The organism is Microvirga pakistanensis (assembly GCF_004458765.1).
Classification (GTDB): domain Bacteria; phylum Pseudomonadota; class Alphaproteobacteria; order Rhizobiales; family Beijerinckiaceae; genus Microvirga; species Microvirga pakistanensis.
In genome coordinates this window covers 55935-286620 of sequence record NZ_SPJX01000710.1, presented here as the reverse complement: position 1 = coordinate 286620, position 230686 = coordinate 55935, and the positions used below count along the sequence as shown (strand labels likewise).

At 64.1% G+C, this 230686-nt stretch carries 185 protein-coding genes, 2 tRNA genes and 2 pseudogenes (2 of these 189 only partly in view); 82 read left to right on the top strand and 107 right to left on the bottom strand.

Annotated elements, in window-relative coordinates; translation table 11 throughout:
- Both E4K09_RS28010 and E4K09_RS28005 read right to left on the bottom strand, forming a co-directional pair.
- Window positions 1-253, bottom strand: partial view of a metallopeptidase family protein gene (locus E4K09_RS28010; protein ID WP_134500876.1) — the 5' portion only. 152 nt of this gene lie to the left of the window's left edge; only the first 253 of its 405 coding nucleotides appear in the window; its start codon is at window positions 251-253; its stop codon lies beyond the left edge, outside the window.
- A 3-nt stretch (window positions 254-256) separates the two neighbouring features.
- Window positions 257-520 (bottom strand): hypothetical protein, encoded by a 264-nt coding sequence (locus E4K09_RS28005; protein ID WP_134500875.1) that lies wholly within the window; start codon window positions 518-520, stop codon window positions 257-259.
- Between the two features lie 125 nt (window positions 521-645).
- Here E4K09_RS28005 and E4K09_RS28000 point away from each other — a divergent pair, with 125 nt between their 5' ends.
- Window positions 646-948: a hypothetical protein gene (locus tag E4K09_RS28000; RefSeq protein WP_134500874.1), complete on the top strand. Its 303-nt coding sequence runs from the start codon at window positions 646-648 to the stop codon at window positions 946-948.
- Between the two features lie 139 nt (window positions 949-1087).
- Here E4K09_RS28000 and leuC read toward each other — a convergent pair whose 3' ends face one another.
- The 3 genes from leuC to E4K09_RS27985 form a co-directional block, all read right to left on the bottom strand.
- Window positions 1088-2494, bottom strand: a complete 1407-nt coding sequence (gene leuC / locus E4K09_RS27995) for a 3-isopropylmalate dehydratase large subunit (protein WP_134500873.1) — start codon at window positions 2492-2494, stop codon at window positions 1088-1090.
- A 223-nt stretch (window positions 2495-2717) separates the two neighbouring features.
- Entirely contained in the window at window positions 2718-3101 is a 384-nt protein-coding gene (gene rplS / locus E4K09_RS27990; RefSeq protein ID WP_134500872.1) for a 50S ribosomal protein L19, read from the bottom strand.
- Window positions 3102-3235: 134 nt separating this feature from the next.
- Entirely contained in the window at window positions 3236-3712 is a 477-nt protein-coding gene (locus E4K09_RS27985; RefSeq protein WP_134500871.1) for an Lrp/AsnC family transcriptional regulator, read from the bottom strand.
- Between the two features lie 98 nt (window positions 3713-3810).
- Between E4K09_RS27985 and E4K09_RS27980 the strand changes: the two genes are divergently transcribed.
- Window positions 3811-4725, top strand: a complete 915-nt coding sequence (locus tag E4K09_RS27980; protein WP_134500870.1) for a DMT family transporter — start codon at window positions 3811-3813, stop codon at window positions 4723-4725.
- A 44-nt stretch (window positions 4726-4769) separates the two neighbouring features.
- Here the strand turns inward: E4K09_RS27980 and trmD are convergent, their stop codons facing one another.
- The 6 genes from trmD to E4K09_RS27950 all read right to left on the bottom strand — a co-directional run bounded on the left by trmD (window position 4770) and on the right by E4K09_RS27950 (window position 9548).
- The gene (gene trmD, locus E4K09_RS27975) at window positions 4770-5453 is read right to left on the bottom strand and encodes a tRNA (guanosine(37)-N1)-methyltransferase TrmD (RefSeq protein ID WP_134500869.1); all 684 of its coding nucleotides are present in this window, start codon (window positions 5451-5453) and stop codon (window positions 4770-4772) included.
- On the bottom strand, window positions 5450-6163 hold the full coding sequence (rimM, locus tag E4K09_RS27970) for a ribosome maturation factor RimM (protein WP_134500868.1): 714 nt from the start codon (window positions 6161-6163) through the stop codon (window positions 5450-5452). Before rimM ends, trmD begins: the two co-directional genes overlap by 4 nt.
- Before the next feature lie 5 nt (window positions 6164-6168).
- Window positions 6169-6522 carry a 30S ribosomal protein S16 gene (rpsP, locus tag E4K09_RS27965; protein ID WP_134500867.1) on the bottom strand — a complete coding sequence of 118 codons (354 nt, stop codon included), beginning with the start codon at window positions 6520-6522 and terminating at the stop codon, window positions 6169-6171.
- Between the two features lie 68 nt (window positions 6523-6590).
- Window positions 6591-8141 carry a signal recognition particle protein gene (gene ffh / locus E4K09_RS27960; RefSeq protein ID WP_134500866.1) on the bottom strand — a complete coding sequence of 517 codons (1551 nt, stop codon included), beginning with the start codon at window positions 8139-8141 and terminating at the stop codon, window positions 6591-6593.
- A 2-nt stretch (window positions 8142-8143) separates the two neighbouring features.
- Window positions 8144-8359: a glutathione S-transferase gene (locus E4K09_RS27955; protein WP_134500865.1), complete on the bottom strand. Its 216-nt coding sequence runs from the start codon at window positions 8357-8359 to the stop codon at window positions 8144-8146.
- 430 nt (window positions 8360-8789) lie between these two features.
- Window positions 8790-9548 (bottom strand): outer membrane protein, encoded by a 759-nt coding sequence (locus tag E4K09_RS27950; protein ID WP_134500864.1) that lies wholly within the window; start codon window positions 9546-9548, stop codon window positions 8790-8792.
- Window positions 9549-10465: 917 nt separating this feature from the next.
- Between E4K09_RS27950 and E4K09_RS27945 the strand changes: the two genes are divergently transcribed.
- The 3 genes from E4K09_RS27945 (at window position 10466) to E4K09_RS27935 (ending at window position 12298) form a co-directional block, all read left to right on the top strand.
- The gene (locus tag E4K09_RS27945) at window positions 10466-10654 is read left to right on the top strand and encodes a hypothetical protein (protein ID WP_134500863.1); all 189 of its coding nucleotides are present in this window, start codon (window positions 10466-10468) and stop codon (window positions 10652-10654) included.
- Window positions 10626-10955, top strand: coding sequence for a pilus assembly protein (locus tag E4K09_RS27940; RefSeq protein WP_134500862.1), 330 nt, complete (start codon window positions 10626-10628; stop codon window positions 10953-10955). Before E4K09_RS27945 ends, E4K09_RS27940 begins: the two co-directional genes overlap by 29 nt.
- 278 nt (window positions 10956-11233) lie before the next feature.
- Window positions 11234-12298 carry an MBL fold metallo-hydrolase gene (locus E4K09_RS27935; protein WP_134500861.1) on the top strand — a complete coding sequence of 355 codons (1065 nt, stop codon included), beginning with the start codon at window positions 11234-11236 and terminating at the stop codon, window positions 12296-12298.
- Here E4K09_RS27935 and E4K09_RS27930 read toward each other — a convergent pair.
- Together E4K09_RS27930 and E4K09_RS27925 are read right to left on the bottom strand one after the other, a co-directional pair.
- Complete coding sequence (locus E4K09_RS27930) at window positions 12255-12926, bottom strand: HAD family hydrolase (protein ID WP_134500860.1); 672 nt, start codon at window positions 12924-12926, stop codon at window positions 12255-12257. The genes E4K09_RS27935 and E4K09_RS27930 overlap by 44 nt on opposite strands.
- Window positions 12927-12964: 38 nt before the next feature.
- The gene (locus tag E4K09_RS27925) at window positions 12965-13678 is read right to left on the bottom strand and encodes a GyrI-like domain-containing protein (protein ID WP_244610731.1); all 714 of its coding nucleotides are present in this window, start codon (window positions 13676-13678) and stop codon (window positions 12965-12967) included.
- Window positions 13679-13852: 174 nt separating this feature from the next.
- Between E4K09_RS27925 and dapF the strand changes: the two genes are divergently transcribed.
- Window positions 13853-14737, top strand: coding sequence for a diaminopimelate epimerase (dapF, locus tag E4K09_RS27920; RefSeq protein WP_134500859.1), 885 nt, complete (start codon window positions 13853-13855; stop codon window positions 14735-14737).
- A complete protein-coding gene (mtaB, locus tag E4K09_RS27915) occupies window positions 14737-15990 on the top strand; it encodes a tRNA (N(6)-L-threonylcarbamoyladenosine(37)-C(2))-methylthiotransferase MtaB (RefSeq protein ID WP_134500858.1) in 1254 nt (417 codons plus the stop codon). The genes dapF and mtaB overlap by 1 nt, the downstream gene beginning before the upstream one ends.
- A 93-nt stretch (window positions 15991-16083) precedes the next feature.
- Here mtaB and E4K09_RS27910 read toward each other — a convergent pair whose 3' ends face one another.
- On the bottom strand, window positions 16084-16785 hold the full coding sequence (locus E4K09_RS27910; RefSeq protein WP_134500857.1) for an RluA family pseudouridine synthase: 702 nt from the start codon (window positions 16783-16785) through the stop codon (window positions 16084-16086).
- A 65-nt stretch (window positions 16786-16850) separates the two neighbouring features.
- Between E4K09_RS27910 and ftsY the strand changes: the two genes are divergently transcribed.
- On the top strand, window positions 16851-18221 hold the full coding sequence (gene ftsY, locus E4K09_RS27905) for a signal recognition particle-docking protein FtsY (protein ID WP_134500856.1): 1371 nt from the start codon (window positions 16851-16853) through the stop codon (window positions 18219-18221).
- On the top strand, window positions 18218-18814 hold the full coding sequence (locus E4K09_RS27900; RefSeq protein ID WP_134500855.1) for a septation protein A: 597 nt from the start codon (window positions 18218-18220) through the stop codon (window positions 18812-18814). Before ftsY ends, E4K09_RS27900 begins: the two co-directional genes overlap by 4 nt.
- Window positions 18815-18961: 147 nt before the next feature.
- Here E4K09_RS27900 and E4K09_RS27895 read toward each other — a convergent pair whose 3' ends face one another.
- Complete coding sequence (locus E4K09_RS27895) at window positions 18962-20239, bottom strand: adenylate/guanylate cyclase domain-containing protein (protein ID WP_134500854.1); 1278 nt, start codon at window positions 20237-20239, stop codon at window positions 18962-18964.
- 278 nt (window positions 20240-20517) lie between these two features.
- Here E4K09_RS27895 and E4K09_RS27890 point away from each other — a divergent pair, with 278 nt between their 5' ends.
- Window positions 20518-21006, top strand: a complete 489-nt coding sequence (locus tag E4K09_RS27890) for a YaiI/YqxD family protein (RefSeq protein WP_134500853.1) — start codon at window positions 20518-20520, stop codon at window positions 21004-21006.
- Here E4K09_RS27890 and E4K09_RS27885 read toward each other — a convergent pair.
- From E4K09_RS27885 to E4K09_RS27875, 3 genes are read right to left on the bottom strand one after another with little or no spacing between them, the layout of a single operon-like run.
- Entirely contained in the window at window positions 20972-21547 is a 576-nt protein-coding gene (locus E4K09_RS27885; protein ID WP_134500852.1) for a DsbE family thiol:disulfide interchange protein, read from the bottom strand. The genes E4K09_RS27890 and E4K09_RS27885 overlap by 35 nt on opposite strands.
- Complete coding sequence (gene ccmD / locus E4K09_RS27880) at window positions 21540-21695, bottom strand: heme exporter protein CcmD (protein WP_134500851.1); 156 nt, start codon at window positions 21693-21695, stop codon at window positions 21540-21542. The genes E4K09_RS27885 and ccmD overlap by 8 nt, the downstream gene beginning before the upstream one ends.
- Window positions 21695-22435 carry a heme ABC transporter permease gene (locus E4K09_RS27875; RefSeq protein ID WP_134500970.1) on the bottom strand — a complete coding sequence of 247 codons (741 nt, stop codon included), beginning with the start codon at window positions 22433-22435 and terminating at the stop codon, window positions 21695-21697. Before E4K09_RS27875 ends, ccmD begins: the two co-directional genes overlap by 1 nt.
- A gap of 451 nt (window positions 22436-22886) precedes the next feature.
- On the opposite strand from E4K09_RS27875, the gene E4K09_RS27870 reads away from it, so the two are divergent.
- Window positions 22887-23930 (top strand): M23 family metallopeptidase, encoded by a 1044-nt coding sequence (locus E4K09_RS27870; protein WP_244610730.1) that lies wholly within the window; start codon window positions 22887-22889, stop codon window positions 23928-23930.
- Window positions 23931-24118: 188 nt separating this feature from the next.
- Here the strand turns inward: E4K09_RS27870 and ccmB are convergent, their stop codons facing one another.
- Window positions 24119-24787 (bottom strand): heme exporter protein CcmB, encoded by a 669-nt coding sequence (gene ccmB, locus E4K09_RS27865; protein WP_134500849.1) that lies wholly within the window; start codon window positions 24785-24787, stop codon window positions 24119-24121.
- Window positions 24784-25410 carry a heme ABC exporter ATP-binding protein CcmA gene (gene ccmA, locus E4K09_RS27860; protein WP_134500848.1) on the bottom strand — a complete coding sequence of 209 codons (627 nt, stop codon included), beginning with the start codon at window positions 25408-25410 and terminating at the stop codon, window positions 24784-24786. Before ccmA ends, ccmB begins: the two co-directional genes overlap by 4 nt.
- A gap of 232 nt (window positions 25411-25642) precedes the next feature.
- On the opposite strand from ccmA, the gene acnA reads away from it, so the two are divergent.
- Complete coding sequence (gene acnA / locus E4K09_RS27855; protein ID WP_134500847.1) at window positions 25643-28348, top strand: aconitate hydratase AcnA; 2706 nt, start codon at window positions 25643-25645, stop codon at window positions 28346-28348.
- Between the two features lie 142 nt (window positions 28349-28490).
- Here the strand turns inward: acnA and E4K09_RS27850 are convergent, their stop codons facing one another.
- Complete coding sequence (locus tag E4K09_RS27850; protein ID WP_134500846.1) at window positions 28491-29015, bottom strand: hypothetical protein; 525 nt, start codon at window positions 29013-29015, stop codon at window positions 28491-28493.
- A 549-nt stretch (window positions 29016-29564) separates the two neighbouring features.
- Here E4K09_RS27850 and E4K09_RS27845 point away from each other — a divergent pair.
- Together E4K09_RS27845 and ppa are read left to right on the top strand one after the other, a co-directional pair.
- Entirely contained in the window at window positions 29565-30071 is a 507-nt protein-coding gene (locus tag E4K09_RS27845; RefSeq protein WP_134500845.1) for a GNAT family N-acetyltransferase, read from the top strand.
- A gap of 183 nt (window positions 30072-30254) precedes the next feature.
- Entirely contained in the window at window positions 30255-30785 is a 531-nt protein-coding gene (gene ppa / locus E4K09_RS27840; protein WP_134500844.1) for an inorganic diphosphatase, read from the top strand.
- 87 nt (window positions 30786-30872) lie between these two features.
- On the opposite strand, the gene E4K09_RS27835 is transcribed toward ppa, so the two are convergent.
- A complete protein-coding gene (locus E4K09_RS27835) occupies window positions 30873-33365 on the bottom strand; it encodes a calcium-binding protein (protein ID WP_134500843.1) in 2493 nt (830 codons plus the stop codon).
- Window positions 33366-33607: 242 nt separating this feature from the next.
- Window positions 33608-34870, bottom strand: a complete 1263-nt coding sequence (locus tag E4K09_RS27830) for a ubiquinone biosynthesis hydroxylase (protein ID WP_134500842.1) — start codon at window positions 34868-34870, stop codon at window positions 33608-33610.
- Between the two features lie 168 nt (window positions 34871-35038).
- On the opposite strand from E4K09_RS27830, the gene tesB reads away from it, so the two are divergent.
- The 3 genes from tesB (at window position 35039) to E4K09_RS27815 (ending at window position 37998) form a co-directional block, all read left to right on the top strand.
- Entirely contained in the window at window positions 35039-35899 is an 861-nt protein-coding gene (tesB, locus tag E4K09_RS27825; protein ID WP_134500841.1) for an acyl-CoA thioesterase II, read from the top strand.
- 357 nt (window positions 35900-36256) lie between these two features.
- Complete coding sequence (locus E4K09_RS27820; RefSeq protein WP_134500840.1) at window positions 36257-36595, top strand: P-II family nitrogen regulator; 339 nt, start codon at window positions 36257-36259, stop codon at window positions 36593-36595.
- Window positions 36596-36633: 38 nt separating this feature from the next.
- On the top strand, window positions 36634-37998 hold the full coding sequence (locus E4K09_RS27815; protein ID WP_134500839.1) for an ammonium transporter: 1365 nt from the start codon (window positions 36634-36636) through the stop codon (window positions 37996-37998).
- 227 nt (window positions 37999-38225) lie between these two features.
- Here E4K09_RS27815 and E4K09_RS27810 read toward each other — a convergent pair whose 3' ends face one another.
- Genes E4K09_RS27810 through E4K09_RS27800 form a run of 3 tightly spaced genes read right to left on the bottom strand, consistent with a single transcriptional unit; the run spans window position 38226 to window position 40228 of the window.
- Window positions 38226-38825 carry an SCO family protein gene (locus E4K09_RS27810; protein ID WP_134500838.1) on the bottom strand — a complete coding sequence of 200 codons (600 nt, stop codon included), beginning with the start codon at window positions 38823-38825 and terminating at the stop codon, window positions 38226-38228.
- Window positions 38826-38840: 15 nt separating this feature from the next.
- A complete protein-coding gene (locus tag E4K09_RS27805; RefSeq protein WP_134500837.1) occupies window positions 38841-39800 on the bottom strand; it encodes a DUF1775 domain-containing protein in 960 nt (319 codons plus the stop codon).
- Between the two features lie 44 nt (window positions 39801-39844).
- The gene (locus E4K09_RS27800) at window positions 39845-40228 is read right to left on the bottom strand and encodes a DUF2946 family protein (RefSeq protein ID WP_134500836.1); all 384 of its coding nucleotides are present in this window, start codon (window positions 40226-40228) and stop codon (window positions 39845-39847) included.
- Between the two features lie 243 nt (window positions 40229-40471).
- Between E4K09_RS27800 and E4K09_RS27795 the strand changes: the two genes are divergently transcribed.
- The 4 genes from E4K09_RS27795 to E4K09_RS27780 all read left to right on the top strand — a co-directional run bounded on the left by E4K09_RS27795 (window position 40472) and on the right by E4K09_RS27780 (window position 47222).
- Entirely contained in the window at window positions 40472-43048 is a 2577-nt protein-coding gene (locus tag E4K09_RS27795; RefSeq protein ID WP_134500835.1) for a DNA translocase FtsK, read from the top strand.
- A 99-nt stretch (window positions 43049-43147) separates the two neighbouring features.
- On the top strand, window positions 43148-44089 hold the full coding sequence (locus tag E4K09_RS27790) for an outer-membrane lipoprotein carrier protein LolA (protein WP_244610729.1): 942 nt from the start codon (window positions 43148-43150) through the stop codon (window positions 44087-44089).
- Window positions 44090-44181: 92 nt separating this feature from the next.
- Window positions 44182-44997, top strand: coding sequence for an exodeoxyribonuclease III (gene xth / locus E4K09_RS27785; RefSeq protein WP_134500833.1), 816 nt, complete (start codon window positions 44182-44184; stop codon window positions 44995-44997).
- Window positions 44998-45140: 143 nt separating this feature from the next.
- The gene (locus tag E4K09_RS27780; protein ID WP_134500832.1) at window positions 45141-47222 is read left to right on the top strand and encodes a methyl-accepting chemotaxis protein; all 2082 of its coding nucleotides are present in this window, start codon (window positions 45141-45143) and stop codon (window positions 47220-47222) included.
- A 67-nt stretch (window positions 47223-47289) separates the two neighbouring features.
- On the opposite strand, the gene E4K09_RS27775 is transcribed toward E4K09_RS27780, so the two are convergent.
- Window positions 47290-47784 (bottom strand): cyclic nucleotide-binding domain-containing protein, encoded by a 495-nt coding sequence (locus tag E4K09_RS27775; RefSeq protein ID WP_134500831.1) that lies wholly within the window; start codon window positions 47782-47784, stop codon window positions 47290-47292.
- 7 nt (window positions 47785-47791) lie between these two features.
- On the bottom strand, window positions 47792-48478 hold the full coding sequence (locus E4K09_RS27770) for a response regulator transcription factor (RefSeq protein WP_134500830.1): 687 nt from the start codon (window positions 48476-48478) through the stop codon (window positions 47792-47794).
- 218 nt (window positions 48479-48696) lie between these two features.
- Here E4K09_RS27770 and E4K09_RS27765 point away from each other — a divergent pair, with 218 nt between their 5' ends.
- On the top strand, window positions 48697-49230 hold the full coding sequence (locus tag E4K09_RS27765) for a L,D-transpeptidase family protein (protein WP_134500829.1): 534 nt from the start codon (window positions 48697-48699) through the stop codon (window positions 49228-49230).
- Between the two features lie 101 nt (window positions 49231-49331).
- Here E4K09_RS27765 and E4K09_RS27760 read toward each other — a convergent pair whose 3' ends face one another.
- Window positions 49332-50012 carry a YggS family pyridoxal phosphate-dependent enzyme gene (locus E4K09_RS27760; RefSeq protein WP_134500828.1) on the bottom strand — a complete coding sequence of 227 codons (681 nt, stop codon included), beginning with the start codon at window positions 50010-50012 and terminating at the stop codon, window positions 49332-49334.
- 216 nt (window positions 50013-50228) lie between these two features.
- Between E4K09_RS27760 and leuS the strand changes: the two genes are divergently transcribed.
- The 4 genes from leuS to E4K09_RS30790 all read left to right on the top strand — a co-directional run bounded on the left by leuS (window position 50229) and on the right by E4K09_RS30790 (window position 54707).
- Window positions 50229-52850, top strand: a complete 2622-nt coding sequence (leuS, locus tag E4K09_RS27755) for a leucine--tRNA ligase (RefSeq protein ID WP_134500969.1) — start codon at window positions 50229-50231, stop codon at window positions 52848-52850.
- Window positions 52837-53385 (top strand): LPS assembly lipoprotein LptE, encoded by a 549-nt coding sequence (gene lptE, locus E4K09_RS27750; RefSeq protein ID WP_134500827.1) that lies wholly within the window; start codon window positions 52837-52839, stop codon window positions 53383-53385. Before leuS ends, lptE begins: the two co-directional genes overlap by 14 nt.
- A gap of 95 nt (window positions 53386-53480) precedes the next feature.
- Entirely contained in the window at window positions 53481-54500 is a 1020-nt protein-coding gene (holA, locus tag E4K09_RS27745; protein ID WP_134500826.1) for a DNA polymerase III subunit delta, read from the top strand.
- 72 nt (window positions 54501-54572) lie between these two features.
- A complete protein-coding gene (locus E4K09_RS30790; protein WP_280177501.1) occupies window positions 54573-54707 on the top strand; it encodes a hypothetical protein in 135 nt (44 codons plus the stop codon).
- Window positions 54708-54716: 9 nt separating this feature from the next.
- Here E4K09_RS30790 and E4K09_RS27740 read toward each other — a convergent pair whose 3' ends face one another.
- The 5 genes from E4K09_RS27740 to mnmE form a co-directional block, all read right to left on the bottom strand.
- Complete coding sequence (locus E4K09_RS27740) at window positions 54717-55595, bottom strand: ParB/RepB/Spo0J family partition protein (protein WP_134500825.1); 879 nt, start codon at window positions 55593-55595, stop codon at window positions 54717-54719.
- 18 nt (window positions 55596-55613) lie between these two features.
- A complete protein-coding gene (locus E4K09_RS27735) occupies window positions 55614-56450 on the bottom strand; it encodes a ParA family protein (RefSeq protein WP_134500968.1) in 837 nt (278 codons plus the stop codon).
- Window positions 56450-57076 carry a 16S rRNA (guanine(527)-N(7))-methyltransferase RsmG gene (gene rsmG / locus E4K09_RS27730; RefSeq protein ID WP_134500824.1) on the bottom strand — a complete coding sequence of 209 codons (627 nt, stop codon included), beginning with the start codon at window positions 57074-57076 and terminating at the stop codon, window positions 56450-56452. The genes E4K09_RS27735 and rsmG overlap by 1 nt, the downstream gene beginning before the upstream one ends.
- On the bottom strand, window positions 57073-58953 hold the full coding sequence (mnmG, locus tag E4K09_RS27725) for a tRNA uridine-5-carboxymethylaminomethyl(34) synthesis enzyme MnmG (RefSeq protein WP_134500967.1): 1881 nt from the start codon (window positions 58951-58953) through the stop codon (window positions 57073-57075). Before mnmG ends, rsmG begins: the two co-directional genes overlap by 4 nt.
- 226 nt (window positions 58954-59179) lie before the next feature.
- Window positions 59180-60505: a tRNA uridine-5-carboxymethylaminomethyl(34) synthesis GTPase MnmE gene (gene mnmE / locus E4K09_RS27720; RefSeq protein ID WP_134500823.1), complete on the bottom strand. Its 1326-nt coding sequence runs from the start codon at window positions 60503-60505 to the stop codon at window positions 59180-59182.
- A 140-nt stretch (window positions 60506-60645) separates the two neighbouring features.
- Here mnmE and E4K09_RS27715 point away from each other — a divergent pair, with 140 nt between their 5' ends.
- On the top strand, window positions 60646-62664 hold the full coding sequence (locus E4K09_RS27715; RefSeq protein WP_134500822.1) for a thioredoxin domain-containing protein: 2019 nt from the start codon (window positions 60646-60648) through the stop codon (window positions 62662-62664).
- On the opposite strand, the gene E4K09_RS27710 is transcribed toward E4K09_RS27715, so the two are convergent.
- On the bottom strand, window positions 62657-63172 hold the full coding sequence (locus tag E4K09_RS27710; protein WP_134500821.1) for an Lrp/AsnC family transcriptional regulator: 516 nt from the start codon (window positions 63170-63172) through the stop codon (window positions 62657-62659). The two genes, E4K09_RS27715 and E4K09_RS27710, sit on opposite strands and share 8 nt — an antisense overlap.
- Window positions 63173-63293: 121 nt before the next feature.
- On the opposite strand from E4K09_RS27710, the gene E4K09_RS27705 reads away from it, so the two are divergent.
- On the top strand, window positions 63294-64223 hold the full coding sequence (locus E4K09_RS27705) for a DMT family transporter (RefSeq protein ID WP_166802542.1): 930 nt from the start codon (window positions 63294-63296) through the stop codon (window positions 64221-64223).
- 196 nt (window positions 64224-64419) lie between these two features.
- On the opposite strand, the gene rho is transcribed toward E4K09_RS27705, so the two are convergent.
- The 3 genes from rho to hemE form a co-directional block, all read right to left on the bottom strand.
- Window positions 64420-65685 (bottom strand): transcription termination factor Rho, encoded by a 1266-nt coding sequence (gene rho, locus E4K09_RS27700; RefSeq protein WP_134500819.1) that lies wholly within the window; start codon window positions 65683-65685, stop codon window positions 64420-64422.
- Between the two features lie 259 nt (window positions 65686-65944).
- Window positions 65945-66370, bottom strand: coding sequence for a protoporphyrinogen oxidase HemJ (gene hemJ / locus E4K09_RS27695; protein ID WP_193557366.1), 426 nt, complete (start codon window positions 66368-66370; stop codon window positions 65945-65947).
- 5 nt (window positions 66371-66375) lie between these two features.
- A complete protein-coding gene (hemE, locus tag E4K09_RS27690; RefSeq protein WP_134500818.1) occupies window positions 66376-67413 on the bottom strand; it encodes a uroporphyrinogen decarboxylase in 1038 nt (345 codons plus the stop codon).
- A 539-nt stretch (window positions 67414-67952) separates the two neighbouring features.
- Here hemE and E4K09_RS27685 point away from each other — a divergent pair.
- Genes E4K09_RS27685 through dnaQ form a run of 5 tightly spaced genes read left to right on the top strand, consistent with a single transcriptional unit; the run spans window position 67953 to window position 71607 of the window.
- Window positions 67953-68786 (top strand): pyruvate, water dikinase regulatory protein, encoded by an 834-nt coding sequence (locus tag E4K09_RS27685; RefSeq protein WP_244610728.1) that lies wholly within the window; start codon window positions 67953-67955, stop codon window positions 68784-68786.
- A gap of 3 nt (window positions 68787-68789) precedes the next feature.
- The gene (locus E4K09_RS27680; protein ID WP_134500816.1) at window positions 68790-69407 is read left to right on the top strand and encodes a Maf family protein; all 618 of its coding nucleotides are present in this window, start codon (window positions 68790-68792) and stop codon (window positions 69405-69407) included.
- A gap of 12 nt (window positions 69408-69419) precedes the next feature.
- On the top strand, window positions 69420-70268 hold the full coding sequence (locus E4K09_RS27675) for a shikimate dehydrogenase (RefSeq protein ID WP_134500815.1): 849 nt from the start codon (window positions 69420-69422) through the stop codon (window positions 70266-70268).
- Window positions 70265-70867, top strand: coding sequence for a dephospho-CoA kinase (coaE, locus tag E4K09_RS27670; protein ID WP_134500814.1), 603 nt, complete (start codon window positions 70265-70267; stop codon window positions 70865-70867). Before E4K09_RS27675 ends, coaE begins: the two co-directional genes overlap by 4 nt.
- A gap of 14 nt (window positions 70868-70881) precedes the next feature.
- Window positions 70882-71607, top strand: a complete 726-nt coding sequence (gene dnaQ, locus E4K09_RS27665; protein ID WP_134500813.1) for a DNA polymerase III subunit epsilon — start codon at window positions 70882-70884, stop codon at window positions 71605-71607.
- Window positions 71608-71672: 65 nt separating this feature from the next.
- Here the strand turns inward: dnaQ and secB are convergent, their stop codons facing one another.
- Complete coding sequence (gene secB / locus E4K09_RS27660) at window positions 71673-72158, bottom strand: protein-export chaperone SecB (RefSeq protein WP_134500812.1); 486 nt, start codon at window positions 72156-72158, stop codon at window positions 71673-71675.
- A 266-nt stretch (window positions 72159-72424) separates the two neighbouring features.
- On the opposite strand from secB, the gene E4K09_RS27655 reads away from it, so the two are divergent.
- From E4K09_RS27655 to E4K09_RS27635, 5 genes are all read left to right on the top strand, one after another.
- The gene (locus E4K09_RS27655; RefSeq protein ID WP_134500811.1) at window positions 72425-73153 is read left to right on the top strand and encodes a Tim44/TimA family putative adaptor protein; all 729 of its coding nucleotides are present in this window, start codon (window positions 72425-72427) and stop codon (window positions 73151-73153) included.
- A gap of 50 nt (window positions 73154-73203) precedes the next feature.
- A complete protein-coding gene (gene mltA / locus E4K09_RS27650) occupies window positions 73204-74322 on the top strand; it encodes a murein transglycosylase A (protein ID WP_244610727.1) in 1119 nt (372 codons plus the stop codon).
- Window positions 74319-74894, top strand: coding sequence for a Smr/MutS family protein (locus E4K09_RS27645; RefSeq protein ID WP_134500809.1), 576 nt, complete (start codon window positions 74319-74321; stop codon window positions 74892-74894). The genes mltA and E4K09_RS27645 overlap by 4 nt, the downstream gene beginning before the upstream one ends.
- A gap of 4 nt (window positions 74895-74898) precedes the next feature.
- Window positions 74899-75306 (top strand): helix-turn-helix domain-containing protein, encoded by a 408-nt coding sequence (locus tag E4K09_RS27640; protein ID WP_134500808.1) that lies wholly within the window; start codon window positions 74899-74901, stop codon window positions 75304-75306.
- A 73-nt stretch (window positions 75307-75379) separates the two neighbouring features.
- Entirely contained in the window at window positions 75380-76381 is a 1002-nt protein-coding gene (locus E4K09_RS27635; protein ID WP_134500807.1) for an adenosine kinase, read from the top strand.
- Window positions 76382-76438: 57 nt separating this feature from the next.
- Here the strand turns inward: E4K09_RS27635 and E4K09_RS27630 are convergent, their stop codons facing one another.
- The 9 genes from E4K09_RS27630 to hisB form a co-directional block, all read right to left on the bottom strand.
- Window positions 76439-76960: a YidH family protein gene (locus E4K09_RS27630; protein ID WP_134500806.1), complete on the bottom strand. Its 522-nt coding sequence runs from the start codon at window positions 76958-76960 to the stop codon at window positions 76439-76441.
- A gap of 53 nt (window positions 76961-77013) precedes the next feature.
- The gene (gene coaA / locus E4K09_RS27625; protein ID WP_134500805.1) at window positions 77014-77988 is read right to left on the bottom strand and encodes a type I pantothenate kinase; all 975 of its coding nucleotides are present in this window, start codon (window positions 77986-77988) and stop codon (window positions 77014-77016) included.
- Window positions 77989-78022: 34 nt separating this feature from the next.
- The gene (locus E4K09_RS27620) at window positions 78023-78343 is read right to left on the bottom strand and encodes a phosphoribosyl-ATP diphosphatase (protein WP_134500804.1); all 321 of its coding nucleotides are present in this window, start codon (window positions 78341-78343) and stop codon (window positions 78023-78025) included.
- Window positions 78344-78350: 7 nt separating this feature from the next.
- On the bottom strand, window positions 78351-79100 hold the full coding sequence (gene map, locus E4K09_RS27615) for a type I methionyl aminopeptidase (RefSeq protein WP_134500803.1): 750 nt from the start codon (window positions 79098-79100) through the stop codon (window positions 78351-78353).
- Between the two features lie 52 nt (window positions 79101-79152).
- Window positions 79153-79956 carry an imidazole glycerol phosphate synthase subunit HisF gene (gene hisF / locus E4K09_RS27610; RefSeq protein ID WP_134500802.1) on the bottom strand — a complete coding sequence of 268 codons (804 nt, stop codon included), beginning with the start codon at window positions 79954-79956 and terminating at the stop codon, window positions 79153-79155.
- On the bottom strand, window positions 79956-80708 hold the full coding sequence (gene hisA / locus E4K09_RS27605) for a 1-(5-phosphoribosyl)-5-[(5-phosphoribosylamino)methylideneamino]imidazole-4-carboxamide isomerase (RefSeq protein ID WP_134500801.1): 753 nt from the start codon (window positions 80706-80708) through the stop codon (window positions 79956-79958). Before hisA ends, hisF begins: the two co-directional genes overlap by 1 nt.
- Window positions 80696-81346: an imidazole glycerol phosphate synthase subunit HisH gene (hisH, locus tag E4K09_RS27600; protein ID WP_134500800.1), complete on the bottom strand. Its 651-nt coding sequence runs from the start codon at window positions 81344-81346 to the stop codon at window positions 80696-80698. The genes hisA and hisH overlap by 13 nt, the downstream gene beginning before the upstream one ends.
- Window positions 81343-81837, bottom strand: a complete 495-nt coding sequence (locus tag E4K09_RS27595; protein WP_134500799.1) for a DUF2628 domain-containing protein — start codon at window positions 81835-81837, stop codon at window positions 81343-81345. Before E4K09_RS27595 ends, hisH begins: the two co-directional genes overlap by 4 nt.
- A 127-nt stretch (window positions 81838-81964) precedes the next feature.
- Window positions 81965-82552, bottom strand: a complete 588-nt coding sequence (gene hisB, locus E4K09_RS27590) for an imidazoleglycerol-phosphate dehydratase HisB (protein WP_134500798.1) — start codon at window positions 82550-82552, stop codon at window positions 81965-81967.
- Between the two features lie 163 nt (window positions 82553-82715).
- Between hisB and hslV the strand changes: the two genes are divergently transcribed.
- The 4 genes from hslV to E4K09_RS27570 all read left to right on the top strand — a co-directional run bounded on the left by hslV (window position 82716) and on the right by E4K09_RS27570 (window position 86073).
- Window positions 82716-83246: an ATP-dependent protease subunit HslV gene (hslV, locus tag E4K09_RS27585; RefSeq protein WP_134500965.1), complete on the top strand. Its 531-nt coding sequence runs from the start codon at window positions 82716-82718 to the stop codon at window positions 83244-83246.
- A 113-nt stretch (window positions 83247-83359) separates the two neighbouring features.
- Window positions 83360-84670 carry an ATP-dependent protease ATPase subunit HslU gene (hslU, locus tag E4K09_RS27580; protein WP_134500797.1) on the top strand — a complete coding sequence of 437 codons (1311 nt, stop codon included), beginning with the start codon at window positions 83360-83362 and terminating at the stop codon, window positions 84668-84670.
- Window positions 84671-84768: 98 nt separating this feature from the next.
- On the top strand, window positions 84769-85545 hold the full coding sequence (locus tag E4K09_RS27575; RefSeq protein WP_134500796.1) for an endonuclease III domain-containing protein: 777 nt from the start codon (window positions 84769-84771) through the stop codon (window positions 85543-85545).
- Between the two features lie 81 nt (window positions 85546-85626).
- Window positions 85627-86073: a BA14K family protein gene (locus E4K09_RS27570; RefSeq protein ID WP_244610726.1), complete on the top strand. Its 447-nt coding sequence runs from the start codon at window positions 85627-85629 to the stop codon at window positions 86071-86073.
- A gap of 92 nt (window positions 86074-86165) precedes the next feature.
- Here E4K09_RS27570 and E4K09_RS27565 read toward each other — a convergent pair whose 3' ends face one another.
- The 3 genes from E4K09_RS27565 to E4K09_RS27555 all read right to left on the bottom strand — a co-directional run bounded on the left by E4K09_RS27565 (window position 86166) and on the right by E4K09_RS27555 (window position 88713).
- A complete protein-coding gene (locus E4K09_RS27565; RefSeq protein WP_134500795.1) occupies window positions 86166-87587 on the bottom strand; it encodes a M10 family metallopeptidase in 1422 nt (473 codons plus the stop codon).
- A gap of 92 nt (window positions 87588-87679) precedes the next feature.
- Window positions 87680-88030 (bottom strand): RidA family protein, encoded by a 351-nt coding sequence (locus E4K09_RS27560; protein WP_134500794.1) that lies wholly within the window; start codon window positions 88028-88030, stop codon window positions 87680-87682.
- Window positions 88031-88098: 68 nt separating this feature from the next.
- Complete coding sequence (locus tag E4K09_RS27555) at window positions 88099-88713, bottom strand: pyridoxamine 5'-phosphate oxidase family protein (RefSeq protein ID WP_134500793.1); 615 nt, start codon at window positions 88711-88713, stop codon at window positions 88099-88101.
- A gap of 131 nt (window positions 88714-88844) precedes the next feature.
- On the opposite strand from E4K09_RS27555, the gene E4K09_RS27550 reads away from it, so the two are divergent.
- Window positions 88845-89876 (top strand): DMT family transporter, encoded by a 1032-nt coding sequence (locus E4K09_RS27550; protein ID WP_134500792.1) that lies wholly within the window; start codon window positions 88845-88847, stop codon window positions 89874-89876.
- Here E4K09_RS27550 and E4K09_RS30580 read toward each other — a convergent pair.
- Window positions 89851-90216 carry a hypothetical protein gene (locus E4K09_RS30580; RefSeq protein ID WP_244610743.1) on the bottom strand — a complete coding sequence of 122 codons (366 nt, stop codon included), beginning with the start codon at window positions 90214-90216 and terminating at the stop codon, window positions 89851-89853. The two genes, E4K09_RS27550 and E4K09_RS30580, sit on opposite strands and share 26 nt — an antisense overlap.
- Here E4K09_RS30580 and E4K09_RS27545 point away from each other — a divergent pair.
- Window positions 90097-90802, top strand: a pseudogene (locus E4K09_RS27545) (AraC family transcriptional regulator). The gene E4K09_RS30580 and the pseudogene E4K09_RS27545 sit on opposite strands and share 120 nt — an antisense overlap.
- A 73-nt stretch (window positions 90803-90875) precedes the next feature.
- Here the strand turns inward: E4K09_RS27545 and pnp are convergent.
- Entirely contained in the window at window positions 90876-93056 is a 2181-nt protein-coding gene (pnp, locus tag E4K09_RS27540; protein ID WP_134500791.1) for a polyribonucleotide nucleotidyltransferase, read from the bottom strand.
- A gap of 295 nt (window positions 93057-93351) precedes the next feature.
- A complete protein-coding gene (rpsO, locus tag E4K09_RS27535; RefSeq protein WP_134500790.1) occupies window positions 93352-93621 on the bottom strand; it encodes a 30S ribosomal protein S15 in 270 nt (89 codons plus the stop codon).
- A gap of 314 nt (window positions 93622-93935) precedes the next feature.
- On the opposite strand from rpsO, the gene E4K09_RS27530 reads away from it, so the two are divergent.
- Window positions 93936-94481 (top strand): ferritin-like domain-containing protein, encoded by a 546-nt coding sequence (locus tag E4K09_RS27530; RefSeq protein WP_134500789.1) that lies wholly within the window; start codon window positions 93936-93938, stop codon window positions 94479-94481.
- Between the two features lie 127 nt (window positions 94482-94608).
- Here the strand turns inward: E4K09_RS27530 and truB are convergent, their stop codons facing one another.
- The 6 genes from truB to rimP all read right to left on the bottom strand — a co-directional run bounded on the left by truB (window position 94609) and on the right by rimP (window position 102120).
- Window positions 94609-95541 (bottom strand): tRNA pseudouridine(55) synthase TruB, encoded by a 933-nt coding sequence (gene truB / locus E4K09_RS27525; protein ID WP_134500788.1) that lies wholly within the window; start codon window positions 95539-95541, stop codon window positions 94609-94611.
- Between the two features lie 5 nt (window positions 95542-95546).
- Complete coding sequence (gene rbfA, locus E4K09_RS27520; protein ID WP_134500787.1) at window positions 95547-95975, bottom strand: 30S ribosome-binding factor RbfA; 429 nt, start codon at window positions 95973-95975, stop codon at window positions 95547-95549.
- A 152-nt stretch (window positions 95976-96127) separates the two neighbouring features.
- Window positions 96128-99166, bottom strand: coding sequence for a translation initiation factor IF-2 (infB, locus tag E4K09_RS27515; RefSeq protein WP_134500786.1), 3039 nt, complete (start codon window positions 99164-99166; stop codon window positions 96128-96130).
- Window positions 99163-99834: an RNA-binding protein gene (locus tag E4K09_RS27510; RefSeq protein WP_134500785.1), complete on the bottom strand. Its 672-nt coding sequence runs from the start codon at window positions 99832-99834 to the stop codon at window positions 99163-99165. The genes infB and E4K09_RS27510 overlap by 4 nt, the downstream gene beginning before the upstream one ends.
- Before the next feature lie 30 nt (window positions 99835-99864).
- Window positions 99865-101484 carry a transcription termination factor NusA gene (nusA, locus tag E4K09_RS27505; protein WP_134500784.1) on the bottom strand — a complete coding sequence of 540 codons (1620 nt, stop codon included), beginning with the start codon at window positions 101482-101484 and terminating at the stop codon, window positions 99865-99867.
- A 12-nt stretch (window positions 101485-101496) separates the two neighbouring features.
- A complete protein-coding gene (rimP, locus tag E4K09_RS27500) occupies window positions 101497-102120 on the bottom strand; it encodes a ribosome maturation factor RimP (RefSeq protein WP_134500783.1) in 624 nt (207 codons plus the stop codon).
- Window positions 102121-102363: 243 nt separating this feature from the next.
- Between rimP and E4K09_RS27495 the strand changes: the two genes are divergently transcribed.
- From E4K09_RS27495 to E4K09_RS27485, 3 genes are read left to right on the top strand one after another with little or no spacing between them, the layout of a single operon-like run.
- Entirely contained in the window at window positions 102364-103362 is a 999-nt protein-coding gene (locus tag E4K09_RS27495; RefSeq protein WP_134500782.1) for an efflux RND transporter periplasmic adaptor subunit, read from the top strand.
- A gap of 4 nt (window positions 103363-103366) precedes the next feature.
- Window positions 103367-104614, top strand: a complete 1248-nt coding sequence (locus E4K09_RS27490) for an ABC transporter permease (protein ID WP_134500781.1) — start codon at window positions 103367-103369, stop codon at window positions 104612-104614.
- Window positions 104611-105312, top strand: coding sequence for an ABC transporter ATP-binding protein (locus E4K09_RS27485; RefSeq protein WP_134500780.1), 702 nt, complete (start codon window positions 104611-104613; stop codon window positions 105310-105312). Before E4K09_RS27490 ends, E4K09_RS27485 begins: the two co-directional genes overlap by 4 nt.
- 5 nt (window positions 105313-105317) lie before the next feature.
- On the opposite strand, the gene trmB is transcribed toward E4K09_RS27485, so the two are convergent.
- The 20 genes from trmB to E4K09_RS27385 form a co-directional block, all read right to left on the bottom strand.
- Window positions 105318-106001, bottom strand: coding sequence for a tRNA (guanine(46)-N(7))-methyltransferase TrmB (gene trmB / locus E4K09_RS27480; protein WP_134500779.1), 684 nt, complete (start codon window positions 105999-106001; stop codon window positions 105318-105320).
- Window positions 106002-106006: 5 nt separating this feature from the next.
- The gene (gene metK / locus E4K09_RS27475) at window positions 106007-107185 is read right to left on the bottom strand and encodes a methionine adenosyltransferase (protein WP_134500778.1); all 1179 of its coding nucleotides are present in this window, start codon (window positions 107183-107185) and stop codon (window positions 106007-106009) included.
- Between the two features lie 102 nt (window positions 107186-107287).
- The gene (locus tag E4K09_RS27470) at window positions 107288-107701 is read right to left on the bottom strand and encodes a helix-turn-helix domain-containing protein (RefSeq protein WP_134500777.1); all 414 of its coding nucleotides are present in this window, start codon (window positions 107699-107701) and stop codon (window positions 107288-107290) included.
- Window positions 107673-109364, bottom strand: coding sequence for an apolipoprotein N-acyltransferase (gene lnt / locus E4K09_RS27465; protein ID WP_134500776.1), 1692 nt, complete (start codon window positions 109362-109364; stop codon window positions 107673-107675). Before lnt ends, E4K09_RS27470 begins: the two co-directional genes overlap by 29 nt.
- A gap of 7 nt (window positions 109365-109371) precedes the next feature.
- Window positions 109372-110400 (bottom strand): hemolysin family protein, encoded by a 1029-nt coding sequence (locus E4K09_RS27460; RefSeq protein WP_134500775.1) that lies wholly within the window; start codon window positions 110398-110400, stop codon window positions 109372-109374.
- 31 nt (window positions 110401-110431) lie between these two features.
- On the bottom strand, window positions 110432-110890 hold the full coding sequence (gene ybeY, locus E4K09_RS27455; protein WP_134500963.1) for an rRNA maturation RNase YbeY: 459 nt from the start codon (window positions 110888-110890) through the stop codon (window positions 110432-110434).
- A gap of 14 nt (window positions 110891-110904) precedes the next feature.
- Window positions 110905-111999: a PhoH family protein gene (locus E4K09_RS27450; protein ID WP_134500774.1), complete on the bottom strand. Its 1095-nt coding sequence runs from the start codon at window positions 111997-111999 to the stop codon at window positions 110905-110907.
- Window positions 112000-112064: 65 nt separating this feature from the next.
- A complete protein-coding gene (gene miaB, locus E4K09_RS27445; protein WP_134500773.1) occupies window positions 112065-113423 on the bottom strand; it encodes a tRNA (N6-isopentenyl adenosine(37)-C2)-methylthiotransferase MiaB in 1359 nt (452 codons plus the stop codon).
- Window positions 113424-113516: 93 nt separating this feature from the next.
- Complete coding sequence (locus E4K09_RS27440; protein WP_134500772.1) at window positions 113517-114200, bottom strand: glutathione S-transferase family protein; 684 nt, start codon at window positions 114198-114200, stop codon at window positions 113517-113519.
- Between the two features lie 149 nt (window positions 114201-114349).
- Complete coding sequence (gene olsA, locus E4K09_RS27435; protein ID WP_244610725.1) at window positions 114350-115117, bottom strand: lyso-ornithine lipid O-acyltransferase; 768 nt, start codon at window positions 115115-115117, stop codon at window positions 114350-114352.
- On the bottom strand, window positions 115114-115569 hold the full coding sequence (locus E4K09_RS27430; RefSeq protein WP_425293891.1) for a Fur family transcriptional regulator: 456 nt from the start codon (window positions 115567-115569) through the stop codon (window positions 115114-115116). The genes olsA and E4K09_RS27430 overlap by 4 nt, the downstream gene beginning before the upstream one ends.
- Before the next feature lie 160 nt (window positions 115570-115729).
- Complete coding sequence (locus tag E4K09_RS27425) at window positions 115730-116215, bottom strand: GNAT family N-acetyltransferase (protein WP_134500771.1); 486 nt, start codon at window positions 116213-116215, stop codon at window positions 115730-115732.
- Entirely contained in the window at window positions 116212-116895 is a 684-nt protein-coding gene (tsaB, locus tag E4K09_RS27420) for a tRNA (adenosine(37)-N6)-threonylcarbamoyltransferase complex dimerization subunit type 1 TsaB (protein WP_134500960.1), read from the bottom strand. The genes E4K09_RS27425 and tsaB overlap by 4 nt, the downstream gene beginning before the upstream one ends.
- Before the next feature lie 98 nt (window positions 116896-116993).
- Window positions 116994-117380, bottom strand: a complete 387-nt coding sequence (locus E4K09_RS27415; protein ID WP_244610724.1) for a hypothetical protein — start codon at window positions 117378-117380, stop codon at window positions 116994-116996.
- A gap of 177 nt (window positions 117381-117557) precedes the next feature.
- Entirely contained in the window at window positions 117558-118148 is a 591-nt protein-coding gene (locus tag E4K09_RS27410) for a malonic semialdehyde reductase (protein WP_244610723.1), read from the bottom strand.
- Between the two features lie 165 nt (window positions 118149-118313).
- Entirely contained in the window at window positions 118314-118874 is a 561-nt protein-coding gene (locus E4K09_RS27405) for a NifU family protein (protein WP_134500769.1), read from the bottom strand.
- A 181-nt stretch (window positions 118875-119055) separates the two neighbouring features.
- Window positions 119056-119553 (bottom strand): universal stress protein, encoded by a 498-nt coding sequence (locus tag E4K09_RS27400; RefSeq protein WP_166802541.1) that lies wholly within the window; start codon window positions 119551-119553, stop codon window positions 119056-119058.
- Window positions 119554-119704: 151 nt separating this feature from the next.
- Window positions 119705-120745 (bottom strand): tryptophan--tRNA ligase, encoded by a 1041-nt coding sequence (gene trpS, locus E4K09_RS27395; protein ID WP_134500768.1) that lies wholly within the window; start codon window positions 120743-120745, stop codon window positions 119705-119707.
- A gap of 105 nt (window positions 120746-120850) precedes the next feature.
- Window positions 120851-122374 (bottom strand): murein biosynthesis integral membrane protein MurJ, encoded by a 1524-nt coding sequence (gene murJ, locus E4K09_RS27390; RefSeq protein ID WP_134500767.1) that lies wholly within the window; start codon window positions 122372-122374, stop codon window positions 120851-120853.
- A gap of 53 nt (window positions 122375-122427) precedes the next feature.
- Window positions 122428-123054 carry a thioredoxin domain-containing protein gene (locus E4K09_RS27385; protein ID WP_134500766.1) on the bottom strand — a complete coding sequence of 209 codons (627 nt, stop codon included), beginning with the start codon at window positions 123052-123054 and terminating at the stop codon, window positions 122428-122430.
- A 188-nt stretch (window positions 123055-123242) separates the two neighbouring features.
- Between E4K09_RS27385 and E4K09_RS27380 the strand changes: the two genes are divergently transcribed.
- The gene (locus E4K09_RS27380; RefSeq protein ID WP_134500765.1) at window positions 123243-124145 is read left to right on the top strand and encodes a protein-L-isoaspartate O-methyltransferase family protein; all 903 of its coding nucleotides are present in this window, start codon (window positions 123243-123245) and stop codon (window positions 124143-124145) included.
- 19 nt (window positions 124146-124164) lie between these two features.
- Here E4K09_RS27380 and fabI read toward each other — a convergent pair whose 3' ends face one another.
- The 3 genes from fabI to fabA form a co-directional block, all read right to left on the bottom strand.
- On the bottom strand, window positions 124165-124995 hold the full coding sequence (fabI, locus tag E4K09_RS27375) for an enoyl-ACP reductase FabI (RefSeq protein WP_134500764.1): 831 nt from the start codon (window positions 124993-124995) through the stop codon (window positions 124165-124167).
- A gap of 155 nt (window positions 124996-125150) precedes the next feature.
- Window positions 125151-126374 carry a beta-ketoacyl-ACP synthase I gene (fabB, locus tag E4K09_RS27370; protein WP_134500763.1) on the bottom strand — a complete coding sequence of 408 codons (1224 nt, stop codon included), beginning with the start codon at window positions 126372-126374 and terminating at the stop codon, window positions 125151-125153.
- 230 nt (window positions 126375-126604) lie between these two features.
- Window positions 126605-127126, bottom strand: coding sequence for a 3-hydroxyacyl-[acyl-carrier-protein] dehydratase FabA (gene fabA / locus E4K09_RS27365; RefSeq protein WP_193557365.1), 522 nt, complete (start codon window positions 127124-127126; stop codon window positions 126605-126607).
- Window positions 127127-127376: 250 nt separating this feature from the next.
- On the opposite strand from fabA, the gene irr reads away from it, so the two are divergent.
- Together irr and E4K09_RS27355 are read left to right on the top strand one after the other, a co-directional pair.
- Window positions 127377-127850, top strand: a complete 474-nt coding sequence (irr, locus tag E4K09_RS27360; RefSeq protein ID WP_134500761.1) for a Fur family transcriptional regulator Irr — start codon at window positions 127377-127379, stop codon at window positions 127848-127850.
- A gap of 173 nt (window positions 127851-128023) precedes the next feature.
- Window positions 128024-128902, top strand: coding sequence for an EamA family transporter (locus E4K09_RS27355; protein ID WP_134500760.1), 879 nt, complete (start codon window positions 128024-128026; stop codon window positions 128900-128902).
- A 7-nt stretch (window positions 128903-128909) separates the two neighbouring features.
- On the opposite strand, the gene E4K09_RS27350 is transcribed toward E4K09_RS27355, so the two are convergent.
- Both E4K09_RS27350 and E4K09_RS27345 read right to left on the bottom strand, forming a co-directional pair.
- Window positions 128910-129056, bottom strand: coding sequence for a DUF3096 domain-containing protein (locus E4K09_RS27350; protein WP_091132489.1), 147 nt, complete (start codon window positions 129054-129056; stop codon window positions 128910-128912).
- An 89-nt stretch (window positions 129057-129145) separates the two neighbouring features.
- Window positions 129146-129694 carry an SH3 domain-containing protein gene (locus E4K09_RS27345; RefSeq protein WP_134500759.1) on the bottom strand — a complete coding sequence of 183 codons (549 nt, stop codon included), beginning with the start codon at window positions 129692-129694 and terminating at the stop codon, window positions 129146-129148.
- A gap of 163 nt (window positions 129695-129857) precedes the next feature.
- Between E4K09_RS27345 and E4K09_RS27340 the strand changes: the two genes are divergently transcribed.
- The 3 genes from E4K09_RS27340 to E4K09_RS27330 all read left to right on the top strand — a co-directional run bounded on the left by E4K09_RS27340 (window position 129858) and on the right by E4K09_RS27330 (window position 132196).
- A complete protein-coding gene (locus E4K09_RS27340; RefSeq protein WP_193557364.1) occupies window positions 129858-130850 on the top strand; it encodes a 2-hydroxyacid dehydrogenase in 993 nt (330 codons plus the stop codon).
- A gap of 329 nt (window positions 130851-131179) precedes the next feature.
- Window positions 131180-131902 (top strand): Crp/Fnr family transcriptional regulator, encoded by a 723-nt coding sequence (locus E4K09_RS27335; protein WP_134500758.1) that lies wholly within the window; start codon window positions 131180-131182, stop codon window positions 131900-131902.
- Window positions 131903-132196: a hypothetical protein gene (locus E4K09_RS27330; protein WP_134500757.1), complete on the top strand. Its 294-nt coding sequence runs from the start codon at window positions 131903-131905 to the stop codon at window positions 132194-132196.
- Here E4K09_RS27330 and E4K09_RS27325 read toward each other — a convergent pair.
- On the bottom strand, window positions 132188-133459 hold the full coding sequence (locus E4K09_RS27325) for a flavin monoamine oxidase family protein (protein WP_244610722.1): 1272 nt from the start codon (window positions 133457-133459) through the stop codon (window positions 132188-132190). The two genes, E4K09_RS27330 and E4K09_RS27325, sit on opposite strands and share 9 nt — an antisense overlap.
- A 164-nt stretch (window positions 133460-133623) precedes the next feature.
- Between E4K09_RS27325 and E4K09_RS27320 the strand changes: the two genes are divergently transcribed.
- Window positions 133624-134355, top strand: coding sequence for a sulfate transporter family protein (locus tag E4K09_RS27320; RefSeq protein WP_134500755.1), 732 nt, complete (start codon window positions 133624-133626; stop codon window positions 134353-134355).
- Here the strand turns inward: E4K09_RS27320 and E4K09_RS27315 are convergent.
- On the bottom strand, window positions 134352-135467 hold the full coding sequence (locus tag E4K09_RS27315; protein ID WP_134500754.1) for a complex I NDUFA9 subunit family protein: 1116 nt from the start codon (window positions 135465-135467) through the stop codon (window positions 134352-134354). The genes E4K09_RS27320 and E4K09_RS27315 overlap by 4 nt on opposite strands.
- 213 nt (window positions 135468-135680) lie before the next feature.
- Here E4K09_RS27315 and E4K09_RS27310 point away from each other — a divergent pair.
- Window positions 135681-135765 (top strand) — tRNA-Leu (locus tag E4K09_RS27310).
- An 85-nt stretch (window positions 135766-135850) separates the two neighbouring features.
- Window positions 135851-137488 carry a DUF6538 domain-containing protein gene (locus E4K09_RS27305; protein WP_193557363.1) on the top strand — a complete coding sequence of 546 codons (1638 nt, stop codon included), beginning with the start codon at window positions 135851-135853 and terminating at the stop codon, window positions 137486-137488.
- A gap of 469 nt (window positions 137489-137957) precedes the next feature.
- On the opposite strand, the gene E4K09_RS27300 is transcribed toward E4K09_RS27305, so the two are convergent.
- Window positions 137958-138034, bottom strand: a tRNA-Ala gene (locus E4K09_RS27300).
- A gap of 394 nt (window positions 138035-138428) precedes the next feature.
- Here E4K09_RS27300 and E4K09_RS27290 point away from each other — a divergent pair.
- The 10 genes from E4K09_RS27290 to E4K09_RS27245 all read left to right on the top strand — a co-directional run bounded on the left by E4K09_RS27290 (window position 138429) and on the right by E4K09_RS27245 (window position 172494).
- A complete protein-coding gene (locus E4K09_RS27290; protein ID WP_134500753.1) occupies window positions 138429-142754 on the top strand; it encodes an ATP-binding protein in 4326 nt (1441 codons plus the stop codon).
- Window positions 142755-144684: 1930 nt separating this feature from the next.
- Window positions 144685-148845, top strand: coding sequence for a BREX system serine/threonine kinase PglW (pglW, locus tag E4K09_RS27285; RefSeq protein ID WP_134500752.1), 4161 nt, complete (start codon window positions 144685-144687; stop codon window positions 148843-148845).
- A 93-nt stretch (window positions 148846-148938) separates the two neighbouring features.
- On the top strand, window positions 148939-152679 hold the full coding sequence (gene pglX / locus E4K09_RS27280; RefSeq protein WP_134500751.1) for a BREX-2 system adenine-specific DNA-methyltransferase PglX: 3741 nt from the start codon (window positions 148939-148941) through the stop codon (window positions 152677-152679).
- A complete protein-coding gene (locus E4K09_RS27275) occupies window positions 152676-156401 on the top strand; it encodes a BREX-2 system ATPase PglY family protein (protein WP_134500750.1) in 3726 nt (1241 codons plus the stop codon). The genes pglX and E4K09_RS27275 overlap by 4 nt, the downstream gene beginning before the upstream one ends.
- The gene (gene pglZ / locus E4K09_RS27270) at window positions 156398-159082 is read left to right on the top strand and encodes a BREX-2 system phosphatase PglZ (RefSeq protein WP_134500749.1); all 2685 of its coding nucleotides are present in this window, start codon (window positions 156398-156400) and stop codon (window positions 159080-159082) included. The genes E4K09_RS27275 and pglZ overlap by 4 nt, the downstream gene beginning before the upstream one ends.
- Window positions 159079-160395, top strand: a complete 1317-nt coding sequence (gene brxD, locus E4K09_RS27265) for a BREX system ATP-binding protein BrxD (protein ID WP_134500748.1) — start codon at window positions 159079-159081, stop codon at window positions 160393-160395. The genes pglZ and brxD overlap by 4 nt, the downstream gene beginning before the upstream one ends.
- Window positions 160392-162473, top strand: a complete 2082-nt coding sequence (locus E4K09_RS27260; RefSeq protein WP_134500747.1) for a DEAD/DEAH box helicase — start codon at window positions 160392-160394, stop codon at window positions 162471-162473. The genes brxD and E4K09_RS27260 overlap by 4 nt, the downstream gene beginning before the upstream one ends.
- A gap of 895 nt (window positions 162474-163368) precedes the next feature.
- Entirely contained in the window at window positions 163369-166002 is a 2634-nt protein-coding gene (locus E4K09_RS27255) for a hypothetical protein (RefSeq protein WP_134500746.1), read from the top strand.
- Window positions 165999-171914: a DEAD/DEAH box helicase gene (locus E4K09_RS27250; RefSeq protein ID WP_134500745.1), complete on the top strand. Its 5916-nt coding sequence runs from the start codon at window positions 165999-166001 to the stop codon at window positions 171912-171914. Before E4K09_RS27255 ends, E4K09_RS27250 begins: the two co-directional genes overlap by 4 nt.
- Window positions 171915-172206: 292 nt before the next feature.
- Window positions 172207-172494 carry a hypothetical protein gene (locus tag E4K09_RS27245; RefSeq protein ID WP_134500744.1) on the top strand — a complete coding sequence of 96 codons (288 nt, stop codon included), beginning with the start codon at window positions 172207-172209 and terminating at the stop codon, window positions 172492-172494.
- Between the two features lie 42 nt (window positions 172495-172536).
- Here E4K09_RS27245 and E4K09_RS27240 read toward each other — a convergent pair whose 3' ends face one another.
- Window positions 172537-173145 carry a hypothetical protein gene (locus tag E4K09_RS27240; RefSeq protein WP_134500743.1) on the bottom strand — a complete coding sequence of 203 codons (609 nt, stop codon included), beginning with the start codon at window positions 173143-173145 and terminating at the stop codon, window positions 172537-172539.
- 139 nt (window positions 173146-173284) lie between these two features.
- On the opposite strand from E4K09_RS27240, the gene E4K09_RS27235 reads away from it, so the two are divergent.
- Complete coding sequence (locus tag E4K09_RS27235; protein WP_244610721.1) at window positions 173285-174277, top strand: ADP-ribosylglycohydrolase family protein; 993 nt, start codon at window positions 173285-173287, stop codon at window positions 174275-174277.
- A 615-nt stretch (window positions 174278-174892) separates the two neighbouring features.
- On the opposite strand, the gene E4K09_RS27230 is transcribed toward E4K09_RS27235, so the two are convergent.
- The 3 genes from E4K09_RS27230 to E4K09_RS27220 all read right to left on the bottom strand — a co-directional run bounded on the left by E4K09_RS27230 (window position 174893) and on the right by E4K09_RS27220 (window position 177357).
- Entirely contained in the window at window positions 174893-175822 is a 930-nt protein-coding gene (locus E4K09_RS27230) for an ADP-ribosylglycohydrolase family protein (RefSeq protein ID WP_134500742.1), read from the bottom strand.
- On the bottom strand, window positions 175819-176169 hold the full coding sequence (locus tag E4K09_RS27225; protein ID WP_134500741.1) for a DUF2958 domain-containing protein: 351 nt from the start codon (window positions 176167-176169) through the stop codon (window positions 175819-175821). Before E4K09_RS27225 ends, E4K09_RS27230 begins: the two co-directional genes overlap by 4 nt.
- Window positions 176170-176262: 93 nt before the next feature.
- Window positions 176263-177357 carry a PGN_0703 family putative restriction endonuclease gene (locus E4K09_RS27220; RefSeq protein WP_342211376.1) on the bottom strand — a complete coding sequence of 365 codons (1095 nt, stop codon included), beginning with the start codon at window positions 177355-177357 and terminating at the stop codon, window positions 176263-176265.
- 668 nt (window positions 177358-178025) lie between these two features.
- Between E4K09_RS27220 and E4K09_RS27215 the strand changes: the two genes are divergently transcribed.
- Window positions 178026-179195, top strand: coding sequence for a class I SAM-dependent methyltransferase (locus E4K09_RS27215; protein WP_134500739.1), 1170 nt, complete (start codon window positions 178026-178028; stop codon window positions 179193-179195).
- 79 nt (window positions 179196-179274) lie between these two features.
- A complete protein-coding gene (locus E4K09_RS27210; protein WP_134500738.1) occupies window positions 179275-180600 on the top strand; it encodes a hypothetical protein in 1326 nt (441 codons plus the stop codon).
- A gap of 566 nt (window positions 180601-181166) precedes the next feature.
- Here E4K09_RS27210 and E4K09_RS31200 read toward each other — a convergent pair.
- Together E4K09_RS31200 and E4K09_RS27205 are read right to left on the bottom strand one after the other, a co-directional pair.
- Window positions 181167-181796 carry an FCD domain-containing protein gene (locus E4K09_RS31200; protein WP_425293890.1) on the bottom strand — a complete coding sequence of 210 codons (630 nt, stop codon included), beginning with the start codon at window positions 181794-181796 and terminating at the stop codon, window positions 181167-181169.
- Between the two features lie 226 nt (window positions 181797-182022).
- Window positions 182023-182427, bottom strand: a complete 405-nt coding sequence (locus E4K09_RS27205; RefSeq protein WP_134500737.1) for a hypothetical protein — start codon at window positions 182425-182427, stop codon at window positions 182023-182025.
- Between the two features lie 138 nt (window positions 182428-182565).
- On the opposite strand from E4K09_RS27205, the gene E4K09_RS27200 reads away from it, so the two are divergent.
- The 4 genes from E4K09_RS27200 (at window position 182566) to E4K09_RS30910 (ending at window position 192294) form a co-directional block, all read left to right on the top strand.
- Window positions 182566-186258, top strand: coding sequence for an ATP-dependent DNA helicase (locus tag E4K09_RS27200; RefSeq protein ID WP_134500736.1), 3693 nt, complete (start codon window positions 182566-182568; stop codon window positions 186256-186258).
- A 68-nt stretch (window positions 186259-186326) separates the two neighbouring features.
- Entirely contained in the window at window positions 186327-189443 is a 3117-nt protein-coding gene (locus E4K09_RS27195; protein WP_134500735.1) for an SNF2-related protein, read from the top strand.
- A 3-nt stretch (window positions 189444-189446) separates the two neighbouring features.
- Window positions 189447-191063 (top strand): acetate and sugar kinases/Hsc70/actin family protein, encoded by a 1617-nt coding sequence (locus E4K09_RS27190; RefSeq protein ID WP_134500734.1) that lies wholly within the window; start codon window positions 189447-189449, stop codon window positions 191061-191063.
- Window positions 191064-191298: 235 nt separating this feature from the next.
- Complete coding sequence (locus tag E4K09_RS30910; RefSeq protein ID WP_134500733.1) at window positions 191299-192294, top strand: ankyrin repeat domain-containing protein; 996 nt, start codon at window positions 191299-191301, stop codon at window positions 192292-192294.
- Between the two features lie 657 nt (window positions 192295-192951).
- Here the strand turns inward: E4K09_RS30910 and E4K09_RS27180 are convergent.
- Entirely contained in the window at window positions 192952-196470 is a 3519-nt protein-coding gene (locus E4K09_RS27180; RefSeq protein ID WP_134500732.1) for a DUF3427 domain-containing protein, read from the bottom strand.
- 370 nt (window positions 196471-196840) lie between these two features.
- On the opposite strand from E4K09_RS27180, the gene E4K09_RS27175 reads away from it, so the two are divergent.
- The 3 genes from E4K09_RS27175 (at window position 196841) to E4K09_RS27165 (ending at window position 200601) form a co-directional block, all read left to right on the top strand.
- A complete protein-coding gene (locus E4K09_RS27175) occupies window positions 196841-197362 on the top strand; it encodes a hypothetical protein (RefSeq protein WP_134500731.1) in 522 nt (173 codons plus the stop codon).
- A 761-nt stretch (window positions 197363-198123) separates the two neighbouring features.
- Window positions 198124-199524 (top strand): plasmid replication protein RepC, encoded by a 1401-nt coding sequence (gene repC, locus E4K09_RS27170; protein ID WP_342211373.1) that lies wholly within the window; start codon window positions 198124-198126, stop codon window positions 199522-199524.
- A gap of 33 nt (window positions 199525-199557) precedes the next feature.
- Entirely contained in the window at window positions 199558-200601 is a 1044-nt protein-coding gene (locus E4K09_RS27165; protein ID WP_134500729.1) for an LLM class flavin-dependent oxidoreductase, read from the top strand.
- Between the two features lie 1976 nt (window positions 200602-202577).
- On the opposite strand, the gene E4K09_RS27160 is transcribed toward E4K09_RS27165, so the two are convergent.
- Both E4K09_RS27160 and E4K09_RS27155 read right to left on the bottom strand, forming a co-directional pair.
- Window positions 202578-203246, bottom strand: coding sequence for a M23 family metallopeptidase (locus E4K09_RS27160; protein WP_134500728.1), 669 nt, complete (start codon window positions 203244-203246; stop codon window positions 202578-202580).
- 424 nt (window positions 203247-203670) lie between these two features.
- Window positions 203671-203898, bottom strand: coding sequence for a hypothetical protein (locus E4K09_RS27155; RefSeq protein WP_134500727.1), 228 nt, complete (start codon window positions 203896-203898; stop codon window positions 203671-203673).
- A gap of 269 nt (window positions 203899-204167) precedes the next feature.
- On the opposite strand from E4K09_RS27155, the gene E4K09_RS27150 reads away from it, so the two are divergent.
- The 4 genes from E4K09_RS27150 (at window position 204168) to E4K09_RS27135 (ending at window position 220741) form a co-directional block, all read left to right on the top strand.
- Window positions 204168-213632 carry a hypothetical protein gene (locus tag E4K09_RS27150; protein ID WP_134500726.1) on the top strand — a complete coding sequence of 3155 codons (9465 nt, stop codon included), beginning with the start codon at window positions 204168-204170 and terminating at the stop codon, window positions 213630-213632.
- Window positions 213632-219184 carry a hypothetical protein gene (locus E4K09_RS27145; protein WP_134500725.1) on the top strand — a complete coding sequence of 1851 codons (5553 nt, stop codon included), beginning with the start codon at window positions 213632-213634 and terminating at the stop codon, window positions 219182-219184. Before E4K09_RS27150 ends, E4K09_RS27145 begins: the two co-directional genes overlap by 1 nt.
- 12 nt (window positions 219185-219196) lie before the next feature.
- Entirely contained in the window at window positions 219197-219505 is a 309-nt protein-coding gene (locus E4K09_RS27140) for a protease-associated domain-containing protein (RefSeq protein ID WP_134500724.1), read from the top strand.
- Between the two features lie 564 nt (window positions 219506-220069).
- Complete coding sequence (locus E4K09_RS27135) at window positions 220070-220741, top strand: hypothetical protein (RefSeq protein WP_134500723.1); 672 nt, start codon at window positions 220070-220072, stop codon at window positions 220739-220741.
- Window positions 220742-221057: 316 nt separating this feature from the next.
- Here E4K09_RS27135 and E4K09_RS30575 read toward each other — a convergent pair.
- The 10 genes and pseudogenes from E4K09_RS30575 to hemP form a co-directional block, all read right to left on the bottom strand.
- A pseudogene (locus E4K09_RS30575) lies at window positions 221058-221171 on the bottom strand (IS5/IS1182 family transposase); the annotation flags it as partial.
- 260 nt (window positions 221172-221431) lie between these two features.
- A complete protein-coding gene (locus E4K09_RS27130) occupies window positions 221432-221722 on the bottom strand; it encodes a hypothetical protein (protein WP_134500722.1) in 291 nt (96 codons plus the stop codon).
- 106 nt (window positions 221723-221828) lie between these two features.
- A complete protein-coding gene (locus E4K09_RS27125) occupies window positions 221829-222743 on the bottom strand; it encodes a cyanophycinase (protein ID WP_244610720.1) in 915 nt (304 codons plus the stop codon).
- A gap of 49 nt (window positions 222744-222792) precedes the next feature.
- Window positions 222793-225660: a cyanophycin synthetase gene (gene cphA, locus E4K09_RS27120; RefSeq protein WP_244610719.1), complete on the bottom strand. Its 2868-nt coding sequence runs from the start codon at window positions 225658-225660 to the stop codon at window positions 222793-222795.
- Between the two features lie 226 nt (window positions 225661-225886).
- On the bottom strand, window positions 225887-226681 hold the full coding sequence (locus E4K09_RS27115) for an aldo/keto reductase (RefSeq protein WP_134500721.1): 795 nt from the start codon (window positions 226679-226681) through the stop codon (window positions 225887-225889).
- Entirely contained in the window at window positions 226681-227313 is a 633-nt protein-coding gene (locus tag E4K09_RS27110; protein WP_134500720.1) for an LbetaH domain-containing protein, read from the bottom strand. Before E4K09_RS27110 ends, E4K09_RS27115 begins: the two co-directional genes overlap by 1 nt.
- A gap of 99 nt (window positions 227314-227412) precedes the next feature.
- Window positions 227413-228204: a heme ABC transporter ATP-binding protein gene (locus tag E4K09_RS27105; protein ID WP_134500719.1), complete on the bottom strand. Its 792-nt coding sequence runs from the start codon at window positions 228202-228204 to the stop codon at window positions 227413-227415.
- Complete coding sequence (locus E4K09_RS27100; RefSeq protein ID WP_134500952.1) at window positions 228201-229232, bottom strand: FecCD family ABC transporter permease; 1032 nt, start codon at window positions 229230-229232, stop codon at window positions 228201-228203. The genes E4K09_RS27105 and E4K09_RS27100 overlap by 4 nt, the downstream gene beginning before the upstream one ends.
- A gap of 32 nt (window positions 229233-229264) precedes the next feature.
- The gene (locus E4K09_RS27095) at window positions 229265-230134 is read right to left on the bottom strand and encodes a heme/hemin ABC transporter substrate-binding protein (protein WP_134500718.1); all 870 of its coding nucleotides are present in this window, start codon (window positions 230132-230134) and stop codon (window positions 229265-229267) included.
- Window positions 230135-230144: 10 nt separating this feature from the next.
- Window positions 230145-230312: a hemin uptake protein HemP gene (gene hemP, locus E4K09_RS27090; RefSeq protein ID WP_244610718.1), complete on the bottom strand. Its 168-nt coding sequence runs from the start codon at window positions 230310-230312 to the stop codon at window positions 230145-230147.
- 243 nt (window positions 230313-230555) lie between these two features.
- On the opposite strand from hemP, the gene E4K09_RS27085 reads away from it, so the two are divergent.
- Window positions 230556-230686: the 5' end (the start) of a TonB-dependent hemoglobin/transferrin/lactoferrin family receptor gene (locus E4K09_RS27085; protein ID WP_134500716.1), read on the top strand. Its footprint extends 2023 nt past the window's final position; the window shows 131 of its 2154 coding nt (coding positions 1-131); it begins with the start codon at window positions 230556-230558; its stop codon lies off the right edge, out of view.

The following is a 230686-nucleotide window of genomic DNA, read 5'->3' as shown; positions in this document are numbered from 1 at the left end:
TATTGGGAAACTGACCCGTCTGCATCGACGCGCCGCCCTGGGCTAAGCCGATCCCGCGAAAGAGACCCAGGAGATCGAAGGGTGTCTCGCAGCCCATCTCCGCCAAGGTATCGTCGTCCGGGAAGTCCTCCACGCGGATGACGACCCCATGGCAGAGAGCGCGGAACTCCTCCGGCAGGCGCGCATAGGCAGCCTCGGCGAGCGATTCGAATTCCTCCAGGGAGGGAGCGTGGAGAGAGGCCCAGTCGGTCATGGTTCAGAGAAGGCCGAGCTGGACGAGAAGCCACAGGCCGAGCAGGACGACGCCGACCAGCGACAGCGCGCGCCCGATGCGCCGCCCCCACAGCTCGATGGGATCGGTCCCGCCATCCTGACCGGCCCCGATGGCGTCCCGTCCCCCGAAATGATCCTGCGCCTGCCGGCTCATGCGGGCGAGCGCGGAGGAGCCCACGGAATCCGTGTCGCGCCGCACCCGCTCCAGGGCTTCCCGGGCTTCGCGTTCGCGCTCCTGCTCGGTCATGAAGGGTTCCTTCCTGCATTCACCATTTGGCAACCATAAGCGTCCCTGCGGCTTCGAGCCAGCGGAACGCCTTTGGAACAAGACCGTTGACAGCCCTGGAATAGCCAATCGTGAATGAGGCAACAATGCGTAAGATTCTGGGTATCCTGGCCGTGGCCGGGTTGACGGCTCTCGGCGCGGGCAGCGCGTCCGCTCAGGGGGTGGGCGTCCATGTCGGCCCGTCGGGCGTTCATGTGGTTCAGGAGCGGCATCACGGCCCCCGCTATCGGGAGCGTGTCGTCGAGCGCCGCGTCGTGCGGCCCGCCCGCACCCGCACCGTCTGCCGCACGGAATATCGTGAGCGCGTGCGCCCGAACGGCGTCGTGGTGCGCCGTCCGGTCGAGGTCTGCCACCGCGTCGTGGCCGGCCGCCGGGTCTATGTCGATTAAGCGCTAAAGCATCGGACCCAAAAGTGGACTTGCACTTTTGGGACCAATCCGATGCTCTCTTCTCGGAAAAGAGCATCGGGCGTGAAAAAGGCGGCGGTTCACAGGACCCGCCGCCTTTTCGTTTGTCTGGAGGAGGCGATCAGCCGAAGGTGCGGATGTCCACGAACTGGCCCGCGATCGCCGCCGCCGCCGCCATGGCGGGCGAGACGAGATGCGTGCGGCCCTTGAAGCCCTGACGCCCTTCGAAGTTGCGGTTCGAGGTGGAGGCGCAGCGCTCGCCGGGAGCAAGCCGATCCGCGTTCATGGCCAGGCACATGGAGCAGCCGGGCTCGCGCCAGTCGAATCCCGCCGCCTTGAAGATCTTGTCGAGCCCCTCGGCCTCCGCCTGCATCTTCACGATGCCGGAGCCGGGCACGATCATGGCGTTGACGCGCTCGTGCACCCGTTTGCCCTCGACGACCTTCGCGACGGCCCGCAGATCCTCGATGCGGCCGTTGGTGCAGGAGCCGATGAACACGCGGTCGAGGGTGATGTCGGTGATCTTCGTGCCGGGCGTGAGGCCCATATATTCCAGCGCACGCCACTTGGAGAGACGCTTGTTCTCGTCCTGGATGTCGTCCGGGTTCGGCACCACGCCGGCAACCGAGATCACATCCTCGGGGCTCGTGCCCCAGGTGACGATGGGCGGGAGATTGGCGGCATCGAGCCTGATCTCGCTGTCGAAGAACGCGCCTTCGTCCGTGCGCAGCGAATCCCAGTAGCGCACGGCAGCGTCCCAGGCTTCGCCCGTCGGCGACTTGGGGCGGCCTTTGAGATAGGCATAGGTGGTCTCGTCCGGCGCGACCATGCCGGCGCGGGCGCCGCCCTCGATGGACATGTTGCAGATGGTCATGCGGCCTTCCATCGACAGCGAGCGGATGGCCTCGCCCGCATATTCGATCACGTGTCCGGTGCCGCCCGCGGTGCCGATCTCGCCGATGATGGCCAGGATAATGTCTTTCGCCGTGACGCCGGCGGGCAGCTGCCCGTCGACGGTCACGCGCATGTTCTTGGCCTTCTTCTGGATCAGGGTCTGGGTCGCGAGCACGTGCTCGACCTCGGAGGTGCCGATGCCGTGAGCGAGGGAGCCGAAGGCGCCGTGGGTGGAGGTGTGGCTGTCGCCGCAGACGATGGTCATGCCCGGCAGGGTGAAGCCCTGCTCCGGTCCCACCACGTGGACGATGCCCTGGCGGGCGTCGAGCTCGTTGTAATACTCGACGCCGAATTCCTTGGCGTTCTGAGCGAGCGTGGCCACCTGGGTGGCGGATTCGGGGTCCTCGATCCCCTGGGAACGGTCGGAGGTGGGCACGTTGTGATCGACCACCGCGAGGGTCTTCTGCGGCTGGCGCACCTTGCGGCCGGCCGTCCTCAGGCCCTCGAAGGCCTGCGGGCTCGTCACCTCATGGACGAGATGGCGATCGATATAGAGAAGGCATGTCCCGTCATCCTGCCGATCGACGACATGGTCGTCCCAGATCTTGTCATAGAGGGTGCGGGCTGTGGCCATGGGTATCTTCCAACGCTTAAAAAGGTCTTCGATCGTCTTCTAGCGGCACCCGCGCCCGCGGAAAAGGTGTCGCGAACGCGCACCGCTTTGAAAGTATCGCATAGCTGATTGACCGAGCCGCGCAATAAAATTTTTAGCGCGTGCGGCCATCGGCAGCGCTTGCCGCCATAAACAAAAAGCGCGGCTCGAAGCCGCGCTTTCCATAAAGCCCTTGCAGGAAGCCTTACTCGGCAGCCGCCGGAGCCTCGGTCTTCTTCTCGGTGCGCTCGGCGATACGCGCCGACTTGCCGCGACGATCGCGCAGGTAGTAGAGCTTGGCGCGACGAACGGCGCCGCGGCGCACGACCTTGATGGACTCGACGTTCGGCGAATAGACCGGGAACACGCGCTCCACGCCCTCGCCGTAGGAAATCTTGCGGACCGTGAAGCTCTCCTGGAGGCCGCCACCGGAACGGGCGATGCAGACGCCTTCATAGGCCTGCACGCGGGTGCGCTCGCCTTCCTTCACCTTCACGTTGACGATCACGGTGTCGCCGGGCTGGAATTCGGGAATGGTCTTGCCGAGCTTGGCGATCTGCTCCTGCTCGAGCTGCTGGATGATGTTCATCGGTCTTGCTCCTGCCGTTGCATGGCCCTGGGGCTCGCCCCAAGCCAGCGGGATTTCGGCGTCCTGTTTTCAGTTGAGGCCGCGCCTATACAGGAGTTTCTCCGCTTTGTCGATGGGGGTTCGGCCCCCGCCGGTCACCCGGTGGGCGGGAGCCGGCGCTTCACGGGCGACGTCTTGACGATGGAGGTGCTCGTCTGGGCGCGTTGGGCGATCCGCTCGAGGATCGGGTCGAGTTCCTCGATAGACCGCAGAAGGTAGCGTGCCACGTAGCAATCCTCGCCCGTGACCTTGTCGCATTCCACCACCTCGGGGCTCTCCACCAGGAGCTTCTCCACGGCGTGGAGCTGGCCCGGCAGGGGACGGATGCGCACGATGGCGGTCAGCGTATAGCCGAGCGCTTTCGGATCGATCTCGACCCGATAGCCCTTCACCACCCCGTTCTCCTCCAGCCGCCGCAACCGCTCGGCAATGCTGGGGGCCGAGAGGCCGACGCTGCGCGCGAGCTCTGCCGTCGGCAGCCGGGCGTTCTCCGAGAGGAGCGCGATCAGCGCCTGATCGACCGCATCGAGGCCTTCGCTTTTGTTCCTGAGGCTTTTTTCAGCTGCGACCATAGATCTTGAAATCGAAACGCTTGATCCGTCTTCGAATCATAAAGTACGCCACCTTTCGAAAAGCGTAAAGTTCCAGCCTCGTTCAGGAGATCAATGCCATGAAGTCATCGTCGAGCCTGTCAGGGCGCCTGGAAATGATCGCCGCCATGGCGCTGTCCGGCACCATCGGCTTCTTCGTGGTCGAATCCGGACAGGGCGTCTGGAACGTGGTGTTCTTCCGCTGTCTCTTCGGGGCACTGGGCCTGTTCGTCTATTGCGGAGCCAAGGGCCTGCTCCTGCCCTGGCGCTTCACGGCCAGGAGCCTGACGCTGTCGCTGGTAGCGGGCGCCGCCATCGTCCTGAACTGGGTGCTGCTCTTCTCGTCCTACGGCCACGCATCGATCTCGGTCGCGACCGCCGTCTACAACACGCAACCCTTCTTCCTCATTCTCCTCGGGGCCGTTCTGTTCGGCGAGCGCCCAACCGCCGACATGCTGGGTTTCGTCGCTCTCGCCTTTGCCGGGCTCCTGCTGGTCAGCGACGTCGAGATGGGACATTTCGACCTCTCGAGCGGATATGTGGTCGGGCTGCTGCAGGCCTCGGGCGCTGCCCTGCTCTATGCGGTGGCCTCCGTGATCATCAAGCGGCTCAAGGGTTTCTCGCCCCACCTCATCGCCCTCGTGCAGGCGATCCTCGGCACCCTGATGCTTCTGCCGCTCGCCGATTTCTCTCACCTGCCCGTCGATGCGGCACAATGGGGATGCCTGATCGTGCTCGGCGTGGTCCACACCTGCATCATGTACATCCTCCTGTATTCGGCGCTTCAGAAGCTGCCGACGACCCTGATCGCAGTGCTCTCCTTCACCTATCCGGTGGTGGCCATCCTCGTGGACCACTTGGCCTTCGGCCGCACGCTGTCACTGAACCAATGGAGCGGCATCCTGCTGATCCTGATCGGCAGCGCGGGTGTGAATCTCAAATGGCGGCTGGGTTTGAGCCGCTCCATGGATCGCCCGGCCATGGAGCGCGGATGACGCAAAGCGCGGAGCGGATTCCAGGCTCCACCCACGGGGTGCCGCTACCGCTCCAGCAGATCCGGCCGCCGCTCCCGCGTGATCCGCTCGGATTCCTCGCGCCGCCAGCGCTCGATGGCGGCATGGTTGCCCGACAGCAGCACGTCGGGGATCGTGCGCCCCTCCCATTCGCGGGGCCGCGTGTAGTGCGGGTATTCGAGGCGGTTCGATTCGAAGCTCTCTTCCGTGCCGGAGGCTTCCTTGCCCATGACGCCGGGAAGCAACCGCACGCAGGTATCGAGCACGATCATCGCCGCCATCTCGCCGCCGGACAGCACATAGTCGCCGATGGACACTTCCCTTAAGCCCCGCGCCTCGATCACCCGCTCGTCCACGCCCTCGAACCGGCCGCAGACGATCACGACACCAGGACCGGCCGCGAGTTCGCGAACGGTGGATTGGGTGAGCGGCTGGCCGCGCGGGCTCATGAGGAGCCTCGGGCGCGGATCGTCGGCCGGCACCGCGGCGTCGATGGCCGCGCCCAGCACATCGCAGCGGATGACCATGCCGGGACCGCCGCCCGCAGGCGTGTCGTCCACGGCGCGGTGGCGGCCGAGGCCGTGGTCACGGATGTTTTTGGTGTCGAGCGACCACAGGCCCCGCGCGAGTGCGTCGCCCGAGAGCGACAGGCCCAAGGGCCCCGGAAACATCTCGGGATAGAGGGTGAGGATGGTGGCCGAGAAACTCACGCGCGATCCTCGCCGGGCGCGGGCTTGGCCGTCTCGAAGAAATCGTCGGGAAGTGCCGCGACCACGCGCTTTTGCGCGATATCGACAGCCGGAACGAAGGCCTTCGTGAAGGGCAGGAGCGCGCTCGGGCCCTTGTGCGCGGGAGCGATCTCGAGAAGATCGCCGCCGCCGTAATTGGGGACCGCCACAATGGTGCCGACGGTCTCGCCCGCTTCATTGATCACATCGAGGCCGATGAGATCCGCGAGCAGGAACTCGTCCTCCTCGTCGGGCGGCGGGAGCCTGTCGCGCTCCACATGGAGCTGCACGCGGTTCAAGGCCTCCGCGGCTTCGCGGGTGGTCACGCCCTCGACGACGGCGATCAGGAGATCGGGCGTGCCGCCAGGAGCCTGGCGCACAGACTTGAGGGAATAAGTTTTGCCGTTCGACGCGATGAGCGGCCTGTAACCGGCGATCGCCTGGGGATCGCCCGTATGGGATTTGAGCCGCACCTCGCCTTTGAGGCCGTGGGCGCGGCCGAACTCGCCCACTAGGACGAGATCGTTCCGGGCAGGCCCTATCCCGCCCTCCTCCCGCTTATGGGGAGGAGATGGAGGTGGGGGTGTCAGCGCACCCTTAGGTCGGTTTGCGCTGGCACCCCCACCCCTGCCCCTCCCCGCAGGGGGGAGAGGTGAGGCGGAGCGCTGATTGAAGCGCTCCTTTCTCGTCATGGTGCTTACGCAGCCTCGCCTTCGCCGGCGGCGGCAGCCTTGGCGGCGGCGCGCTCCTGAGCCTTCTTGCCCGGAACGGCCTTCTGCGGGTTGCTGCGGGCCGGACGCTTCAGGAGGCCGGCGGCGTCGAGGAAGCGCAGGACGCGGTCAGTCGGCTGGGCGCCCTTGGCGAGCCAAGCCTGGATCTTCTCGACTTCGAGAACCACGCGGCCGGCGTCGTCCTTCGGCTTCATCGGGTCGTAGGTGCCGACCTTCTCGATGAAGCGGCCATCGCGCGGGGAGCGCGAGTCGGCCACGACGATGCGGTAGTAGGGACGCTTCTTCGCACCACCACGGGTGAGACGGATCTTCAGGGACATGGGTAACTCCTTCTAGTGTCCTGTGATCAACCTTGTGCCGCTCCGGATCAGCCCGGAACGACGAAAACCTATTTTTTCTTCCCGAACGGGAAGCCGCCGAGGCCAGGAAGCCCCGGGATCTTGCCGCCGCCGAGACCCGGCAGACCTGGCATGCCCTTCGGCATGGGCGGAAGGGCGCCGCCCGCACCACCCGGGAAATCGGGGAGCTTGCCGCCCATCTGCTTCTGCAGCGCCTCGATCTGCTCCGGCGTCGGCTGGGGCATGCCGCCGCCGCCGAGCCCGAACATCTTGCCGAGCGCGCCTGCCATGCCCTTGCCCTTGCCGCCGCCCATCATCTTCATGACGTCGGCCATCTGGCGGTGCATCTTCAAGAGCTTGTTGATGTCCTCCACCTTCACGCCCGAGCCCGCCGCGATGCGCTTCTTGCGCGAAGCCTTCAGGATGTCCGGGTTGCGGCGCTCGGCCGGCGTCATGGAATCGATGATGGCGCGCTGACGCTTGATGACCTTGTCGTCGAGATTGGCGCTCTCGAGCTGCGACTTCATCTTGGCGATGCCGGGCAGCATGCCGAGCATGCCGCCGATGCCGCCGATCTTTTCCATTTGGGCGAGCTGATCGCGCAGGTCCTCAAGGTCGAACTTGCCCTTGCGCATCTTCTCGGCCATGCGCTGGGCTTGTGCGGCGTCGAAATTCTCGGCCGCCTTCTCCACGAGCGAGACGATGTCGCCCATGCCGAGGATGCGGTTGGCGACGCGCGCGGGATGGAATTCTTCCAGCGCATCGACCTTCTCGCCCGTGCCGATGAGCTTGATCGGCTTGCCAGTGACGGCGCGCATGGAGAGCGCGGCACCGCCCCGGGCGTCGCCGTCCATGCGGGTGAGCACGATGCCGGTGACGCCCAGGCGCTGGTCGAAGGCACGCGCGGTGTTGACCGCGTCCTGGCCGGTGAGGGCGTCGGCGACGAGCAGAACCTCGTGCGGGTTGGTGGCCGCGCGCACGTCGGCGGCTTCCACCATCAGCGCCTCGTCCACGGTGACGCGGCCTGCGGTGTCGAGCATCACCACGTCGTAGCCGCCAAGGCGCGCAGCCTCCATGGCGCGCCGCGCGATCTGCACCGCCGACTGGCCGGTCACGATGGGCAGCGTATCGACGCCCACCTGCTGGCCGAGCACCGCGAGCTGCTCCATCGCGGCCGGACGGCGCGTGTCGAGCGAGGCCATGAGCACGCGGCGGTTCTCGCGATCCTTCAGGCGCCTGGCGATCTTGGCGGTGGTGGTGGTCTTGCCGGAGCCCTGAAGGCCGACCATGAGGATGCCCACGGGCGGAACCGCGTTGAGGCTGATCACTTCCGCGTCCGCGCCCAGCATCTCCACGAGCTGATCGTGGACGATCTTCACCACCTGCTGACCGGGGGAGACCGACTTGACGACTTCCGCGCCGACGGCGCGGGCGCGCACCTTGTCCGTGAAGGAGCGTACGACCTCCAGCGCCACATCGGCTTCGAGCAACGCGCGGCGGACTTCACGCAGGGCGGCGTTCACATCCTCCTCGGTGAGCGCGCCGCGGCGCGTGAGCGAGTCGAGGATGGAGGAGAGCTTTTCGGAAAGGCCTTCGAACATGGTCAATCAATTCCTTTTGCGATGAGGGGTACATCGCGTTGCTCAAGGGCCTTTTCAAAGTGATGGATTGCCGCCGCGAACTTGTCACGGCAGCCGGGATTGCAGAAACCGACCACCTCGCCGCGATACAGGGTGAGCGAATCCGCCGCGATCGGTTGTCCCGACCACGGGCAGGTTTCGTTGATCGCGTCCTCGATGCGCAATGTCCCGCTCGACATCCGTCCACCCTCTTTCCTCATGCCGCACGTGATGCGGGCATCCACGACTTTCAAGCACGGGGCGAAGGCGTGAACGACCGACCAGCCCGGTCATGGCAAACCAGGCAAGCCCAAAGAGAAACGCGCCCGAGGGCGCATCGCGCTGTCGGACGTTGACCTCCAGCCTCTCGGGCTGGTCGGCGGCTCAAAGGGCTCGCTCTACAGATTTGCGGTCAGGCGATAGAGGAAAGAGCGCCCGGAGTCAAGGAAAGGGACTGTCGCATACGGAGCGGGCACCCGGGTCCGGTCGGCGCACACGCGACCACCGATCTCCGCAGCGTCGCCGCCCAGCGCCCTTCCCGGGAAGGTACCGGGGCCGGCCGGGGGCGTTCCCGAGGCTTTGGGGCGGAGAGGCTCCGTCCGCGTTGAAACCTCCGAAGCCGCAGCGTCCTCACCTGAGGCTGTATCGGACGCCGAACCGCACCTCGTGCGCGGCGATCAAATCCGCCTCGATGCCGGTGCCGGCGTCGTAGGAGCGTGTTTTCACGCCGCCGAGGATGACATAGCGGTAGCCGAGATCGAGCGTGAAATTCGATGAAAGCTGATATCCGACGCCGGCCATGAGGGCCCAAGCGAGACTGAAATCTTTGCCGCCGGCAAAGCGCTCCACGGTTTCGATCCCCGTGGTCGCGTCATGGATCGTCCGCACATCGTCGGAGAGCGTGTTGCGCGCCAGTCCGATACCCGCCCCGATATAGGGCGTGAAACCCAGAATGGGCCTGAAATCCAAATAGCCGTTGGCCATGAGGGTCGAGCCCTGGAATGAACCCTCGTCGGTCACGAACGCGCCGGTCAGCGTCGGTGCAGGCGCCCCCCCTTTGAAGCGGGCGTCGAAGGCATGGTCCAGCGTCAGGTCCGCCCGGACGTTGGAATTGAAGCGATAGCCGAGACCGACGCCGAGTGCGGCCGCATTGCCGAGGCTTTCCGAGGTGAAATCGTTCTCGAGAGACCCAACCTTAAACTTCGCGTCGGGACGCCTGTAGTCCACATAGCCGACTTGGCCCCGCAGATACCAGCCGAGGGAGCTAGCTCGGCTGTCGCGTATCACCGAAGAGGATGACAGGAACGCCTGGGAGAGGTCGGCAGCGCCGGCTGCCGAAGCTGTTGCGGCGAAGAGGCCGGTCAGGGCCGCGATCTTGATCATGTCCATCGGGGTTCTTCTTTGTTCGGCAAGCCACACCCGCTGCCGCAAGATGCCGCAGCAACGTTATGATGGGACATTTCATGTAAAGAGAATGTTAAGCTTAAATTGTCCTGACCCTGTTGTTGGGAGCTAGCCAAGATCCGCCACGAAGGAACGCCCCGCCTCCCGGCATTGCCTGCACAGAAGCAAACTGCTGTTTTGTGCTGGCCAGCGCCGGGAGACAGGTGCCGCCCTTGAATCCGCTTCATCGGCTGTCGTGAATGAGCGGTTTTCCCGATGGTGTGTCTGGACTTGCGGCCGAAGCTCGCCCGGTTCCGTCCAAGGTGGCTCAAGCCGCATTGGGAGGCGAGTTTCTCAGCTCGAATGACAGGTTCCGGGGCTGTCGAAAGCTATGTGGCGCTGTGCCGCCTGCTCTTAAGCAGCCCTTTTTCTAATGATATAAATTTGCATTCATGCACAATCGACTTTCCAGCGCTGCAATGATCACGTTACGGCAAGATCGCCAGGAGCCCGGCTTTCGCGCCTATGGGAAAACATGCATACCATCGTAATAAGTTCTTGCTATGCCTCAATAATCTCAGCCGCGCGCCTGTACTGAGCTTTAAAGCCTCGCTCATCGCAACAACATCTGGAATACTTGTTACGCTTTCTGCAATGCTTCAGGCGGGAGCGCCTTGGCCGTTTTCTACCGCCAAGGCGACAGCGGCGGCAACGGATCGTTTGTGTTTGCCCTTTAAAACATTATAACAGTTTATCGTTATCTGAATGCACATCCTAAGAACGCGCTCGGCATGGTGCACTTCCGGATGTTCGAGCCTGCTCTTCATGAGCAATTTGCACATGCAGCGATGCACAAGCATTGGAGAAGGCCATGCGTATAGGTCACGCCCCATCTGGTCCGTCCCGCGAAGCCGGGGCAACCCTTGCGCACACCGCTCGATGCTGCAAAGCCCAGCAACGACGCGGAATTCTTCCTGCTCGGAAACCTGGAAGTCAGCAGCGACATGCAGCGCCGCTTCATCGAGGGAACGGGCGTTGTCGGGCCCTATGGGCATATCGTCGAGCTGAAGCCGGAGCAGAGCCATGTCCGCAAGAAAATCGTCAAACGCTAAGATCCCGCTCATCACCTGCGCGGGGCTCCTGCCCATGCTCGCACTCGGCGCATGCGCGGATTACGTGAAGCACCGGGATACGATCACGTCGGCCGCCGGAGACGCGCAGGCGCACAACATGGTCGTGCATATCGACGACCCTTGGCCGCGCAGCTCAGGGAATACCCGCATCACCGGAAACGGCCAGCAGGTGGACAGAGTGACGAAGCGTTATCTCAGCGGTCCCGCCGCCGCTCCAACGCAATCGATATCCATCGGAGTCCAGGGACCCAATTCGGCCGGTTCGCCACCCGCCCAATAGGGGAAAGCCCGGCAGGATGGTTACGGCCGCCAGCCCTCCCTTCAAGGCTTGAATGGCGGCTGGTGCAGTCCAGGTTCAGGACTGGCTTTCGAGCCTGAGGAACCATCCGGCGCCTCTCCCCCTGAGGGGCTCCGATGGGCGGCCTCATCTGCCGAGCGCGTGCAAGAGCGCGCCTCGCCCGAACCTTGCAGGGAATTCCCGGTTATCTGAGGCTGAACCTGAATGCCGTTACGGGAGCGGAGCGCTTATCTCCGGCCCCGTCGATCTCGAAAGCTCTCATGAACCGCCGCACCCTTCTGAAATCCTTAAGCGTTCCCGCTCTGGCCGCCACTGGTCTCATCGGCTGGATGACGGCCGCGCGCGCCACGAACCGCTATTACCAGGGTCCCGTCACGGATCATTTCGACGGGGTACGCTTCTTCTCGCCGGGCCAGCCGCAGGACAAGGGATTCGTCGAATTGCTCCGCTGGCAGCTCGGCGGCGGCAGAAAGGCCTGGCCGGAGAGTTTTCCGAGCCCTTTTCGGGACAGGCCGCCGCCGGCCTCCAAGGGCCTGCGCGCGGTGCTGATCGGCCATGCCTCGTTCCTGGTTCAGGTGGCGGGGCTCAACCTTCTCATCGATCCGGTCTTTTCCGAGCGGGCAAGCCCGGTATCGTTCTCAGGTCCCCGGCGGGTCAATCCGCCCGGCATCGCCTTCGAGGATCTGCCGCTGATCCATGCGGTGCTGATCACGCACAACCATTACGATCATCTCGATATCGAGACCTTGGGCCGCCTCTGGCATCGCCACCGCCCGCGTTTCATCGCGCCGCTCGGCAACGATGCGGTGATCCGGGCGGAGCACCCGGACATTACTGTGGAGACGCGGGACTGGGGCGGATCGGTCGACCTCGGGAACGGCGTCACCGTGCATCTGGAGCCCGCCTATCACTGGTCGGCGCGGGGCATCAACGACCGGCGCATGGCGCTCTGGTGCGCCTTCGTGATCACGACGCCGACCGGCACGATCTATCACATCGGCGATACGGGCTTCGGGGACGGCAGGATCTTCCAAACGGTGCGCGAGCGCTTCGGCCGGATCCGGCTCGCCCACCTGCCCATCGGGGCCTATGAGCCTCGCTGGTTCATGGAGCCGCAGCACATGAATCCCGAGGATGCCGTGAAGGTGTTCCAGATCGTCGAGCCCGAGCAGGCGCTTGGACACCATTGGGGCACCTTCCGCCTCACCAACGAGGGAGTCGACGAGCCGCCTCGGGAACTGGCGGACGCCCTGCAGGCGGCGGAGATCTCTCCGGACCGGTTCAGGCCCTTGCGGCCGGGCGAAGTGTGGACCCCGCCAGGGTAAGAGCCGCTTCCGGAAGATCGCAGGGCTCCTCCACGAGACGGGCGACGCCTGCATCCAACAGCTCCTGCCGGGATCCGTAGCCCCAGGTCACGCCGATGGCCGCGATGCGGTTCGCCCGCGCTCCGATGGCATCGTGTTCCCTGTCGCCGATCATGACCGCCGCCGCGGGATCGAAGCGTTCCCGGTCGAGAATGTGGCGGATCAGGTCGCGCTTGTCGGCATTCCGGTTATCGAGCTCCGAGCCATAAACCTCGTCGAAATACGGCGACAGGCCGAAATGGTCGATGATCCGCCGGGCGAAGACGTGAGGCTTGGAGGTGGCGACGAAGAGCTGAACTCGGGCCTTCTGCAGAGCCTCGAGAGCAGCCGGGATGTCGGGGTACACCTCGTTCTCGAACAGGCCCACGTCGCTGAAGCGCTCGCGATAGAGGCGCAGCGCCTCGGGAGCCTCCTCGGGCCCGCCGAGAAGCCGCGTGAAACCCGCAATCAACGGCGGCCCGATCATCCATGTCAGTGCGTCCGCTTCCGGCACGGGCCGGCCCAGCCTTTCGAGCGCATATTGGATGGAGCGGGTGATGCCGGCCTTCGGGTCGGTCAGGGTTCCGTCGAGGTCGAAAAGAGCGATCATCGAGGGGTCATGATTTGGGATTGCCTGGGTACTTGGGATCACTTGGGCTGAACGTAGATGTTCACCTCGAAGTCCGTGTCCTGCGCGTCGGTGAACTCGCTCACGTATTCCTCGATGAAGGCGTCCTTGGCGACGATCTCCTTGATATCGAGATAGGCCGTGATCGTCTCGTAGGTGCCGTCGATCTCGTCATAGGCGTCCTTGTGCACGAAGCGGAGCGCCTTGCCGTCCGGCGTCTTGCCGAACTTGATCTCCGGCGTGAGTTCGGTCTTGCCCTCCGGCACCTGGGCCACCGGGATCATCGCCTCGTATTTGAAGCCGTTGTCGTCCGTGTCCACGAAGACCGTGAGCGGACGCCCGGCCGGCGCGATGCCGGCCTTCTTCAACTCGCCGTCGAGCTTGGCGACGGCATCCCTGAGATTGGTGAAAGCCTCGTCCCAGGTGCTGATGCCGGACAGGATCGCGGCGGGCTTCGCCGTGAGAACTCCTTCCTCGACGCCCGTGGGATCGCTCGGGTTGGGGAAGAGCGTCGTGCGCGCGGCATCCTGCGCGGGTGCGGGGGTTGCCGGAGCCGGCGTTTCCGGAGCGGGCGCCAAGGGCTGTGGCTGGGGCGAGGCCGGAGCAGGAGCCTGGGCCGCCGGGGCAGGCGCAGGATCGGCCGGAGACGGGCCCGCGGCCGGCGGCGTCTGCGCCAGAGCCACGCCCGAGCAGAGGGCCAGCACAAGAACGATGGTGGAGGAGCGCAGCCGCATGGGAGAGTGCCTTAAGCCTCGAATCACGAAGGGATCACAGGCCGGAGCATAGGGGCGTTTTCGTCCCGTCGCGAGGGACTCCGGAGCCCTCTGTGGAGGACGGATGGTAGCAGGCCGAGATCCCCTCTCGCGGTTTTGCGCGTTTTCGGCCATATACGGCTCATGAGCGTCACGATGAGCCCCCTTGCGAACCACCGTTTCCTGAAGATGAACGGTCTCGGCAACGAGATCACCGTGCTGGATCTGCGCGGCTCGGCCCATGTGGTGAGCGCCGTGGAAGCGCGCGCCATCGCGGCCGATCCCCGCTCGCGCTTCGACCAGCTGATGGTGCTGCACGATCCTGTCTCCCCGGGCACGGACGCCTTCATGCGCATCTACAACACGGACGGCTCGGAATCGGGCGCCTGTGGCAACGGCACCCGCTGCGTCGCCTGGGCCATGCTGACCGATCCGGTCATGAGCCGCCCGGCAGGCCGGGGGCTGGTGCTCGAGACGAGGGCGGGCCTTCTGCCGGTGAGCCAAGTCTCCGACACCACGTTCACCGTCGACATGGGTCCGCCGCGCCTGGCGTGGAACGAGATTCCCCTGCGCGATCCTTATCCGGACACCCGCGCCATCGCGCTGGACACGCATCTGCCGGAAGCGCCGGAGCTCGAGAACCCGTCCGCCATCGGCATGGGCAACCCGCACGCGATTTTCTGGGTGAGGAACGCGGCCGCCTACGATTTGGCCGCCATCGGCCCGATGCTGGAGCACGACCCGGTTTTCCCCGAGCGGGCCAATATCTCCTTCGCCCAGGTCGAGAGACCGGATCATGTGATCCTGCGGGTGTGGGAGCGCGGCGCGGGCGCGACCCGGGCCTGCGGCTCGGCCGCCTGCGCCACCCTGGTGGCGGGAGCCCGCAAGGGGCTGACCGGCCGCAAGGCCACGGTCACCCTGCCCGGCGGCGATCTCGTGATCGAATGGCGCGAGAGCGACGGACACGTGCTCATGACCGGCGCGACGGAACTCGAGCACGAAGGCTTCCTCTCCCCTGCCCTGTTCGCGGGAGCGGCGTGATGGCGGTGGAAGTGGTCACCTTCGGCTGCCGTCTCAACACCTACGAGTCCGAGGCGATGCAGCGCCACGCGGAGGATGCGGGGTTGGGCGAGGTCATCATCGTCAACACCTGCGCGGTCACCTCCGAGGCGACGCGCCAGGCGCGCCAGTCCATCCGCAGGATCGCCCGCGAGAAACCCGATGCGCGCATCGTCGTGACGGGCTGCGCCGCTCAGGTGGAGCCGCAAACCTTCGCGTCGATGCCGGAGGTGTCCCAGGTTCTCGGCAACCATGAGAAGATGAAGGCCGAGACCTGGAGCGCCATGCGCGATTTCGGCGTCGGCCAGAGCGAGAAGGTTCTCGTCAACGACATCATGGCGGTGAAGGAAACCGCCGTGCATCTCATCGACGGCATGCGCGGGCGCACGCGCGCCTTCGTGCAGGTGCAGAACGGCTGCGACCATCGCTGCACCTTCTGCATCATTCCCTACGGCCGCGGCAATTCCCGCTCGGTGCCCATGGGCGCGGTGGTTGAGCAGGTGCGCAATCTCGTGGAGCACGGCTCGCGGGAAGTGGTGCTCACCGGCGTGGACATCACGAGCTACGGCAAGGATCTTCCCGGCGAGCCGAAGCTCGGCACGATGGTGAAGAGCCTGTTGCGCCACGTGCCGGAGCTGGAGCGCCTTCGCATCTCCTCCATCGACTCGGTGGAGGCGGACGACGACCTGCTCGACGCCATCGCCAACGAGAGCCGTCTGATGCCGCATCTGCATCTCTCGCTGCAGGCGGGCGACGACATGATCCTCAAGCGCATGAAGCGCCGCCACCTGCGGGACGACGCCATCGCGTTCTGCGCGCAGGTGAAGCGGCTTCGTCCCGACATGGTGTTCGGGGCGGACATCATCGCGGGATTCCCGACGGAAACAGAGGAGATGTTCTCCCGCTCCCTCGACATCGTCGACGAATGCGGCCTCACGCATCTCCACGTCTTCCCCTTCTCTCCCCGTCCCGGAACGCCCGCCGCGCGCATGCCGCAGGTACAGCGCGACGTCGTGAAGGATCGGGCCCGTCGCCTGCGCGAGAAGGGCGAGGCCGCGCTGCTCAAACATCTCGCCGAGGAGGTCGGGGCGCGCCGCAACGTGCTGATCGAGACGAACCAGCTCGGCCGCACCGAAGGCTTCACGCTCGTGCGCTTTTCAGGCGAGGTGAAACCCGGAGAGATCGTGCCCGTCACCATCACGGGCCACGACGGCAAGGAATTGCTGGCCGCATAGCAGGCCGCATCATGATCCCGGTGCTGAAAGGTCTTTCCCGTCATCCCCGGACTTGGTCCGGGGACGGCCAAGACGAACGAAGCATTTCGCTCATCACGCCGGATCGTCCGGATTCTCCGGCAGGGCGCCACACATCGTTACCTGCGCGCGCATGTGCTCCGGCACCGGAGCCTCCACGAGGATCGGCGGCTTCTTCGGGTAGAGCGGCACGCTCACGCTGCGCGCATGAAGATGCAGGCCCGGGCCGTGAAAGCGCGGCGCGGTGCCGTAGATGGGATCGCCCAGGATCGGGAAGTTCATGGCCGCGCAATGGACGCGCAGCTGATGGGTGCGGCCGGTGACGGGCCGCAGCTCGAGCAGGGTCAGACCCTCCCCGCGCCCCAGCACCCGCCACCGGGTGAGCGAGGGCTGGCCCTTCGGGTCCACCTTCATCCACCAGCCGCGATCCGGCGATTTCGGCGCAAGCGGAAGATCGATCTCGCCCTCCTCCTCGTGAGGTCCGCCCTCGACCACCGCCCAATAGACCTTGTCGACCTCGTTTCGACGGAACAGCTCGTTGAGGCGGGCGATGGCCTTCGGGTGGCGGCCCAGGATCAGGCAGCCGGAGGTGTCCTTGTCGAGACGATGCGCGGCTTCCGGACGGCGGGGCAGGCCGAAGCGCAAGGAGTCGAGATGATGAAACAAGGTCTCCCCGCCCTTGGGACCGGGATGCACCGGCAGGCCGGCGGGTTTGTCGATCACGAGCATCAGGGCATCGCGATAGAGCAGACGGGACACTATCTCTTCCGCATTCATGATGCCTCGGCTATCGAGGCAGGCGCGTTAAATCAAGCACAAGCGTTGACGAGGCAAAGCACAGCATGGCCGAGAACAAGCCCGGTTTCTTCTCCCGCCTCTTCGGGCGCAAGGCCGAGACCACTCCCGATACCCACCCCGAGTCCGCGCCGGAGACGCCGCAGGCCGGGGGCGAGCCGGAGGCGATGCCTTCCCCGCCTGCCACGGGCGCGGATGATCTGGCGGCCGCGCCCTCCACGGTGACGGCTGCCTCTCCCGACACGCCCGAGGAGCGCAAGGTGCCGGCCGAGCTCGCGGGCGCCGACCTGCAGCCCGTGGAAACGATCGATCCCGAGGGCGGCAATCCGAAGGAGCCGATCCCGCGCATCGAGACCGAGACGGGCCCCGAACCGCGCGCGGACGTGGCCGAGCCGAACGATCCGCCTCCCCCGGCTCTCGAGGCCTCTCCTGCCCCCGAGACCCAGGCTTCTGGGACCCAGGCTGCTCCTGCGCAGCCCGCTCCGGCGGAGAAACGGGGCTGGTGGCAGCGCCTGACCGAGGGCATGCGCCGCACCTCCTCGTCCCTGTCGGAGAGCGTCACGGGGCTCTTCACCAAGCGCAAGCTCGACGAGGCCACCCTCCAGGATCTGGAGGACGCCCTGATCCAGGCCGATCTCGGCGTGCCCACCGCCATGCGGATCACGGAGGCGATCTCGGCCGGCCGCTACAACAAGGAGATCTCGCCCCAGGAGGTGCGGACCATCCTGGCGAGCGAAGTGGAGAGGACGCTTCAGCCGGTGGCCCAGGCGCTCACCATCGACCGGACCCGGAAACCCTTCGTGATCCTCATGGTGGGCGTGAACGGCGCGGGGAAAACCACCACGATCGGCAAGCTCTCGCAGAAGTTCCGCAGCCAGGGCCTCAAGGTCATGCTGGCGGCCGGCGACACCTTCCGGGCCGCCGCCATCGAGCAGCTCAAGGTCTGGGGCGAGCGGGTCGGGGCGCCGGTTCTCGCCCGCGAGCAGGGCGCGGATGCGGCGGGCCTCGCCTTCGACGCCCTTCAGGAGGCCAAGGCCAACGGCACGGACGTGCTGCTCATCGACACGGCGGGCCGGCTTCAGAACAAGGCCGGGCTCATGGCCGAGCTCGAGAAGATCGTGCGCGTGGTCAAAAAGTTCGACGCGAGCGCGCCCCATGCCACGCTCCTCGTGCTCGACGCCACCGTGGGCCAGAACGCCGTGAGCCAGGTCGAGCTGTTCCAGAAGGCGGCGGGCGTGACGGGCCTCGTGATGACCAAGCTCGACGGCACGGCGCGCGGCGGCATTCTGGTGGCGCTCGCCGCCAAGTTCGGCCTGCCCGTCCATTTCATCGGGGTCGGCGAGGGGGTGGAGGATCTGGAGCCTTTCACCGCAGGGGATTTCGCGAGAGCCATTGCCGGGATAGAAGCAAGCTCATGACCGACGAAAAGCGCCTTCCCCCTCTTCTCAAGCTGGCCCTCGAACTCGGGCCGCTCGCCCTCTTCTTCATCGCGAACGCCTATGCGGACCGGTTCGGCTTTGCGGAGAGCCAGCGGATCTTCGCGGCGACGGCCCTCTTCATCGTCGCCACGATCCTGGCGCTCGGCGTCTCCTATGCGCTCCTGCGCAAGCTGCCGATCATGCCCATGGTCTCGGGCGTCGTGGTGGTGGTGTTCGGCGGGCTCACGCTCGTCCTTCAGGACGAGACCTTCATCAAGCTCAAGCCCACCATCGTGAACACGATGTTCGGCGCGATCCTCCTGGGCGGCCTCTATTTCCGCAAGCCCCTGCTCGCCATCGTTCTCGACAGCATGTTCGAGCTGACGGAGGAAGGCTGGCGCAAGCTGACGCTGCGCTGGGCCCTCTTCTTCTTCGCGCTCGCGGCGCTCAACGAGATCGTCTGGCGCACGCAGAGCACGGATTTCTGGGTGAGCTTCAAGGTCTTCGGCATCATGCCCCTCACCATCGTGTTCGCGCTGGCGCAGACACCGCTGCTGTTGCGCTACGAGGTGAAGAAGGCGGAGGAGGCGTGAGAACCCCACAGCGTCATCCCCGGGCTCGGCCCGGGGATCCACGTCTTTGAAGCGCGGCGTTTCCCAAGACGTGGATGGCCGGACTGGTCCCGGGATCAAGTCCGGGGACGGCCATGACGGGACGAGACCTATGGCATTAGAGCGGCGTCATTCGGCCGGCCGCATGAGCACCACGCTGCGGGTGACGCCGGGCAAGGGCTCGTGCGCTATCTCGCTCCAGAGATCGTCCTCACCGGCCTCCCGCACGGTCTCGCTCGAGGCCAGCAGGTCGCAATCCGTATTCTTGGTGGCCTGCTCGATGCGCGACGCGATGTTGACGGCCTCCCCGACCACGGTGAATTCCAGGCGGCTTTCGTCCCCGACGACGCCGCAGAAGACGTCGCCCGTGTGAATGCCGATGCCGACGCGCACGGGCGGATCGAAGCGCCGCTTGATGTTCCAGCGCTCGATCAGCCGCAGCAGGGTGCGCCCGCAGGCGAGCGCCCGGCCGGCATCGCCGTCCCGGGCGCCCGGGACACCGAACAGGATCAGGGCCCCGTCGCCCGTGAACTTGTCGATGACGCCGCCGTGACGGCTCGCCGCCCGCAGCACGCGCCGGCGGAACGAGGTGATGAACACCGCAAGCTGCCCCGGCTCCATGGTCTCGCCGAAATGGGTGGAAGCGCGCATGTCCACGAACAGCACCGTGATGCGGATGCGCCGCCCCTGCCTCAAGGACGCGAAGGCCTCCTCCGTGAGAACGGGCGCAAGCTCGCGCGGCAGGTAGCGGGTGAGGTTGAGGCGCATGGTCGTCTCCCGCACCGCCCGCTCCAGCAGCACTCGGCTCTGCCGCGCCACGAGGATCAGGATCAGCGCCAGGGAGAACACCATGGCGATGCGCACCATGTTGGCCTGCTCGGAGAACAGGCCCGCGATCTCGGACAGGTCCTGCCGGCGCTCGGCAGGCGTCAGCGAACCTTCGCCGTAAGCGAGAAGCGACAGGCCCGCCACATAGATCAGGGCCACGAGCGCCTGGAGGCGCGGCTGGTAATGGATGGCTGCGGCCGCGATGGTGATGGGCACCACCCAGGCGGCCGGAAAAGCCGCGAAGAGGTTGCCCGGAACGCCCAGGATGCCGTGGCTGTAGCCCAGGTTGCCGAGGATCAGCAGGGCATCGAGCAGGGCCGTGATCATGGGCAGCCTGGCCACCGCGATCCGCTTGGAGGCAAGCCAGGCCCCGACCCATCCCAGCGCCCCGAACAGGGTGAGCGTGAGCTCGGCGATCCAGATCTGCCGTGCTGCCACGGGATTGGTGATTTCGATCCCGCGGGTCACGATGATGATGGTCAGGAGCAGAAGCCCGGCCACCACCATCCGCACGAGCCCGGCGCGTTGCAGGGCTCCGGCATCGGCCTCGCGCATCAGCCGGTTCGTCGCATCGCTCATTCCCCGTGGGCGTCGGCGGTTGCGGAGGAAGCCCCAGACGGATCGGATATGTGATGGACGGTCCACGGGGTTCTTTTCGTTCTGGCCTGGGTTTATGTACGGCACGTGGCTAGCTCATCGGGAGGGGAATCGCACTCACCGCCCGATGCATCAGGCTTTTGGTTTTAGAACATCTTTTCACGCACAACCGGTTCCCAATTCTTGCGTCCGATGCTCTAGCCGGCAGCTTTGTTGGTCAATTCGGGCCAAAGCATGCCCGCCGAAGGAATAAATGGCTCATGACCGAAACCTCTCAAGCCATCGCGATCTATGTGGATGCCGATGCCTGTCCGGTAAAGAACGAGGTCTACCGGGTGGCCGAGCGCCACCGGGTGAAGGCCTTCGTCGTGGCGAACGCCTTTCTGATGGTGCCGCAGAGCCCCCTGATCGAGCGCGTGGTGGTGGGCGCCGGGTTCGACGCGGCGGATGACTGGATCGCCGAGCGGGCCGGCCGCGGCGCCATCGTGATCACCGCCGACATTCCCCTGGCGAGCCGCTGCATCAAGGCCGGCGCGGACGTGATCGGTCCCACGGGCAGGCCGTTTACGGAGGCGTCCATCGGCATGGCGCTCGCCACGCGAAACCTGATGGAGGACCTGCGCGCGACCGGCGACGTGACCGGGGGGCCAAGGCCCTTCTCCCAGAAGGACAGATCGGCCTTTCTCTCGGCGCTGGACGTGGCGATCAACCGCCTCAAGCGCGCGGGATTTGGCGGAGTTTCTCCCTGAAGGCGTCCAGGTTCTCCGGCGTCAGGGGTCCGATATGCTTGTGGCGGATCATGCCGTCGGGACCGACGATGAAGGTCTCCGGCACGCCGTAGACGCCCCAGTCGATGGAGGCACGGCCGTTCGGATCGACCCCGACCGCAGAGTATGGGTTGCCGAGCGCGCCGAGGAAGCGGCGGGCGTTGTCGGGATTGTCCCTCTGGTTGATGCCCACCAGCCGCACGGACGGGTCCCTGGCCAGTTCCACGAGGAGCGGGTGCTCCTGGCGGCAGGGGGCGCACCAGGAAGCGAACACGTTCACGATGGTGACGCGGCCCTTCAGATCCTCGTTGGAGAAGCCCGGCACGGGCTTGCCGTCGGCCGTGAGGCCTTCGAGCGGCGCGAGGTTGAACGTGGGCACCGGCTTGTTGAGCAGCGCCGACGGGAGATCGGCGGGATTGCGCCCCGAGGTGAGCTGCACCAGGAACAGCACCGCCAGCACGAAGAAGACGAGAGCCGGCAGGATGAAGATCAGCCGCGTGCGCGACGCGGTTGCCTCAGCCACGGCGCGACCTCCGGCCGATTCCGCGGGATTCGAGCTCTGCCAGGGCCCGCACCTGTGCGCGATGATCGACCACGGCGCGCAGGATCAGGCCTGCGATTACCAGCCCCGTGAGGGCATAGGACATGACGATGAAGAAGCTGTGCGTCATCAGGCGGCCCGGGCGTCGAGGCGCTCGGCCTCGAGAAGATGGAGGGTGCGCACGCGGCGGCGCAGGATTTCCGTGCGGATGCCCGACAGATGCAGCGCCACGCCCATGAGGGTGAAGGCGACCGCCATGATGAGCAGCGGCACGAGCATGGAGGGATGGATCGTCGGGCCTCCGAGACGGAACACGGAGGCCGGCTGATGGAGCGTGTTCCACCAATCGACCGAGAATTTGACGATCGGCACGTTCACCGCGCCCACGAGCGTGAGAATCGACACCGCGCGCGCGGCGCGGTTCGGCTCCTCGATGGCGCGCCAGAGGGCCAGAATGCCGAGATAGATGAGCAGCATCACCAGCATGGAGGTCAGCCGCGCATCCCATTGCCAGTAGGTGCCCCACATGGGCTTGCCCCAGAGCGAGCCGGTGACGAGGCAGATCAGCGTGAAGGCCGCCCCAATGGGCGCCGCCGCCTTCTGCGACACGTCCGCGAGGGGATGCCGCCACACCAGGGTGCCCAGGGCCGAAGCCGTCATGATCATGTAGAAGAACAGGGACAGCCACGCCGCCGGCACATGGATGTACATGATCTTCACGGTCTCGCCCTGCTGGTAATCGGCGGGCGCGACGAACCAGACCCAATAAAGGCCGATGCCGGAGAGCAGCACGGCCAAGCCCGTGACCCAGGGCAGAAGGGCGCCGCTGAGGCTCATGAAGCGGGTGGGATTGGCAAGCTCACGGATCATACGCACGATGTAGCGGCCCTTGCACGCGCCTGCAACGAGGAGCGTCTCTCAAGCTGAATAACGATTTCGCCAGGATCGCCGTTCTTTAGCGGCTGACGCGCGCCCTCGGCAATCCGGGATTGTCCGTAAAGACCGCCTGGAACGCATCCCGTCTCTGTTCCCCCTCTCCCCTTGGCAGGGAGAAGCAGGGGTGGGAATGGTGCGACCGGGTGAAGGCTCTACGAGTGCGGCGCGGTTTCACCTCTCCCGTGCGGGAGAGGTCGACGCGCGTCAGCGCGGCGGGTGAGGGGTGCGCCCTGTCCGGATGAACCTGTAACCCCTCACCCCAGCCTTCTCCCTGAAGGAGAGGGAGGTCGCTGGATCAGCCTCACGCTCTCTGGACGGCTGCGTGCTCCAACTTTGCGACCCCCGCCCTCGATCCCTCCCCGCAAGGGGAAGGGGAGAATGTGCCGTGCCTTTCATTCGCCACGGGACGGGCTATGGTGGCCGCATCTTTGTTGCGGAGCAAGCCATGCGTCTTCCGGTCCTCGGCCTCATTGCCCTCAGCCTCTCCGGGGCTGCATCCGCTCAGGACATTTCGCTCCGCCTGCCGGTCGCCTGCGAGATCGGGCGCACCTGCTTCATCCAGCATTACGTGGACCACGACGCCTCGCCGGAGGCGAGCGACTACCAGTGCGGGACACTGACCTATGACGGGCACGACGGCACCGACATCCGCGTGCCGACGACGGCCGCCATGAAGGCCGGCGTCGATGTGGTGGCGGCCGCCGACGGCACGGTTCTGCGCACCCGCGACGGCGTGGAGGACACGGGCCAGAGCCTGAAGAGCGCAGCCAACACCGAGTGCGGCAACGGCGCCGTCGTGGATCACGGCAACGGCTGGCAGACGCAGTACTGCCACATGGCCAAGGGCAGCCTTTCCGTGAAGCCGGGCGACGCTCTGAAGGCAGGCGACCGGATCGGCCGCATTGGCCTCTCCGGCATGACCGAATTTCCGCACCTGCATTTCACAATCCGCAAGGACGGAAAGGCGGTGGATCCTTTCGATGCAGGGCCACCCACCAAATCCTGCGACAGCCAGGGCTACTCTTCCTTGTGGGAGGAGGGCCTAAAACCCTCGCTCGCCTATCAGCCGGGCAGCGTCCTGAACAAGGGATTCGCCCCCGGTCCGGTCACCCTGGAGGCGATCGAGTCGGGCGCGGCGGAGCAGACCGTCCCGACCACGCAGTCCCCGGCCCTCGTGGCCTATGTGCGGGCCATCGGCCTGAAGGGCGGCGACGTGCAGATTCTCACCCTGTTCGACACCGACGGGAAGCCGGTGGCCCAGAACAAGGCCCCGCCGCTGGACCGCAACAAGGCGCAATGGATGATGTTTGCGGGCTTCAGGCCGCCCCCGGGCGGCTTCCGCCCTGGGCTCTACCGCGCGATCTACCGGGTCGAGCGCGAGGGCAAGCCCGCCATCGAACAGGCTTTCGGAATCAGCTTGAGGCCATGATGCCAGAAGAATGGCAGCCGGGGGCTCCAGGACCCTTTCGGCGGCTGTATCGGCTTTTGGACTTTCGTCTTGAACATATGCCGATACCCCGGCCATGGGCGCATGAGGCCCTCACGTAGATCGAATGTCCACGGACTCAGCGTCACAAGTTCACTTTTCTAACGAAGCCCCGGAATGGCAGGGGTGGGTCACTCCCCCGACCGCAACGCCGCCGCGGCGCCCACCGTGCCGACCACGGCGGAGATCAGCGACAGGGCAACGAGGATCAGGAAGGGCGTCGCGAAGGGAATCGTGCCGCCGAGAGCCGCATTCGCGGCCGAGACCCCGAAGATCAGGGTCGGGATCATGAAGGGCAGCACCAGGATCGCGAGGATCAGGCCGCCGCGCCGGAGCGAAGCGGTGAGCGCCGCCCCAACCGCGCCGATGAAGGTGAGCGCTGGCGTGCCGACGAGGAGCGTCGCCACCATGGCGAGCATGCCCTCCGGCGACAGGGCCACGAGCAGGCCGAAGAGCGGCGTGGCGAGGGCGAGCGGGAGGCCGGTGGTCAGCCAGTAGGCCGTGACCTTGGCGAGCACGATCAACTCGAGGGGGGCCGGCGAGAGGCGCAGGATGTCGAGGGAGCCGTCCTCCTGATCCGCCTGGAACAGGCGGTCGAGGCCGATGAGGGTCGCGAGCAGGGCGGCGATCCAAAGAATCGCCGGGCCGATGCGCGACAGGAGGTTGAGGTCGGGACCGAGCGCGAAGGGAATCAGCGTCACGATCATCAGGAAGAAGATGAGGCCCATTACGCCCGACCCGCCCACGCGGGCGGCGAGCTTCAGGTCCCGGACGAGGAGCGCGCGAAAGGAGCGGATCACGGGAGCGCCTCCCCGGCCCGGATCGCCGCGCGCTCGATGCGGATCTCCTTCGGCTCCGACAGGAACAGGGGCGAATGGGTGGTGGCGGCGATCATGCCGCCGGCCGAGCGGTGATTCTCCAGGAGCCGGCGCAGAATGTCCTGGGAGGCGGTGTCGAGGGCGGATGTGGGCTCGTCGAGGAGCCACAGGGGACGGTGCGCCACGAGAAGGCGGGCGAGCGCCACCCGGTGCCGCTGCCCCGCCGAGAGATAGCCCACCGGCAGCCGGGCCGCATGGGCGAGCCCCACCGCCTCCAGGGCCTCGGCGGCGGACAGGGCCGGGTCGCCGAGGAAATCGCGGGCGAAATCCAGGTTCTCCTGGGCCGTGAGGGCACTTTTGAGGGCGTCCCGGTGGCCGACATAGTGAAGGCATTCGGGCAGGCTGCGCTCCCCTGCCCCCTCCCAGAGGATCGTTCCGCCCGCGGGCGTGAGCCGTCCGGCCAGAAGCTCCAGCAGGGTCGACTTTCCGGCCCCGTTCCGGCCGGTGATGACAAGAGCCTCGCCGGAACCGAGGGTGAAGGACACGCCGTCGAAGATCCGGCGGCCGCCCCGCTCGCAGGCCAAATCGTTAACCCTCAGACGCAAACCCTGCCCCAAACCCTCAGACCCCTGCCCTCATTGCACCCCAGAATGGTTCTAAACCGTGTAGCGGGATGGTTGGAAATGATCTATAGCACCCCTGGCTGCGCCGCGCGCCAAGGCGTCCAATCCGCCTCGCGCGCTTTTCCCCTGTCCGGGCACCCCCGGAGCGGCGCGCGCATATCGCGCTTTCGGCCGAACAACCTGTTCGTAACCCAAATGCACGCGAGGATTCGCCGTGACGCTCAACAACAGCTTCAATGCCCGCCAGACCCTCCAGGTCGGCGATAAGACCTACACCTATTACTCCCTCGTCGAGGCCGAGAAGAACGGCCTGAAAGGCGCCTCGAAGCTGCCCTTCTCCATGAAGGTGCTGCTCGAGAACCTGCTCCGCTACGAGGACGGCCGCACGGTCACCAAGGCCGATATCGAAGCCGTGGCCGCCTGGGTCGATAACAGGGGCAAGGACGAGAAGGAAATCGCCTATCGCCCCGCCCGCGTCCTGATGCAGGACTTCACCGGCGTTCCGGCCGTGGTCGACCTCGCGGCCATGCGAGACGCCATGAAGAACCTCGGCGGCGACCCGCGCAAGATCAACCCGCTTGTTCCCGTCGACCTTGTGATCGACCACTCGGTGATCGTGGACGAGTTCGGCACGCCGAAGGCCTTCGATCGCAACGTTGAGCTCGAATACCAGCGCAACGGCGAGCGCTACCGCTTCCTCAAGTGGGGCCAGACCGCCTTCGAGAACTTCTCGGTGGTTCCCCCCGGCACCGGCATCTGCCACCAGGTCAACCTGGAATTCCTCTCGCAGACCGTCTGGACCCGCAAGGACACGGCGACCGGCGAGGAGATCGCCTATCCGGACACCCTGGTCGGCACCGATTCGCACACCACCATGGTGAACGGCCTCGCGGTTCTCGGCTGGGGCGTGGGCGGCATCGAGGCGGAGGCGGCCATGCTCGGCCAGCCGGTCTCCATGCTGATCCCGGAGGTCATCGGCTTCAAGCTCACCGGCAAGCTGAAGGAAGGCGTGACCGCCACCGACCTGGTGCTCACCGTCACCCAGATGCTGCGCAAGAAGGGCGTGGTCGGCAAGTTCGTGGAATTCTACGGCCCCGGCCTCAACGACATGTCGGTCGCCGACCGCTCCACCATCGGCAACATGGCGCCCGAATACGGCGCCACCTGCGGCTTCTTCCCCATCGATACGAAGACCATCGACTACCTGCGCACCACCAGCCGCACGGACGAGCGCGTCGCCCTCGTCGAGGCCTATGCCAAGGCGCAGGGCATGTGGCTCACGCCTGACATGGCCGACCCGGTCTTCACCGACAGCCTCGAGCTCGACCTCGGCGACGTGGTGCCCTCGCTGGCCGGCCCCAAGCGTCCGCAGGACCGCGTGACCCTCGACACCTCCAAGACCTCCTTCGTCGACGCCATGGAGAAGGAGTTCCGCAAGGCCGGCGAGATCGGCAAGCGCGTGAGCGTGGAGAACGCCAATTTCGATCTCGGCCACGGGGACGTGGTGATCGCCGCGATCACCTCCTGCACCAACACCTCGAACCCGAGCGTGATGATCGGCGCGGGCCTGCTCGCCCGCAATGCGGTGAAGAAGGGCCTCAAGTCCAAGCCGTGGGTGAAGACCTCGCTCGCGCCCGGATCGCAGATCGTCGAGGAATACTTCAAGAAGGCCGGCCTCCAGGAGAGCCTGGACGCGCTGGGCTTCAACCTCGTGGGCTTCGGCTGCACCACCTGCATCGGCAACTCGGGCCCGCTGCCGGAGAACGTCTCGAAGGCGATCAACGACAACGATCTCGTGGCCGTGTCGGTGCTCTCAGGCAACCGCAACTTCGAAGGCCGGGTGAATCCGGACGTGCGCGCGAACTACTTGGCCTCGCCGCCGCTGGTGGTGGCCTACGCCCTCGCCGGCTCCATGCTGGTGGACCTCACGAAGGATCCCCTCGGCACGGGCTCCGACGGTCAGCCGGTCTACCTGAAGGACATCTGGCCCTCCTCCACCGAGGTGCAGGACTTCATCGACCGCACGATCACGAGCGAGCTGTTCAAGAGCCGCTACTCCGACGTGTTCGCAGGCGACGAGAACTGGAAGAAGGTCACCTTCGAGCCGGGCCTCACCTACGAGTGGCCGACCGGGTCGACCTATGTGCAGAACCCGCCCTACTTCGAAGGCATGACCAAGGAGCCGCAGCCGGTCACGGACATCGTGAACGCCCGCATCCTCGGCCTCTTCCAGGACTCGATCACCACCGACCACATCTCGCCCGCGGGCAACATCCGCGCCGCGTCCCCGGCCGGTGAATACCTGCAGTCGCATCAGGTGCGCGTTGCCGACTTCAACCAGTACGGCACCCGTCGCGGCAACCACGAGGTCATGATGCGCGGCACCTTCGCCAATATCCGCATCAAGAACCAGATGGTGAGGGACGAGAACGGCCACGTGGTCGAAGGCGGCTACACCATCCACCAGCCGAGCGGAGAGCGGATGTACATCTACGACGCCGCCATGCGCTACAAGGCGGAGGGCGTTCCGCTGGTGGTCCTCGCCGGCAAGGAATACGGCACCGGCTCGTCCCGCGACTGGGCGGCCAAGGGCACCAGCCTGCTCGGCATCCGCGCCGTGATCGCCGAGAGCTTCGAGCGCATCCACCGCTCGAACCTGGTCGGCATGGGCGTGGCTCCCTTCGTGTTCGAACAGGGCACCTCCTGGGAGTCCCTCGGGCTCAAGGGCGACGAGACGATCACCATCAAGGGCCTGTCCGGCGATCTGAAGCCGCGCCAGCGCATGGAGATGGAGATCACCTCCGGCGACGGCTCCGTGAAGCGCGTTCCGGTGCTCTGCCGCATCGATACGCTCGAGGAAGTGGAGTACTTCCGCAACGGCGGCATCCTCCAATACGTGCTGCGCCAGCTCGCGGCGTAAGCCCGAAGGCCAAACCGCCCGCTCTTCGGATGAAGAGCGGGCGGTTTGTGTCTCGACTAAATGCCTGAGGCACGAGTCCTTAGCTGTGCTACTCGGTCAGTCTGTTGATCAGATATTTGTAGCGGTGAGCAAAGGCTGCTCCTCATTGAGAGAATATACTCTTAAGCCTTCCCAGGATTGACGAGCGCTGCTGCGTCCAATTCGACAAGCTGGAAAGCTCCCCTGCAAGAAGCACGTGCGAAACAGCACAACCGTCAATGGGATGAGCGAAGCGCCCGGATTGTGCCGCCTCCTCTATGGTGCCTCTTGCCTTCTCAATGTAGTCGACTGGGAAAAAGCCTGTTTTACGCATATCGTCATAATGCTCGAGGAATTCGTCCCGCAGCATGCGAAGCGCCTCCTTCTGCTGAAAGTTTCCGCCTTCGGCGGGTGTAGCTTCTGCCGCATAGACGCGCCCATTCCTTGACGCCGCTGGTTCTAAAACGAATCCTTTGGGCTGTATGTCTGACTTTCCATCAGCGCGGTACTGCTGGTACCCGCCATTTCCGATGATGAGGTTTTCCTCCTGAAAGCAAAGCCCATGCAAGTAACGCTGAGGTACCTCATCCAGGCATGAGAGGAGGAATACATCAGCCTTCACAGGATTGGCTTCGAAGGAATGCATCATGCGCCTTTACTGCTCGATCGACCGCTCTAGCAGTTTTGAGAGCCGGGACTCGCATAAGATGAGCTATGCTCATGATAATCCGGGAATGGTAAACCTTGAAATCATTCTGAATCTTTTGTTACTCCACAGAGGATTTCGATCTAAACTTCCTTTTGCAAGGTTCGCAGATTATTCCTCGGACTAAGAATTTCGTTCCAGTTGCCTGGTTTCTGAGACCCAGTCGGCTTCGGATCAGCCTTGAGGTCGTGAATACTCAAATCGCAAGAATATCGATTCCTTCACCTCCCTGAATAAGGTCTTCTGCCATCTTTTGTAACTATAAATCGAGTTGACCTCTTAGACCGGGTTTAAGCGACACCTGTTCGAAGGGGACTTTGCTCCTAGCGAGTACAGAGAAATTTGCGGCGTTTTGACCTGTGCCCCACTGTCCGTTGTTTGGCTTAAGAAACTCATGCTTTGCCGGCTTGGATCTTCGCGCACGTTAACGGCTCGTTAACCATGGCCCGGCGAAGCTCATTATCGTTGCATCTCAAGACATTGCCTCAAGCCATGAGCGACCTCCTCGTCAGCATCCGTCATGCCAAGCCCGATGACGCCTCAGCCCTGTCCAGGGTGTTCGACGCCGCCTGGCGCGAGGCCTATCTCGGCATCATTCCCGGCGTGACCCTGGACAAGATGTTCGCCCGTCGCAGCGAGCGCTGGTGGCGTTCCACCGTGACCCGAGGCCGGCCTCTCGTGGTGCTGGATATCGGACAGGGGATCGCGGGTTACGCGTCCTACGGCCGCTGCCGCGATCGCTCACTCCCGGCGGAAGGCGAGATCGACGAGATCTATCTCCTGCCGGAATACCAGGGGATCGGGCTCGGCCGGCGTCTGTTCAAGGCGGTGCTCAATGATCTGCGCCACAGCGACATGCGACAGGTGGCCGTGTGGGCCCTAGCCGAGAACCAGCGCGCCTGCGCCTTCTACGAGGGCCTCGGCGGACGCAGCATCGCCCGGGTCGAGGAGCGGATCGGCGGAACTCCTCTTGCCAAGGTCGCCTATCTCTTTCGGTAAAAACACGTTTTGGTTCTTGTTGCACGCGCCCAGTCCGGCTAGTGAAGCGCGAAAGCCTTAAGGGGCGCGCGCAAGGTTATGAAGCCTTGATCGCTCCACAGGGCTTCGTTTTGCTGCATGGATCGGTGGAAGCTCCTTCTTCACCGAAACCGGTGCCACAAGCCTTTTCCGGAGAACAGCTCTATGCGCCTTGACGCGATCCAGACTGGAAAGAACCCGCCTGAGGACGTGAACGTCGTCATCGAAGTGCCGATCGGCGGCGAGCCCATCAAGTACGAGATGGACAAGGAGTCGGGCGCTCTCGTCGTCGACCGCTTCCTCTATACCGCCATGCGGTATCCTGGAAATTACGGCTTCATCCCCCACACCCTGTCCGGCGACGGCGATCCCTGCGACGTGCTCATCGCCAATACCCGCGCCATCGTGCCCGGCGCCGTCATGAACGTGCGCCCCGTGGGCGTGCTCGTGATGGAGGACGACGGCGGCCAGGACGAGAAGATCATCGCGGTGCCGTCGAGCAAGCTGACCCAGCGCTACGACCGGGTGCAGAACTACACCGATCTTCCCGAGATCACCCTCAAGCAGATCGAGCACTTCTTCGAGCACTACAAGGATCTCGAGCCCGGCAAATGGGCGAAGATCATCCGCTGGGGCGACAAGGCCGAAGCCCATCGCCTGATCCAGGAAGCCGTCGAGCGCGCCAAGCAGAAATAGGCCGGCTCGAAGGAACGGTTGAGGAGCCCCCAGCCCCTGCGCCTTGAAAGCCCGGTTCTCACGAGCCGGGCTTTTATTTGAAGGTCGTCAGTAGATGACGAAATCCTTGTAGCTCAGGGACAGGTTCTTGCCGATCGTCGCGAACTGCACTGCCTTTGCACTGCCGGTGCCATCCGGATCGTAGAACAGGGCGCCGCCCGTCTTGTAGTAGATGATCCGGTCTTCCTTGTCCTTCACCCGATCACCGACCACGAACGCATCGGCCGACAGGGTTCCCTTGGCGATCTTGGAGAAGATCCCACGATACAGCTTGATCGTGTCCTCCGACCGGAAGTCTGCGATGTGATCGATGTTGGCGCTCGACAGCGACGCGTTGAACACGAATGTGTCCGAGCCGGTGCCGCCATACAGGGTGTCCCTGCCGGTGCCGCCGTAGAGCAAGTCGACGCCGTCGCCGCCGAAAAGGGTGTCGCTGCCGCTGCCGCCATAAAGCGTGTCGTTGCCGGTGGTGAGCAGTCCGGTTCCCTGGCTCCCGTCTCCACCGATAACGAAATCGTTGCCGGTGCCACCGTCGAGAAGGTCGTTCCCCTTGCGGCCGAAGACCTCGTCGTTCCCGCCTAGGCCGTAGACCCTGTCGCTGCCGTATTCGCCGATGGCCTGCTCGCCGGCATTCGTTCCGCGGCGAATGACCGGAGCGTCCTCGTATTCGTTGGTGATCGTGACGACCACGTCTCGCGTGGCGGTGCCGGTCATGGCGCCGTCGCTGAGGTTCATAATGCCGTCGCTCACCGTCACCTTGAGGACGTATTTGGCGGTCAGCTGGCCGTTGCTCAGGGTTTCGAAGTTCAGGAGGTTCTTGTCCTTGACGCGGATGGTCCTGCCGTCGGCATCAAGCTTAAAAAAGTTGTTGCTCGAATCGTCATCGTTGTCGACCAGGGTGAAGGTCAGCGCATCGCCATCGGCATCGGTGGCCGAGAGAACGCCGACGACCGTGTCATTGGCGCTGTTTTCCCGGATGCCGGTGCCGGAGAGGCCGACCGTGGTCGGAGCCGCGGAATTAGTGAGAGCGTAGGTCTTGTCGTCGGCTGTTCCATCCCCTTCGAGGAACTTCAGAAGACGAATCCCCTTGAGGCTGTCCTCGCCGCCCGCGCCGAGGACCGTGTCTTCGCCTTCGCCGCCCTCGACCGTATGCTTGACCGTATACGCGGTATCCTCGCTGCCTGTAGTCACCGAAATCAGATAATTGTTCCGCATGCCTGAGAAGACGGCCATGTCGTTGCCCTCGCCGCCTTCGAGGGTATCGTTGCCGTCGCCACCCTGGAGCGTATCGTTGCCCACGTCGCCGACGAGCTTGTCGATGCCGGTGCCGCCGAGGAGGCTGTCGTTGCCGATGCCGCCATTCAGAGTATCGTTGTCCGCGCCGCCGTCGAGGGTATCGTTGCCCAGGTCGCCCTCGAGCAGATCGTTGCCGCCGTGGCCGTTGAGGCTGTCGTTGCCGCTCAAGCCCAGGAGCTTGTTGTCACCCTGGCTGCCGTCGATGGTGTCGGAACCGCTGCCGCCGGTGACGTTCTCGATGCCCTTCAACAAGTCCCAGCCCGACCCGAAGGTATTCTGGGACACGTCGCTGGTCCTGAGGTCCACTTTGAGCGAGGTTGTCGTGGTCGAGTAGTTGGCCGTATCCTGGTCGCCGACGCCGCCATCCAGCGTGTCGTTGCCGGCGCCGCCTTCCAGGGTGTCGTTGCCCTCGCCGCCCTGGAGCATGTTGTCGGCGCTGCTGCCCTTGATCGAATCGGCGCCGGTGCCGCCGATGATGTTCTCGATGCTGAACAGGGTGTTGGAATCGTACCCCCCGCCGATCGCCTGCTGGCCCGTCTGCGACAGATCCACGGTGATGGCCCCCGTCGCGGCCGAATAATCGACCGTGTCGCTGCCCGCGCCGCCGTCGTAGAAGTCATTCCCCTTGCCGCCGACGAAGACCTCGGAGCCCGCGCCGCCATAGGCCTTGTCGTTGCCGTCGCCCAGCACGATCTTGCCGATGGTGGTGCCGCCGCTGCCGTCATAGACGTCGTCGCCGGCGCCGAGATCGATCGCGATTCCCTCAGCGCCCGTTGAGCGGATCAGCCCGGCATTGACCACCCTGTCGTTGGCGGAGCCACTCACGATGGCCTTTCCGGACGTGTTGATCGTGCCACTGTTCAGAACATCCAGCTTGCCGTTGCCGTCCATCTTGATGCCGGTGGCGCCGGTGACGGTGCCCTGGTTCGTGACGATGCCGTCGCCGCCATTAGCAAAGTAAATGCCGGCACCTGCCACGGCCGAGATGAAGCCGCCGCCGTTGAAGACCCTGTTCGCGCTGGTTGCGGTCCCGGCCGCCGCGAAGTTGATCGCGTCGTTCTCGGCCCGGACCGTCACGCCGGGAATGATGGTGATGTCCTGGATTCCGACGGCGTTGAGGGCGTTCTTGTCCGCGGTGCCGTTGCGGATGGTCACGCCGACGAACGCGGTGCCCTCCTGGAGGACCACACTGCCGTCGGCGGCATAGGTGGGAGGGTTGGCTGGATCGAAGTAATAGTCGGCCATGGGTCTTTTCCGAAAAGCGAGGAATGATGGCCGATTGATACGTTATGTCGTGGCAAACGAAAAGGGCCGAACGTGAACATTTCCGCCGCACCTGCAGAGGTGGGCAGCGGCTTCCGATGAAAAACCGGATTTCCAAGGTGAGAGCGGCAGCCCCTCAAATATCTGGAGCGTTACCAAAGCGTAAAGCCGCAGCTGCCCGGCGACCTTTCACCACGATCCGGACCAGGCAGCCTCTGCCCGGCTTAAAGCGCCTCGCCCCTCAGCAGGCGCGGCCCGGCGCCCCGCCTCAGGCCCGCCGCCTCGCCGATGAAGAAGCGTTTCAGGCCGGGCATGCGGTCGACCAGGCCGAGACCGAGATCCCGAATCAGCCGCGCGGGCAGCAGGTCGTTGGAGAACAGCCGGTTCAGGCCGTCCGTCACCATGCCCATGGCGGTGATGTCCGCCCTGCGCGCGCGCTCGTATTGCAGGAGCACGTCGGCGGCGCCCGGATCCTGGCCCAGCCGCATGGCGTCCGTGACGATTTCCGCCAGCGCCGCCGCGTCGTGCAGGCCGAGATTCAGGCCCTGGCCTGCTATCGGATGGATGAGATGGGCCGCGTCGCCCAGGAGCGCGAGGCGCTCGCCCACGAAGGAGCGCGCCACCCCGAAGGCCAGTGGATAGGCCTGCGGCTTGGTCTCGAAGGCAATCTTTCCGAGCTGCAGGCCGAACCGCTTCTCGAGTTCCGCCAGGAGATCCTCGGGCTGGGATTCGAGCAGCGCGGGCACGGTCTCGCTGCGCTCGGTCCATACGATGGAGGAGCGGTGCCGGACGGTGCCGTCGGGCCGGACATCGTCCTTCAGGGGCAGGATCGCGAAGGGACCTGCCGGCAGGAAGTGCTCCACCGCCCGGCCCTCGTGATCGCGCTCGTGCGCGATGGTGGCGACGATGCCCGACTGGTTGTACGGCCAGGTGATCCAGCCGATGCCCGCCTGCTCTCTCAGGCGTGAGCGCGCCCCGTCCGCGGCCACGAGGAGAGCGGCCGGAACCGTCTCGCCGCCGGTCAGCACGACGTCGTTCCGGGCGCCCTGCACGGTGAAGCCCTTCACGCCCTCGGGCCGCAGGCTCACGCCGCTGTCACGGCATGCCTCGAGCAGGAGCGCCGTCAGGTCGCCCGAGGTCACCATATGGGCGAAGGGCTCACCCTCCACCGCGCCCTCGAAAGTCAGGAACGTGGGCCGCACCGGGTCCTGCAGGCTGGAATCGGTGATCACCATGTCGAGGATCGGCTGAGCCCTGTCGGCCACCCTGTCCCAGAGGCCCAGGGCCTCGAACATCCGCCGCGCCGCAGCCGCAATTGCAAAGGAGCGCCGATCCCCGTGCGGATCGCGCGCGAGCGCCGGATCGCACATGACCACGTCGATCCCGTCGGCGAGCGCGCGCTTGAGGGCGAGCGACAGGGACAGGCCAGCGAGCCCGCCGCCTGCGATGACGATGCGCGACCGCTCCGTGCCCGCTGCTGCAGCCATGTGGTTCTCCTTAAGCTCTCGAAGCGTCCCGTCCGGGCGCACCGCTTCGCCTTTTGCGGCGTTCACTCTATTAGGTTGGGTGTCAGCGATCCATCGACCAGCGTCAAGCTTGACGTTCCCGCAAGGCTCGCCGATGGATGGGCTTTCCCGTTGAAGGATGATCGATTCATGTCCCGCGCCGTGACGGACCTTCTCTCCATTCTCGATCTCGAGCCGCTCGAGGTGAACCTGTTTCGCGGCCAGAGTCCGAAGAGCGGCTGGCAGCGGGTCTTCGGCGGGCAGGTGATCGGGCAGTCGCTGGTGGCCGCCACCCGCACGGTGGAGGGGCGCCATCCCCATTCGCTCCATTGCTACTTCATGCTGCCCGGCGACCCCAAGGTTCCGATCATCTACGAGGTCGACCGCATCCGCGACGGCAAGAGCTTCACGACCCGCCGGGTGGTGGCCACCCAGCACGGCCAGGCGATCTTCGCCATGTCGGCCTCGTTCCAGGTGGATGAGGGCGGCTTCGGGCACCAGGCCGAGATGCCGGACGTTCCGGGTCCGGACGAGCTCCCGTCCGAGGAGGAGGTGAAGGGCGGCCTGCTGCTCCAGATGCCCGAGCCCATGCGCACCTATTACGAGCGCGAGCGTCCCCTGGAAATCCGCCCGGTGGAGATCAAGCGCTACACCTCCCGCGCGCCCGGCGAGCCACGGTTCCACGTCTGGATCAAGACGACCGGCCGGCTCCCGGACGACCCGGCCATCCACCAATGCGTCCTCGCCTATGCCTCGGACATGACGCTCCTGGACACCTCCCTCATCCCGCATGGCCGGACGGTGTTCGATCCCACGGTCCAGGCGGCGAGCCTCGACCATGCCATGTGGTTTCACCGGCCCTTCCGGGCCGACGAATGGCTGCTCTACGCCCAGGACACCCCCAACGCCTCGGGCGCGCGCGGCTTTTCCCGCGGTCTGATCTTCAAACAGGACGGCACCCTCGTGGCTTCGGTCGCCCAGGAAGGGCTGATCCGCGACCGCTCCGCCTGACAGCAGCCCCCTCCTGGCCGTTCCCAATCCGATCCAGGGATCATCGGGTCAGGACAAGCGCAACGCCTCACCGCATCGGGATCACCGGCACGAAACCGGTGATGTCGTGAGAGCGTCCTGTCCCCGAGGCACGCGCCTTTTCAGAGCGCTCCTCGGAACATCTGCCTCATAATTAGACAATAAGGTCGATTTCTAGCCATTCCAGACCTGCCTAGGAAAGAGGCAGGCCCGCTCCTCCCTGCCGAAGCGGCTTGGCACGATCGTTGCATACCTCCCTCCGACACCCGCCCTGGGCGGCGGGTTCGTGTGGAAATCGCTGCCCGAGCATTCGGGCCAGCATCTCAAAGGGGGCAACCCATGAAAATCGTGATGGCGGTCATCAAGCCGTTCAAGCTGGAGGAGGTGCGCGACGCGCTCACGGCGCTCGGCGTGCACGGGCTCACGGTGACCGAGGTGAAGGGATACGGACGGCAGAAAGGCCATACGGAGATCTACCGTGGCGCCGAATATGCCGTGAGCTTCCTGCCGAAGCTCAAGATCGAGGTGGCGGTCGCATCCGACCTCGTGCCGCAGGTGATCGACGCGATCACCGCCGCGGCGCGCACGGGCCAGATCGGCGACGGCAAGATCTTCGTCACGTCGCTCGAGAAAGCGGTCCGCATCCGCACGGGCGAGACCGATTCCGACGCTCTTTGATGTCCTTCTCCTTTTACGTTCTCCGGAGTTTGAATCCGATGAAGTTCCGTCATCTTCTTCTGCCCGCGCTCGGTGCGCTGGGCTTAACCCTCGCCGCCATCGATCCCGCTCTCGCGCAGGATGCCGCTGCTCCCGTGGCCGATGCGGCCGCCGCCCCCACGGTCAACAAGGGCGACACCGCCTGGATGCTCGTGTCCACGCTCCTCGTCATCCTCATGACGATCCCGGGCCTCGCGCTGTTCTACGGCGGCCTCGTGCGCACCAAGAACATGCTGTCCGTGCTCATGCAGGTCTTCGCGGTGTTCAGCCTCGTGTCGATCCTGTGGGTGTTCTACGGCTACTCGCTCGCCTTCACGTCCGGCGGCGAGGGAACGCTCGGCGCCATCATCGGTGGCTTCTCCAAGGCCTTCCTGGCCGGCGTGACGACGGATTCCACCGCCGACACCTTCACCAAGGGCGTCGCCATCCCGGAACTCACCTTCGTGGCGTTCCAGCTCACCTTCGCGTGCATCACCCCTGCCCTGATCGTCGGCGCCTTCGCCGAGCGCATCAAGTTCTCGGCCGTGATGCTGTTCACGGGCCTGTGGGTGACCTTCGTGTACCTGCCGATCGCCCACATGGTGTGGTTCTCGGAAGGCTACCTCTTCGGCCTCGGCGCCCTCGACTTCGCGGGCGGCACAGTGGTGCACATCAACTCGGGCGTGGCCGGCCTCGTCGGCGCGCTCCTCATCGGCAAGCGCATCGGCTACGGCCGCGACCTGATGGCGCCGCACTCGCTCACCCTCACCTTCGTGGGCGCCTGCCTTCTGTGGGTCGGCTGGTTCGGCTTCAACGCCGGCTCCAACCTGGAGGCCACCGGCGGTGCCGCTCTCGCGCTCCTCAACACCATCGTGGCTCCCGCCGCTGCGGGCCTCGCCTGGATGACCGTCGAGGCCATGGGCAAGGGCAAGGCCTCACTGCTGGGCATCGCCTCGGGCGCGGTCGCAGGCCTCGTGGCCATCACGCCGGCCGCCGGCCTTGCCGGTCCGATGGGCTCCATCGTTCTGGGCCTCGTGGCCGGCGCGGTCTGCTACTTCGCGGTGACGGGCGTGAAGAACGCTCTCGGCTACGACGACGCTCTCGACGTCTTCGGCATCCACGGCGTGGGCGGCATCATCGGCGCCATCGGCACCGGCATCGTGGCGGCTCCGTCCCTGGGCGGCTACGGCGTCGGCGAGTACAGCATCGGCGGTCAGGTCTGGACGCAGATCATCGCGGTGGTCATCACCCTGGTCTGGACCGGCATCGGCTCCGTGGTGCTCTACAAGATCGTCGATATGATCGTCGGCCTGCGCGTCACGCAGGACCAGGAGCGCGAAGGCCTCGACCTCGCCGACCATGGCGAGCGCGCCTACAATTACTAAGACGGAACACCCCGCATCGCGCGACAGGCGCGATGCGGCAACGAAGCCTTCCAGAGGCTCGATGAGAAAAGCCCCGGTCGAAAGACCGGGGCTTTTTCATGAAAGGGATCGCCTTTCCTTCCTTCGCTATCCCCGGCCTTGTGCCGGGAATCCACGTCTTGATGGCTCTCGCGGTTCTGCAGGCGTGGATGGCCGGACCAAGTCCGGCCATGACGGTGAGAAGAACATCACCCGTTCTTGATCAGCTGCTTCAGCTTCGAGCGCCTGATCTCGGCGGTTTCCTGAAAGTTCGACGTGCCGTAGAAATCGCCCTTGCCGTCCATGAGGAAGATCGTGGCGGAGTGATCCATGGTGTAGCCGGAATCGGTGGGTACCTTGCGGTAGTAGATCTTGTAGGCCTTCGCGACCGCGGCGATCTCCTCCGCCGTTCCGGTCAGCCCCACGATGCGCGGATCGAAGGACGAGAGGTAGGTCTTCATCAGGTCCGGCGTGTCCTGCTCGGGATCGACGGTGATGAAGGCGACCCGCAGCTTGTCCGCGTCGGACCCGAGCGACGCCAGATCCTGCGTGAGATCGTAGAGCGTGGTCGGGCAGACCTCCGGGCAATGGGTGAAGCCGAAGAACACCGCGAAGGGCTTGCCCTTCAGATCCGCGTCCGTGAACGGCCTGCCCTCGTGCGAGGTCAGGCGGAACGGCCCGCCGATCGGCACGCGCGAGGCGTTCTGCTGCTGTTGCGGCTGCAGGATGAATAGGGCGGTGGCGACAAGGACGCCGAGACCGGCGAGGAACACCGCGAGCGGGATGAGAAGAGAGCGCCTGAAGGCCATTGATCATACTCCCTGTCAGTGCTTGTGTTCGTCCGCGGCCGGCAACGCACCCGAACCGGCCCCCATGCCGCGCACGGTATAGTCCACCTCCACCGGTCCCGCCTTTTCGAAGACCAGGGTTCCCTTTACGGTCTGGCCTTCCTTCAGGGGCTCCTTCAGGTCCATGAACATGAGGTGATGGCCGCCGGGCTTGAGGTCAACGGTGGCGCCGGGCTTGATCTCGAGCCCGCCCTGAACCGGCTTCATGCGCATGATGTCGCCGTCCATCGCCATTTCATGCACCTCGACGCGCGATGCGCCCGGGAAGGAGCCGCCGACCAGGCGGTCCGCCTCGGACCCGGTGTTGGTGATGCGCACGTAACCGCCGCCCACCTTCGCGCCGCCCGGCGTCGCGCGCGACCAGGGCTGATCGATGGTGAGCGCTCCGACCTTCCGGGCCACAGGCGAGGCGTTCGCGGCCGCCACGATCTTCACGCCCGGCGCGGGCGAAGCGAGCCGATGGGGATCCTCCCCGGCTGCGGGCACCTGCACCCATTCCGCGATGCCCTTCTCGCATTCCTGCACCACCGGGAAATAGACCGTGGCGCCCGGCTGATAGGCGTCGGTGAAGCGCGCCTGGAACACGAACTCGTCGTAGAAGGCGTCGTCGAGCGAACCCGACCAGATGATGTCGGTCACGCCTTCCGAGATGGTTTCGCCGTGCACCTGGTAGGCGCGCACGTAAGCGCCCTTGCTCGTCTCGAGCTTCCATCCGGCTTTCGGCATGGGCTTGACCGCCACGATGCCCTCGGGAATGCGCACGCGCAGCTTCAGGGTCGGCTGGCCGTCGCAGCCGTGGGGAATGCGCAGGACGGCTTTGAACGTGGAATTCGGTGTGGTCTGCGCTGTCTCGAAGGTGACATGGGCGAGAGCGGGCGTGGACAGGACGGACAGAGCGGCGGCCACGAATGCGCCGCGCGAGCGAAATAGCGTCATGGAACGATTCCTGTTTCAGATTCGGTGATCGGCGAGGATGAAGATCAGCCGAGGCGCGGCGGCGCGCGCGATCCTACAGGAAGGACGTTGGAGAAATGGCGCGTGTGGTGCGAATCGGCCGGCGCGCGCGGTTCGAGGATGACGGGCGCAAGCCGCCCGGCCAGGACGAGCGCCGGAGCGGGACCGGCCGCTCCCCCGCCGTGGCAGCTCAAGGTGCAGCACAGCCCGTCGTGGCTCCCGGTCGGACCTTTGGCCGGATCTTGGCTGGGCTGGGTCTGGCCGTCCTGGAGGCAGAGGATCCCCTGCGCTTCGGCGAGTTGTCCCGCATGGGCGGCGCCGCCGAGCGAGACGAGCACCGTCTGCAGCACCAGCGCATAGGCCATCAGCGCCGTCAGAACGGCGCGCCGGAAGGGGGTGATGGAGGCCATGCGCATCATGGCCAGGACACTGGTCCGTCCGGCCCCGCGCGTCAACAGCGCAAAAAGCCCCGGCATCGGCGTGACGGGCGAACGCCGCCTCGTGAAAACACACTAAGCCTCTCCTGGCTGCTGGTGACGCGGACATCCGGAGTAGCTCCTTGGCCCGCCGCGCAGGGTTAATGGACCCTTAACCCGCTGCCCCTAAGCTCCCGGAACGTCTGTCCCGTTTGTCCGATTTACCAGAGTGGTTTGATGCGTTCGGCCCGCCGTTCTTCCCCTTCCGCCTACGACGGTCTCTTCAGCGGCCTGCGGACGTTCCTCGCCCGCCGGACGCAGGAACTGACGGGCCTGTGCCTCGTCGCCGCGGCCGGCGCGGTGGCCGTGGCCCTCTCCACCTGGTCGGTGGACGATCCGAGCCTCAACAACGCCACCGATCTTCCTGTTCACAACCTGCTGGGCTGGCCCGGCGCCATCGTGGCCGACCTGCTGATGCAGCTTCTCGGCCTCGGCGCCATCGCGGCCGTCCTGCCGCTGGCGCTCTGGGGCTGGCGCCTGATGAAATCGGGCGAGCTCGGCCGCCTGCAGCTGCGGTTCGCCCTCTGGGTCATCGGCACGGGCGCCGCCACGGCCATGGCGAGCGCCATGCCGGCCACCGATCGCTGGCCCCTGCCGACGGGCCTCGGCGGTGTGACCGGCGACGCGGTTCTGACCGGCGCGAAGGCGATCACGGGCCTGTCGAGCGGCTCGGCCAGCGCGGTTCTCGGCTTCCTGTTCGCCGCCGTTGCAATCCTGAGCCTCACAGCCGCCTGCGGTCTCAGCCCCAACGAGCCGCATCCTTACGAGGCGGACGAGGAGGAGGCTCCCCGTCCCGTGCGCCGCCGCCAGATCGCCGATCTGGACGAGGCCGAAGAGACCAGCCATGACGAGCCGGGCTGGGGCATCGTGTCCCTCGGCGCGCTCGCTCACGGCGTCATGAGCCTGCGCGCCGCCGCGCGCCGCTGGCGCGAGGGACGCCGCGCCCCCGACGAGGACGAGGACTTCGAGCCCGCTCCGCAGCCCCGCCGCAGCGGCGCCGTGCGGCGCGAGCCCATGCTCGATGCCCCGCCGGCCCGCGGCCTGCGGACAGGCGCTACGCTCGCCGACGAGGACGACGACGAGGCTTACGAGGACGGGCCCGTGACGCAGCCCGTTCCCCGCGCCGCCCTGCGGCCGGAGCCGGCCTCGGCTCGCGTCGCGCCGGCTCCGGGCGCACCGAAACCCGGCCGGCGCATGGCGCGCGAGGCACAGCCCTCGCTCTTGGACGACAGCAATTATCAGCTGCCGCAACTGAACCTGCTCGCGGAGCCCAAGAAGTCGTCGGCCCCGCTGATCTCGGCGGAAGCGCTGGAGCAGAACGCCAACCTACTCGAAAGCACCCTGGAGGATTTCGGCGTGCGCGGGGCGATCACGAAGGTCAGCCCCGGCCCTGTCGTGACGCTGTACGAGCTTGAGCCTGCGCCCGGAACGAAATCATCGCGGGTGATCTCGCTCGCCGACGACATTGCCCGCTCCATGAGCGCGGTCTCGGCCCGCGTGGCCGTGGTGCAAGGCCGCAACGCCATCGGCATCGAGCTGCCCAACCACAAGCGCGAGACCGTGTACCTGCGGGAGCTCCTCGCCTCCCAGGACTTCGAGACCACCAAGCAGAAGCTCGCCCTGTGCCTGGGCAAGACCATCGGGGGCGAGCCCGTGATCGCGGACCTCGCCCGCATGCCGCACTTGCTTGTCGCGGGCACCACCGGCTCGGGCAAGTCGGTGGCGATCAACACCATGATCCTGTCGCTGGTCTACCGGCTCACCCCGGCCGAGTGCCGCCTGATCATGGTGGACCCGAAGATGCTGGAGCTCTCCGTCTATGACGGCATTCCCCATCTGCTCACGCCGGTCGTCACCGACCCCAAGAAGGCGGTCGTGGCGCTCAAGTGGGCGGTGCGCGAGATGGAGGACCGCTACCGGAAGATGTCGAAGCTCGGCGTGCGCAACATCGACGGCTTCAATGCTCGCGTGTCGGAAGCCAAGGCCCGCGGCGAGACCATCACCCGCACAGTGCAGACCGGCTTCGACCGCGAGACCGGCGAGGCGATCTACGAGGACGAGGTGATGGACCTCGAGCCTCTGCCTTACATCGTGGTGATCGTGGACGAGATGGCCGACCTGATGATGGTGGCCGGCAAGGAGATCGAGGGCGCGATCCAGCGCCTGGCCCAGATGGCGCGCGCGGCCGGCATCCACGTGATCCTGGCGACGCAGCGCCCGTCGGTCGACGTGATCACCGGCACCATCAAGGCGAACTTCCCGACCCGGATCTCGTTCCAGGTGACCTCCAAGATCGACAGCCGCACCATCCTGGGCGAGATGGGCGCCGAGCAGCTCCTGGGCCAGGGCGACATGCTCTACATGGCCGGCGGCGGGCGCATCACCCGCGTGCACGGACCCTTCTGCTCCGACGAGGAGGTGGAGCACGTGGTGGCGCATCTGAAGCGCCAGGGCCGCCCGCAATATCTGGAGGCGGTCACCGCCGAGGAGGACGAGGGCGGCGGGGCCGACGCGGCGGTCTTCGACCAGGGCGAGTTCGGCTCGCCGGGCGGGGAGCTGTACGATCAGGCCGTGGCGGTGGTCCTGCGCGACAAGAAGGCCTCGACGAGCTACATCCAGCGCCGCCTGCAGATCGGCTACAACCGCGCCGCCTCGCTCATGGAACGGATGGAGCAGGAGGGGATCGTCGGACCCGCGAACCACGCCGGAAAACGCGAGATCCTGCTCGAAAGCCCGCACAGGGGAGAAGATTAGCCTATTCGGGCGGAACCTTGGCCGGGGCCCTGCGTCATTCTTGAGCGCTGGGCAAAAAGCCCAGCTCCGGTCATAGTGGTTCCTCGAAGGATGGTTCGGATGCGCCCTGTCAGCTTCGCCGGTCTGGTCGCCCTGGCGTCCGCTTTCGCGGGCGCGCCGCCGGCTGCCGCGCAGGTGCTGCCCCTGGAGATGATCCTGCCGCCCAAGCGCCCGATCACCCAGGGCTTCGCGCCGGCGGCCTCCGCGCTCCCGACCTCGTCCTTCCACCGGGTATCCGCCACCGCTTCCGGCGGCACGGCCGCGCCGCCGGCAAGACCCGTCGTCACGCGGCCGGCGAACGCCGAGCAGGTCCTGGCAGCCACGGCGCCCCTGCCCCCGGCCCGTCCAGTCGTCGCCGAGGCCGCATCACAGGCGCCGCCGGAAGCCGAACCGATCACCATCGCGGCCAAACCCATCGTGACCGCCTCCATGGGCCCGGTCGGCCAGGGCCAGCCACTGCCGAACAGCGCCGTCGTGGAGCGGGCGAACGCCTATTTCACGAATCTCAACACGCTGGTGGCCGACTTCACCCAGGTGGGCGGCGACGGGCGGCGGATGGGCGGCACCCTCTATCTCCAGCGTCCGGGCAAGGTGCGCTTCGAATACGATCCTCCGGCGACCCTCGAGGTGATCGCCGACGGGCGCTCCGTCGCGGTGCGCGACCGCAAGCTCGCCACGCAGGACCTCTATTCGATCTCGCAGACGCCTCTGAAATTCCTGCTGCGCGAGCGGGTCAGTCTCGGCCAGGACATCAAGATCACCGGCATCAGCAGCGAGCCCGACGCGGTGCGCATCAACCTGGAGGACTCGAGCACCCTGGGCGGCACCTCCCGGATCACCCTGTTCTTCGATCCCGAGGTGCGGGATCTCAGCCAGTGGCGAATCGTGGATGCCCAGGGCTTCCAGACGGTCGTGGTGCTGAACCAGGTCCAGAAGGGCCGCCGGATCGACCAGGATCTGTTCCGGATCCAGTACGAGGAGATCCGGGGCGACCACAGGTAAGCCTTACCGGCCCCGCATCAGCGGGCCCGCAGCCCTTCCCTCTGGGAAAAATCTGTCGTAGCCCGGGACGACTGATCGAGGGGCCGCTTTCCGTGAAACTCACCGTCTCCACCTGGAACATCAATTCCGTCCGCCTGCGCATCGACCAGGTCGCCCGCTTCCTGAAGGAGCGGCGCCCCGATATCCTGTGCCTGCAGGAAACCAAGTGCCCGAACGACAAGCTGCCCCTGAAGGACCTGCAATCCTTCGGCTATCCCTTCGTGGTCCATATGGGCCAGAAGGGCTACAACGGCGTGGCGATCCTGTCGCGCTATCCCTTCTCGGAAACGAGCGTGATGGAGATGTGCGGCCGCCATGACGCCCGCCACATCACCGTCACCCTGAGCCCTCAGGCCAAGGCCGCCGCGGGCATCACGATCCATAATTTCTACGTGCCCGCGGGCGGCGACATTCCCGACCCGGAGATCAACGAGAAATTCCGCCACAAGCTGGATTTTCTGGCCGAGATGCGGGCCTGGGGCGCGAAGGCGAAGCCCACCTCCGGCCCGGCGATCCTCGTAGGCGACCTGAACGTGGCGCCGCTCGAGCACGATGTGTGGAGCCACAGGCAGCTCCTCGACGTGGTGAGCCACACGCCGGTGGAGACGGAAGCCCTGGAGGAGCTGCGCCAGGAGGCGGGCTGGACCGACGCCATGCGCCACCTGCGGCCGGAACCGGAGAAGATCTATTCCTGGTGGAGCTACCGCTCTCCCGATTGGGCCGCCGCCGACAAGGGCCGCAGGCTTGACCACATCTGGATCTCGGACGCGCTGAAAGGCTCGCTTCGCGCCGTGGACGTGACCCGCGACACCCGCGGCTGGGAGCGCCCCTCCGATCACGCGCCCGTCACGATGGAGCTGGAACTCTGAGATTGCCGGGCATCCCGAGCCGATCTCACGTTCGGGATGCGACGTCATGAGACAGGAGACAGGAGCACCCCCGCAAGCCAGACGCAAGCCCGGCGTCGTAGTGGCGACTAGATTCGAAACAGCCATGCCTTGGGGGGCACCGAATGGTCTTCAAACTGCGTTCGATCAAGAGCCGCGTCCTGCTGCTTGCGGGAGCAGGTTTCATAGGGGCCTGCACGATCCTGACCTTTGCAGGCACCCAGATCATGATGAACTCGGGGCGCGACGAGGCCGTCGTCACGGCGAAGGCGCTGCTCAACCAGTACAAGGGACTCGTGCAAGCCAGAATCGGTCAGGCCATTTCAGCTGCAACGCTCATGCGATCCACGGCGGAAGCCATCGTGTACGATTACAAAGTGGAGCGCGGCGAGCTTGCGGAGATTCTGGCGCGGGCCGTGGAGGTCCAGCCCAATCTCATCGGCATGACGCTCGCCTTCGAGCCCGACGCCATGGACCGGCAGGACAAGACGTTCCTGGCGGATCCCTATTCGGACCCGAGCGGCCGGTTCAGCCCCAATTTCTACTGGACCAAGGACAGGAAGGTCACGGTCGACCCGATCAACCTGACCAGCAAGCCTGAGACGATCGCGAACTGGTACACGAAGCCCCTTCGCGACAATCGCGACCAGATCGTTCCGGCCTATCCCTATCAGGTGGACGGCGAGAGCGTCCTCATGTCCACCGTGAGCGTCGTCGTTCGCCGCGACGGCACGCCCATCGGCATTGTCTCCGCCGACATGGACCTCGACACGATCTCGGATACGATTGCCGCCCTCAAGCCTTTCGAGGAAGGCACCGTGAGCCTGATCGGCGCGGGAGGCCTGTGGGTTGCCAACAAGGATGCGCAGCTCCTCGGAAAGCCCGCCAATGATACGATTCTGGCAGAACTCACCACCAAGGCCAAAACCTCAGAGGTTGGCTTCGCGGATGCGATGGTCACGGATGAATCCGGCACTGAAATCTATCGCGCCGTCGTCTCCGTCACCTTCCCGGGCATCGAAGAGCCGTGGCTCCTGGCCATCTCGGTTCCGGCCGATGCCATGGTCGCGGGGGTCATCGAAGCGCGCAACCTGATGCTGCTGACCGCGGCCGGCCTTCTCGCCCTGGCGCTGCTGGGCGCCTGGTGGGCGGCCCGCTCGCTCGCCGCGCCCATCGTGCGCATGACGGCCACCATGAAAACCCTCGCGCAGGGCGAGACGAACATCGAGGTGGCCGACACCGACCGCGTCGACGAGATCGGCGCCATGGCCGGCGCGGTGCAGGTCTTCAAGGACGCCCTGATCGCCAAGCGGCAAGCCGACGAGGCCGCCGCCGCCGAGGCGGATGCCAAGATGCGCCGTGCGCAGATGCTCGACCAGCTCACCCGGCAGTTCGAGGCCAATGTGTCCGTGCTCACCGCCAGCCTCTCCGCCGCAGCCACCGAGATGGAAGCGACGGCCCGGTCGATGACGTCGGTGGCCGACCAGACCACCCATCAGTCGGCGAGCGTCGCCTCGGCGGCCGGGCAGACCTCCGCCAATGTGCAGACGGTGGCCGCCGCCACCGAGGAGCTGTCGATCTCGATCCGCGAGATCGCCGAGCAGGTCGGCCAGTCCTCGCGCATCGCCGAGCAGGCGGTGTCGGATGCGCAGCGCACCAACGAGACGGTGCAGGCACTCGCCACCTCCGCCGAACGCATCGGAGACGTGGTGCAGCTCATCAACAATATCGCCTCGCAGACCAACCTCCTGGCGCTCAACGCCACCATCGAGGCGGCCCGCGCGGGCGAAGCCGGCAAGGGCTTCGCCGTGGTGGCGTCCGAGGTCAAGCACCTTGCCACCCAGACCTCGAAAGCCACCGAGGAGATCTCGGCTCAGATCGCCTCCGTGCAGCAGGCCACCGCCGAGGCCGTGCAGGCCATCCAGGCCATCGCCCGCACGATCGGCGAGATGTCGCAGATCTCGGTCTCGATCGCGGCCGCCATGGAAGAGCAGGGAGCGGCCACGGCCGAAATCTCCCGCAACGTCCAGGAAGCCGCGCGCGGCACGGAAGCCGTGACCGGCAACATCGACGAGGTGCGTCAGGGCGCGGGCGAAACCGGCCTGGCGGCCTCGCAGGTGCTGAGCTCGGCGCAGGAACTGGCGCGTCACTCCGAGACGCTCAGCCGCGAGGTCGGCTCGTTCCTGTCCGGCGTGAAGGCGGCTTAGGGGCGGCGCGAGATCTCGGGTACCGGATCGATCCGGTGCATCCTTCCGCACGATGCGCCCGCAACCCTCACTCGTCCTCGGAGCGCCGGGCGGGTCTCTCCTCGCCGTCGATGGCGATGAGCTGCTGGCGCACCCGCTCGAGGCCCTGCGTCAGACGGGCCAGTTCCTCCGCCATGGCGTCCTGCATGGCGGCGGCGGCGGCGGGAAACTCCTCCAGCACGCGGCGCATGAGGCTCGGGGTCACCCGGATCACGGTGGATGGTTCCTGGGCGGTCGCCGTGGCCGGCCGGGCGATGCGCGTGAACAGGGCGGCTTGGCCGATCAGGGCCCCCGGACCTGCCACGAAGGCCGCCGGCGAGCCGTCCTCGCTGGCGTCGAGCGCGATGGCGCCTTGGCTCACCACATAGCCCCCGTCCGAGCGGTCGCCCTTGCGGAACAGCACGTCGCCCTCGCGGAGGCTCCTGTTTTCCGACGCGAAGGCGACGAGGCGCAGGGCATCCCGCTCCAGCAGATTGAACAGGGGAGCCTGGGAGAGAACCGCGATGTCGTCGTCGAGCGCCATGGCTGCCTCAAGGGATCAGCTTGTAGCCACCGGGCTCGGTGACGAGAATGCGGGCATTGGAGGGATCTGCCTCGATCTTCTGGCGCAGCCGGTAGATATGCGTTTCCAGCGTATGGGTGGTCACGTTGGAATTGTAGCCCCAGACCTCCGTGAGCAGCGTCTCGCGCCCCACAACCGCCTGGCCGGCGCGGTAGAGATAGCGCAGGATCGCGGTTTCCTTCTCGGTCAGCTTGAGCTTCGAACCCTTCTCGTTGGTGAGCAGCTTCGACCCCGGACGGAAGGTATAGGGGCCGATCTGGAACACCGCGTCCTCACTCGCCTCGTATTGGCGCAGCTGCGCCCGGATGCGGGCGAGGAGGACCGCGAACTTGAACGGTTTCACCACGTAATCGTTGGCGCCGGCTTCCAGGCCCATCACGGTGTCGTTGTCCGATCCCTGACCGGTGAGCATGATGATCGGGCTGCGGAAGCCGTTCTGGCGCATGGTCTTCACGGCCTCTCGCCCATCCATGTCGGGCAGGCCCACATCCATGATGGCGAGGTCGATCCGGTCCCCCTTCACCGCCTCGATGGCGGCCGCGGCACTCTCCACGGTGGTGACCTGAAACTCCTCGTGAAGTCCCAGCTGCTCGGCCAGGGTGTCGCGCAGGTCCTGATCGTCGTCCACGACGAGGAGGCGGCTGGCATTCGACATTTCAAACCCTTCACACGATGAACAGAGACAAACCGGGCGGCGTCCCAGGACCGGATGCGAACTCCGCTCCTGCGCCCTCACGCATGATCGCCAAGCCGGCCGGCCGGGTCCTTGCGGCTCCGCCGGCGTCACGCTTCCCACTTTCGGATCACGCCCGTTGCATTAGAGTAGTCATTCCCAGCTTGACAACAAGAGGCGGGGCCCGCCCTTCCACGGCTATGAAACGAACCAGCGTCGACATCATCCGCGTTCACCGTTCTCCCCTCGATCACCGCCGGGGCCGGCTGACGGCCGGCACTCTCACTCTCCCCTGCGCGCTCGGACGTTCAGGGACGAGCCGCGCCAAGCGCGAAGGCGACGGCGCCTCGCCGGTCGGGCGCTTTGGCCTGCTGCAGGCCTTCTACCGGGCCGATCACGGTCCCCGGCCCCGCACGGGCCTGAGGCTGCGCCCCATCCGGCCGACGGACGGCTGGTCGGACGACGTGGGCGACCGGCGCTACAACACGCTCGTCCCGCTCCCCTGCCCCACGAGCCACGAGAGGATGTGGCGCGACGATCATCTCTACGACGTGGTGGTCGATATCGCCTGGAACCGGGGTCCCATCAGACGCGGCCGCGGCAGCGCCATCTTCCTCCATCTCGCCCGTCCGGGCTTCCTGCCGACCGAAGGCTGCGTGGCCGTGGATCCGCGCAAGATCCGGCGCCTCCTGGGGCGGATCGGGCCGAAGACACGCATCGAGATCGTCGGCTGACCCATGATCCTGGCGCGGCCGCCGCCCTGCCTCTCCGCTGCCTCGCATTCGCTCCTGAAAGCGCGGACGGGATGGTTCAGGCCTATTCTCGGGCGGCTGGGCTAACCTTTCGCCGGCCGCGCCCCGAAAATCGCGCTGCCCACGCGCACATGGGTCGCGCCGAGCTGGATCGCCGCGTCGAAATCGGCGCTCATGCCCATGGAGAGCGTTGTCAGTCCGTGCCGCTTGGCAATGGTGTTGAGGAGCGCGAAATGCGGCGAGGGCGGATCCTCCGCCGGGGGGATGCACATGAGGCCCTCGATCGCGAGCCCGTATCGGGCGCGGCAGGCCTCCAGAAAGGCATCCACCTCGGCGGGAATCACCCCGCCCTTCTGCGGCTCCTCGCCCGTGTTCACCTGAACGAGCAGGCGGGGCGTCCTGCCCTGCTGGGCGATCTCCTTGGCGAGCGCCTCCGCGAGGGAGGGCCGGTCGAGGGTGTGGATCACGTCGAAGAGTTCCACCGCCTCCCGGGCCTTGTTGGACTGGAGCGGGCCGATCATGTGAAGCTCCACGTCCGGGTAGCGCTCGCGCAGCGTGGGCCACTTGGCCTTGGCTTCCTGAACGTAGTTTTCCCCGAAAACCCGCTGGCCCGCAGCCAGAACCGGCTCGACGGCCTCCGCCGGAAAGGTTTTCGAGACGGCCACGAGGGTGATCCCCGAGGGATCGCGATCGTAGTCCGACGCCGCGCGGCGGATCGCCTCCTGCACGTCTCTCAGGCCTTCGACCGCGTCGTTCTTGCTCATGGGACCCTCTCAAAGCCGCCGCACTCCGCGCGAAACCGTTGACCGCGCGGGAGAGCTGTGTCCTAGTCCGCCGCAGCGTGGCGGCGCAAGCCGCTTGAATCGTCTTAAAGCCTGATCCGGTGAAGCGGACGCCGCTCCACCGATAAGATCATGCGGTGACAGGAACAAGTGAGCAGGACACCGTTCCTGCTCGAAACGACGGATGTGCTGACGAAGATGAGGCCCGAGCGCTACAACGCCAAGGAAGCCGAGCTGAAATGGCGGACGGTCTGGAACGACCGCAACCTGTTCAAGACCGACAACGACGACCCGCGTCCGAAATATTACGTGCTCGAGATGTTCCCCTATCCGTCAGGGCGCATCCACATGGGCCACGTGCGCAACTACACCATGGGCGACGTGGTGGCGCGCTACAAGCGGGCCAAGGGCTTCAACGTGCTTCATCCGATGGGCTGGGACGCCTTCGGCATGCCGGCGGAGAACGCCGCCATGCAGAACAAGGTCCACCCCAAGGAATGGACCTACGCCAACATCGCCACCATGCGCGCCCAGCTGCAATCCATGGGCCTGTCGCTCGACTGGAGCCGCGAGGTCGCCACCTGCGATCCGAGCTACTACAAGCACCAGCAGCGCATGTTCCTCGATTTCCTCGAGGCGGGCCTCGTCGACCGCAAGACCGCGAAGGTGAACTGGGATCCGGTGGACCACACCGTTCTTGCCAACGAGCAGGTGATCGACGGGCGCGGCTGGCGCTCCGGCGCGCTCGTGGAGCAGCGCGAGCTGACCCAGTGGTTCCTCAAGATCACCGACTACGCTCAGGACCTCGACGACAGGCTCGACACCCTCGACCGCTGGCCCGAGAAGGTGCGCCTGATGCAGCGCAACTGGATCGGCCGCTCGGAGGGCCTGCTGGTGCGCTTCGCCCTACAGCCCGGCACCACGCCGAACGGCGAGACCGAGCTCGAGATCTACACCACGCGTCCCGACACGCTCTTCGGCGCCAGGTTCATGGCGGTCGCCCCCGATCACCCGCTGGCCAGGGCCGCTGCCGCGACGAACCCGGAGCTGGCCGCCTTCATCGAGGAATGCAAGCGCGTCGGCACCGCGCAGGAGGCGATCGAGAAGGCCGAGAAGCTCGGATTCGACACCGGGATCCGCGCTGTGCATCCCTTCGACCCGACCTGGACGCTGCCGGTCTATGTGGCGAATTTCATCCTGATGGAATACGGCACCGGCGCGATCTTCGGCTGTCCGGCGCACGACCAGCGCGACCTGGATTTCGTTAACAAATACGGCCTGGGCAACACGCCGGTCGTGTGCCCGCCGGACCAGGACCCGGACAGCTTCGTCATCACGGACACCGCCTACGACGGCGAGGGCCGGCTGATCAATTCGCGCTTCCTCGACGGCCTGTCCATCGCGCAGGCCAAGGAAGAGGTCGCCCGGCGTCTCGAGACGGAAACCCGCGACAACCGTCCGGTGGCCGAGCGCAAGGTGAATTTCCGCCTGCGCGACTGGGGTATCTCGCGCCAGCGCTACTGGGGCTGCCCGATCCCGATCATCCATTGCGACGATTGCGGCGTGGTCCCCGTGCCGAAGGACCAGCTGCCTGTCGTGCTGCCGGAGGACGTGTCCTTCGACGTGCCCGGAAACCCGCTCGACCGTCACCCGACCTGGACGCACGTGGACTGCCCGAATTGCGGCAAGGCCGCCCGCCGCGAGACGGACACCATGGACACCTTCGTGGATTCGTCGTGGTACTTCGCCCGCTTCACGGACCCGACCCTTGACAACGAGCCCACGAACCGCGCCACGGTCGATTCCTGGCTGCCGGTCGACCAGTATATCGGCGGCATCGAGCACGCGATCCTGCACCTGCTCTATTCGCGCTTCTTCACCCGCGCGATGAGGAAGACCGGCCATGCCGGTCTGGACGAGCCTTTCGCGGGCCTCTTCACGCAAGGCATGGTGGTGCACGAGACCTACAAGGATTCGAGCGGCGCCTGGGTTCTCCCCAGCGACGTGCGGTTCGAAACCCAGGGCAATCTGCGCAGGGCCTTCCATGTGGAGACTGGCGCACCGATCGAGATCGGCTCCATCGAGAAGATGTCGAAGTCGAAGAAGAACACGGTCGATCCGGACGAGATCATCGCGTCCTACGGCGCCGACACCGCACGCTGGTTCATGCTCTCCGACTCCCCACCCGAGCGCGACGTGATCTGGACCGAGGAGGGCGTGCAGGGCGCCGGCCGCTTCGTGCAGCGCGTCTGGCGCCTCGTGGGCGAGATCGCCGACCGCATGGCCGGCGGTGATGGGCCAGCGGCCGAGGGGCCGATCGGGCTCAGCCTTCGCAAGGCCGCGCACAAGGCTCTCGCGGCCGTGGAGGAGGACGTGGAGCGCCTGCGCTTCAACCGCTGCGTGGCCCATCTCTACGAGCTTGCCAACAGTCTCCAGGACCTGGTGAACCAGGCCAGGACCGCGGACGAGCCTGGCCTGTCCACTGCCTTCGCGGAGGCCGGCCGCATCTTCGTGCAGCTGCTCGCTCCGATGATGCCCCATCTGGCGGAGGAATGCTGGGAAGCCCTTGGCCAGCAAGGCCTCGTAACCGACACGGCCTGGCCCGTCCTCGACCGCTCGCTGCTGGTCGAGGACACGATCACCCTGCCCGTCCAGGTCAACGGCAAGAAGCGCGCCGACGTGACCGTGGCGCGCGATGCGGATCAGGCTGCGGTCGAGGCGGCCGTGCTCTCGCTAGAGGCCGTGCAAAAGGCTATGGAAGGAAAGCCTGCCCGCAAGATCATCGTCGTCCCCCAAAGGATCGTGAATGTCGTCGTTTAATCTGAAGAGCATGGCCCGCATCGCCCGCGTCGCGGGCCTCACGGCCGGCCTTTCCCTCGGCCTGACCGCCTGCTTCAAGCCGCTCTACGGGCCCACGGCCTCCGGCGAATCGCTCCAGACGGTCCTGGCTTCCATCGACGTTCCCGAGATCGCCTGGCCGGACAGCCAAGCGGTGATGGGACATTATCTGCGCAGCGAGCTGATCTACGCCCTGAACGGCTCCGGCTCGGAGACGCCGAAACGCTACGTGCTGAAACTCGCCCTCGCCCGCTCGCTCTCCACCCCTATCGTCGATACGGAGACGGGGCGTGCGACCTCGGCCATCGTGGGCGGGACGGTCACCTACACACTGACGAGCCTCGACGGGACCCGGGTTTATACCCAAGGCTCGGCGACCTCCTCGACGAGCTACGACCGCTATCAGCAGCGTTTTGCCACCGTGCGCGCGGGCCGCGATGCGGAGATCAGGCTCGCCAGGGTCCTGGCGGAACAGATCAAAACCCGTCTGGCGGCGACGCTCTCTGCTGGCAGCTGAAGCATTTTCCGCAAAAGTGGGTCCGGTTTTGCGAAAGAAAATGCGTCTTTTCAAGAACTTAGAACATCTTCCCCCTTTAAGAGGGATGTTCTGACATGGTCGCCGTCAAGGCCGGCGACGTGGAAGGGGCGCTGCGGCGGCCCGACCCGCGGATCGGCGTGTATCTGTTCTACGGACCCGACATGGGCCTGATCAACGAGCGCGCCCGCGCCGTCGCGGAGCGCGCGGTGGACGATCCCTCCGACCCGTTCCAGCTCATCCGCATCGACGGCGACGACATCGCCTCGGATCCGGCCCGCCTCGCGGACGAGGCCGGCACCATGGGCCTGTTCGGCGGGAAGCGCGCCATCTGGGTCAAATCCACGTCGCGCAACATCGCCCCCGCGGTCGATGCCGTGCTCAAGGGCGACCTGCAGGACACTGTCATCGTCATCGAAGGCGGCGATCTGCAGAAATCGTCCCCCTTGCGCACCCTTTGCGAACGCTCGCAGAAGGCGCTTGCCCTGCCCTGCTATGCCGATACGGGCCGCGATCTCGGGGCCGTCGTGGACGAAACGTTGAAGAACGGCGGCTTTGCGATCGGGCGCGAGGCCCGTGCGGCGCTGATCGCGAGCCTCGGCGGCGATCGCCTGGCGACGCGGGGCGAACTCGCGAAGCTCATGCTCTACGCGCATGGAAAGCGCGAAATCACCCTTGAGGACGTCGACGCCATCATGAGCGACGTCTCAAGCCTTGCGATGGACGCCGTGGTGGACGCCGCTTTCGGCGGAGACGGCACGAATCTGGAAATCGGCTCAAGGCGCTTGGCGGCGGAGGGAGTTCATGCCTCCGTGCTGCTGGGGGCGGCGTTGCGCCATGCTCTCATGTTGCTCACGGCCCGCCAAACGGTGGAGGAAGGGCGACCCATCCCGGCCGTGATGGAAACCATGCGCAGCCTGCATTTCCGCAGAAAGCCCCTGGTGGAGCGGCACCTCCAGCGCTGGACGAGCGAGAGCCTCAAGACGGCAATCGCCCTCCTCCAGGCCTGCCTCCTGGACACGCGCCGCCTGTCGGCCCTCGATGATGCGATTGCCGCCAAGGCTCTCCTCGACCTCGCGCGTATGGCGCGGCGGTAAATCTGGCAGGAGCGTCCATTCAGTGTCATTCCCGGCCGGAAGCGGCAGAGCCGCTGGAGGAGAAGGGAATCCGTGGCTGGCGTGTGGGAGCGGATCCCCTTCCCGGTCCTGCGGGAAGCCGTGGATGACATGGACACCGTCGTGAACCACCTGCGTCATGGCCGGGACGAGGTCGGCGATATCCAAAAAGCCAAGATCCTGATCTGAAACAGGTTTTTACGGATTCAGCCGTCGGCACAATCCGTCGAGTTGCTCCAAGGTCTTGTAGCGTATGCGCAATTCGCCGCCGTTGCCCTTGTGATCGATGGAGACGGTGAGACCCAGGACGTCCTGGAGAACCTGCTCCAGGGCGCGGGTGTCGGGATCCTTCTCCATTTTGGGCTTGGCCGATTTCGTCTCGAGCCTGGACGGTGCGGCGCTTTCCGCCTGCGCGATCGCCTCGACCTGGCGCACGCTCAGGCCATGGTCGAGCACCTGCTCGGCGACGGCGACCGGGTCGCTCACGGCGAGAAGCGCGCGGCCATGGCCTGCGGAGAGCTTTCGCTCCACGAGCAGCTTCTTCACGGGAGCCGGAAGGTCGGTAAGGCGCATCATGTTGGCGATGTGGCTGCGGCTCTTGCCGATGATCCTGGAGAGATTCTCCTGGGTATAGGAAAACTCGGCCATCAGCCGCGCATAGCCCTCAGCCTCTTCGATGGGATTGAGGTCGGCGCGCTGGACGTTTTCGAGAATGGCGTATTCGAGCGAGGTCTTGTCGTCGATATGGACGATGACCACCGGCACTTCATGCAGACCCGCCTTCTGCGAGGCGCGCCAGCGACGCTCGCCGGCGACGATCTCGTAGACGTCGCTCTTGTCCGGGATGGGCCGAACCACGATGGGCTGAATGATGCCGCGATCCTTGATGGATTGCGTCAGCTCGTCGAGCTCCGCATCCTCGAAGACCTTGCGCGGGTTTCGCGGGTTCGCGCGCAGGAACTCGACCGGCACCTTCCGGGCGCCGCTTTTGTTGCTTTGGATCGTGCCGATTTCATCGCCGACCTCGCCGATCAGCGCGGCCAGGCCGCGGCCGAGCGATTTCGCTTCTTTCGCCATTGTTCGTCTCAACTCTTGTTACGCCGCGCGCAGGGCGCGCTCGCGCTGAATGATTTCGGATGCCAAACGGAGGTAGGCCTGAGAGCCTGTGCACTTGATGTCGTAGAGCAGCACCGGCTTGCCGTGGGACGGCGCTTCGGACACGCGCACGTTCCGCGGGATCATGGTCTCGTAGACCTTGTCGCCCATGAACTCACGCACATCGGCCACCACCTGCCCCGACAGGTTGTTGCGGGGGTCGAACATGGTGAGCACGACGCCATGGATCGACAGCTTCGGATTGAGAGCGGAACGGACCTGCTCCACGGTCTTGAGCAATTGGCTGAGACCTTCCAGAGCAAAAAATTCGCATTGGAGCGGCACCAGAACCGCGTCAGCTGCCGTCAAGGCGTTGATGGTCAGGAGATTGAGAGAAGGCGGGCAATCGATTAAAACATAGGTAAAGCCTTCATTTACCTGATCGAGGGTCAAGGCTTGAATCGCCTCGCGGAGACGGTGGGCCCGATTGCGCTCGTTGGCGATCTCCAATTCGATGCCGAGCAGGTCGAGAGTCGAGGGTGCGAGCCAGAGACCCGGCACCACGGTCTCGGTGATGCTTTCCGACAGCGAGGCTTCGCCGGCCAGTACATGATAGGTGGACACCGGGCGGTTCTTGCGGTCGATGCCGAGACCCGTCGAGGCATTGCCCTGCGGATCGAGGTCGATGATCAGGACCCTCTCGCCGATGGCCGCCAGAGCCGTGCCGAGGTTGATGGCCGTCGTCGTCTTCCCGACGCCGCCCTTTTGGTTGGCGACAACGAGAATACGCGGCTTGATACCACGCGCTCCGTCTTGGGATTCGCTGGAGTCGGTCATCATGTCAGGCTCTCGATGGAAGTTATGCGAAGAATCCTGGCCTCGGAATCGGTACGGCTCGGCAGGATATCTGCCTTGAATGTCCACCTTTTCCGGGCCTCGGTCAATTCGGACTCGGCATCCCGCCCCTTGGGAAACAGGCCGATTGTCCCCGCTTTCAACATGGGTTCCGTCCATTCCAGCAACTGAGGCAGGGCGGCGAGAGCCCGCGCGGAGACCACGTCGGCCTTGCCCACGAAGCTGGGAATGACGACCTCCAACCGGGCCTCATGCACAATGGCCGAGGCTCCAGTGAGACGGGCGATCTGGCGGAGGAAGGCGCATTTTCGGGAATTACTTTCCACGAGATGGACTTTCAGCCCCCTCTCCTGCCCGGCGATGGCGAGCACGAGCCCCGGGAACCCGGCACCGGAGCCGAGGTCGACCCAGGTCTTCGCCTCGGGAGCGAGGTCCAGAAGCTGCAGAGAATCGACGATGTGGCGGTCCCAGATCCGATCGAGGGTCGCCGGACCCACGAGGTTCTTGATGGCCTGCCAGCGGCGAAGCTCGCGCTCCAAGATATTGAGCTTGTCTCTTGTTTCACGTGAAACATTCAGGTCCGCGGGCGACGGGGCAGAGCTGGTCATGATGCCACCGGATCGGCAGGACGGATCGACGCCTTCCCTGACGTTTTCTTGGCATGGGCCGCGAGCAGCGTCAGCGCCGCCGGCGTGATCCCCTCGATCCGCGCCGCCTGGCCGAGAGTCTTGGGGCGAACGAGATCGAGCTTGGCCTTGATCTCGTTCGACAGACCCGGAAGCCCACGGAAGTCGAGCGTCTCTTCGAGCACGATGCCCTCGTCCCGGCGATAGGCCGCGATATCCGCCTGCTGCCGATCGAGATAGACCGCATAGGTCGCGTCCGTTTCCAGCCGCTCCCGAACCTGCGGCGACACCGAGCCGAGCTCCGGCCAGACCCGGGCGAGATTGACCCAGCCGATCGCCGGATAGGACAGGAGCTGATAGGCGCTGCGGCGAAGGCCGTCCTGGTTGAGACCAAGCCCGTGTCGCGCCGCTTCCTGCGGCGTCAGGCTCAAAACCTGAAGCCTCTCGCGAATCCTACGGATCTCCTCCTGGGCCGTCCGGAAATGCGCCTCGCGCCGCGTGCCCACACACCCGATCTCCAGGCCCTTCCCCGTCAGGCGCTCATCCACATTGTCGATGCGCAGGCTCAGGCGGTATTCCGACCGGGAGGTGAACATCCGGTAGGGCTCGCTTACACCGCGGGTGACCAGATCGTCGATCAGGACGCCGATATAGGACTCGGCCCGGTCGAAGATCACGTTTTCCTGCCCCGCTGCGCGGCGCGCGGCGTTGAGGCCCGCCACGAGGCCCTGCGCACCCGCCTCCTCGTAACCCGTGGTGCCGTTGATCTGGCCGGCGAGGAACAGGCCGCGGACAGCCTTGGTCTCGAGCCCGGCTGTCAGGTTTCGGGGGTCCACATAATCGTATTCGATGGCATACGCCGGCTGGAGCATGCGCGCCCGTTCGAGGCCCGGAATGTGCTTCAGGAAGGCGAGCTGCACGTCCTCCGGCAGGGAGGTCGAAATGCCGTTCGGATAGACCGTGACGTCGTCGAGCCCCTCCGGTTCCAGGAAGATCTGGTGCCCGTCGCGGTCGCCGAAGCGCACCACCTTGTCCTCGATGGAGGGGCAATAGCGCGGGCCGGTGCCCTGGATATCACCGGAATACATGGCGGAGCGGTGCAGGTTGGCCCGGATCAGGTCATGCACCTTGGCGGTGGTGCGGGTGATGCCGCATTCGATCTGAGGCGTGGTGATCCGGTCCGTCAGCAGGGAGAACGGCACCGGCTCGTCATCGGCCGCCTGCTTGTCGACGCCAGCCCAGTCGATGGTCCGGCCATCGAGGCGCGGCGGCGTACCGGTCTTGAGGCGCCCGAGGGTGAAGCCGAGCCGGGCGAAGGTTTTGGGGAGACCGAGCGAAGGGCGTTCGCCCATGCGGCCGGCCGGGATCTTCTTCTCGCCGATATGGATCAGCCCGGTCAGGAAGGTGCCGGTCGTGATGACCACGGCCCCCGCACCGAGCCGGCGCCCGTCGCTTAAGCGGAGACCGGCCACGCGCCCGTCGCGGACGAGGAGGTCGTCCGCCTCTCCCTCCACGATGGTAAGGTTCCCGGTCCCGATCAGCTCGGCCTGCATGGCCCGGGCGTAGAGCTTCCGGTCGGCCTGAGTGCGGGGGCCGCGCACGGCGGGACCCTTGCGGCGATTCAGGAGCCTGAACTGGATTCCGGCCCTGTCGGCGATACGGCCCATGGCTCCGTCGAGAGCATCGATCTCGCGCACCAGATGGCCCTTGCCGAGACCGCCGATGGCCGGGTTGCAGGACATGGCGCCGATGGTGGCGAGCTTATGCGTCACGAGGGCCGTCCGGGCGCCCATGCGCGCGGATGCGGCCGCGGCCTCGGCGCCTGCATGGCCGCCACCGACCACGACGACGTCGAACATGTCGAGGGAAGGGATCTGACTCACCGAATTCTCCATGCCTGGGGTCTAAAACCTCACGGTGGTCAGGTCAAAAGGGCAAAATGTTCCACGTGAAACATTCGGCCTCTCCACCAGCTTCACACAAGGTTCCCACAGGCTGTGCAGAGAGGATTCACCACCATTCAGGCGATTCGTGAACAGGATTTCAGCAGAGGGTCACAGATTCGCCCTGCCCCTCCCGCGAAGGCTATTTCCCGATACAGAAACTGGAAAACAGCCGGTCCAGCACGTCCTCCACATCCACCCGGCCGGTGATTTCCCCCACCGCCCGCGAGGCGAGGCGCACCTCCTCGGCGGCCAGTTCAAGTGGGCCGCCTTCCGCCAACAGCCCTCGCCCAGCCGCAAGAGAATGGTGGGCGCGTTCGAGTGCCCGGCGGTGGCGCTCCCGGGTGAGGAGGGCATCGCCCTGGCCGAGGGCGGACTCCGCCTCCCGCGAGAGGGCCGCGATCAGCGCCGGGAGACCCTCCCCTGTCGCGGCTGAGATCAGAACATCGCAGTCGCGGCGGCTCCGGCTGAGATTGGCCCATTCGAGATCCGCCTTGGTGCCGACCTTCAGAAGCCGCCGGGCCGGCGGTGGCTCGGTCTCCCCTTCCCCGGGCGGGATGAGCCAGAGCACGAGATCCGCATCCTGCGCCCGGGCCCTGGCTCGGGCGACACCCTCCTGCTCGATCGCATCGCGGCTCTCCCGCAGGCCCGCCGTATCCACGATGACCACCGGAAGCCCGCCGAGATCGCAATGCACCTCGATCATGTCGCGGGTCGTTCCGGCCACGGGGGAGACGATGGCTACATCCCTCCGGGCCAGGGCGTTGAGCAGGGTGGACTTGCCGGCATTCGGCGATCCGGCCAGCACCACGGTAAAGCCCTCCCGCAGGCGCTCGCCGCTGCGGTTCGAGAGCGCCTGCCCGATATCGCCGTGGAGGCGGTCGAGCCGCGCCAGGATGTCGGCCTCCAGATCCTCCGGCACGTCGCCTTCGTCGGAGAAGTCGAGGCTCGCCTCGAGGAGCGCAAGCGCCTGGAGGATCTCCTCGCGCCAGCGCTCGGTCGTCTCGCCGAGGCGGCCTTCGAGCTGGAGCATGGCCTGCCGGCGCTGGGCCTCGGTTTCCGCATCGATCACATCGGCCAGGCCCTCGACCTGGGACAGGTCCATGCGCCCGTTGAGAAACGCCCGGCGGGTGAACTCGCCCGCCTCGGCCGGGCGGCAATCGGGGATCGCGCCCAGAGCCTTCAGCACCGCCGCCCGCGTGGCGAGGCCGCCATGGATATGGAGCTCCGCCTGGTCCTCGCCGGTGAAGCTGCGCGGCCCCGGCATCCACAGAACCAGCGCCTGGTCCAGGGGCTCGCCGGCGCCGGGGTCGCGCAGGATGCGCACGGCCGCATGCCGCGGCTCCGGCACGCTGCCGCCGAGAACCTCGATCACGGTCCGGCTCTGCGGCCCGCTGATCCGGACGATGGCCACGGCCGCGCGTCCATGGCCGGAGGCGATGGCGAAGATGGTGTCATCGGAGCGCATGGGCATGAACCTTTTTGGACCTCTTCCGGGACAGGGCGATTATGACTGATGAAGGCCTGAAGCGAAGCGGCACAGGGATCGGATCCGGTTCGGACCGATCAGGCCATCCGCTTGAGCCGCACCCTTTCGGAGCAGGATCCATGAACCGCCTCACGAATGCCAGCTCACCCTATCTCCTGCAGCACAAGGACAATCCTGTCCATTGGTGGGAATGGAGGCCCGAAGCCTTGGCCGAGGCCCAGCGGCTCAACAAGCCCATTCTCATCTCCATCGGCTATGCCGCCTGCCACTGGTGTCACGTGATGGCCCACGAGAGCTTCGAGGATCCGGACGTGGCGGCGGTCATGAACGAGCTTTACGTGAACATCAAGGTCGACCGGGAGGAACGCCCTGACGTCGACCATGTCTATATGAGCGCCCTCCATCTTCTGGGCGAACAGGGCGGCTGGCCGCTCACCATGTTCCTGACCCCGGAGGGCGAGCCGTTCTGGGGCGGCACCTATTTCCCCAAGGAGCCGCGTTTCGGCCGTCCCGGTTTCGTCCAGGTGCTGCGCGAGATCAGCCGCCTCTACCATGCGGAGCCGCAGCGTATCCTCCAGAACCGGGATGCCTTGAAGGCTCAACTGTCACGGGGAGCCGAAACGGACGGAGGCATTCTGGGGCTCGCCGATCTCGACCGCATGGGCCTGCGCCTCACCGAGCTGATCGACACCCGGCATGGCGGTCTTCAAGGCGCGCCGAAATTCCCCAATCCCACGATCCTCGAATACCTGTTCCGCTATGCGGGCCGCGCCGGGGACGGCGGAGCCCGCCATGGCTTTCTCCTCACCCTGGAGCAGATGGCCCTCGGGGGCATTCGCGACCATCTCGGCGGGGGCTTCGCCCGCTACGCGGTGGATGAGCGCTGGCTCGTGCCGCATTTCGAGAAGATGCTCTACGACAATGCGCAGCTGCTGGAGCTCTACGCGCTGGCCCATGCCGAGACCGGCCGCGCCCTGTTCAGGGACGCGGCGGAGGGAATCGTCACCTGGCTCGAACGGGAGATGGTGACGCCGGAGGGTGCCTTCGCGTCCAGCCTCGATGCCGATTCGGAGGGAGAGGAAGGCCGCTTCTACGTCTGGACCCTATCCGAGATCCGCGAGGTTCTCGGAGGCGAGGACGCCGCCTTCTTCGGACGTGTCTACGACATCACCGAGGAGGGAAATTTCGAGGGGAGCAACATCCCGAACCGCCTGATCACCGGCGAGGCCCCTCCTCCCGTGGAGCAGCGGCTCGCCGCCCTACGGGCAAAGCTCCTGGAGCGACGATCCGCCCGTATCCGGCCCGGGCTCGACGACAAGGTTCTGGCCGATTGGAACGGGCTGATGATCGCCGCCCTCGCCCGCGCGGCGCCCCTCCTCGACCGGCCCGACTGGATTGGATTGGCCGAGCGCGCCTATCGTTTCATCAGCGGGACGATGAGCCGGAACGGCCAGCTCGGGCATTCCTGGCGCGGCGGCTCGCTCATCTTCCCGGGCTTCGCGCTCGATCACGCAGCCATGATGCGCGCTGCCCTCGCCCTCCATGAAGCGACCGGCGAGCCAGCCTATGTGCGGGATGCTCAAGTGTGGCGGGACGTGCTGCTCGACGCGTTCATGATCGAGGAGACCGGTTGCCTCGCCATGACGGCCCGCGACGCCGACCCGCTCGTGGTCCGCCCGCAGCCGACCCATGACGAAGCGGTCCCCAACGCCAACGGCGTGTTCGCGGAAGCGCTCGTGCGGCTCGCTCACCTGACGCAGACCGAGGACGATCACCGGCGGGCCACAGAGATCCTGACGCAGCTCCTCGGCGTCGCCCGCTCCTCTCCACTCGGTCACACCTCGATCCTCAACGCCCTCGACCTTCACGTGAGGGGGCTGAGCATCGTCGTCACGGGTCAGGATGCGCAGCCGCTCCAGGCGGCGGCGCTGCGCGTGCCCTATCCCGACCGGAGCGTGCGCCTGCTCCGGATGGGTGAGATCCTCGACGCCCACCATCCGGCAAGCGCCCTCGCCTCGTCGGGCAAGGACGCGCAGGCCCTCGTCTGCGCCGGCATGCGCTGTTCGCTTCCGGTCACCACGCCCGAGGCCCTGCAGGCCCAGGTCCGGGAAATGCTGGCCGGATCTTCCGCTACGTAACTCGCTCCGCCTTCGCGGCGGACGGCTTCTCCCTGGGATCCGCAAGCGGCAGGGCCGCATCCGATTTCACCCGGGTCAGGGCGACGTTCGAGCGGATGTCGCCGACCATGGGCAAGGTCAGGAGCTTTTCGGTCAGGAGGCGCTCATAGGCTTTCAGGTTGGCCACCACGATTTCGACGATGAAGTCGGCGGTGCCGGAGACCATGTGGCAGGCCACCACTTCCGGCATCGCCGCCAGATTCGCCTGGAGGGCCGCGGCATTCTCGCGGGAATGCTTCTCCACCTTGATATCGACGAAGACGGTCAGCCCGAGCCCGACCGCCTCCCGGTCGAGGACGGCCCGATAGGCGCGGATGAAGCCCTCCTGCTCCAAACGGCGGACACGCCGCAGGCATGGCGAAGGCGAGAGCCCGACCCGGTCGGCGAGGTCCTGGTTCGTGAGCCGTGCATCCTCCTGCAGGGCGGCCAGGATTCGCAGATCGATCGCATCGAGATCGTGGGTCGGCATGATTTCACCCATTTAGAGGCCTGAACGCAATTTCCTGCCAATAATGGAGCATGACTTGGGTGAACTTCGCAAGGACATGCCTCGCACCGGCAGGGCATGCTCCAACCGATGGAGGCTTGCCATGTCCGAGACGTCCCGCTCCGCTCCCCAATCAGCCGTTCGGCCGATCATCGTCGGCTGGCTTGCAGGCTTTGCCACCGTGTCGATCTGGGCGTTCTGGATCGTGGGCACGCGCCATGCGGTGATGCACCACCTGCCTCCCGCCGCGGTCGGCCTCCTCCGTTTCGGGGTACCGGCTCTCGTGCTGGCCCCGGTCGCCTGGCACATCGGCCTGGTCCCGAAGGGGCTGACATGGATGAAGGGCCTCGGCCTCTTCGGCTCGGGAGCGCCCTTCTTCCTGGTGGTCGCCTTGGGGATGGGGTTCGCTCCCGCGGCGGAGATCGGTCCGCTCCTGCCAGGCACGATGCCGCTCTTCGTGGCCCTGATCGGATGGCTCGTCTTCCGCGAGCGCCTGGAGCGCATCCGGATCGTCGGGTTCCTGCTCATCCTGGCCGGTGTCGTGTGCATCGGCGGATCCGGATTGCTCCTGTCCGGGACCGGCGCATGGCGCGGCCATCTGCTGCTGTTGGGCGGCGCCTGTCTCTGGGGGATCTATACCCACGCCTACCGGCGAAGCGGATTATCCGCCCTGCAGGCAGCGGCCGTCGTCGGCCTCTGGTCCTTCCTGATCCTGATCCCGTTCGGCGCTCCTCCCCTGGCCGCTGCCGTCAGGGACGGGCTCGGTGGCGCCATCGTCGGTCAGCTCCTCCTCCAGGGATTCCTGTCGGGCATCGTCGGGATCGTGCTCTATGGCCTCGCCGTCGACCGGCTCGGCGCCTCCCGCGCGGCGGCCCTCTCGCCTCTGTCCATCGTGCTGGCGGCCCTCATCGCAGTTCCCACTCTCGGAGAAATCCCGGGCTTGGCCGCCATGGCGGGAATCGCTTTGGCGACCTTGGGCGTTGTGTTGGCGAGCGGCGTTCTCCGCCCACCCGCACCGGACGGGAAGGCATGACGCAGCGCGGGACAAGGGAGGCGCGATGTTCTTTTTCTTCTCGAACCGCTTGGGATGCGCAGGATCCCTCCTGATCTCCGCAGCCATCACCCTGCTCATCCTGTTGCTGATCGGTGTGATCTGAAGCATCGGACGAAAAACCCCACCCTCTCGGTCGAGAGGATGGGGTCATGAGCAAAACCCGTCGCTCCGGCGATCAGGTGTTCATCGAATCGAAGAAGTCCTGGTTCGACTTGGTCTGGCGCAGCTTGTCGAGCAGGAACTCGATGGCGTCCACGGTGCCCATCGGATTGAGGATGCGGCGCAGCACGTACATCTTCTTGAGCGTGTCGCTCGCCACCAGCAGCTCCTCCTTGCGGGTGCCCGAGCGGGTGATGTCGATGGCCGGGAAGGTGCGCTTGTCGGCGACCTTGCGGTCGAGGATGATTTCCGAGTTGCCGGTGCCCTTGAACTCCTCGAAGATCACCTCGTCCATGCGCGAGCCGGTATCGATCAGCGCGGTCGCGATGATGGTGAGCGAGCCGCCCTCCTCGATGTTGCGCGCCGCGCCGAAGAAGCGCTTCGGGCGCTGCAGGGCGTTGGCGTCGACACCGCCGGTGAGCACCTTGCCGGAGGACGGCACCACCGTGTTGTAGGCGCGGCCCAGGCGCGTGATCGAATCGAGCAGGATGACCACGTCGCGGCCATGCTCCACGAGGCGCTTGGCCTTTTCGATCACCATCTCGGCGACCTGCACGTGGCGGGTGGCCGGCTCGTCGAAGGTGGAGGCCACGACCTCGCCCTTCACGGAGCGCTGCATGTCGGTCACCTCCTCCGGGCGCTCGTCGATGAGCAGCACGATGAGGTAGCATTCGGGATGGTTCGTGGTGATCGACTGCGCCACGTTCTGCATCAGCACCGTCTTGCCGGTGCGCGGCGGCGCGACGATGAGCGCACGCTGTCCCTTGCCGATGGGCGAGACGATGTCGATGATCCGCGGCGAAAAATCCTTGCGGGTCGGATCGTCGATCTCGAGCTTGAAGCGCTCGGTGGGGAAGAGCGGCGTCAGGTTGTCGAAATGAACCTTGTGCCGGATCTTCTCGGGATCCTCGAAATTGATCGTGTTCACCTTCAGCAGGGCGAAATAGCGCTCGCCCTCCTTCGGGCCGCGGATCGGGCCGTCCACCGTGTCGCCGGTGCGCAGGCCGAAGCGGCGGATCTGCGACGGCGAGACATAGATGTCGTCCGGTCCAGGCAGGTAGTTCGAATCGGCCGAGCGCAGGAAGCCGAAGCCGTCCTGCAGCACCTCGACCACGCCCGCGCCGATGATCTCGACCTCGCGCGCCGCAAGCTGCTTGAGGATCGCGAACATGAGCTCCTGCTTGCGCATCGTGCTCGCGTTCTCGACCTCGAGCTCCTCGGCGAAGGCGATGAGTTCGGTGGGGGATTTGGACTTAAGATCTTGAAGTTTGATTTCCCTCATCGGGGAACACTCTCGGGGTAATAATCGCGGGCAGATGGGCTGTACGCGGGGGAGGGTATGGGGAACATTCGACAGGGCCGCCCGGTTCACGAAGTGTGACTTGAGAGAGCCCGTGGGGCCCGTGCAGCACAACCTGTCTTTTATGGAAGAGGCCTTTCTTATAGCCGCCTTCGCGAATGATCTCAAGTCCCGATTGGATAACCCTTTCGTGAGGGTCGTCCGGGCCGCGAAAAGGCCGGCCGGGGACGACCCGGCCCCGTCAGAACGGCTTCACGATCACGAGGATCACGATGCCGATCATGAGAACCGTCGGCACCTCGTTGAGGATGCGGTAGTACTTCGCGGGCTTCGTGTTCTTGTCGGCGGCGAAATCCTTGAGCCGGCGCACATAGACCCCGTGCAGGCCGGAGAGAGCCAGCACGAGCGCGACCTTCCCATGGAGCCAGCCGGACGTGTACCAGCCCCCGTCCCAGACGAGATAGAGGCCGAGCACCCAGGTGACAATCATCGCCGGGTTGATGATCGCCTTCAGGAGCCGCCGCTCCATGATCTTGAAGGTCTCGGATTGGATCGAGCCCTTCGGCGCTTCGCAATGGTAGACGAAGAGGCGCGGCAGATAGAGCATCCCGGCCATCCAGGCGATGACGGCGACGACGTGGAACGCCTTGAGCCAGAGATACAGCATGGTTTCTAAGCCCCCCTCACGCGAGCGATCATCTGTTCCACATGGGCGATCGGCGTCTCCGGCAGGATGCCGTGGCCGAGATTGAAGATGTGCGGGCGGCCGCGCACCGCCGCGAGAATGCGGTCGATCCCCTGGTCCATCGGCTCGCCCCCGGCGATCAGCGCGAGCGGATCGAGATTGCCCTGGGTGGCGACGGTATCCGGCAGGGCCGGGAGCACCAGGGCCGGATCGAGGGTCCAGTCCAGCGCCAGCGCGTCGCCGATCCCGGCGGAGGCGAAACGATGAAGATTGGCGCCGCCCCCGCGCACGAACACGATGGTTTTGGCCCCGGGCCGGGCGGCCTTCAGTCCCTCCACCATGCGCCGGATCGGATTGAGCGACAGCCGGTCGAAGAGCGCGGGCGGCAGCGCCGAGCCGAAGCTCTCGAAGATCTGGACCGCCTCGGCCCCCGCATCGATCTGACGGATGAGATAGGCGGTGGAGGCCCGCACCAGCCGGTCGATGAGCGCGTCCATGAAGGCCGGGTCGCGATAGGCGGTGAGCCGGGCGGGCGCCTGGTCGGGCGTGCCCTTGCCGGCGATCATGTAGCTCGCCACGGTCCAGGGCGCCCCGCAGAAGCCGAGAAGGGTGGTTTCCCGCGGCAGGCTCTTGCTCAGACGGTCGAGGGTCTCGAACACGGGCTCCAGCCGCTCCAGCGGCAGCTCGTCGGCGAGCCTGGAGAAGTCCTTGGCCTCGGTGACCGGATCGAGCTTGGGCCCCTCGTTCTCAACGAAGCGCACGTCCTGGCCCAGGGCATGGGGGATGACGAGAATGTCCGAGAACAGGATCGAGGCGTCAAAATGGAACCGCCTGATAGGCTGTAGCGTTACTTCCTCGGCAAGCCTCGGCGTGTAGCAGAGGTCGAGGAAGGACCCCGCCTGTTTCCTGGTCTCGCGGTATTCCGGCAGATAGCGGCCGGCCTGGCGCATGATCCAGATCGGCGGAGGCCAGACCGGCTCGCCGTTCAGCACGCGCAGGATCGCTTTGGTGGGACGCTCGCTCACAGGCCCTCTCAAATAAGAATAATCTTTGAATCTAAGAATCTGATGTTTCTCTTGGGCCGTGAATCGCAAAGCCGCAACCCCGTCCACAACCCTTCCACACGGGCCGGCCCGTTAAGCGTTCGTCAACGAATGAGGCAGCGCCGCCTCAATCCTTTCCGAATTCTTAAACCTTAACAGCCTGTTAACGAATTTGAACGAAACGTTAACACGGGCCGCGCAGGTGATTCGTGCCGGATTCTCCCAAAGGTGAGAATTCAGACTCACACACCACCCTGCCCTGTTGATGGCCATCGCGACAGTTCACAGGCCTCATCCCCTGGACCTCGGACAGGACCCGTTCTATCCACATTAATCGACTCCTTTGCGCATCTTAGCGGAACAGGGTGTCCGCGCCGGCGACCCGAAGGCTCATGTGAGTGATCCAAAGGGCCGCGCCGGCGAAAGGCGGATCCGGTTTCCGCGCGATTTGCTCATTGACCAGTGGGCATCGGTCACAACAATGGTGTCCACTTTCAGGACGGATGCTCGGGAGAACCGTCGTGCCGGGACGCAGCTACTTTCATCTCCACCTCGTCTCCGACTCGACGGGCGAGACCCTGATCACCGTCGCCCGCGCCGTGGTGGCGCAGTATGAAGGCGTGGCCGCCATCGAGCATGTCTATCCGCTCGTGCGCTCCCCGACGCAGCTCGAGCGCGTGCTCGCCGAAATCGAGAACGCGCCGGGCATCGTGCTCTATACCATCGTCGACCAGGATCTCACCGGCCGTCTCGAAGAGGTCTGCCGCGCGACCGGCTCTCCCTATCTGTCGGTGCTCGAGCCGGTGCACCAGATGATCTCGTCCTATCTCGGTACGCATTCCACCGCCCGCCCCGGCGCGCAGCACATGCTCAACGCCGAGTATTTCAAGCGCATCGACGCCATGAACTTCACCCTTCTCCACGACGACGGGCACCTGCCCGACGATTTGAACGAGGCGGATGTGATCCTCATGGGCGTGAGCCGGACCTCGAAGACGCCGACGGCGATCTATCTCGCCAACCGCGGCTTGAAGACGGCGAATTTTCCTCTCGTTCCCGGGATGCCTTTGCCGCCGAAGCTCGAGGCGGCGCGACGATCGCTCGTCGTGGGGCTGGTGGCGACTCCGGAGCGCATCGTGCAGATCCGGCAGAACCGCCTGCTCAGCCTGAACGCCGACGACGACACGTCCTATGTGGACCGCGACGCGGTCGCCGAGGAGATCGCGGCCTCCCGGCGCCTGTTCGCACGCCACGGCTGGCCGGTGATCGACGTGACGCGGCGCTCCATCGAGGAGACGGCGGCCGCGATCCTCGATCTCTACCGCGACCACCGCATGAAATTCATCGCGGAGTAGACCATGCCCGCCCTCTGGACCGGATCCGACAAGCTGCTCCTGGCATCCACCAGCGCGACGCGCCTCGCACTGCTCGCGAGCGCGGGCCTTTCCGTCGAAACGCAAGCCTCGGACATTGACGAGCGGGCGATCGAAGAAGCGGCCCGGAGCGAGGGCCTCGATCCGCCGGCGCTGGCGGCGCGCCTTTCCGCCGAGAAGGCGCTCTCCGTGAGCCGCCGCCAGCCGGAGCGCGTCGTGCTCGGAGCCGACCAGGTTCTCGCCTGCGGATCGATCGTGTTCCACAAGGCGCCCGATCGCGAAGCCGCGCGCCGCCAGCTCCTGGCGCTTTCCGGAACGAGCCACACCCTCCATTCCGCCTTTGCGCTCGCCATCGCCGGCACGGTGGTGGAGAGCTTCGTGGCCACGGCGACTCTGACCATGCGGCCGCTCACGGACGAGTCCATCGATCTTTATCTGAATCTCGCCGGTCCCGCCGTGCTCCAAAGCGTCGGCGTCTATCACTTCGAGGGCCTTGGGGTTCATCTGTTCGAGGCGGTGGAGGGCGATCACTCCACCATTCTGGGGCTTCCCCTGCTCCCGCTCCTGTCGGCGTTGCGCCGCCTCGGATGCCTTTCTCTCTAGGACATCGCGCTCATGAAAAAGGCCTTCATCGTCGGCCATCCGATCAAGCATTCCCGCTCGCCGCTGATTCACGGCTACTGGCTGAAGCGGTACGGCATCGAAGGATCGTATGAACGCATCGACGTGGAGCCTGTGAATTTCGGGAATTTTCTCCAAATATTCCATGAGCAGGGCTTCGTCGGCGGCAACGTGACGATCCCGCACAAGGAGGCGGCCTTCTCCCGTATCGTGTCCAGGACCGAGCGCGCGGAGCGCCTGGGAGCGATCAATACGCTCTGGGTTGAGAACGGCGTCGTGCGGGGCGACAACACGGATGTGCTCGGCTTCATGGCCAATCTCGACCTGAGCCTGGGGACAGGCTGGGAGCAGGATGTGGACACCGCGCTCGTCCTCGGCGCCGGAGGTGGAGCGCGGGGCATCGTCGCGGGCCTGCAGGAGCGCCCGCTGCGGCGGATACTCGTGGCGAACCGCACCCTCTCGAAGGCGCAGGACCTGGTGCGCTCTCTCGAAGCGCGCGGCGCAGCGATCCTCGAGCCGCTCGCCTGGGAGGATCTCGATCGCGCGCTTCCGGACGCACAGCTCATCGTCAACACCACGTCGCTCGGCATGGCGGGCCAGCCCTCCCTTCAGCTCGACCTCGCCAGGGCGCCGGCCCGCGCCATCGTGTCGGACATCGTCTATGTTCCCTTGAAGACACCGCTGCTGGCGGCGGCCGAGGAGCAGGGTCTGCGGATCGTCGACGGGCTGGGCATGCTGCTGCACCAGGCGGTGCCGGGCTTCGAGCGCTGGTTCGGCCTGCGGCCCGAGGTCACGCCGGAACTGCGCGCGCTGATCGTCGCCGATCTCGGAGCTGGACGATGACCTTCGTGCTCGGGCTCACCGGCTCCATCGGCATGGGGAAGTCGGCCACCGCCGAACTCTTCCGCCGTCTCGGCGTTCCGGTGCACGATGCGGATGCGGCGGTTCACGCCCTCTATCGCGGGCGTGCGGCACCGCTGATCGAAAAGGCCTTTCCCGGCACGGTGGCCGGCGGTGCGGTGGATCGCCGCAAGCTCGGGCAGGCGGTGCTCGGCGATGCCGCGCAGTTGAAGCGGCTGGAAAGCATCGTGCACCCTCTGGTGCGGGAGGAGGAAGACAACTTTCTCCGCACGATCGCCGCAACGGCTCCCCTGGCCGTGCTCGACATCCCGCTTCTCCTCGAGACCGGTGGCGAGACGCGCTGCGACGCGGTTCTCGTCGTTACGGCGCCAGCCGCCGTGCAGCGCGCGCGGGTGATGGCGCGGCCCGGCATGACGGACGAGACATTCGACGCGATCCTGCGTAAACAGATGCCGGACGCGCAAAAGCGCGCCCGCGCCCATTTTGTCGTGGATACGAGCCGGGGCTTTGCTTCCGCGGAGACTCAAGTTCGGTCCATTCTGGCCTGTCTGGCGGGACGGCCCGGCCGTCGTGACGTGTGAGGATTGTCTGACCCATGCTGCGAGAGATCGTTCTCGATACCGAAACCACCGGCACCGATCACGCCAAGGGCGACCGGATCATCGAGATCGGCTGCGTCGAACTCCTCAACCACATTCCGACGGGCAAGAGCTATCACGTCTACATTAATCCGGAATGTCCGGTTTCTCCCGGCGCCTTCGCGGTGCACGGGCTGAGCGACGCGTTCCTGGCCGACAAGCCCGTGTTCGCCGCCATCGTCGAAGAGTTCTACGCGTTCATCCGCGATGCGCGGCTCGTCATCCACAACGCCGCCTTCGACATCGGCTTCATCAATGCGGAATTCGCCCGCACCGGCCATCCAGCCATCGATCTGGCGGACGTGGTCGACACGCTCATCATGGCGCGCCGGAAGCACCCGGGTGCCGCGAACAACCTCGATGCGCTCTGCTCGCGATATGGAATCGACAATTCCAAGCGCACCAAGCACGGCGCGTTGCTCGACGCCGAGATTCTGGCCGAGGTCTATATCGAACTGATCGGCGGACGTCAGGTGGGATTCGACCTCTCGGCTCAGCCCGCGAAGAGCACCGGACCCGCCCTTCGCGCCGATGCGGCGGCCGCGCGCGAGGCAAAGGCCCGCCCCATGATGTCGCGCCTGACGGACGCGGAACGCGCCGCCCATATGGCCTTCCTCGAGCAGCTCGGGCCGAACGCCCTCTGGCGCGAGTATATCGGCGAGGTTGCGCCGGAAGGCTCCTGAGAATCAGGAAAAACAAAAGGCGGAGCAGCCACCCGCTCCGCCCTGAACCGAAAAGCCGGACCGGCTTACGATAGGGTCTGGCCGCCCTGCTGCGACTGAACCTCGGCCGCGCGCTGGCGGTAGAGGGCCACGAAATCGATCGGATCGATATAGAGGGGCGGGAAGCCGCCGTTGCGCACCGCGTCCGCCACGATCTGCCGGGCGAAGGGGAAGAGCAGGCGCGGGCATTCGATCATGACCACCGGATGCAGCTGGTCCTGAGGGATGTTCTGCACGCGGAACACGCCCGCATAGGTGAGCTCGAACACGAACAGCACGTCGTTTCCGACCTTGGCGCTGCCCTCGAGGGTGAGATCCACCTCGAAATCGGCCTCCGCCAGCTGCTTGGCGTTGACGTTGACCTGCAGGTTGATCTGCGGGCCTTCGGATTGCTGTTGCAGGGAGCGGGGGGCATTGGGATTCTCGAACGAGAAATCCTTGCAGTACTGCGCAAGGGCGTTCAGCGCGGGCATGCCGCCGGGCGCTCCATTGTTTGCCGGGTTATCGGCCATGGTTTCGTGCTCCGAAGAGGGGGTAAATCGGTCGACCCGGACGGGGCGCTTCAGGACCTGAAGGCACCTGATCGGCGACGGGCCACGGAACCCCGCGCTATCATGTTTCCGGCTCGGGAGGCAAGATTTGCTGGTCTCCTTCGCTTGTCGCGGGAAGAGGTGGATGTTACGACCGGAAGACCCCATATGCAAAACAACACATCCTCTTACCTCGGGGGTAACCCCCGGCGCCAGCTGGGTTCCGGCAGGCTGACAACGGATCGACGATGCAGGATTCCTTCGACATCACGACCCTTATCTTCATTGTTCTGGCGATCTTCGTGATCTGGCGCCTCCGCTCGGTGCTGGGCCAGAAGACCGGCAGCGAGCAGCCGCCCTTCGATCCCCTGTCCCGGCGCGATGCCCCGTTGCGTCCGGGCAATCCGAATGCGGCGTCCGAGCCCGATCACAACGTCGTGCGCCTTCCAGGCCCCAACGGCGCCCGTCCCGCGGCCGAGGTTCAGACCACCGAGCGCTGGAAGGGTTTCGCAGAGCCCGGAACGCCCATGTCGGCGGCACTCGACGGCATCGCCCGCGCCGAATCCGGCTTCGATCCCGCTGGCTTCCTGGAGGGCGCCAAGGCGGCCTATGAGATGATCGTCACCGCTTTCGCCATGGGCGACCGCAAGACGCTGAAGGACCTTCTCTCGCGCGAGGTCTACGAGGGCTTCGAGCGCGCCATCACAGAGCGCGAGCAGCGCGGCGAGCGGGTGGAAACCACCTTCGTGTCCATCGACAAGGCCGAGATGGCGGGGGCGGAGGTCCACGGCAAGACCGCGCAGATCGTGGTGCGGTTCGTCTCGCAGCTGATCACGGTCACCCGCGACGCATCCGGTACGGTCGTCGACGGAAGCCCGGATCAGGTGGCCGAAGTCACCGACGTGTGGACCTTCGCCCGCCAGCTCGGCAGCCGCGATCCCAACTGGCTGCTCGTCGCCACCGAAGCGGGGCAATGAGACATGCCGGGCGAACCCTTGTCGCGTGTCTCTTCGCCTGGATTTTGACCATGCCGGAGGCGGAGGCGGAATCGCGCCTGGCGGCTCAGGCGCGTCTTGAGCCCCTGTCCTTCGAGGATCTCGATGCCTGGGCGGACGACGATCACGCCGCCGCCTTCCGGGCTTTCCTGCGCTCCTGCCGAGCCCTTGATGCGAGTGCGGCCGCGTTGCGGCCGGCCCGGACACCCGAGCGCCGTCTTGAGGCCGTGTGCCGCGCCGCCCTGAAGAACCCCAGCCCGTCGCGGGCCGAGGCACGCCGGTTCTTCGAGGCGCATTTCCAGCCTTTCGCCGTCATCCCCCATACGGGCCAAGGCTTTCTGACCGGCTATTACGAGCCCGAGTTCCTGGGCTCGCGCACCCCCGATGCCCGCTACCGGGTTCCCCTGCTCGCGAGACCCGACGATCTCGTGACGATCCCCCAGGGCGAAACCCTGCCCGGGATCGACAAGGGGCTGCAGGCCGCGCGGCGCACGGGCCGAAGCTATGAGCCCTACCCCGACCGCGCCGCCATCGAGGACGGGGCGCTCGGGCCGCTCGCCAAGCCCATCGTGTACCTGCGCGAGCCCGGCGAGGCCTTCATCATCCATGTGCAGGGCTCCTCCCGCATTCGTCTCACCGACGGCTCGGTGATGCGCGTCGCCTATGCCGGTCGCAACGGACGCCCCTACACCTCCATCGGCCGGCTGCTGGTGCAGCGGGGCGAGATGGATCTCGAATCCATGACCCTCGCGAGGCTCATGGGCTGGCTGAAGGACAATCCCGGACCTGCCAGGGAGCTGATGCGGCAGAACCAATCCTACATCTTCTTCCGCGAGGCCGGCGAACTCGCGCCCGAGGATGGCCCTATCGGCGGCGCCGGCTTTCCCCTGGTGCCCGGCCGGAGCCTGGCCGTCGACCGCCAGCTCTGGGCCTATGGCCTGCCCTTCTGGCTCGAGGGCGAGTTGCCCTTCAGCCTGGCGAAATCCGAGCCCCTGCGGCGGCTCATGATCGCGCAGGATACGGGTTCGGCCATCGTCGGCCCCGCGCGGGGCGATTTCTTCTTCGGCAGCGGCGAGGAGGCCGGCATCCGCGCGGGCCTGCTGCGTCACGCCACGCGCTTCGTCGTGCTGCAACCCAAAGCCCAGCCATGACCAAGCGCCGCCGGACACGTCAGCTCAGCCCGGAGGAGCGGCGGCTGTGGTCGCACGTGGCTCGCCACGTGACGCCCATGAAGGGCAAGGCGCTGCCGCCGGAGCCCGAGCCGGACGAGAAGACCGCGACCACCCCTGCCCCGCAGGTTCCCCCGGCGCCCGCCGCGCCCCTGCCCCCGCTGCCGCCCCAGCCGAAGAAACCGGTGGTTCCGCCGCTCGCTCCCGTGGAACGCAAGACCCTGGCAGCCCTGCGCCGGGGCCGGAAGGACGTGGACGGGGTCATCGATCTCCACGGGATGCGTCAGGAGGAGGCGCATTTCGCCCTCATCAGCTTCCTCCACCGGGCGCAGAACGCCGGTTACGCCATCGTGCTCGTCATTACCGGCAAGGGCGGCACCGCCTCCCGGGACGGGTTGTTCGAGGAGCGCGGAATCCTGCGGCGCATGGTGCCCCACTGGCTGCGTCTCGCCGAGCTGAGATCTCTTGTGGTCGGCTTCGAGGAAGCCTCTCCCCAACATGGCGGTTCCGGTGCACTCTATGTCAGGCTCCGCCGCAGGCGGGGCGCGGGATGATCACATGACACCCTTTGGCGAGCGGGTGCGGCAGCTTCGCCGCGAACGCGGATTGATGTTGAAGGACATGGCCGCCCATCTGGGGGTCTCGAGCGCCTATCTTTCAGCCCTGGAGCGTGGCGAGCGCGGCAAGCCGACCTGGACCCTGCTCCAGGGCGTGCTGCAATATTTCCATATCATCTGGGACGAGGCGGACGAGCTGACCCGCCTGGCCGATCTGTCAGATCCGCGGGTGAAGATCGACACCGCCGGGGCCGATCCCAAGGCGACGCTGCTGGCCAACCGCCTCGCCCGGGAGATCCGCCATCTCTCCGAGGGCGAGCTTGAGGACATGCTCGCCATCCTCGATCACGCGCAGGGCCGCGAGCGGCGCGCCCCGGTGCCGATCCAGGCCGTGCAGGATACCGTTTGAAGGCCTTGAGCCTTGACCCGTCGGGCGCCGGATGCCAAAGCGCCCATCAACTCCTCCAACATCGTGGTTGTTCATGTCCCAGACCCGAATCGACGTGCTCACGCTCGGCAACGCCATCGTCGACGTGCTCGCCCATACCGACGAGGCCTTCCTGCTTGAGAAGAAGGTGCACAAGGGCGCCATGCAGCTCATCGACGAGGCCCGTGCCGAGGAGCTCTACCGCGACATGGGCCGGGCCATTATCGTGTCCGGCGGCTCGGGGGCCAACACGGCGGCGGGTGTCGCGGCCTTCGGCGTGAAGGCGGGCTTCATCGGCAAGGTGAAGAACGACGAGACCGGCAAGCTCTTCGCCCACGACCTCAAGGCCATCGACGTGCATTACGACGTGGCGCCGGCCGAGGACGGCCCCGCGACCGCGCGCAGCTTCATCCTGGTGACGCCGGACGGCGAGCGCACCATGAACACCTATCTCGGCGCCTGTCAGAACCTGACCCCCGACGACGTGAACCCGGACACGGTGCGCGCGTCCAGCATCGTCTACCTCGAAGGCTATCTCTGGGACCCGCCGGCCGCCAAGGAGGCCTTCCGCAAGGCCGTGAAGATCGCGCACGAGGCGGGCAACAAGGTGGCGCTGACCCTCTCCGACGCCTTCTGCGTCGACCGTTACCGGGACGAGTTCCTGGGCCTCATGCGCGACGGCAGCCTCGACATCCTCTTCGCCAATATCCATGAGCTGCAGAGCCTCTACGCCACATCCTCGCCCGAGAGCGCACTGGCGGCGCTGCGCGAGGAAAACCTGCTGGGCGTCATCACCCGTTCCGCCGAGGGCGCCCTGGTGGTGAGCCGCAGCGAGACGCTGGCCGTTCCGGCCTTCCCGGTGGAGCGGGTGGTCGACACCACGGGCGCGGGCGATCTTTTCGCCTCGGGCTTCCTGGCGGGCCTCGTGCAGAACCTGGAGCTCGTCGATTGCGCCCGCCTCGGCGGCCTGGCGGCGGCCGAGATCATCAGCCACCTTGGCGCCCGCCCGCAGACCAGCCTGAAGGAGCTGGCTGAGCAGCAGGGGCTGCTGGGCTAGTCAGGTTCCCCTCTCCGTCATCCCTGGGACAAGCCCGGGGATGACGAGTGTTTTAGCCTAACCCCCGCCCGTCTGCCCGAACCACAGCCCGAACAGGGCCGCGAGGGACACGAGCGCGAGAAAGCCGTTGAACAACACGAGCAGGAACGGCGGAATGCGCTGCACGTCCGGGTGCGGCGGCTGCGAGCCCGTGAAGATCTGGCGCCACACGGCGGACGCGAAGCAGAAGGCGCTGAACAGGATCAGTACCGAGCCCGTCGAAACGATCATCCAATTCGGCACCACGCCCGCGAGCAGCTTCTGCGCACCGATGCCGGAGGCGAGCGCGGCCAACCCCGTGCGCACCCAGGCGGCATAGGTGCGCTCGGCAGCGAAGACCGTGCGGTTCGCCGCCAGTTCCGTGCGCCGGTCGGCGCTGTCCTTGAGCTGAACCGTGGCCGTGGCGGTGGTTTTGGCCGCCGCCTGCGTGTGCTCCGCCGCTTCCTGAGTCTGCTCGGCGGCCTCCTGGGTCTGCTCGGCCGCTTCCTTCGCGTGCTCGGCGCTGCGCTTGAGTTTCTCGTCGACGGGCTGCGTGGTCATGCATCCTCCATCCATCCGGAGGCACAACGCTCAAGATTGCCAAAAAGCTGCTCTTACAAGCGCCGCAGCGCCACGGTCTCGATCCGGTGGCTCGCGCCTTTCGTCAGGATCAGGCTCGCGCGCTGGCGGGTGGGCACGATGTTCTCGCGCAGGTTCAAGAGGTTGATGCGGCTCCAGAGTCCGTCCGCGATGCCGATGGCCTCCGCCTCCGGCAGCTCCGCATAGCGGCGGAAATACGAGAGCGGATCGCGGAAGGCCGTATGGCGCAGGCTCAGGAAGCGGTTCACGTACCAGCGGTGCAGGTCTTCCTCGTCGGCGTCGATATAGACGGAGAAATCGAAGAAATCGGACACGAAGGGAATGGCCTCCCCGTCCTTGGGCAGGCGCGCGGGCTGGAGCACGTTGAGCCCTTCGACGATGAGGATGTCCGGACGGTCGACGGTGGTCTCCTCGCCGGGCACCACGTCATAGACCAGATGCGAATAGAGCGGCGCCTTCACGTTGCGCTTGCCGGCCTTGATGTCGGCCAGGAAGCGCAGGAGCTTGCCCGTGTCGTAGCTCTCCGGAAAACCCTTCCGCTCCATCAGGTTGAGCCGCGTCAGCTCGGCATTGGGGAGCAGGAAGCCGTCCGTGGTGACGAGGTCCACCTTCGGGGTGTTGGGCCAGCGGGCCAGCAGCGCCTTCAAGACGCGCGCCGTGGTGGATTTGCCCACCGCCACCGAGCCCGCGACGCCGATGATGTAGGGCACCTTCTCCTCCTGCTCGGCGAGGAGGAAGCGTTGCGTCGCCCTGAACAGCCCCTGGGTCGCCGCAACGTAGAGCGAGAGCAGGCGCGAGAGCGGGAGATAGATCGCCGCCACCTCGTCGAGGGAGATCGGGTCGTTGAGGGATTGCAGCCGCACCACCTCGTCGGCGGTGAGCGTCATCGGCGCATCGGCGCGCAGTTTCGCCCATTCGTCCCGGGTGAAGGTGCGATAGGGCGAGAGGCCGTCGTCGGCCTCGGGCGAAACCACGTTGGGCTGGTCCATGCGAGCCCCCTTGCTGTGACGTCGCGACGTCAGGTCACGACTGGCGCGCGGCCTTCTCGGCGAGCCCCGATTGCGCGGTGCGGCGCTCCAATTCGGCCATGACGTCACTTAGCGGAATATCCGCGCCCTGCAACACGACCAAAAGATGATACAGCACGTCGGCCGCCTCGGCGGTCAGATTCTGCCGGTCGCCCTGGACGGCGGCGAGCGCGGCCTCCACCGCCTCCTCGCCCAGCTTCTTGGCCGCTTTCGCGGGCCCCTCGCTCAGGAGCTTGGCCGTATAGGATTCGGACGCGGGTGCTGCGGCGCGCTGGGCCACGATGCAGGCAAGGTCGTCGAGGGTGAAGGAGGTCATGGTGGAACTAGCCCGGTAACGTGACGATGAGGGGACCGCTGCGCGTGGCGACGACCGTGTGCTCGTACTGGACCGTCGGTGCGCGGGGATCGCTCAGCAGCGTCCATTCGTCATCGCCGTCGGTTGCCCAATTCGCGCCGAGCGACAGAAACGGCTCGACGGTGAACACCAATCCCTCATTCATGACCCGCCGCTCGGAGCGGTCCGGCCAGGTGGGGATTTCTCCCGGCTCTTCGTGAAGAGAATAGCCGATGCCGTGGCTCGCCAGGTTCCGCACCAAGGTATAGCCGTTCTTTTCAGCGAATTGCCCGATGGCTTGGCCGATCCCCGAAATCGGCTTGTTGGCGCCCACCTGGCGCAATCCCACCCACATGGCGCGACGGCCGTCCCGGCAGAGCCGCTTGGTGGCGTTCGTGACCGGCGGAACGGCGAAAGACGCACCGGTATCGGCAAAAACGCCGTTCTTTTCCGCGGAGATGTCAATATTCACGAGATCGCCCGCTTCGATGCGCCGGGGTCCGGGAATGCCATGAGCGATCTGCTCGTTCACGCTGATGCAGGTTGCACCCGGAAAACCGTAGGTCATCTCCGGGCCGGACCGGGCGCCCGCCATTTCGAGGAGCCTGCGGCCGATCAGATCGAGATCCGCCGTCGTCATGCCGGGCTCCAGCGCCGCAGCCATGGCCTCGAGGGCATTGGCGACGATCCTGCCGATGTCCTGGAGCTTGTTCAGATCGTCCTCGTTGGAGATCGTCATGAGCTGAATTCCTTCATGTCGTCTGGAGCTGCGGGTCGTCGTCGAAACCGCATCAATGCCGATCCGCAGGACCCTGCGTCGGCTCGTCCAGCCGCATCCGCAGCCCCTTCCCGGCCATGTAGCTCTTCGCCTCGGAAATCGTATGCGTGCCGAAATGGAAGATGGAGGCCGCCAGCACGGCGCTGGCATGGCCCTTCTCGACCCCATCGACCAGATGATCGAGATTGCCGACGCCTCCGGAGGCGATCACGGGCACCGGGACCGCGTCGGCGATGGCGCGCACGAGCGCCAGGTCGTAGCCGCCCTTGGTGCCGTCCCGGTCCATGGAGGTGACGAGGAGCTCCCCTGCCCCGAGCTCGGCCACCTGCCTGGCGAATGCGATGGCGTCGACGCCCGTGGCGTTGCGCCCGCCATGGGTGAAGATCTCCCAGCGCGGCGGCTCGCCCTCGCCCGAGACCGTCTTGGCGTCGATGGCGACGACGATGCACTGCGCGCCGAATTTCTCCGCAGCCTCCCGCACGAAGTTCGGGTTCTTCACGGCGGCGGTGTTGATCGATACCTTGTCGGCGCCCGCGAGCAGGAGCCGGCGGATATCCTCCACCGTGCGCACGCCGCCGCCGACGGTGAGCGGCATGAAGCAGGCCTCTGCCGTCCGCTGCACCACGTCGAGCAGGATGCCGCGCGCCTCGTGGCTCGCGGTGATGTCGAGGAAGCAGAGCTCGTCGGCGCCTGCCGCGTCATAGGCCTTGGCCGCTTCCACCGGATCGCCCGCATCGACGAGATCGACGAACTGCACGCCCTTCACGACGCGCCCGTCCTTCACGTCGAGGCAGGGAATGAGACGCACTTTCAGCATCAGGCATTTTCCTTGCGGGCGGAGCGCAGCAGCGCCAGCGCCTGTTCCGGATCGATGCGCCCGTCATAGAGCGCGCGGCCGGAAATGGCGCCGTTGAGCACGGCGCAATCGGGCTGTGTGAGACGCTCGATATCGGCCATGGAGGCGAGACCGCCCGAGGCGATGACCGGAATCGAGACTGCGCGGGCAAGGCCCAGGGTCATCGGGAAGTTGAGGCCCTTGAGGATGCCGTCGCGGGCGATGTCCGTGTAGATGATGGCGGCGACGCCCGCATCCTCGAAGCGGCGGCCGAGTTCCTCCGCCGACAGGGTCGAGGTCTGGGCCCAGCCCTCCACGGCCACGAGGCCGTCCTTCGCGTCGATGCCCACCGCGATCTTGCCCGGATGGAGGCGCGCGGCTTCGCGCACGAAGGCGGGGTCGCGCACGGCGGCCGTGCCGATGATCACGCGGGTGACGCCCTTGGACAGCCAGCCCTCGACGGTCTTCATGTCGCGGATGCCGCCGCCGAGCTGCACCGGGATCGTCACACGCCTGAGGATACCCTCCACGGCGGACGCATTCATGGGCTTGCCCGCGAAGGCGCCGTCGAGATCGACCACGTGCAGCCACTCGAAGCCCTGGGCTTCGAAGGTCGCGGCCTGGTCGGCGGGGTCGTCGTTGAAGACGGTCGCCTGGTCCATGTCGCCCTGGATCAGGCGAACGCAGCGCCCTTCCTTCAGGTCGATTGCGGGATAGAGGATCACGGGCGCCACCTCAGGAAATTGGCGATGAGCTTGAGGCCGAGCGCCTGGCTCTTTTCGGGGTGAAACTGAGTGCCGACGATGTTGTCGCGGCCCACGATGGCCGTCACCGGCCCGCCATAATCGGTGGTGGCGACGACGTCGGACGGATCCTCCGGGGCGAGCGCATAGGAATGCACGAAATACGCGTGCAGTCCCTGCGGGCCGGTGGGAATGCCCTCCATCAGCGGATGGGATTTAGCGAGTTCAAGCGTGTTCCAGCCCATATGCGGCACCTTGAGCGCTGGATCCGCCGGCGCGATGGGCTTCACGTCGCCATGGATCCAGTCCAGACCGTCGCTCGTGACGTGCTCGAGGCCGCGGGTCGCCATGAGCTGCATGCCCACGCAGATGCCGAAGAAAGGAACACCCTCCTCCCGCACGCGGCGCTGGAGCACCTCCACCATGCCGGGCACGGAATCGAGGCCGCGGCGGCAATCTGCGAAGGCACCGACCCCCGGCAGCACGATCCGGCCGGCCTTCGACACGGCGGTCGGATCGGATGTGACGGCGATGGTCTCGCCGACACCGGCGTCGCGGGCCGCGCGTTCGAAGGCCTTGGCGGCGGAATGCAGGTTGCCCGAACCGTAATCGATGATGGCGACGCTCACCGGGGACGCTCCGCATCGGGAAAGAGGCCGATCACGGAATCGGGCCTTCTCAGGGTGGGGGGAACCGGCGCAGGGGCCGGATTGCGGGCGGCAAGCGTGGCCGGGCGATGCGCGAGCCAGCGGGCGAAGGCCTTGGCTTCCGCTTCGTCCCGGTCGGCGGCCGTGACCACGTCCGCCAGCCCATAGCCGTGACGCGAGAGCGTCCATCGCCTGAGGCTGCTGGCCTCGAGGCCGATCAGCGCCTGCAGGAGCAGTGCCGCCACGGTGCCGGCCGCCTCATGGACGTTCAAGAGCTGCAGGAGCCAGCCGAAGGCGAAGACCAGCACCAGGACGGCGATACCCGCGAGCCACAGCCGGTGAAAGAAGAACCAGAGAAAGGTGAAGAAGAAGGCGCCCCAGGAGAACGCATCCTTCACGAGCTCCGCGTCCTCCAAAGCAGCCGGATCACCCGGCCGCGCATCGCGCGGAAGGTGCAGGGTATAGGTGGTCATGGCGTCGTTTCCTCAAGCCCTGCCCCGCCGGACAACATGGCGGGCAAGGTGTCTCCTGCTTGAACTTACAGCACTTTTCAGTCGTATCTTTCCCGCAAAACCGCTTCGCACTTTTGCGTCCGATCCTCTAGAGCGTTCCCTTGGTGGAGGGAACGCGCCCCTCTTCCCTTGGGTCCATGGCGACGGCCTGACGCAAGGCCCGTGCCAGACCCTTGAAGCAGCTCTCGGCGATATGATGGCTGTTCTCTCCGTAGAGCGTCTCCACATGAAGGGTCAGCCCCGCCTGCACGGCGAAGGCTTGGAAGAACTCGCGCACCAGCTCGGTGTCGAACACGCCGATCTTCTCCGTCGGGAAGGACGTGCGGAAGACCAGGAACGGGCGGCCCGAGATGTCGAGGGCGATCCGGGTCAGCGTCTCGTCCATCGGCAGGTGGATGTCCGCGTAGCGGGCGATGCCCTTTTTATCGCCAAGCGCCTTCAAGACGGCCTGGCCCAGCGCGATGCCCGTATCCTCCGCCGTATGATGCTGGTCCACGTGCAGGTCGCCCGTCACCTTCACGGTCAGGTCGAACAGAGCGTGGCGGGCAAAGAGTTCCAGCATATGGTCGAGGAAGCCGACTCCCGTGGCGATCTCGGCCTTGCCGGTGCCGTCGAGGGCAATCGATACGGCCACATCGGTCTCGGCGGTGCGACGGCTGACGCTCGCGGAGCGCATCATGACAATCCTTTGCGGAGATTGGGACGGGGCCTTCTACCAAGAGCGCGCGGGAAACGCTACCCGCGTTGCTTTTGGACAGGGAGTGATTAAGTCAGGGGCATCCGTCCCCTCCCCGTCCGCTGGAGTTCGCCTCGTGTCCGAAGACGCCGCCCCCCGCAGCATGCATGCCACTACGATCCTCATGGTCCGCAAAGGCGGCCGCGTCGTCATCGGCGGCGACGGCCAGGTCAGCCTGGGCCAGACCATCGTGAAGGGCAATGCGCGCAAGGTGCGCCGCCTCTCCAAGGGCGCGGTGATCGGCGGCTTCGCCGGCTCGACGGCCGATGCCTTTACCCTCTTCGAGCGGCTCGAAGCCAAGCTCGAGCAATATCCCGGCCAGCTCACCCGAGCCTGCGTGGAGCTGACCAAGGACTGGCGCACCGATCGTTACCTGCGCCGCCTCGAAGCCATGATGCTCGTGGCCGACAAGGAGGTGGGACTGCTGCTCTCCGGCGCGGGTGACGTGCTCGAGCCGGAAAACGGCATCGCGGCCATCGGCTCGGGGGGCAATTACGCGCTCGCCGCCGCGCGGGCGCTCGCCGACAGCGATCGCGACGCCGAAACCATCGTCCGCCGCTCCCTCGCGATCGCGGCCGAAATCTGCGTCTACACGAACGCGAACATCGTCATCGAAACGCTGGATGAAACCTGATCGCCCGCCCCGACCGTCCATGCCCTTGCCGGCATGGACGAGGCGGATCCCCGGAACCGGTCCGGGAGCCACGACAATCTGTTGAGCCAAGAGCCGTTGAGCCAAGACATCTCATGACCACATTCTCTCCCCGCGAAATCGTTTCAGAACTCGACCGCTACATCGTCGGCCAGAACGACGCGAAGCGCGCCGTCGCGATCGCGCTGCGCAATCGCTGGCGGCGTCAGCAGCTCGAAGGTTCGCTGCGTGAGGAAGTCGCGCCGAAGAACATCCTGATGATCGGCCCCACGGGCTGCGGCAAGACGGAGATCTCCCGCCGTCTCGCCAAGCTCGCGGGTGCGCCCTTCATGAAGGTGGAAGCGACGAAGTTCACGGAAGTCGGCTATGTGGGCCGCGACGTGGAGCAGATCGTGCGCGATCTCGTGGAGATCGGCATCGGCCTCGTGAAGGACGAGCGTCGCCGTCAGGTGCAGGCTAAGGCCCATGTGGCGGCGGAAGAGCGTGTGCTCGACGCGCTCGTGGGCTCGACCGCGAGTGCTGCCACGCGCGATGCGTTCCGCCGGAAACTGCGCAACAACGAGCTCGACGACAAGGAGATCGAGATCGAGCTGCAGCAATCCGGCGGTGGGGGATTGCCCATGTTCGAGATCCCCGGCATGCCGGGCGCATCGGTGGGCGCGATCAACCTCTCGGACATGTTCGGCAAGGCGTTCGGCGGCCAGCGCAAGACGCGCCGCACCACCGTGCGCGAGGCCTATGATCCGCTCGTGACCGAAGAAGCCGACAAGATGCTCGACCAGGACGCCATCGTGCAGGAAGCCCTGCGCCAGGTGGAGAACAACGGCATCGTGTTCCTCGACGAGATCGACAAGATCTGCGCCCGCGAGGGCCGCTCCGGCGCGGACGTGTCGCGCGAGGGCGTGCAGCGCGATCTGCTGCCGCTCATCGAAGGCACCACCGTCTCGACGAAATACGGATCGGTGAAGACGGACCACATTCTCTTCATCGCGTCGGGCGCCTTCCACGTCTCGAAGCCGTCGGACCTGCTGCCGGAGCTGCAGGGCCGGTTGCCGATCCGCGTGGAGCTCTCGCCGCTCACCGTCGAGGATTTCAAGCGCATCCTGACCGAGACGGAAGCGAGCCTCATCAAGCAATCCGTGGCGCTGATGAAGACGGAGGGCGTGGACCTCGTGTTCACGGACGATGCCATCGACGCGCTCGCGCAGGTGGCCGTGGAGGTCAACAGCACGGTCGAGAACATCGGCGCACGCCGCCTGCAGACGGTGCTGGAGCGCGTGCTGGACGACGTGTCCTTCACGGCGCCCGACCGCTCGGGCGAGACGGTCACCATCAACGCGGCCTATGTGCGCGGCGAGGTGGAAACGCTCGCCAAGAACACGGATCTGAGCCGGTTCATTCTGTGAGTTGAAAACCCATCCTGTCGACGTCTCCGGATCAGGTTCGGGGACGCCATGACGGGGAGGGCAGGGAACCACTTCCCGGATCCGGGACTTGCCTCGGGATGAATCCGGAGCTGCAGGATCTGAAAGCGAAGGCCCTCGCCATTCACGAGCGCCTTTGCGCGGTCTATGGCTGCCCGATCCCTTATTTCCACTCCTTCGATCCGTTGAGCGAGCTGATCTCATCGCTCCTGTCGCATCGCACCCGCAATGCGGATTCGGGCCGCGCCTTCAAGGCCCTGCGCGCGCGCTATGCGGATTGGGCGGCGTTGATGAACGCGCCGACGGAGGAGGTCGAGGAAACGATCCAGGGCGTGACCTGGCCGGAGCAGAAGGCGCCGCGATTGCAGGCGGTGCTGCGGGCGATCGAGGAGCGGCACGGCAGCCTGTCCCTCGATTTCCTCAAGGAGATGCCGGTGGAGGAAGCGCGCGCCTGGCTCGAGAGCATTCCGGGGATCGGACCGAAGACGAGCGCGGCCGTTCTGTCCTTCTCCACCCTGCGGAAGGCCGCGCTGCCGGTCGACAGCCATCATCATCGCGTCGCCGTGCGCACGGGGCTGATCGCCCGCAGCGTGGCCGTAGGGCCGTCCCATGCGGTTCTCTTCGCTCTGCTCCCGCCCGAATGGGACGCACAATCCGTCTACGACAATCACGAGGTGATGATGCTCCACGGGCAGCGCTGCTGCTTCTTCAGCAATCCCGCCTGCGGGCGCTGCGCCATTCTCGATCTGTGCCCGACGGGGCAGGCGAGGGCGCGGGAGGGCCGCGCCCCTGCTCCCGCTCCGCGAGACGAGGATGCCTCGGCCGGAACGGCCTCACGTTTTCGCGAGAGCCGTTAGTCAATAATGCCACGGTGGGGAACGACCTCCTCATGTGATGCGTTCGACCCTCAACACGCGATGACTTGGAGGAGTTACCCCATGCGTAAGATGTTCATGGCCCTTGCCGCCACGGCGGCTCTCGGCGCCTTCGGGCTCGGCGCTCCCGCTTCGGCGGCCGAGGCGCAGACCGCCCCGGTCAATGACCTCGTTGCCGCCGTTCAGAAGGGCGACGTGAAGTCGGATTACGTGCAGTATCGCCGCCGCTATGTGGAACGCCGCTACTATCCGCGCGGCCGCTATGTGGAGCGTCGCTATTACCCGGGCCGCCGCTACTACCGTCGTGACCGTGGCGATGCGCTCGCCGCCGGCGCTCTCGGTCTGGCCACGGGTGCCATCATCGGCGGCGCCATCGCCGGGTCGCAGGCTCAGGCTGCTCCCGTCTATGGCAACAACACCGCGGCCTATTGCGCGCAGCGCTACCGCTCCTACGATCCGGCTTCGGGCACCTATCTGGGTTACGACGGCCAGCGCCATCCCTGCCCCTAAGGCGTTGGACCGAGACGCCTGACAACAGGCCAAACCAAGCGAGCCCTTCGATGAGAGACGTCATCGAAGGGCTTTTTGACGAAATCGGCCGATCAGACGACGTAGATATCCGAAGAGCTCAGACTGGCCTTGTTGGTGAGGTAAAGGACGAGCTGCTTGGCTGCCGTGCCGGTGCCGTCCGGATCGTAATAGAGATAGCCCTTGGTCTTGTCGTAGATCAGGCGGTCGCCCGTATCCTTGGCCGCCGTGCCGAGCACGAATTTGGAGCTGCTCAGTTTTCCTGTGCCGCCCAGCTTCGACAGGTACTGATTGTCGAGTTTCAAATATCCATCGTAAGTCCGGTTGAAGTCCGTGACCTTGTCAAAATAGCTGCTGCCCGGCTTGTGGCTCTTGAAGATGAAGCTGTCGCTGCCCGAACCTCCGCTGAGCACGTCCTTACCCGTGCCGCCGTCGAGCGTGTCGTTGCCGGAACCGCCGCTGAGACTGTCGTTGCCTGCGTTCCCGGTCAAAGTATTACGGGCCACGTTCCCGGTGATCCGGTCGCTTCCGCTCCCGCCGACAGCGTTCTCGATCAGAGACCGCAGATCGCCCTGGTATAGGCGGGCATTGGCAACGTTGCCGAGGGCAGGGCGGTAGGTAGCACTCCCGTCGAGATCCGCCACCTGCGCCCTGCTGAAGGTGGAGAAGGCGCCCGGCAGAAGATTGATGACGAGATTGGTCCTGTAGGCGGAGAGATTGTACGTATCGATTCCGTTGCCGTCCCAGACAGTCATGAAGATTTTGTTCGCGAGCGGCGTGCCCCAACTCACGCCGTTGACCGTGAACTGGCCCGTGGTCGGACTCCAGCTGTAGACCGTATTCCCCGCATTGGCGTTGAAATTGGCGCCGTACATGTATTGAAGAGCGGCGATGTCGTTCTGCATGAAGGTGGTCGGATTGTCGCTCTGCACGTTGCCCCGAACGAAATCCGTCTGCGCGCCGGTATAGCTCCGGTACGTCATGATGGAGTAGTTCCAGTTGTCCTCGGCCGATGGCAGGAATACCCCATCGCCCGGGCTTTCTTGATGGCCGTGCTGCAGGCCCAAGGCATGGCCGAACTCGTGAAAGACGGTCGCGTAACCCCAGTTGCCGAGAGTGGGAGACTGGAATGTCGGACCCCCATTGGGATTCATCCAGATGTCGCCGTCCTGGGCCGTCCCGCTGGGAAAATAGGCGTGGGCCGTGTCTGGAGTGCCCGACATGGCAAACCGGATATGGGCGAACTCGTTCGGCTGACCTTCGGTGAAACTCAGATTCGTGTAGTGGTCCACATAGATGGCCGCATCGGCGAGAGCGAACTGTTGCGCTTGGTTCACGGCACTGAAATTGTTCAGGTTTTCCCCGTTGGCATAGTTGGTCCCGTAACTGGCGGCACTGGTCGGGAAAGCGATCGTCAGCTGGGTTTCGTCCCAGGCGAAGCCCGACAGAAGGGCATCGATGGAGCTTATTCCGGTAAAGGCAACAGTTCGGGACACGATAACCTCATTTGTTGGCCCAATGTAAGGTTATCATGAGTCATGCGGGCGCAAGATTCCGTGCGCGCCCGCACGCGGCAATTCATCGAGCCCTATTTCGCCGCAATGACGGCGATCTCCACCTTGAAAGCGGGAGCCGCCAGCTTCGCCTCGACGGTGGCGCGGGCAGGGGTGTTGCCGGGGGAGACCCAGGCATCCCACACGGCGTTCATCTCCTGGAACGTGTTCATGTCGGTCAACCAGATATTGGCCATCAGGATCTTCGACTTGTCGGTGCCGGCCTCGGCCAGCAGGCTGTCGATGATCGTGAGGATCTCCTGCGTCTGCTCGGTGACGCTCTTGCCCGCGCTCTGGCTGGCGACTTGGCCCGCGAGATAGACCGTGTTGCCGTGAACGACGGCGCCGCTCATGCGGGGGCCGGGCTTGATGCGTTGGATCGTCATGAAATGTCCTTGCGCTTGTCGAAAAGGAGAGACCGGCTTTTTCGGGGGTGACGGGCTCGAGGTCAAGATCAGTACAGCGTCGTCCTTTGCCGCTCGGGCAGGGCCTTGTCATAGGCCTCGCCGTCGAAGCGCCTGCCGCTCAAGGATGCCAGGATTTGGCCTGCGCTCGGCAGGGCCTCGCGCGGCACGTGGTTTTGCGGATTCCACAGCTCCGAGCGCAGGATCGCGCGGGCGCACTGGAAAAAGATCGTCTCGACCGTGATCGCGATCACCGATTTCGGCCCCTTGTCGTCGACCGCGAAGCCTTCGAGCAGGGCAGGGTCGACCGAAATCACCGCGCGGCCGTTCACGCGGATCGTCTCCCCGACTCCGGGAATCAGGAACAGCAGCGCCACATGCGGATCGCGCACGATGTTGCGCAGCGAGTCGATGCGGTTGTTGCCGCGCCGGTCCGGCATCAGCAGGGTCCTGTCGTCCTGGACCCGCACGAAGCCGGGCCCGTCGCCGCGCGGCGAGCAATCGAGCCCCTCGGGGCCGCGCGTGGCGAGCGCCACGAAGGGCGCGGCCTCGATGAAGGCGCGGTATTCGGGCATGATCCGGCGCGATTCCTTCAGGATCGAGGCCTCGGCCGGCAGACCGTAGAGCGCTTCGAGTTCCGCGAGGCTGGAGATCGTTGCCGGCATGAATACGCCTCCTGAAGTGATGCAGCCAAGGCATATCCCTGCTTCGCTCGCGCCGCAACGGAGGGATGCGCGGCGCAGCCTTGTGCCCTTCAGGGTCCTGTGAAAGAGCTTGCGGGCCGAGGAACCCTGCCATGAACCCTGCTCCGTCGAATCCTGCCCCGTCCCCGGATGCGACCGCGAATGACGCCAAGCGCCCGGAAGAGGCCAAGAATCCTTCAGGGGCGAAGAATCCTTCAGGGGCAAAGGGTCCTGCAGAGGCGAAGCGTCCCCCCTATGCGGGCTATGCCATGGCGGCCATCGGCGCGGCTTTGTTCGCCTCCAAGGGCATCATCATCAAGCTCGCCTACGCCGAGGGCATCGACGCGGAAACCGCCTTGGCCCTGCGCATGATCCTGTCCCTGCCGTTCTACCTGGTCATCGGCCTCCATGCCCTGACCCAGATGCGCGCCAAGGGAGAATCCCTGCCGGACGGAACGCTGATGCTGCGCATGGCGGGGGTCGGGCTCGTCGGCTACTGGATGTCGAGCTATCTCGACTTCAAGGGCCTGGAATACATCTCGGCGCATTTCGAGCGCCTCATCCTCTTCACCTATCCGCTCTTCGTGGTGCTGTTCGGCGCCGCCTTCTTTCGCCAGCCCATCAGGCCCAAGGCGCTTCTGGCCTTCGCGGTCAGCTATGCCGGTCTGGCGCTGCTCTTCGTGCAGAACATGGTGTCCGTCGGCGCCGCCGCGGGGACAGGCGCCCTCTACGTGCTTTCCGCCGCGGTCACGTTCGCGCTCTATCAATTATTGGCCAAGCCCCTGATCATGAGGATCGGCCCGCAGCTCTTCACCTGCGTGGCCATGGGCGCGGCGGGCGTCGCGGTCATCCTCCAGTTCCTGGTGACCCACCCGTTCCAGGCTATCCTCGTCTCGCCCAAACTGTGGGGCATCGGCCTGGCGCTGGCCTTCGGCGCGACCGTCCTGCCGTCGTTTTTCTTAAGCGCCGCCCTCAAGCAGATCTCCGCCCAGGCCAACGCCACCATCGGCATGCTCAGCCCGGTCGTGACGATCGTGCTCGCCATGGTGGTGCTCGGCGACACGGTGAGCGGTTCCGAATGGCTCGGCGCCGCCCTGGTCATCCTGGGCGTGGGCTGGTTCACCCTGTCGGAGCGGAAAGGGTAGGGCGGGAGCCCGCCCGAAAACCGCAGGATTTGTCAAAGCGCCCGCTTAAGATCGGACGAAAGAGTTCAATCGAGGGCGGACGATGGAAGAACCGGTTCCGGAAAGCTACCCACAGCGCCTCGCGCGCGTTTCGGCCCACATCCATGATCATCTGGATGAAGACCTCAGGATCGATGATCTTGCCGAGATCGCCTGCCTGTCGCCCTATCACTGGCGTCGGATCTATCACGCCCGTTTCGGCGAAACGGTCACGGCCACCGTCAAGCGCCTGAGGTTGCAGCGGGCCGCCGAACTGGCTCACACCGAGAAACCGATTTCGCAGATCGCGGCGCGGGCGCATTACGACAGACAAGCCTCGTTCAACCGCGCGTTCAGCGCGCCTTCGGGATGCCGCCCGGCCGGTATCGCGAGGTCGGCGGTCACGCGATCTTCAAAGCCTCGACCCCTCAGGATGTCCAAGCCATGTACGATGTCGCCTTGTCCAAGTTCCCGCCATGAGCCTGACCGCCGTCGATCACCGCGGCGCGTATATGAACATCGGCAAGAGCTTCGATCTGCTCTTCACCACCTTGGCCTCCCGCCATCTGATCAGGCCGGGTCTGCGCATGGTCGGCGTCTATCTCGACGATCCGACGAGCGTTCCCGAGCCCGAGCTGCGGTCGCAGGCCGGTGTCGTCATGGAGGAGCCGTGTCCGGTCGAACAGCCTCTGATGCGGACGCATGTCCGCGGCGGGGATTACGCGGTTCTGAAATACAAGGGACCCTACGGGGACATGCGGGCCGCCTATGACTGGCTCTACGGCCGGTGGCTGCCCTCCTCGGAGCGGGATGCTGCCGATGCCCCGATGTTCGAGGAGTATCTCAACAGCCCGCGCGACACGCCGCCGACCGATCTGCGGACGGATATCTATCTTCCTCTGAAGTGAGGCCTGCATTCCGAAAAAGAAAAAGGCGCGGCCGAGGCCGCGCCTTTCTCGTCTTCACAATGAAGCCTTGAGCTTACTCGCCGGCGTTCGCGGCCTTCTGCTGGTCGCGCTGCGCCTTCTCGGCGTCGCGCTCGGCCTTGAGCTGCTCGGTAATGTCCTCACCGGTCTCCTGGTTGACCACCTTCATGGACAGACGGACCTTGCCGCGCTCGTCCATGCCGAGGAACTTCACCTTCACCTTGTCGCCTTCCTTGACCACGTCCGTCACCTTGGCGACGCGGTTCTTGGCGAGCTCCGAGATGTGCACGAGGCCGTCGCGGGAACCGAAGAAGTTCACGAAGGCGCCGAACTCCATCACCTTCACGACCGTGCCGTCGTAGATCACGCCGACTTCCGGCTCCGCCACGATGGAGCGGATCCAGTTGTAGGCGGCCTTGATCGACTTGCCGTCGGCCGAGGCGATCTTGATGAGGCCGTCGTCGTTGATGTCGATCTTGGCGCCGGTCTTCTCCACGATCTCGCGGATGACCTTGCCGCCCGAGCCGATAACTTCGCGGATCTTGTCGACCGGGATCTGCATCGTCTCGATGCGCGGCGCGTGCTCGCCGAGTTCGGCGCGCGGAGCGGTCAGGGCCTTGTTCATCTCGCCCAGGATGTGAGCGCGACCTTCCTTGGCCTGATCGAGCGCGACGCGCATGATCTCCTCGGTGATGCCGGCAATCTTGATGTCCATCTGGAGCGAGGTGATGCCCTGCTCGGTGCCCGCCACCTTGAAGTCCATGTCGCCGAGGTGATCCTCGTCGCCGAGGATGTCGGACAGAACCGCATAGCGCTCACCCTCGAGGATGAGGCCCATGGCGATGCCCGCCACCGGACGGCGCAGGGGAACGCCCGCGTCCATCAGGGCGAGCGAGGAGCCGCAGACCGTGGCCATCGACGAGGAGCCGTTCGATTCCGTGATCTCCGACACGACGCGGATCGTGTAGGGGAACTCGTGGGAGGCCGGCAGCATCGGGTGGATGGCGCGCCAAGCGAGCTTGCCGTGACCGATCTCGCGGCGGCCGGGCGAGCCCATGCGGCCCGTCTCGCCGACGGAATAGGGCGGGAAGTTATAGTGCAGCAGGAAGGTCTCCTTGCGGGTGCCCTCCAGTTCGTCGATGAACTGCTCGTCCTCGCCGGTGCCCAGCGTCGCCACCACGAGAGCCTGCGTCTCGCCGCGGGTGAAGATCGCGGAGCCGTGGGTCCGGGGCAGGACGCCCACTTCCGACACGATCGGACGAACGGTGGTCAGATCGCGGCCGTCGATGCGCTTGCCCTCGTCGAGGATGTTCCAGCGCACGATCTTGGCCTGGACTTCCTTGAAGACAGCCTTGACCTTCTCGGCGTCGAACCGGGCCTCACCTTCGGCCGGAACGAGAGCCTCCATCACCTTCGCCTTCACGGCGTCGACGGCGGCGTAGCGGTCCTGCTTCTTGGTGATCTTGTAGGCTTCGCGCAGATCCTTCTCGGCGATGTCGAGAACGGCCTTCTCCACGTCGGAGATGTCGGCCGGCTGGAAGTCGCGCGGCTCCTTGGCGGCCTTTTCGGCGAGGCGGATGATGGCCTCGATCACCGGCTGGAAGTGCTTGTGGCCGAACATCACGGCGCCGAGCATCACGTCCTCGGCCAGTTCCTTCGCCTCGGACTCGACCATGAGCACGGCGTCGGTGGTGCCGGCGACCACGAGATCGAGGGAGGTCTGGTCCATCTCCTGGAGCGGCGGGTTCAACCTGTACTGGCCACCGATGTAGCCGACGCGGGCCGCGCCCACCGGACCCATGAAGGGAACGCCCGAGAGGGTCAGCGCAGCCGAGGCGGCCACCATGCCGACGATGTCAGGATCGTTTTCGAGATCGTGCGAGAGCACGGTCACGACCACTTGGGTGTCGTTCCTGTAGCCCTCGACGAAGAGGGGGCGGATCGGGCGGTCGATGAGGCGGGAGACCAGGGTCTCCTTCTCGGACGGACGGCCCTCGCGCTTGAAGTAGCCGCCCGGAATGCGGCCGGCCGCGTAGGCGCGTTCCTGGTAGTTCACCGTGAGCGGGAAGAAGTCGACGCCGGCCTTCGGCTCCTTGGCCGAGACGACGGTGGCGAGCACGGTGGTCTCGCCGTAGGTGGCGACCACGGCGCCATCGGCCTGGCGGGCCATGTGGCCGGTTTCGAGCGTGAGCTTGCGCCCACCCCAGATCAGTTCTTCGCGTTGTGTATCGAACATGTTTCGTCTTTCATGACAGCAGGAGCGGGGGCTCGATGCCATGAGCAAGACGGCAAGAAGCTCGTGAAGCGGGAAAGCCCGCTCCGCCAAGCCTCTTGCGATCCTGCCATGGTCATCGCGTCATCCGTCTCCTCAAAGGGACGCCGGGACTTTTCCTTGAAGTCTCACCAACGCCGGAGCGAACCGGTCGGATATCTCTCATCCGATCCGTTCTTCGTAAACCGGACACGATGCTTTCGATCTCGTCCGGAAGAACCGTCCGGAGCCGTGCTCCGGACGGAAGTCGTGCGAAAGCTTAGCGGCGGATGCCGAGCTTCTCGATCAGGGTCCGGTAGCGGCTCTCGTCCTTCTTCTTCAGATAGTCGAGGAGCGAGCGACGCGAGGAGACGAGCTTCAGGAGGCCACGACGGGAGTGGTTGTCCTTCGTGTGGGTCTTGAAGTGACCGGTCAGGTTGTTGATTCGCTCGGTCAGAATGGCGACTTGCACCTCGGGGGAGCCCGTATCGCCAGCCTTCTGCGCGAATTCTTTCACGAGCGCGTTCTTGCGCTCAGCCGTAATCGACATCGCATGTCCTTTCAGGTTTGCTTTTCGATAGGGACCTTGGCCCAATGACAGCGCCATGGGGCTGGAAGGTCGGGTTCGTCCGGGAAGGGCCGGGCCGGGATGTCGTCCAGCGCGGTCCGTCGTCGGGACGGCCTTCATCCAAGGGCGGGCCCTTGGAAAACGGGCGCACCATACACCAATTGCGGATAAGTGCCAGCGAAATCCTTTTTGCCAAGCCTAGCAAGGGGATGGCAGGGATCCGCGATCTCGTCTGGAACAAGTTTCGGCGGTCACTGTTGGTGACTGAGATACCCCTCATATAGGAAGTCGAAACCATGACCGCCAGCACTCTCGGCATGACCGACCTGTCGTCCAACGAGACCGTGAAGAACATTTTCATAACGGGCCTTCAGAACGCCCACGCCCTCGAGAAGGAAGCGCTGCAGCTGATGCAGCGCCAGGTGGAGCGCTTCGAGAACTACCCGGAAATGTCGGACCTGCTGCGCACCCATATCCGCGAGACCGAGGGCCAGGTGCGCCGCCTCGACGAGATGTTGCACACCTTCGGCGAGGACCGCTCGCTCCTGAAGGACATGGCGACCCAGTTCATGGCCAACATGGCCGCCGCCGGCCACATGCCCATGGCCGACGAGGTTCTCAAGAACACCTTCGCCAACCACGCTTTCGAGAATTTCGAGATCGCGTCCTACAAGTCGCTGATCGCCATGGCGGAAGCCGCCGGCCACCAGCGCTTCATCCCGGCACTCCAGGAGACCCTCCGGGAGGAGGAGAAAACCGCTCAGCTCATCCGGGACATGATCGAGCCGATCACGCAGAAATACCTGATGCGCGAAGCGCAGGGACTGAAGGCGGACCGGTGAGACCTTTCATGGAAGGCCGCTTCCCGTCTCGGCCGGGCTCGTCCCGGCCGTCTCTTTCGAGAGAAGCGGCGCCCTTCCCCCGTCGAGATCACCGGCACGAAGCCGGTGATGACGGACGCGAGGCTCTTCAAGCCCCCAGATTGAACACCCGGTGCGGCACGAGTTCGCCGCGCTCGATGTCGCCCACGGCGACCAGGACACCGTTGCAGGTGGCATAGGCCTTGCCGGCAAGCGGAGCCTCGCGGCCGCGCAGGATGATGGACTGGCCGCGCATGAGGCGGGCGGCCATGTCACGGCTCACGGCCACGGACGGAAGCTCGCTCAAGGCCGTTTCCACGGCGCGAAGCGCCGCCGGGTTCGTGGTGAGGTCGTCCGCCGCCACCGCGTCGTGCTCGCTGAAGGGGCCGACCCGCGTGCGCCGGAGCGCCGCGATATGGCCGAGGCAGCCGAGCGCACGGCCGAGATCGCGGGCGATGGCCCGCACATAGGTGCCCTTGCCGCAATCGGCCTCGATCACCGAACGGTTGCCGTGGTGATGCACGAGGGCGAGGCGGTCGATCTCGACGGTGCGGGGCTGCAGCTCCACCACTTCGCCGTCGCGGGCGAGGTCGTAGGCCCGTTCACCCTGGATCTTGATGGCGGAGAAACGCGGCGGCACCTGCTGAATGGGGCCGGTGAAGCGCGGCAGAAGCGCCTCGATCTCCGAGGCCTCCGGGACTGTGTCGGTGCGCTCCACGACATCGCCCTCGGTGTCGTCGGTATTAGTCTCCGCTCCCCAGGCGACGGTGAACACGTAGGATTTGCGACCGTCCATGATGAACGGCACGGTCTTCGTGGCCTCGCCCAGCGCGATCGGCAGGATGCCGGAAGCGAGGGGATCGAGGGTGCCCGCGTGGCCCGCCTTCTTGGCGGAAAACGCGCGCTTGACGACGGCGACCGCATGGGTCGAGGTCATCCCGACGCCCTTGTCGAGGATGATCCAGCCATTGATGTCGCGCTTTTTCGGTCGGTCGCCGTGAGGGCGGCGGTGAGGGCGCTCTTCGTTGCGGTTGTCGGTCATCGCGCTCACTCGTCGTTATCGTCGTCGTTTACATCGACGCCGGGCTTGCCGGTGTCGCGCGCCACGCGTTCGGAGCGCAGGAGCGCGTCGATGCGGGCCGCCTCGTCGAAGCTCTCGTCGCGGCGGAAGCGCAGGTCGGGGGCGAATTTCAGGTTCACCCGGCGGGCGACTTCCTGGCGCAGAACCTTCTTGTTCTTCTCGAGCGCCTTGATGACCGCGTCCTCGTCCTTGCCGCCGAGAGGCATCACGTAGGCGGTCGCGAGCTTCAGGTCCGGCGACATGCGCACTTCGGGAATCGTGATGACATTCTTCGTCAGCACCTCGTCCTGCAGATCGCCGCGCGAGAGCACCTCCGCCAGAGCGTGCCGTACGAGCTCGGCCACGCGCTGCTGGCGCTGGGACGGGCCGGTGGTTTGTTCGAAACGTTTTGCCATGGTCATCCTCCGGGATTGGACCGGATCATTCGGGGGCATGGCCGGGTTTTTCCCGGCCATCCCAGTTGAATAGGAAGTCCCCTCGCCAAAGCGAGATCACCGGGACAAGCCCGGTGATGACGCATTGGTTCTAATAAGGGAAGGCGAGCGGCTTACAGCGACCGCTTCACCTCTTCCACGCGGTAGCATTCGATCACGTCGCCGGTGCGCATGTCCTGATAGTTCTCGAAGGCCATGCCGCATTCCTGACCGGAGGTGACCTCGCGGGCGTCGTCCTTGAAGCGCTTGAGCTGGGACAGCTTGCCCTCGTGGATGACCACGTTGTCGCGGATGAGGCGGACATGGGCGCCGCGCTGCACCACGCCGTCGGTGACGCGGCAGCCCGCGACCTTGCCGACCTTGGACACGTTGAACACCTCGAGGATCTGCGCCTCGCCGAGCCGCTCCTCGCGCAGCGTCGGAGCGAGCAGTCCGGACATCGCCGCTTTCACGTCATCCACGAGGTCGTAGATGATGTTGTAGTAGCGGATCTCGATGCCGGACCGTTCGGCCGCCTCGCGCGCTTCCTTGTGGGCGCGCACGTTGAAGCCGAGGATGATGGCGCCTGAGGCCTCCGCCAGCGTGACGTCGGATTCCGAGATCGCGCCGACGCCGGCCTGGATGATGCGGGCACCCACTTCCTCGTTGCCGACCTTCTCGAGGGCGCCGGCGATCGCTTCCGCCGAGCCCTGCACGTCCGCCCGGATCACGAGCGGGAACTCCTTGCGGCCGGCTCCGGCCTTGAGGTCGCGCATCATGTCGACCAGCGTGCGTCCGGCCGAACCCATGCGGGCTGCGGCGCGTTCGCGCTTCTGACGGGTGCGGTACTCGGTGACCTCACGGGCCCGAGCCTCGGATTCGACCACCGCGACGCGGTCGCCCGCCTCCGGCGTGCCGTTGAAGCCCAGAACCTCGACAGGAACCGACGGTCCGGCCTCTCTCACGCTGGCGCTCTGATCGTTGATCAGCGCACGCACGCGGCCCCATTCGGCGCCCGCCACCACGATGTCTCCGGTGTGCAGCGTGCCGCGCTGGACGAGAACCGTCGCCACAGGGCCGCGACCGCGATCGAGCTTGGCCTCGATGACGGTGCCTTCGGCCGAGCGGCCCGGGTTGGCCTTCAGGTCGAGAATCTCGGCCTGGAGCTGGAGACCTTCGAGCATGCTGTCGAGGCCCTGGCCGGTCTTGGCCGACACCTCGAATTCGAGGGTCTCGCCGCCCATGGATTCCACGACGATCGAGTGCTGGAGAAGTTCGGTGCGCACCCGCTGCGGGTTGGCGTCGGGCTTGTCCACCTTGTTGATCGCCACGATCAGCGGCACACCGGCCGCCTGCGCGTGGGTGATCGCCTCGATGGTCTGGGGCATGACGCCGTCATCGGCCGCCACCACGAGCACGACGATGTCCGTCACCTTGGCGCCGCGGGCGCGCATGGCCGTGAAGGCTGCGTGGCCGGGGGTGTCGATGAAGGTGATCTTACCGCCGAGCGGCGACGTCACCTGGTAGGCGCCGATATGCTGCGTGATGCCGCCGGCCTCTCCGGAGACCACGTTGGTCTTGCGGATCGCGTCGAGCAGCGAGGTCTTGCCGTGGTCGACGTGGCCCATGATGGTGACCACGGGCGGACGGGACGAGAGGTTCTCGTCGGTGTCCGGCGTGTCGAACAGGCCTTCCTCGACGTCCGATTCCGCGACGCGCTTCACCGTGTGGCCGAGCTCCTCCGCGACGAGCTGCGCGGTATCGGCGTCGATCACGTCCGTGATCTTGTGCATCTGTCCCTGTTTCATCAGGAACTTGATCACGTCCACGGCGCGCTCCGACATGCGGTTGGCGAGCTCCTGGATGGTGATCGTCTCCGGAATCGTCACCTCGCGGGTGATCTTTTCCTTCTGCTCGACCTGGCGGTGGCCCATCAGACGCTGGTTGCGGCGACGGAAGGCGGCGAGCGAACGGGTGCGCTCGTCGTCGTCCGAGGTCGCAGTGGCAAGCGTCAGGCGGCCGCGACGGCGCTCCTCGCCGGGCACGGCCCTCGGGGCCTTAGGGGGGGCGACGGGCTTGGCCGCGCCGGGACGGCGGGCTGTCCGCGGTGCCTCATCGTCGTCCATATCGACCGCCGGGCCACGGGCCGCGACCGGCGGAGCCGTGCGGGCATTCGGCTTGGCCGTTGCGGGATCAGGGATCGCCGGGGCAGCGGGACGGGCCATGTGGTTGAGGCTCGGGGGACGGCCGCCGGCGGTGCCGCCGGTGGCACGCGGACCACCACCGAAGCCGCCGGAGCGGCCCTCAGGGCGCGGTCCGTCGGACCGGAAGCCGCCGGGGCGGCCTTCCCGAGGTCCATCGGAGCGGAAACCGCCACCGGGACGGCCTTCCCGGGGCCCGTCCGAGCGGAAACCGCCGGAACGCTGGCCATCCTGCCGGGGACCGCCCTGGCGCGGGCCGTCCTGACGCGGACCATCCTGGCGGAAACCGCCGGGACGGCCTTCGCCGCGGGGGGCGCCGTCCTGGCGCGGAGCCGGCGCACGGTCGCGGGGCTGCGCCGGAGCGGGAGTACGGGCCTGTACGGGAGCGGCGGCAGGGGCTGCTTCCTCGCCCAGACGGCGACGGGCCTCGGTCTCGGCGCGGTGCTTGCGCTCCTCGTCCTGGCGACGGCGCTCCTCTTCCTCACGCTTGCGGGCTTCGGCCGCTTCGCGGTCCTTGGCTTCCGCCGCCTCACGCTCGGCGCGACGGGACGCTTCTTCGGCCTGGCGCCGGCGCTCTTCCTCTTCGCGGCGACGGGCATCGGCCAGGGCGTTCATGCGGGCATCGCGCTCCTGATCGGAGAGCGTCTGCAGCACCACGCCGGACCGGGGCGCGTTGGAGGAGGGGCCGGAGCGCTGCGGGCGTCCGCCCTGGGGAGCCGCGGGCCGTCCCGCCGGCGCAGCCGCCTTCGGTGCGGCAGCGGGGGCTGCAGCCTGGGAGGCGGCCGGCTTGTCATCCTTCGCCCCACCGGGGCCGACGGCAGGGCGACGCTTGACGGTCTCGACCACGACCGCCTTCGAACGACCATGGGAGAAGCTTTGGCGCACCGTGCCTTGCTCGACTGGGCGCTTCAGAGACAGCGTCTTGGACGACACGTGGAGAGTCTTGTCGCCCTGGTTTTTCGTATCACTCATTCCGCTAATGTTCCTGCGGGTTTCAAAATCGTGGGTTCGCCGGTCTCGTCTCCGAGGCCAGATGGATCGGCTCCGATGCCGCAATAGCTGCGGTAACGATGCCAGCGGTTCAGAAAGCCGTCGCTCCCAGCGCCCGCGACGAGGGCAGCATGTATCACATGTGACCGGCCCAATGCCAAATCCAATTCGTCATTTGACAATACTTGGACGACCGGAAAGCTAGATATTGCCCCGCCGAGACGTTTTCGCAACGGGTTCGCCAATTTTCTTCGCCCATCTTCGGCCGCCTCTGCGGCATGAATAAGGGCAACGATGGGCTTATCCGTGATCGCCGCCTCGACTTTCTGGAAGCCGGTGACGACGCAGCCCGCCTTGTTGGCGAGGGCGAGCGCCTGTCTCATGTCGTCCCGGAGCAGGCGCTCGATGTCCTGGACGAGGGTCTCGGGGGCCAAAGCCTCCGTCTTGAACGCACGGGAGAAGAGGCGGCGCTTGACGGCCTCTTCCACCAGATCGGACCGGGCCGTCACCCAGACGCCCCGGCCGGGAAGCTTGTGCCTAAGATCGGGAACGACCTGATGGCCGGGCCCGAGGACAAAGCGGATCAGGCCCGCGGGGCTTTGCGCCTCGCGGGTGACGATGCAGGTGCGCTCCGGTTCATGCCGCGGCACGGGTGCTGACCTCGCTTTGCCATCGCCGTTTTAGGACGGCTGAGCCTCGGTCTCGGCCTCTTCGGCCGATCCCTCGGTTTCAACGTTTTCTTCCGGCTGCTCGATCCAGCCGGCCTTCACGCGGGCGGCCATGACCATGGCTTCCGCTTCCGTGCGGGACACATCGAAGCCGTCGAGCGCACCCTTGTAGCGGGTCGCCTCGGCACCCTTGCCCTCGGTCCAGCCGACGAGATCGTCGGTGGCGCAGCCGGCCAGGTCCTCGACCGTCTTGATGTCGTTCTCGCCGAGCGCCACCATCATGGCGCTGGTGACGCCGTCGATTTCCCTCAGCTCGTCGGCAACGCCCAGCTCCTTGCGGCGGGCCTCGTTCTCGGCCTCGATGCGGGCGATGTAGTCGCGGGCGCGGTTCTGGATCTCGGCAGCGGTGTCCTCGTCGAAGCCCTCGATGGAGGCGACTTCGGCGGAATCCACATAGGCGATTTCCTCGACCGAGCGGAAGCCTTCCGAGGCGAGCAGCTGGCCCACCACCTCGTCCACGTCGAGGGCGTTCATGAACAGCTCGGTGCGCTCGGCGAATTCCTTCTGACGGCGCTCGGATTCCTCGGCCTCGGTGAGGATGTCGATGTCCCAGCCGGTGAGCTGCGAGGCCAGGCGCACGTTCTGGCCGCGGCGGCCGATGGCGAGCGACAGCTGGTCGTCGGGCACCACCACCTCGATTCGGTCGGCCTCCTCGTCGAGCACCACCTTCACCACTTCGGCCGGCTGGAGCGCGTTGACGATGAAGGTCGCCTGGTCGGGCGACCACGGAATGATGTCGATCTTCTCGCCCTGGAGCTCGCCGACAACCGCCTGGACGCGGGAGCCGCGCATGCCCACGCAGGCGCCGACCGGATCGATGGAGGAATCGCGCGAGGTCACGGCGATCTTGGCGCGGGAACCCGGATCGCGCGCCACCGCCTGAACGGTGACGATGCCGTCATAGATCTCCGGCACTTCGGAGGCGAAGAGCTTCGCCATGAATTGCGGATGCGTGCGGGACAGGAAGATCTGCGGGCCACGCGTTTCACGGCGCACGTCGAAGAGGTAGGCGCGGATGCGGTCGCCCGGACGGAAGGTCTCGCGGGGGATCAGCTCGTCGCGGCGGATGATCGCTTCGCCACGGCCGAGGTCGACGATCACGTTGCCGTATTCGACGCGCTTGACCGCGCCGTTCACGATCTCGCCGATGCGGTCCTTGTATTCCTGGTACTGGCGGTCGCGCTCGGCGTCGCGCACCTTCTGGACGATCACCTGCTTGGCGGATTGCGCCGCGATGCGGCCGAAATCGAAGGGCGGCAGGGTGTCGGCGATCACGTCGCCGACCTGGGCTGCCGGGTTGTGGCGGGACCGGGCTTCCGAGAGGGTGATCTCGCGGGAATCGTTCTCCAGCGCTCCGTCCTCGACCACCAGAAGGTGACGCGACAGGCGCAGCTCGCCGGTTTTCGGGTTGATCTCGGCGTGGATGTCCGTCTCCGCGCCGTAGCGGGAGCGGGCGGCCTTCGCGATGGCGTCCGCCATGGCATCCAGCACGATCTGCTTGTCGATCACCTTCTCACGCGCGACCGCATCGGCGATCTGCAGAAGCTCAAGCCTGTTGGCGCTCACAGCCATCGAGGTCACTCCTTAATTCGGTTTCTTGTTGGACGGGCTGCGCGGCTCCGGCGCTTCCACCACATCCGTGTCTTCGTCGAGATCGTCCGTGGTCGGCGCGGTGCCCCGGCGCAGCGATTCGCGGATCAGCTCGTCCGTCAGGACGAGATGGGCCTCGCCCAGATCGGTGAGAGGCAGCCGCGCGATGGGCTCCAGGCCCTCCTTCACGTCCGGAAGCTCGACCACGAGTTTCCCGTCCTCGACACCCCGGATAAAGCCCCGGAAGCGCTTGCGGCCCTCCACCGGCACGGCCATCTCGATCTTCGTATCGTGGCCGGTCCAGCGCTCGAAGTCGCTGGCGCGCACCAGCGGGCGGTCGATCCCCGGCGAGGAAACCTCCAGATAATAGGCCGTCGCGATCGGATCTTCGAGATCCAGAACCGGCGAAACCGCGCGGCTCACCGTCTCGCAATCGGCCACCGACATGGTGCCGTCCGGCCGCTCCGCCATGATCTGCACGGTGCAGCCATTCGTGCCGGTGACCTTCACCCGCACGAGGTTGAAGCCCAGATCCTCGATCACCGGCTCTACGATGGCGGCCACCCGGGCGGCGACGCCGTTTTCCGTAATCAGCCGCTTGTCGCGTTCGTTCGTCATGGTTCTCCGACACTCCGGCGTTCGATAATAAAAAAGAGCGGACCCGGCGGGGCCCACTCTCGACCAGCAGCTTGAGGCTGCAACCAGAGCTGACAGGGCAAATATATTGATTTTCAGGCCGGGAGGCAAGCCTCCATCCCGCCGCAGCCCATCCCGGTACGCTCCCCGGCCCTCCGGAACAACCCGCAATCGCCGTTCCGTCCAAGCTGTGCTAGAGGAACCTGTTCCCTGGAGGGGCCAGCCGTGAAGATCACGCGTGTGATCCCTGTTCTCGTGCTCCTGCTGGCCGCCGCCGCAGCCTACTGGCGCTTCAGCCGGCCGCCGGAGGCCGCCACCGTCGCGCCGACGCGCGGCGACGCGGCGGAGGTCGTCTATGCCACGGGGGTCGTGGAGCCGCGCATCTGGGCCAAGGTAACGCCATTGCTGCGGGAGCGGATCGTCGAGCTGTGCAACTGCGAGGGCGAGGCCGTGGAGAAGGGAGCCGTGCTGGCTCGCCTCGACGACCGGCAGGCGCAGGCGATCCTGTCCGAATTGCGGGCGCGCCAGCGCTTCGCCCGGGCCGATTACGACCGGGTCTCCGCCCTGGTGGAGCGGCGGGTGGCCAGCGAGCAGGCCCTCGACCGGGCCCGCAGCGAGCTGAGCCAGGTCGAAGCCCTGATCGCCGGCCAGGAGACCCGGCTCGAGACCTACATCCTGCGCGCGCCCGTGAGCGGCGTCGTCCTGCGCCAGGACGGCGAGGTGGGGGAGGTGGCGGAGCCCGGCACGGTTCTGTTCTGGGTCGGCGAGCCGAAACCCCTGCAGGTGGAGGCGGACGTGAACGAGGAGGACATCCCGCGCGTGGCGGCGGGCCTGCGCGCCGTTCTCAAGGCCGACGCCTTCCCGGACCGCATCCTGGAGGCGAGCGTCGATTCGATCACGCCCAAGGGCGATCCGGTGGCCAAGACCTACCGCGTGCGTCTCGCGTTGCCGGAGGAGACTCCGCTTCTCATCGGCATGACCGTGGAGGTGAACGTGATCGTGCAGGTGGCCGCGCAAGCGCTTCTCGTGCCGACCAACGCCCTGCGGGGCGCCTCCCTCTTCGTCGTGGAGAACGGCGTCGCCAGACGCCGCGACGTGACGGTCGGGATTCGCGGGGCGAGCCACACGCAGGTCCTGTCCGGCCTCGACGAAGCCGGGCGGGTGATCGCGCCGTTCCCGGAGGATCTCGCCGACGGAGCGAAGGTCAGGGAAAGGCGGGGCTGACGCCATGCGCCTCATCCTGGAATTGGCTCTGATCCATATCGCCGGCCGCGGCCGCCAGACCATCGTGGCCGTTCTCGGCGTGGCGCTGGGGGTCGGCTTCTCCATCGCCATGGCGGCGCTCATGCAGGGCACCGAGAAGGACTTCATCGCGCAGCTCGTCGACACCATGCCCCATGTGCAGGTCTCCGACGAGCGCCGCACGCCGCGCCGCCAGCCGGCGGAGGACCTGTTTCCGGCCGTGCAGTTCGAGGGCCTGCGACCGAAGGAGGACCGGCGCGGCATTCTCAATCCGGCCGCAGCCTTCGCATCCTTGCGATCCTGGGTGCCGGGACGCATGGCCCGGAGCCTGCGCACGCAAGGGGTGGTGCGCTATGCCGGACGCGACGTGGGCGTTTCCATCATCGGCATCGAGCCGGACATCGAGGCTGCGGTCTCGTCCGTGGCCGGCGATTTCGTGGAGGGAAGCTTCGATACGCTCAACGCCGGCGGCAACAACATCGTCGTCGGCGACACGCTGGCGCAGCGGCTCGGCGCATCCACGGGCACGACGATCCAGCTCGTCTCGCCTACCGGCCAGTCCCGCGGCTTCAAGATCGTCGGGCAGTTCCACACCGGCAACAGCGCCCGTGACGAAGGCGAAGCCTATGTGCTTCTGAAGAATGCGCAGATCCTCTCCGAGCGGCCGAACGCCATCAACGACATCCGCCTGCGTCTCAGCGATCCCGAAGCGGCCCCGCGTGTCGCGCGCCAGATCGAGGCGGAGCTCGGCTACAAGGCCGTGCCCTGGCAGGAGGCGAACGAATCGCTGCTCGAGGCGCTCGTGGTGCGCAACGTGGTGATGTACACGGTGGTGGGCGCGATCCTGCTGGTCGCGGGCTTCGGCATCTACAACATCATCTCCACCATCACCCACGAGAAGGCGCGGGACATCGCCATCCTGAAGTCGCTCGGCTTCACGCAAGGCAACATGCGCCGCCTGTTCCTGATCGAAGGTCTGGCCCTCGGGACCGCCGGCTCCGTCGCCGGCTGGGTGATCGGATTCCTGTTGTGCTTCGCGCTCTCGCAGGTGGAGTTCAAGCTCTCCGGCGCGGGCGTCGGGCGCGAGCTGACCCGTCTGCCGCTCTACTGGACGCCGTGGCACTACGCGATCGCCTCGGGCTTCGCCCTCGTGTCCGCGGGCGTGGCGGGTTATCTGCCCGCCCGGCAGGCGGCGCGGCTCAATCCCGTCGACATCATCCGGGGGGCCACGTGAGCGCGCTGATCGAAGCCGAGAATCTCACCCGGGTATTGCCCGCCATCGTGCCCGTGACCCTGGTGCGGGACGTGTCGCTTTCCATCGGCGAGCGGGAATTCGTGGCGATCACCGGCCCGTCCGGCTCCGGCAAGTCGTCGCTGCTCTATCTGCTCGGCCTGCTCGATCGCCCGACCAGCGGCACGCTGAGAATCGCCGGGCGGGACACCGGGCCGCTCGACGATGACGCTCTTGCGCAGTTGCGGCTCGGAAGCCTCGGCTTCGTGTTCCAGTTCCACTTCCTGCTGCCGGAATTCAGCGTGCTGAAGAACGTGGAGTTGCCGATGCGCAAGGCGGGACGCCTCTCGGCCGCTAAGATGCGCGAGCGCGCGGCGGGCCTTCTGGAGGATCTCGGCCTCGCTGGCCATCTCGACAAGATGCCGGATCAGCTCTCGGGCGGGCAGCGGCAGCGCGTGGCGGTGGCGCGCGCGCTCGCCAACGATCCGCATGTGGTGCTGGCTGACGAGCCGACAGGCAGTCTCGACAGCAAGAGTTCCGAGCAGGTCTTCGCGATCCTGCAGGATCTGGTGAACAAGCGCGGCAAGACCGTGGTGGCCGTCACCCACGACATGGAGATCGCCGCGCGCGCGGACCGGCGCGTTCACCTCGTCGACGGCAGGGTGGTGAGCGACGAGCGCGTGGCTCGCGCGGCGATCTGACGAGGTCAGACGCGCACGAGGGTGAGATAGCTCGGCACGCGGCCTTCGCGGATGGCCTTCGCTTCGTAGCGGGTGCCGGGCCAGTCCTCGTAGGGCCTGCGCCAGTCGTCGGCCCGCTCCGCGGTCCAGCGGAACCGGTCGGACCGCAACACGCGGGCCAGCACCCAGCCGATGTAATCGTCGATGTCGCTGGCGAAGCGCAGTTGCGCGCCGGGCTTCATCACGCGGGCCAGCATGTCCAGCATCTCGTCCGAGACGAGGCGGCGCTTGCGCTGGCGACGCTTCGGCCACGGATCGGGATAGAGGATGTAGACCCGGTCGAGGCACGCATCGGGCAGGGTCGGCAGGAGCTTGGTGACGTCGTCGTCCCACACGCGGATGTGGTCGAGCTTTTCGTGCTCGATGGCGGCGAGCAGTTTCGCCATGCCGTTCACGAAGGGCTCGCAGCCGATGAAGTTGATGTCCCGATGGGTGCGGGCCTGGGCCGCGAGATGTTCGCCGCCCCCGAAGCCGATCTCGAGCCAGGTCTCTCGGGCGTTGGCATTCGGAAATTGGCCCGCGGGAGCGCCGCCCGGGACCATGCGGATCGCGGGCAGCAGGTTCTGGACCAGCTCGTCCTGACCGGAGCGAAGCTTCTTGCCTTTCCGGCGCCCGAAGAATGCGCCGGCGCGCTGTTGGGCCTCGCTCATGACGACTAGCGGAAAGCCGCCTTCAGGCTGTCGACAAGGTCGGTGCGCTCCCAGGAGAAGCCGCCGTCCGCGTCAGGCTTGCGGCCGAAATGGCCATAGGCGGAGGTGCGCGCATAGATCGGCCTGTTGAGCCCGAGATGCGTCCGGATGCCGCGCGGGGAGAGGTCCATGACCTCCATGAGCACGGCTTCGAGCTGCTCCTCGCCGACATTGCCGGTCTCGTGCAGGTCCACGTAGATCGACAGGGGCTTGGCCACGCCGATCGCGTAGGCCACCTGAAGGGTGCAGCGGTCGGCGAGGCCGGCGGCCACCACGTTCTTGGCGAGGTAGCGGGCCGCATAGGCGGCCGAGCGGTCCACCTTGGTCGGGTCCTTGCCGGAGAAGGCGCCGCCGCCATGCGGTGCCGCGCCGCCATAGGTGTCCACGATGATCTTGCGGCCGGTCAGGCCCGTATCGCCGTCGGGGCCGCCGATCACGAACTTGCCGGTGGGGTTCACGTGCCAGACGGTCTGGGGAGAGATCCAGCCCTCGGGCAGCGTCTCCCGGATGGTGGGCTCCACGATGGCGCGCACGTCCTCGGACGTGAGGCTCTCGTCCAGGTGCTGCGTGGACAGGACGATCTGGGTGGCGCCGACCGGCTTGCCGTTCTCGTAGCGAACGGTGACCTGGCTCTTGGAATCGGGGCCGAGCTTGCCGACGTCACCCGTCTTCGCTTTGCGGGCGGCGGTGAGGTTCTCGAGAATCTTGTGGGCATAGTAGATCGGCGCCGGCATCAGCTCGGGCGTCTCGTTGCAGGCATAGCCGAACATAATGCCCTGGTCGCCCGCGCCCTCGTCCTTGTTGCCGCTGGCGTCGACGCCCTGAGCGATGTGCGCGGACTGGGCGTGAAGGTGGACGTCGATCTCGGCCTTCTCCCAGTGGAAGCCTTCCTGCTCGTAGCCGATGTCCTTGATGGCGTCGCGGGCGAGCTGGATCACCTTGTCCTTGGTGATCGAGTCGGGGCCGCGCACTTCGCCGGCAATCACCACGCGGTTCGTGGTCGCCAGGGTCTCGCAGGCCACGCGGGCTTCCGGCTCGGCCGCCAGATACGCATCGACGACGGTATCGGAGATCCGGTCGCAGACCTTGTCAGGATGGCCTTCGGACACGGATTCGCTGGTGAAGAGATAACTTGACCGCCGCACGACAGACTTCCTTTGAGCAAATGCAAGGGCTCACCTACGGGCTCGTAGGCGTCTATCTTGCTCATGCCTTACGGCAACGGAAAGGTCAAGCGAACGCGTTCTTTATGCCGAACGTTCCTGGTCTTCCTGGGCCGCCAGAGAGGTCACGAGCTGCACGATGCTCTTGCGGACTTTGGCGCTCTTGATGCTGGTGAAGGTCCGGATGAGCTGGAGACCTTCCGGGGTCGACATCACGTCGGCGATGTAGGGGGCGGAATCCTCTTCCGCGAAGCCGGCCTCCGGCTTCCCGCTCTTGAGCCCATCGAAGAAGAAGTGGATGTCGACTCCCAAGATCTTCGCGATGTCGACAAGACGACCCACGCTGATCCGGTTCATTCCCTTTTCATACTTCTGAACTTGCTGAAAGGTGAGGCCGAGCAACTCGCCGAGTTTTTCTTGGCTCATGCCGATGGAGACACGTCGCATACGGACGCGCGTACCGACTTCTCTATCGATTGAGCTGGTCGACTTCTTCATGGCCCCATGCTTTCGTGTCAAAGCTGACGTAACGTCGTGTCCAACTTGTTTTATAAAGATGTAGCTTTTGTTTTCGACGTACAATCAGGGCCATTAAGCAGATCATTAGTATGGTCGTCAAAGAAAACCTTCTTGTTATTGAGGAATGAATAGCTCCCGATGCAACTGGGAGATCTGAGTCTATGACACCTTCAACTCCAAGTTGAAGACTGTCCACGATCCGTCCATAGGGATCGACCACGGCAGAGATTCCCGTGTTCGCCGCCCGCACCAGGGGCAGGCCTTCCTCTACGGCACGCAAGCGGGCCTGGGCAAAATGCTGATAGGGCCCGGTGGTTTGCCCGAACCAGCCGTCGTTCGTGACATTGAGGATCAGCCTCGCGGGCGGGCCATCGCCCTCGGGCAGGATCTGCCCGGGGAAGATCGCCTCGTAGCAGATCGTGGCCGCCACCGGCGGCAGACCGGGAACCGACAGGGGCTTGCGGCTCTCGGCAGGTTCGAAGCCTCCTGGAATGTGCACGAACTGGCGCAGGCCCACGGCCCGGATAAGGGCTTCCAGAAATCTCGGCACGTACTCGCCGAAGGGCACGAGATGCACCTTGTCGTAAGAGCCGAGGATCGTGCCGCGGTGGTCGATGACCTGGATGGCGTTGAAGAACGCCCCGACCGCTTCGCCCGGGATCGGCTCGTCCATGCGGGCGGCGCCGGTGACCAGCACGGAACCCGGCTCCAGAAGGCCGCCGATCTGGGCGAGCGAGGCCGGGTCGCGATGGAGCAGGAACGGGAAGGCCGATTCGGGCCAGACGATATGGGTGGCATCGGCCAGGGTCCGGCCGTCCCGGCCCGGGGCGGCGCTCAAGGAGAGATAGTGCCTCATGATCGCGTCGCGGTTGCGCGGATTGAACTTGGCGTCCTGGGCCAGGTTGGGCTGCATGATGCGAAGACGCACGTTCTCCACGGTCGGGATGGGCTCCGCGGGAACGCGCCAGAGGCCGAAGACGGCCATGGTGGAGAGGGCCGTCGCCGCGAGGCCCGGAAGCGTCCAGCGCTGCCCGGCCGTGCGGCCCGTGAGGATCAGGGCGGGTGAGGCGCAGATCGCCAGGGCGAGGAAGCACAGGCCATCAAGGCCGAGGAACGCGGCGCTCTGCATGAGCCAGAGGTTCTGGCCGAGCGCCATGCCGGGATTGTTCCAGGGGAAACCGGTGAAGAGATGGCCGCGCAGGACTTCGCTCACCGTGAGCGCGAACGCGAAGGCCAGGATGCGCGAGCCGTCGGGAAGCCAGAGCAGGCGGGCCAGCGCAAAGCCGAAGGCCGGGAAGAAGGCGAGCAGGGCCGGAAGGCCGAGGACGCCGAAGGGCAGGGCCCAGGCGAACTGGTCCGCTTCCACCAGGAAGGCCGCGCCGAGCCACCAGAGCCCGGCCACGAAATAGCCGAAACCCCAGAACCAGCCGACCAGCGCGGCCGCCTTGAGGGACGCACGGCGGGAGAGACCGGGCTTGGCGGTCCCGTCGATGAGCCAGACGCCGGGCGCGAGCGACAGGGCCAGCGCCGGCAGGATGCCGAAGGGCGGCATGGCCAGCGCGCCCAGGGCTCCCGCGGCAAAGCCGAGGATGCACCGACGCCATCCCCGGGCGAGGATGACGCGTTCGGCAAAGGGGATCATTCCGGGATCATTCCGCCGCGGCGTTTTCAGGGCGTGGCGCGGCGTTCGCGGGCTCTGCGACCACCGTTTCGGGCGCGGCATGCTGGAGGATGCGCAGGCGCTTCACCCGGCGCGGGTCGGCGTCGAGCACCTCGAATTCCAGACCCTTCGGGCCTTCGATGACCTCGCTGCGCGAGGGCACCCGGCCGGCCAGCGTCACGATGAAACCGCCGATCGTGTCGATGTCCTCCGCTCCCTCCTCCTCGGAGAGATCGACGCCGAGGGTCTCCGTCACCTCGTCCAGGCTCGCGCGGGCGTCGGCGATGAAAGTGCCGTCCGCCGCCTGGGTGATGGTGACGTCCTCCTCCTCGTCGTGCTCGTCCTCGATATCGCCCACCACCATCTCCACGAGGTCCTCGATGGACACGAGGCCGTCCGTGCCGCCGTATTCGTCGATCACCAGGGCCATGTGGGTGCGGGTCGCCTGCATGCGCACCAAAAGGTCGATGGCCGGCATGGAGCGCGGCACGAAGAGAACGGGTCGCAGGATGTTGGCATCCGCCAGGGTCATGGACAGGTTGATCTGGCCGAGGCTCGGCGGGGGCGTATCGTCGCCTGCGCCGCCCTCGGTGCCGCCGTCGGCCCGCATGGCGATGAAATCGAGAAAGTCCCGGATGTGGACCATGCCCTTCGGGTCGTCGAGGGTCTCGCCATAGACCGGAAGGCGGGAATGGCCTGCGGTGCGGAAGAGACTCAGGAGCTCGCCGAGATTGGTGTCGGCGGCCACGGCCACGATGTCGGCGCGGGGCACCATCACGTCCTCCACCCGGATCCGGTGGAAGGAGAGCACGTTCTTGAGCATCGCCCGCTCCTGGGGCGAGAAGTCCGTGTCTTCGACGGATGCCTCCTCGAGGGCATCCTCGAGATCGTGGCGGATGGAGTCGCGGGGCTTCAGGCCCAAGCGGACGAGAACACGGTCGTACCAATGGTCTCGTGGGATGTCTTCGTCCGAGGGAGGCCGGACAGGACGGTCGTTACGACTTCGATCTTCGTTCATGTCAGTGTGAGTTTCAGCTCAACGTTTCCGTTTATGCTGCCATATCGCGATAAGGGTCGGCGATTCCAAGACTAGCGAGCGCCTTCACCTCGAGAGCTTCCATGACCTCCGCCTCCGCCTCGACCTCGTGGTCGTAGCCGAGAAGGTGCAGAACTCCATGGACGATCAAATGGGCGAAATGATGCGCGAGCTCCTTGGATTCCTCCTCGGATTCACGCATCAGCGTCTCGTAGGCTAAAGCAATATCGCCCAGATGGCGAGGCCCCGTCGCGCCCGGCTGCTCGGGGGCCGGGAAGGAGAGCACGTTTGTCGGCTTGTCCTTGCCCCGCCAGGTGCGGTTCAGCTCCCGGATCTGGGCGTCGTCGGTGAGCATCACGCTCACGTCGAAATCCCCGTCCGCCTCGTCGCTGACGGCGAGCGCCGCTTCGGCGGCCTTCCGGGCGAGGGCTTCCACGTCCGGGATCCCCTCCCACTCGCCCTCCTCGATCATGATGTCGAGCTCGATCACGGCCTTGCGTTCCGTTCGCGGGGGAAGGGCTCCTGAGGCGGCGCCTCGCGGGCGGCGGCGTCGTAGGCCGACACGATGCGGCGCACGAGATCGTGGCGCACCACGTCCGCCTCCTTGAAGGTCACGCGGGCGATGCCCTCGACGCCGTGCAGGATCCGCACAGCCTCCACGAGGCCCGATTTCTGCCCGGGCGGAAGGTCGATCTGCGTCGGATCGCCCGTGATGATCATGCGCGAGCCCTCGCCGAGGCGGGTCAGGAACATCTTCATCTGCATCGACGTGGTGTTCTGCGCCTCGTCCAGCAACACCAGGGAATTGGTGAGCGTGCGTCCGCGCATGAAGGCGAGCGGCGCGATCTCGATCATGCCGGTCTGGAGGCCCCGGTCCACGTGGCGCGCCTCCATGAAGTCGTAGAGGGCGTCGTAGATCGGGCGAAGATAGGGATCGACCTTCTCGCGCATGTCGCCGGGCAGGAACCCGAGGCGCTCGCCCGCTTCGACCGCGGGACGCGAGATGATGAGCCGGTCCACCTGCCCCGCCTCGAGGAGCGAGACCGCGTAGCCCACGGCCAGCCAGGTCTTACCGGTGCCGGCCGGACCTTCGGCGAAGACGAGCTCGTTCTGCTTGAGCAGCTTGATATACGTGTTCTGCGCCGCGTTGCGGGCTCGCACGGGGCCGCGCTTGCGGGTGGCGATGTGGTCGAAGGCGGTCAGGCCGGGGGCCGGTGCCTCCTCGGGAGAGAAAAGAGAGCCCTGCAGGGTAGCCTCCTCGATGGTGCCGTCCACGTCCCCGGGGCTCAAGGCCGCGCCCTGGCGGGCCCGGTCGTAGAGCCCCTCGAGCACGCGTCGCGCCATCTCGGTCGCCTCCGGCGAGCCTTTCACGGTGACCCGGTTGCCGTTGGCGATGGCGGCCACGTTCAGGCGCCGCTCCAGATGAGCGAGATTCTGGTCGTATTGCCCGAAAACAAGGCTGGCGAGGCGATTGTCGTCGAAGGTGAGGATGATTTCGGCCTCTTCCTCGACGCCTGGATGCAGGGTGCTAGGGGATCTGCCCTTTTGCGCTGGTGCGGTCGCGTTGTCCGCTGGCCTCAAATGCCTCTCCTCTGATTTCGACGGCAGGATCGCCGCGAAAGTAACTCCCGTGAGCCGAGAAGGTGTCAGGCCGCGGCCTGATTGCCGGGCTGCACCACCTCTCCGAACAGGCTGTTCGAGCCCGCCCGCGTGATCCGCACCGTCACGATGTCGCCGACCCCGTGGCTGTCCGTCTCGATCTGCACAGCCTGGAGATAGGGCGACTTGCCGGCCATCTGGCCCGGGTGACGACCCGGCTTCTCCAAGAGAACGTCCAGAGTCTGACCAACGGTTCCGTGATTGAAAGCCTGTCTTTGCGTTTCCAACAGGTTTTGAAGGCGCGCCAGACGCTCCGTCTTCACGGCCTCCGGGACCTGGGTCTCGATGTCGGCGGCCGGCGTGCCCGGACGGGGGCTGTACTTGAACGAGAAGGAACTCGCGAAGCCCGTATCGGCCACGAGCCGCATGGTGTCCTCGAACTCCGCGTCGCTCTCGCCCGGGAAGCCCACGATGAAGTCGGAGGACAGGGCCAGGTTCGGCTGCGCGTCGCGGATGCGCGCGATCAGGCGGCGGTACTCGTCGCCCGTGTGCTTGCGGTTCATGGCCTCGAGAATGCGGTCGGATCCGGACTGCACGGGCAGGTGCAGATAGGGCATGAGGGCCGGCAGGTCGCGATGGGCGGCGATCAGTTCGTCGTCCATGTCGCGCGGGTGGCTCGTGGTGTAGCGCAGCCGCGCGATGCCGGGGATCTCGGCCAGGCGATGGAGCAGGCGGCCCAGGGACCAGACCGAGCCGTCCGGGCCCTCGCCGTGATAGGCGTTCACGTTCTGGCCGATGAGCGTGAGCTCGCGCACCCCCGCATCTGCCAGGCGCAGGGCCTCGTCGAGGATCTTGGCCACCGGGCGGGAGACCTCGGCGCCGCGGGTATAGGGCACTACGCAGAAGGTGCAGAACTTGTCGCAACCCTCCTGGATCGTCAGGAAGGCGGAGACGCCCCGGTTCCGGATCGCGGCCCGCGACGGCTTGGGCAGATGGTCGAACTTGTCCTCGATGGGGAACTCGGTATCGACCACGCGCTCGGCTTTTGCCTTTCTGAGCAGCTCCGGCAGGTTGTGGTAGTTCTGCGGACCCACCACCACGTCCACGGCAGGGGCGCGGCGCAGGATCTCCTTGCCCTCGGCCTGGGCCACGCAGCCCGCCACCACGATCTTCGTCTCCTGGCCTTGAGTCTGGCGCTCCTTCTTGAGCTCGCGCACGCGACCCAGCTCCGAATAGACCTTCTCGGCGGCCTTCTCGCGGATATGGCAGGTGTTGAGGATGACGAGGTCCGCCTCCTCCATGGCCTTGGTCTCGGCATAGCCTTCCGAGGCCAGCATGTCCGCCATGCGCTCGGCGTCATAGACGTTCATCTGGCAGCCGTAGGATTTGACGAAGACTTTTTTCACGAGATCGGCCTGTGTGCTTGCGATGCGGGCGATAAAACAATCGACCGGCCTTTTAAGCCTTTTGAGCCTCAATGAGAATAGCGGCCGTTTGGCTCAATCGCGGAAGGCCCCGTCCACAGGTGCGGAGAGCTCCCGGTCCGCCTCGGCGATCTCCGCAACGATCCGCCCGAAGGCGGACCGTTCGGACAAGCCGGCGTACCAGGCGGCCAGCGCCGGGAACGGCTTCAGGGACGGTCCGCCGAGGCGCCGGGCATAATGCACCGCCATGAAGGCGGAGATGTCGGCCACTGAAAACCGCCCGCACAGGAAGCGCCTGCCCGCAAGCGCGTCCTCCAGCTTGGCGAAGTGGCCTGCGATAACGGGCTCGGCGTCCCTCGCCTTAGCTTCGTTCGCGATCCAGCGCCCCTCGTCGTCCGGGCGCGGCTCCGTCCGGTGCATCAGGGCCCGCAGGGGCACCAGCATCACCTCGTCGGCGAAGACGTCGATCAGGCGGCAGCGCGCGCGCTCCTCCGGCCGGTCCGGATAGAGGGCCGGGGCGGGATAGGCATCCTCCAGGTACTCCAGGATCACCGTGGAATCGTAGAGCGTGACGCCGTTGTCGACGAGGACCGGAACCTGACCCTTCGGGTTGGCGGCCAGCACGGCCGGGTCCTTCGGGCTGTAGCCCCGAGTCTGGCTGAAGGGCACCTGGACGCGCTCGAAGGAAAGTCCCTTCTCGTGGAGGGCGATTTCCACCTTGCGCGAGAAGAGGCTCAGGGCCCCGGAATAGAGCTTCATCGTCGGTCCTTTCGAAAAGCATCCGATCGGGAAAATGCTCCTGGACCGGTCCGGGAGCAAACCAGAAATCCTTGCGCCCTGACGAAGAAAACCTTCGCAGGGCCTCGTTTCGAAGGGAAAAGAGTTCTCGGCTCCACGATTCCGCGGCCTCAGCCCGCCGTCAGCGCCCGCCTGACGGCGCTCTCGGCGGCGGCGGTGGCCTGCTTGCGGTTGCCGTTGAAGGGGATCGGCTCGCCCCAGGTCACCACCACGTCGATGGGATGTCCCTCCAGGAAGAGCTTGAGGTGGGGGCCGAGGTCCATGTCGCCGTACCAGGCGATGAAGGGCCGGTCGCGCCGGGTGATCGGCAGCCCGTTGCGGCGGATGTAGGAGATGGCGAGCGGCTGCAGGAAGACCTGCTCGACGCTGTCGTGCATGAGCGCGGCTTGGGCCGCGCCAACGAGGGAGGAGCGGAAGGGCAGGAGCCGGTTGCCGTCGCTCGTGGTGCCCTCCGCGAAGAGGACGATCACCTCCCCCTTCACGAGGCGATGGGCGAGGGCGTCGTTCACCTCGGCGGTCGCCTTCCGGCGCTGCCGGTCGATGAAGACGGAGCGCTGGAGCCGGGCCAGGAGGCCCACCACCGGCCAGCCTTCGATCTCTGATTTCGCGATGAAGGAAAGGGGATGGGTTGAGCCGATGACGGGGATGTCGAGCCAGGAGACGTGATTGGCCACCACGAGCGTCGGCGCGTCGCCCGGCGGCATGCCCTTTTCGATCACGCGGACATTGAAGAGCCTCAGGAGGATGCGGTGAAACAGAACCGGCAGGTGATGCATGACCTGCCAGCCGAAGCGGAGCCCCAGCATCTGCAGCGGAACGAGCACGAGGCTGCACAGGACGAGGATGAGAAGCCGCAGGGCGGTGGCGAGTGTCGTCACGCGTCGTCCTTGTCGAGCGGCACCGCGTAAAGCTCGAGACGGTGATAGACCACCTTGTAGCCGAGGCGCCTGGCGATCTCGGTCTGCAGGGCCTCGATCTCGTCGGAGTGGAACTCGATCACGGCGCCGGTCTCAAGGTTGATGAGATGATCGTGGTGCTCGCGTGCCGCCTGCTCGTAACGGGAACGGCCGTCGCGGAAATCGAGCCGCTCCAGGATGCCTTCCGTCTCGAAAAGCTTCACGGTCCGGTAGACGGTGGAGAGCGAGATGCGGTCGTCCACCCCGGCAGCGCGCCGGTGCAGCTCGACCACGTCGGGGTGGTCGGCCGCGTCGTCGAGAATTTGGGCGATGATCTTGCGCTGGCCCGTCATGCGCAGGCCCTTGTCGCGGCAGGCGCGCTCGATCAGGCCGGGACGGCGGGGTTTTCCGATGCTGCTGGTCCGTGTTGCCAAGGCTCAGAACTCATTCCTCAAAACTCATTCCTGGGGCATCGGACCCGGGATCGGCCCGATGCTCACGCTCCTTCATGGGCGCATCGTCGAGTGAGAAACCGGGACCCTTCCTCCGCGCGATGCGCCTGCGGATGCTTATAGGGGACTTGCCGGGGAGGGGCTATAGCGCAAGCGCCATGGTCAGCGCCGCCACCCGGCTGCCGTCCGGCTTCTGGTAATAGCCCTCCCGCCGTCCGGTTTGCGTGAAGCCGAAGCGGCGGTAGAGGGCGAGGGCGGGATGGTTTTCCTCCTCCACCTCCAGATGGACCGTGCGGATTCCCCGGCGGGAGAGTTCGTCCAGATGCCGTTCGAGAAGCGGGATCGAGAGGCCCTTGCCCCGCACCTCCGGGGCGATCGCGACGGTGAGGATCTCCGCCTCGTCGAGCACCATGCGCGAGAGCACGAAACCGGCAGGTTTCGTGCCCGCGCCCAGGAAGAGCCCGTCCCCGATCACCCCGCGCTCGCCCAGAAGCCGCTCGAAATCCAGCGTGCTCCAGGGCCGCGCGAAGGAGGCCGCATGAATCGCCGCCATCGGGGCTGCAGCCTCGGTGTTCAGGGGATCGATGCGCGGCCCGCCCGGCTTCTTGAAACGATCGAAGAAGCTCATTGGCGTGCGATGCGCGCGCCATCCTGAGGCTTGGCGTCGGGATCGCGGAGGTAGAGGGGCTTCGGGAGGGCCTGATTCGGATCGGCGAGGGCGCCGAGGCGCGCCACCCAGGCGATGTCAGGCGCCTGCGGCATGTCGGTGATGTGAGCCTCCACGCCCTGCACCCGCGCCTCCGCGGCCAGCATCACGGCCGCCGAGCCGCTGATCAGGAGAGGGCCCGAGCCGAGCACGCGAATCGCGTCGCGATAGGTCATGAGGCTCGGCGGGATGATGGTGCGCCCGCCGGGAGCGATGGCCTGGATGTAGATGTTTCCGTGCTTGGCGTCGAGGGCGGCGGTGAACAGCCCCCGCCGTTCGTTCACCATGAGCGGAGCCAGGAAGGCCGAAAGGGTGGCCACGCCCACCACGGGGATTCCGGCCGCAAGCCCGATGCCCCGGGCGGCCGAGATGCCGACGCGCAGGCCCGTGTAGCTGCCCGGCCCCACGGTCACGGCCACCCGGTCGAGGCTCTCGAAGCCGCCTTCCACTTGCGCGGCGACCCGGTCGATGAGCGGCAGCAGGGCCTCCGCGTGGCCGCGCTCCATGGGCAGGGTTTCGGCCGCGAGCGGTTCGACGTCGTCGGCCTGCCAGATGCAGGCCGAGCAGGCGCCGAGAGCGGTATCGATGGCAAGGACGCGCAACATTCGTCTCCGTCTGATCGAGACACCTCTTTAGCGCATCGTGCGGAAAAGTGGATCCGGTTTTCACCGGTGAAGGCCTTGTTCCGCGGCGAAAGGCGTCAGCCCTTCAGGGCGATGCCGCCATAGCCCAGGAGATCGGCGAAAAGCGCGGCGGCGACACCGCAGGCGACGAGCATCAGTCCGATGACGAAGACCCTGACCGAGCGGTTGTACTTGGCGATCCGGAGAGAATCGATCGCCAGAAGGTCCGCCAGGGCCTTGATCTGGAGCACGATCCCGAGGGTGATCGCGGACACCGCGATCAGGTCGGAGCGCTCCCAGTCCCCCGGAACGCCGGCCCACCGGCTCAGAAAGCCCAGCGAGAAGCCCACCACGACCCCGATCGCCGTCAGCGAGCCGTTGCGGAAGGTCGCGTCGATCGTGGCGCGCTCCGGAGCGGGCTCGGGTGCTGGATCGATCCTGTCGGCAGGCAGTTTCTCGGTCACGGCGTACCGCTCATGGAGGTCGGGAGCGGATCTTAGAGCATCGGCCCCAAAAGTGGACTTGCACTTTTGGGATCCATCCGATGCTCCATTCTTAGGAGAGCGCATCGTTCGACGCGGCCCTCCGGGTCCGCACGTTCGCTAGCCCGGAATGGCAGGAGCCGAGCCTGGCTGCCGCCGTCACTCGATCCGGCAGAACTCCTCGAAGGCGAAGCGCGGCGCGCGCGGGCGCAGCTGCTCGGGAATTCCGTAGCCGAGATTGATCAGGAAGTTGGACTTGATCGTCCCATCCGGAAAGAAGGTTCTGTCCACGCCCTCGTGGTCGAAACCGCCCATGGGGCCGCAATCGAGGCCCAGCGAGCGCGCCGCCATGATGATGTAGGCACCCTGCAGGGTGGAGCCTTGGAACGCTGTGCGGGCAATGGTTTCGGGCGTGTCCGTGAACCAGCTGCGCGCGTCCTTGCTGTGCGGGGCCAGGAAGTCGAGCTTCTCGTAGAACTCCATGTCGTGCGCCACGATCACGGTGGCCGGCGCGGTCATGGTCCGGTGCACGTTGTATTCGTCGAGATGGGGACGCAGCCTCTCCTTGGCCGCTTGGGACACCACGAAGACGAAGCGGCCCGGCGACGAATTGCCGTTGGTCGGGGCCATCTTGGCGAGATCGGCGATCTGGCGCAGGGTTTCATCGGGGATCTTCCGGTCATCCCACGCGCGATGGGTCTGAGCCTTGCGGAAGAGCTGGTCGAGGGCGGCGTCGGATAGGGACGGCACGGCGAAGCTCCAAAGAAAAGCGCAGCTTAGCGCATCGTGCGATCCCGAAGGGCCGCACGATGCGTTCTTCATAGATGGAGCGCCGGATGGATCCCGAAAGTGGGTTCCGCTCTCGGGTCCGATGCTCTGGCCGCGCTGCTCGATTCCAGGGTTCTTGGCGCTTGTTTAGACAGCCTGGACCTCGCGCACGTCCGGCAGGAAATGGCGCAGCAGGTTCTGGATGCCGTGGCGGAGCGTTGCGGTCGAGGACGGGCAGCCGGAGCAGGCGCCCTTCATGACGAGGTAGACCACCCCGTCCCGGAAGCCCCGGAAGGTGATGTCGCCGCCGTCGCCGGCAACCGCCGGGCGGATACGGGTCTCGAGCAGCTCCTTGATGGTCTCGACCGTGGAGGCGTCCTGCGGGTCGAAGAACTCCTCGCCGTCCTCGTCCGTGGCGCCGTAGCCGTTGGAGAAGAGCGGCGCGCCGGTCATGAAATGCTCCATGATCCCGCCGAGGATCGCCGGCTTCAGGTGCTGCCACTCGCCATCGGCCTTGGTGACGGTGATGAAGTCGTAGCCGAAGAAGACGGCGGCGACGCCCGGCACGGCGAAGAGGCGCTGGGCCAGGGGCGAGAACTCGCCCTGCTCGGGCGTCTTCGCCTCGAAGGTGCCCTCCGGCATCACGACGCGGCCGGGCAGGAACTTCAGGGTGGCAGGATTGGGGGTGGCTTCGGTCTGGATAAACATCGCTTTTGGTCCTCTGACGCCGGTTCAAGGCCGGCCGAGCGGTGGGCTTAGAATCGTTCTAACAGGTTTCGGATTCAATGTGGATCGGGAAGGGGCCGATTCCAAGAGGAGAATCACGAGGCCGTCGTCCCGATGCTGCGGAGCCGGATCGTCGCTCCGCTTCGTTCGGAATGGTTTTCTCTCAACCCGCCAGCGCGTCGATTTCCTCGTCCGTGAGGCTGCCCGGCACGATGACGATGGGAACCGGGAAGGTCGAGGCCGCGCGGCCGGCCAGCGTGCTCACGAGAGGGCCGGGACCTTCCTTGCCGCTGCCGGCGGCGAGCACCAGGAAGGAAACGTCCTCGTCCTCGCGGATGAGCTTGAGGATCTCGTCGGAGCGGTCACCCACCCGGATCACCTGCTCCGGCTCCACGCCGGCGGCGCTGCGGGCCTCGCGGGCGGCCGCCTCGAGGAGTTTGGCCGCCTCCTCGCTCGCTTCCTCGATCATGGCCTCGCCGACGCCGATCCACTCGAAATCGTCCGGCGGATCCACCACGGCGAGCATGAGCATGCTCGCCCCCGTCCGCGCGGCGCGGCGCGAGGCGAAATGGACCGCCCGCGCGCATTCCGGCGTCTTGTCGACCACCACCATGAATTTCGGCCGGTGACCCGATTCGTAGGATCGGCGCTGCCCGCTCACTGCCCGCTCTCCTGCAACGGCACGATGCTGCCCTGCTCATACGAATAGGGCAAGGGCCGCGCTTTGATCTAGCGCATCGCGAGGTCGGGAAACAGGGGCTGCCTGCTGCATCCTTGGCTGGGCGAAGCGGAGACCGCTTCGCCCAAGGGGTTCAGCGCTTGCGAACGAAGCCCACGATGTCCTTCACGGCGTCCATGGTCTGGGCGGCGATGACCCGGGCGCGGTCCGAGCCGTCGACGAGGATCGTGTCGATATGGCCGGGATCGGCCATCAGACGGCGCATCTCGCCGGCGATCGGGGCGAGCTTCGTTACCGCCACGTCCACGAGCGCCGCCTTGAAGCCCGAGAACTGCGAGCCGCCGTGATCGCGCAGCACGTCCTCCGGCGTGGTGCCGGTGAGCGCCGCATAGATCGCGACCAGGTTCTCCGCTTCGGGACGACCTTTCAGGCCCTCGACCTCGGAGGGTAGGGGCTCGGGATCGGTCTTCGCCTTGCGCACCTTCTGGGCGATGGTGTCGGCATCGTCCGTGAGGTTGATGCGCGAATAGTCGGACGGGTCCGACTTCGACATCTTCTTCGAGCCGTCGCGCAGGGACATGACGCGGGTCGCCGGACCCTGGATCATGGGCTCGGTGAGCGGGAAGAAGGCATCGCCATAGCCGCTCGCGGCGATCGAGGCGGCATAGTCGTTGTTGAACTTCTGCGCCACGTCGCGGGTCAGCTCGAGATGCTGCTTCTGGTCCTCGCCCACCGGCACATGGGTGGCGCGGTAGACCAGGATGTCGGCGGCCATCAGGCTCGGATAGGCGTAGAGGCCGAGCGAGGCGTTCTCGCGGTCCTTGCCGGCCTTCTCCTTGAACTGCGTCATGCGGTTCATCCAGCCGATGCGCGCCACGCAGTTGAACACCCAGGCGAGCTCCGCGTGCTGATACACCTGGCTCTGGTTGAAGATGATGCTCTTGTGCGGGTCGAGGCCGGCCGCGAGATAGGCGGCCGTCACCTCGCGGATCTGGCGCTTCAGGTCGGCGGGATCCTGCCAGATGGTGATGGCGTGCATGTCGACGACGCAATAGATGCATTCCATCGTCTTCTGGAGTTCGATCCAGCGGATCATCGCGCCAAGATAGTTTCCGAGATGCAGGTTGCCTGTCGGCTGCATGCCGGAGAAAACCAGCTCCTTGAACTGCGCCATCGTCTTGCACTCCCACGCCAGGCCGGGTTGGACGCCGGTCCGCGCTGCTTTGTCCATGTTTCGTTGCGGCGCGGTTATGACAGGGCCGCGCCACGATGCAAGCGTTTAACGGAAGGCGCGCACGTCGTCACGGGTGACCGCACCGGTCAGCCATGCGGCGGCGGCATAAAGGGCAAGGCCGCCGAGGCAGAACGCCGCGAGGGACAGGCTGTCCGTGGGCGCCTGGATCCTCTGCGCCGCCGAGAGGCCGAGGCCCATGACCCCCGTCGAGAGGGCGATGCGCGCCACGCGCCCGAGAAAGCGGCGGTCCGGGCGCCACAACCCGGCCCGGGCCAGCAGCCGGACCATGGCGGCCGCGTGGGCGGCGCAACCCAGGCTGATGCCGAGCGCGATGCCCGCTGCTCCCCCGAGAGGCGCGAGAATGACGCCGCTCGCGAGCGTGACAACGATGCCGAGACCGGTACCCGCGATCGTCTGGCGCAGGGCTCCGCGCGCGAACAGGGTCTGGCTCAGCACCTTGCCGGCGGTGGCGAAGGGCAGGCCGAGGCTGAGCGCCGCGAGCACCTGCGCGGTACCGGCGGAATCGGCCGGCAGGAACGCTCCGCGTTCGAAGAGAACCGTCGTGACGGGGACACTCAGGATCAGCAGGGCGGCGCCCGCCGGGAGGGCGAGCAGCAGCGCCATCTCCAGGGCCCTGTGCTGGGCCGACACGATGGCGGCCGTTTCACCCGCGTGGTGATGCCGGGCGAGTGCCGGCAGGAGCACGCTGGTGCCCAAGGCCGCCATGAGGCCGAGGGGCAGCTGCATCACCCGCTCGGCGTAGTAGAGCCAGGAGATACCCGAGGGCCAGAAGGAGGCCACCTGCGTGCCGGCCAGCACGAACAGCTGCACGGCTCCGCTCGCCACCAGGGCGGGAAAGCCCGCAAGCAGCAGGTTCTTCAGGGCCGGCGACCAGCGCGGCCTGCGAAAGCGCACCAGAGGGTCCTGGCCCTGCCGCAGCGCGGCCCATACGGCGAGGAGCTGGAGGAAACCGGCCCCGCTCGACGCCGCCGAGAGCCACGCGGCTTTCGCCTCAAGAGGCAGGACGAAGGCTTTCTCCAGCACCACGACGGTCAGGATCAGCCCGGTGTTCACCACGAGCGGCGCGAGGGCGGTCGCCCCATAGCGCCCGCGCATGTTGAGGATCGCGGCGGCCACGGAGGAGAGCGTCACCGACACGACGATGGGAAAGGCCAGACGCGTGTAGAAGGCCGCCAGCGCCAGCGTCCCCTCGTCGCGAAGGCCCGGCGCGAGGAGAAGCGCCACGAGGCCCGCGCTGATCTCCACGAGCGCGGTGAGCCCGAGAAGCGCCAGGGCAAAGACGCTGATGGCATCGCCGGCCGCTGCGGCGGCGTCCTTTGGTTCCATGCGGCTCAAATGCGGCACGAGGGCCGGATTGAGTCCGCCTTCGCCTACAATGCGGCGGACGAGGTTCGGCAGGCGAAAGGCCGTGAGGAACGCATCCGCCACCGGGCCCGCTCCGAGGGCCTGCGCGAACAGCAGGTCTCGAACAAAGCCGAGAATGCGCGAGGCAATCGAGCCGAGGCCGACCAGGAGGGAGGAGCGGATGAGCGACAGGGGCAGGGACATGGGCAATGTCGCGCTTATACGCTTGAGCGCGGATTGTCTAAGGGATCCCCGCTCTAACCCCTGGCCCGCGCAATCGCCTCGCGTTTCTGGGCCAGGGTCATGCCGCCCACATAGGCTTCCGTTCCCACCAGGAAGGATGGGGTGGCGGTGAAGCCCAGCGAATCGCCGATCTTGAACGAGTCCTTCATCCACTGGGTGGTGCGGTCGGTGTTTCCGACGTCCTCGATGCGCTTCGCGTCGCCGCCGAGGCGCTCGATCTCCTTCAGGGCCCGCTCGCCGTCGACGGCTCCCTTGAGCCGGAAGAGCGCGAGATGCAGCGGCAGGTAGCGCTCGGGTCCGTAGACCTGAAGATAGGCGAGGGCCGCCTTGGTGGCCGTGACGGACGGAACGCCGAGCACGGCGAAATTCATCAGCACATAGGTGAGATCGGGCTCGGCCTTCAGGAGCTCGGGCAGATCCGCGGCCGATCGCCTGCACCAGGGGCAATTGTAATCGAAGTACTCGATCATGATCACGTCGCCGTGCCGGTGCCCGAGCCTCACGGCGGACGGCTGAGCCAGGGCGTCCTCGACGAGCTCGACGGGGACCATCTGCGGTTCCGGACCGGACTGGGCGGCGGCCGGAAGGCCGGCACCGGAAGCGGCGAGGCAGGCGAGAAGAGTGCGGCGGGACAGGATCATGAACAGAGGCTCTCGAAGCGCGAGATGTCCTGTTGCCGCCCGATCGTGTCCGGAGCAAGGCCAAGCTTTGCCCCTTCATGCACTTGTGAAGAGCAGAGGCTCCGGCGATGCTTGAAGCCGCTTGCCGGCGCGACGGTTGCCATGGTGCTCCCGGCCTCGGACGGTGAGCCGATACCAGGACCGCACCGATGCTGGAACCCGCTTTCACGACTGAAGAATTGGCCCTGGTCCGCCGCGCCTATGCCAGGCAGATCCTGGCCCTCGTGGGCGCCTCGGACGATATCAGGCTCGAACGGGCCTTCGCAGCCGTGCCGCGGGAGCGGTTTCTCGGGGAGCCGCCCTGGACTCTCGCGCGCGGAGCCGGCGGCTACGAGCCGCTGCAATCCCGGGATCCCGCCGTGCTCTATCAGGACGTGCTCCTGGCGCTTGCGCCCCACCGCGGCGTCAACAACGGCAGCCCGTCCCTTCATGCGGGATGGCTGCACGCCCTGGCCCTCCGCGAGGGCGAGCGCGTCGCGCAGATCGGGGCGGGAACCGGCTACTACACCGCCATCCTGGCGGAACTCGTCGGAGAGAAGGGCCATGTGCTGGCAGTCGAGCTCGACCCCGTCCTCACGCAGGCGGCGCGTGCGAATCTCGCAGACCGGCCCAACGTCACGGTGGTGGAGGGCGACGGCGCCGGATGGCCGCGCGAGGATGTCGATGCGGTCTATGTGAACTTTTCCGTCGAAAAGCCCGCCGATGCCTGGATCGATCGCTTGAAGCCCGATGGGCGCGTCATCTTCCCTCTTGGTCTGCCCCGGCCCAGGCCGAGCTCCTGGGGAGGCACCCACGCCCTGCACGGCGCGGGCCTTCTCGTGACGCACCATGAGACAGGATTGGCGGTGCGATGGCTGGGCCGGGCCTTCTTCGTCTGCGCGGACGGCGAATTGTCGAAACCCGGCCCCGAGCGTCAGGCTCTTCAGGCCGCGTTCGAAGGGGGCGGGATCGAGTTCGTCCGCAGCCTGATCTGGCGGCGCCCCGCCCGGCCCGAACGGTGCTGGTTCACCGGATCGGGCTGGGCCCTGTGCTACGACGAGGCGGGCGGCTGATCCGGTGACGGAGACGCCGTCAGGCTTCCTCGCCGGTCACGCCAGCGGCGTCCTGGGCCTTGAGCACCTCGGGGCGCGGCATGGAGATGATGTTGTAGCCGGAATCCACGTAGTGGATCTCGCCGGTCACGCCGCCGGAAAGGTCGGACAGCATGTAGAGGGCGGCACCCCCCACATCGTCGATGGTGATGTTCCGGCGCAGGGGCGAATGGGCCTTCTGGTAGGTGAACATCAGGCGCGCATCGGCGATGCCGGCGCCGGCGAGGGTCCGGACTGGGCCCGCCGAGATGGCGTTGCAGCGGATGCCGGCGGGGCCGAGATCGTTGGCGATGTAGCGTACGGACGCCTCGAGCGCCGCCTTCGCCACGCCCATCACGTTGTAGTTCGGCATCACGCGGGTGGAGCCGCCATAGGTGAGGGTGAGGAGCGAGCCGCCGTTCTTCATGCGCCGGGCGGCGCGCTGCGCGATCTCCGTGAAGGAGAAGCAGGAGATGACCATGGTGCGCGAGAAGTTCTCGCGCGTGGTGACCTCCGTATAGGAGCCCTTGAGCTGCGACTTGTCGGAGAAGCCGATGGCGTGGACCACGAAATCGAGGGAGTCCCAGCGCCGGTCGATGGCCTCGAAAGCGGCGTCGACGGAGGCGAGGTCCTCCACGTCGCAGGGAATCACGAGGTCCGAGCCCAGCGATTGAGCGAGCGGCGTCACGCGCTTTCCGAGAGCCTCGCCCTGATAGGTGAAGGCGAGCTCCGCGCCGTGCTCGGCCAGGGCCTTGGCGATGCCCCAGGCAATGGAATGGTCGTTCGCGACGCCCATGATGAGGCCGCGCTTTCCTTGCATCAGACCGCTCATACGGGTCCCCCTATGCATCGGCTCGATTGTCGGACGCCGATCGTTAGCAAACCGTGCATCCGGAGCCTTGGTCTTGATTTCAATGAGCGTATCCATGCGAGGTCCCCCTTGTGATTTCGGGACATCGCACGGCGCCGTCTCAGGTTTATGACGTCTTATCCGTTGTAGCGGCTGAAGACGAGTGTGGCATTCGTGCCGCCGAAGCCGAACGAGTTCGACAGGACCGTGTCGATCTTTGCGTCGTCGATGCGCTTGCGGACGATGTTCATGTCCGCGAAGGCCGGGTCGATCTCGTCGATATGGGCGCTCTCGCAGATGAAGCGGTTCTGCATCATCAGGAGCGAGTAGATCGCCTCCTGCACGCCGGTGGCGCCGAGCGAGTGGCCGGTGAGCGACTTGGTGGCCGAGATCGGCGGGCACTTGTCGCCCGAGCCGAACACCTCGCGGATCGCCTCGATCTCCTTCTGGTCGCCGACCGGGGTCGAGGTGGCGTGCGGGTTGATGTAGTCCACCGGCTCGCGCACGTTCTGGAGCGCCATACGCATGCAGCGCACCGCGCCCTCGCCCGAAGGCGCCACCATGTCGTAGCCGTCGGAGGTCATGCCGTAGCCGACGATCTCGCCGTAGATCCTGGCGCCACGGGCCTTGGCGTGCTCCAGCTCCTCCAGCACCAGCACGCCCGCGCCGCCGGCGATCACGAAGCCGTCGCGGTTGGCGTCATAGGCGCGCGAGGCGCGGGAGGGGGTCTCGTTGTACTTGGTGGACATGGCGCCCATGGCGTCGAAGAGGTTGGACAGGGTCCAGTCCAGGTCCTCGCAGCCGCCGGCGAACATCACGTCCTGCTTGCCGTACTGGATCATCTCGTAGGCGTTGCCGACGCAGTGGTTGGAGGTCGCGCAGGCCGACGAGATGGAATAGTTCACGCCCTTGATCTTGAACCAGGTGGCAAGCGTGGCGGACGCCGTGGAGGACATGGCCTTCGGCACCGCGAACGGGCCGATGCGCTTGGGACCCTTGTCGCGGGTGATGTCGGCCGCTTCCACGATCACGCGGGTGGAGGGGCCGCCCGAGCCCATGATGATGCCGGTGCGCTCGTTGGAGATGTCGCTCTCCTCCAGGCCGGAATCGCGGATCGCCTGATCCATGGCCACATGATTCCAGGCGGTGCCGCGGCCGTGGAAACGCATGGCCCGGCGGTCGACGAGGCTGTCCACGTCGATCTGCGGGGCTCCATGCACCTGGCAGCGGAAGCCGAACGTCTCGTAATCCTCGGCCTTCGCAATGCCCGACTTCGCTTCGCGCAAAGAGGCAAGCACCTCCTGCGTGTTGTTGCCGATGGACGAAACGATGCCCATTCCGGTGACGACGACGCGCCTCATAGCCTACCTCTTCATAGAATCTTGCATGCCAGCCTTGTGACTTAAACACGTAAGGCCGGACCGGCTCATTCTCAACCGCGAGCCTGCGGGGGATCGCCGGGCGATCCGTCGAACCCGATGGCCCCGCCGCACGCGGCAGGGCCGGTTTTTCGAAAAGATCATGTCTTGTCAACATGATGAACGATATGTCGTGGGTCTCGGGGACGCTTGGTGGCGCCCCTGAGCCGTCTTTAGCCGCCGGCCGGGGTCTCCGCCTGGAACAGGCCGACGCGCATGTCCTTGGCCTCGTAGATGCGCCGTCCGTCGGCCTCGAGCCAGCCGTCGGCGATGCCGAGCACCAGCTTGGAGCGGAACACGCGCTTGAGGTCGACGCCATAGACCACCTTCTTGACGGTGGGCAGCACCTGATCGGAAAACTTCACCTCGCCGACCCCCAGGGCCCGGCCGCGGCCGGGCGATCCGCCCCAGCCCAGGAAGAAGCCGGTCAGCTGCCAGAGAGCGTCCAGCCCCAGGCAGCCCGGCATGACCGGATCGCCGTGGAAATGGCAGGGGAAGAACCAGAGGTCCGGGCGGATGTCGAGTTCGGCGCGCACGTGGCCCTTGCCGTATTCGCCGCCGTCCTCGGCAATGGAGGTGATGCGGTCGAACATCAGCATGGGGGGCAAGGGCAGCTGCGCATTGCCGGAGCCGAACAATTCTCCGCGCCCGCAGGCAAGGAGCTCTTCGTAGTTAAAGCTGGACTGGCGGGCCATCCGGGGTGCCGATCCTTTCATCGCGTTCTCAAAAAGCGGCCCAGGGCAGGTCCCGGGGCCTTCGATGGGGCTCTGGTAGCACAGGCTTGGCCGTCCATCAAAGGGACCCGGGTGCCGGGCGGCGATTCTTTTGCCGTTCCGTTCCTCAGGGACAATCCTTAAGCGCGACCGTGGATCACCTTGCGGCGACCCTCTCGCTTTCCTATGATTGTGATGATAGAAGCGCTCGTTTCCGCAAACAGTTCCGATAATGACCGATCCTTTGTCCGCCTATATCGAGTCCACCACGGCTCCGGCCCACCGGAGGGGTTGCCCGCTCTCCGAGCTGCGCGACAAGCTTCGCCGCGTCGGTCTGCGCCCCACCCGCCAGCGGGTCTCGCTGGGATGGCTCCTGTTCGGCAAGGGCGACCGCCACATCACGGCCGAGATGCTGTTCGAGGAGGCGAGCCGCGCCCGCGTGCCCGTGTCCCTGGCGACCGTCTACAACACCCTGCACCAGTTCACGGAAGCCGGCCTCCTGCGGCAGCTCGCCGTCGACGGCTCCAAAGCCTATTTCGACACCAACCCCACCGAGCACCACCACTTCTTCCTGGAGGACGAGGGTGAGCTCGTGGACATGCCCGCCACCTCCGGCGTGAGCGTGGCCGATCTGCCCGAGCCGCCGGACGGCATGGAAGTGGCCGGCGTCGAGGTGATCGTACGCCTTCGCCGCAAGTCGGCTTAAAACCCTCCGAACGGGCCTTCGGAGCGGCCAGAGCACTGGGACTTGTGGCTGACCGGCCCTTCGGTCACCGACGCGGCGCTCTGGATCTGCAGGATGCTCTCATCTCAAAGGAAAGCATCAGATCTATCCCAAAAGTGCAGGTCCACTTTTGGGTCCGATGCTTAGGCTCCCCCATGCTGCTCGCCCACTCTCTCCTGGCCGTTCTCGTCACCGTCATCTGGGGGTTGAGCTTCGTGGTGATCAAGCTCGGGGTCGGCACCATGCCGCCCCTGCTGCTCTGCGCCCTGCGCTTCCTCTTCGCCGCCGTTCCGGCGGTCTTCTTCGTCCCGCGTCCCAAGGCTCCGCTCGGGAATGTGCTGGCCTACGGCTTCTTTCTCGGGGTCGCGCAGTTCGGCCTGCTCTTTGCGGCCATCGCCTTAGGCATGCCGGCCAGCCTCGCCTCGCTCGTCATGCAGGCGCAGGTGTTCTTCACGATCCTGTTCGCGGGCCTCGTCATGAACGAGCGGCCCGGCCTCCACCAGGTCCTGGGCGGCCTCGTCGGGTTCTGCGGCCTCGTGATCATCGCCGTGCCGCGCCTGTCCGGCAGCGGGGCCGGGCCTTTTCTCATGACGGTGGCCGCGGCGGCGGCCTGGGGCGTGGCGAACATCGTGTCGAAGCGGGCCGGCCGGGTGGACATGCTGGGCTACATCGTCTGGTCGAGCCTCGTCGCGCCCCTGCCCCTGCTGGCGCTGTCGCTTCTCCTCGACGGTCCCGGCCCGGTGATCGCGGCCCTGTCCGCCATGGGTCCGGGCACCTGGGGGGCCGTGGCCTATCTCGCCTATCCCACCACCGTCTTCGCCTTCGGACTCTGGGCTTACCTGCTCTCCCGCTATCCGGCCGCCACCGTGACGCCGTTCGCCCTGCTCGTGCCCGTGGCCGGGATCCTCGGCTCGGCCCTCATTCTGGGTGAAGCCATGCGGCCCATCGAGGCCGTCGGCGGGGCCGTGATCGTGGCGGGCCTCGCGCTCAACGTGTTCGGGGGACGGATCCTGGGCGGCCGAAGGGCCGCTTGAGGATTCGTCAGCGGATGAAGCCGAATCCGACCAGCGCGTAGACGATCAGGAAGATCGCCACGAACACGTTGAGAAAGCGCGGTGCCACAAGGGAAGCGATGCCCAGGATCAGGGCGAGGATGGGCAGGAGCTTGAAGCTCAGATTGATGGACATGGACCGGGTCCCGAAAGGTGAGGTATGATACTCCGTTACCTATCAGGCCATTCCTTGATAAAGTGGAAACGCCGGCCCATCCTCGGAGCCTACTCGATCTGCTCGTTCGGATAGACGCCCCAGAGCCTTTCCTGCTGCACATAGCCGTCGAGGTCGCGCGCGTTGTCCATGGTGATCATGACGCGGCACCATTTGCCGTCGCAGGCCTTCACGTTTGTGATCACGCCCGGCTGCATCTGGGCCACGACCCCGCTCTTGTCCTCCGGCCGCTCGAGAAGGCTGATCGGCGGCTCGCCGGTCTTGGCCCAGGGCATCACGAGGGCCGTGCGCCGTCCCGAGAGGAGGGAGTGCAGCACCCAGCCTTCCGTGCCTTCCGAATCGCGGATGCGCCGCCAGGTCTCGTATTCGGCGATGATCTCCACGGGCAGGCCCGCGCGCTGGAACACCCAGGCCGTCCGGTGATCCTTGGAAGGACCTTCGCGCAGGTTCACGCGGTCGGTCTTCAGGCTCACATAGCGCGGAACGGGCAGGCCGGTGCCGAGGCGCCCGCCGGGCGGCTGCTGCCCCTGGGGCTGCTGCGCCTGGGCCGACACTGCGCTCAAAAGAAAAGCCGCAACGGCAACGACGATCTTGCGCATGGCATCCCTCTCGGCGACTTTGTGTCTGCTTGAAGCCTCTGATAGAGAAGCTTGGCTGATGCCGCCACGCGGCGGCTCGTCGCTTTTTGTTGCCGGAGCAGGGTTAAGGGAGCGTGAAAGCCTCTCCGAAACCCGGCCGTTCGATGCGGGATTGCTGGAGCCGATGAAAAAGAGACCTGCCGTCGTCGTCACCCGCCGCCTTCCCGACGTGATCGAGACACGCCTGCGGGAGCTGTTCGACACCCGCCTCAACCTGGAGGACAAGCCTCTCTCCCGGGAGGAGCTGGCCGAGGCGGTCCGCACGGCCGACGTGCTCGTGCCGACCATCACGGACGAGATCGATTCCGGGCTGATCGGGCAAGCCGGGCCCAGCCTCAAGCTCATCGCCAATTTCGGCAACGGCGTCGACAACATCGACGTGGCGGCGGCCGTCGCGAAGGGCATCACGGTCACCAATACGCCGGGCGTGCTCACCGAGGACACGGCGGACATGACCATGGCGCTCATCCTCGCGGTCGCCCGCCGCATCACGGAAGGCGCCAGGGTGATTCCGGATGGGGATTGGGCGGGCTGGTCGCCCACCTGGATGCTGGGCCGGCGCATCACCGGCAAGCGGCTCGGCATCGTCGGCATGGGCCGCATCGGCCAGGCGCTCGCCCGCCGCGCCCGGGCCTTCGGCCTGTCGATCCATTACCACAACCGCCGCCACGTGCCGCCGAAGATCGAGGCGGAGCTCGAGGCGACCTACTGGGAATCCCTCGACCAGATGCTGGCGCGCATGGACATCGTGTCCGTCAACTGCCCGCACACGCCCGCCACCTACCACCTGCTGTCGGCGCGCCGCCTCAAGCTCATGAAGCCCGACGCCATCGTCGTGAACACAGCGCGCGGCGAGATCATCGACGAGGGTGCGCTCACCAAGCTCATCGAAGCCGGCGCCATCGCGGGCGCGGGCCTCGACGTGTTCGAGGAGGAGCCCGCCGTCAACCCGCGCCTCGTGCGGCTCGCCAAGCAGGGCAAGGTGGTGCTGCTGCCGCATATGGGCTCGGCCACCCATGAGGGCCGCATCGCCATGGGCGAGAAGGTGCTCGTCAACATCCGGGCCTTCATCGACGGCCACAAGCCGCCGGACCGCGTGCTGCCGAGCATGCTCTAGAGCATCGTGCGGACCCAGAGGGCCGCGCGAACGATGCTTTCATTGAAGAAAGAAAGCATCGGATTGATCCCAAAAGTGCAAGTCCCCTTTTGGGTCCGATGCTCTAGGATATCACGCATGCTCCAGGCCACGCGGAGGCCTGAAGAAGGCCGTTCGTGATGTCCTCACGAGCAGAGTCCTGCCGAGGGCCAAGGCCCCGGCGGGCTCTCGGACGGGCAAGGCATCGCTCATGGGCGCACAGGAGAACCCTCTCCCATATAACATATGTGAGTGCATGGCCGGGTCCGAAGCGGCCAGAAGGGTTTCTCATTCCTCCATGAAAAGCCTTCATGAATACCAACCCTCTCGTTCTCAAGCTCGAACAGCGAGACCGCCTCTCCGATGACGAGAAGCGGGTTCTCGAAAGCGCGATTTCGCGCGTTCGCGTGGTCGAGGCGGACGAGGACATCGTGCATGAGGGCGAGCATCCCTCCGAGAGCAACCTGCTGCTCGACGGCTTTGCCGCGCGCTACAAGATCTTTTCCAACGGGCGGCGTCAGATCACGGCCATCCATGTCGCCGGCGATTTCGTCGACCTGCACAGCTTCCTCTTAAGGACGATGGACCACGGCGTTCTGGCGCTCACGCCCTGCCGCATCGCCCTGGTGCCGCATGCGGCCCTGGAAAAGATCACTGACGAACACCCCCACCTGACGCGCCTGCTGTGGCTCAATACGCTCATCGATGGAGCCATCCACCGCGAATGGCTCACCGCCATGGGGCGCCTGTCCGCCACGGCCCACATGGCGCATTTCATCTGCGAGCTTTTTCTGCGCCTCAAAACCGTCGGGCGCACGGACGGCGACACGTTCCAACTGCCGCTCACCCAGGCGGAACTCGGCGACACGCTGGGGCTTTCCACCGTGCACGTGAACCGCGTGCTGCAGGAGCTGCGCAAGGAGGGACTCATCCGATGGCAGGGCGACGCTCTGACGATCCTCGATTGGGAGCGTCTGAAGAATGTGGGCGAATTCACGCCCACCTATCTCAACCTCCAGCATGAACATCGCTAGATGCCGGAACAATCCGCTTCGGAAATCCGCCTTCAGCCCGTCTCCGTCCTGAGCGACGGCGGCAGCCATGACGGACGGCTCGTCTTTTCCGGCGCCGACCTCGTCGCTGTCTTCGCCAAGGTCTCGGCGGAGGAGAACGCAGGCAGCCTCCGTCAAACCGGCGGCTGGTTCCTGGAGGCGGGCTTCGGGCCCTGCAGCATTCTCATGACGCCCAGTCCGTCCGTCTTCCCAAGCCTGGAGGAGGCCGTCGCCTGGGTCCGCGAGCGCCTCGAATCGGGATTGCCCTCATCGTGAGGTCTTGAGCAGCCCCGCAACCTCGCCCGCCGCCCGCTCGCCCTCTTCCCACGCGCCTCCGGCCGTGCCCCATTGTGCCCGGGAGAGCGCCTCGCCGGCAAACCAGATCCGATCGCCGACGGGCGCCTTGAGCGCCTCGCGAATCGGTGCGAGGCCGGGCGGAACGACCGCCCAGGAGGCTTGCGACCAGGGATCGCTCCGCCATGCGGTGGCATGCATCACGCTCATGTGGCGGATGGCGCGCGCGCCGAAATGCTCGGCCAGAACGTCCCTGGCGTAGCGCCCGGGCGCGTCGGGGTCGCGGCGATCGAATCGCGCAGCATGGGGCTGGTCGAGTTCGAAGAAATGGAAGGGCGTGCCGTCGATGCGCGTGAGAAGGCCCGGAGGCGAGCGTCGGGTTCCGGTGAGCGTCGCGAGCCGGTCCGGGCCCCGGAAGGGCGCATCGGGCCAGTGCAGGATCACGTGCTCGTAGACGCCCTGGCGAAAGCCGTGGATCGCCTCCTGCACGTGGTTCGGCAGGGCAGGCGCGAAGCGGATCGCGCGGGCCTGCAGAACCGCCATGGGGGTGGTGATGAGGGAGGCCCTCGCCCGAAGGGTGCCGGCGGAACTCTCGACCCGCACGCCGGGCCCTGACCAGTCGATGCCGTGAACCACCGTGCGCAGGCGGACCGGCAGGTTGCGGCCGAGCCTTGCCACATAGCTGCCGAGGCCGCCTGCGATGAACAGGTTGTCGGCATATTCCATGCTCGGGAAATCGTGCAGGCTCACCTCGTCGAGCGGCCGCCCCGAGACGAGGCCGTGGATGTCGCGCACACGGCGGCCCTGCGGGCCCATGCCCGGCGGCAGGGCCTTCGCGGCCGCGCGGTCTTCGTCCTCCCTGGCGGCCTGTGTCATCGCCCGGTCGGCCCTGGCGAAGGCGCGGTCGAGGGCGTCGAATTGGGCGCGGCTCCCGGGCTTGCCGCGCACGTAGAAATGGCCGCTGGTCGGTGCGCGCCTCAGGGGCTCGCCCCGGGCCGAGCCGAGCTTCACGAGCGGGTTGATCGGTCCGGCATGAAGCCAATGGGCGCCCAGGTCCACCGGATGGCCCCTGAAGAGGCGGGTGACGGTGCGCCCGCCGATCCGGTCGCGCGCCTCGAGGATTGCGACCGTCAGCCCCTCGGCGATGAGCCTTCGCGCCGCCGCGATGCCGGCGCTGCCGGCTCCGACGATCACCACGTCGGTGTCCTGAGAGACGGTGAGGGCGGGTGGATTCTCGAGCGGCACGAATGTCTCCCTCTCTGGCACCCTCTCGCGAACCGAGAGGTGGGTTCATAACTAAAGGCCACGCCTTCCCGGACGAGGCGCGCCATCTTGACAAGGGAGCCTCGGACGCGGCCCAAGGGTGAAAGCCCTGTTTACGCCCGATGCTCCGGAAAGACGAACGAGACATGCTGATCCAGACGGTTGTCGCGGCTGCCCGCGACGTGTTTTCCCCGGCGCTCCGGGGCATCCTGTGGAAGTCCATCGGCCTCACCCTGGCCCTTCTGGCGCTGGTCTGGGTCGGTCTGACACGCGTTCTCGACAGCTTCCTCGCCGGGCATCATCTGAGCGAGACCTATCCGATCCTCGACACGCTCGCGTTCTTCCTGGCGGGCTTCGGCTTGTTCGTCGCGCTCGTTTATTTGCTGCCTGCGGTCTCCGCCATCGTGGCGGGCTATTTCCTCGACGACGTGGCCGAGGTGGTGGAGGGTCGGCGCTATCCGGCCGATCCGCCGGGCCGGGCTCTGCCCTTCGGAAAGGCCATTCTCTACGGCCTGCGCTTCGGCGCCCTCTCGCTGGCGGTGAACCTCGTTGCCCTGCTCCTGCTCTTCGTGCCCGGGATCAATATCGGCGTGTTCTTCGTGGCCAACGCCTATCTGCTGAGCCGCGAATATTTCGAGCTGGCGGCCGGCCGCTTCTGGTCGCCCGAGGACGTGAAGCGCCTGCGTTCCGAACATCGCGGCACGGTTCTGGCCGCCGGTGCCGTCCTGGCGGGCCTCGTCCTCGTGCCGGTGCTCAATCTCATCACGCCGATCTTCGGCGCCGCGATGATGGTTCACATGCACAAGAGGCTCACGCGGGATCCGGCGAGGCGGCTTCCGCGTGGCCACGAGGACCGCGCGTCGATCGAGGCGCGCTAGTGGGAATTCCTCACGGCGCTCGGCGGGTCGATCGCGGCCGGACCGGACGCCCGCTCCGGGTGGAAGTCGGACGACGCGCCCCCTGACCGCGGCGCCAGCAGGTCCGGCGTCGTGGCGGTGGCGTTGCGCTTGAGGTCGAACTGGCCCGTCTTGCGGAAGCGCACGAGATAGGACGGCACGACGGCCTCGATGGTGGTGGGCGTCACGCCGATCGCCTCGAGGGTGCGGCCCTCGGCGATGGCGGCCTCGGACACGACGTTGTCCGTCTCGAGCAGGATCGCCTGGTCGTGGGTGGTGACGATCTCGTCCGGCAGGAGGCCGAGGGTGAGCCTGTCGAGGGCGCCCATGACCGTGCCCTGGAACCGGGCGACCGCGTTCGGCACCGGAACGATGGCGCGCTTGCGCTCGGTGACCTCGCAGACGAATTCCATCATCTGACGCAGGCTGCGGATCTCGGGACCGCCGAGCTCGTAGATGCCGGGCTTCACCGCGCCGTCCACGGCGCGCACGATGGCCTCGGCCACGTCGCCCGCATAAACCGGCTGGAAACGCGTGTCGGCGCCCGGCAGCGGCAGCACGGGGAGCATGCGGGCGAGCGACGCGAAACGGTTGAAGGTGTTGTCGCCGGGCCCGAACAGGACGGAGGGGCGCAGGATCACCGCGTCCGGCCGCACCTTCAGGAGATTGGCCTCGCCTGCGGCCTTGGAGCGGGCATAGGCCGATTCGGAATCGGCGTTGGCGCCGAGAGCCGACACGTGGACGAAGGACACCGCCTTCTCGGCGGCTTCCGCGATCAGGCGGGGCGCCTCGGCGTGAACCGTCTCGAAGGTCTGGCGGCCGCTCTCCTGCAGGATCCCGGCGAGATTGACCACATGGTCGGCCCGCATCACCGCGTGCCGGATCGAGTCCGGCGAGCGGATATTGGCGTGGATCGGGTACACCTGGCCGACCTTGCCCATGGGCAGGAAGGTCGTGAGATGCGGCTGGCGGGTGGGCACCAGCACGCGATAGCCGCGCTTGGCCAGGAGGCTGACCACGTAGCGGCCGAGAAAGCCCGATCCGCCGAAGACCGTGACAGTTTGCTGCTCAGGCGTGCGAAGGGCGCCGATCATGAAATCCTCCTGGTCACATGGGACTGACCGCTCAAGGGACAGGCCAGTCAAGGACATGTCCTATCAATGACTTGGCCGTGAATTGAGCCATGTCTCTAGTCAAACGCCGCCCCCCTGTGAAGGGGCGTTGCGCCAAGAAAGCGCATCGGACGCATTTTCAGTGATTGACGTAACCCGAGAAGCACCGTAAACGAAGCCTCGCCGAACAGGCATGCCCAGGTGGCGGAATTGGTAGACGCGCTGGTTTCAGGTACCAGTGGTGAAAGCCGTGGAGGTTCGAGTCCTCTCCTGGGCACCAACCACTCTTTAAGTGGTTGATGTTAGAAGAAATATAGCGGGATCATAGTCTTAGCGTCGCCCGAGTGCTACACACGGGTGTCCACATGGTCCTTCTGATGTCCCGTCCGTTCAAGCATCCCAAAACCGGTATTTTCTGGCTCCGCAAACGCGTGCCGAAGGACCTCGTGTCCATCGTTGGCAAGGCTGAGGTAAGCCGGAGTCTAGAAACGCGCGATCCCGCGCAAGCCAAGACGCGCCATTTGCAAGCCCTGGCGGAGCTGGAGGCTCAGTGGGCCAACCTCCGTGCAGGTCCTCAAACCTTGACCCTTGAGGACATCCGGGAACTGTCGAGCTTCGCCCATGCCCGGTGGCTCACCGCTTACCGGGATACTCCAGAGGACCAGAAAAGTTGGCGAACCGACATTGCCAACCAGATGTGGCAGCAGCCGGATCCCAACCAGCTATTGTCCGCAGACTATCTTTCCCGCCTCGACATAGATGAGATCCAAGTCCGAAACCAGGAGGACTGGTGTCGGCGGACAGCAGACGAGCTCTTGCAGGCGCGAGGGCTGATCGTCGACGAGCGCAGCCGGGCAAGGCTAGAGAAGGCCGTCGCCGCAGCGATCCAGCGGGCCAGCCTCACTTTGGAGAGCTACGCTGAGGGTCGGGTCGATGACGAGCCTCCGCTCGCGTCGGAGGCACCCATCCCCATCCAGAAGAGGGCTGTAAGAAAGCCGATTCCGTTCGAGGAACTAGTTGCTGGGTGGGCTGCCGAGAACAAACCTGCGCCTAAGACGCTCTACGAGTGGCGGCGGGTTTTCAAACAGCTCACTGCTTTTCTCGGCCACGACGATGCGGGAAGGCTGACCCCGGATGATCTCATCGGCTGGAAGGCGCAGATGATCGCGAGTGGTCTGCATGGCAAGACCATCCGCGATGCCAAGATTGCACCTGTCAGGGCGGTTCTGCGCTGGGCTGTCGACAACCGCCGGCTTCCTGCCAATCCCGCCGAACGCATCACCGTCGATGTGAAGGCAGCAGCGGGCACTCAGAAGCGAAGCTTCAGCGATCAGGAAGCAGCGGTCGTGCTCACGGCCGCACGGTCGGAACCGAACCCGGTCCGCCGTTGGGTGCCCTGGGTGTGCGCTTACTCGGGAGCACGCCTGTCCGAGGTTTGTCAGCTTCGGCGTGAGGACATCGTCCGGATCGACGACATCTGGTGTATGCGCCTTGTGCCCGAAGCTGGCTCGCTAAAGACAGTCAATGCAGAGCGAACTGTCCCGCTGCATCAGGCCCTGGTAGACGAAGGCTTCCTGAAGTTTGTCGAGAGCGTCCGTGCCGGGCCGCTCTTTTCGGGCCTACGGCCAGATAAATTCGGGCGCAGAGGTGGTACGGGCACAAAGCAACTCGGTCGGTGGGTCAGATCTCTAGGCATCACAGACCCGCGTCTTCAACCAAATCATAGTTGGCGGCATCGCATGCGAACCTTGGGACGGAGGCATGGGCTAGCGCCGGACATCGTCGACGCACTTGTGGGTCACGCAAGACGGTCTGTTGCGGATCGCTATGGGGAATTTGAGGTGAGCGCCCTTTTGCGGGAGATTTCCAAGATCCCGAGTCTAAGTCTCAGCGAGCAACCGCATGGCCATCTTTCCGAAACTTCGCGTCGGCCAAGACGGGGCATCGGACGATCCCGGTCCGAAACGGACGTGTCCGAGATGCCCTCCGGATCACAACGCTAGATACCTCAATCTGGGCGATCCGAGAGGGGACCCTCTGGCCGTCGTTGTCAACGGAGTGCGGGTAACCACTGGCCTGATGCTCTCCTTATACTGCGCGGAGTGCGATGTCGTTCTGAACGTGCAGCTGCCGACTGAGCCAGAGGAAGGGTCGGCGCTGTACGCGCCTGTCGCCGACGCCATCAGGGCACAGGACCGGAAGCACGATCTGCGGCGGCATGCCGGCGAGAGACTGCATTGGTCAACGCACGGCAGGTCTGTGCCTGTCCCTGGTTCGGAAGCGATGCCTAATGATTGACTGACAGCAAGGACGCTGGGTCTGTCTCCCTTGAGCGCTCCCCGAGAAATGCAACGACGCGCAGTCCGGAGCGCCATGGGCTACGGACTGCGGGTACGCGCGTGGGTACGCAGCTGCCGGGCGGGATCAGCTATGTTGCTGATCCGAAAGGAGGACTTTATGTCTCGGAAGACTTGGTGGAGCTGAGGGGATTCGAACCCCTGACCTCTGCAGTGCGATTGCAGCGCTCTCCCATCCCGTCGCTCCGCTCCCTGCAAAAAATCTAGAAACAACAACTGCTTACGCAGCTTACGAATTTTTAGCTGAGCTGTGCAAACCTGTTTTGATTATCATCTGGTGTGACCCCGATGTGACAAGATTGTTGACGACGCGCTCACCTAGTCATAGCGGCTTGCTATCGCTGTAATGATCATCGCTATGGCGAACTGGCAGAGCCGTTTCTATGGACAACGTTGCATTTCGTTTTGGAGCCTGAAGTGGAAGAGATCTGGACTTGGATATGGAAGAACAAGGAATGGCTGTTCAGTGGAGTTGGCGCACTGTTAGTCGGCTGGTTGCTGACAAAATTCTTCTCGAAGAGTAGTTCTGGAGACGATTCCATCCGACAAACCCAAAAGAGCGGGGCTCACTCTAAAAATGTTCAGATTGGTCGAGTGGATCAAACGGCTCCGCGGCAGAAAGATTAGTCAAACACAGGTTGGGGGCGAGGGTTCAACCAACATCCAGGCAACATACCTTGTTGTTATGAATGGTGATTTATCGAACCTCGTCAATTCTGACCTGAACGAGCTGTTGACGAACAAATCTCGCACTATAGGGACCAATTCTAATACAGAGGCTACCCACTCCGCTGATGAACTCGCTCAAGCATCGTTCGATTTGCTAAAATATCCGTCAACAATCGAGGGATTTTGGCTCAATCGAGTGGAGTTAGAAAAAGTTGCGCATGAGTTAGCCTCCTCGGACGCTAAAGTAATCGTTGTGCTTGGGCCTCCAGGGATCGGTAAGTCTGCTTTGCTTGCCCGACTCGCTCATGCCGAGCGTGCGAAAGGAAACACAGTCTTTGGTATCAAAGCTGATTTTCTCCCAAGTTCTACAAACTCACTGCGGGATCTATCGGATGTGTACTCAGTCCCAGACGGGCTGGTTCCAGAGATTATTGCTCACGGTAAGCTGAGCGGGACCTTATTATTTGTTGACCAGCTAGATGCTGTTTCTGCTTCTATGGACGGCAGCGGTGGGCGATTGAGAGCCATTGCAGATCTGATCAATCGCGTAAGGACCGCGCCAGGTGTAAAGATCTGTGCATCGGTAAGGCCCTTTGAATTTCAGCATGATGCACGGTTCAGGACTGCCCTTCCGGCAGATGAGATCCAAATCATCAGATTAGAGCCGGTTCCTTGGAGTGAGGTAGCGAAGCTGCTGGAAGCTCTAGGGATCGAAGCATCTGCGGTGCCTGTCGAACTCCAAGAAACCTTGGGCATACCCCAAGCTCTATCGGATTATGTTTCACTCTGCCGTGAAACGGGATCGTCACCGGGGGCAATCAGCTGGTCAATGATTCAAGACGGCAGGCTGAACTATCTGTCTCGCCAGTACGGCAACCTTCCCATCTTAGAAACAGTCAACAAAATCGCAGATAAGATCACCGTCTCCGGTAACTACCAAATTCCCCTTGAAGAGCTACCCGCGCCTGAACAATCCGCATCAAAAGTGCTGTGCGAAGCGGGCGTTTTGTCAAAAACCGAGGACCAGCGTAAGTTGATGTTTCGTCATCAGAGCTGGCTAAGCACAATACGTGGGCGGCACCTCATTACAGGAGGTAGCACACTTGTAGAGACAGTTAGTAATCTTCAGCAATCTCTTCTCGGTCGGCCCGACACGATCTCGACTCTGAACTTTCTCCGGGAAGCAAATGAAGAAAGATTTAATAGGGAACTCTTAGAGCTATGGGAATGGCAAGGACTTCGTCGCCACTCGCAACACTTGCTTGTTGAGTTTTCTGCGGCTTCCGAGAAGCCCACATCCTCTGAACTAGCAATAGTACTAGGCACCTTGAGCGGGAATGATCGTCCCCTTCGTGAGCGAGCTCTGCGAATGCTGGTGGCTCGCAAGGAATGGTGGCCGAAAATTCGCAAGAATATAAGTGAGCTTGCAACGAAAGACACTCCAGAAGCATGGCCCGTGTGGACCATCCTTGCTTCTGCGGGAGAGTTCGCGCCGAACGACGTTCTAATGATAGTTATGGATGCTTGGAGTACTCGAGGCGAGTTCGACAATCCGTCTCTATGGATCTTAGAGAAGCTCAAGGGTTGGCCTGCCGAAGCCGACACAATCTTCACTCGGGTTGTTAGTCGAGTTCAAACAGCCGACTGGACCGTCGTAGGCGTCCTCAGAGAAAGATCCAAGCGCGGTGAGCACGACGTCGCGGCGCACCTTCTCGAAATTATCTTGAACCGCTTGGTTCAGGTTGCCCACCATAAAGCTGCTGAGGCTAGAGAAGAGGCTGGCATTGAGACAAAAGACGCCGATTTCGATGATGACATCATCATTGAGGTTGAAGACCTAGACATCATTGATGAACCCGACGAAACCGATCTCTCGATTGAAAATGATGACACTGATACGGATGAGAGTGCGCCCGATGACCACAGAGATATCGTACGCGCCATCCGGCAGTTCGAGCAGGAGCGAAACCAGAAAGTAGATTATAACCTTTCTAATCTCCTGACCTCTGAACATAGCTTCCACGGTATTGCTGACCTGATCGAGGCAGATCCAAAGCCGTACCTTGAAGTCTTGCTGCCTATTTGGGCTCAGGTCGGGGTAGATGCTTCTACATCTCTGCGAATCCAGAGGATGAGATTTAGAAACAAAACACCGACCCTTTCTGAGGTTGACGACGATGAGAGTAACATCGATCCGAGTAAGCCATACTTTTCTGCTTACTTGGTTGAGGGAACTAGGGTCGGCCTGCAAGCGCTAGCGCAGTCTTCGCCGGATGAGTTTCTGAAGCTTGTATCGCACTATCAAAACACTGACTCAGATCTCATTCAGCGTCTAATCGCATTCGGATTCTCGGCTCTCGCTAAGCACAGGCCATCTGAGGCATTGAAGTTTGTGCTGGAGGACCCGCGCCGCCTCGCCCTGGGGACTTACAACGACGAACTGGCGGAGACAGTGCTCTTGGTGCTTTCAGTTGCAAAGCACGCAGACCAAGACAGCCTCCGTTCACTCGCAATTACAATAAAGAATTGGAACTTACGCGACGTCACTGACTTCAGCAGCGCCAGTACCAGACGTGACGTTCTGCGACGGAACAGAGCCGCACGGCTGAGACTCCTTTCACAGATTCCTATAGAGAAGCGCTGGTCTTCGCTTTCTAGGTTCATTGCGGAGGAACAGCGCGCTATCCAAGATCCCGAAGATGCCTTCAAGCTGCAGTCGTACAGTGGCTATGTTGGAAGTCCAATGTCTGCTGATGCGATGGCACGTGCCTCTGATGCCGATATCCTTAATTTATTTAATGAGTTGCCTGACGACACGGATGGTCATCCCGATCCATCACGGCCGCTGGTAGGAGGTAGTAGGCAAGCAGCTAGCGCCTTAGCAGAGCTTGCGAAGAAAGATCCGAGCCGAGTGACGACTATATTGGAGCAGTTGTCGCCGCGAACACACATTCACTCGATTGGCGTCGTGCTGCGCGAGCTGGCCCAGATTGAAACTTGTGACCCGCAGAAGGTCATCGGTATCTTAAGGGCTCTAGCACCTTATGGTGGAACGGCACCTGACTTCCAACGCGATATTGCTTGGGCACTTGAAAGGATTGCACCGCGCGCTGGCGGACTTGATGACGAGTGGATTGACATACTATCTTCCTGGCTACAGCCATGGATTGATCCGGAGCCCAATCGTCATTCACGAGCTTTTTCAGCCAGCCACCAACCAAAGGACTCTGATAAAAGATCAGTCATCTATGAGCAGTTCCGTAGCAAGGCGCTACCGGGTGGCAACTTTCCTATTCTAGACGCAATTACAATTGGGCTCCTGGCCAGGAAGCCTCCAGCTATTGAGCGCTGGCTCGATCTCCTCGAAACGCATCTCTATCGCGATGAAGATCCTGGTGTTTGGGATGCGTTAACTTGGCGACTCGCAAGCCTGCGAGCAGCAGATCCAGCCCGAGCATCCAGGCTCATGATGTCGCTGTTCGAACGGTATCCAGAGTTGCTCTTGAGCACGGATGGTGCCCATCTCATAGCAGCGACTGTTCGAGTGTTTGATGACGATCAGTTTTCATACATACTGCGCTCATTAAGAGAAAGTTCTTGGACCTTTGGCTCGCTGGCTGCGGGTGAAATAGCCTTTGTTCGTTATATACTGAGACCAGAGGACACTGATACTTCTGAGCAAGTAAGAACCTCATTCAAAAATATCTCTGATGAGCATTCATTGTCCTTCCTTGCTGGCGTGGTGAACTCGGCAGTTGAGATATGGGATCACCAGAATGAGGATTATAGGCAGCGTAGCCATAGCTTGTTGCTCGCTGCTATTCCGAATGCATCTGGCCCCGCTGCGACTGCGATAGCGAACATCTTTTCCCGAGTTGAGCAGTTTGCACACGACCAAAACTCACTTGAGTTGCTCACAGCCATGTCGAAGAACCGTGCGATCTTGGCAGAGGTTGATGAACATTGGACTCCTCGGCGTCTAAATCAGCTGATGTTTGATGGAGAGTTCGAAGAAACGCTGCTGAACTTCATTGAACAAACAGTAGAGGCTTTTGGTTCGTCGCTTTCAGATCGGCGGGGACGTGGACCACACTTAGCAAGGGATCTGACACCAATCGTACTAGCCTTACATCGCTCCTCAGGCATTCGCGACCGTTCGCTCAATGTTTTCGAGCGCCTCCTTGATCTTGCTCCTTCAGAAGCAGAAGAAGCAATGCGTGCGGCCGATAAGCCATTCGGCTAGAGGTTAGGTATAAGTCGAGGTGAAGTTGGGGTATGCAATTCAAAGCCGGCTTTAGACGACGCAATTGTAAAATAAGGGTAAATTGAAATAGTACCTTCTGCCTTTCTAAGGCAGTCTACCTTTATCTAGCTTGTGTCCGCCGATTTCACTGAGAGTTTGTCAGATACCCCTATGGGATGGGGTACCGGGGGGAGTGGGGGGTAGGCTCTTTCTGTGAATGCCACCTCGAGATTTTCTCATAGAAATTTGAGGTCGTGCGGAGACATCGAAAGGATTGGACACTTTGGACTTTTCGGACATTAAGCTAGAGAGCTGCGAGCATTGCGTGAGACAGGGGTTATCTCTGTCCCACGCTGAAATTTATAAGAGCTAGAAGGACATGAAGTCGCTCTTGGATGCGATGGAGCTACAAGAGTCTCTACTATCTAAATCAGTGGACAGACCCCAATAGTCCGTATCAACGGACCGATCGTAGAGCTTGACACCTCGGGCTCTTGCCGCGTTCACCAAGTCTCCCTTCGAAATCAGCCAAGATCGTTGTTTGCCGTGCCCCGCACCTTTCTTAAATCCAAGCCTAGAGATCAGTTTGCCAACACGATGCGTGTTCAGATCAGATACCTCTTCGGCACAATCTTCCTGAGCGGCGATGCTCTGGATGCCATTAAGAATGGTTTGAGTAGAGATCTGAGCGATAGCTCTTTTGCTCAGAGCCTCCGACACTGAAAGCAAGGCCAACTCGATAATATCTTTGCCCTCGTTCTCAGCTTTTGAGGCATGGTACTCCTCTGCAAAGCTCGACAGGCGCTTAAATAGGCCACTTACACCATGGTCCTTCTCAAGCCAGAATCCAACTGCGAGCGGAATGCGAAAGATATCATGGCCGCGCCTAGCAAGGACGACTGTGTTGCCGCCTCTTTATCGCACTGCTGCACTCTGTTGAGATTGGCAACCGCCAATAGCCAGAGTTCGTCTATGGCCTCCTGAATATCAAAAGGCCAATCGCTTCGACGTGCCGGAGAGCGTCGGATCTTTTCAGCCTCTGTTGATGCAACCAGTGGGATTGAGATTGTCCGACTGGCGAGCACAGGATCTGGGAGCATCACCAAATTCGCCAGCCTCAAACTGTTGAGAACTTTCCGGTTCGGCGGAAGGCCTTTGCAATCTGCCTCCGCTTCGATGGCTCTCGCCCAAGTCTCTGCAGCTTTGCGGTTGGGAAATGACCGAGAGAGAAGCCCTTCGCCTTTGCGCCGGATTTGGACCTGCCAACGGGTCCCTCTCTTACGTATAGACGCCATAAATTGTCTCCGCTGTGACACGAGTGTGACAGCTGCGTTTTCGGAGACTTTGATAGGGAGAGAAGGAGACAGGTTAAGCCATTGAGGCAGTTGGCTTAAAACTTGGTGGAGCCGAGGGGAGGATCGTGCCCTCTGGCCGCGGCCCTGCAATTTCAACAACTTACATTCAAGTTTCCTGAGAGGTGTGTACCACCATTGTGTACCACTGGAAAGAAGCCCAGAGTGGTATAAGGTACGCCCACTTATACGTTCTTGTCGGCGAGTGGGGCACGTGAGAAAAAGGCAAGTGACGTCACTACACCTCGCCACCATGCTGTCTAGGCCTCGTGCAATTAACTGTACGAATGTTTATCCGATCCTAATAGCCTTCACAGAAGTCCGTTGACAGAGAGACTTGCCTGCCGAAAGAAGCTGCGATGATCAACACCGCCCTATGTTGCACCACCTTCGTGAAGATCATTAAGAGGAGCAACGCATTGAATTCGGCAGATCGGAGCAGCTGTCGACGACAGCCGCCCTTGAAGGGCGGTTGATGGGACGGCTGTATGGATGTTCGCGGGGCCTAAACAGGTCATCCGCTCCATCAGAGTGTTGGGTAAAATGAACTCAGAGAATGTAGGGAAACGTCTGGATACATGAAGCCCCCCCGCTGGACCGCCATCAGCCAGTCCTCCTTCGAGTGGGAGAGGGAGGCGCTGGACTTTCTCCGTGAGCACCTGCCTGACCATGAGCCTTGGCGCACATGGTCGAATTTCGAGTTCATCGACGACGAAGGACGGGTGAACGAGATCGATGCGCTCGTCCTCACGCCATCGTGCCTGATTCTGGTCGAGGTGAAGTCACGACCGGGAACGGTGCGGGGCGATGCCCATACATGGACGTGGCAGACTGAAGGACGCGCGGTCTCGATCGACAATCCACTTCCGCTCGCGAACAGGAAGGCGAAGCGCCTGGCGACGGTGCTGCGGCGGCAGGATGCAGTCAGCGGACGCAGTGGACCGCGGCTCGTGCCCTGGGTCGAGCCGCTGATCTTCCTATCAGGTGTCGACCGTCCCCCGTCGCTGGATGTAGGCACCGCGAAGCGCGTGTTCCTCAAGGGATCCCCCGGACAGCCCGACGACACAGGCGTCATCGGGGCGCTCACGCGCGGCGACGAGATCGGTTTCGGGCGAAGGGGAGTACTGGATGCGGCGGCCTCACGGCAGATCGCCCGGGCCCTGGAGCAGGCCGGCGTGCGCACGCCCAGTCGGGGAAAGCGCATAGGGGACTATGAACTGGAGCAGCTCCTTGGCGAAGGAGACAATTGGCAAGATTTCTCAGCGCGGCATGCCGCGACAGGGGTCAAGCGCCGCATCCGCATCTACCCCTACGCACGGGCAACGACACCGGAAGCCCGTGACCGACTGGCGAGGACGGCGCAGCGCGAATCCCGCGTCCTGGAAGGCCTCGAGCATGGCGGCATCCAGCGGGTTCTGGATTATCGCGAAACCGAGCTTGGGCCGGCACTCGTCTTCGAGCACACGCTCGAGGCCGTTCGGCTCGACCGGTTTCTAACGCAGCGCCTCGCGGATCTTTCCCTGGTTGAGCGGCTGGCAATGGTGCGTCAGCTGGGCGAGGCGATGGCCTATGCGCATGGCAAGCGAGTCTACCACCGGGGACTTGCGCCCCAGAGCATCCTGGTCCGCGATTCCGAGACCGCTTCGCCCCGCCTGCAGATCACAAACTGGCAGGTTGCCAGTCGCGCGGAGAGCAGCACCACCGGAGCCTTGATGACGGCCGGAACCCAGCATGTCGAGGAGCATCTCGGCAATCCCTCGCGGGTGTACCTCGCCCCCGAGGCTTCGGCGGCCGGAGAGACTGGTGCGGCGCAGGTCGACGTCTTCTCGCTCGGCGCCATCGCGTTCCACATCCTCACCGGCCGCGCTCCGGCAAATGACGCGCTGGAACTGCCGGCCAAGTTGCGCGATGGCAAAGGTCTCCTATTGTCGTCCGTGATGAACGGCGCCGGGCGCTGGCTCGAGGAAATGGTCCGCGCGTCAACGGCACCGATTGTTCGTGATCGTCCCCGCGACGCGCGCGAGTTCCTCGACTACCTCGCCGAGGCGGAGAAGGAAGCTGGCCCCCAGGAGCCTACCCCGACGTTCGCAACCGACCCTGCAACTGCCGCGGCAGGCGATCTCTTCGAAGGCGACCTGGTTGTCAAGCAGCGACTCGGTCAGGGGGGGACCGCCTATGCCTTCCTGGTTGAGCGGAAGCCAACGGGCGACGAGCTCGTCCTGAAGGTCGCTCTTGACGACGCCCACGCCGACAGGATCAGGGCCGAAGCCGACATCCTGCGGCCCCTGCGCCATCCCAACATCGTGTGCTTCGTCGGAGACGCTGCCGTCGGGGGCAGGCCTGCCTTTCTCATGGAGCGTGCAGGCCCGAAGACGCTGAGCCAGTGGATACGCGGTGGTGACACCCTCTCGCTGGACCTCATGCGCCGCTTCGGCGAGCAGCTTCTGTCCGCAACCGAGTATCTCGAGCAGGAGGGCATCGCCCACCGCGACGTGAAGCCCGACAATATTGGCATCGCCCGCGCCGCCGGAAGCGGAGCCTATCGGCTCGTTCTGTTCGACTTCTCGCTGTCACGAGCGCCGCTCGAAAACATTAATGCGGGGACGAAGCCCTATCTCGACCCGTTCCTGATCGATCGCCGCCCGCCTCGGTGGGATCTGCATGCCGAGCGCTATGCCGTCGCCGTCACGTTGTACGAGATGCTCGTCGGGACCCCGCCCGGATTTGGCGACGGCCTCAGCGATCCCCGTCTGACGGATGACGAGGTGATCGTCGCGGCTGATCGGTTCGACCCGGCCCTCCGCGACGGGCTGGAAACTTTCTTCCGCCGCGCCCTGCGCAGGGATTCTACCGAGCGCTTCGGCAATGCCGAGGAGATGCTCCGCGCCTGGCGCCTCGCCTTCGAACCAATGGATCGCGCGGCGGAGCGGGTCGACAGCATCGAGGTGATCGCTCCACGGCTCGATCGGGCGAGCCGGATCGTGGACGTCGGCTACGGCGTGGAAGCGCTCGCGGTTCTGGATCGGATGGGCATCCATACCGTCCACCAGCTCCTCGCCGTTCCCCGCCTGCAGTTCCGCTATCTGAAGGGGGTCGGCGACCGCATTCGGCGGGAGATCCGGGAGCGGGCAAAGCGCCTTGCCGCGCTCCGGCCCGACCTCGTCCCAGGGGGGATCACTGAGGAGGATAGCGGGCGCGCCACGCTCGATCGTCTCGCGGACCAACTCCTGCCGCGCCGCCCGGCCGGCGACGAAAAACCAGAGGATCGTGTCCTCGCCTACTATCTTGGCATCGACGAGGACGCGGCGGCATGGCCCTCGGTGGGGCAGGTCGCCGCGGATGTCGGCACATCGCGCAGCGCGGTAGCCGACGCACTCACTGGAGCGCGAGAGCGCTGGCACAAGAGCGCGGAGTTGAACGCCGTCCGCGCGGAGATCGACACCCTGCTGGTCGCTGCCGGGGGGGTGGCGACGGTCGACGAGATGGCCCAGAAGCTTCTGGCCTCCCGTGGCTCGGTCAGGGAAGAGGCCACAGAGCGGATGCGCCGCGCACGGGCTACAATCCGGGCCGCCGCCGAGCTCGAGGCATCCGTGACCCAACCGCGCTTCGCGGCCTTTGCCACTGAGGACGCAGGAAGCGCGGTCCTGCTGGCAGGTTCGGCGGACGATGCCGAGTATGTACGGCGCCTCGCCCGCGCCGCCGATCGCCTCGTTGCGGAGCTGCCGCTGCCCAGCCCCGGACGTGTCGAGGACGAACTTGGCCTGGTCCCAGTGCCCTCGGGAGCGCGCGAACTGGCCGCCGATCGGCGTCTCGGCATTGCCATTGCGGCCTCGAAGGGCGCGTCGTTGTCCGCCCTCGGCGAGATCTATCCCCGTGGACTCGTGGCACTCCAGGCGCTCAGGCTTAGCGCAAGCACGCTGGCCGGCATCAGGGGCCTTGGTGTGGATGCCTTGCGGGCCCGTGTTCGTGGTCGCTTCCCCGACGCGGAAAGCCTGCCCGATCGTCCGGCCCTCGATGCGCTCCTTGCCGAGGCGGGAACGGAGGTTGAGTGGCGCGGGCCACCGGCCGATCCGGCGGGCTACTACAGCAAGTCTATTCCCGACACAGGCACCGGCAGTGCAACGTTCATGCGCTATGCCACGGTTGCGCCTCCGCAGGAGGCAACACCGGAGGTGCTAGCCGCACGGTCGATCGAGGACAAGATCGCCTATGCGGCCGACAAGGGCCTGTTCCTGGCCCTGACGGTGGATCCCCGCTACGCCCGCGAGGCCGAGGCGGAACTGTTGTGCCGTTTTCCCCGGCAGGTGATGAGCCTGGAGCGCCTCATGCTTCGGGCGATGCGAACGCACGCGGAAGAGCGGCGGGTCGCTTGGCCCAAGGCCCTGATGGCGGACGCGGCGGCACCGAACAGTCCAGATTTCCGGAGGCTGCGCCGCCTGGCGGCCGAGGCTGTGCCGAAGGTGACCCAAAACATCCTGTCTCTCCGTGAGCCGGTGCTGCTGGTTCGACCCGGCCTGCTGGCCCGGTATGACTTGATGACGTCACTCGTCGAAATGTCGCAGGCGTCAGGGGCGGCGGGCGGGCCTCCCAGCCTGTGGCTTCTCGTTCCGCAGGTGGCGCCGGGTCGACCCGAGATCGACGGCGCTGTGCTGCCGGTGATCGCTGGCGCGAACTGGGTGCGCCTGACGGAGCCCTGGCTGCGGAACGCTCACCGCGCCGGCGGCCGTTCGGCGGCTTGAAGTCATGACCTGCTGGTCTGGGTTCATTGCGGAAACGCACCGCGATGCCGAGACTACCGTTTCCCGATCCGATTCTCTGGATATCATCACATTATGATCGACGCGCAACGCCTGCTTGCTGACTTGAAGCGCTTCCGGAAGAAGCTCGAGGACGATCTTCGAGCTTACCACGCCGGGTCGCGCTTTCGGGAGGCCGTCCAGGCCGAATGGCAGGAGGCACGGGACACCAAGCGGACGGCCGACACGTTCGAGACGTTCTTCTCCGCCGCGGTCGATCAGGCGGCCGTGCACTGGATCCTGGCGCTCGTTTTCCTGCGCTTCCTCGAGGACAACGGCCTGCTCGATCGCCCCATCGTCTCTGGCGTGGGGGAACGGCTGGAACTGGCGCAGCTGCGGCAGCGTGAGCACTTCCGCGTGCGCCCGACGGACAGCGACGCGGAATACCTCCTCGCCGCCTTTGAGGAGCTTGCCCGCTTGCCGGGGTTGAAGGGCCTTCTCGACCCGACCCACAATCCACTGTTCCGGTTGCCGGTCTCGGGCGACGGCGCGCGCGACCTGATCGGGTTCTTCCGGCAGCGCTCGGTGGAGACGGGCGAGCTAAATCACGACTTCACGGATCCGGACTGGGGGACCCGCTTCCTTGGGGACCTCTACCAGGACCTCTCGGAGGATGCACGCAAGCGCTACGCGCTGCTGCAGACGCCGGACTTCGTCGAGGAGTGGATCCTATCGCGCACGCTCGATCCCGCCCTCCGCGAGTTCGGGCACGAGCAGGTACGGATGATCGACCCGACCTGCGGCTCGGGGCACTTCCTGCTTAGCGGCTTCGCGCGATTGCTGGAGGAATGGCGGCGTCATGCGCCGGACATGCCGGCGGCGGCCCAGGCACAGAAGGCGCTCGATGCGGTCGCGGGGGTGGACCTGAACCCCTTCGCGGTGGAGATCGCCCGGTTCCGGTTGCTCGTCGCAGCGTTGAAGGCCGCCGGACAGACCCGGCTGGCGGCGGCACCGGATTTCCGGTTCCAACTCGCGACAGGCGACAGCCTCCTGCATGGACGACACTTCGCCAAGCGTGAACTCGGGGGCACTGAGGAAGGCTTCCGGCGCGTGCTGCGGCACCACTATGCTGCGGAGGACACGGACGCAGTCGACGCGATTCTTGGCCGGCAGTACCACGCCGTAGTGGGCAACCCGCCCTACATCACGCCGAAAGATGCGGCAATGCGGGAGGCCTACCGGGAGATCTACGAGAGCTGCCACAGGACCTACGGGCTCGGGGCTCCATTCGTGGAGCGCTTCTTCGATTTGGCGCAGGACGCTGGGGAGGGTCGACCTGCGGGCTTCGTCGGGCTGATCGTCGCCAACAGCTTCATGAAACGGGAGTTCGGCAAAAAGCTTATAGAGAAAGTGATGCCTTCGGTTGACTTGACGCATGTTGTCGACTGCTCAGGCGCTTACATTCCTGGACATGGCACGCCGACAGTTATTTTGCTTGGGCGCAACCGGGCGCCAGTTTCTGCAATGGTCCGCACGGTCCGGGGTGTGCGAGGAGAGCCGTCCACTCCACAAATTCCAGCTCTCGGTCGTGTATGGTCAGCAATTGTGGCCCAAACAGATCTGGAGCGCTCTGACGGCGAGTTCGTGAGCACGGAAGAGACGAGCAGGAAGCTGTTGTCGCGCCACCCTTGGAGCATAGGTGGCGGCGGTGCGTCGGACGTTCAGGCCGCAATCGAGCAAGGCGGCTCAAAGATTTTGAAAAACCTGATTGCATCGATTGGGTTCTATCAAGACACCCATGCTGACGAAGCATTTGTTCAGCCGCTAAGTTTCTTCCGTCGAAATGGAATTGAGACTCTTTGTAAACTACAGATACGTGGAGACGATATTCGGGATTGGAATTACACTGGGGACGAAGCGATATTGTTTCCCTACGATAAAGAACTAAAACTATTGAAGAATTTAGATTTAGGAAGTTCTCTGTCTTGGTTTTGGGCTTTACGAACCTTGTTGTGGAGTCGTTCAACCTTCGGAGGTGGAACATACAGATCGGTTGGACGCTCATGGTTCGACTACCATCAGTTTCCCGTAGATCGTGCACGAACGCCGCTTTCAATCGCATTTGCATTCGTGGCGACGCATAATCATTTTGTGGTTGATAAAGGCGGCAAAGTTTTTAATCGATCGGCTCCCGTAATTAAGTTGAAAAATGGAGCTTCTGAGGAAGAGCACAACACCATTTCTTGTCTGCTTAATTCTTCTGTCGCTTGCTTTTGGATGAAGCAAATATTTCACAACAAGGGGTCGACCGTGGATGACAAAGGAGCGCGGCAACGGACAGATCCTTTTGAGGATTTCTATGAATTCACTGGTACAGGGCTGCAAAAATTCCCGTTGCCGGACGATCCTTATGTAGCTCTTGCTGAGCAATTGTACGCCACCGCGAAAAGCGTTTCGGCTGCATTGCCTTCATTCGTATGTAGGTCAGTTCCGACCAGAGTCACCCTGGACGAAGCTCGGGTCTCTTTTGATTCGAGTTGGTCTCGCATGATTGCGCTTCAGGAGGAGCTCGACTGGACGTGTTACGGTCTTTACCAGCTATGCGATCCGCCGCCACAACACGGAAATCCTCCGCCAATCCAATTGGGGGAGCGTGCTTTTGAGATCGTCATGGCCCGCCGAATGGTTGAGGGCAAGGTTGAGACGACATGGTTCGAGCGCCACCGCTCGACGCCAAAAACAGAGTTGCCAAAGCATTGGACACCCGACTACCGAGCCGTCGTTGAACACCGCATCGAGCTGATCGAGAGCGACCCCACGATCGGTCTGATCGAACGGCCGGAGTATAAGCGCCGCTGGTCCATGCCGCCCTGGGAGGACATGGAGCGCGAGGCGCTGCGGACATGGCTGCTCGACCGGCTGGAGGATCCGCGCTACTGGCCGGCGGGAGACCCCCGCATCGTCTCCGCGCGCGCGCTGGCCGACGCCACCCAGCGCGATCCCGACTTCATGTCTGTCGCCGAACTCTATGTCGGCCGGTCCGGCTTCGACCAAGAGTCGCTTGTCGCCGAACTTGTCCAGGGCGAGTCCGTCCCGTTCCTCGCGGCCATGCGCTACTCCGAGAGCGGTCTGCGCAAGAGGGCAGACTGGGAGGCGACCTGGGACAAGCAGCGCGCGGAAGACGCCATTGACGCCGAGGTTGAAGCCCGTCGGGAAGACTACGTGCGCACCGCCTGGATCAAGCTGAACCCTCGGCAGGAGGGCGAGACGGCGGAGGCCTATGCCGCCCGGCTTGCAGCCGGGCACGTCTCTGATTCAGTGCGACGCGCCGCAGACACTGCCATCGCGACGGAGCAGAAGCGACGCAAGGCCGAGAAGATCGGTGACATCCCTGTCCCTCCGAAATATCGCACGCCGGACTTCCAGTCGGCCGTGTACTGGCGATTGCGGGGCGGGCTCGATGTCCCCAAGGAGCGCTTCGTGTCGTTCCCCCAGTGCTCGCGCGATGCTGATGCCAGCCTTCTCATCCTCTGGGCCGGTTTCGATCACCTCGCCCGCGCACAGGCCTTGGCCGCCCTCTATGTAGAGCGCAAGGAACAGGACGGCTGGCCGGCCGAGCGGCTCGTGCCCATGCTGGCTGGCCTGCTCGAACTAGTGCCCTGGCTCAAGCAATGGCATAACGACATCGATCCAAATACGGGACTGCGCATGGGCGATTTCTTTGAAGGCTATGTGGAGGAAGAGGCGCGCGGACACGGCCTGACGCTGGCCGACCTTCGCGCCTGGACACCCCCGGTGGTTCCGCGCCGAACCCGCGCCCGCAGGAGCGCCTCATGAGTGCCGATCACCGTCCGCTTCTGCGGGACCTCATCACCATCCCGGAGAGGGTTCAGACCAACGACTTCGTCCTGAAGCTCTCCGAGGGCGTCACCGAAGAGGGGGCAGAGCAAACCATCCGCTCCTATGTTGTCACGCCGCAGCTCGAGAAGGCTTTCGACCAAGCGCTCGGCTTTATCCAGGGCGCGGTGGAAGGAACGAAGAGCGCTGCTTGCTACCTGCATGGCTCGTTTGGCGCCGGCAAGTCGCACTTCATGGCCGTGCTCAACCTTCTCCTGGCCGGCAACGCCAGGGCCCGGGGCGTCCCCGAACTGGCAAGGGTCGTGACGAAGCACGACGTCTGGCTCGGAGGGAAATCGTTCCTCATGGTCCCGTTCCACATGATCGGAGCGAGGGATGTCACCAGTGCCGTTCTCGGAGGCTATGCCGCGCATGTCCGGAAGGTCAGGCCCGAGGCGCCTACGCCCGGGTTCTATCTTGGCGAGAAGTTGTTCGAGGATGCTCGAGGGTTGCGGAGCAAGATGGGGGATGCCGATTTCTTCTCCCACCTGAACGCAGGCACCAGTTCGGACGATGATGGCTGGGGCGATTTCGGGAGCCAGTGGGACGCCGGCTCGTTCGAGTCCGCCACCCTGGAGCCGCCTGAAGGCGAGGAGCGCCAGCGCCTCGTGGGTGCGCTGATTGCCACCTATTTCCAAAACTACCAAGATATCGCAGCGACCCGGGGCGAGGCCTTTGTCGACCTCGATGCGGGCCTCGCCATCATGAGCCAGCACGCCCAGCGCCTCGGCTATGATGGCGTAGTCCTCTTCCTCGACGAGCTGATCCTGTGGCTGGCCAGCCGAGCCGGTGACGTCGATTTCGTGAACGACGAAGGATCGAAGCTCTCCAAGCTGGTGGAGGCGCAGGATGCACGCCGGCCTGTTCCGATCATCTCCTTCGTGGCGCGCCAGCGCGACCTGCGCGAACTCATCGGGCAGCAGCACGCCGGTGCCTTGCAGGTGCGCTTCTTCGACACTCTGAAATACTGGGAAGCGCGTTTCGACAAGGTGCTTCTCGAGGATCGCAACCTGCCGGTCATCGCCGAGAAACGCTTGCTCGCGCCCGTCAGCGAGACCGCCAAGCAGGAGATCGACGCGGAGTTCGACCGGGTGATGCGGACGCGCCAGCAGGTTGTTGAGACCCTGCTCGGGTCGGAGGGTGAGCGGGATCTCTTCCGTAAGACCTATCCGTTCAGCCCGGCGCTCGTGCAAGCCCTCATCGCGGCTTCGTCAGTCCTGCAGCGCGAGCGCACCGCGCTGAAGCTCATGCTGACGCTGCTCGTCAACCGGCGCGACGAGTTGCGGCTCGGCGCGCTAATCCCCGTCGGCGACCTCTGGGATGAGATCGCGAAGGGCGACCAGCCGTTCTCCGACGGCATGCTGATACAGTTCGAGAATGCCAAGAAGCTCTGGACGCTGAAGCTGCTGCCCTTGCTGGAGAGGGAGCATAATGTCAGCTGGCAGGATTTGCAGGACGGGCGGGTTGACGCGCAGGCGAAGCGGCGCTTCGACAACGATGCCCGGCTTCTCAAGACGCTACTTCTGGCGGCGCTCGTTCCCGAGGTCGAGGCGCTGCGCGCGTTGACAGCCCCGAGGCTGGCCTCGCTCAACCACGGATCCGTCACGTCGCCTGTGCCCGGCGGTGAGGGTGGACTTGTCCTCCAGAAGCTGCGGAAATGGGCTTCGCAGGTCGGCGAAATTCGCATCAGTGAGGACCAGACGCCAATCCTCTCACTGCAAATCAGCGGGGTGGACGTCGAGCCCATCCTGGCCAATGCCGCCCAAGCAGACAATGACGGCCAGCGCCGAAGCAAGCTGCAAAAGATTCTGTTCGAAGCCTTGGGTATTCGCGACGATGGTACGCTCATCAACGCGCAGCCCTTTGTCAGCTACGAGCATCTGTGGCGCGGCACGAAGCGCGAGGTCGATCTCTATTTCGAGGCGGTCGCCGACCTGAGCAAGGATCGCTTGCGCGGGCGCGGGGCACCCGTCCTGGTGCTGGGTCTACCGCTCGATCCGGCAGGTCGACCTCCGTCGACGCATCTCGCCCATGCCCGCGACTTCGATGGCGAGAACGCGTCAGGCGGTGTCGTCTGGCAGCCCTCGTATCTGAGCGACCGAGCCCTCAAGGACCTCGGGACGCTCGTGCGGATCGACTTCCTGTTGGCGGGTTCGGGAGACCGGCTCCTGGAGGCCGCGCGGATGCTCTCCGCGTCCGACCGCGAGCAGGCCCGCGCCGTGCTGCGCAGCCAGCAAAGTGCACTCGGGCAGCGCATTCGCGGCTGCATCGAAGCGGCCTACGGGATCCGCAACGATAGCGACGGGTGCATTGGAACTGCCGTGATTCCGGAAGACCGGCTCGTCTCGCTGGACGGCGCGTTTTCACCCCAGATGCCCGTTGGTGCGGACATGAAGGCGGCGGTCGGCCAGTTGCTCGACCGCTGGTTTGAGTACAAGTACCCAGCACACCCGGTCTTCGACACCGAAGTCAAGGATGCCGTCTTGCGTCGGGTGCTCGAGAGGATCGAGGCCGCAGCGCAGGAGCCGGACCAGCGGCACTTCGTGGAGGACCACGCGGACCGGCGTTCTCTCGGCGCAATCGCCGTTCCCCTGAATCTCGGGGTAATGAGCCAAACCCACCTGAAGCTCAGCGATCACTGGGCGAACCATTTCGCCACCATGCATGCCCGCGAGGGAGGGGGGCCGCTGACCGTCGCCAGGCTGAGGCAGTGGATTGACGAGCCTAGGCCCATGGGCCTGCCGACGAAGGTCCAGAACCTCGTCATTCTTGCCTTTGCTGCTCAGGCCGATCGCGCGCCGAGCCTCAGGGGCGCGCCAGCCAGCGTCTCCCTCGATCGCATCGACAATGCGGTAGAGCTGCTAGAGGAGCCCCTGCCGGACGAGGCCACGTGGGCGAAGGCCCGCGAACGGGCGTCAGCTTTGTTCGGACTGGCCCCGGGAGAGGTCAGGAAGGGCGCCACGCTTACCGCCTTGTCGGCTGCTCTCGTCACCAACAGTGGGACTCAGCGCCTGCTGTTGTCAAACGTGCTGCAGGAGATCATGGCGAAGGCGAGCGCCTTTGGCGTCGCGCTCACGGCCCCTCGGCTGGCGACCCTGCGCTCCGCGCAGGGTCTCCTCGCAGACCTTGCGGCGGCGGCCACACCGTTGACCCGTATCGAAGTGCTTGCGCGCGCGCAGCTGGAGACCAGCGAAGCCGCCGTGGCACGTGTCTTGGGAACCCTCCAGGACCTCCGTGAAGCATTGACCATTGCGGATTGGACCATCATCGAGACCGGATCGGGCCTAGCCGATCATCGCAAGAACGCGGCCGAGGGTCTTCGTGCCAGGATCGTCGAGGCCCTTGACGCCGACGAGCACGCGGTCCCGCTCAAGCCCGTGCTGCGGGAAGTCCAAAGGCGGGCCTCCGCGCTGTTGGCCGAAGCGGCACCTGCACCGCCACGTCCTCCTGAGCCGCCGTTGCCTCTGCCGCCCAACCCACCGGGCCCCGTGGTTCCACCGCCGGGCGAAGAGCTTGTGGAGGAAAGCCACCAGATCACTCTGGCAGGAACGGAAGCTGCCCACACGCTCGACCGACTACGTCGACAGATGGAAGCCGATCCGAAGGCGAAGCTGACACTGTCCTGGCGGCTGACGCGGATGAATGCTGGAGAGACCGAATGAGCCCCATGCTGGCGCCCGACCGCGCCCAGATCGAGCGGGCCCTCGATGATCTTCTGCAGCGGGACGAGAAGGCGCGCATCCTCGCAATGCGTTCGCCCCAGAAGCGTGCTTGGCCGGAAGCGATCGTGCGTGGCGGCTGCAACTTCCACGTCGCCTGGTGTGCCTCGGAGCTTGAGATCCGCGAACATCTCGATCGCGCAGAGGCCGAGAGCGACGGCGTCATCGTGTTGACGCCGCTGGACGAGACAGCCCTTTCCAGTGACGTGATCGCTCGCTTTCCGCGGGCTCGCTTGAAGCATACGGATCGCTGGTCGGCCCTTCGCGCGCTCTTCAAGGTGAGCGCACTGGATCCCCGTCTCGCATCTCAGACCTGGCTCGCCGACCTCCTTCTCGACTACGTGCCCAAGGAGGGATACAAGCCCGCCCCCGGCGGCGTGCTGGATCTCGATACGGCCTGGCGTGCGGCGCTCGGCGACGTGCTCGAGCTTCCTGACGGTCGCGGCGATGCCTCTAGTCTGATGGAATGGGCGCTCGAACCGGTTGGCCTCGATCGTCTCGTTCGGCTTCCTCAAGACGTCCGTTCGGCCCTTATCCAGCGGCTTGGGGTCGAAGGCGGGGCGGCCGCCTCTCTTGTTCTTGCCGCGGCTTCCCAGGGACGGGGAAGCGAAGCTCTCGCGCTCTCCCTCGTGTGCGGTGTTCTCTTCGGCGAGCAGCCCGCCCGACCCGAGCTGCGAGAGGCTGCTGTCCGGCTCGAAACGTATGTCGGTGGTGTGCCCATCGAGCCTGCGGGAGGAGCTGCCCTGGCGCGGGCCGGACGAAGCCTCTTCAACCGACTGCTGCAGCACAACACGGCCGCCGCGCGATCGGCCGAGACACGCGCGACTGAAATCCTCATTGCGATCCGTGCAGAGCAGGCTGTCGATTTGAGCCCGGTCCTGCAGGCCGGTTTCGAAGCACAATTGCGCCAGGCGGCAGCCATCTTGCAGCACGCGTTGGCGACAGGAGCCGTCGACGATGTCGGGGCCTGCTGGCGCAGCCTGCGGATCCTACAAGCCCATGACCGGGCAGGCGACAACGCACCTCGCCTGGCGCGGGCCACGATGGCCATTCGCCTGGTGACATGGCTTACGGCGAGGCGTGCGGAGCCCGCGCGTGGATTTGCTGAAGCTGCAGCTACATTCGCGGTGGATGGTGGGTTCGTCGACCACGCAAGGAATGCCTTGCGCAGCGGCGATCCGCTCCCGGAAGTGGCGAGCGTGTATGCCCGGATTTCGCAGTCCGTCGGCGAGCGGCGCGAAGCTGAGAACCAGCGGTTCGCCATCCTTCTCAAGGATTGGAACCAATCCGCTGGAACTGGTGAGGGGCCGCCCTGGCCGGTGGAACGTGTTCTTGAGGCGATTGTTGCGCCCCTCGCGCGTGACGTTCCTGTTCTCCTCCTGGTTTTCGATGGGCTGAGTTTTCCGGTCTGGCGGGCCCTGGGTGAGACGCTGGCTAGGCTTGGCTGGCTGGAACTAAATCCGACCAACAGTCGGGCCCCGATCAGCGCCGTGGCGGCCATTCCCTCCGTCACCGAGATTTCCCGGGCCAGCCTGCTGTCGGGCACGCTCCGGCGCGGCGACCAGGCTGCCGAGCGGGCAGGCTTTTCGTCATCTGGGCCTCTCCTCGCTGTTTCGCGCAGTGGTCTGCCACCGAGGCTGTTCCACAAGGCCGACCTCGGCGCTGGTCCCGAGCTGGGCGAAGATGTGAGGCGCGCGATCGCCGATACGCACCAGAAGATCGTTGGCGTCGTCCATAACGCCGTCGATGCACAACTCGCCGGAAGTGACCAGCTCGACATCAACTGGTCCGCCGACGAGTTCCGCCAGGTCGGATCGCTTCTTCACGCGGCCCGACAGGCCGGCCGGACGGTGGTGATCACGGGCGACCACGGGCACGTTCTCGACACCGGCACGGTTCAGGCGTCCGGAGGCTCCGGAGATCGATGGCGCGTTGGCAGTGCAGCAGCTGCCGACGGCGAGATCGCCCTGTCCGGCGGACGCGTCCTGTCGCCTGCGGGTGGGACCGCGATTGTCGCGGCCTGGAGTGAGAGGCTGCGATACGCAGCCAAGCGGAAAGGGTATCACGGTGGTGTCGCACCCCAGGAAGTCCTCGTTCCTGTCTCCGTGCTGACGACGGGTGATGCTCCAACCGGCTGGGTTCTCGCACCGCCGTCCGAGCCCTCTTGGTGGCTTGGTTCCACCCAGGATGTCCGGCCAGCCGTTGTGCCCGCACCATCCATGACGACCACGCGGCGCGACACGCCCGGCCAGTTCGACCTCTTTGGCCAGCCAGGGTCAGGTGGAGACCTAAATCGGCCTCAACCTTCGGCGCCTACGTGGATCGACACGCTCATAGGTTGCGAGAACTACTTGGCCCAACGGAGCCTGGCCGGGAGGGGCGCACCGCCCGACGACCAGATCAAGGCGCTGCTCGTGGCACTGTCTGGGCGCGGCGGGCGCATGAGCAAGACGAGCCTGGCCCAGGGCCTCGGGATAGCCGCTGTTCGACTGGGGGGCTTCGTCAGTGCGGCGCGTCGCGTTCTCAACCTCGATCAGGCCCAGGTCATCGCCCTCGACGGGGACGATGTCATTCTCGACGAGGCACTCCTTCGCCTGCAGTTTGAGCTCGGAGGACGCCGATGATCAGCCCGCAGCGGAGAGCCTTGATCCTTGATGCCCTGCGGCGCGGGACCGTGCCCCGTGAAGGGTTGGGCACGATCGCCGTGGGCATGGAGCGCTTCGAGTCGGCCGTCGACGCCGATCTCGCGGCCGCGGCCGGCGGCCGGGGCGCATTCAAAGCAATCCGGGGCGAATATGGGTCCGGCAAGACCTTCACCGCGCGCTGGCTCGAGGAACGTGCGCGAGGGGCGGGCTTTGCGACGGCCGAGGTGCAGGTCAGCGAGACGGAAACGCCGTTGCACCGATGGGAGACGGTTTATCGTCGTCTCGTGGAGCGACTTGCGACGTCCGATACGCCGGATGGAGCACTGCGATCGTCGGTCGATGCCTGGTTCTACACTTTGGAGGAGGAGGTGCTCGCCGACGGACGTGTGCCTGCCGAGGATGCGGAGGCCCTGACCGCGGCAACGGATGGCGTGATGGAGCGCCGGCTTGCCACGATCGCGCGAACCGCCCCGGCGTTTTCGTCCGTTTTGCGTGCGTACCGCCGTGCCCTCCTAGCAGAGGATGCCGCACTGGCTGAAGGGCTGATTGCCTGGCTCGGAGGGCAGCCCAACGTGGCCGCATCGGTGAAGAGAGCGGCCGGAATCAAGGGCGATCTCGATGCCTTCGGAGCGATGCATTTCCTGGGCGGCTTGCTGACGATACTGCGGGATAGTGGTCGAGCAGGGCTTGTCCTGGTTCTCGACGAGGCCGAAACGCTCCAGCGCATGCGGGCCGATACGCGGGAGAAGGGGCTCAACGCGTTGCGCCAGTTGCTGGACGAGCTCGACGCAGGGCGGTATCCGGGGCTCTATCTCGTGGTCACGGGAACTTCCGCCTTTTTCGATGGCCCCCAGGGTGTCCAGCGATTGCCTCCGCTCGCCCAGAGGCTTCACACTGACTTTGCGACCGACGCTCGATTCGACAATCCTCGGGCTGTCCAGGTCCGTCTGCCAGGCTTCGATCTGGAGGCGCTCGCGACGGTCGGGCGTAAGGTACGCGATCTCTATGCCGATGACACCGAAAATGCCGATCGCATTCTTCGTGTGGTGGACGACCTCTTCGTCCAGGACCTTGCAAAAGGGATTGCCGGGCGGCTGGGAGGCAAGGCCGGCGTGGCGCCGCGGCTCTACCTTCGCAAGCTCGTCACCGAGGTCCTGGATCGCGTCGACCAGTTCGCCGACTTCGATCCACGCCAGCACTACGCGCCGACCGTGGACGAACGCGAGATGACAACCTCTGAACGTGCTGCAGCCGCGGCATCGTCGGTGGATGATGTCGAGCTAGAACTGTGACAGAAGCTTTCGACGCCCTCCACCCGGCGCTTCGCTATCACATCGTGAGTACCCTGGGATGGCCGGATCTTCGGCTGACCCAGCGGGAGGCCGTTGGACCGATCATGGCCGGCGAGGACGTTCTCCTTCTGGCTCCGACCGCAGGCGGGAAAACGGAAGCTGCGTTCTTCCCGCTCATCTCGCGCATCGCCAACGAGGGCTGGCGAGGGCTTTCGGCCATTTATGTTTGCCCGCTCAAGGCGCTTCTGAATAATCTGGCTCCGCGCCTGGAAAGCTACGCCGGCTTCCTTGGGATGCGGGTCGGGCTTTGGCACGGGGACATTGGGCCCTCAGCCCGCAAGCGGATGCTGGCTGACCCGCCAGAGATCCTGCTGACGACGCCGGAATCCCTCGAGGCGATGCTGATCTCGGCGCGCCTCGACCACGTGGACTTTCTCGGTGGCGTGCGGGCCGTCGTCATTGACGAGTTGCACGCATTCGCCGGGGACGACCGCGGATGGCACCTCTTGTTCCTCCTCTCAAGACTAGAGCGGCTGAATGGGAGGAGGCTGCAGCGGATCGGCTTGACGGCTACCGTGGGGAACCCAGCCCAGTTGCTCTCCTGGCTGACCCTAGGGCGAGAGGGGCGGGTGCTTGGCCTGACGAAGCCCGTGGCCGACGGGGATGTCACCGTCGACTATGTCGGCTCGGTCGGCAATGCCGTCATGGTCATCTCCAGGCTCCATCGGGGCGAACGCCGTCTCGTCTTCGCCGATAGCCGCAACCGTGTGGAGGAACTCGCTGCCGGGCTCCGTGCGGCTGGCGTTCGCACGTTCGTGTCCCACGCATCCTTGTCGATCGACGAGCGCCGCCAGGCCGAGGCGGCCTTCGCGGCTGAGCCTGACTGCGTGATCGTCGCGACGTCCACCTTGGAGCTGGGGCTAGACGTGGGTGACCTGGACAGGGTCTTTCAGGTCGGTGCTCCGCCGAGCGTTGCCTCCTTCCTGCAACGGATGGGCCGGACGGGACGCCGTGCCGGAGCCCGCAGAAACTGTTTGTTCCTGGCTACCGACGAGGAAGAGCTCCTCGCGTGCCTCGCATTGGTAACTTTGTGGAGGGAGGGCCATGTCGAAGCCGTCGTGCCGCCTCCACGGCCCGCGCATTTGTTCGCCCAGCAGGTCATGGCGCTTATCCTCCAGGAGAAGGGGATCGCGCGTGGCGATATCGCAGAGTGGCTGGGGCCGTCGATCGACTGTGTACCGGCTGCGGATCGGCAGGCGGTGCTCGACCATATGCTTGCGACTGGTGTCCTGGCTGAAGATAAAGGCGTCCTTGGGCTGGGACTCGCCGGAGAACGTGAGTTCGGACGACGGCACTTTAGCGATCTCGTGGCTGCTTTCAGCGAGCCACTGCTCCTGGCTGTCCGCCATGGGGCCCATGATCTCGGCTCCGTTCACCCGACGAGCATCACGAGGAAGAGAAATGACGTTATCCTGTCTCTCGGGGGGCGTAGCTGGCGTGTAACGGACTTGGATTGGAGAAGGCGTACCGTTGCGGTCTTGCCCGCTCCGGAGGGCGGGCGATCACGGTGGCTTGGCTCCGGTCGTCCGATGTCGAGCGCCGTTGCGCGAGCAGCCGAACGGATCGTCGCCGGCACGGTGCCAGGCTGCGAACTCTCCCGCCGGGCGAGTGCCAGGATTGAGGAAATAAGGGAGGATCTCACCTTCGTTGACGGCGAGTGTATGCCGGTCGTCACCGACGGTGCCGGAAGAATTACCATCTGGGCCTTTGCAGGCGGAGCTGCGTGCGCGTCCATTGGTGCCGGGTTGGAGGAGCAGCGGCTGTCAATCTCAAGCAGTGACGGCTTTTCGATCACAATGAAGAGCGGGAGCGGGACGCAAGTGGCACAGGCGCTTGACGCCATGGAGCAACACAGTATCCGGCCGCGCCTGCCAGACGATATCGCCGATGCGCTGAAGTTCAGCCTTTGCCTCCCGGACGGGGTCCTTCGGGCCGTCCTCGAGGGCAGGATGTCCGATTCAGAAGGCGTGAGATTGGCGTGTGCAAGGAAGCGTAGGCTGGTAATCTTGACGGGCTGAACGCTTGAGGGCCAGTTATGGGTCTGATGTAACTTAGTAAAATAAACGGCAATCCAGTTGCCCTAGCGAAGCCCGTGGCGCGCTGGCCGCGGCATGCATAGGGGAGCACGCACATAGCCACAAAATAAACGGGCCCGAACCACAAATTGTAGACTTTTTTAAGAGCGACGGAATAAACTTGGCGGCCAGGCACTCGAGACAACAATAAGTTGCCAGTGTTCGTGGCTGATGCGCCAGGGGGATCTCGTTGAACCAGCACAGTTCCGTGCAGAATCCGTTATTCCAGCCACTCAAGGCTGCGACGCTCCTGCTGAAGCAGTCAGTAGAACGAGCTAATGCATCCCCGTTCCTCGGGCACCACAACCTGAAACCTGACCTGGAAAGGCGCGCTGGAGAAGGAGTGCGCACCCTAGTTAACAAGGATGTAGCGCGGTTCCTGCGCCTATACGAGAAGTACACGCTTCTCTGCTCCTGGACGATCGCCAAGGCGGTTGCGGAAGGCTACGCGGAGGACGGGACAGCTAACGTCTACGGCCCAATCGCAAGAGCATTGGACTGCCAAGACATACCGGGCAACTTGAGGGGGAAGCTAAACAAGGCCTTCCGAAACGCATGTGCCCGTAACGGTCTTGCTCTTCCGCCTGTCTTCGGGGAAAGCACCGACTGGGTCGGAGACTACGTAGCCCAAGCCGGTGTCGCTCATGCCCAGCTCAAGAGCCTTGCGGAGGCCTTCGTAAAGGCATCAGTTCGCCTTGGGCCACCGCCGCTCGAGGACACGACGTACCTCCACCACTGGTCCTGCGAGGCGGCTGAACTTGCTCACCCTGGCCTGGTGCGCTTGCGAAAGGTGATTGCGTCCGACACTGTCGGGTATCATGCAACAGTGTTTTCCCGGATGAGCGGAGGCGAGAAACCTCGCAACCTCTTTGAGGAACGCTTCGCTGCCGAGATCACTGCTGCTCGCGAGAAGAGCACAAAGCTGCTCGGCGAGGTGCCCCGGCTTCCGCCGGCCTTAGTCCTGCGAGATGGTGAACTTGCGGTAGAGAACCCAGTTCGAGGACGAGCCATTGTACTGCGGATGAATGGCCGCGATCGCTTCCTATCAGCCGGTTCAATCCTTGCACTTTCTGCTCCGTGGCCGGAGGTGTTGCCCTGGCGTCTTGCAGAGGAAAGCGACGCGACCAAAGAGAATTCGATCACCATTCTCGGCCCAGATGATGTGCTGGTTTTTGATGGCGAGTCGGGTGCCCTCTTACAACGAATTGCTTCTAAAACCACCGCGATCGCCGTCGATGCGACGGGGACCTTTGTCGTAGCCACCAACCCGTTTAACGTAGGCGAGGCCGAAAGTGTCGATATCGGGGGAGGTTACGCTCTCTATGTCTCTGTCGAACAGGCAGTAACCCTACGCATTGGGGAACGCACCATCCGTATCGGGCTCGTGCAGCGTCCGCGTCTTCTCGTCGAAGGTGAAATACTCTCCACTGCCCTCGGGGTGCCGCTCACCGCTTGCCCTTCCGAGGTGCGAATCCTAGCAGATCCTGACACGTTAAGCGAAACTCTAAGTTTGAGAGTCGAGCATCCTGTTCTCTCCTCGGCACTCGACGTGCCGGTCACCAAGTCAGACCAGGGAGTTGCAGTTGCCAAGCTCCCTACTCTGCCAGATCGAGGGGAGTTTGGGGCTCTACGCATTTCGCTTTTACTGAAAGAGCGCGTGCTCGCGCGCACGAGGATCTGGTACTGGCCTGGTCTTATAGGGCTTATTGAGGGGGTCGCATTCAACGCACCCACAATCCCACCAAATCTCGATCTTGACGCCAGCGGTCACGTTGAGATCGGGCCGAGTGGTCAGCTCGAACTCAAAGCGGGTGATGACTACCTGGTCGCAGTTGTTGCCTTCCAATCCAAGACTGAGACCATCACCTTACCATTTCCCCGTCGTGGTGTGGTTGTCTCGGTCGCACCTATCAACGGTCCAGAGCGTTCTCTCCAAATTGGCGAACCACTCGTCTTATCAGAGGGCCTCGACGGCAGCCTTGTCATTCGCTCCTCAAATCGACGGTCGGCGCTTGACATCTGTGGGCGGCAAGAAGCAGAGCCCTTCGCGCAAAGTGGCACTCGTCGTATCCCTCTTGCGGCCCTCCTCATTGGGGATGGCCATAATGAGGTTCGATACTGGCCCGACGGCGATAGCCACCAAGCCTTTACTCTTCTCAAACTTGTCCCATCGACGAACCCAGCAGAGTTCACTTGGACGCCGCGAGCCGAGCTTGTTGAGATCGCAAGCAAATTTCACGTTCCCGTGGATGCAGCGCGGCTTGATCTCGTCCATACCATCAATGGTGACCAGCTCGTGATCGAGGCGGCCGTCGGCCGCCGCCCTGTCCAGTATCCTGATCGTGACAGTATCACGGTCACCCAAACCCGCGCTGACCGAACGGACTTAAGGCTACGGATTGATCGTCGCGTCTTCGCCGAAGGAGTCTGGACTGCCGATCTATCGGTTCGCCTTGAAGGCGAGGAGGAGTGGCGGCCAGTAATCAACGATCGGCACGATATCTATGCTTTCGCGTTTGACGGATGTCAGGCTGGCAGTCTGAGACGAGATACGGCTTCCCAGATCTTCCTACGCCTCGATAAGGCGTTGTCTCAGTGCTATGCGACTCCAACATGGCGAAGCATTGAAGCGGTGCTGGTGCCGGCTTGGAGAACAGTGGGTGAAGGGCTCGCACAATCTAGCCCCGGGCGTTCAGTCCTCCTCCAGGCAGCCGGGCACGCACCCCCGGCGTCAGCCTCATCGTCCTGGGTCCCTATTCAACATCCGCTCGAGTTGACCCCCGACCTTTTTGACGCCCCACTCCAGGACTTCGCAGTATTTGAGCATGCGTCAGGCGAGGGCCTTGAGACGCTCGCGCAAGCATCAAAGCTTTCAACTTGCACAAGTGCTGTACAAGCGCTTGAGAGGTTCAATATCACTCCGCTCTTCTTTACAGCCTTTGCTAATTTCAAAGCAGCAGCTGCAAACCCTTCGCTGCCTCTACGCAATTTTTCATTTGAAAGCTATGCAGCCGCCATCGCCGCTTTGGAAGGTGACCGGAGAGGTCAGTTTTGGTCGCCGGCACGCCCCTGGCTGACCCTGGCCCACCATTCCTGGTGCTGCGAGGCGGCTCTTTCTCGCTTGAGGCAGGTCGCGCCAGCAGGCAGCAGCACCAACCAACAAAGACTACCAGGCGTTATGCGATTTGCTCGCGAGGCTCTGCGTGTCAATGGTGCCAAAGCTCTCGCAGCACCAGCCGCACTAAGCGACGAAATGGAGCTGATTAGCGCGATGCCTGGAGCGATTTCTGCTTTCGCGCGTGCTTGTCGCCGCGGTGAAAGCACGTCGTTTCTCGAAACAATCATGACGCGAAACCAAGAGGCTGGCACCCACACATACCGTAACGCCGCCTTCTTGATCCGGCTCGCACCGGAACTGCTCGCCTTCTATACCACCCTGTGGCATCTCGTGACTCTCAGCGAAGCAAAATGAACGACCTTAATCCTCTCGCCTTCCGTGAAACCCTTCGTGAGACGATGGCGCGCTACATGGCAACGGCCGTGCCCGTGTCCCAACAACGACTGCCTCGTCTTTCGGCAGCCATTCGGGAGGAGTTTTCCTCGGTTGGGACCGACCTCGTGAAGGGGCCTTATCTCGAGATCCTCCCAGATTTCAAAAAAGGGGAGAGTCTGCGGCAGCTTGTTTCCGCTGGTGTGCTGGATAGGCGGTGGCTCGCGATGGAAGAGACAGGACATGGGCACCTGCTCGACCGTCTCCTCCATTCGCACCAGGCGAGAGCCATCCGAACCGCAGCAACACAACAAAATTACCTCGTAGCAACGGGAACGGGCTCGGGAAAAACAGAGAGCTTCCTCTACCCGATCGTTGACTCACTTCTCAAAGATGATCTGTCTCGGCCAGGCGTTCGCGCCATTCTGATTTATCCCCTCAACGCGCTTGCGAACGATCAGCTCTACTTCCGCATCGCGCGCCTCATCCTGCGGGAGCTTGGCGACCCGGGGATTACATTCGGCCGGTTTACCGGCCAGGTCGGATCCGCCGCCACCCGAGAGGAGGAGGAAGCCCGGATTCTCCATAACAAGGCGATCGTACGCGCCCTTAACCTGGATGACTCGGTGCCCCGAAGCTGGCTGCTTTCGCGTGGTGAGATGCTGGCCCGGCCACCGCATATCCTGGTTACAAACTACGCCATGCTGGAGCATCTACTTCTCCTGCCAAGGAATGCCCCCCTCTTCGCTGGAGCACAGCCCCGCTTTCTCGTGCTCGACGAAATTCATACTTATACCGGTGCCCAGGCCGTTGAGGTTGCCTTCTTGATCCGCAAGCTCAAGACCCGGTTGGGACTAGAGCCGAATGCCATTCAAGCCATTGGAACGAGCGCGAGCCTTGATGAGTCTCGAAAGACGGAACTTATCAAGTTCGCCTCTGAGCTGTTTGGGGCACCGTTCCCTGAAGAGCCGGAGAAAGCCGTTATTACAGGCAGCCGGGAGCTGCATGCGGCTCTGCGGGCCGGCGCGGCTGACAAAACACTTGATGCAGACGGTTGGGCGCGAGCCGGGCAGGTCGCAGCACAGATCATGGCCGACAACGATCTTTCGATCTGGACTTGGAATGCACTCTGCACCGAGGCCAGCCTTGAACACTTACAGGTTGATATAAATGCCGCCACGTTGGGCGAGGGTTTGCTCGATGTGCTCCCCGGCTTTTCTGAGGTCCGCAGGCTTGCTGCAATCCTCGCTGAGGGTCTAGCCCCGGTCACGCATGCTGCGGATAGCCTTTTCCCTCAAGCGTCAGTGAGCCAGCGCCTCGAGGCCTTACGGGCTATCGTGTCACTTTGTGTCCTCGCGCGTCGCGACGGGGAATTTCCCATTCTGCCTGCGCGCTACCATCTCGCCGCGAGCGGCATCGAAGGCGGTGTGGTGCGCCTCGATCCATCATCTCCTGAAGGCTGGGCAGATTTCCGAGCTAAGCGATCCTACGACCCAGGCGATGGCACTGCTTATTTCCCCCTTCTTGCATGCCGCAATTGTGGTGAGGCCTATATCGAGGGCTGGGAGTGGGCTGGCGGCATAAGTCCCAAACCGCAGGTCGGTGGCCGGCGAAGAGTGTTGCGCCTCGTGGCCGACGGGTTAGCCCTCGACTCAGACGAAGATGCTGATGGTCCGGATGAAATCGGCGACAGCGCACAAGAGACGGTCACCATCGACGCAAAGACTGGGGCGTTTACCTCGGCTGCGGTCCCGGGCAGTATCACGCTTGCCTGCGCCGAGATGAAAGAAGATGACGAGGAAAGGCGCAGCTACGTCGCTCGCTGTAGTTGTTGTCACGCAACTTCCGGCGTTTACCGCGAGCCTGTCACTCCGCTCCACCCAGGTGATGATGCACTCGCCGCCGTCGCGGCCCAGCAGTTGCTTGAAGCTTTGCCAGGCCAACTGGATGGCGAACCGCGTCCGATGGATGGGCGCAAGGTGCTCGTTTTCTCCGACAACCGGCAAGACGCTGCGTTCTTCGCCCCATTCTTCGAGCGCACAAGCCGTGATCAGGCCATACGAGCTGCGATCGCTAAGGTACTATCAAACCAGCGAGGGGAGACCCTCAAGCTCGACGAACTCGCCGATAGCGTCACACGCGTTCTAAGAAATGGTGGTGAGCGCGCGTTTGCAATTTACGACAAGGAAGGGCACGAGGTTTCAAACAGTCTAACGCGGCGAGCGCTCCTAAACTGGGTTGCTGCCGAGTTCTGCTCTCCCGCTTACGCGCGCCTTTCTCTGGAAGCGCTCGGCCTGGTTCAGGTTGCGTATGAGGACAAATCGCTCGAAAAGGTGGCGGAGCAAATGCGTTTGGCTGCGCCGGAGCTTGGATCCGACGCCAAAGCCATTGCCTCTCTGTTCCTCGATTGGGTCCGTCGCACTCGGGCTATCGGAGATCTCAGTGGGGAGCTAGATCTGACCGACCCCTCCATCTGGGGAGAGCGTCACGCTCAGAAGAACAGGTGCTTTGTTGCAGAACGGGATGCCAAACACGGAGCTTCGGTCCGCAGCATTATCCCTAAGCCGAAGCGAAGCAATCGCTTCACATCGTTCTTGAATGAACTTCTGCGCGATGATGGCAAAGCGCGTGCGGTCGTGGCCGCATTCTTCAACGCAGCTCGCAAGGCGGAACTGCTGGTTCCACGTCCTCCCGGTCACGTCCTTGACCTGCGAAAAGTTCTTTTGTGCAGCGGCGGTGCTGCACCGTTAATGCAGTGTCAGGCGTGTGGCTCCCGGGCGCAGCGCAATATCCGTGGTCAATGCCCGTCCTGGAAATGTGGTGGCACCTTACAGGCCCTCGATCGACCCCAGCGGGATCTGTTTGAGCGCACGAACCATTATGTCCAGCGATACCGCTGCGATGATCCAATGAGCGGCATTGCCCGCGAGCACACGGCGTCTATCGGCACGGAGCGCCGTGAGCGGATCGAGGAGCTATTTCGGGAAGGGAAGGTCAATCTCTTGAGTTGCACGACGACCATGGAGATGGGCGTCGATCTTGGTGATCTTGAGGCCGTGCTCTGCCGCAACGTGCCGCCCGGAATTGCGAATTACCAGCAGCGAGCCGGCCGCGCAGGACGCCGGGCTCAGGCTGCTCCAATTGCACTCACCATGGCGCGCAATGGAAACTTCGATCAGGCCAAGTACCGGGACTTCTCGCTCTACCTAGCGGAAAAGGCTCCCGTTCCCTTTTTGGCTCTGGATAATGCTGATTTCTTCCGTCGGCATCAGCTCTCGCTGGTCCTTTCTTGCTTCTTGCGTAAGCACCTTGAAACCAGCAAGGCTGAAGGGGCACCAAGACTGTCAGACCTGTTTGGGGATTGCCTGGATGAGGCTCGGCTTGATGCATTCAGGGATGCTTATGATGCCTGGGCTGAAAGCGCCGCTGGATTAGCCGCGTTTGAAGAAGCGGAAGCACTTGCTCGCCATCTTCCAGACGAGCTTCGAAGCATCGGGTTTTCGGGGGCAATGCTCCAGGGATACTCACGTCGGCGTATCCGGTGGTTTGCCGAGGGAATCGCCGAGCAGTGGCGTACCTTGCAAGAAAGGCGGCAAGCATTCCGCGACCAGAAAAAGGACAAGGCTGCGGCTGCCATGGAGGCACAGCAGGACAAGCTTCTAGCCCAGTTCCTGGTCAACGCACTCTCCCGCTCGGCGCTCATTCCAACCTACAGCTTTCCAGTCCACAGCTGCCGGCTGGAGATCACAGAGGACTATGATACCGTATCGCACATTGGTCGAAATGACGCTGGGATTCAGCTAGACCGAGACGCGTCCATGGCGATCTCAGAGTACGCTCCAGGCTCTGAAGTGGTGGCCGATGGTCGGATCTGGGTTAGCGCCGGCATTGTGCGCTACCCCAAAGACTTCATGCCTCGTCGACACTATGCGGCCTGTCCGACCTGCCGACACGTCCAGATCGCCGACGTTCGGGACGAGGTTTCAAAGAAATGTCAGCAGTGTGGCGGGTCTGTTGGACCTGTAAGGACGTTCATTGAGCCAAAAGGCTTTCTTACCTCTTATGCGGAACGTGAAGGGCGCGATCCCGGCTCATCGCGGGTGCGCCAAAAGCCTGTTGAAGAAGCTCGTCTCGTCACTCGGGCGCCTGCCCACCTTTACGAGACAACCGATGTCCGACAGGTGTTGACCTTCTTCGCACCAGCTTTTCCGGAGGAGCACGAGAATGTTCCACAGGGTCGGCTCTTTGTGGTCAATCGTGGACCCAAGGGTGGCGGATATGCCCGCTGCCGCAAATGCGAGCATGCCGAACCAGCTCAAAAGAATTTCCAACTCGGCAAACCAATCCTCAGCACCCATAAGGATCCACGTACTGGGGAAACCTGCCCTGTCCCTCAGCTGAATGACCCCGACGATCTCGGGCATGTTTTCGCAACCGATGTTCGCACAATCGCCTTCCGGGCTCCGATGCCGTCGTTCGAGAACGATGCAGACGAGCGTAAACCGTACCAGTTCGCCCGTACATTAGCAGAAGCAGTTCGACTCGCGGCAACCAGAGTCCTTGAAACAAATGGGAGGGGCATTGCCGCAACGGTCCAAGTTGATGGGAACCAGCCAGTCGTGGTTCTATACGATACTGTTGCAGGTGGTGCCGGATATGTAAGGCGCCTGGCCGAGCCGGGCCGCTATAGTACATCGACACTCCTAAAAGCAGCCCTTTCGATCCTGAACTGCTCCGCGCAATGTGCATCGTCGTGTTCCAAGTGTCTGAATGACTATGGCAATCAGCATCATTGGGACGATTTCGATCGCAAGCTGGTTCTGCCCTGGCTGACGGCACTCGTTTCAGACCGTATGCCATCGGTCCGCTTTGCATCACCCAACGCAACCCCATGGACAAATGTTTCTAACGCGTCCTTAAAAGATAAGCTTGCCACGGCCACAACGCTCGATCTTGCTGTCTCGGCCATTGCGGGATCCGGCGACCGTGACCGCGCTGACGAGAGTGTTCGGTTCCTGCGTGACTTTGTCGAGGCATCCCCAAATCGGAGCGTGCGCATCTTCACGCGCGAGCGACCGGCATCGTTTGTGGCGAGTGCGCCTTCAGCACAGGTGGCAGCCCTTGAGGAGCTAGCGCGGCTCGAAAAGAAGGGGCAGGTGGTGTTTCACAAGGTGGATGGAGGATTCTTCCGAAATGACCCGATCCCTCGCCTAGCTGCAACGGTCGCCGAGGGGCGGTTCGCGGTCTTCAGTGATGTCACCCCAGCCCCACTCCTTGACGGTTTACTGGCTGGTCAGTGTTATCTCTGCTCAGCGATGCCAGGCGATGAGGCCGCAAAGTTGGCAGCAACGTTGAACGCGCAGCCAAACGTTCCGAACTTCTTGGGCCAAGTTCTTGCGGAGACATATCTCTTTGACTATCCGCCCGGCGTGCCACGGCCGCTCGAGCAGGCATTCGGCGTCCTCAAAGGCTCCAAGCGTCCTGCAATCACGGTCATTGATCCGTTCCTGCTCAATGGCGATAGGAACAGGGCTCATGCGGCTCAGTTCCTGTCTGAACTCAGTGATCTGACTGAGGACGGCCTTGGTCCTGTTCTGCTTCGCTGGCGCGAGGGCGGCTTCAAAGGATCCGCAGGGCAGCTCCCTGAGCGGGTCGAGGATCAAAAAGCAGCCTTCCGACGGGCGCTTGCGGCCGTTGATCTTGTGGGGCTCAACCCTCGGTTCGACTGTCGTCCTACTCGCGGATCCCACTTCCATGACCGCCAAGTGATCGCCGAGCTTACGTCGGGAGCGGGCCGTGTTGTGTTTCGGTTCGATCTCTCGTCAGGCGTTGATAACTTCATGGATCGTGACAAGGAGGCGAAGGTGTTCCGGACAGCTATTCCAAAGCCCTGAGGCGCGCTCCTGAATTGTGCTTTGCCTGCCGGCTGCTCGAGGCGGGCCCTATCCCAGCGGAAACGATCACTCGTGTGATCCTCGTGAATTGGGATGGTCGGATGCCCCGAGTGCCGACAGATCGACACGGCGAATTGTTCGAAACGGCCGCGTCCGCTCCTTTGTCAGCCCAGGTGAGGTCAGTGTTCGGTTCGATACAGTGATGTCCGGGAGCAGCCAAAGGGACATAAGAGACATCGTGTGAGTCAGAAAAGCGAATGCGCTAGGCGGCTCGGTGTGGAAGGGGGGCGTCATGGCGCGGTTCAAAGCACGAATTCGTCAACGCCAAGGCCCAAGGGACACTTTCATCGAGGCAGAGACCGAGTGGGAGGCAGTTGAGCTTCTGAAAGGGCAATTTGGGCTCAGCAGGAGAGATATTTTCTACATCAAAAAGGCGACAGATAACTCGTGCGCAAGCTTTGCGATGGAACATGAGGCGGAAGAAAGAGAGGAGAGCCCGCTTCAAACGTTCTTCTATACGGCAGTTAGCTTGCTGTTCTGGGTTGTTATTGGAACAGTAATCTACCAGTGCTTCCTGTAACGGCTGATAGCCTAGAAACCGTTCTGTGCCAGCTTGCTCCCCCTATGGATTATCAGGATCCAGTACGTCCTTAAGTAAACGGCCAATCTTCTCCGCATAGGTGAGGCCAGGATCATCCGGGGCCAGAGGGCCGTATATTTCGAGCCCGCTGTGGCCGTTGTCAGCCATGACACACCACTCTGCCTGTGGGTCGTCGAAGGTGTACCGGAACACCAAAGCCCAATCGAGGAAGTCGTTTTGATCCTGCCACTCACTGATCCCATCCAATGGGATTTCCTCCATGAAAGTGAGATCGAAGAACGCTTTCACACAGATTCTAGGGATCGGACCCGCGCTAAAGTCGACCGCTACGACCTTGAAGGTTGTGATGTGGTGCTCCTTGACTGGCGCTAGTGAAATCTCCTCTTTAAGGTTGCATGGCACGAAGAGAACCTCGAGGTGGCTCGCCACGACAGAGCAGATTCGCGCCATCTCGCCTGAGTTAAAGCGCTTCCTCTTGGCCATCTTCCGCCAAGAGGTGGAGCAAGCAATTAGATCCCTAGGAAGGTTAGGCTCATCTTCTGGAAGCTGCCGCTCCGGCCCTCCCCATTTCAGGTAGGCCATCAGGCGATAGGTATAGAAGGGCCCAGTAGCCGGCTGCGTTTGGCTCATAGTTGCTCCCCACCCAATGGGACCTCTTCCCCGCTTCGATCCATCTTGATTTCGCTGATAATCGCTAAGCAACCCCAGTACAGGCATGAGTCTTAGCCTAAGCCGAGGTAGAGTTCCGCATCAACCGGAGATGCGGAACATGAACCAGATGGGCGGCGGCGTTGCCCCCGAGCTAATCCTGTCAAATGGAGATCCGAAGAGTCATCAAGAGCGCATCTATGAGGCCGGATCGTCCATCGACCGAGCTGTAGGATCACTCTTGGGGCTTGCTGTTGGTGATGCTCTCGGCACAACCCTTGAGTTCTCAGACAGGGATACCAAGCCCCACCATACGGAGATAACGGGAGGAGGACCGTTCAGGCTCAAGCCAGGTCAGTGGACGGATGACACGGCGATGGCGCTTGCTCTGGCCGATAGCCTCATCACGTGCGGAAAGCTCGATGCTACGGACCTGATGAAGCGTTTCGTTCGGTGGTGGGAGCACGGCGCGTATTCTTGTACTGGGGAATGCTTCGATATCGGGAACATCACGCGCGAGTCCTTAGAGCGGTTTATCAAAACCGGAAACCCGTATGCCGGACCGATCCATGAACGTTCCGCTGGAAATGGGTCGCTCATGCGGGTCGCGCCTGTTGCCCTGCTTGCTCTGCAAGATGAGGAACTGGCCCTCGAATACGCCCGCGAGCAGAGCCGGACCACTCATGGTGCGCCACTGGCTGTCGAAGCTTGTGCCTTGTTTACCCTGTTGCTGCGGGAGGTAATCGAGAGCGGCAGCAGGGCTGTCCTGAATCGGCGCCCCTGGAAAGGGCATGGGACAATCAGAGCCATCGCGGCAGGTGAGTGGAAAACAAAGTCCCGCGATGAGATCGGTTCATCGGGCTATGTGGTGTCGACATTAGAGGCTGCCCTTTGGTGTGTTGACCGGACAAACAGCTTTGAGGAGGCGTTGGTGCTCGCGGTCAACTTAGCGGATGATGCGGATACAGTTGGTGCTGTTACCGGGCAGCTGGCTGGTGCGCTCTATGGTGCCTCATCGATTCCAGAGCGATGGCTTCAGCCCCTGGCCTGGCGGGAGAAAATCGAACAAGTCGCACTCGATCTCCTGCGAGCATCAAACAAGGCAGCAACTTGACCAAACCTTAGCACAGGTCATGCCGATCGAGGCCCGTTGACCTCCCAGGGCCTCAACCCTGCCGAAGCGTGCTTACCTCCGGCGCTCCAACTCGCGACGCAGGGATTGCACTTCCGCCTGGAGACGTTCCACAGCCCGCGTAAGATCTCGCACCGTCGAATCCGCCACAGCGGGAGCGCTCGAGCTGATCGTTGGTCCAGACGCCTGCTCCTTCGTGCTTGGGCAGTCGGGAAGACCATCTCTCCGATAACGAAGAGAGACGCCTGCGCCAGGAATGACCAGGTAAGTACAGCCTGCATCCGGGTCCCGCCAGGTTGACGGAGGCTCAATTGCCAAAGCTGGGAGCGTCAAGAGTGGAACAGCCACAACCAACCACGTCCGAGTCCAAACCTGTCGAATTTTACTTATGCTCAGGAACGACATGCGACCTCCACTTAAGGACAACCGGCTAACGTGACGTTTGTCCGCCGAATCTGCCGCGCACTCGTCCTGCCGCCAGCTGAAGGACGGGACCGTCGCGCAGCATTCCTCAGAAGACAGGCTTGCTTGAATTAATGTTTCAATCATAGCAACGCCAGCTTACCCAAGCCTCCGCTTACGAGCTGCGTTTCACCTTTAATTTTCGTTTGCAGATGCCAATAGTCGCGGCACGAAGGCTTCGATCTGATCTCGCCAAGCTAAAGGTTTGAGCCAGCGGCCGGGAATTGCCGAAGCGCCGTAGATGGCGCCAGCAAGCTGGCCCGCAACAGCTCCGACGGTATCAGAGTCATGCCCCAGATTGATAGCCAACACGAGAGCGTCCTCAAAGGTACTCGTCTGCCCCACGGACCATAGGGCTGCCTCTAATGTCGATACCACATAGCCTGATGAACTGATCTCATTGCGGCTCTTACGTCGCCAAGAGCCTGCTGCAATGCTCCGAATTGCTTTGTGCCCGATCCACGCCCTGTTTCGGAGCGGCTCGGCTCGACCGAGAATAGCCTCCCTCAACAAGGTGACCAACAACTCACAAGCCTCAACAGCCTCTGAGGCGGCATGGGTGGTGCGGCTCTGATCGCAAGCAATGCGAAGTGCCTTCTCTTCATCATGCAAGGCAAAGAGCGCAACAGGCGCAAGACGCATCAGGGAGCCGTTGCCCGCCGTGTCCTCCTCTGTCGAGCCTGCGAAGGGGTTACCCGTGTCGGTAAACCTCTGGAGAGCCTCCCGGGTTGTGAGGCCGATGTCAAAGCAAGCGCCAGTGCTCGAGTAACGACCCCTCTGCCACCAGGAGACGAAGCGGGACATAAGATCGTAAGGATCAAGGCGGCCAGACATAATGAGGCTATCGGCCAGAGCAAGCGCCATCGCCATGTCATCGGTCCACTGGCCTGGCTTGAGATTGAACGGGCCGCCACCCAGCATCTCCGTATGAAGCGGGTAGGTGTCTCGGGCTGAGAACTCAAGCGTTGCGCCGAGTGCATCTCCTACAGCGAGTCCCAAAAGGGCTCCCTTGGCTCGATCGAGAATATCCAGGGAGTCTGTCAAGAACGGAGAGGTTGTTGTCATGCGATAATCCTTCCAGCAATGCGGGCTTCAGCGGCAAAATCAGAGAGCAAGCGACCGGGCTTGAAACGTCTGTCCCGTTCGACCGGCAGGCCTAGGCGCCCACGCAAAGCTGCAATCTCCTGAAGAGAGACGTAGCCCAATTCCGGGCACCCAAGACCAAGATCACACAAGCCCCAAGCTCGGTCAGGATTGGCAGGATCGAGTTCAACCAGAAGCCAGGTCGCGTTAGCGTCCGGGGTAAAGAGTTTGACGATCGGCGGGAGATCAGGGTCATCGCCATTGGCGATGCGCCAGCCGTGGATCAAGAGCTGAGATCGCTGGCGGGTGGTGATAAGTTTATAAGCCATGAAGCTCTCCTGGCGAGAGATGCTGGTTTCCTCGGGGGCGAGGAAACCGAAGCAACGGCATGTCAGAGGGGCGAACGTAGACAGGTTCGATCCCTATGAAGCCTGTTCCAAGCTGGCTGCGGGATCAGCCTCGACAGCCAGAGCCTCTGGTGTGGACGGAGCCGCATCGAGCTGCAATTCTCCGTCGATAAGCCACCAGTCACAGTAACGTCGGTAGAGGGCGCGAGCGTGGTTGTGCTCGCCGACCTCAGCAATGGCCTCAATGAGGTGCTCCAAGGCGACGTTCACGAAGAGCGCTTGCCCGGACTGCGGTTCGGCAAGGTGCTGAGCATAAGTGGCGGCTGCACCCTGGGCGAGGTGGTTGAGCGTTGGCGCAATGAACAGGTAAATTCCGCAATCGGCCAGGTCGTGTTGAAGCATGACCTGCGCAAGGCAGTGTTGACGAAAGAGCTGCTGGATGGGGTTAGCCCTCAAGCTGGCCGCTTCGGGCTGAATGAAGAGACCTGAGCTAGCACTGAGTTCTGCATAGCGTGAATGCATCGACGGCACCGGCTCCTGGCAGCTCTCACTGTACTTGACCTCGACAGCGATGAAGGCTCGCTTGCCAGAAGGGGTGCGTCCACGGATGAGCAGGTCGAAGGCGGTATGGTCGCCTGTAAAGGCAAGATGGCCGCGGGCAGGCGCGTGCTCGAACAGGATGTCCGTCACTTCCGCCATGAGGCCTGGCAGGATCTCAGCAACGACCTTCGTTGCAAGGGCAAGATCTCGCTTGAGCGGAGCGAAGAGATTAAACACGAGCGGCTGCGATGAAAGAAGGTTCATATGCAGACGATCGACATCGTAGACAGCGCCAATCTCCCGATAAGCCAGCTCGCGCGATGCTACATAGGCGATGGCAGGGCTTAGGAAGTTCGCCCCGGCTAAGCCGGCAGCCATGCTGATCCGAGAGCCAAGCTTGCGGCGGCGACCCTCTGGATCTGTATAGGTGCCAATGGGCAGTCCTCGATCCACGCGCCAGAGTGCCTGAAGAAGGCGGGCGGCGGCCCGAAAACGCTGGTCAGTGGCAATGAAGGCGTGATGGCGCCGGCGAAGGCTCTCGGGAACGAGTGGGATGCCGGGAACTGGTCCAAGACCCGAAGGATCTAGGATCGGATGGGTGTTCAGGGAGGCAGCTGGGAGCGACTGCATCAGAGCGGGGTCGTTTGTCATAACCTGTCCTGCTAAGTCGACCGCGGTCTGCGGTCGCTAGAGGTTCAGGTCAGGCGGGCAGAAGTTGAGAGGAGATACCCGGTGCCAGGTATAAAGGTGCGCAGCTTTCGTGGCTTCAGAAAAGTCCTGGCTTTCCAGCCAGGAAGGTACCTCTCCTATGGGAGAGGGTGTTCGCGAATATGGCAAATCGGCCAGCTATTGCGCAGGGTCTCGAGCACCTACACCCATAGCGTTTGCGCCAGAAAACAAGCAGAAGCGACCAAGTCTTTGAGGTGAAAATTCCGCTCGGGTTCTATTGCTTCCAGGAGGATCTGCAAGCAAAGGTTGCAATGGCTGCCCCGCAGCCGAGGGCCCTAGAGATGAGTTCAATCAGAACTCCAAGCCCAACATTGTAGGTCTATATACCTAATGAATGTCTCTAGTCCCGTAAATCGCGAGGAGCAGACATTCATCGGGCGACAAAACGCTATATTATGCCAGAAGCCACCAAATTAACTCGGAAAAGGTTGATTAAGGAGCTGATTGGAACTTTTTTTGTCACCTGCTGCGTGAACAGGCTGCTCATCTCTATATTGCTCAGTAGAGAGCAATAGCCTTCAATCTCTGCCGGCCAAGGCCCCGGCTTCTCTACGACAAGAGGAGCCGCAATGGCTAATATTCCTAGTAATCCGTCTCAGTCGGATCCGCGCGAAGACCACGTCACGCTCCCGCAGAGTGAAGCCTTGTACACCCACGGGGGCCGGTTAGTGCCCGGCACCGATCACCACTCTGTCACCTACAGGTTGAAAGACCAGCCTTCAATCCACGGTGCTCCTGACCCTCAGCATCGCATCGTTGAAGCAGGGAGTGATCGCAAGATCGATAATCCCCTGGCCTTCCGGCCTGGATCACCTGACGAACCGCCCGCCGCGTCTGTCACAACGCCAATGCCGCCTCTTTCACCAACGCGCGACTCTGGCAGTTCCGTACCGGACGTGCCCGAACCGCAGCCGACGCGGGAGCTTGTTGATGCCTTGCTTCATGTCCACCACACGCCCGTTCTGACGAAACGGTATCGCCGTGGGATGCCCAATGTGCTGGTTTGCGCCGCAGGCCAGGGAACACTAGGCATTCGGATCGGCTCGTGCCTCAATTCAGTTGTGGTGGTCCACCCTGACCCGACAGTGATCGAAGCCGCCAAAGCCCGCCCCGTCGGGTCCTATGGCGCTATTATGCGCACGCTCGAGGAAAAAGGACCTTCGGCCCCGGAGATCCGCGAGCACCCGATCCAGCCTGGCGTGCGTTTCATTCACGCTTCTCCCGAGAGCACCGGCCTGCCCGATGCTTGCTTCGATCTCATCATTGTCGAACAAGCCTATCGGACTGACCTGTCTCGGGTTGCGCGCGAAATGCGCCGCATCGCCCGGCCTGGTGCTGCCGTCATCTACATGGGGTACATGCCCATGCGTGTAGGGCCGGAGGTCGATGATATCATCCGGATGACGTTCGACAGCACGTTGAACAGGTTTCTCACCCCCGGCGAGAGACACCTTTTCGATCGCTTCCGCTCCGCGCCATTTCCGTTTGTGGAGAGAGCCCACGCGATTTCGCCGTATCCAGACGTCCAGCGCAATTTGCTGATGCGGGCGAAGTGGAACCTGTTCGACTTCGTGAAGCATCTGAATGACTGGCCCGTGATCCGCCGCATTGAGGAGCGGGCGATCGAACAGGTCGATGTCTGGCAGATGAGAAGCCTGCTGGCCGAAGCGTGGGGGGCCAAGCGCCGCAAACGCGAAATTACATGGCCGGTCATCCTGCGGGTCGGCTTCGTCGAATAGTTAGCTCCCGCCCTCAATTCGTTGCACCGCAGACCACCCCTGCGGTGCCAGCTCACTCCATAAAGAGGCTTAACAACCTATGTCCCACGACTTCAAAGACACCTGTGATCCGTATGTACTTCTCGCTGAGATCGACGATATCGAGGAGCGGGCCCGCTTCCGGCGCGAGTGGGGGTTGCTCGAAGATGATGAGGATGGCCACCGCGGCTTCTGCCGGTCGACTGGCACGGGTGAACAGACGATGCTCAACCAGGCCGTGGTCGGGTATGACCTCGAGAGCTATCTTGGAGGTTTGCTGGAGCGCGAGGATCTTGTCGCCGCCGCATTACGCCGTGAGGAGTGCGCCCGAGCGGACAAGGCGCGCAGCGCCGAATACCTGTCCTGGTCGGATCTTCAGACCGCATACAGGGCTGCGTCCTTTCTGCCCCAGGAGCGCGGCCTCTACTTCAACGCCTTCATCACGATTGCCTACGAGCCTCTTGGCCTCTCCGACCCAAACGCCATGACACGGCTTCTGACTGATTTTCTGGACGAAGCGGGCGACCAGGTCGAGCGCTGGGGTTACGAGTGGCACACGCTTTACGTTCACGAACACAGCGCCGAGCGGGGGTTGCACACTCATATTGTGGCAACCATCCACCCGAACGTGCGCCATTGCTTTGAGGATTGGGCCCGTGATGGGGGACATTCGTTCTTTTGGCGGCGCTGTCGCGTGACATCTCCCACTGCCGTCGACATCAAGATCAAAGCGCCAGAGACTCCGTTATCGAAGGCCCGCTGGCACTGGGACCGGGTTCAGTACATGACAAAGGGGCTGGATCCGGAGCTGACGGCGCGATGTGTGTCCGACGGACGGGTCCGCCCCCTCTACGAGCTGATCGGCCTACGTGAGCGTTACAGGAACCGGAAAGCTGGCGTGACCCCGTTCAAGCAGCGGGTTGGCACTTCGCGATCCATTGGGAGTGGGGCACAGCAGCAGGCGCGGGATGAAGGCATGCCGATGCTATCGGCTCTCGATGACCGGGCCTGGCCTCATCTGCATCTCGATCACCCGTCCCTGGATTGGGAGCTAAAAGAACATAAAGCCCGGGATGCAGAGCGTCAGCGTCGCAAGGAGGCGCTTAGCGTCGATTTCGACGATGATGACATGATGAAAGCAGTCCGGCGGGCCCGTGAAATCGGGGAGATCCCCGATTATCCAGAGCCGGTACCTGAGGACATGAAGATCACCCTCATGCGTCGGGTTCGCGCAGCGCGTGTTATCGCAAATGCCTGCCGGCATCCCTATACCTGGGACCGCACATGGTCCGGGTGGTGGTATACGCTGCCCGAAGCGGAGCGTTGGGGTGGGCGCAATGTGAAGCGTGGTCTGAAGGCGCTCCAGTCTGAACAGTCCGAATACTAACCAGGGGACCCAGGGCCGAGATCGTGTCTTGGCCCTGGGTCATGGAGCCGTTTTCGGGAAGCGAAGGGGTCGTTTCCGGTAATTGTGACAAAGCGCTCGCGAAATAGATATAATTCTTCAACATCTTAGCAAGGGAAGTCAGTGCCTCTTGGTTCTGAACGCTTATACCTAGCACTCCCAGTCGATCAAGCCGGCCTCAGGGTAGCTTCATAGTCATACGCGGTTCTGGCGGCAGCCCCCGGGGGCGGGAAAGGGGGGAGGAGCTGGGGCGAAGAAAGGCTGTTTGAAGGTGATCAGGGAGCAACGGGAGAGAGAAGGCAAGGGGGAGTCAGGGGCAACAGGAGCTAGGGGGAGGGGACAGGGAGGTAGAGAGATCGGGAGTGAGGGGGGGGGACGACTATAAAGGCATTTCACCAGACTTCCGACAGCGGCCTGAGGCCATACACCCCTAGCGTTGGCACCACGTCGTAATCCGAGCAGACCGTCGAGTCCTGTCAAAAACAAAAGGGCCGGCAAAGCCAGCCCTCCGTCACCCATCAACTATTTTATCCATCAATGCCAGATGACTAGCGGGGGACCGGATCTGCTGGCACGAAGAGATCAAGGTAGGCCCCCATCGCTTGTCGCGCGTGGTCTGGAGAGCCACGATCAAAAGCATGAAGGATTGATTCGACTGCCGAGATGACGGCTTGTTGACTCCCTTTGCGGTGAGCAGTCAGACGCAGTGCAGTACTGCTTGCCTTCCAGAGAGTGTCGAATGTGGCATCCCACCTCCGATCGGCTGCGTACAGAACAACCCGGAGGAAGGCGCGCTGCTCGTTGCAAGGGATCCCGCCCGCTTCAAGGCATTGGACCATTCGATCAACGATCTCCGCCCCGAGAGCAGACTCAAGGCCGCAGGCGCGACAAGCCGCAAGTTCCGCCGCGTCCAGCCAGAAAGCTCTCCACGAAAGATGGGAGCCTTCCGCGGACGCTGTTGCGGACTGGAGGGGTAAAGACGTGCTCTGAAAAGCAGCGATAGTCCGAGTGAGCTTGTCTTGCAGGGCGTCTCCACGTTCCCTCTCAGGCAGGGCGCTGATTGCAGCCAGGATGAATGGCGAAGTGATGGGTAGAGCGCTCTTCGATAAGGGCGCTCCCGGATCCCTCGTACCGGTGGGCTCTTTATAGGGTTTATTCGATACAGCTGACGTCAGCATGATCACGTGTCCTCGAAACATGATTGGATGGGGCTGCAGGAGTCAGAGGAGCAAGGCAAATAAGAGATCCGCTGCGGCCGCCCGATATAGGGAATTCTGGGGTCAAGAATTAGCCATGCACGTGTGGAGGCAAGGGGCTGATTTTCTTGAGGCGCGTTCGGCAGATGGCGCGGCTTTACTCGATCAAGCCTGAGGCCAGGCAGGAATGCCTCTATCTTTTCCTTTTTCAGTCTGGGCGAGCAAGACTGAGGAACTGGTCGAGACCGCGTGCATCTAGAGCCTGCCGGTCGCCGTCACGGAAGATCGTACCCTTGTCAGGGTAAAAACTCAGATCTCCTACCTTGATCTGGTACCGAGTTTTGCGCTGGAAACGAATCCGGGCTTCGGTGAGCTGCTCGAGGGCAGCGCACATCGCCGGCGTGTCGTCCGCTAGGGAAGTACTGTCAAATCGCATAATCTCTCCTTTAATCACCTTGGGCTGCTCCTTCAGGGCGCAGGTGTCCCTGGAAGAGGGATAGGCAGAGAGTAAGAGATTTAGATGGATTGTCAGTAAGTTAGTTTGTTGTTCTGTCTGACGGTTGTCAGAGGGGGCTTTAATAAAATGCGCTCTCGTCAACTGAGCCGCAACCATCTTGATAGGCTAGACCTATAGCGTTTGTCGGTCTTTTTTAGCCACCTTTGTTCCCCTAAAGTTCCACGCCCGAGGGATTGCAGCTGTCGCGAAGATCCTCCTATCATCGTAGGTGGCGAATTGGGGCAGGGGGGCAGCGTGCCAACGCACATTACGGCGCGACTCGCATGGCATGATGATGGCTGGAACGGAAGGGTTTGCAGGAAACCCGAGCGCAACACCTACTGCATTGGCTCGAAATCCTATCCGGGCGATGTCATTGCCAATCAGCGCCAGCTCGATCTGGAGATGACCCACGCAGGGTGCCGTGGCAAAGTGCTCGAGGGTGGTTATGTGCCACCCTGTTGTTACAGTTACAATGCCTTTGGGCTTGAGGAGGTCCCTGCGGCCTCGGATCCTCCTGATTTCTTTTATGGAGGCGCGACTCGGCTCGATTGGACCCTTCCAGGGGCCACCGTTTGTGTTTGGCCCTATGAGGCTATGTACTCCGATGAGGTTCGGGCTGACGGTTATCTCGATAACGATAAGCGCCGAGAGCTGACACTCGACTACTTTGCCCCTATCGAACGGGGCGAAAGCGGCAAAAGCCTGATCTTCTACTACGCTAACTTTTCGAATCCTCTCTCAGAAGAGGAAGCGCCACGCTATGTTCTCGTGGGTGTGTCGCGCATTGCAGCTGTCGGGGAGGAACTTCGGTATGAGAATGTCACCCCAGAGATTGCGGAGCGATATGCTGGGGGGATGGTCTGGGCTCGCAACGTCACCTCACATTATCCTAATGAAGGGCTGCGCCTTCCATACCACCTCTATCGCGACAACCCCGAGATCCTTGCCGACATCGCCGTCTTTCCGGAGAACCCCCTCCTTTGCCAGTACGGCTCTAAGCATCTCACCGACGACTTAGCGATAGGACTCCTGGAGCAGTTCCTGGCTAAGGTGCGCCACCTCAAAGAGATTGGCGATACGTCCGAGAGCTGGGATATTCGGGAAGCCTGGCTCCTCAAAACAATTGCAGAACTCTGGACCCACCGTGGACTGTATCCAGGACTGTTGAGAGCCCTAGACGCTGCCGGCGCAGGTGCGCTTATTGACGGGGCAAAAGCCGTCTGTGAGCAAGAGGGTGATGTTGTCGCTCATCGTCTTGCCTTCGACGTGTTGGACCGCAAGGCGAACAATGCCGTCTCAGCAGGTCTTGATGAACAGACCAGACGCAAATTGTCTAGGAACTGGCAGCTCCTGGAGGAGGATGGTCGAGCACTCCTGCGAGACGTCTTGCCTCGGTTTGATTTCTCGGCCGAGGTTATGTCTGCGATCGTTTCTGATCAGCGGGCTGATTATGGGATCAGCGCCTCGCCGGCTGAGATTGCCGCCAATCCATACCTCTTAAGCGAGCAATATTGCGGGGATTCCCCAGACGATCGAATCCCATGGAGCGCGATCGATCGCGGCGTTCTTCCCTCGCCCGACCTCGGGGGCGAGCCCCTCGCCGGGGTCGATACTAACGATGAGCGTCGGTTTCGGGGCCTGTGCGTTGAGCACCTCCGGCGAGAGACGAAACACACCTTTCGACTTTCAAAGGATGTTTTGGCTGAAATCATGGAGCGAATGGAGCGCCTCCCAGGGTGGAAGCGGGCTATCTTCAACGAGCGCTATTTCACGGTCGACGCAGAGTTTCTCTCAGCAGCGCTCACGCTCGTCCCGCGGGAGGCCGGACTTACCATCTACCTCAAGTCTGTTTATGAGGACGAACGCCTCGTTGAGAGCGTGGTGCGAGACCTCTCGACGCGCCCCGATATCACCCTGCGCCGGCCTGTCACCACGGCGGATTGGACCACATGGATCCAGAAGACAGGCAGTCCGCTCGCCCAGCGAGCACCCAAGGAGTATGCCGACGCTATCGTCGAGCAGGCCGCTACCTGTGCTCAGTTGTTTTCGCGGCCACTCAGTGCTGTCACCGGTGCAGCCGGCACTGGCAAAACCACGGTGATTGAGGCTCTCATTCGCGCGGTTCGCCGCACGGAGGGAGAGGGAGCGGACGTTCTCGTTCTGGCGCCAACGGGAAAAGCCACGGATCGAGTGCGTGAGGTATTCGAGAAAGCAGGCCTCAAAGGCATTCGCACAGTCACAGTGCACTCATTTCTCGCGACGAATGGCTGGCTGAATGACAATCTGACCTTCAAACGCGCAGGCGGAACACGTTCAAACATCAGCACGCTTGTTCTCGACGAGACCTCAATGCTGGACCTCGAGCTTGCAGCAGCACTGTTCCGAGCGATCGATTGGGCAACAGTCCGTCGCCTGATCCTCGTCGGAGACCCTGGGCAGCTTCCCCCAATAGGCCGAGGCCGCGTCTTCTTTGACATACTCGAATGGCTGCGAAGCGAGCAGCCTGAGAGCTTTGGACGCCTCAAGCGGAATATGAGGCAGCTTGTAAACCGCGTGCAAGGTCAGGGGGAGGCAATTGTCAGGCTCTCAGAGCTGTTTATCGTCGACCCTGAGGACAAAAGCCTCCTGGATGACACCACTGATGCCAGCACTCGACTCGATCAAGAGGAGCTGATCGAAAGGATTCACGCCGGCGGCGCGGTCGATCACGATCTCACGGTCGAATACTGGAATGATCCACAAGACCTATCCCGGCTTCTGATCGATGCGGTCGAGCGTAAAATGAGTGGGAGCGCTGCTGATCCGGACACACCTGCATACCAGATATGGCGCTCCGCTCTGGAGAGTGATCCAACGGCTTATCAGGTTCTCACGCCTCACCGGGGTGAACTACACGGTGTTGAAGCTCTCAACCAAGCTATTCAGAAGCGGATCGCCAGTAACGTTATCGAACGGGTTGGTGCCGTTGACGGAATTACGGTTTTCGACAAGGTCATTCAGATCAGAAATCGGCCGAAGTCGAACCCGATTTGGGCCTATGACTGGACAGCAAGGGAGCAGGTCAAGGTCGAGGTATTCAACGGCGAGATCGGGGTGGTCGAAACCTTTGGTTTTGATAACAAGGTCTTGAACCGGCTGCGGACCGGATACGGACCTCGCCTTAAGCGCTTCGCTGTTCGCTTCACGCGCAAGCCAGACCTAGCAATCGGGTACGGAAAGAGCGTTCCTGCCGGAAAAGGTTCATCCGGAAAGCCACGCTACCGAAATGAACCGGTCGAGGACAACCTTGAACTAGCCTACGCTGTCTCTGTCCATAAGGCTCAGGGCAGCGAGTTTGCGCACACCTTTGTCATTATCCCTGCCGCCGCTGGTCGGGGTCTATCGCCGGAACTCGTCTATACAGCACTCACTCGGGCCAGTCGCCATTGCACGCTCCTCATCGAGCGGGATGTTTCGAGCCTTCTGAATGCTCGGCGCCGCGAGAACGCACAAACACCTCAGATCAACTCGTCCCTGTTCGAGTTCCACATGGCTCGCCCGGAACTCCTTCGCCGGCGCAGTTGGTACGAGGCTGGCAAGATTCATGAGGCGCTCAGCGGCGATATGCTCAGATCAAAATCTGAGGTGATCATTGCCAATCTCCTCCACCAAAGCGGCATCCCCTTTCGGTACGAGGAGCCGCTGCTCGCGAAAGATGGCACAATCCGGCTACCAGATTTTACGATCACATGGAGGGGCGAGACCTTCTTCTGGGAGCATCTCGGTCTCTTAGATCAGACCGCGTATGCTGAGGATTGGAAACGAAAGAGAGCCTGGTACGAGCGGTGGTTCCCTGGACGACTGCTAACAACGCAGGAGGGATCGCACCTCAGCCGCCAGGTGGAGGATCTCATTCAAAGAATAACCGAGAATGAGGTGATGGAGCCAGATGAGCCAGTTATTTGACGTGCTCTCGAGAGAATTTCGGCCCGAAATAACGATAATCGGAAATATCTGCAATAGGAGTCGGGACCGTGGTCGCCAACCAGAAGCCAATGGATGAGATTGACTTCACCGTTCCAAATATCCGCGTTCGCGTCATCTATGATGCCTCGAAGGTTGGACTGACGACTGGGCGGACAAGGAAGTATGCCGGCCGCAATCATGCCCTTATCCAGTTTGTAAGCGGTGAAATCGAACCATACCCATTCGGCCAACTAGAGCTTGCTCCAGAAAACGAAACCCGTGCTTCCGCTATTCAAAAAGGGCGTTTTTCCGGGCCTGATGCTATCCAGCGTGCCCTTCTTACAGAGAAAATTCGAGGGCGGCTCACTGACATTTTCTACGCCATGGGATCTGGCCAGGCTGATTTTCATGCGCACCAGTTCAAGCCTGCCCTCAAATTCGTCTCCTCCACCGTAGGGCGCATTCTTATTGCCGATGAGGTGGGCTTAGGAAAAACGATCGAGGCGATCTACATCTGGCGCGAACTCCAGGCACGCGTTGGCGCGCGCCGCCTCTTGGTCGTTTGCCCCGCCGTCTTGCGGACGAAGTGGCAGAATGAGTTGCGCGAGCGCTTCTCCATCGATGCGACCATCGTGAATGCGAGCACTCTGCTCGAGTTATCGAATGATGCCTTGCGAGACCCGACCAAATCGTTCGTCGCCATCGCTGGCTTAGAGAGTATCCGAGCACGGCGCCCCAAAGCGGACGACCCGCAGACCTCACGCTATGCAAGAGACCAGTTAGCCGCATTACTCGCCGAAAATGAGGCGGGATCTGAGTTCTCCTTGTTCGACCTCGTGGTCATCGACGAGGCGCATTACATGCGAAACCCAGAGACCGCGAACCATCATACCGGGTCACTCCTGACCGGTGCATCGGCACACCTGGCGCTCCTCACAGCGACTCCGATTCAGATTGGAAGTGAAAACCTATATCATCTTCTGAATCTCGTCGATCCTGAGCGCTTCTTAAGCCTTGAGGTTTTCAATCTCATCCTTGATGCAAACCGGCCGCTGACACAGGCGCTCAATGCAGTCCTGAGCAATCCCCCTCGCCCGGAAGCGTTTCGGTCCGCACTGTCAGATCTGCGGCAAAGCCGTTTCTTCCGAGATGACCCTATTCTCGAAGAATTTGCTCTCGACCCGAAGGTTCTGGAAACCCACAGTGATCGTGTGCGCGTGGCAAGGGCGCTTGAGAGCCGATCTCTTTTGGGAGACCTGCTAACCCGAACCCGCAAGCGCGACGTGCTTCAAAATAAGGTTATCCGGAACCCTGCCGTTATTAGCGTCGAACTCAATGACGAAGAACGCGAACTCTATAACGGTGTCACAGAACGTCTGCGGGAGCGTGCTTACCAATCTGACAACGCCCAAACATTCGCGATGATTGCACGCCAGCGGCAGCTGGCAAGTTCTATTCCGGCTGCCCTTCAGGGCTGGAAGGAGAAGGAAACGCTGGCGGAGATCTTACAGGAAGATCTTGGTTGCGTTCTGGATGAGGATGAAATCAACCTAGCCAGCGCTACATTCGACGATCTGATGACGCGTCACGATTTCGAGGCGAATGACTCGAAATACGAAAAGTTCAGTGCTTTCCTCAAGGAACGTTGGGCCCAAGATCCCTCCGAGAAAATCGTCGTGTTCTCGTTCTACAGGGGGACCATTCGTTATCTCGAACGTCGCCTCAGAGCGGAGGGGGCTCCGGTTGCTGTTATCCTTGGCGGCATGGGAGAGGCCAAACAAGACGAACTGGCTCGCTTTGCTGATCCAAGTGGCGCTCGGATCCTCCTCTCATCTGAGGTCGGTAGTGAGGGTATCGACCTACAGTTCTCCCGCGTCGTCGTGAATTACGATCTTCCCTGGAACCCGATGAGGGTTGAACAGAGGATCGGACGTATCGATCGCCTTGGGCAAAAAGCTGATCGGATTCAGGTCGTGAGCTTCATTCTCGCTGACACGATCGAAGAGATTATGCTCGAACGGCTTTATAACAGGATCAAGGTGTTCGAGGAGTCCATTGGTGACCTTGAAGAAATTCTTGGGCCTTCACTCGATGAACTGGTTCTTGAGTATTTTCGCGATGGGCTCAGTGACGAGGAGATGGCAAAACGCCTCGATCAAAATGCTCTTGCCGCCGAGAGGTGCCGCCGCGACCTAGAAACGCTTGAGGAAGAAGCTCCAGAACTGGTTGGTCACACCGACTTCGTGCTTTCGAATATCCAGCAAAGTCGCGATGCAGGGCGCTGGATCCGACCTGAGGACGTTCTCACCTTTGTCACCGACTTTTTGATGGAGCACTACCCAGGCTCGTCGATCGAGGCTGACCCGTTGCGCTCGGGGATCTACAGAATTTCATTGACCCCTGAGGCCCGTGCTGCGCTGTCGATCTACATCGATAACCGGCGCCCGAGCCGCGCAACGCGCTTGCACGTTCCCGGGACAACGGTTCAAGCCGTGTTCGATATCAAGCTCCAAGGTGGAGTGCGTCCGCGTCCTGAGATCATTGATATCACGCACCCGCTCCTCCTATGGATTCGAAGTGAAATCGAGCGGATCGGGCGCAAATCCGAACCTGTGACAGCAGTCGAAGTGTCGTCGGCTGAGGCTGGGCTCCCACCTGATCTCTATGTATTTGCAACGGACCTTTGGCGTTTCGAGGGCTTACGCAAGGATATCCGCTTGCGCCACATGGTCATGTCTGCGACGTCGGACGAGTTCCTGCCGACCAATGATGCCGAGCGCCTCATTGATACCGCCGCTCGGCTCGGCACGAGAACGGATCTTCAGCAATACGGCATCCTGAGCGATGATCTTATGGAGGCCTATGCACGCTGCGAGGACGAGTTACTCGACGAATTCTTCGCAGAGCGGAACCTGTTCCGCGGAGAAAACAAACGACGAATCAAACAGGCCCTCCTCGTGATTGAGGAGAGGGGAAGGAAAAAGCTAAGCCAGCTTCGCGAGCGTCTGGACAATCAACGCCGGTCCAACGACCAAAAGCGGCAGAAAGCGGCTTACATGACGGAAGGCCTCATCAAGAAGGCCGAAGCCGACCTGGAGCAGCGTAGGGCACGGATCCGCGCGAATGAAAACCCGGAAACCACAAATAAACCGGTCGCTGGCGGCATCATTGTTATTCGGGAGTGAAGCATGGCAGACAGTCGCAAGGACAGGATCAGAAAAGCATTTTTGGGGTATAAGCCGGCCGACTCCGATCCCAGCGCTTCTTCCAAAGCAGCCCCAATCCCGGAACAGCCGACCGGCGAGCCAATCAAGGCTCCACCGGACTCAGCAGTCGAAAAGCCCAAACGACGAAAGCCGTCCAAAGCAACCATTGAAGCCCAGGCTCCTAATCCCTCGGCTTTAGCCCCCATACCCGTTAAGTCGTCTATCATCGTAGAGACTAAACCACGTAGCGTGAGGAGGTCCACCGCTCCCTCGGTCGATGCTTATATTGGGATCGACTTTGGGACCCGCTTCACCAAGGTTGCGCTTTATCTCCCCCATGTCGAGCTGCGCGAAGTCCTAGCACTGGGGAGCACGGCCGAAAGGCTCCTTCCCTCCAGGCTAACTGTGGGATCAGACAACCTGATTTACCCACCAGATCTCTCGCCCCGTTCTGCCAAGAGCCACATAGAATATCTCAAGATGCAATTGGCTGAGCCGGAGGGCGGCACCTTTGGATCGATCCTGCCAACCACCGACACAGGACATGCGAATGCCATCAGAGCGCTTTCAGCATTCTATGTTGCGGGCGTGATCCGGTTAGCTCAACAAGCAGCCCGCCGGAAGAAAGATCTTGGCGCCAGACGGCGCGTCACCTGGACGGTAAACGTCGGGGTGCCTGTCAAACATTGCGACAGCACCGTCAATGCGATCTTTCAAGAGATGTGTGGTGTCGCATGGTCGTGGAAGGACAAGAAGGCGCAACCAGCTAGCTTGAACGAGTTAGTCAAGGACTATGAAGCCTCCCTCAAGACCTTGCCCAGCGCCTCGGACGACCTGCCTATCCAGGTTGCACCAGAACTAACCGCCGCACTTGCTCATTTCGGAGAGGACAAGAACACGGCGCCTGGCCTTTATGCATTCTTTGATATTGGTGGTGGCACACTCGACGGAAGTGCCTTCCGACTCCAGCGTCAGCCCGACGGACCAAAATTCGACATCTACGCTGCGGAGGTCAATAGTCTCGGGACGATGGCTGTTGCCCGACATGCGCTCACATGTATGGGAAAGAAACCAAGAAGCGCACGTGAACGTCAGACCATGTTGGAGCGCCTTGAACAACAGATCATTCTGGGTGGAAGAACCCCAAGGATCGTTGTGGGCGACCTGGAGCGAAAAGTTCAAGTTCTGCTCCACAGCGTCGTATCCCAAACCCGAAGAAAATGTCAGACTCCATTCTCCGACGATCTCTATGGAGAGCGTCCAGGCCTTCGGACGCTTGCAAATGTCCAGTACCCTGTCATCCCCCTCTTTCTAGGCGGAGGCGGAGCGCGGTCCGAGTGGTATCAGGCGCTTTTCCTCCGCACATCCAATGATCTCAATCAACACCAGATCGGAGTTGGCGGCTATAGCGTGCGCCTTCTTCCCCGACCGCCTGGCACAAAAGATGATGACTATCCCCGCTTTGTGATTGCTTTGGGTCTCACAAGTCGAGGGCTTCACTGGGACCGATATAAGCTTCCAAGCTCTATCCCTCTTCCTCCTCCACCTCCTGAGTGGCAGCCTCCAACTCCATCTCCTGTGACAAAGGATATGGTCTGACAGCGCTAAAGGATCTTGATTCAAACGGAATGCGAGTCTTTGTAGGCGAGCGCGATGCAACACTGGCGGACTGCTGATGGAGCAAAGTGATGGACCCGCACATGCTGGAGCATGGTCCGAGTATCTAACTCCTGTTCAAACCCAGGGCTATCCACTCCGTAGTGCTGGAAGGCAGTCAGCACATATGCAAGTAGTGAATTGTTCCGCACTACCCATAACTTGAGTTGGTGGTTGTATGACTGTTAGGTTTCCTGTCGGCTCCTGTGGCCTGTGCGCTCAGCCCGCACTAGGCGCTGAGCGCAAGACTTGCGAGGGGTGTGGCAGCTCCTATGAGAAGGTATGCCAAAGCTGCGCCGACAGCCGCTGCCCAACCTGTTCTGGAGCACTCGTCCCTACACAGACGGTGTTTCCACATTCGTTGTTCCGCGCAATTCGAGATGCAGATCCGGATCAGGTTCTCAGGCTGATTGATGAACGATCAGTGCGCCTCGATGATCTAGTCAATGAGCAAGGGGACACCCCATTATCGATAGCCGTTCGGCTGGAAGATAAGAAAGCCGCTGCGAAAATATCGGATATCCTTCTGGCGCGAGGAGCGCGTCCAACCGCAAAGACAGGAATCGTAGGCCGTACAGCACTATGCCTTATGGTCTGGTTCCGAGCCTACAACGCTGAAGTGGCGGCACGCTTGCGGAGCTCAGTAGACGCTCAAGATGACGATGGGCGAACAGCGCTCATGTTCGCAGCCAAGGGTTCGGGATTATTCGGGTCTCGACGGGGGAATCTTACCATCGCAAGAGACTTGCTAGCTTTGGGCGCCGACCTTTCTCTCCAGGACAAGCAGGGACTAACAGCACTGGGCTTTGCGATCAGATCCAATGATACCGACAAGAACAATGAAATGGTCGAGTTCCTTCAACAGGAGATGGTGAAGGAGGAGGCAATGCGCAGCTTCAAGCAGCGGCACTCGTATCGGTTTGACGAAAAAGGTCACATGGAGCTTATCGACCGCCAGGGGCAAAAGACCCCCTCACAGAGTGCCACCCGCCAGGAGATGCCCACACGCTACCGTAAGGCGCGAGCCGACGCGACACTCGGCGGACTTCAAGCGACTGTTGAGACAACATTTGGATTGCCTTCGGGATCTGTGAGGTTGATCAATCCTGATGGCCGGAAGCTCCGGTCCGATGCAACGGTTGGGACTCTCCGGAAAGCTTGGGGTGAAGACTGAACGCCCATGCATGAATATTTTAAGTGGCCGCCCAAATCACGTCTGAACTTCTATCGGCGCAGCCGCCTTTGGTGCACAACGAGGGACCGTGAGACGGACCTTGCCGACTTTCTAATGTTCCAGGTCCCCGGGTCTTACCTCACCGTCAGCATGGGTCTGACTTCCAAGAGCGTGCGATGGCAGAGGTGGGATGAGGCGAATGTGCGACGGATTGAGGAACACATCAAATACGACTTGGAGTTTGACGGGTATAAAGTTTCTTCGCGGCGCCTCTCCCAAATCGGTATACCCTGTGATCAGGAATTTGTATGGAGGCTACAAATTCGGCCTGCGTAAACCAGCGGACTGCCACAGCAGGATTATTTCAGCTCCTGTCGTCCTGGCCGAGTTTGTAAGCCTTGCCTTTGAAGCGGGGGGATCACGTGGGTGGTGCCAAAGTCACGTAGAAACACAGGCTCCTTTCAGATACCCATAATATTGCCGAGGTGAGACATTCCACCTTCCGATCTCAAGACCAGGAATTGAAACGCTCCGAAATATTTGGAGGCAAGCGAAGAACGGGACTTTGCGTCCGAGCGTAAACATCGCTGATCAACAGAGACTGACCTTTTGCTGAGCATTCAAATGCCATGCTGATTCCTGGTTCGAAGAGCAGGTCTATTTGAGAGCAAACAAGTTTGAAATTCGTGATGGAACTGGCTCCCGAAGCCGCCAGGTGACGGTAATAGGCCTATCGCCAGTCCAGGACACGAAGTCTACTTCGCCACAGTACGTGAAAGGTGTCGGTTTCGAACCGGTCTTCTTTGTTCGCCGCACCAGCAAATGCACATGGATCCCCATCTCTTTGTGATTTTTAATCATCTGACCATGTTTTGACATCTGGGTTGTTCGATTCTGACTTTGCCAGGAAAACTCGACATCCGAGATGAAGCGGTCGGCATACTGGTGCTCGCCCATCATGCCGTCTTTTTCCAATGTCACCAGGAGGAACAGATGCGGGGACTTGGGAACGAAGCCAGCATTCCACGTCGCCTGATCGAAGCTGAGGCCGAAGGCTGCTGGGATAGCTTCGCGCGAGTAGCGCTCCCAAAGCTTTAGTCCTTCGCCCACTTGGCCGGCCGTTCCCATCGGTTCCATCACCCAGCCAATGTCTCGCAAGCCTAGACGGACACGATCACCCCTTCCAGGGAGTCCAGCATCACCGCCAAACCACCTCCGGAGGATCTCTGGCAGTTGGTTGGTAGGATCCCCGGCCGAACGCACGACGTTTATCGCAATCTTGGCAACAGTCGCCACCATGGGCTGACCGTCGACCGAGATCTCTAATTGTCCCTCTTCCAAGGCGCGTGACCCAGATGTGGAAGGCAAGAAAAGGATAGGGTTCTCGGCGGCGTTCCGGGCGACCCGGCACACAAGGTCTGCACGGGAGTCGTTGCTACGGGACAGATACTGTCCCAGGCGCCAATCGACAACCTCCCTGAGGAGGCGCCCGAGCGCAGGAGGGTCAACAACGTCGAATCCGAAACCAAACTGGTTGCCATCAAGGCGGAAGTAGGGAATGCCGCCGGTTCCGCGGGCGTTCAAAAATGCGTTGATCGGGTTCTTGAGTAGGAGGTCCTTGAGCGCTTTCTCGTCGGACAGGTTGACCGAGAAGTCCTCCTGGAGTTTGTGTATGCGGGACGCGATGTTCGCGACGCGCCGTGTGAGAACATCTAGCGAAGAGTGAACTTGGAGATCATCCCCGTCCAACAGGGCCAACAAGAGGACGATTTTGTAGCTGCGTGTGGCTTCCGTCTTCTCAAGGCTCGTCAGAAAATCCTGGTGGGCCGCCCACACTGCGCGTTCGCCATCATCAAAGCCACGCATACGATCAACAAACCTGAGCCAGGACCTCTCACTGTTGCTTCGCGGGTTCAGGCCCGCGTGAAAGGTCTCTACGGCTGTTGGCCGGGTCCCATGTCGCTCCTCGAACTCTCGGTAGAAGGACTCGAGAGCGTTCTCGGTGCCAGTCGGCTTAAGAAGCTGCCTGAGGATCTCAACCGCAGTCAGGTCGTATGTCACCTCGCAACCAAGCGGCAGGCTGATGCTTTCCGAGATCAGCCCCTCTAGAACTTCTCTGAGCCGGCCACTTGTCTCGGCATCTCGGTTCGCGAGAGCGGCGATCGCTCTGAGCTTCATCAAGAAGGCACGGTGATTCCCGATATAGTCGATGACTGTCAGGTGGTCCTTGCCGTCAGACTTACGGAGGCCACGCCCGAGTTGCTGCATCCAAATGATCGTCGACTCAGTCGGTCGCAGCATCAGCACAGTATCGATGCTTGGAACATCGACACCCTCATTGAACATGTCGACGGCAAAGATGATATCAAGTTCGCCGGCCTCAAGCTTGCTCAGCGAAGTTGCCCGAGGAGAGGAGTTCGGGCCGGAATGAACGGCAACAGCCCGAATTCCCTCCCGGACAAAAAAATCCTCCATAAAATCAGCATGAGTCTGCGAGCAGCAAAAGGCGATACACCGCTGGCCGCCTAGCTTTCGAAACTGTTCGACGATATTCCGCGCCCGGGCTTCCGTTGCGACCGCTGCCGTCAGCTCAGTCAGATCAAACTGAGCGTTCCGCCACGGAATATTGCGATAGTCTACCTCATCCGGAATGCCGTAATAATGAAACGGACAGAGGTGGCCGCCCTTGATCCCCTCGTGGATTCCGGCCTGGAAGACAAGGTTCTCCTGGCACAGCCCTAGAAGGTCGGCACCGTCTGTTCGCTCAGGAGTGGCGGTCAGGCCTAGAAGGAACTTTGGCTGGAAGTGATCGATCGCGCGACGATAGGTGCCCGCGGCGGCGTGGTGAAACTCGTCGATAACGATGTAATCGAATTCGTGCGGCTGGAACCGGGAGAGATGGTTCACGCGACCCAGCGTCTGGATGGACGCGAATAGGAGATCAGCGTCGGTATCTTGGTGTTCACCTGAAAGCCGTCCAATCCGAGCATTTGGACGAACGCGCCGGAACGTCGCGATGGCCTGGTTCAGGATCTCCTCGCGATGGGCAACAAATAAGATCCGGTGAAACTCGGCTCGATTGCTGTCGAAGGCAGCGAGCCAGGTTTTGCCCAAGCCTGTGGCGAGAACGACCAAGCCAGCCGTGAAACCATCCTCACGGGTCTGCTCCAGAGCAGTGAGCGCTGTGCGCTGGATCAAATGAGGTTCAGGAGGGGCGAGCGGTGCCTCAAAGGCGACCCCTGCCTCCTGGAGGCCCGGGATACCGCGACGCTGTTCGTACAGGTCGATCCAGTCTGGAGTTACCGGTACCGAAGCATGGTCGTCGAATAGCTCCTCAAAGCCGCCCCGAATTTCCGAAAAACCGAGCGTGTCATGGCTTGAGACGACCTTGTAGTTCCATTCGATAGACGTGGTCAGGGCAGCTTCCGAAAGATTGGAACTGCCAACGAAGGCGACGCCATCGCTGTCAGTCAAGAAGACATAAGACTTGAGATGAAATCCTCTTGAGGCTGTCTCGTAGACGCGAAGTGTGAGGTCGCCCTCCAGATCGGCCAATCGACGAAGCGCGACTGGCTCCGTCACATTAAGATAGTCGCCGACAAGGATCCGAGCGCGACCGCCCCGCACCAGGAAGTCCTTCAGATGCTCAACAATGAGCCTAGCGCCACTGTCTAGCAGGAAGGCCACGGCAATATCGCACACAGTGGCCTGATCCATATGGACGAGGAGGTGAGGCAGGAAGTGGTCTTCACCACCAGTCACAAGCCGCTGCTGCTCTACGCGGGAGGACGCCTGGGGTGAAAGATAATTTGCCTTGCTCGGGATCACATGCCGGATCCCACCACGGGGATCCGGGACGTCGTCCAGGTATCGGGGGATCACGTGAAGATGGAAATGAAAGACGGTTTGACCGGCCGCCTCCCCGAAATTGAAGCCGACATTAAAGCCGTCTGGTGAGTGGAGGCGCTTTATCGCCTCAATGCCTTTGTCGACGGATTGCCAGACAGCGTTCTTCTCGACGTCGTCAAGGTCGCCCCAGGTTGCCGCATGCCGCCGCGGGACAATAAGGAGGTGCCCGGGCGATACTGGGAAAGCGTCCCAGATGGCAACAACATATTCATCGGAGAAGGCGATTCGGCCGATCTCGACGGTACAGAAGGGGCATGCATTCGTCATAGAGGGAGGTACACGATCCTTCGGCCGTCTCAAGCGGGGCTGAGTATTGCTGGATCAAGGGGCTCAGCCTAGGGATCTAGTGTGTTTTCCACATGTCCCGCATCTATATTGGTGCAACTCCGATCATAGACGGCTCCGACCAAACATCATGTGAGCCGGATCGCCAACACCAATAAAGGGCTGACGATTCCGGGATCTGTAGTGCCGTGGCTCCTCCTGAAAGATCCGACGCTCTTGAGTGAGCGATTCCGTTTTAAGGAACATCCGGCCTTCCTGCGATCCAATTGACCGTGTTGTTCCTGACAATTGACAGCCGGGGTGGCAGGAGATCACCATTCGAGGGTGGGGGCACGCCACAAGGATGGCTGCCATGGACAACTTCGACCACATTCTGAATTGGAAGCTGAAACAGGGCTCGCATACGTTCCCTGGCCAGGACGGCGGAACCTGCATCAACGAAGCCGCCCTCGTCGCGGGTTTCCCATACCGTCCCGTCCGGTCCGTGCAAGACATGCCGGACTGCTTCTCGCGCCCGATCTGTGCGCTGGCGATGCAACTGAACGATGAGGCCACTGATGAGGAGCGGCAGCATCTGCTACCCTTCGTGACCCGTCTAGCCTGCGCCGACACACCGGAGGTTGAGCGCAAACGGGAACTCTATATCTCCTCCCGATTGAGATACCATCTCCCGTTCCGAGCGCGGCTTGATATCCTCGAAGGTGCGCTCGCTGTTGGACGCCAGGCTGACTTGCTGGAGCCGGAGGAGGTGAGGACACGCATGACTGTCGTTCAGCAGAACGCTGCAACACCTACCTCGGTGGCTGACCATCCCATGTTCGCCAAAATCAAGAGCTGGTTCGGCTCGGCCAAGAACACAGAGCCTGTGAGCTGACTGTACGACCCCTCCGAGAGGCGCGGGAGAAGAGACTGGGATGTGGGATTGTCCCGCATCCTGGGTCAGAAGGTTCTAAAATGGAGTGCCCTTAGCTCATGCGCCAGGAGCAGGCCTCTTGGATCATGGGGCTTTAGAGTTATACGACGATATTCAAAAGTAGTCTCTTGTCGTTGAGCTGAGTAGCACAGAAGTTATCTGGCAATACAGAGTCTATCTGAATCTATCTTTGTCAGAACTTGGAAATAGCTTGAGTCTTAAATGGTCGAAATGCGGTAAATCCACTGCAACGTGACTGGATGCATCCGAGCGCTCGACTCATTCTGACTCAGCTTTTCAGTGGAAATCACAATCAAGATTAATCGATTCTTACAGAGCGACTCCACATGTAACACCGAATCGGTTCATCTCTCATGTGTTGCGAGAGAGTGGGGTACCCAACGTCCGATAGCTTAAGGCAGCAAGATCATCAGTGCTTCCGAGAGGTCCCTCGCCAGACGGACTTCCGGAAGATCGTTGTGTTGGTGCTTGAAGAAGCCGGTAGCGAGATCAGTGCCGGCACAAGAGAGCGCGTCGGTCTCATCGGACTGCGATCATCCCCGACCTCGCAACACTCTTCGAACGGGAGAAGACAACCGTGAACTAAGGCTAGGCAAAGCAAAAGGCCCACGAAGCTGGAAACTTCGAGGGCCTTTGGAGTCACCGAGGGATCGGCGACAGGAATGGTGTAGCAACCTCCTTATGCCATCCCGACAAGCTGCATGTCAAGAACATCGGTTTCGGTGAACGCTCCCGCTTTGCCCTCACATTGGAGGGACGCGATGCAACTCGCATCGTCTGGAGGCCGGCGGCTGAGACATGCTGCTCTGGCTGCGAGGAAGTTTGCGCTCAAACCTGGGCGCACTGTTACACGAAAGGAGCTTTCAGCCTCTGCTCGTGATGCTGAAAGGGCGCTCCGTCTGAGCGCGCCGCAACGACTGGTCTTGAGCCAGCTCGTCGTCTGTTGGGGCGAACACCACATCAATAGGCTTCTCGTCTGGCCGTCCAACCAGCGGCTGACGGCGGCCACCGGACTGTCGGAGCGATCGATCCGCAATGCCATCCGGGCTCTGATCGAGCTTCAAGTGCTCATCCCGAAGGACTCCCCAAACGGCAAGCGCTATGCCGTTCGGGATGAGAAGGGGGCTGTTATCGATGCGTTCGGCTTCGATCTGACGCCGCTCTATGCACGCCGAGGCGAGTGGGCCGCCGCCACCGCCGAGCAACAGCAGCGAAAGGAACTTCTAAAGCGCTCCTTTGACGAGATCACGGTCTGCCGTCGTGCCACTGAAGCGGCTTTGAGTGCACTGGCGCAGTACTACCCCGCTGTTGATCGTGCTGCTCTTGAGAGCCGCCTCAGTACACTGAAAGCTCGCACCCCAAAACGCTCCGGGGCGACACTCCCGGCCGGGCTCGTCGAGGTCTGGAACGAGATCAGACAGCTCGCTGAAGAATCCTTCTATCAGGCAAGCTGTGACGGCACGACATGCCGACACATTGAGGCAGAGAATGAATCCTTGAGTGAGACTTGTCACAATGGTCACCAGGATGACACGGAGCTTGCTGCTCAAAGCGCTTTACTCACTCAGCTGCCGCTACCAGCTTTGATCGTCGAAGCGTGTCCTGTGATCTCTGATTGTGCTCATCCGATCCGAGATGTTGTCGATCTTGTTTCGGCCGGACGGTTCCTTCGAGCCTCCTTGGGAGCCCACCCAAGCGCCTGGACTGAAGCTATGGAGGCCATCGGAGCCATCCATGCTGCAACAGCCGTGATCTACGTCCTGCAACTCTATGACGACGATGTCTCAAGCGGCAAACACAGCATCCTAAATCCTGGCGGGTACTTCCGGACTATCATTCGCCTCGTTAAGAGCGGCGAAATCGACCTTCAGACTGAGCTGCTTGCCTTGCGGAGACACAAGCTTGCTCAAGGGAACAAAATCGGTCGGCCGGGGAGTGAAGTATGTTGTGGCCCGCGTCGAAAGACTTGGGTGCATGAGGTACCCTCCCAAGGAAGCCGGCAGCAGCCAGCCGTAAACCGTGTCTGGTGCACGGGGCATCGGAAGGGCACTGTGGGGTTGCCATTTGAAGGGCAGCTGATGGCTGTGACGTCGGGACTATGACTAGGGCAAAGGCCTTATGGGAGGCCCATTCTTATGGAACTTGGACTCTACACCTTCGGCGACGTGGGCACCGATCCGGTGACGGGACGCCAGGTTGGCCCGGCGGAGCGCCTCCGCAACCTGGTGGAAGAGATTGTCCTGGCCGACCAGGCGGGACTGGATGTGTTTGGTCTCGGCGAGCATCACCGGCCCGACTATGCCGTTTCAGCGCCTGCTGTGGCGCTGGCAGCCGCAGCGACCCAGACAAGACGCATTCGGCTGACAAGCGCCGTGACGGTGCTCAGCTCCGATGACCCAATCCGTGTGTTTCAGCAGTTCGCCACCCTCGACAATCTCAGCCAGGGCAGAGCCGAGATCATGGCCGGCCGCGGCTCCTTCATCGAGTCTTTTCCGCTCTTCGGCTACGACCTTGATGATTACGACACGCTCTTTGCCGAGAAGCTGCAACTCCTGATGCAGCTCAACGAAAGCGAGCAGGTCAGCTGGCCTGGCGGGAAACATACTCCCCCGATCACAGGCCGTGGCGTCTATCCGCGGCCCTATCAGGAGAAACTGCCGATCTGGATCGCGGTCGGCGGGACCCCGCAGTCCCTTGCTCGTGCCGGGGTGCTCAATCTGCCATTGGCGCTCGCCATCATCGGGGGAGAGCCAGCGCGCTTTGCACCCCTGTTCGACCTCTATCGGCAGGCGGCCCAGCGCGCAGGCCACGATCCGGCAGCCCTAAAGACATCGATCAACGTGCACGGCTTTGTCGCCACCACTACGCAAGAGGCTGCCGACACCTTCTATGCCCCACAGGCGGAGGTGATGAACCGGATTGGGCGGGAACGCGGCTGGCCGCCGACCAGCCGTGCGCAGTTCGACGTGGCACGGGGACCACGTGGCGCACTCTTCGTCGGAAGCCCTGCGGAGGTGACAGACAAGATCCTAGCGGTGCATGAGATCTTCCGGTTCGACCGCTTCCTGATTCAGATGGCCATTGGCGTGATGGACCACATCAAGCTGATGAAGGCGATTGAAATCTTCGGAACGAGGGTGGCGCCGGAGGTGCGAAAGGCGCTCCGATCACAATGGTAGACGGTATGAACGGATTTCTGAGGAATGGCAGGAGGCAATCGTTGGCGACCGCACTCCCGCGAAGATCATTTGCCGTTGCCTCTTACGGCACGCACCGCGGCATCACTTTAGCGAATAATCAACCCGTCACGCAGGATACTGACCCACTTTAGAAAACGGAATATTTGGTAGAGTCTCCCGATATTCCGGGTCGCGAGCTGCCCCGTGCTTGCAATCTAAGGCTCAAACAGAGACTCTTTGAGAGCGAAGCGCAAATCTGAGCTGTTGCGGGCCTTGTGCATCAGGAACGGAGAATCACGTCGCCGCGCGGTGAGCCGTGCCTGGCCGCGGTGCTTAGCTCATGCCGCCAGCCTGCACGTTTATGAAGATCGAGTGCCACATCGTGCGGATGTCGGTACACGTTTCCTGCCCCGAAGGAGAGGACGTAGGTATCACCTATTGCCGAAGGTCGGGGAACGGACACAACCCCTCCAGAGAACAATGCTCCATGGTGGGTTGCAACTAAGTAGTCGGGGTTCAGCGAACGTCCCCCTATTCGCGCAGCACTGTAATCCGCATCCCCCACCAGCAAGGCTGTCCGACCGCGCCTCAGGTTCACTTGAACAGCGAGCCCCGAGTTGTTCTGATCACCGTAGGGGCCTGAGCAGGAGCTCAGTATCCCAAACGATGTTTGCGCGTGCCCGCTTGTCCACACATGCAGGTTGTTCTTGGCCGCCAAGATATGTGCGAGGCGAGCCGCGCCTGGACCAAGCTTTTGTCTGGGCACGACCCAGGGCCGCTCCAGCAGAGCCGGAAACCTAAGAGCAGCATGGAGGTGATCCCAGTCCCAATGAGAAAGGACGACAGGAGCCCCCTCGCTCATATGAAAAGCCAACTCCGGCGGGGCGGTGTGCCGATTGAAGGATATCGGGAGACCAACATCGTAGAAGAAAATTGCCTTACCCGATGCGTCTCTAACTTGGTTGAAACTCGCTTGGCCGACATCGAACACAACGATATCCGAGGCTGGACGCGATCCAGATAGCTGCCGTAGAACCGTGGAGGGCGAAGATTGGTTGGCAATTGAGGTCAGGCTGCACGCGTTCGAGATGGAAGATGGGAGCCGTTTTGTCAGAACGACTGCCGCTCCCAAACTGGACGGAAGCGGGCCGTCAGCCTCATCATCTACCAGGAAATCAATCGAAGTCGTGTGGCCGGTCGAGTAGGTCGTATACCCCGATCCGGTTAGCCCAGCGTACCAAGTCGGTATTCCGATCCTGGGACGTCGAGTGGTGGGACTGCCTTTTGGAGCAAGCTTAAACTCGAACCAGTCTCCGATCCGAGGTGTTCGACCGGAGACGTTCTCGAAATGGTTCAACGTGGTCACGACGCGGATCAGTCCAAACTTGGACGTAGCCTCTCCGTTCTCAATGGCTTTGGCCACAGCAACGTCTTTGCCATCATGCGGCTTGCCCACCGCGTCGAACTCAAATGAAAGCCGCCTATGGGGTGCCGAGCTCAGAGCATCGATTCGGCTCAACCGTGCTAGGAAGCTCCCGTCCGGGAACTCCCCGGAGGTGTAAAAATCTGGCAGGAAGAAGAAGAAAAAGAAGAAGACACGCCCCCGGATTGATTGCGCGTCGCCAACGAACTGGCGGCCACTAGGCGATACTTGATGGATGCGCCTTGCCGCATTCTTAGATCAACCTGGAGCGATGGACAAGCATCACTCCCTCCAGTTGCATGAATGCTGTGGAATCACGGGTTGATTTCACTGAGGATCTGCCTCCCGCGTCGGCTCATCCCTTCGTGATCGGGGTCACGACCGGGCTTCCGATGAGGAACATCTTTCCGTTCTTTGGCGCTAACATTGATGCAGCGCCTGCCGCCTGTCCAACACGCACCTACCTATCACCGCTGACCTCCCGCTACTTTCCGAGACAGATTGTTTCATACTTCGCACGGTCACAGTCGCCTACTCCGGACATAGGTCAAATCTACTTAAGACAACCAGCTACGTTTGTGAGGATGAGCTCCGGGTCCTTGATACCGAGATCGAGGTTGTCTCCCGGGAAGATCTCTTTGGCTAGTTCCAACCAATCGTTCCCGTTTTTCACAGCGCTCCCGATGGGCTTGTCGACATCGGCGAGTCCCATCTGGGCGGCTCGAATGACAGCGAAGTGGAGATGCGCGCTGAGACCTTTTTCCTTCAGGCAGACACCGTTGCCAGTAAAACCAACCGTGCCGATCAGGTCGCCCGCCTTTACACAGGCGCCTTTCTTCGCCTTGACCTCATTCAAGTGACCGTAGACCGAATAGTCGCCATCCTCGTGGTCGATGATGACAGCAGCACCCATTTTCCCGAAGTTGGCATCGGCGACGGCAATCTTGCCGGGTTTTGTCGCCAGCACATCGGTCTTCTCAGCGGCGTTCATGTCGAGCGCGTTATGATAGCGGTTCCCCTCGCGTCCCGCCCGAAATGAGCCGCCGCCGTTTGGCGCGCAGGCGTCACTAGGCCTGATCTTGGCTCCGCTCTTCACCGGGCACACGAAAGTGTTCTTGAACTTACCCATGTCGTCCAGGGTCGCGCATGCCTGTGCGAATGCTGCGCTTGATATGGCCGCCAGTGGCGCTGCGATCACCAGTGTGCGGAGCAGTTGCGGCATCGGTCATTCCTCCCTAGTCTCTCGGCTCATCAGTGTAGAAGTTGCGACTTTGTTGGATGGTCTAGCACTCCAGTGTTGGATGGAGTGTCCGCCGCGAAGGAGGCGTTCGGCCCAGGCCGCGCCGCTGTCCAAGTATCTCGGCAGTGCATTACGGATTCTTGACAGATCGCAAAGACTCTGGGTTTAGGGGGGCGCTGTTCCGGCAGGCGACGACTTTCTCCAAAGGCGGGAGCGTTCCTTCGACTAAGATCTCGACGCGGCGCGAGAACGGTCGGTTCTCTGCTTGTCCGGGCGCATCCTCCGCCCCCAAACCCTTGTAATCAGTCAGCCGGGCACGACGCTGTGACAAGAGTAGATTTTCATTCCGCACGCCGGTCCGATCCGCCAAGCCCTTGATCATCATGCTTACCTCGGGCACCTCATGTCATGCCGCTCCCCTGATGTCGCGTTCGAACGGGGCCAGTATCTCTTCGCTTCCACTTGCGAAGAAAGCGAAGAACATTCGCAGCCGAGCCACGAGCGTGGCATCGAGTCCCTTGGTGTCAGCAGGCTGTTCGATGATCAAGTCGTTGCTTGCATCCGGTGGTGGCGCGGGCAACAAGTTTCTAGGTAAGTTGTTTGCGGGATCATCGCCTTCAACAGAATGGGGCATGAGAAATACCCTTCCAAATGCAGCGATAGGCAATGGTAGCCTGTATTAGCCATTGTGCTTTGGATGAGGCGCCGTCGCCTTTGGACAAGCGAACGTAGGTGCCTTCCGCGCTTTCATTGAGCCGTTATCCTCCGTGTCAAAGGTGAAACTCACACAGAATATTGTCAAGCTAAACTTATACTGTCATGGTGTCTGCTGCTTGGAACGACAAGACGGTGGCAGCAATCGTCCCGCCAAGGCGCTCCGACCGCAACCAGAAGGGGGCGACGATGACGGCCGACGGCGGTCCCACCATCACGCGCAGGTCCTTGCTCGTTGGCAGTTCCGCGGTCGCGACGGTAACGGCGGTTCCGATCGCTGCTGCGGAAGCGGCCAAAGACCTCTTCGTCGAGACTAGCTACGACGGAGACCGCCTCACGACCGTTCTCCTGCGGCTTGGGCCGCCCAACGCTCCCGAAGGCGCTTCGGTCCGGCTGCACGCCGACGACTTCGATCCGCTTCCGAAGGATCCGGTGAACGGCAGGCCATTTCTCCAATTGCGCGGTCTGGTGCGAAGGGCAGAGGACAACGCGGTCGACTGCAAAGCTCGCCTCGTCATCGACGTTGTTGGCGCCGACCTCTTCAACCTGCGCGCCGGCAACGACGGCCGCCGGCCCTACTACCGCTTCGAGGTCTGGGCCGATCCCTGCCCCGCCGGCAAGGAGCATCAAGCTCCGCACCCCTGGTTCATCCGCCTCACCACAAATGTTTGGCGCAACCCCGGAGGCTCGCCAGGGCTCGACTTCCCCGAGCGACATGTCTCGGGCGACAAGAGGGCTCGGCTGGACCATTTCGCGGCAGGGCTGCAGGGACTCGAGTTGGTGGTCGCCGGGAACTGGGTGCAGGCGACGCTGTCCGCGGTGCTGGCCAAGCCCATCAAAGCAAAGGGGCTGTTTCTCGCCGAGTTGCGGCAGGAACGCGTGCCCGGCGTCGACAGCCCCGGCGTTGCGCCGGAGCCCTCGCTGCTTTGGACCGTGCACCGGCATGCGAACTCGAGCGCGACGCTGTTCGACGGCTTGGTCCAGTTCAGCGTGGTCCGCTTCGGCTGGCTGACCCGAAAAGACGTTGCGAGAGAAAAACCGCGCTTCCACATCGCGTTCGGCAGCGATCGCTATGCGCCGCCGGACGATATCGTCACCCTCGCCATAAAACAGTTCGCCGGATCCCCCGCTAACAAGACCATTCTCACGGTACCCTCCACCGCCGTCACGGTGAAGAGCCAGGTGCGCGCCACGCCGGAGGCCGACAGCGGCCGCCGCGCGGTCACGGTCGCGTTCGGAGGTCAGATCGGGGCGTTGCTCCATGCCGGCACCGAGCATCTCGCCGCGCTCGACATCGAGGCCCGTCTGCCGCCCGGCCCTGGCAAATCAGCGACCGCGGCCACAGCGGCGGCGCGAACGCCGGCGCAGGTGGCGGCCGCGGCAAGACAGGCGGCAGAAGAAGCCGCAGCGCCGAGGTTTCTCCTCAGGGATCTCAGCGGGAGGTGGGAGCTCGTGTTGGCGGGGGTGGTCAAGGCCGGGCCTATTGGGGGCCAGCCGATCGCCACCGTTGTCGAGTCCGTCGAGGATCCACTAAAGGACGTGCTGCCGCCGCCTCCCGGCGACGATCCGCTCGCCAGGCTTGTGACGCGCGCGTGGGGGCCACTGCGGCTTCTGACGGATGCGCAAGACGGAAATGCCGGCCCGCCGGTGCCCGATCGGGACGTGCGCCTCGATGCGGTGCTCGGCGAGCGCACCGTGAACGCGTTCTCCCTGCGCGCGCGATTGGCCGGACTGCCCTTCAGGCTGGGCGACGATCCCACCGGGGTGTGCGAGATCGTGCGGCGCGCACCGCAGCGCCAGCGCCAGATCGACGGCGAGATCGTTCTAGCCTTGCAGGGGCTCCCCGTCGCGGGTTTCGACAAGCTCATCTCAGTCGATGTGGAGGCGCTCGCCAAAGCCGGTGCGCTGCAGCAGCACGGGGTGATCGAGATCGACGGCCCGCGCGCGCCTGCAAAAGGCGGGGCGGCAGCGGCGGCGGACGTCCCGCTCGACGATTTCGAGGTCAAGGTTCGGCGCGCGTTCGATCACACCGTGCTCGACGTCAGGTTCGCCAACATGCGCCTGCGCGCAGGGCTTGATGTCGGAGAGCCGCAGTTGCGGCCTGACCCCGTGCCCGACCCGGCCGACACGCTACCTGTCGACAAGGCCAAATTGCCGGTGGTGATGGCGGTGTTTGCTCCGCAACACGTCGCTGAGCAGGCTTATCTCAGGACCGAGAACCCGGGTGTCTCGCCGCCCGACATTCCTTGGCTGCAGCTTGCGGCCGACCACGACAAGGTCGCCACCGTTGATACGGTCCGGAAGAACTTCGCTGCGCTTCGAACCGGGACGCGTCACGACAAGGCGAACGTCCGCCGCGAGTTGCGCCGGTACGCTGCCGCCTGGCTGGCTGAGGTGCAAAAGAAGGCGCCTGGGCCCGACATTGAAGAGCTTCTGGTTGGGCTTGGGACCTTCGATACGTTCGCCAAGGATTTCGACGCGAGGGCAGCTGGGCAGCGCCGCCTTCCCGACGACCAGAAGATCTATATCGGCTCCAAGGATCTCGACCCTGACGCGAGCGCGCTCGCTTGGAACGTGCTGCGCGCCCAGAGCGGTGGGCAGGAGGCCGCCTCCGCCCGCTTCAAGGGCCGCCTGTTCGGCGTCGAAGCGTGGCGTCCTGACGGGAAGTGGTCCCCACCGGAGAAAACTTCGAACAATCGACTGGTCAGGGAGGCGTTCGAGCGGTTTGCTACCCCCGACCCCACGGTGCGCGCCGCCTTCGAGCGGATCGCCGGCGAGCTGAAGACAACCGTTCTTGAGATCCAGGGGGACAACGCACGGATCGCACAGGAACGCCTGACGGAGGTCAAGGAACGGGTCGCTTTCGACTATAAGGCGTTTCGCGATTTCTGGCGCGAGAGGGCGCTCCGCTCGGACCATGCGGCGGTGAGGGAGAAGGCCGGCGAGTTCATCTCGACCTGGTGGGCGAACGATCTCGCCGGCGACGCGAAAACGTTCGCGGACCGCGTATTCGCCGAATACACCGAGCTGTCAGGCGAAGGGCGGGATCCGTTCAAGACGCGGACGCGGGCACGGCTCGCCGGCTCCTCGCGGCTCGCGTTCAGCTGGATCGATCCCGGCACGCGTGCTCCCGCATCACCGCGCCCGTTCGCGCTGGAAACGTTGCTCGACTGGCGTAAGCGCGAGGCGATGACGCCGCTGCGCGCACGCGTCCTGCGCCAGCGCGAACCGGATGGCACCCTCGCACGGTTTCAGGACGACGCGGAGATGCTGCGCCTCCAGGGGTTCGCGCCGCGCGATCTCGGCACCGTGGCGACTCATACGAGCGAACTCTACACCCACGCCGCCCTGGCGCCGCGGCCCGACGAGAGCGTGATAGAGCTGCCGTTCCGCCTCCAGCTCGCGGCGGCGCAGGACGCAACTTGGGTACAGAGGCAACCCGTCGCCCCGGGCGTCGCTACCGGCGAGGAGCCGTTGGGGGTTCCCCTTCCCCAGTCGGTCCCGATCTGGTCGGCGAACCTGTCACCCGACCATCCGCCAGCGTTGCTGCGCGCGGTTTGGTCGGACGACTTCCGTCCCGCGACCTTCCTGCGCAGGCTGGCGAGCCGGCTGTCGCCTGGCGACGACGCCGTCAGCGCAGCGAGTGTCGCCACGGTGTACGACCCGCCGCCGCGCGGCGCCCGGGCGCCGTGGGCGCTTCCGAGTCTCCAACTCGTCGATGGCAAGGTGGTGGAAAAGCCAGTCACAGCGTCCGACGCAGTCGAGCCGTCGTTCCGCGGCTCGATGGATGCGTTCGACCGGGACCAACTGGTGAAGCTGTCGTCCGTGCACGGCATGCGCACGAGCGGCGCGGCGAACCCGACGCAGCCGGACGAACTTCGCAAAGACTCATCGGTGTTCGCCCCGCCGCCGAGGTACGCGCTGATTGATCTTGAGCTGGAGGAGACGACCAAGCAGGCGGCGAGCGCGATCTACAGGCCGAAGGCGCTCGACTTCCGCGAGCTGCGCCTCACCTCCCTCGGAGGCACGCTGGACCTCGACACTGCGTTCCAGCCGCCCGCGGCCGCCCGCACGCGCGCGCGAGACCCTATCTACGAGGCGTTGGTGCTGCAGCGCTGGCGCCACCGAGCGGTCATCGGTCGCGACATTCACGTCGAACTGGTGTACAAGGGATATCTGTTCCCCTTCGGCTCAAGGGCAACGCTCACGAAGATCACGGAACGACGCTACGACGGGCGGCCTGAAATCGGCACCACGGGGCGCGGCCCGACGGCCTATCTCGTCCAACGCTTCTTCATCCGCTGCTCTGAGCCGATCAAGGAGTCCTATGACGGGCAACCGGACGACGGCCGCGGCTGGCCGTGCCGAACGCTCACCATCTGCACGGAGAAGACGCCCGACCTCCTTGATCCGCTGGAGGGACCATCAGACAGCCGTGGCGGACCACCGGTAGTGTCCGCCAGCGGGCGCATTGCGGTTCCGGGCGGGCGCGGGCTCGCGTTCTGGCCGCGCACCGCTCCGCACGAAGGCGGCAATGTCACCTTCGAGTTTCGCATTGATGCAGCGCCGCAGAGGCTGCGAATGCCGCTCATCTTCGTGGACGCGGTCGCGGCCGACGACAGGGACACCGTCGCGCATCTGGCGGCTTACTACAACGATCTCCCGGGCGGCATCGCCACGGAGACATGGAACCCCGAATTCGATCCTTCGAGCCCTCGCGTGTGCGTGCACGGTGGGGCGGCGCGGCGCTACGCCAAGGAGATCAGCGAGGGAGACACTACCTACGAAACGCTGGCCTGGACGATCGGCGTTGAGGGCCGCCCCGGCCTGCAGCCGGGGGTAGCGCCGCCCTCGCAGGACACGGCAGCAGTGTGCGCCTGCACGGAGAACGGAGCACCTGCTGCCTGCGGCGTTGCCGCCGACAAGCCGTTCTTGGAGCAGCGCGGCATCGCGATCGGGAAGCGGCGCGAGAACTTCGACTTCGCCCCGATCCTGCGGCAGAGCGACCAACCCCCATTCTACCCGTTCATCCAGTTCGCGGTGCTGCGGCTAGACAGGATCGCGCGCCTCGTCGGCGAACGCACGGGCAACACCTGCGTCGCCGCTTTCGACAGCGCGTACCTGCGCAGCGGGCTTCCCGAGCGGAGTGCCGAGGCGCGGCTGACCGATGAGCGCGCGCGCCGCATGGAGGCCGTTCTCAACGTCCTCACGCCGACGCGCCTCGACGCGGGCAACCGCGGCGACCGGGTCGGCGGGATCGGCAGGCCTGCAGGCTGGCTCGCCTTGCTGAGCCGGCGCAACGGCCCGATGACGCTGAAGGCGCCGCTTCGACACGCGAAGCCTGCTGCGCCGCCCGAGTTCAGCTGCGCCCTACTCACGCCGCCGGTGCAGATCGCAGCCCTGGCCCCGCAGCTCCCCTGGTGGAAGACCCCTGTCGGCGACGGGATCGAGCCGGCCCAGTTCGTGCCGCCGGAGGCCGGCGGAAACGAGATCAAGCAACTGATCGAGCTCATCCTCGGCAACGACGATTGCCTCCTGTTTGGCGTGATCAAGTTGAGCGAAGTCATCAGCACCGCGGTCAGCGCTGCCGACATCGCCCCGCTGATCCGGGAGACGATGGAGTACGGCGCTGCGGCGCGCAGAAGCGTCGATGAGGCCATCGCGTTCATCCGCGAGGAGGTGATCGCGCGGCTGCGGACTCTGGCCGCCGACATCGAGACAGCATTCAACGAAGCCAACGTCTCGATCGCAGGCAAGGCGCTCGAGCTCTCGAACGTCTATCCGGCCGTAGCGAGCGCCATCACCGCGCTGCGCCTCGCACTGCAGGCGGTGGAGGGCGAGGCGAACGCGGAAGCGGCGCTGAAGCTGGTGACGCGGATTCCGACGGCGGGCCGCAACCTCGTGGAGGCGCTCGACGCCGTCGCGCGCGACCCGATCTCGCCGCTGAAGCTGGAGCTGAGTCGCTTGTTCAGCGATGAGCTCGGCGATGTCACCCGCTTCCTCGTCTGGGTCGAGCAGTTACGCGCCTTCGCCGCCGCCGACCTCGCTGAAATCGCGGCCCGCGTGATCCTGGGTGAGATCAGGCAAGAGCTACGCAAGCGCCTTGGGACCGCCAATCAGCCCGTCGACCTCGACGCTGCGGCGGCGATCGTGGACACCGTGGTTCCGTTCCTGTCGAACGGGGAAGCACCAAGTGTGACTGATGCCGCGCGCCGCACGGTCGCGCGGATCCTGCGCAGCGCGGTCGATGAGGCCTTCGCGAACGGCGACGACCTACAGGCCGTTCTGCTCAACCTCGACCGGTTCGACGTTGCCGCCGCCACGCGGGCAGCGGCGCGAACCGAGCTCGCCGGCATCGCCGCCGATGGCTGGGACGAGGTTCTCGACGACGTTGACAAGCAGGTCGCTACGGTCGCGACTTTGAAAAGCCTCGACGCCGAGATCAGGCGCCTGACGGCCCGGATCGACGAGTTGAACGGGCTGATTCCGACGAGCGAGGAACTGCGCCAGACCTACACGGAGCTGAAGCGCCAAGCGGAGCGGCAGCTGGCAAAGGCGCTCGATGAGCTCGCGAGCAACCTGTTCGGGTTGAGCTTGGACGACCTGCGCGCAACGAGCGGGCGCATTCGTCTGGCGCACGAGACCTTGGGTGGAGGCGCGCCGCTGGAAGCGAAGGTGGGCGCCGCGTTCGACCTCGCCAAGGAGCTCGACCGGCTGATCCTCGACGGCGCCTTCGCCGCTGAGCTCGACGCGCTCACCCCCGCGGTGCTGGAGAAGGCGATCCGCGCTGCCGCGAACCTCCTTGCCGTGGGGATCGAGGTTGCCGCGTTCCTCACCCGGGACGCTGCACCGGGCGGAGGCACGATCGCCGCACCCGCCGCCCTGCTCGAGGCGATCGACGCTGCGAGCGCGCAGATCGGGAGGCTCGACGCTCAGGCGGGCAGCGGCACCGCAGCCACCGTCGACGCTGCAGTTGAGGCCGTAAACGACGCGTTCGGGTCGACAGCAGCCGGGAACGCTGCGTTCCGCTTCGCGCCCTTGGTCGAATTCCTTGCCGACGTGCTTCGCGCCGAGCGCGATTTCGTCGATGATTTCGGCAGCGGATCCTCCAACGCCTTGAACGCGGTCAAGACAGGGCTCGCCCTGGTCCGCGGAACGGTTGTCGCCGGCTTCCGCCGCTTCGCCGCAACCGTTGGCCGCGCCGACGTCGCCGCGCGCGACCTCGCGGCAAAGGCCGCCGCCGCTCGCGCCAGCCTCGCGGCCGTGCAGGCCACACCCACTTTGGCCAACCTCAACGCCCTGGTCGACGCCTACCCGCATGAGGCGGTCCTGGGTGTCCTCGCGGTTTGGCCACAGATCGCGCAAGACGTCTTCGCCATCGCGAGCGACTGCGCTGGCGCGGTCGCGACGGCGTCGAAAAGTGTCGCCGACGGCATCACAGCCGCGACGGAGGCGCAGAAGGCGGCGCTCCAAACCCTCGCGGGCCGGATCGACGTGGCTGCCGCGCGCTTCGAAGTCGCGGCGCTGGCGGCCGCACAGGCAGAGCTTGCTGCGAGCACGAGCAATGCCCTCGCCACCGCGCAGGCCACCGCGCGCAACCTGATCGAGAGCGTCGCGCCGAATGGTATCCTCGGCGCCGAGCTGGCCCTTTTCCGCCCGGCTTACGACATCCTCCAGGCGCGTTTCTTGAGGACGCTCGGCGAGCTCACCGCCGATAGCATCGCGGCTAAGACGGCCGCCCTGAATGAGGCTCAAGCCAAGCTCGAGCGGGAGATTAACGCGGTTGCCGCGGCGACCACCCTGGACGCCAAGCTGGCTGCCGCAGACACCCTTCGCGGGTCTCTGCAAAGCTCCTTCGCCGAACTGAGAAAGGCCGTCATCACCACGGTCGACGTGATCAAGGACGGCGGTGCGGTGCGCTCCGCCGTGTACGCGGACGCGGCGCGGGCCGTGGCCGCGCTGCAGGCCGCCATGCGCAAGGAGGCAGGTAGGCAGGCGATTGAGGCCCGCAACTGGTTGATCACAGGGGTGTTCGGGCAAGGCCGCCTCGGCGAACTCGTCTCCGTTTACCGCAGGGTTGTCAACGCCCGCGCCAGCGCGCTCGACGTGCTGTCCGGCGCCGATGGGAATCTCTCAGATACCGGCCGCCAGCTCGCGCGGACGCTGCAACTCGTCGGGCTGGCCGGGAACGACTTTGACCCGCGCTTCCTGTTTGTCGCGGTGCGCGGCCCGGAGCGGCCGAGCGATCAGGTCGCGAAAGAGAAAGGCGAACTCCTCGCCGCTAATCCCAAGAGACCTCAGGACGCTCTCGCCTCGGAGGAAAACGCGATCGCCCTGCTCAACTCCGCCGGGCAGCCCGTAGCCAAGCTCGCCCTGCTGCGCGGTCTGCTCAATGAATGGCAGGGGACCACCGGTTTCGCGGTGGCGCAGATCGCGGACAACGTGGGCGATGTTGTCGCCTCGCTGGCACGGGCGAATGTCTCGGCGCTCGTCGACTTCAACGCAGTACGCAACCTCATCGCGCAGGAACTCAAACGGATCGTTCCGACCCGCGTGCGCACAGAGATGACCTTCGACGCGCCCATCGACAAGTTCCTCGACATCTTCGTCCCGATCCCTATCGGGGCTGGCGAGTCGGGCCGTTTCATCGCCACCTCCGTAAATATTGTCGACTTCGGCCCGACGCTCGACGGGGAGGCGCCACGGGTGGAGGCGGCGGCTCAGGCGGAGCTGTCGCCTTTCGAAATACACCTCCTCGGTGGCTTCGATGCGCTCACCCTGGTCTTCTCCGCGGCGCGTATGTCGTGGACGGCGGGAAGCGACCCGAAGTTCGACATCGACTTCGTCGATTTCAGAATCGGTAAGGAGCTCGAGTTCGTCGAGGAGCTGGCTGCTTCGCTCACAGGCAGCGGCGGGGGCGCCTACGTCCGCCGCGCACCAGGTATGGTCGGGATTGAGGCCGGCTACGCGATCAACATTCCCGGCATCAATCTCGGCGGCGCGACGTTTATGAACGTCGGGCTGGCCGCGTCCGCAGTGCTGCCGTTCGAAAAGAAGCCGGCCGCGTTTCGCGCCTCGCTGTCATCGCGCGAAAGCCCGTTCATGATTATCGCCGGGATCTGGGGCGGTGGCGGCCACTTCGCGATCCAATCAGATGGGCGGCGGATCGTCGGCTTCGACGCGAGTTTCGTGTTCGGCGGCGGCGGCGCTGCGTCCTACGGGCCGCTCACCATCCAGGCGCGCATCTCGGTCGGCATCTTCATCAGCAAGGTCGGGAGCTACACCGAGATCTCCGGCGACTTTTTCGCCGGCGGGTCGGGCCACATTGCGATCTTCTCGATCTCCACCTCGCTGACGGTGACGATCGGGCAGGACGGCACCGGCGCGATGACCGGCTCCGCCGTGTTCCGCTATTCGTTCTCGGTTGGGTTCGCCAAGATCAGGTTCGCCATCACGGTGTGGAAGAAGGAAGGCAAGGGCTTCTCCACCGCCGGCAAGACGGCCGGCCTATGGGGCGCGCCCATCCTCCTCGCCCAGGCCGGCGGCGGTGCCATCGCCGGCCCTGCCCTCCGTCTCGACGTGCAAGGCCAGGACGAGAACTACGCGATCTGGCGCTCGTACTTCAGCTCCGCCCGCTCAGTGGGATATTTCTAATGGCACGCCACACGAACGCCACCGAATCAAAGCCGGCGAAGATGCCGCAATACTTCGCCAATGTGCTCGCACGCACCATCCCTTCCGGCACGGAAAACGGGAAGCTGAAACTCACCTTCGCGTTGCGCCCGGTAAAGCCGGCCACGCCGACGCAAGGAGCTGTTTCGCTTGCAGACTGGCCGTCGACCATTGAGACGCTGATGGGACGATGTCAAGTGGAGGTGAAGCTTGTCACCTTCCCCCTGTCCGGCCTGGCCACGCCCTGCAACGCAGGGGAGACGCTGATACTCAGCAGCGCTGCGGAGGGTGATCAACCACCAGCAATCAAGCCCTGGTCGAACAAGCGCGGCAAGCTCGACCACGCCGACGCGATGTGGCGCCGCCTGATGCCGGACAAGCCGGGCGACTTCAAGACGTTCGCGGACGCACTCCAGGCGTTCGAGAAAATCGCGTCGGACGAGCGGGTCGTGTGCCTCAGCGGCAAGGAGGGCGACGTTGCCCTCCTCACCAAGATGGCGCGCGCGCTGGAGTCTCTTCGCGTTGCGTTCGCCCCTGATCCCCAGGCAGAACGTGAGTTGCTTCGCGGCTTGGCCCTCAATGAGGCGAAGAAGTTCCTCGACGGGTCGGAGGTGCTCAAGACGCTTTATACCGAACTCGACGCGGGCGAGAATACGCCCGGGAAAAGCCAGTTGGAAAAGCCACCGAACAACATCACTATCACCAAGAGGAAGCGCAAGGCTGCGATCGAGCTCGGCTTCAGCGATGCGTCGGCGGAGTGCGGGGTGATGCAGAAGCTCGGCATGGCGCTCGCCAACGGTCTCGCCGAAGAGTGCGCAAAGGCGCTACGCGAGCGCAAGGGGCAGGAGAGCTGCGCGCCCGAGCACATGACCAAGGGCCTCCCGGCAATCTACAAGCGGCTGCTGGAACTGAGGATCCGCTTCTTGCTCGGCAGTGCGATCGGCGAGGAAGAATTCGCTCAGCTTGAGGCGAGCCAGTCGCGCACCAATCCAGACGAGACGGTGAGCCCGGGGACGGACTACAAACCGCCTCCGAGCACGGACGACTGGCACGTCGGCAGCGAGCCCGAAGGATACTCCGCGACCGCTCGACTGGTCGCGCTCGACGAGGCGCCAGACATCGGCCGCGTCATGCGTACGTTCTACGACGTCAGCGTCGACTTCGGGCCGATCGCGGCTGCGCTGGCGAGGGCCGGCAATGCCTCCGGGGTCGCCTATATGTTCGTCCGCCTCGCTCCGGCCGAGGGGCTCGCGCCGGGGGTGGAGGCCGCTGGAAGTCATACTCGCTGGACCCTCGCGAAGGCGACCTTCAGGGGGAGCGGTGGGACGGCGGTGCCGCTCCAGTTCCTGCCCGCCACGCGCGAGGAGCTTTGCCTCGTGGCGGGCACGCAGCAACCCGGCGACGACGACATCCTGGCGCAGCGCGACGGAGTGCTGCTCCTCGGCGGCACCACCGCGAACGGCGCGCCGCGCTTCGAGCTGGTGTCGGCCGACCTGCGTTCAGCCGCTCGCGATTTCGAGATGCGCGCGGACAGGATGATGACAGCCGTCCGCCCCGCCGTGGCGAAGCAGCCGCCGGCCACCGAGAGCCCCGACGACACCGCGGCCGGGGCGGAAGGATTCGCGCTCCGCTCGGGCGGCCTGTCAGTCGTGGCGTTCGGTTGCGCGTCGGAGCTTTCGCGGCGGGTGGGCGCGGCGCGGCAGAGCGCCAATGCGGCCTGTGACGACACCTATCTTGATGCCGACGACCTGCTCGTCGGGCGCATTCCGTTCCTTGGCCTCCCGCAGGGAACGCTGAGCGCCTGCGGCTCCATCGTCGTCGACAGCTACGCTTGGCGGCCTCTGACACGCAAGCGCGTCGCCTACGACGACCCGTTCCCCGGCGCGGATCTCGAGAGGACGATCAAAGGGCTCTACGGTGAGGGCAGTGATCGAGAACTGTCGCAGTCGACGGTCGACCGCTCCATGCCTCGCACGGCGAAGCTGACGACGGCGAGCGGGGTTAACGTGACCATCGCAGCGGCGGACGAGGCGGAGATCTCCTTCATCGGGGAGCCGATGGGGCTCGACACTACTGTTCGCGACAAGACCATCACGGCTGATGGCAGGATCGATATTCCGCTCGGCCGCCGCTTCGAGCTCCCGCAAAGCGTCGGCAAGAAGAAAAGCGAGGACAGCGAGCTCACCGGCGTGCTGCGCTTCGGCGCCTTCGGACGGGTCGGCTTCGCCGCCTACTATCTCGGGGGAGCGACACTGAGCGGGGCCGCGGCAAAGGAGGCGTTCGAGGCGATCCCCGCTGCTGCCGTGCCGCGCGGATGCGAGAAGGTGAAGGTTGCAGGCCGGCGCCACCTGCGCAGCGAGCCGGCCGAGGCGGTCGGCGTGCTGATGCCTAAGGAAGAGGCGGATCGGGAAGCTAACGCCTACCGCCGTTGGCGCACGGGAGGCACGGCGCGGCCGCCGCGCTTCGAGCCACAGACAACCTTCACCGTCGCCCTGCGCAGCACCGTCGCCGACATTGCGAGCGATCTGCGCCTCACGGATGTCGGTGAGAGGGACATCACGCGAGTAGTCGTTCCCCCCGTGCTGCCGCTGGCGATGGCCGAGAAGCACGCGGTTTTCGACGACGCGCCGCAGGACTGCTTCCCCTGCAAGCCGCCGAAGATCGAGGTCGTGGAGCGCATCCCGCGCTGGCGCGACGCTTACCATGAGCCGACCAAAGTGGCGCGACCCGTCGATGGCCTGCGCGGCATCCACGCCGACGCCGCATGGGGCGGCTTCCCGATCCTGCGCAGGGACAAGGAGAGCGCGGCAGATAGGATTGCAATCGGTGATGCCGCTTTTGACGACGGACGCACGTGGCTGGAAGAGGCCAAGGACTGGTCCAAGATGCTCGCAGAGGGCGAACGGAGGAAGCCGCCTGCCACCCGCGCTGGCGACGGCGTGTTCGCTCACTTGGCAACCAAGACGGTGGCGCAGGGCCGCACCGTCCCAATCTACCCCGACCCGATGGCGGAGGGCCTGGTCCTGCGGCTGCGCCGGCGCGGGGATCTCTCCCGCGATGCCGATGGCCCGGTGCTCGTCGTTCCGCTGGTGGAGGCGGAGCGCTATCCGGACGTCGTTCCCGTCGCCGTCACCGTGGAGAGAGCCCCCGTCGGCCCTAACGGCAGCCTACCCGCGAGCGCGATCGAACGGCGCGGCTACGTGATCGTGGAGGGTTGCCGCTGCATCAACGTGGTTGTGCGCCTTGCGCCAGGCGACCGGCGGGAGCTCGATCTGTGGCCGCTTCCGTCCGTGCGCACGATGGTCGCGTGGAGCGAGCTGATCGATACCGCGGCCACGATGTGGCTGGAGGGTGGGCTCGCAGGGGTCGAGGGGCTGGCGGAGCCGCCGGCCGACCCATGTCCCGAGCTCGCGCGGTGCGGCATCGCCGGCCACCGTGCCGCCGGCAAGCCCGTGCTGGATGCACTCGCCGAGCGCTTGCGCGAGGTGATGAAGTGCCGCCCGATTCCCCAGCTCGCACGCGTGCGCACGCTCACGGTGACGCATGCGACCACCCGGCCCGTGCTGCATCCCTTTCCCGAGCGCCTCGCGCTGCGCAGGGTCGGCACAGCGCTGCAGAAAGGTGGGCAGCAGTTGGGTGAAGCGATCGTGAGGCGCCCTCAGCCCCTGCCGCCAGAGTGGCAGGCGGGCGGCTCGCCGGAGGCCAACGCTGTTCCCGGCGGCACCTCCGTCGATCTAGCCGGATTCGTGCGTATCCACGTCCCATCCACAGAGGCCGTCGAGGTGGTGGTGTGCGGGATCGCTCCGCTCGGCGAGAAGATGGACGATCCAGACAGAAGGCGCACGCCCGCCGACGTGGTGTTGGGCGAGTACCCTCGACGGAGCCCGGCACCGGACGCGCCCCAGATCCCCGACAGCGAACTGTACGGCTTCAAGGTTTCGCGCTCGGGCGCGGTGACGTTTGCGCCGCGCGAGGCGCTGTGGGCGAAGTTCGGCAACATCGCCGCGCAGGCCGCGCGCGACGCGGCAATGGAGCCGACGGGGGAAGCGTTCCTCTCGCTCCACGCCCTGTTCGCCCGCCCGGAGGCAACCGCGCCAGCCTCGCCGGACGAGGTCACGGCGCAGATCGGGTCGCTCTTTACCGACACGGGCGCGCGCCGGGTCAGGGTGAAGATCCGCGCTGTGTCCAGCCACGCCACGAGCTTTGCGACGCGGCCTTTCGTCCGCAACGGGCTGTACCAGGCGAGCCATCCGCTCCCGGCGGAGGAGACTGTGCGGACGACCGAGTGGTCGGACCCGATCTGGATCCCCGCCTCCGACCGCCCCGCGAGCCCCGTCGCCGCGGCGGAGGCGCACCCCGCGATCAGCGAGCGCCAAGTGAAACCGCGCGGGCGCGGCCATACCGACACCGCCATCGCGGTGGAGCGGGTCAACGCGGTGCGTCTCTGGCTCGCCCGTCCCTGGTTCTCCTCCGGGGAAGGCGAGCGGCTCGGCATCGTTCTCTGGCCGCCGGTCAAGCGGCCAAAGAGGTTGTTCCGCCCCATCCCTGATGTTCGGCGTCCCAGCACGCAGGAGACCACCCCCGTGCTCCCGCGCGTCGACTATATGGTGCTCGACCGCTTTGCCGAAATCGACCTGCCCGGCGCCGGCCCATTCATCTCCCGCTGGGGCTCGGACCCGATCGAGATGTTCCCGATGACGGGGTGGCGCGACTGGCGCATACCCAACAGCGTGTTCGCGGACATGCCGCCCGCCGACACCGAGGACGCCCAGGACGTCGGTCCCTACGGCGCTCGTCTCGTCCAGAACGTGCCGATGCCCATCCCCGAAATGGACAGCAAGGATGACACGTCGCAAAAAGAGCGTGGCGACGGGAAGGACGAGAAGCCGAACTCGATCCAGCGTTACCTCAACGTCGACCTACTCACCTTCGCCCCGCGCTTCGATATCGACCGCGAGCAGTGGTTCGTCGATCTGACGCTCGATCCGGGCCCGATGATCGCGCCATTCGTCCGTCTCGGGGTCGTGCGCTACCAGGAGCACGCTCCTCGCGACCTACAGGTTTCGTATCCAGGAGATCCGTTCCAGTTCCAGATGCTGACCCGGCGCCAGACGACGGTGTGGGTGGAAGCGGATCGCAATGCCCCGGACCGCTCGATCGTGCGAGTGGAGATCTCCGGCCCGGCGAGCCCGGATCCCGAACCGGGTGCGATCGGGCTCATCGATCAAGCCGTCGTCACCCGCGTCCAGGTGCGTATCGTCGGGGTCGACCCGCAGACGGGGATCGTGCGGCTGCGCGCGCAATCGGTCGTCGCGCAGGACGCGTCGGGCGACTGCGCGTGCTGGAGAACCGGGTTCCGCGTGCCCAACACAGCACTGGATCCCAAACGTTTGACGCTGACGGTGTTCGTGGAGGAACGGTCGCACCGGCCTCCGACCGCGCGCACCGAGTTCGAGCGGGATTTCGGCGCCAGCAGCCCGCGTTACGTCACCGAGATCGGAGTGCCGCACCGCCTGGCCCCGCCAGCAAAATGAGGGAGACAGACCATGGCGTTCTGGACGATCATCGGAACAGGAATCGAAGGCGACACCACGGGCAGGACCTTTGGCGTGACGCTAAACACCGCCGACGACACGTGGACGGCGGGCGGCGGCAGCGTGGATATGTTCTTCAAGTCCAAGAGCGGCACCTATAAGCACGTCGTGATCCCGGAGATCGGCGCCCAACTCGCCCATGGGTCAACGGAGATTGCGTTGTTTCGCAACCTCATCGCCACCTCTCCCGTCGGCGCGACTGGCACCGGCCGCGCCTCAGAAAAAGGGGTCAACTTCAAGTGGAAATTGGACAGCAAGTAAATCTGCAGCGGCTGCTTAGACGTGTGTCGAGGATCGGGCGACGGCGATCGAACGCCGCTCCTCGCGCCGAATGGGGCGAGGCGATGCAGCCTCCTAGCCGAACGCGCGGTGCCGCAGGCGGCGATGCGGGTGAGCTGGGGAGAAAGGGCCGTGTCTCGCCGTTTCACAACAATCCTCGACGAGGTCAGCGAGGGCAAGCCCTCTGTGCTCCTCGCTCCCGACGCGGCAGAGCCCATCCGGTGACCCGCGCCGCCATGGGTCGCGAGCGGATACGGCGGCGACGCGTGAGCGCGGGTGCGGGCCCATGGCAATCGCGTTCGCCTTTCCCACGAGTGCCCCGCGCAGACAAAGCCATCGCGGAGGTACGGTGGGGCGCGCAAGTGACACCCTGGCTCAAGTCTCGAGCGCAGCGATGTGCGTCTCTGCGCCAGCGGTGTACTGCTATTGCCAGTGTTTATCGGCTTCATGACAGCTGCTGGAACGCAGCATCAGTTTTATCATGTGCTCAAGTGTCCTGCTATCGTACACGAACGAGCCACGGCCAATGAACGGAGGGATCATCCCATGCGCTCCTACTTCGCCAGTCTCGTATTATTGTTCATACTGTCAACCGGAGCGGTGACAACGACACGCGCCGAAACAGTAGCGGAGAACAACAAAGCAGCGAATCCACCACTATTTTCCGAGTCGACGACGACATGCACCGCACAGTTTAAGTTAAAGCCCGCCGGGATCAAAGACCATCATGGCTTCGTTGTTGTCACTGGACCGAATAATGCTCAACTCGAGATCCGCGGTGGGCCGTCGAAAGGTGGCAGCGGTGACTCTTCAGTGCCAGGATCGACCTCTTCGGGCTCGGGTCTACAACCCTCCGGCAATCCCTTCAACTGCGCGAGCTCCCACGAGTGGGGCGTCGTCGTGCCCTACGTCGGCAAGCACGGACGGTTGGGCACTACAGGCTCGGGTACTGTCATTTATTCACCGGACGGAAAGCCTGAGGACGTAAAGTTCAGTGTCAACATCGGGCCGGGCGCTCAGAAGAATGTTTGTGCTCTGGCAAACTGCATGATGTCGATGGTCAAGACGCTGGGCGCGAGTTGCAAGATTTACACCGCTGGAACTGGAAAGCTCAGGAACTCCAACACTTTGATCTCGCTCGCGCTGTCGTCATGCGGAGTACCGGATCCACTACCTGCGACCATGAGCGCGACCGGTTGGGGGAACGGCTGGGATTAGGTGTGTGGTCCCGGGGGCGGGGCAACGGGTCCTCATGGGACCCAGCGCTCACAGCTCCACGTCGAGGGATGTCACTTCGGCGCTGAGCGGAACGCCGCCGGACGCTCCGCCGGCATGAGCCTCAGCGCCCCGTCTCGTTCCGCAGCCGCCACGGTCACGACGGTCACGGAAACGCGCGCTGCACCGCGTTCGGTTGCGATCGTTCCCGGGACGGCGTTCCGAAGAGGCGCAGCCTTCCTGTTATGAGCGCGGCGGTGTCGCGCAAATATTGATCGTCAATCCAAGAGAGGGGCAGCCCGTCCTCTAGGTAGGTGACTCATTTGGCCCACTCAGATGTGATAGCGGCGAGGGCGAGGCCAGCGAGGTCGTTGCACGCGAGGCGGTCATAGCGCGTTGCGACCCGTCGCCAGTTCTCCAACCGCCCGAACATTCAGGAGAGACTTTAGCTGCCACAAAGTGGTCGACGGTGCCACACGGCAGTGCTACACACGGCTTTGACGACGCGATGCTAAGTGGCTGATCTTGTTAGATTCTTACAGCGGGATGCCCAATCCTCTCCTGGGCACCAACCCTTTCTCAGGGGTTTGATCCGCGATAATCCCGTGAAGAACAGCTTTGAAGATACAGGCCCGAACGTGCTTCTCCGAAGCTGACGTTCTGTCCGATAGGGGCGGACCGGCCCTTCAGTCCTTATCGCCCGATTTCGACATCGGTCGAACGGCAGATTCCCCCGATCAGGCATTGCGTCACGTCGGCGGTTCTGACCCAGGCGGGCTGGGCCGTGGCTGGGCGGATGCAGAAGCTTGAGTCGCGAACGTAGCGGTCGTAGGTCGTGGGTCCCGTGTGCAGCACGACGGCGCCTTGAGACGCGACGATCTGGCGGGCCTGATCACAGGTCATGCTCAGGGTCGTGGCGGCCGGCTGGGCCAGGGCGCCCGTCGAAAGGACGGAGACGGCAAGGAAGGCGAGGAGGGTCCTCATGCTGCCTCTTCCCGGTGGCTGGTCCGACAGGTTCAAGAAAACAAGCCCGTTTGCGTGCTGTTCCATGAGGCAGAAAGCCTGAAAACGTCGGGCGGCCGCCGCGACTTCAGATCACGGTCCTCTCGATGGCGTGGCTCTTGCCGACGTCGGGCACCTCGGCCGGGCGCCGCTTGGCGACGTCGAACGTATCGCCTGCGCTCAGTACGTGCAGGCGCACGTCATACATGGAGAGCGAGCGTTCGGGCTCGGCCTCGGCGATGTTGGAATGGGTCACGCCCGCGCCGTCGACCACGTAGACGCAGCCGCTGCCGATGACCTCGAACCGCTCGTCCTCGAAGACGAGCGCCGTATCCTCGTCGATGCCAATTCCAAGCTCGCGCGGGTTGTGCGCGACCGCGCCGAACAGACGGCCGAAGCGGCCCCGCTCGGCGAAGTGCTGGTCGATGATCATGTTGCGCACCAATCCCAGGCCCGGCGCCATGTGCACGTCACCGATCCTGTAGGATTCGCCGCTCGTCCCTTTCACGAGCATCGTCTCGCTCATGACCGAGGCGCCTGCCGAAGTGCCCGCGAGGAGACCGCCCCGCTCATGGATTTCGCGCACGCGCTGCTCGACGGGCGTGTCGCCGATCTGGCTCGAAATCCGCAGCTGGTCGCCGCCCGAGAAGAACACGCCGGCGGCGCCATCGAGCAGGTCGAGCTTGCTCGGGTCGAGGGTCTCCGCGCGATCCTTCACGTAAAGCTCAGCCAGATCCGTGACGCCGAGATCCACGAAGGCCCGCTCATAGGCCTCGAAATAGCCCTCCGGCTCATGCGAGGCGACGGTCGCGATGACGAGCCTGCCCCCGCCGAGGCGCCGGGCCACCTCGCGCAGGATGACGCGCTCGCCCTCCTTGTCCTCGCCGCCGCCGATGATGATGAGCGGACCCTTCGATCCTGTCCTGGTGCGTTCCACCATGGTCTCGACACTCTCCTCGTACTGATGGGCTTGGCTGATTGGGATCGATGATGCACGCGCCACGGCGCGCCCAGCGTGGCGAGCGCGCCGTGGCGGGCGGGACGGGTGAGGATCAGGCGCTCTTCCGCCACGGCTGGTTCTCGTCCCGCCTTTCCACTTCAACGTCGAAGCGGGCGGCAGGTTGAGGCTGGAAGGTGAGCACCTGCTGCCACATGGCCTCCACGTCGGTCGGCGTGAGCACCACCAGATCGCCCGGATGCGCCATGCCGAGGCAGATTTCGGCAGCCTCGTCCTCTTCGAGGATGCGCTTGATCCGCTCCTCGGGGAAACCTGCCGCCAAGGCCCCTTCGGTCAAAAGCGCGACGATCTCGCCGGGCTTGCGGCCGCGCCGGGCCGGGTCCTCGCGGAAGATGATCTCGTCGAAATAGCGCGTCGCCAGCGCCCCCATCTCGCGCATGTCGTCGTCGCGGCGATCGCCCGGGATGTTGATCATGCCGATCACGCGCCGGTGACGCGGGCGCATCTTCAGGATCAGGTCGCCGAGCGCCCGCAGGCCCGCCGGGTTGTGCGCGTAGTCGAGGATCACCCGGAAGCCGTGCCCGTCGAACACGTTGAGGCGGCCGGGGCTGTGCTCGAACGAGTTGGTGTAGGTGGACAGGGCCAAGCGAATGACATTGACCGGAATGCCCTGCGCATAGGCCATCGCCACGGCGCCCATGGCGTTCTGCACGTTGAACTCGGCCAGTCCATCGAGCGTCGCCGGGATCTCGGCCGCCCGCATCACATGGATGCTGTCGCCGTCGTCGTGGATCACGATCTCGCCGCCCGGAGAGCGTCCCGGCTCGCGCACAACGGCGAAACCGCCATCCTCGATATGCTCGCGCAGGAAGTCCGGCATATCGGCTCCGCCCCGCAGCGAGAAGTAGCCGATCCGCCCGCCTGCCCGGCGGTGCATGCCGACGGTCAGCGGATCGTCGGCATTGAGGATGCTGGTGCCGTTCCGGTGCACGGCCTCGACGACCACCGATTTCACCCAGGCGAGATCCTCGACGGAGTCGATGCCCTTGAGCCCCAGGTGATCGGGCTGGATGTTGGTGACGAGACCGACATCGCATTCGGGAAAGCCGAGACCCTCGCGCAGGATGCCGCCGCGGGCGGTCTCCAGAACCGCCACGTCCACGGTGGGGTCGCGCAGCACCACCCGCGCGCTCCACGGGCCGGAGGCGTCGGCCTCCTTCACGCGATCGTTGTTCACGTAGATGCCGGTCGTCGAGGTCAGGCCCACATTCAGCCCATGGGTGCGCAGGATATGACCGATCATGCGGCAGGTGGTGGACTTGCCATTGGTGCCGGTGACCGCGAGAATCGGGACTCGGACGGGCGTGCCGCGCGGGAAGAGCATGTCGATCACGGGCCGGGCCACGTTGCGCGGGCGTCCCTCCGAGGGCTGCAGATGCATGCGGAAGCCGGGCGCGGCATTGACCTCGATAATTCCGCCGCCGGTCTCGTGCACGGAGCGCGCGATGTCGGGCGCGATGAAATCGATGCCCGCCACATCGAGGCCGACGGCTGCCGCGGCCCGGCGCGCGATCAGCGCGTTGTCGGGATGGATGTCGTCCGTGCGGTCGACCGCCGTGCCGCCCGTCGAGAGGTTGGCCGTGTCGCAGAGATAGACCACCTGGCCCGCCGCCGGGATGCTGTCCGGCTGAAGGCCGGCCTTCGCCAGAACACCGAGCGCGTGATCGCCGATCGTGATGCGGGTCATGACGTTCTCGTGGCCCTCGCCGCGCCGGGGATCCTGGTTCACCTCCTCCACGAGCTCCGCGATGCTGCGGGCACCGTCGCCCACCACGTGGGCGGGCACGCGCTCGGCCACCGCCACCACGTCCCCGTTCACCACGAGAATGCGGTGATCGCGCCCCTTGAAGCAGCTCTCGACGATCACCCGGCGGGAGTGGCGTGCGGCCTCCTTGAAAGCCTGTCTCACCTCCTCGGGCGTGGCGAGATCGATGCTCACGCCGCGCCCGTGATTGCCGTCGAGGGGCTTCACCACCACGGGATAGCCGATCCACTCCGCCGCGCGCACCGCGTCGTCGGCGCTGCGCACCACCTCGCCCTTCGGCACCGGAATTCCCGAATCGGCCAGAAGAGCCTTCGTCAGATCCTTGTCGCTCGCCGCATCGGTCGCGATGGAGGATGTGAGGCCCGTGATGCTGGCGCGGATCCGCTTCTGGTAGCGCCCGGTGCCGAGCTGCACGAGACTCTGGTCGTCGAGGCGCATCACCGGAATGCCGCGGCGCTCCGCTTCCTGCACGAGGGAGAGCGTAGTCGGCCCGAGGGCCTTGCGGCGATGGACGGATCGAAGGGCCTTGAGGGCGGCCTGAAGATCGAAGGCGGCCTGGAGCGCCGGCTCCTCCTCGTCCTTGTAGACGCGATCAAGACCCGAAACGCCCTGAAGCTCTGCGGGAAGGAACCCATCGAGCAGCTGCAGCGCGAGACGCCCCGCCAGCAGGCCCGTCTCCTCCTGCTCGTAGGCGTACATGACGTTGTAGACGCCCGGCTCGCCGCGGACCGAGCGGGTCTTGCCCCGCGTCACGCGGATTCCTGTGAGCGACTGGAGTTCGATGGCCACATGCTCGGCCACGTGCCCAAGCCAAGTGCCCTCCTCGAGCCGCCGGACGAACCCGCCGGGCTCGTGGAAGCAGCAGCCGTGCTGGCGCAGCCCTGGCAGCAGGGACAAAAGCCGTTCCGTGAAACCGGGGAGGCGGTCGGAGGGCCAGTCTTCCAGCGCGCCGAGATCGAGCTTGATCCGGATCATGGGCGTGAGGCTGAAGAGGTGGGGGCCGCGATAGACACCTCTCTCGACGACGCGCATGGGCCTGACCGTTCGGCCGGCAGATTGCGTATCGTGGGAACTCTGCTCTCCCTGCGGATTCACGGTCCTGGCCGACACGGATTGCGGTTGAAACTCTTCGCCCACGCTTGGACTCCTTGAGACATAGACGCGGCAATGGCAGCGCTCGCCCGCGGCGCGCCTTTGCCGGGATAGGGATTCTGGGTGATTAAGAGCGTTCAAAGAAGAACCACTGGCCTGCTAAATCTTTGAGCAGACCTGCTTGTTCCCAGGGCAAGAGGAGAAAATTTGACGTTATTTCGTCTGCCGTTAACCTAGGTTATTGCCTCACCCGGAGCTCGTTATTGTCCGGTCACCCGCCCGACCGGGAACGAACCGCAGCCTGGAAAGCCGCCAGGGCTTCGTCCAGATGGACGGATGATCTCGTGCCCGTCAGGACGATGCCATCGAACGGCTGCTCCAGGATGAAGGCCAGGGCCTCCCGCAGGGCATGGACCGTCTCGCCTGTCCCGTCCGGAACCATCCGGCCCATGCCGAAGGGACGGTTGACCAGGACCTTGAGCCCCGCATTCCGCGCCATCGCGAAGGCGGGCGCCATGCCGGTGGACAGCCGGTTATAGGGAAGCTGGATGACGGTATACGCACCCGATGCGCAGGCGAGGCGTGCGGCGCCGAGGTCGCCGACGCTCGCTCCGAAGGCCTCGATGCCGTTCGATTCCGCATAGGCGATCGCCCGCTCCACGTCCTTCGAGGCGAGCGCCGCGACGCTTGCCTTGTGGATCTGAAGGAGGTCAATGCGCCCGAGCCGCTCCAGGCTCCGGTCCAGGCTCCGGCAAAGGGCATCGTAGGAATGGTCCGTGAAGCCGCTCTGGTCCTCGGCGTTCCAGTGCTCGCCCATCTTGGTGCTGACGGTGAGGCGCGACGCGCTCGCGCCCAGGTTTTTCAGGAAGCGTCCGAAAATCCGCTCGCTGGTGCCGTAGGCGGGCGCGGTGTCGAAGAACGTGACGCCCTTCAGGACCGCATGGTCGAGCAGCGCGAGCGCATCCTCCTCCGCGGGCGGCAGGCCCTGCCGATACCCCCAGGCGCGACCGATGGAGAGAAGGCCAAGGCCCAGGCTGACAGAGCCGTCGGCTGCGGCTTCATTCATCAGGATGCGGCCTTGGGATGGAAGAATGATTGCGGCTTCACGTCCTCCATCCGGAAAATGCCCCGGGTGGAGATCACCTGACCGGTCTCGAGCCGGAGGTTCCGGGCGGTGCCCTGGCCCTTGAAGAGAGCGCCGCGGGCGTCCGGATCGGGATCGCGGAAGGATCCTCCGGCCGCGAGATGGCAGTTCTCCACGGTGATGGCGCCGAGGAGCTGGCTGCCCGATCCCAAGGTGGTCTCGCCGAAAACCGACGCGCCGCCCTGATAGCGCCCGTGATCCCCGATGACGATCCGCGCGCCCGCGCGGTCCGCCTTCGCGGTGAATCCGCCGCATGCCCCGAGCAGGTTGCCGCTGCCGATCGTCACCGTGCCCGTTTCGGCGGCAAGCCACGTGCCGGGATGGAGCGTGTTGCCGTCTCCGATGCTCAGCGCGCCGGATGCGGAGCAATGAAGGGTCACGCCGGGATAAAACACGTTCCCGGCGCCGATGCGTGCATATCGGGCGACAAGCGTGGAGAAGGGGTCGAGAATGACATTGCCCCGTTCCGCGAGGGCGAGCACCGCCGCGATCTCGAGAAGGCCGAGGCTGCGACGCGCTTCGTCGATTCGGGCGATCACGCTTTCGTCAGGCATCGTCGCGTCCTCGTGAAACCTGCGATGCGTCCAGTTAAGGTGCGCAGGCCCGGCCCTGCAAGCGATTCCACCCGCCCGATTCTGAGGGGCTCTCGGCCATTAATTCGAGGATGCCAGCGTCCAGGGGCTCGGCGGAAGGCTTGGCGGAATCAGGCTCACGCCGAACACGTCCAACAACCTGCCGGGGCTCAGCACCGTGCCGGCATTACCCCGCGCCACGAGGCGCCCGGCCTGCACCAGAACCAGGCTGTCGGCGATATCGGCCGCGAGCTGGAGATCGTGCAGCACGGCGATGATGGTCAGTCCTTCTCGCGCAAGGCATTTCGCCTTGTTCAGCAGCGCGAGCTGGTGCCTGAGATCGAGGCTTGCGATCGGCTCGTCCAGGAACAGCACCTGCCGTGTTTCGACGGTGCGGCCCGCTTCGAGCTGGGCCAGAACCCGCGCGAAGTGAACGCGCTGCCGCTCGCCGCCCGAGAGCGTCTGATAGTTGCGGCGGGCGAGATGCGCCACGTCCGCCTGGTCGAGCGCGCTCGCGGCGATCCGCTGGCGGTCGCCGCGGCTCAATCCCCGTCCGATGCCCTCGACGCCCAGATGGGCGACCTCGAAGGCCGAAAACGGGAAACCGAGTTCCGATGCCTGCGGCATGACGGCCCTGGTATGGGCGAGGCGCCAGGCCGGAATCCTGTGCAGCGGAGCGCCGTTGAGCAGGACCTCGCCCGTCGCAGGCGCAAGCTCCCCGCACAACACGCGCAGGAGTGTCGATTTGCCCGCGCCGTTGGGGCCGACGATGATCGTGACCGTGCCCCTTTCGACCGACAGATCGATGCCTTCGATCAGCATGCGTCCGCCCGCCCGGTAGGCGATGTTCCACGCTTCCAGGATCGCGCTCACAGGGCGATGCCCCCCTGGCGTCGCAGCAGCAGCCACAGGAAGAACGGCGCGCCGAAGGCGGCCGTGAGGATGCCGATGGGAAGTTCCGCGGGCGCCGCGACGGTGCGCGCCACCGTATCGGCGCTCACGAGCAGCGCCGCGCCGAGCAGGGCCGAACCCGGCAGCAGCATGCGGTGATCCGGGCCCGCCGTGAGGCGCAGGACGTGCGGCACGACGATGCCGACGAACCCGATCATGCCCGCGCAGGCCACCGACGCGCCGACGGCCACGGCGACGAGCATGATCGCCACGGCCTTCACCCGCTGCACCGGCACCCCGAGATGGAAGGCCTCCGCCTCTCCGAGCGCGAGCGCGTTGAGGCCGCGCGCGAGAAAGGGCGTGAGGAGAAGGACGGGCAGGATCAGCGGCGTTGCGGCCGCGACCTTGGTCCAGGTGGCGCCGCTGAGCGAGCCGAGGGACCAGAAGGACAGGTCGCGCAATTGGCGGTCGTCGCTGAGATAGGCGAGAAAGCCAATGATCGCCCCCGACATCGCCCCGAAGGCGACGCCCGCGAGCAGCATCACGGCGATCGAGGTACGGCCCTGGCGCGTGGCGACGAGGTAGAGCCCCCAGGTGGTGATCAGCCCGCCGATGAAGGCCCCGATGGGAAGCGCGCTGAACGGCAGCGGACCGATCCACGGCGCGAGCAGCGCATCGCCCGCCACGATGGTGATGGCCGCGGCGAGCGCAGCGCCTGCGGAAACGCCGACGAGGCCCGGGTCGGCGAGCGGGTTGCGGAAGAGGCCCTGCATGAGCGCGCCGGAGCAGGCGAGCGCCGCGCCGACCAGCAGGCCGAGCAGCAGGCGCGGCAAGCGCACCTGCAGGACGATCAGCGCGTCGCCGGCGGGCGCGGAGGATTGCCCGGCCAGGATGGTGAGGACGCGCGACGGGGGGACGCCGGTCGCGCCGGAGCCCAGGGCGAGCCCGCTGGCAAGGATAACCAGAAGCGTGAGCACCGCCATCATCAGGGGCTTGCGATCCCGTGCCATGGCGAGGTGCTGCGTGCCGATCGCGCGGTCCGTCACGGCTGTTTCGCCTTGCCGGCCTGGTCGGGATGCAGGGCCGCCATGAGATCGCGCGCGGCGGCCGGCGTGCGCGGCCCGAAGCCGAGAAGATAGAGCGAATCCATCACCACCAGCCTGCGCGTTTCGGCGGCGGGCGTCGCGGCGAAGGCCGGCAGGGTGAAGGGATCCTTCGCGGCGCCGTCAGGGCCGTGCTCCATCATCACGATGGCGTCGGGAGCGGCCGCGATCAGGCCTTCGTCCGACAGGGGCTTCCAGCCGCTCAGCGACGCCGCCGCGTTGCTGGCGCCTGCCAGCGCCAGCATGGCGTCCGCCGTCGTGCCCTGTCCTCCCACGAGGGGGCGACCGTTCTGAAGCGAGAGCACGAAGAGCGCGCGGCTGGGGCGCGTGATACGCGCTTTCGCCTCCGCCAGCTGCGCGAAGCCCTGCTCGATCTCCCGGATCAGGGCCGCGCCCCGCTCGGGGATGTCGAGGATCTGCGCGATCACCCGGACGCGCTCGACGATTCCGGCGGGGCTCGGCTCGCCGGGAACGCGCACGACGGTGACGCCCGCCTGTTCGATCAGACGAAGCGCATCGGGCGGGCCCGCCCCTTCGGCCGCGAGGAGGAGCGAAGGGTTGAGGGACAGCACGCCCTCGGCTCCGAGGGCGCGGATGTAACCCACATCCGCCTTCGTCCTGAGCGCCTCCGCCGGATAGAGGCTGGTCGAATCCACGCCCACGATCTCGGCATCCTGGCCGAGGCGATAGAGGATCTCGGTGACCGCGCCGCCGATGCTGACGATCCGGCGGGCGGAGGCGGCCCGGGCGGGGCGCCCGACGAGCATCAGGGCGGAGCCGGCAACGAGAGCGCGGCGGGAGAGGGTCATGGGATGATCCTTACTTGGTCAGAATGAGTTTGCCGTTCGCCGTGACCCGCAGGCGGTAGCGCTCGCCCCGGTGCAGCAGCACCACCTCGCGGCCCGTCCCAATCAGGCTCGCCACGTCGATCTCCCGCGGGGAAGGCTTGTCGCCTTTGGAAGCCGGGGACGGAGGCGGGTGTTGCACGATTCTCTCCAGTTTTTACGTGTTCTAAACTACGGATCGCTTGGTAGAGGCATGTATTCGCAGTTTAGAATAATGTAAAACTGCCGTTTCACGAGTCTCTATTGACGCGGTTACTTGATTTGGCTATCGGATGTAAAGCCTCTTCCGGCATCGGAGCGGGCCGTAGCCAGCCAGCGTGAATCCGTTTCTGCGCGAGCCAGCCAGTCATCAAGGAAAACATGATTAAAGACTGGGATCGTCAGGATGATTACCTTCCTGCGCGAGGGGCTTCGCGCGTCTGCATCACCGTTTGCTCTTCTGGTTCTCGCGCCTCTGGCCGGCGTTCCGCTCTCGGCGGCGGCGCTGGCCCAAAGTGCGCCTGCGGCGCCGCCCGC

Coding starts and splice junctions, on each gene's coding strand:
- E4K09_RS27380 (WP_134500765.1), top strand. CDS start 123,243: ATGCTGGAACCCGCTTTCACGACTGAAGAATTGGCCCTGGTCCGCCGC.
- pglW (WP_134500752.1), top strand. CDS start 144,685: ATGAAGCCCCCCCGCTGGACCGCCATCAGCCAGTCCTCCTTCGAGTGG.
- hisF (WP_134500802.1), bottom strand. CDS start 79,956: ATGCTGAAAGTGCGTCTCATTCCCTGCCTCGACGTGAAGGACGGGCGC.
- E4K09_RS27330 (WP_134500757.1), top strand. CDS start 131,903: ATGCCGGAACAATCCGCTTCGGAAATCCGCCTTCAGCCCGTCTCCGTC.
- E4K09_RS27255 (WP_134500746.1), top strand. CDS start 163,369: ATGAGCGGAGGCGAGAAACCTCGCAACCTCTTTGAGGAACGCTTCGCT.
- coaA (WP_134500805.1), bottom strand. CDS start 77,988: ATGGACCAGCCCAACGTGGTTTCGCCCGAGGCCGACGACGGCCTCTCG.
- rpsP (WP_134500867.1), bottom strand. CDS start 6,522: ATGTCCCTGAAGATCCGTCTCACCCGTGGTGGTGCGAAGAAGCGTCCC.
- E4K09_RS27910 (WP_134500857.1), bottom strand. CDS start 16,785: ATGAATGCGGAAGAGATAGTGTCCCGTCTGCTCTATCGCGATGCCCTG.
- E4K09_RS27235 (WP_244610721.1), top strand. CDS start 173,285: ATGAACCAGATGGGCGGCGGCGTTGCCCCCGAGCTAATCCTGTCAAAT.
- leuC (WP_134500873.1), bottom strand. CDS start 2,494: ATGGCCACAGCCCGCACCCTCTATGACAAGATCTGGGACGACCATGTC.
- secB (WP_134500812.1), bottom strand. CDS start 72,158: ATGGCCGATAACCCGGCAAACAATGGAGCGCCCGGCGGCATGCCCGCG.
- E4K09_RS27110 (WP_134500720.1), bottom strand. CDS start 227,313: ATGCCTGACGAAAGCGTGATCGCCCGAATCGACGAAGCGCGTCGCAGC.
- repC (WP_342211373.1), top strand. CDS start 198,124: ATGTCAAGAACATCGGTTTCGGTGAACGCTCCCGCTTTGCCCTCACAT.
- ffh (WP_134500866.1), bottom strand. CDS start 8,141: ATGTTCGAAGGCCTTTCCGAAAAGCTCTCCTCCATCCTCGACTCGCTC.
- E4K09_RS27140 (WP_134500724.1), top strand. CDS start 219,197: ATGGCGTTCTGGACGATCATCGGAACAGGAATCGAAGGCGACACCACG.
- E4K09_RS27680 (WP_134500816.1), top strand. CDS start 68,790: ATGCCCGCCCTCTGGACCGGATCCGACAAGCTGCTCCTGGCATCCACC.
- E4K09_RS27895 (WP_134500854.1), bottom strand. CDS start 20,239: ATGAGCGATGCGACGAACCGGCTGATGCGCGAGGCCGATGCCGGAGCC.
- E4K09_RS27850 (WP_134500846.1), bottom strand. CDS start 29,015: ATGATGCATTCCTTCGAAGCCAATCCTGTGAAGGCTGATGTATTCCTC.
- E4K09_RS27705 (WP_166802542.1), top strand. CDS start 63,294: ATGTCCGAGACGTCCCGCTCCGCTCCCCAATCAGCCGTTCGGCCGATC.
- E4K09_RS27100 (WP_134500952.1), bottom strand. CDS start 229,232: ATGGCACGGGATCGCAAGCCCCTGATGATGGCGGTGCTCACGCTTCTG.
- rimM (WP_134500868.1), bottom strand. CDS start 6,163: ATGACGAGAAAGGAGCGCTTCAATCAGCGCTCCGCCTCACCTCTCCCC.
- hemJ (WP_193557366.1), bottom strand. CDS start 66,370: ATGCTGTATCTCTGGCTCAAGGCGTTCCACGTCGTCGCCGTCATCGCC.
- E4K09_RS27790 (WP_244610729.1), top strand. CDS start 43,148: ATGCGCCCTGTCAGCTTCGCCGGTCTGGTCGCCCTGGCGTCCGCTTTC.
- rplS (WP_134500872.1), bottom strand. CDS start 3,101: ATGAACATCATCCAGCAGCTCGAGCAGGAGCAGATCGCCAAGCTCGGC.
- rsmG (WP_134500824.1), bottom strand. CDS start 57,076: ATGACCAGCTCTGCCCCGTCGCCCGCGGACCTGAATGTTTCACGTGAA.
- dapF (WP_134500859.1), top strand. CDS start 13,853: ATGAGCCCCCTTGCGAACCACCGTTTCCTGAAGATGAACGGTCTCGGC.
- E4K09_RS27470 (WP_134500777.1), bottom strand. CDS start 107,701: ATGAAGAAGTCGACCAGCTCAATCGATAGAGAAGTCGGTACGCGCGTC.
- E4K09_RS27205 (WP_134500737.1), bottom strand. CDS start 182,427: ATGGTTGCGGCTCAGTTGACGAGAGCGCATTTTATTAAAGCCCCCTCT.
- E4K09_RS27425 (WP_134500771.1), bottom strand. CDS start 116,215: ATGAGCTTCTTCGATCGTTTCAAGAAGCCGGGCGGGCCGCGCATCGAT.
- E4K09_RS27575 (WP_134500796.1), top strand. CDS start 84,769: ATGAATCCGGAGCTGCAGGATCTGAAAGCGAAGGCCCTCGCCATTCAC.
- lptE (WP_134500827.1), top strand. CDS start 52,837: ATGTCGTCGTTTAATCTGAAGAGCATGGCCCGCATCGCCCGCGTCGCG.
- E4K09_RS27775 (WP_134500831.1), bottom strand. CDS start 47,784: ATGGCGCTCGACGACGACATCGCGGTTCTCTCCCAGGCTCCCCTGTTC.
- trmB (WP_134500779.1), bottom strand. CDS start 106,001: ATGAGCGAGGCCCAACAGCGCGCCGGCGCATTCTTCGGGCGCCGGAAA.
- mltA (WP_244610727.1), top strand. CDS start 73,204: ATGCCGGAGGCGGAGGCGGAATCGCGCCTGGCGGCTCAGGCGCGTCTT.
- hslV (WP_134500965.1), top strand. CDS start 82,716: ATGCATGCCACTACGATCCTCATGGTCCGCAAAGGCGGCCGCGTCGTC.
- E4K09_RS27320 (WP_134500755.1), top strand. CDS start 133,624: ATGCTGATCCAGACGGTTGTCGCGGCTGCCCGCGACGTGTTTTCCCCG.
- E4K09_RS27595 (WP_134500799.1), bottom strand. CDS start 81,837: ATGACCACCTATACCCTGCACCTTCCGCGCGATGCGCGGCCGGGTGAT.
- E4K09_RS27770 (WP_134500830.1), bottom strand. CDS start 48,478: ATGTCGAATGCCAGCCGCCTCCTCGTCGTGGACGACGATCAGGACCTG.
- E4K09_RS27950 (WP_134500864.1), bottom strand. CDS start 9,548: ATGGACATGATCAAGATCGCGGCCCTGACCGGCCTCTTCGCCGCAACA.
- ybeY (WP_134500963.1), bottom strand. CDS start 110,890: ATGATCGAGGAGGGCGAGTGGGAGGGGATCCCGGACGTGGAAGCCCTC.
- E4K09_RS27760 (WP_134500828.1), bottom strand. CDS start 50,012: ATGAGCAAGAACGACGCGGTCGAAGGCCTGAGAGACGTGCAGGAGGCG.
- fabA (WP_193557365.1), bottom strand. CDS start 127,126: ATGGCCCGCCAGTCCAGCTTTAACTACGAAGAGCTCCTTGCCTGCGGG.
- E4K09_RS27800 (WP_134500836.1), bottom strand. CDS start 40,228: ATGGCCTCCATCACCCCCTTCCGGCGCGCCGTTCTGACGGCGCTGATG.
- E4K09_RS27180 (WP_134500732.1), bottom strand. CDS start 196,470: ATGACGAATGCATGCCCCTTCTGTACCGTCGAGATCGGCCGAATCGCC.
- E4K09_RS27930 (WP_134500860.1), bottom strand. CDS start 12,926: ATGATCGCTCTTTTCGACCTCGACGGAACCCTGACCGACCCGAAGGCC.
- E4K09_RS27765 (WP_134500829.1), top strand. CDS start 48,697: ATGAAACGAACCAGCGTCGACATCATCCGCGTTCACCGTTCTCCCCTC.
- hisB (WP_134500798.1), bottom strand. CDS start 82,552: ATGCGCTCCGCGAGCGTCAGCCGTCGCACCGCCGAGACCGATGTGGCC.
- E4K09_RS27560 (WP_134500794.1), bottom strand. CDS start 88,030: ATGACGATCCAACGCATCAAGCCCGGCCCCCGCATGAGCGGCGCCGTC.
- fabB (WP_134500763.1), bottom strand. CDS start 126,374: ATGAGGCGCGTCGTCGTCACCGGAATGGGCATCGTTTCGTCCATCGGC.
- E4K09_RS27570 (WP_244610726.1), top strand. CDS start 85,627: ATGCGTAAGATGTTCATGGCCCTTGCCGCCACGGCGGCTCTCGGCGCC.
- E4K09_RS27250 (WP_134500745.1), top strand. CDS start 165,999: ATGAACGACCTTAATCCTCTCGCCTTCCGTGAAACCCTTCGTGAGACG.
- E4K09_RS27925 (WP_244610731.1), bottom strand. CDS start 13,678: ATGCGGCTGCGCTCCTCCACCATCGTTCTTGTGCTGGCCCTCTGCTCG.
- E4K09_RS27935 (WP_134500861.1), top strand. CDS start 11,234: ATGAACCGCCGCACCCTTCTGAAATCCTTAAGCGTTCCCGCTCTGGCC.
- pnp (WP_134500791.1), bottom strand. CDS start 93,056: ATGTTCGATACACAACGCGAAGAACTGATCTGGGGTGGGCGCAAGCTC.
- E4K09_RS27740 (WP_134500825.1), bottom strand. CDS start 55,595: ATGGCGAAAGAAGCGAAATCGCTCGGCCGCGGCCTGGCCGCGCTGATC.
- E4K09_RS27190 (WP_134500734.1), top strand. CDS start 189,447: ATGGCAGACAGTCGCAAGGACAGGATCAGAAAAGCATTTTTGGGGTAT.
- E4K09_RS27890 (WP_134500853.1), top strand. CDS start 20,518: ATGACCGAAACCTCTCAAGCCATCGCGATCTATGTGGATGCCGATGCC.
- E4K09_RS31200 (WP_425293890.1), bottom strand. CDS start 181,796: ATGCTGACGTCAGCTGTATCGAATAAACCCTATAAAGAGCCCACCGGT.
- E4K09_RS27715 (WP_134500822.1), top strand. CDS start 60,646: ATGAACCGCCTCACGAATGCCAGCTCACCCTATCTCCTGCAGCACAAG.
- E4K09_RS27955 (WP_134500865.1), bottom strand. CDS start 8,359: ATGTCGAGCGGGACATTGCGCATCGAGGACGCGATCAACGAAACCTGC.
- E4K09_RS27245 (WP_134500744.1), top strand. CDS start 172,207: ATGGCGCGGTTCAAAGCACGAATTCGTCAACGCCAAGGCCCAAGGGAC.
- E4K09_RS27550 (WP_134500792.1), top strand. CDS start 88,845: ATGAACCCTGCTCCGTCGAATCCTGCCCCGTCCCCGGATGCGACCGCG.
- infB (WP_134500786.1), bottom strand. CDS start 99,166: ATGAGTGATACGAAAAACCAGGGCGACAAGACTCTCCACGTGTCGTCC.
- ftsY (WP_134500856.1), top strand. CDS start 16,851: ATGGCCGAGAACAAGCCCGGTTTCTTCTCCCGCCTCTTCGGGCGCAAG.
- E4K09_RS27160 (WP_134500728.1), bottom strand. CDS start 203,246: ATGCCGCAACTGCTCCGCACACTGGTGATCGCAGCGCCACTGGCGGCC.
- E4K09_RS27345 (WP_134500759.1), bottom strand. CDS start 129,694: ATGCGCAAGATCGTCGTTGCCGTTGCGGCTTTTCTTTTGAGCGCAGTG.
- E4K09_RS27385 (WP_134500766.1), bottom strand. CDS start 123,054: ATGATCCTGTCCCGCCGCACTCTTCTCGCCTGCCTCGCCGCTTCCGGT.
- E4K09_RS28000 (WP_134500874.1), top strand. CDS start 646: ATGCGTAAGATTCTGGGTATCCTGGCCGTGGCCGGGTTGACGGCTCTC.
- mnmG (WP_134500967.1), bottom strand. CDS start 58,953: ATGTTCGACGTCGTCGTGGTCGGTGGCGGCCATGCAGGCGCCGAGGCC.
- lnt (WP_134500776.1), bottom strand. CDS start 109,364: ATGATCCCCTTTGCCGAACGCGTCATCCTCGCCCGGGGATGGCGTCGG.
- E4K09_RS27135 (WP_134500723.1), top strand. CDS start 220,070: ATGCGCTCCTACTTCGCCAGTCTCGTATTATTGTTCATACTGTCAACC.
- E4K09_RS27315 (WP_134500754.1), bottom strand. CDS start 135,467: ATGATCGGCGCCCTTCGCACGCCTGAGCAGCAAACTGTCACGGTCTTC.
- E4K09_RS27275 (WP_134500750.1), top strand. CDS start 152,676: ATGAGTGCCGATCACCGTCCGCTTCTGCGGGACCTCATCACCATCCCG.
- E4K09_RS27630 (WP_134500806.1), bottom strand. CDS start 76,960: ATGACCACGCAGCCCGTCGACGAGAAACTCAAGCGCAGCGCCGAGCAC.
- coaE (WP_134500814.1), top strand. CDS start 70,265: ATGACCTTCGTGCTCGGGCTCACCGGCTCCATCGGCATGGGGAAGTCG.
- tesB (WP_134500841.1), top strand. CDS start 35,039: ATGTCCCGCGCCGTGACGGACCTTCTCTCCATTCTCGATCTCGAGCCG.
- E4K09_RS27130 (WP_134500722.1), bottom strand. CDS start 221,722: ATGAGGACCCTCCTCGCCTTCCTTGCCGTCTCCGTCCTTTCGACGGGC.
- E4K09_RS27335 (WP_134500758.1), top strand. CDS start 131,180: ATGAATACCAACCCTCTCGTTCTCAAGCTCGAACAGCGAGACCGCCTC.
- E4K09_RS27710 (WP_134500821.1), bottom strand. CDS start 63,172: ATGCCGACCCACGATCTCGATGCGATCGATCTGCGAATCCTGGCCGCC.
- E4K09_RS27830 (WP_134500842.1), bottom strand. CDS start 34,870: ATGGCTGCAGCAGCGGGCACGGAGCGGTCGCGCATCGTCATCGCAGGC.
- ppa (WP_134500844.1), top strand. CDS start 30,255: ATGCGCCTTGACGCGATCCAGACTGGAAAGAACCCGCCTGAGGACGTG.
- E4K09_RS27555 (WP_134500793.1), bottom strand. CDS start 88,713: ATGCCGGCAACGATCTCCAGCCTCGCGGAACTCGAAGCGCTCTACGGT.
- rimP (WP_134500783.1), bottom strand. CDS start 102,120: ATGACGAACGAACGCGACAAGCGGCTGATTACGGAAAACGGCGTCGCC.
- E4K09_RS27165 (WP_134500729.1), top strand. CDS start 199,558: ATGGAACTTGGACTCTACACCTTCGGCGACGTGGGCACCGATCCGGTG.
- E4K09_RS27095 (WP_134500718.1), bottom strand. CDS start 230,134: ATGACCCTCTCCCGCCGCGCTCTCGTTGCCGGCTCCGCCCTGATGCTC.
- E4K09_RS27490 (WP_134500781.1), top strand. CDS start 103,367: ATGCGCCTCATCCTGGAATTGGCTCTGATCCATATCGCCGGCCGCGGC.
- E4K09_RS27440 (WP_134500772.1), bottom strand. CDS start 114,200: ATGAAGCTCTATTCCGGGGCCCTGAGCCTCTTCTCGCGCAAGGTGGAA.
- mtaB (WP_134500858.1), top strand. CDS start 14,737: ATGGCGGTGGAAGTGGTCACCTTCGGCTGCCGTCTCAACACCTACGAG.
- rho (WP_134500819.1), bottom strand. CDS start 65,685: ATGAGGGAAATCAAACTTCAAGATCTTAAGTCCAAATCCCCCACCGAA.
- E4K09_RS27620 (WP_134500804.1), bottom strand. CDS start 78,343: ATGACCTCCTTCACCCTCGACGACCTTGCCTGCATCGTGGCCCAGCGC.
- E4K09_RS27900 (WP_134500855.1), top strand. CDS start 18,218: ATGACCGACGAAAAGCGCCTTCCCCCTCTTCTCAAGCTGGCCCTCGAA.
- E4K09_RS27215 (WP_134500739.1), top strand. CDS start 178,026: ATGGCTAATATTCCTAGTAATCCGTCTCAGTCGGATCCGCGCGAAGAC.
- E4K09_RS27175 (WP_134500731.1), top strand. CDS start 196,841: ATGGACAACTTCGACCACATTCTGAATTGGAAGCTGAAACAGGGCTCG.
- rpsO (WP_134500790.1), bottom strand. CDS start 93,621: ATGTCGATTACGGCTGAGCGCAAGAACGCGCTCGTGAAAGAATTCGCG.
- map (WP_134500803.1), bottom strand. CDS start 79,100: ATGACGATCTCCAACGAGGACGATCTGAACAAGCTCCAGGACATCGGC.
- E4K09_RS27640 (WP_134500808.1), top strand. CDS start 74,899: ATGACACCCTTTGGCGAGCGGGTGCGGCAGCTTCGCCGCGAACGCGGA.
- pglZ (WP_134500749.1), top strand. CDS start 156,398: ATGAGCCCCATGCTGGCGCCCGACCGCGCCCAGATCGAGCGGGCCCTC.
- E4K09_RS27210 (WP_134500738.1), top strand. CDS start 179,275: ATGTCCCACGACTTCAAAGACACCTGTGATCCGTATGTACTTCTCGCT.
- E4K09_RS27815 (WP_134500839.1), top strand. CDS start 36,634: ATGAAGTTCCGTCATCTTCTTCTGCCCGCGCTCGGTGCGCTGGGCTTA.
- E4K09_RS30580 (WP_244610743.1), bottom strand. CDS start 90,216: ATGCGCCCGCGCCGCGATCTGCGAAATCGGTTTCTCGGTGTGAGCCAG.
- E4K09_RS27835 (WP_134500843.1), bottom strand. CDS start 33,365: ATGGCCGACTATTACTTCGATCCAGCCAACCCTCCCACCTATGCCGCC.
- holA (WP_134500826.1), top strand. CDS start 53,481: ATGGTCGCCGTCAAGGCCGGCGACGTGGAAGGGGCGCTGCGGCGGCCC.
- E4K09_RS27240 (WP_134500743.1), bottom strand. CDS start 173,145: ATGAGCCAAACGCAGCCGGCTACTGGGCCCTTCTATACCTATCGCCTG.
- E4K09_RS27735 (WP_134500968.1), bottom strand. CDS start 56,450: ATGACCGACTCCAGCGAATCCCAAGACGGAGCGCGTGGTATCAAGCCG.
- E4K09_RS27305 (WP_193557363.1), top strand. CDS start 135,851: ATGGTCCTTCTGATGTCCCGTCCGTTCAAGCATCCCAAAACCGGTATT.
- leuS (WP_134500969.1), top strand. CDS start 50,229: ATGAGGCCCGAGCGCTACAACGCCAAGGAAGCCGAGCTGAAATGGCGG.
- E4K09_RS27675 (WP_134500815.1), top strand. CDS start 69,420: ATGAAAAAGGCCTTCATCGTCGGCCATCCGATCAAGCATTCCCGCTCG.
- dnaQ (WP_134500813.1), top strand. CDS start 70,882: ATGCTGCGAGAGATCGTTCTCGATACCGAAACCACCGGCACCGATCAC.
- nusA (WP_134500784.1), bottom strand. CDS start 101,484: ATGGCTGTGAGCGCCAACAGGCTTGAGCTTCTGCAGATCGCCGATGCG.
- E4K09_RS28005 (WP_134500875.1), bottom strand. CDS start 520: ATGACCGAGCAGGAGCGCGAACGCGAAGCCCGGGAAGCCCTGGAGCGG.
- E4K09_RS27340 (WP_193557364.1), top strand. CDS start 129,858: ATGAAAAAGAGACCTGCCGTCGTCGTCACCCGCCGCCTTCCCGACGTG.
- E4K09_RS27820 (WP_134500840.1), top strand. CDS start 36,257: ATGAAAATCGTGATGGCGGTCATCAAGCCGTTCAAGCTGGAGGAGGTG.
- irr (WP_134500761.1), top strand. CDS start 127,377: ATGACCGATCCTTTGTCCGCCTATATCGAGTCCACCACGGCTCCGGCC.
- E4K09_RS27635 (WP_134500807.1), top strand. CDS start 75,380: ATGTCCCAGACCCGAATCGACGTGCTCACGCTCGGCAACGCCATCGTC.
- E4K09_RS27875 (WP_134500970.1), bottom strand. CDS start 22,435: ATGATCCGTGAGCTTGCCAATCCCACCCGCTTCATGAGCCTCAGCGGC.
- E4K09_RS27460 (WP_134500775.1), bottom strand. CDS start 110,400: ATGAACGAAGATCGAAGTCGTAACGACCGTCCTGTCCGGCCTCCCTCG.
- trpS (WP_134500768.1), bottom strand. CDS start 120,745: ATGGCGCAGTTCAAGGAGCTGGTTTTCTCCGGCATGCAGCCGACAGGC.
- E4K09_RS27530 (WP_134500789.1), top strand. CDS start 93,936: ATGACCGCCAGCACTCTCGGCATGACCGACCTGTCGTCCAACGAGACC.
- E4K09_RS27225 (WP_134500741.1), bottom strand. CDS start 176,169: ATGGCTTATAAACTTATCACCACCCGCCAGCGATCTCAGCTCTTGATC.
- E4K09_RS27405 (WP_134500769.1), bottom strand. CDS start 118,874: ATGTTTATCCAGACCGAAGCCACCCCCAATCCTGCCACCCTGAAGTTC.
- murJ (WP_134500767.1), bottom strand. CDS start 122,374: ATGTCCCTGCCCCTGTCGCTCATCCGCTCCTCCCTCCTGGTCGGCCTC.
- E4K09_RS27145 (WP_134500725.1), top strand. CDS start 213,632: ATGGCACGCCACACGAACGCCACCGAATCAAAGCCGGCGAAGATGCCG.
- pglX (WP_134500751.1), top strand. CDS start 148,939: ATGATCGACGCGCAACGCCTGCTTGCTGACTTGAAGCGCTTCCGGAAG.
- E4K09_RS27155 (WP_134500727.1), bottom strand. CDS start 203,898: ATGCCCCATTCTGTTGAAGGCGATGATCCCGCAAACAACTTACCTAGA.
- E4K09_RS27220 (WP_342211376.1), bottom strand. CDS start 177,357: ATGCAGTCGCTCCCAGCTGCCTCCCTGAACACCCATCCGATCCTAGAT.
- E4K09_RS27150 (WP_134500726.1), top strand. CDS start 204,168: ATGACGGCCGACGGCGGTCCCACCATCACGCGCAGGTCCTTGCTCGTT.
- brxD (WP_134500748.1), top strand. CDS start 159,079: ATGATCAGCCCGCAGCGGAGAGCCTTGATCCTTGATGCCCTGCGGCGC.
- E4K09_RS27350 (WP_091132489.1), bottom strand. CDS start 129,056: ATGTCCATCAATCTGAGCTTCAAGCTCCTGCCCATCCTCGCCCTGATC.
- E4K09_RS27115 (WP_134500721.1), bottom strand. CDS start 226,681: ATGAATGAAGCCGCAGCCGACGGCTCTGTCAGCCTGGGCCTTGGCCTT.
- E4K09_RS27645 (WP_134500809.1), top strand. CDS start 74,319: ATGACCAAGCGCCGCCGGACACGTCAGCTCAGCCCGGAGGAGCGGCGG.
- E4K09_RS27780 (WP_134500832.1), top strand. CDS start 45,141: ATGGTCTTCAAACTGCGTTCGATCAAGAGCCGCGTCCTGCTGCTTGCG.
- E4K09_RS27810 (WP_134500838.1), bottom strand. CDS start 38,825: ATGGCCTTCAGGCGCTCTCTTCTCATCCCGCTCGCGGTGTTCCTCGCC.
- fabI (WP_134500764.1), bottom strand. CDS start 124,995: ATGAGCGGTCTGATGCAAGGAAAGCGCGGCCTCATCATGGGCGTCGCG.
- E4K09_RS27655 (WP_134500811.1), top strand. CDS start 72,425: ATGCAGGATTCCTTCGACATCACGACCCTTATCTTCATTGTTCTGGCG.
- E4K09_RS27355 (WP_134500760.1), top strand. CDS start 128,024: ATGCTGCTCGCCCACTCTCTCCTGGCCGTTCTCGTCACCGTCATCTGG.
- E4K09_RS27805 (WP_134500837.1), bottom strand. CDS start 39,800: ATGACGCTATTTCGCTCGCGCGGCGCATTCGTGGCCGCCGCTCTGTCC.
- rbfA (WP_134500787.1), bottom strand. CDS start 95,975: ATGGCAAAACGTTTCGAACAAACCACCGGCCCGTCCCAGCGCCAGCAG.
- E4K09_RS27980 (WP_134500870.1), top strand. CDS start 3,811: ATGAAGTCATCGTCGAGCCTGTCAGGGCGCCTGGAAATGATCGCCGCC.
- mnmE (WP_134500823.1), bottom strand. CDS start 60,505: ATGCGCTCCGATGACACCATCTTCGCCATCGCCTCCGGCCATGGACGC.
- E4K09_RS27940 (WP_134500862.1), top strand. CDS start 10,626: ATGTCCGCAAGAAAATCGTCAAACGCTAAGATCCCGCTCATCACCTGC.
- hslU (WP_134500797.1), top strand. CDS start 83,360: ATGACCACATTCTCTCCCCGCGAAATCGTTTCAGAACTCGACCGCTAC.
- ccmD (WP_134500851.1), bottom strand. CDS start 21,695: ATGACGCACAGCTTCTTCATCGTCATGTCCTATGCCCTCACGGGGCTG.
- E4K09_RS27985 (WP_134500871.1), bottom strand. CDS start 3,712: ATGGTCGCAGCTGAAAAAAGCCTCAGGAACAAAAGCGAAGGCCTCGAT.
- E4K09_RS27230 (WP_134500742.1), bottom strand. CDS start 175,822: ATGACAACAACCTCTCCGTTCTTGACAGACTCCCTGGATATTCTCGAT.
- truB (WP_134500788.1), bottom strand. CDS start 95,541: ATGACCGACAACCGCAACGAAGAGCGCCCTCACCGCCGCCCTCACGGC.
- E4K09_RS27845 (WP_134500845.1), top strand. CDS start 29,565: ATGAGCGACCTCCTCGTCAGCATCCGTCATGCCAAGCCCGATGACGCC.
- E4K09_RS27795 (WP_134500835.1), top strand. CDS start 40,472: ATGCGTTCGGCCCGCCGTTCTTCCCCTTCCGCCTACGACGGTCTCTTC.
- E4K09_RS30910 (WP_134500733.1), top strand. CDS start 191,299: ATGACTGTTAGGTTTCCTGTCGGCTCCTGTGGCCTGTGCGCTCAGCCC.